The following is a 226676-nucleotide window of genomic DNA, read 5'->3' as shown; positions in this document are numbered from 1 at the left end:
TTCGATCGGCGCGGTCCGGATGTCCGATCCGTCCGGCAACATCGGCTTGACCCGTGAGGTACCGCCGGCGAGCCAGACCGCGAGTTGGTCCGGCTCGTCGCGAACCACGGTCACCGGCCGACAGTCCAGGACCTGACCTCCGCGCAGATAACGCCAGAGCACCTGGTCGCCGGAAGACCAGGTACCGGCCGCGGAACGGGGATCCTCGAAGTGCTCGTGCATGCGCAGGATGTTAGACATGAGCTTGGTGTACCCAGCGCCCGTGACACCTGACCGTGAGTCATGTTACGGGTGGGTCATCATGCGAAGAACATCCGGGTACGGGCACCCCCGCACGGACACAGCCAGTTCCTGCCCCATCGAAGCCCGCCGGCCCCAACATCCCCGGCGTCTTCGCGCATCATTGACACCACTACAGATACAGTACTACGTTCAAACCACTTCACTCATAGTTCTGTGATCGGGGTCTCCGGAGTGCGAAAGCTCGTCTACTACATCGCCGTCACCATCGACGGATACATCGCCGGTCCCGACGGAGAGGTCGACTTCTACCCGCAGGGCGACGAGGAGCAAGCCGCCGCCTATGCCGAGTGGGTCAATGCCCGCTACCCGGAGACGGTCCCGACCCTCATACGCGCCGCGCACGGCTTGGCTGACACCCCCAACCGGCGCTTCGACACCGTCCTGATGGGGCTCGGCACCTACGGCCCCGGCCTGCGAGCAGGCTTTCCCAGCCCCTACGCCCACCTGCGCCAGTACGTCGTGTCCAGCACCCTCACCTCGACCCCCGACCCGGCGGTCACAGTGGTCGACGACGACCCGCTCGCCGTGGTCCGCGACCTCAAGCAGCAGGACGGCCTGGACATCTGGCTCTGCGGCGGCGGCCTCCTCGCCGGCACCCTGCTGCCGGAAATCGACGAACTGATCATCAAGAGCTACCCCGTGGTCGCCGGATCCGGAATCCCGGCATTCAACGGAAAGTTCACCCCGACCTCCTTCACATCAACCACCCGCACCACCTTCCCCAACGACGTCACAATCACCACCTTCACCCGCCACTGACGCACCAGGAACGAGCCGGCACCCGATCACGAAGGCCAACGCATCGGGCCCACTCACACGTCCGCGTCGGCACCCGAGTCCGAGACGAACGGTGGGTCGTCCCAACCGGCAACAGCACCAGTCGGGAGGTCGCGTTCGAGGTCGGCCATCAGCGCGAACCACGCGGGCCCGGTGGGTGGTTGCACGCTCGCGAGCGTCCCCCCGTCAACCGCCCACATCTCCGCGATGTATCCGGCCGGCCGGTCAGCCGAATCCTCCCTCCCCACATACCGAACCCGCCGGTACAACCGAGGAGGCGGCAACCGCACCACCATCAACGCCGGTAGCCGGCAGGTCAACTCGCCCCCGTCCACCCCACGCAGATACACCCGACGTCCACTCACCTCCACGAGTTCCCCTTCCCGCCCGCTCCGCCCGTCCCGACACCAGGCACCCCGATACCGCTCGACAAACCCGGCGGCCTGGTTGACCTCCTCCCCGGTGACCCACCCGGCCACCCGCCGAGCCGGCCCCACCTCCCGAGCCACCACAAGGCGCCTTCGCCCCCGATCGAGCGGCACGGACGAAACAAGCCGAACAAAGGCAGACGAGGCCCCAAGCGCCCGCCAAGTCCCCGCTCTTTCAGGTGACTTGGCGTGTCCCTCACCCGCCTTCGGAATCGGCAACCGCATAGCCTCATCCGGCACCCGCTCAAGCGCCGAGCCATCGTCCCGCCTGTCGCGAACCTCATCGCGATCATCTGTCATCTCGGAGCCGCGTCCTTTCTTCACAGGACCGAGTCACCGCACGTTCCGCGCAATGGACCTCCTCGGCCAACCCCGCGCGCACCGCCGGATCGGGTCTTTCAAGAGAGCGACTGCCTTCCGCCCCGACTGTCGGGGTAGCGGTGGCGCTGGTCGCTGCCATGAGAGTCGTCCGGCGTGATGCCAAGTTGCGCCATCTCGACTCGACAGAGCGAGACGGCGAACCACACGTGCTTTCCGTCCTTCTGGACGACGTATCCACAGGCATCGGACAGGGCTTCCACGATGCGCCACCCGCGCCCGCTCTCGTCTTCGACGTCGTTCCCGAAGCGACGGATGGGCGTGGCCAGGCTGTTGTCGCCCACTGCGACGAGCGCTCGACGCGTGGCCGGCAGGTGCCACACCTGGACGGACGTAGGGCCGTACTCGGTGTGCCGTACCGCGTTGCCGTGGATTTCCGCCGCACATCGAAGCGCATCATCGATCGCGGTGGGTGTGGCGGCCAACAGGCCCATCGCGCCCGCAACGAGCAAGCGGGTGGGTCGTGGGTCGATTCGTTGGTAGAGCCCGGCAACCAGCTCTGGGATTGGTCTTCGACTTGCCACGCGGTCGGGCATCAAGCGTGATGAGCCGGATCTGGTCGTGACCATGCGTCGCTCCTGATGGGAAGCACGACAGCCTCGGCGCACAGCGTGAACAGGTTCACACAGTGCGTAAGCAGCTGTTGCAGTGAGCATGGCTCAGGCAACTCGTGATGTGCAAGTCGCAACTTGAAGTTGATGCTCACGCCGATGTGACACTTCGACGCCACAGCGACCACACTGCTGCTCGCTGCCGGAAGAAGGGGAAGACATGGCTGAGGCACCGACGGTGCGACGTCGCCAGCTTGCGAAGAAACTGCTCGCCTTGCGCCTGGCCGCCGGTCTGGATCAGGAAGACGTCGCAAGGGTGTTGGAGTGCGACGACTCGAAGATCAGTCGCATCGAGACCGGGCGGTCAGGCGTCCGCCCCATGGACCTTCGCGCACTGCTCGCGCTCTACGGCGTGACCGACGCGGCCGAGATCGAGGAGATGGTCCAAGCTGCCCGCCAGTCGAGGCGGCGTGGATGGTGGGTGCAGTACTCCCTGGGCAAGAGCTTCGCGTCGTTCGTGGCACTGGAGGAGGAAGCCTCCAGAATCCGCGCCTTCGAGAACCAACTCGTCCCCGGACTGCTCCAGACCGAAGCCTATGCTCGGGCCGTCTACAAGGAAACGGGTCGGGTGACCGACCCGCGGCAGGTGGACGCCTTCGTGAAGGTTCGACAAGAGCGACAAGCGATCGTGGCCAGGCGAGGAAGCAGCGGTCACGAGGGGGATGTCGAGCTGTGGTTCATCGTGGGTGAAGCCGTTCTGCGACACGAGATCGGCGAACCGCATGTCCGCATCGAGCAGTTGCAGCGTTTGATCGAGGTCTCGGAACTCCCTCGCGTCGAACTCCAGGTTCTCCCGATCGCAAGCGGTCTTTATGCTGCCGTAGGAGGCTCGTTCAACCTGCTCAGCTTCCAGGCGGGGGAACCTGACGTGGCGTACGAAGATACTGGCACAAGCGGCATTTTCGTAGAGGACGCCGAGCAAGTCGCCCACTACGACCGAGCTTTCCGGCGACTTACCGCAGGGGCCATGCCAGTGCTGGAGTCCCGCAGGTTCATCGAAAGCATAGTGAAGGAACTGAGGACCTGAGATGCACGTAGTGGATGCCGGCGTTGTCGCGGCCGAGTGGCGGAAGTCGACGTACAGCGGAGGGGTGGAGAACTCCTGTGTCGAAGCGGCGCCCATTGGACGACTCACGGGCGTGCGTGACTCCAAGATCCCGACCGGCCCGGCGCACCTGTTCACCCCGACCGCCTGGGCTTCGCTCGTGGACGCCATCAAAAAGTAGCCCGCTCCGCACGATGGGCCTCCCCACCGGGAGGCCCATCGTCATTCCTGCTACAAGTCGCGAGTCCACTCTCACCAGCGGCTCCGTATATGCAATTTGCGAATCGCACCACACTCCTTGTGATCACAGCCCTGCCAGGTGCAGACTCTCTGTAAGCACATGACTGCCTTATGGAGTCATCTGTCGGCCACCATGCCGATGCCGGCCGACACGGCTTCGGCCGACTCACCTTGACTCGTTCCGCGTACAGGAGGAAGCAGGATGACGGAGACGTCGACCGGAACATGCGTGGAAGCCGAGTTCATCGAGAAGCCTCCAACGCCTTGGGGGGTTCGTCGGATGGAACCCTTCCCTCCCGCAGAGGTCGTCCCCTATACCCGGGTCGTGCTGGACGCGGATACCCAGACGGGTCGGTGGCTTACAGCGGAAGGTGCCGAAGTCCCACTGATGGATCGCCACAAGAGGACCGAGACGTCTCGCGAGACCAAGACCAAGACCAGCCTCGACGGCAACTCGGACCAGGGTAGCGATCAGGAAGGGGACACTGATTGATGCGTAGCGCAAGTCCCGGTTCGCCGGTGCTCGTTGTTACACGCCTCGACGATGTCACCGGGGATCTGGTCGTCATGGAACTCGGCAAGCGGGGAGTACCCGTTGTACGCCTCGATCCCGGAGATTTCCCTGGTGCGGTCACCGTGAGCGCGACTTTCGGTGGTCGCGGAATGGCGGGCACCCTCCGAACGGCCAGTCGCAACATCGCGTTGCATGAAATTCGTTCCGTCTACTGGCGTCGACCGGGTGCATACGATGCTCCGGGTCTCGAAGCCCAGGATGCGCGGTGGTGCGTCGAGCAGGCTCGCTTTGGACTCGGCGGGATCCTGGCGTCACTCCCGGGGGCGCACTATGTCAATCATCCTCACCGAAACCGCGACGCGGAGTACAAGCCGATTCAGTTGTCGACGGCCGCACAGTGCGGTCTCACCGTGCCGGCGACCTTGGTGACGAACGACCCTGTCGAGGCCCGCCGGTTCGCGTCACGAGCCGAACCGGTGATCTACAAGCCGCTGTGGAACGGGGACTATTTCGGAGCGGACGGGCGTGCGCAGACGGTATGGGTGGAGGAGGTAGACCCTTCCACCCTCGACGGCGGGATCTCGGTCACCACACACCTCTTTCAGGAGCGGGTGAAGAAGGTCGCCGACGTTCGGGTGACTGCCGTGGGCCGTGAGCTGTTCGCAGTGCGCATCGACGGTGCCCGAGGGCTGGACTGGCGCCGCGAATACGACGCGCTTTCCTACATGTTGGTGGCCGTTCCGTCCGAGGTCATCCAAGGCATCGGTCGATATCTCGACACCTTCGGCCTGGTGTTCGACGCATTCGATTTCGGGCTGGATGTCGACGGGCAGTGGTGGTTCTACGAATGCAACCCCAACGGCCAGTGGGCGTGGTTCCCCGATCGCATCACAGACTGCATTACGGTCGCCTTGGCCGACCAACTTCAGTTCGGAGGTCGAGATGACCGATGATCCCGTTTCCCTGCGTGTGAGCCTTGCCCAGCGGGTTGCCGAGAAGAACGTGTCCTTCGATTCCGTTTGGCGCAGGGCGGTGGAGGGGGTGGCTCGGGAGGGGTTTTTGGGGGATGCCGTGTTTCGGTCGGATGGGATTCGTTGGGAGTCCGTTCGGCGGGCGGAGGTTGGTGAGGATGCCTGGTTGCGGCTCGTGTACTCGGACGAGACGTGGGTGACCCGGGTCGACGGGGTCCATGCCGCCGATGTCGAAGGGCCGGTGGTGGGCAGCCCCACGTCCTCGTCGACGTTGCCGTCGTTGGTGGTGCGGATGTTGGAGGTGGCCGGCATTCGGGACGGCGATCGGGTGTTGGAGATCGGCACCGGGACCGGTTACTCCACCGCGATCCTGTGCCATCGGCTCGGCGACGCGAACGTCACGTCGATCGAGTACGACCCCGGCGTCGCGCGGCAGGCGGCCGAGAACCTGCGTGCGGCGGGATACACGCCGAATCTCGTCGTGGGCGACGGGCTGCTCGGGTACCGGGCCGGAGGCGAGTACGACGCGGTCGTCGCCACGTGCTCCGTGCGGCACATCCCGGTTCCGTGGTTGTGGCAGGTGACCGACACCGGCAGTATCACCACCACCCTCGGCGGCTGGTTGCCCGCCTCGGGTCTGGTGCGACTCACCCTCGGCGACAACGACATCGCGTCGGGTCGGTTCCTTGGGGACACGGTCTCCTACATGCTCGCGCGTCCGCACGAGCGGCCGCCTCGTCCCGTCTTCCAGCGGTACGCGGGCACGGTTCGCGAGTGCCGGGTCGACCCCGACCTGATCGAGGGATGGACCGGCGCCTTCGTCGCCCAACTGGCCGCGCCCTCGGCCGAGTTGATGACGGCGAGCGACGGCCTGATCCTTCGGGACGTGGCCACGGGATCGCAGGCGTGGACCGAGGCGAACGGAGCCGGCCGAGTCGTCCATCAACATGGCCCGCTCCGGCTGTGGGACCAGGTGGAAGACGCGCTGATCGCCTGGCAAGGCGTCGGTTCACCGGACCAGTCCGCGTTCGGGCTCACCGTCGCCGCCGACCTCACCCAGACCGTCTGGATCGGCGGCCCCGAAGGCCCGTCCTGGCAACTTCCGGTCTGACCCCGGCAGCGCCCCGTCGCCGCGCCGGGCACGCCAACGGTTTCCGCACGCACAACCGCCGGCCGCGAACGGCGCCACCGCAGGCCGAGTCGAGGGATGCGGTTGTGATCACGGGAGCCTTGGGAGCAAAATCACCAACGGTGCACGCGTAGCTGCCATGAGTGACCAGAGAGCTGGGCAACGACCGACCCTTCCCGAGCAGTCCGACCCCCCGATCCCGATCCAGCCTGCCGAACCCCACACCCCCGTCGAGAGGTATTCATGCGCCCCATGCGGTTCGAACCCTGGTTGGCCGAACTGCTCAGGCAGTCTGGTGCGGTCACCGACGTTGCGGTTCGCACCGAGGCCGGCGAGCAGAAGGCTCCTCGGCCGGGGCCCTACGGCGTTTCACTCCGCCTGCGCAACGGGGCCACGGTCGATCTGGGCATCACGGCGGAGTCGGCGGCGGGCGACCAGTACGCCCAGCCGGAAACCGAGGTGCGGGGCGAGCCGCCGACGCGCCTGGAGTCGGTGCCTGCCATCGATGGGGCCAAGGTCCGGGTTGCCGACATCGAGGAATGGTTGGCCGCGCTGGTGGTCAACAGCGGCAGTCCCGAACTGCGGAAAGTGAGCACGCGCTACTCGCAGGAGGACCCACCGGGCGCGATCCCGTTCGGCCTCGAACTCCGTTGGCACAGCGGAGCGAAGATCCGCGTGAACTTCCAGCACGCCTACAGCTCCGGCGCCCGCCCCGAGGCGCCCTACCAGTGCTCGGAAGCCATCTGAATCACCGAGGAACGGCGCCGCCGAGTGAGGGTGCAGGTGGACTGGGAAACCCATGCCGGACGGCTCGCGGTCGAGGTGGTGCCGCCCGCCTCCCGGCGGCGGGCTGCAGCAGGTGGGAACCGGTGCGGGATGGCACCTGGCGGTTCCGTGACGGGTCTGTCGACACGGGGAGGTGGACTGCGGCATACGGCTGACCGGCCCCGCCGGCTCGGCGATCGCGGTCGATGGCCAGGCCCCTACGGGCTCACCTGGATCAGGGCATGTGTGCCCGTGGTGCGCCATGGGGTCGTGCCTGCTTCGAGGGTGGTCAGGGTCGGTGTGGTGAGGCCGATCACCACGTCGGACTTGAGGGTGCGCAGGGCGGCCACCGGGCTCGGGAAGTGGGTGACGCGGTCGGCGAAGGGGGTGGTGGGGGGCCAGTGGTGATCGCCCACCAGGCGGCGGTAGTTGAGGTCGCCCTTGAGGATCGTCAGCGTCGCCGTCGACAGGTCCCGGCGCAGGTCGTCGGGCATTGCCTCGTAGGGCGACGGGGCGCAGAAGAACGGGTGGACACCCACCCCGAGCCGGCCTGCGGACAGCGCCGACCACAGGCGGGCGCCGACGGCGGCGGCCCGCCCCGGCGCGGCACGCAACCGGTCCAGCGCGGCCAGGAAGTCGGCCGTGACCGCGTCGGAGACGAAGTACGGGTACGGCTTGAGGTGGAGCACGGCCCGCGCGGCCCGGCCCGTGTGCAGCAGGTGGTCGAGCAGTACCAGGTCCGGGATCAATTCGCGCCCGGCGTTGTCCGCGATCAGGTGCACCTCGGCCGCGCCGTCGACCGGGAGCCGCGACCCCAACCGGGCGCTATCGTCCGCGACCAGGTGCGAAGCCGCCGGCTCGCCACTCGACGCGGACATCCGAAAGCCCAGGTCCGCCCGATTGCCCCACAGCGCGCCCCGCAGGAGCGCATCACCCGACGATGCCCCGACGTCGTCGAGCGCCGCCAACTCCTCGTCCACCACCGCGCCGCGCAACTCGTCCCGCTTGAACGGCCCGAAGGGGTCGACCCCCCGCCACGGACCGGGTTCGAAGTAGCCGGTGGCCGCGAGCAGCCGACGGTAGAAGTAGCTCTCCGCCCACAAAAACGGCACCTCGAACCACGAACGCCCTACATGGGAGCCCCACCCGCCAGCGTCGGGCACATCCGCCGGCAGCGGCGCGATCACCCCGCCGGAGACCTCGCCGAGCAGGTCGTCCAGCGCCCGCCGCCGCTCCGGCGGCCACGGAAACGCCGCCGACACCCGCTCCAACAACGCCGGATGCCGCTCCGCGAGCACCGACCGCGCGAACGACCCCGGCTCGGCGCCCGTGACCACCGGGGCCGCGTCGGGGCTCACGAGACGATGTCCTTGCGGCCGAAGTGGCGGAACGCCAGGGCCAGGAAGACCACCGCGTACGAGACCGACACCGCCGAGCCCTTGATCATGCCGTCCCACTGCGGGTCGGTCTGGAGGACGTCGACCCACGCGAACTGCCAGTGCGTGGGCAGGTAGTCCCGCCACGACCCGAGCGCCGTCACCGCGTCCACGATGTTGGAGACCACCACCAGGCCGACCGCGCCGCCCACCGCGCCCAGCGGGGCGTCGGTGACCGTGGACAGCCAGAACGCGATGCCCATCACCACCAGTTGCGCCACCACGCCGTACGCGACCACCACCGACATCCGCCCCAGCGCCTCGCCCGTGGGGAGCGATGCCCCCACCGGCAGGTCCAACGGCCCCCATCCGAAGGCGATCGCACCCGCGATCATCGCCATCAGCGGGAGCAACACCAGGGCCAGCACGCTGTAGCCGAGCGCCACCACGAGCTTGACCCACAACAGCCGGGCACGCGGCACCGGAGCGGCCAGCAGATACCGCAGCGAGGACCAACTCGCTTCGCCGGCCACGGTGTCGCCGCAGAACAGCGCGACCGCCACCACCAGCAGGAACCCGGTCGAGACGAACAGGGTGAACGCGGTGAAGTTCAGCGCACTCCTGGTCGCGACGTCCACCAGCGTGGGCACCGAGTCCGCCGACGGATCGCCGCCGATCTTGAACGCGGCGACCAGGATCCACGGCAGCGCGAGCAGCAGCCCGATCATGAACAGCGTGCGCCGGCGCCGGAATTGGCGCACCGTCTCGACCCAGATCGGCAAGGTGTGCCGGGGGCGATAGCCGTGCGCGTGTGCCGCGCCCGGGATCGGGTGCGCGCCCTCGTCGGTCGGCAACTCGGGGAGCGTACGGGTCATCAGGACTCCCCAATGAGCGTCAGGAACGCGTCTTCCAACCGGCGGCGCGCGGTCACCCGGTCCACCGCGACGCCGGCGCCGACGAGTTCGGCCACCAGGGCGGAGGTCTGCGCGCCCGCCAGGTGCACGAGTACGCCGCCCTCCTCGGGCTCCACCGAGCCGACGCCCGGCAGGTCCTTCAGGGTCGCGATCGCCAGGTCCGGTACGGGTGTTCCGATCACCAGCGTGTTGCCGTTGCCGACGATCTCGCCGACCGGACCGGACGCGATCAGCCGGCCCCGGTGCATCACCACGACGTGCGTACAGGTCTGTTCGACCTCGGCCAGCAGGTGGCTGGAGACCACCACGGTGCGACCGGTGGCCGCGTAGCCGATCAGCACGTCGCGCATCGCCCGGATCTGCGGCGGGTCGAGCCCGTTGGTCGGCTCGTCCAACACCAGCAGGTCCGGCAGGCCGAGCATGGCCTGGGCGATGGCCAGCCGCTGGCGCATGCCCTGCGAGTAGGTGCGTACGTTACGGTCCAGCGCCTCGCCGAGCCCGGCGATCTCCAGCGCCTCGTCGAAGTGCGCGTCCTCGTGCGGCCGGCCGGTGGCGCGCCAGTACAGCGACAGGTTCTCCCGCCCGGACAGGTGCGGCAGGAAACCCGGGCCCTCGACGAACGAGCCGAGCCGGGACAACACCGGCGCGCCGGGCCCGACCACCCGGCCGAAGATCCTTATCTCGCCGTCGTCCGGCAGGATCAGGCCCATCAACATCCGCAGCGTGGTGGTCTTGCCCGCGCCGTTGGGGCCGAGCAGACCGAGCACTTGGCCCGCCTCGACCCCGAAGGACAGGTCGTCGACGGCGAGCTTGCCGCCCTTGTACCGCTTGGTCAGGCCGCGGATCTGCAGCGGGACGTCGGCCAGATCCGGGTCCGGCGCGGTCGCCGCCGCCCGGCGCCGCCCGGTGAGCAGCAGGGCCGCCGCGACCACGACCGCGATCAGCGGCAGGCCCCACGTCCACCAGGGGTAGCCGGTCGAGCCCACGTGCAACCCCGGCACCGACGGCAGCGTCAGCGGCCCCGCCGGCGCGACCCGGTAGCTCGCGGGCGTGTTCGGCGACGCGAACCCCAGGTCGGTCGCGGTCAACACGAGCCGCAACCGGTGGCCCGAGTCCACCTCGTGGTCGATCGCCGGCAGCCGGATCTCCACGTCCCGCCCGCCCTGCGCCCCGCTCACCCGGATCGGCGCGGCCAACTGATGCGGCAGCACACTCGCCCCACCCGGCGCGATGTCGTACAACTTCGCGAACAACACGATGTCGTCGGCGCCCGAGACCCGCACCCGCGCGGTCGGCGAACCGGTGATGTGCACGCTCCGATCGATCCGGTCGCTCTGGAAGAACGCGCTCTGCCCGGGGAGGTCGAAGGCGATCCCGCCGAGGTCGCCCGCGCCGGCGGCCAGCGCGGCCGGCCCACCCGAGCCGGCCAACAGGCCGAGCCCTGGCAGCCCGGACACCGACGTCGGCGCGCCCCCCGGCGGATTGGCCACGGTCTGCTCCGGCCCCGCGAGCGTCACCTCGCGCTGCCGGGTTCCGCCCAGGCCCGGGTAGTGGTCGGTGTCGGCGATCCGCAGCCGCTGCTCCCGGGTCGCACTGTCCACCCCGCCGGAGCGGGTCACCCGGAACGACCCGGCGGCGGCCGGCGCACCCGCCTTGGGCGCGGGCCCGCTCGGCTTGAGCCACCGGTCGAACCACCCCGTGACCCGGTCGCGCACCATCGCGCTCTGCGGTCGCCCGCCGTCGTGCCCGCCCGCCGTCCACACCATCTCCACCGGCGCGCCGTTGCGGGCGATCGCCGCCGCGTTGCGGTCGGCCTGGTCGAGCGGGAACAGCGAGTCGTTCTGGCCCTGGATCAGCAGCGTCGGCACCGCGATCCGGTCCGCCACCGAGACCGGACTGGCCCGCCGCAGCAGATCGACCGCCTGCGGCGTGGACTTCCCCGACACCGCCACCTCGCGGTAGATCGCGCAGACCCGGTCGTCGAACCGACCGCACCCGGTCTTCGCGTCTATCGGCGCGAGCCCGCCCAGCGGGCTGGTCCCGGAGGAGAAGAACAACCCGGCCCACATCTTCTTGAACACACCCTCGGCCGGCCCGCCGCCCGCCGCGTTCGGCAGCAGCGCGTCGGCGAGGTCGTGCCAGGTGATCTGCGGCGCGATGGCGTCCACGCGCGGGTCGTAGGCGGCGGTCAGCAGCGAGAGCGCGCCGCCGTACGAGGCGCCCGCCACGCCCACCCGCGGATCGCCGGGACCGTCCAGACGCACCTCGGGCCGCGCGGCCAGCCAGTCGATCAGCGCCCGCGCGTCGGCCACCTCGTAGTCCGGCTGGTCCAGCATGATCTGCCCCGCCGAGCCGCCGAAGCCGCGCGCCGAATAGGTCAGCACCACATACCCCGAACGGGCCAGCGACTCCGCGTCCCGGCGCAACTCGGCCTTGCTGCCGCCGAATCCGTGCGCGAGCAGCACCGCGGGCGCGGACCCCCGCACACCGGGCGGCACGAACAGCGTGGTGTCGATGCCGATCCGGGCCGGATCGCCCGGCCCCGCGGCCACATCCACACGCTGTTCGGTGGCGCGTACCGGCGTCGCGGCGTCGTCCCCGACGAGCACGCCGACCCCGAGGACCGCGATCACGACCACCACGAGGGCGAGGACACCGGCCACGACCCGCGACCGACGCGTGGTCAGTCGCGTGCGCACGGCGGCGAAGGGGCGGCCGAATGCCGTCCGGAGGCTCATGCGCAGACCCTACGTGGCAACCACGCAGGTCGGAGACCGGCCCCGATCCCGACGCCCCGCCGCGGCCCCCGTCACACGACCGGACGCGCCCGGCGGGTCTGGCCGGGCGGGCGTCACGGGACGTCCGTACAGTCGATCGCGGAGGTAAATCGTGCGTCTTGCCCTTTTCATCACGTGCTTCAACGACACGCTCTTCCCCCAGACCGGCGCGTCCGTGGTCCGGGTGCTGCGGCGCCTCGGACACGAGGTGGAGTTCCCGTACGGCCAGGTGTGCTGCGGCCAGATGCACTTCAACTCCGGCTACCGGCGCGACGCGGTACCGCTGGTCCGGTCCTTCGTCGAGGCGTTCGAGGGCTACGACGCGGTGATCGTGCCGTCCGGGTCGTGTACCGCGATGGTGCGCGAGTATCACGCCACGGTGGCCCGCACGGCCGGCGGCACGCTGCCGGAGGCCGTCGCGCGGGTCGCGCCGAAGGTGTACGAACTCAGCGAGTTCCTGGTCGACGTGCTCGGGGTGACCGACGTGGGCGCCTACTTCCCGCACAGCGTCGCGTACCACCCCACCTGCCACTCGCTGCGCATGTTGCGGGTGGGCGATCGACCGACCCGGCTGCTGCGCGCGGTGCGCGGACTGACCCTGGTCGACCTGCCGCGCGCCGACGAATGTTGCGGCTTCGGCGGTACGTTCGCGGTGAAGAACGCGCCGACGTCGGCGGCGATGGGCGGCGACAAGGTGACCGCCGCGCTGGAATCCGGCGCGCAGGTGGTGTGCGCCGGGGACAACTCGTGCCTGACCCACATCGGCGGACTGATCTCCCGACAACACGCGGGCATCCGGGTACTGCACCTGGCGGACATCCTGGCCCGCACCGACGCGCTGCCGGACGTGCCGGTGTACCGACCGGGCCTGCCCGACGCGTCGGGCCTCGTCGTGGGACACGCCCCGGGACCGGAGGCGACACGATGACCGCGGCGGTACACAGGGAACCCACCTTCGTCGGCATGCCGCCCTTCCCCGAGGCGGCCGAGGCCGAGCTGGCGAACCCCGTCCAGCGGGCCAATCTGCGGGCGGCCACGCACACCATCCGGGCCAAGCGCGACGCGGTGGTCGCGGAGCTGCCCGACTGGGAGCTGCTGCGCCGCGCCGGCGAGGCGATCAAGGACGACGTGCTGGCCCGGCTGCCCGGCCTCCTGGAACACCTGGAGGCGGCGGTACGCGCGGCCGGGGGCGTGGTGCACTGGGCCCGGGACGCGGCCGAGGCGAACACGATCGTGGTCGACATCGCCCGAGCCAAGGGTGTGGACGAGGTGGTCAAGGTCAAGTCCATGGCCACCGAGGAGATCGGGCTGAACAACGCGCTGGCCGCGGCCGGGATCCACGCGTGGGAGACCGACCTCGCGCAGCTGATCGTGCAGCTCGGCGACGACCTGCCGTCGCACATCGTGGTGCCGGCGATCCACCGCAACCGGGCACAGATCCGAGAGATCTTCATCCGCGAGATGGGCCGCGTGGGCCGGCCGGCACCCGAACGGCTCAGCGACGAGCCGGCCGCGCTCGCCGCCGCGGCGCGGCTGCACCTGCGGCAGAAGTTCCTGCGCGCGAAGGTCGCGGTCTCCGGCGCCAACTTCGCCATCGCCGACACCGGCACGGTGTGCGTGGTCGAGTCGGAGGGCAACGGGCGCATGTGTCTGACCCTGCCCGAGACGCTGATCACCGTCCTGGGCGTGGAGAAGCTGCTGCCCACGTGGGGCGACCTGGAGGTGTTCCTGCAACTGCTCCCGCGCAGTGCCACCGGGGAGCGGATGAACCCCTACACGTCGATGTGGACGGGGGTCACCCCCGGGGACGGGCCGCGGGAGTTCCATCTGATTCTGCTCGACAACGGCCGCTCCGACGTGTTGTCCGACCCGGTGGGCCGCCAGGCGCTGCGCTGCATCCGGTGTGCGGCCTGTCTGAACGTGTGCCCGGTGTACGAGCGCACCGGCGGGCATGCGTACGGGTCGGTGTACCCCGGGCCGATCGGCGCGATCCTGACGCCGCAACTGCGCGGCATCGCCCGGCATCCGGTGGACGCGCAGACCGCGTCGTTGCCGTTCGCGTCGACGCTGTGCGGGGCGTGCTTCGACGCGTGCCCGGTGCGGATCGACATCCCCGAGGTGCTGGTGCACCTTCGTGCACAGGTTGTGGACGGCGGGCGCGGGCCGCACGACCGGGGCGAGGACGCCGGGATGAAGACGCTGCGGTGGACGTTCGAGAAGCCGTGGCGGATCGGCTTCGCCCAACATGTGGCCGGGGTCGGCGCGCACTTCGTGCGCCACGGCGTGATCGGTCGGGTCCCGCTGCCGAAGCGCATGTCCGGGCCGGTCGGCGCGTGGTTCGCCGACCGGGACGCGCCGGCGCCCCCGACGGAGTCGTTCCGGTCCTGGTACAAGCGCACCGAAGGGGGTCGGGAGCTGTGACGGTGGAGCGCTACGAGGCGGACCGCGAGGCGCGGACGGTGGTCCTGGACCGGCTCCGCGCCGCCCTCGACGACCGGCCCAAGCCGCCGCCGGTACGCCGGGCGTATCGGCGCGAGCGCCCGGCGGGCCTCGACCCGGTCGCCCGGTTCGCCGCGCGGCTGGCCGACTACGACGCGACCGTGCTGCGCGTACACGACACCCGGGACCTGCTGCTCGGCGCGAGCGATCTGCTGCGCCAGGCCGGGGTCACCCGCCTGGTGGTGCCGCGCGGGAACAAGCTGGCCTGGCTGAGTCGGCTCGGCGCGGAGTTGGTGGTGGACACGCCCGAGCTGAGCCGGGACGAGATCGGCGCGATCGACGCGGTGGTCACCGGGTGCGCGCTCGCCGTCGCCGAGACCGGCACGATCGTCCTGGACACCGGCCTCGACCAGGGCCGCCGGGTGCTCACCCTGCTGCCGGACTACCACCTGTGCGTGGTGCGCGCCGACCAGGTCGTGGGCACCGTGCCGGAGGCGGTGGGCCGGCTCGACCCGCGCCGCCCGCAGACCTGGATCTCCGGCCCGTCGGCGACCAGCGACATCGAACTGGAGCGGGTGGCGGGGGTGCACGGGCCGCGGACGCTGCACGTGTTGCTGATCGGCTAGCCGGTTCGGGACCGCCCGGGGCCACTCCCGAGCGCCCGGGCCACCCGAGACCGTCCGGCCCGGCCCGGCGCCGGCCCGCAGGAACAGGCCGGGCCGAGAAGCCGTTGTCGCCAGGGAACGCTTTCTAGGAGGCCACAGCGATGTCCGAGGCAGCAGCGAGCGCGGAGCCCACCGCAGAGCCGGCCGCGGGTCCGGGTGCGGACCCGTCCGGCGAGTTTCGCGTCGAGCACGACTCGATGGGGGAGGTCCGGGTGCCGGCCGCCGCCAAGTGGCGGGCGCAGACCCAGCGCGCGGTGGCGAACTTCCCGATCTCCGGGCAGCACCTGGAACCGGCGCACGTGGAGGCCCTGGCCCGGATCAAGGGCGCGGCGGCCCGGGTGAACGCCGAACTGGGCGTGCTGGACAAGGAGACGGCGGAGGCGATCGAGCAGGCCGCGGTCGAGGTGGTCGGCGGTCGCTGGGCGGACCAGTTCCCGGTGGACGTGTTCCAGACCGGGTCCGGCACCTCGTCGAACATGAACATGAACGAGGTCCTGGCCACTTTGGCGACGGAGCGACTGGGCCGGGACGTACATCCCAACGACCACGTCAACGCGTCCCAGTCGTCCAACGACGTCTTCCCCTCCTCGATCCACATCGCGGCGGCGCTCGCGGTCACCCACCGGCTGATCCCCTCGCTCGACCACCTCGCGTCCTCCCTGGAGTCGAAGGCGACCGAGTTCGCCGACGTGGTGAAGTCCGGCCGCACCCACCTGATGGACGCCACGCCCGTGACCCTGGGGCAGGAGTTCGGCGGCTACGCGGCGCAGGTGCGCCATGGCGTGGAACGACTGCACGCGACGCTGCCGCGCGTGGTCGAACTGCCGCTGGGCGGCACCGCGGTGGGCACCGGGATCAACACCCCGCCCGGCTTCTCGGCCCGGGTGATCGCGGAGATCGCGGCGGCCACCGGGCTGCCGTTCGTCGAGGCGCGCGACCACTTCGAGGCACAGGGCGCGCGGGACGGACTGGTCGAACTGTCCGGCCAGTTGCGCACCGTCGCGGTCGGCCTGAACAAGATCGTCAACGACCTGCGCTGGATGGGCTCGGGGCCGCGCACGGGTCTGGCCGAGATCCGGCTGCCGGACCTGCAGCCGGGCAGCTCGATCATGCCGGGCAAGGTCAACCCGGTGATCCCGGAGGCGGTCGGCCAGGTCGTCGCGCAGGTGATCGGCAACGACGCGGCGGTGGCCTTCGGCGGCGCGGCGGGCAACTTCGAACTCAACGTGATGTTGCCGGTGATCGCCCGCAACCTGCTCGAATCGATCCGCCTCCTGGCCAACGTCACGCGGGTGCTGGCGGATCGTACGGTGGCCGGCATCGAGGCCGACGTCGAGCGGATGCGCGAATACGCAGAGTCCTCCCCGTCGGTGGTCACGCCGCTGAACCGCTTCCTGGGCTACGAGGAGGCGGCGAAGATCGCCAAGCAGTCGCTGGCCGAACGCAAGACGATCCGCCAGGTGGTCATCGAACGCGGCCACATCGCGGCCGGCCGCCTCACCGAGGCCGAACTCGACACGGCGCTGGACGTTTTGGGGATGACTCGGCCGTAACCGAGGGCCCCAATACGGCGCCGGCCCTCACGCGTGCCGCGTGGCCTGGCTCGTGGCGTTCTCCGGGGTCCGAAACGCTCGGCGGTATGCGCCCGGGGTGGTGCCCACCCTGGTGCGGAAGCGGCGGCGGAGGTTGACCGCGGAGGTGAGGCCGACTCGGGTGGCGATGGCCTCGATCGGCAGGTCCGTCTCCTCCAGCAGGGTGCGGGCCGCGGCCACGCGGCGGGACAGGAGCCAGGCGCCGGGGCTGGTGCCGAGGCGGTCGGCGAAGCGTCTGGCCAGCGTGCGAGGCGAGACGCCGAGGTGGGCGGCCAGGTCGTGCACGGTCAGTGGGGTGCCGACGCGCTCGTCCGCCCACGCGAACAGGTCGTCGAGGCCGTCCTCGGGCGCCGGCGCCAACCGCACCCGGCCGTCCTCGCGATGCGGTGGCAGCACCATGTCCCGCGCGAGGAGGGCGGCGTGCGCGGCCCCGTGGTCGCGCCGGACCAGGTGCAGGCACAGATCGAGGCCCGCGCCCGCGCCGGCGCTGGTGGCGACGTCGCCGTGGTCCACGTACAGCCGGTCCGGCTCCACCCGCACCCGGGGGAACTCCCGGCGCAACTGCTCGGCGCGCGCCCGGTGCGTGGTGGCCGTGCGGCCGTCCAGGAGCCCGGTGCGGGCCAGCGCGAACACCCCCGAGCAGATGCTCACCAGCCGGGCCCCACGCGCGTGCGCTCGCAGCAACGCGCGGCGCACGTCGGCGGAAAGCGGCGTCTCCACCGGCAACCACCCCGGCACGATCACGGTGTCGGCGCGGTCGAGCGCCGCCAGGTCCCGCGGCACGTGCATCGTGTATCCGCCGGTGGTCGGCACCGGCCCCGGCGTCTCGGTGCACGTTTCGAACGTGTAGTGCCGCGGCACCCCGGCCCGCTCGGTACCGAAGACCTCGACCGCGCAGCCGAGTTCGAACGTCGACTGCACCGGCCGCACCAGGGCCACCACACGATGCATGGCAGGAACGTACCCCATGGTGTCCGCTCGGACCCTGTCCCGCCGCGGCCCACCCACGGCACCGTGAAGGGCATGCATCCCGAGATCCTCGCCCAGCCGGGCTACGTGTCCGCGTCCGTCGACGAAGCCCCGATCCGCACGCTCTTCCCCGGGGTTCGGTTCCGCCCGCTGTGGAAGGCGCCGACCGGTGCGCACGCCGGCGTGTTGGAGATGGACCCGAACTCCGCCTGGCCCCGCCGCGACGTACACGAGCCCGGCCCGGAGGAGGTCTACGTGGTCGCCGGCACCTTCAACGACGGCGCACGCGACTACCCGGCCGGCACCTTCCTGCACGCCCCCGCCGGGTCGTGGCACCTCCCCTCGACCACCACCGGCTGCACGCTGTTCCTCTTCTACCCGGCGGGCTAGACGGGCCGGGCGCCCGCCCGCGTGCCAGGCGGGCAGGCGCCCGGGTCGGCCACATTCCGTGACCGACCCCGCCCATCCATCCATTCGGTCGTGATGCGCTCCGGCCACCCCCCGACCACCCCCGTCCCGCCCGCTCGGCACCCGGGCGGGACGCCCTCCGAAATAGGCCGATTCGGCACTCGCGCGAGTGACGCGTATGCTCCTTCCGGCCCCCTCCACCAGCCATCGAACATCCGCGCGCGTCGATTGAGCTGGCCGTTTGCCACCTCCCCCGCACTGATAAGTGATCACGATCAATAGATGAAGCGTTGCTTATTTCATCTATCAATTTGGCTGTGACATCGTGATCCACGTACGTCCGACCGGGGTGGTGAACCTGCCTCCCCGGCCCCCTTGCGGAGGAGATCCAGTGCTTACTGTCGGTAACCAGTTCCCCGAGTACGACCTCACCGGCGTCGTGTCGCTGGAGGCGGACAAGGCCTTCGAGCAGATCACCAACAAGTCGTACGACGGCAAGTGGCGTGTGGTGTTCTTCTGGCCGAAGGACTTCACGTTCGTGTGCCCGACCGAGATCGCCGCGTTCGGCCGCCTCAACGAGGACTTCCAGGACCGTGACGCGCAGCTGCTCGGCGTGTCCGTGGACTCCGAGTTCGTGCACCTGGCCTGGCGCAAGGACCACCCGGACCTGACCGACCTGCCGTTCCCGATGTTGTCCGACCTCAAGCGCGAGCTGTCCTCGGCCGCCGGCGTGCTCAACGCCGACGGTGTCGCCGACCGCGCGGTCTTCATCATCGACCCGAACAACGAGATCCAGTTCGTGATGGTCACCGCCGGCTCGGTGGGCCGCAACCCCGACGAGGTCCTGCGGGTCCTCGACGCGCTGCAGACCGACGAGCTGTGCCCGTGCAACTGGCAGAAGGGCGGCGAGACCCTCGACGCCGCCAAGCTGATGGACGCCTGATCCATGGGTCTCGACGTCCTGAAGGCCGCACTGCCCGAATACGCCAAGGACCTCAAGCTCAACCTGGGCTCGGTCGTCGGCAACTCCAAGCTCCAGGAGCAGACGCTCTGGGGCACGGTGTTGGTGTCCGCCATCGCCACGCGCAGCCCGAAGGTGCTCGCCGAGCTGGAGCCCGAGGCCAAGAGCCGGCTGTCCGAGGAGGCGTACAACGCCGCCAAGGCCGCCGCCGCGGTGATGGCGATGAACAACATCTACTACCGGTCGATGCACCTCATCGGCGACCCGGAGTACAGCAACCTGCGGGCCGGGCTGCGGATGAACATCATGGCCAACCCGGGTGCCCCGAAGGCCGACTTCGAACTGTGGTCGCTCGCCGTCTCGGCGATCAACGGCTGCGGTCGGTGCCTGGAGTCGCACGAGCAGGTCCTGCGCAAGGAGAACATGCCGCGCGAGACGATCCAGGAGGCGATCAAGATCGCCGCCGTGATCCACGCGGTCGGCGTGACGCTGGAGTCCGAGCAGGGCTGACCCGCCGGAGTCCGGGCCGGGCCGAGCACGCCCCAAGCCCGAACACCCGTGCACAGCACGCGAGAACGACGCCGGAGAGCCCGTCCCCACCCGGGGGCGGGCTCTCCGGCGTCGCGCCGCTCATCACCCCCGACCACCCCTCACCGCCCCGCGCGCGACCATCCCACCGGCCGGGACCGAATCGTCCACCGCACCCGAACCGCCCCGCGCACCCAGGTCGCCCGCCACCACCGGGCCGTCCACCGCAGCCGCGCCGACACCGGCCGCGCACCGGTCCCGATCCCCGCCCTCACGACGCCGCCATCCCCGCCAACGCGACCTCCCGATACAGCCCGACCGCGTCCCGCACGCCCATCCCCCGATAGATCCGGCTCCCGGTCGAGATCGCCGTGCGCAGCACCCGCTGGGTGAACACCGGGTCCAGGTCCGGGTGGAAGTCGCCCGAGCGGATGCCGGCGACCAGTGCCCGGGTCCACGTCTCGGAGACCTTGGCGCGCTGCGCGGACAGCCGGCTCGCGGGCAGTTCGTCGCCGCGCACCTCGTTTATCGCCAGCACCGTCGACACGCCGTGGCACGCATGCGCCTCCACGGTGTGTCCGATCAGACCGGCCAGTCGCTGGACCGGTTCCGGCCGATCCGCGGCGTCCTTGTCGAAGGCGGTGCGCAGATCGCCGAGGAATTCGCCGAGGAGTTCGCCGAGCAACTGCTCCTTGGAGCCGATGTGATGGGCGAGGCTGCCGACCGGGACACCGGCCAGATCAGCGATCCGGCGCACCGTGGTGCCCGCGTACCCGTCCTGTTCGAAGAGCAGGTTGGAGGCGATCCGGATCCGGGTGCGCGCGTCGGTGCGGCGCGGCACCCGGGCCATGCGCCGCTCGGCCTCGACCCGCACGTCGTCGCCGGAGCCGATCCGGCGCAGCGTGGGCATCGTGTGGCGGGCCGGTCCGAGCAGGGTGCAGATGCGCTGCGACGCGTAGCGTCCGGGCCGGACGATGCCGCGCACGAACACGTCGACGAGCCGACCGGCGGCGGCGTCGGGGTCGTAGCGCCCGCTCGGGCGGTACCACTGGGCCATTCCCCACACCGCCGACTGGAGCATCAGCGACAGCAGTACGGGATGCAGGTCGCGGCGCAGGCTGCCCTCCTCGACGCCGCGCCGCAACACCCGTCCCCACAGCGCGGATGCCTCGACGGTGCGATCGGACAGCCACACGAAACTGTCACTCCCGGAGAGCCGGCGCGACTCGCCGACCACCACGATCGCCGCGTCGGGGCTGTTGCCGATCACTTCGAGGCTGTCCCGCAACAGCCCGCGCAGGGTTTCGACAGGGGCGTCGCCGCGCTCGACGGTGGCGCGCTGCCGGCTCATGATGTCGGCGAAGAAGGAGTCGAGCACCTCGAGCAACATCGCTTCCTTGGACGGGAAGTGGTGGTACAGGCTGCCCGAGAGCATGTCGGCGGACTCGGCGATCTGACGAACCGTCGTGGCACCGTAGCCGCGCTTGGCGAACAGCGCGCAGGCGTGTCTGATGATCTCCGCGCGTCGATCCGCTCGCGGCTTGATGTGACGCTCCGCACCCGCTCGATCGCTCAACACGAGGCAAGCGTAGTACGCCTGGGATTCCCATGCGGAGTCTCACGTTCCGGTAGTCCCCGCCCGCCCCATCCGCCCCATCATCGACCACTTCGGCCCCCCGCCGAACTCGTCCGACGCCCCCATATCCTTGACTTAGTCATACACCTGGTGCAGGGTGAGATCAGGCTGGTCGGCTCGGGCCGGCAACCCGTCGCCACCGTGGCCCGGCCCCCGGGACCGGCCACTCAGGACTCGCTAGGAGCGACCCATGGGCAACCCCGTCATCGTCGAAGCCGTGCGCACCCCGATCGGCAAGCGCAACGGCCGGCTCGCCGGGCTGCACCCGGTGCAGCTGCTCGCGGCCGTACAGCGCGGACTGATCGAGCGGGCCGGGATCGACCCCGAGCTGATCGACCAGGTGATCGGCGGCTGCGTCACCCAGGCGGGCGAGCAGTCCGGCGACATCGTCAAGCACGCCTGGCTCTACGCCGGACTGCCGCACCGCACCGGCGGCACCACGATCGACTGCCAGTGCGGATCGGCCCAGCAGTCCGTGCACCTGATCGCCGGGCTGATCGCGACCGGCGCCATCGATGCGGGAGTTGCATGCGGCATCGAGTCGATGAGCCGCAACCCGCTCGGCCACACCGCCAAACCCGGCCAGAAGTCGAAGCCGGAGGACTGGGCGATCGACCTGCCCGACCAGTTCACCGCCGCCGAGCGGATCGCCCGCAACCGGGGCATCACCCGCGCCGACGTGGACGCGCTCGGCGTGCGCTCGCAGGCCAACGCCAAACGCGCCTGGGACGAGGGCCGCTTCACCTCACAGGTGGTCCCGGTCCAGGCCCCGATCCTGGACGCCGAGGGCAACCCCACCGGTGAGACCGCCGTGGTCGACCGCGACCAGGGCCTGCGCGACACCACGATCGAGAGCCTGACCCGGCTCAAGCCGGTCCTGCCCGACGGCATCCACACCGCGGGCAACTCGTCGCAGATCTCCGACGGCGCCGCGGCACTGCTGATCATGGACGAGGACCGGGCCCGCGCGCTGGGCCTGCGCCCGCGCGCGCGGATCGTCGCGCAGGCGATGGTCGGCGCCGACCCGCACTACCACCTCGACGGCCCGAACGACGCGACCGAGCGGCTGTTCGCCCGCTCGGGGATGACCATGTCCGACATCGACCTGTTCGAGGTCAACGAGGCGTTCGCGTCCGTCGTGCTGTCCTGGGCCCAGGTGCAAAAGGCCGACCTGGACAAGGTCAACGTCAACGGCGGCGCGATCGCGCTCGGCCACCCGGTCGGCTCCACCGGTGGCCGACTGCTGACCACCGCGCTGTACGAACTCGAACGCACCGACAAGCAGTTCGCGCTGGTGACGATGTGCGCCGGCGGCGCCAACGCATCGGGCACCATCATCGAACGCATCTGAGACACCTGTCGCCCACGACCGAGCCCCGCGCGCCGAAAGGCGGGCGGGGCTCGGTCGTGGGCGACGGGGCGGGTCGAAGACCCGCGGCCGGCTCAGTACCAGTTGTGGCTCTGCCAGAACGTCCACGCCTGGCACGGGCTGCCGTAGCGCTCGTTCATGTAGCTCAGGCCCCACTTGATCTGCGTCGCGGGGTTGGTCCGCCAGTCGGCGCCGGCGGAGGCGTACTTGCTCGCGGGCAGGGCCTGCATCAGACCGTACGCGCCGGAGGAGGAGTTGGTGGCGTTGACCCGCCAGCCGCTCTCCTTCTGGACGATGTTGCTGAAGCACGTGTACGAACTCGCGCTCATCATCGACTTGGCGATCGCCTGGGCGTCGGCGGCGGACGCCGACACCTTCTCCACCGCGCCGCGGTTGTCGGATCGCGCCGCGCGCTCGGCGGCCGCCTTGCGGTCGGCCTCCTTCTGGGCGGCTTCCTTCTCGGCGGCTTCCTTTTCCGCGGCGGCCTTGTCGGCCGCGGCCTTCTCCGCCGCCGCCTTCTCGGCCGCGTCGCGCTCGGCCTTGACCCGGGCGGCCTCTTCGGCCTGCACCCGCTGCGCCTCGTCGTAGGCGGCGGTCTGCGCGTCGGCCTGGTGGGTGATACCGGTGCTCAACTGCTGCGCCGCGGGGGCCGCGGGAACCTCGAGAAGCTTCGTGGTGCTCGCTTCGTCTGCCGTCTGGGCGTCGGCGGACGCGGAAACGCCCGTGCCACTGAATCCGACCACGGCGCCAACGGCCGTGACAGCGGTGGCTGACGCCACGGCTATCCCCCGAACCGAGATCCGGCTCACACACGTTCCTTCCGGCAGGCGTGCACCGCGATCCAAGCGGCGAACGGGTCCAACCTCCGGTCTCCCCCGCCCCCTCGGGGGGCGTTTCGGCCTGCGCGCCCGATCGTTCGCCGGGCGCGTGCCGTGGGTGGCGTACAGCAGGTCATGTGTTGAGTTTTCGGGGCCGAGCTGTACGCGGAGGTCTTACAAGTCCAGCAGCCTGCCTCAGCCAAACATCGGGAAGCAAATTTCCCGAGACGTGGCGAACATCACAACTCCCGGAATCATCAAGCCTTTTCCATTTCGCCGCAGACCGTTTCCACCCGGAATATGCGGACACGTCGAAGCCCCGCCGCCGACGTCTCGAAGCAGTCGAGACGTCGCCGACGGGGCCGGTCGAAGCACTCCCGCAGGTCGTTCACCAGGCATCCGTCAGCCCGGCAGGTCCTCCAGCATCTCGGTCACCAGGGCCGCGATCGGCGAGCGCTCCGATCGGGTCAACGTCACGTGCGCGAACAGCGGATGCCCCTTCAACTTCTCCACCACCGCGACCACTCCGTCGTGCCGACCCACCCGCAGGTTGTCCCGCTGGGCGACGTCGTGGGTGAGCACCACCCGCGAATTGCTGCCGATCCGCGACAGCACGGTCAGCAGCACATTGCGCTCCAGGGACTGCGCCTCGTCGACGATCACGAACGCGTCGTGCAGCGAACGCCCGCGGATGTGGGTGAGCGGCAGGACCTCCAACATCCCGCGCGCGACGACCTCCTCGATCACATCCGACGTGGTCACCGCCGACAACGTGTCGAAGACCGCCTGGGCCCAGGGGCTCATCTTCTCGTTCTCGGTGCCCGGCAGATAGCCGAGTTCCTGACCACCCACCGCGTACAGCGGCCGGAAGACCATCACCTTCCGGTGCTGATTGCGCTCCAGGACCGCCTCCAGGCCCGCGCACATCGCCAGCGCCGACTTGCCGGTGCCGGCCCGACCGCCCATGGACACGATGCCGATGTCGGGGTCGAGCAACAGATCCAGCGCTATCCGCTGCTCGGCACTGCGCCCGTGCAGGCCGAACACGTCGCGGTCACCGCGCACCAGTCGGACCTGCTTGTCGGCGGTGACCCGGCCGAGCGCCTTGCCGCGCTCGGAGACCAGCACGAGACCGGTGTGACAGGGCAGGTCGGCGGCCTGTTCGATGTGTGTGCGGTCGTGCTCGAACAGGGCGTCGATGTCGGCGGAGTCGACCTGGAGTTCGGCCATCCCCGTCCAACCCGAGGTGTTCACCAGTTCGGCGCGGTACTCCTCCGCGCTCAGCCCCACGGCGGAGGCCTTGACCCGCATCGGGACGTCCTTGGACACCAGCGTCACATCGTGCCCCTCGGCCATGAGGTGCCTGGCCACCGCCAGGATCCGCGAGTCGTTGTCACCCAACCGGAAGCCGGGCGGCAACACCGTCGCGTCGATGTGATTGAGCTCCACCCGCAGGGTGCCGCCGGACTCGCCGATCGGCACCGGCGCGTCGAGCCGCCCGTACTGCGTACGGAGCTCGTCGAGCATCCGCAGCGCGTGCCGGGCGAAGTAGCCCAGCTCCGGGTGGTGCCGCTTGGCCTCCAACTCGGTGATCACGACGACGGGCAGAACCACCTCGTGCTCGTCGAACTTCAAGAGCGCCGACGGATCGGCAAGGAGCACGCTGGTGTCGAGGACATACGTCCGGTGCTGCGGAGCACGGCGTTGGATCGTGGCCACGGAGTGCCTCGCCCCCTCTCAGGGCACGCGCACCGTGCGCCCTGATCGCTCGGAGTCCGGGCCCCGGCCCGAAGGCCGGGTGCCCGACCCTCCTGTCGCCGTGAACAGTGGAGCTTGAAGTGCACGGAAGGGCCTCCCGGGCAGGTGACGGGGTGTCACCCACATATCGCACCGGCCCACATGATGTGCGCCGGCCCGACGGGGTTATGCCCGGCCGCGGGGGGTCCAACACAAACCGGATGATCACACACCGGTGGAACCCCTGGCTCCGACAAGCCCGGTGACGAGGCGTCAGGCCCCGTAGCGGCGATGGCGGGCGGAGTAGTCGCGCAACGCCCGGAGAAAGTCGACTTTTCGGAAGTCCGGCCAGAAGGCCTCGCAGAAGTAGAACTCCGAATGCGCACTCTGCCACAACAGGAAGCCGGACAACCGCTGTTCACCCGAGGTTCGGATGACCAGGTCCGGATCGGGCTGCCCGCGCGTGTACAGGTGCTCCGCGATGTGCTCGACGTCGAGCACCTCGGCCAACTCCTCGATCGAGGTGCCCTTGCCGGCGTGCTCGACCAGCAGCGAGCGCACCGCGTCGGCGATCTCGTGGCGACCGCCGTAGCCGACCGCGACGTTGACGAAGACGCCGGTCAGGTCGGCGGTCTCGGCCTCGGATCGTTTCAGCACATCGCGCGTGTGTTCGGGCAGCAGGTCGAGCGCGCCCACCGGGTGCACCCGCCAGCGCCGCGCGGCGGCCAGGTCGGTGACCGCGTTCTCGATGATCACCATCAGGTCGGCCAGCTCGTCGGGCGGCCGGTTGAGGTTGTCGGTGGACAGCAGCCACAGAGTGACCACCTCGACGCCGACCTCTTCGCACCAGGTGAGCAGCTCGTGGATCTTGTCGGCGCCCTTGCGGTGCCCCTCGGCTACCTGCTCGCCGTACGCCTTCGCCCAACGGCGGTTGCCGTCGAGGATGACGCCGACGTGACGCGGTATCACCGTACGGTCGAGCGACGCCTCGATGCGCTTGCCGTACGCGCCGTATGCGAGGTCCCGCAGGCCCATGTCCACCTGCTCCTCCGTCCGTGATCACCCGCGCCGAAAACCCTACTCCCGTCCGACGCCCGCTCGATCTCACGCAGCGGAGGACAGGCGTGAAGATGCGGTGAAGGTCGGCCCGCGATCGGCGTGTCGCGCCACGACACGCGCTTCGGGGCCGACCGGGTCCCGGCCGGGGAAGGAACCGGTCGAAACGCCGAGGGCCCGGCGGGAGGAGATCCCGCCGGGCCCGGAGCGTACCGGTATTTTGACGTCGAGTCAGCTCAACCGTCGGCGTACCGTCCGCTCGATGTCGGCGCAGGGACGGCTCAGCCGTCGAGTCGCGCGACCAGCTTGTTGTACTCGTCCCACAGACCCTGCGGGGTGTGGGTGCCGAACTTCTCCAGGTGCTCGGGGACCAGTGCGGCCTCCTGCTTCCAGATCTCCCGGTCCACGCTCAGCAGCAGGTCCAGCTCCGCGTCGCTCAGGTCCAGACCCTTGAGGTCCAGCGATTCGCGCGTGGGCAGTACGCCGATCGGGGTGTCCACGCCGCCGGCGATCCCTTCCAGGCGCTCGACGATCCACTTGAGCACCCGGCTGTTCTCGCCGAAGCCCGGCCACACGAACTTGCCGTCCGCGTCCTTGCGGAACCAGTTCACGTAGTAGATCTTCGGCAGCTTGTCGGCCGAGGTGGCCTGGCCTATGTCCAGCCAGTGCGCCATGTAGTCGCCCATGTTGTAGCCGCAGAACGGCAACATCGCGAACGGGTCGCGGCGCAGCTCGCCGACCGTGCCCTCGGCGGCGGCGGTCTTCTCCGAGGCGACGTTCGCGCCGAGGAAGACGCCGTGCTGCCAGTCGAAGGACTCGGTCACCAGCGGCACCGCGCTGGCCCGGCGGCCACCGAAGAGGATCGCCGAGATCGGCACGCCCTTCGGGTCCTCCCACTCCGGCGCGATCGTCGGGCACTGGGCGGCCGGGACGGTGAAGCGCGCGTTGGGGTGGGCGGCGGGGGTGTCCGACTCGGGCGTCCAGTCGTTGCCCTTCCAGTCGATCAGGTGGGCCGGCGGCTCCTCCGTCATACCCTCCCACCAGACGTCGTTGTCGTCGGTGAGCGCGACGTTGGTGAAGACCGAGTTGCCCCACATGGTCTTCATCGCGTTGGCGTTGGTGTGCTCGCCGGTGCCCGGCGCGACCCCGAAGAAGCCCGCCTCGGGGTTGATCGCGTAGAGCCGGCCGTCCTCGCCGAACCGCATCCACGCGATGTCGTCGCCGACGGTCTCCACGGTCCAGCCCGGAATGGTCGGCTGGAGCATCGCGAGGTTGGTCTTGCCACACGCCGAGGGGAAGGCCGCGGCGATGAACTTCGGCTCGGCGCCCGAGGGAGGCGTGAGCTTCAGGATCAGCATGTGCTCGGCCATCCAGCCCTCGTCGCGCGCCATGACCGACGCGATCCGGAGCGCGTAGCACTTCTTGCCGAGCAGGGCGTTGCCACCGTAGCCCGAGCCGAAGGACCAGATCTCCCGGTCCTCGGGGAAGTGCGTGATGTACTTCTCGGTGTTGCACGGCCACGGCACGTCCGCCTCGCCCTCGGCGAGCGGTGCCCCGACGGTGTGCACGGCCTTGACGAACTCGCCGTCGGTACCCAGGTAGTCCAGGACCGCCTGCCCCATGCGAGTCATCGTGCGCATCGACACCGCGACGTAGGCGGAGTCGGTGATCTCGACGCCGTAGGCGGCCAGTGGCGAGCCGACCGGACCCATGCAGAAGGGCACCACGTACATCGTGCGACCACGCATCGAACCGGCGAACAGCCCGTCGAGCTTGGTGCGCATCTCGGCCGGGGCTATCCAGTTGTTGGTCGGACCCGCGTCCTCCTCCTTTTCGGAGCAGATGAAGGTCCGGTCCTCGACACGCGCGACGTCCCGAGGGTCGGACGTCGCGTAGTAGCTGTTGGGGCGCTTGTTCTCGTCGAGCTTGCGGAAGGTGCCCTTCTCGACGAGGAGGTCGGCGAGGCGCTGGTACTCCTCTTCCGAACCGTCACACCATTCGATTCGGTCGGGCTGGGTCAGCCGGGCGATCTCGCTCACCCAGTCGAGCAGCTGCCTGTGTTTCGTCGGGACCTCGTTGGCCACGATCGCTCCATTTCGCGCCCGGGACGGCGAGTCCCAGGCGTCGGGTTGAGGGTTGCGGGGATTTTATCCGGTCGGTCGAACACGGAACCGTCCGGGATCGGGCCCCCACCTGGAAGTTGTGCCCCGTCCCGGACCGAAAACCCCAAAGACGTGCGCTTTCGCGCCCCTCCGGGACAAGATCTCCCGTGATGCGTCTCACTCCGTACTTACCGGTAACCTACGTCGCCGTAAGTACACTCGGGCCATGAGTGTGGACGCACATGGCTTCACGGCGCCCTTGTCGCCCATCAAACCCAGGCTCCGCGGATGGATCCACGCGGGCACCTTTCCGCTGGCGGTGGCCGCGGGCATAGTCCTGGTCGCACTGGCCGACGACGCCAAATCCCGCGTCGCGTGCGGCGTGTTCGCACTGACCGCGGCGATGCTCTTCGGCACCTCCGGGGTGTACCACCGCGGCAACTGGGGACCGCGCGGCGAGGCGGTGTTGCGGCGGCTCGACCACGCCAACATCTTCTTGATCATCGCGGGCACCTACACCCCGTTGACCATCCTATTGCTGGGCAAAAGCGACCAAATACTGCTCTGGGCGGTGTGGATCGGGGCACTCGCCGGCATTGGTTTCCGGGTCTTTTGGATCGGCGCGCCCCGCTGGCTCTACACCCCGATCTATGTCGTGCTGGGCTGGGCGGCGGTGTTCTACCTGCCCGAGTTCATGCGCGAGGGCGGCGTCGCGGTGGTGGTCCTGGTGATCGTCGGCGGTGTGCTCTACAGCCTCGGCGCGGTGGTCTACGGGATCAAGCGGCCCAACCCGTCGCCGCAGTGGTTCGGCTTCCACGAGGTCTTCCACGCCTTCACACTGCTCGCGTTCGCGAGCCACTTCATCGCCGTCGCGCTGGTCGCGCTGCGCTGACCCGACCCACACCCGTCGGCCCGAAGGCCCGCAACTCCCCCGGGAGTTGCGGGCCTTCGGGCTTTTCCGGATTTTCCCCCGAGCTTGGGCTGCCCTTTGCCGAGGAAAGTGACTGCCACTGACTTTTGAGAGCTACTGTCATAAAGTAGAAACACTCAATAGGAGGTAGCTGTCATGGAAGCGACGACCGGTGAGTCGACCCGCACGACCGAGGCCGAGGGGCCGCCGGATCCCAGGCGGTGGTGGGCGTTGGGGGCGCTGGTGGTCGGCCTTCTGGTGGTCGGCCTGGACACCACGATCATCAACGTGGCGATGCCGACGATGAGCGATCGATTGGGCGCGAGCACGGGCGACCTCCAGTGGATCGCCGACTCCTACATCGTGGTGTTCGCGGCGCTGATGCTCCCGGCCGGGCTGATCGGCGACCGCTACGGCCGGCGACGCTTCCTGCTGGTCGGGCTCGCCGTGTTCGGCGTCGGCTCGGTGGTCGGCGCGCTCGTCGGCTCGGTCGAGGGGGTGATCGCGGCCCGCGCGCTGATGGGCGTCGGCGGGGCGTTCATCATGCCGCTGTCGTTGTCCATCCTGCCCTCGCTCTTCCCCGCCGCCGAGCGTGGCCGGGCGATCTCGATCTGGGCCGCGAGCACCGCGCTGGGCATCCCGCTCGGACCGATCCTGGGCGGGCTGCTCCTGGAGCACTTCTGGTGGGGCTCGGTGTTCCTGATCAACATCCCGATGGTCGGGCTCGCCCTGCTGGTCTGCGGGTTCCTGTTGCCGGTCTCGCGCTCCGCCGACGCGCCCCGGGTGGACGTCGCGGTCACGGTCCTGGTGACCGCCACGCTGACCACGCTGATCTTCGCGGTGATCGAGGCACCCGAGTGGGGCTGGGGCGACGCGCGGGTGCTCACCCTGTTCGGCGCGGCGGCCCTGCTCGCGGCGAGCGTGGCGGTGCGCGAGAGCCGGGCCCGGCGGCCGATGATCGACTTCGGGCTCTTCCGCGACCGCAACTTCCTGTGGGCCACGATCTCCGCGCTGGTGCCGTCCTTCGCCATGTCGGGGGTGTTGTTCCTGGTCCCGCAGCGGTTCCAGGGCGTCGACGGAAGCAGTGCGCTGGGCACCGGTCTGCGGCTGTTGCCGCTGCTCGGCGGGCTGTTCGTGACCGCGCTGGCGAGCGACAAGGTCGCGCCGCGCCTCGGCTACAAGGTGGTCATCCCCGGCGGGATGTTCCTGCTCGGCTGCGGACTGCTGCTGGGCGCGACCGGCTCGGCCGACGACGGCTACGGGTGGACGGCATGCTGGCTGGTGTTGACGGGGATGGGCCTGGGGTTGTCCCTGGTGCCCGCGATGGACGCGGTGATGGCGGGCGTCGCGCCGGAGCGGGCCGGGATGGGGTCGGCCCTGGTGCAGACGCTGCGCCAGGTCGCGGGCGCGCTCGGGGTGGCCATCCTGGGCAGCGTGCTCGCGTCGACCTACGTGGACCGGATCGACACGGGCGGGCGTGCCGACCCGGTCGCCGACACCGCGCGCGAGTCGATCGGCGGCGCGGCGAAGGTGGCCGGCCACGGCGCCGACCCGGCGCTGCTCGACTCGGCCCGCGACGCGTTCGTGCACGGCATGGACCTGAGCCTGCTGATCTGCGGCGTCACCGCCCTGGTCCTGGCCGCGGCGGTGGCGGTCTTCCTGCCCCGCCGCGCCGCGACGCCCCCGGCGCCGACGGACGGCGCGGGCGGACCGGGAGCAGACGGTGCGGCCGGACCGGGAGAATCGGAGCATGACCGCGAAGGAGTCCTCCATCCCTGACCTGCCCGTCGCTCCTGCGGGGCTGCGCGAGCGCAAGAAGATCAAGACCCGGCGGGCGATCCGTCGCGAGGCCTATCGGCTCTTTCGCGAGCACGGCTACGACGCGACCACCGTGGACCAGATCGCCGAGGCCGCGGAGATCTCGCCGAGCACCTTCTTCCGCTACTTCCCGAGCAAGGAAGACGTCGTGCTCACCGACGAGTACGACCCGATGCTCGTGGAGATCCTGCGCAGCGCCCCCGAGGGCACCAGCCTGATCCGGATCGTGCGCACCGGCGTGGTGGACGCGCTGCAGCGGATCATGCGCGAGGAGGGCGAGGAGATGATCACCCGGATGTCGCTCGTGGTCGGCGTGCCGGCGCTGCGGCGGCGCAGCTACGAACAGCAGATCGAGACGTGGCGGCTGATGGCCGAGACGTACGCCGCCCGGACCGGGCGCTCGGCGCAGGACTTCGACCTCCGGGTGGCCGTCTCCTCGATCAACGCGGCGATGGCGGACGCGATCTTGACCTGGGCGGAGGGCGGCTGCGTCGGGGATCCGGCGGTGCTGGTGGACCGGGCGCTGGGGATCCTGGAGGCGGGGTTGCGGGAGGGGCCGTGACGGGGCGGACCCGGGCCCGGGCCCGGTGGTCGGGCCCGGACGGGTGGGTTCAGGCGGGTGCGTTCAGGCTCGGGCGACCGCCTTGGCCAGGATCTGTTCGGCCAGCTGCTCCGGGTCGGTCACCGGGGCGTCGCAGGTGAAGTGCCGGCACACGTACGCCGCCGGCCTGCCGCCCACCGGCGTGCGGTCGCGCAGCAGCGGCACCGGCGGGTCCTCGGCCGGGTCGCCCATCGCGACCACGGCGCCGGGCGCGGTGGTCATCAGCGCGGTCAGGTAGAGCGCCCAGGTCGCGTCGTCGTCGCGCGGGCCGACCACGGCGATCTCGCGCGGGCCGTCCAGCCACGCCTCGGCGACCGCCAGGCCCCAGCCGATCCCGCGCGGCGTCTGGGTCGCCAGCACCCGGACCACGCCGAGCGCGCGTCCGGCGGCCTCGCGGTGTTCGGCCGAGCCCAGATACGCCGCGTAGCCGAGCAGGGCGCCGGCCGCGCCGGTCCAGCCCGAGGGGGTGACCCCGTCGGTGGGGTCCTGCGGGCGGCGGAACAGCTCCTCCGCGTCGTCGGCGGTGTCGTACAGCGCGCCGTCCTCGTCCACGAAGTGCCCCAGTATCACGTCCACGAGCACCCCGGCGAAGGTCAGCCACGCGTCGTCGGCGGTCACCGCGTACAGCGCCAGGAACCCCTCGGCCACGTCCGCGTAGTCCTCCAGGACCCCGGCGTTCGGCCCGGGCCGGCCGTCGCGCGAGGTGCGTACCAGCCGGTCGCCCAGCTCGTCGTCCTCGTCGCCGCCCAGGTGCACCGCGACCAGCAGGTCGGCCGCCGCGAGCGCGGCGTCGAGCAGGTCCGGGCGGGAGAACAGGGTGCCGGCCTCGGCCAGCGCGGCGATGGTGAGCCCGTTCCACGCGGCCACGACCTTGTCGTCGCGCCCCGGCCGCTCCCGCTTCCCGCGCGCGGCCAGCAACCTCGCCCGCACGTCGGTCAGCCGCTCGAAGTCCTCGGGGTCGTCGGCCAGTCGCAGCACCGACCGCCCGTGCTCGAAGGTGCCCTCCTCGGTCACCCCGAACACGTCGGCGGCCCACGCGCCGTCCTCGGCGCCCAGCACCTCGACCAGCTCGGCCGGAGTCCACACGTAGAACGCGCCCTCCACGGAGTGGCCCTCGGCATCCGCGCTGTCCGCGTCCAGCGCGGAGGCGAACGCGCCCTCGGGAGTGCGCAGTTCGCGCACCACGAAGTCGGCGGTCTGCAACGCGATCCGGCGGGCGAACTCGCTGCCCGTGGCCCGCCACAGGTGGGTGTAGACCCGAATCAACTGGGCGTTGTCGTAGAGCATCTTCTCGAAGTGCGGCACCACCCACGCCTCGTCCACCGAGTAGCGCGCGAAGCCGCCGCCGAGCTGGTCGTAGAGGCCGCCGCGAGCCATCGCCTCGCAGGTCTCCTGGACGATGCCCAGGGCCGCCTCGGACTCGGTCCTGGCGTGGTGGCGCAGCAGGAATTCGAGCACCATCGACGGCGGGAACTTGGGCGCGTGGCCGAAGCCGCCGTGCGCGGTGTCGTAGTCGTGCGCGAGCAGGGTCAGCGCCGCGTCCAACTCCTCGGCGGTCGGCGCCGCGCCGTCGGTGTACAACGCGCGGGGGGCGGCCAGGGAGGCGGCGATCTGGGTGCCGGTGCGGCGCACCTCGTCGTTGCGGTCCTTCCAGGCGACCTTGACCGCGTGCAGCAGTTGGCGGAACGAGGGCATGCCGTGGCGGGCCGCGTTCGGGTAGTAGGTGCCGCAGTGGAACGGCTCGCCGTCGGGGGTGGCGAACACCGTCATCGGCCAGCCGCCCTGGCCGCCGTTCAACGCGACCGTGGCCTCCATGTAGACCGCGTCCACGTCCGGGCGTTCCTCGCGGTCGACCTTGATCGCCACGAAGTCGGCGTTGACGATCGCGGCGGTGGCCTCGTCCTCGAACGACTCGTGGGCCATCACATGACACCAGTGGCAGGCGCTGTACCCGACGCTGAGCAGGATCGGCACATCCCGGCGACGCGCCTCCGCGAACGCCTCCTCACCCCACGGCCACCAGTCGACGGGATTGTCGGCGTGCTGCAACAGGTAGGGCGACGTGGACCCGACGAGACGATTCGGCATGGCGCCATCCTCGCAGGGCCGCCGCGCGGGGGACCGCTCAGGCGACGGGCGCGCCGTTGTCTTCCTTCTTCTGCGCCGCGTCGGTCGGCTGTGCCGCGTCCGCTTCGGCGGGCTCGCGGCTCTCGGCCGGCTTGCCGCTCTCGTCGAAGTCCACCCGCTTGAGCCGCGTGTTCATCGACTTCAGCAGCAGCCACGTGGCGACCGCCAGGAACGCGACCACGACGAATCCGAGCAGGCCGGGCGTGACCTTGCTTTCCTCGACCGCGAGCTGGACCGCGAGCGACATGACGAACTACCTCCTGGATCGGAACCCCTCGGTGTCAAGAGTGACATCCGATCGCCGGAACGTATGCACCGAGGGCCCGGAAAGTCGCTCCCGGGCCCTCGCGCGTATCGATCGCCGCCGCCTACCGGCGCACACCCACCCGCACACCAGCGAACAGGTCGTCCTCGGGCAGGTCGGTGTCCACCAGCGACCGCACCAGCTCGTAGTCCTCCGTAGGCCACACCTCGCGCTGCACCGAGATCGGCACGCGGAACCAGAAGCCGTCCGGGTCCACCTGGGTGGCGTGCGCGATCAGCGCCCGGTCCCGGGTCTCGAACCAGTCGGCGCACGGCACGCGCGTGGTGATGTCGCGCTCGTCCCGGTCGCCCCAGCGCTCCAGCCATTCGCCGTAGGGGGACTCCAGGCCGCGCTTTTGCATGCCCTCGTGCAGCGCCTCGATCCGCGCCCGGGAGATGCCCTGGTTGTAGTACAGCTTCAGCGGCTGCCACGGCTCGCCGGCGCCCGGGTAGGCGTCCGGGTCGCCTGCGGCGTCGAACGCCACCATGGTGATCTTGTGCGTCTGGATGTGGTCCGGGTGCGGGTAGCCGCCGTTCTCGTCGTACGTGGTGATCACGTGCGGGCGGAACTCGCGGATCAGCCGGACCAGCGGCTCGGCCGCCTTGTCCACGTCGAGGAGCGCGAAGCAGCCCTCCGGGAGCGGCGGCAGCGGGTCGCCCTCGGGCAGTCCCGAGTCCTCCCAGCCCAGCCAGGCCTGCTCCACGCCCAGGATCTCGCGGGCCGCGTCCATCTCCTTGCGGCGCACCTCGTGGATGTTCGCCTCGATCTCCGGGTCGCCCTGGAGGGCGGGGTTCAGTACCGAGCCGCGTTCGCCGCCGGTACAGGTCGCGACGAGGACCTCGGCCCCCTCGGCGACATAGCGAGCCATCGTGGCCGCGCCCTTGCTCGACTCGTCGTCGGGGTGCGCGTGCACCGCCATCAGCCTCAGTCGATCGTCACTCACCGGAACGTCGCTCCTCATCCGTGCCCCGTGTCCCAGCCGCCGGGTGAACCGCCGGGACCTGTAGAGGGCCGCTCTTGCACCCGACATATAGTGGCCGATAGATCTCGCCCGGGCGCAAACCCGGGCCCGTCCCGCAGGAGACCCGGTGAGCGCAACGCCCGTCACCCGTTACGGCAAGGGCGCCACCCGAAGCGATCGCAAACTGCGGATCGCGTTCGCGGTCTTCATGGTCGTGCTCGTGGCCGGGACGGTGTGGATCGGCCTCGATGTGGCGAACCCCGGCGTGCGCGGGTCTATTCCGAGCTTTCGGGTGACCTCGGATTCCTCGGTGGAGGCCCGGGTCGAGATCCGCAAGGACGCCGACAAGGAAGCCGTCTGCGTATTGCGCTCGCGCGATCGCGACGGCGCCGAGGTCGGTCGCCGCGAACTGCGGTTCGCCAAGGGCGAGAAGCACATCGAGCGCACCGAGACGTTGCAGACGGCGGGCAAGCCGAACACCGCCGAGCTGGAGAACTGTCACACCGTCGGTTGATTGACGCGGCCCCCGCCGCACCGTACCGCGGCCAACGGCGTTGCCGCCGCACCCGCCGGTGTCGCATGTCACCCGGACTCGGGTGACTGCCCCGGACGGCGGGAGATTGTTACTCTCGAAGCTTCGTCCCCTCACGACCCGAGGTGTTCACACCGCGGACGGTGAGGGGGCGCTGGTATATGTGACCCCCTCCGCCGCCGGGGCCCGCCCGGGCGGCGCGGGGGTCGCGTGTACCTCTTTCGTACGCACCGTGTATTTCGTACGCACCGTGTACGCACCCCCGTCGCAAACCTACGAGGAGCACCCCGTGACCCAGACCAGCGAAAGCGTCACCTGGCTCACCCAGGAGGCGTACGACCGGCTGAAGGCCGAGCTGGAAGACCTGTCGGGTCCCGGCCGTGCCGAGATCGCCGTGAAGATCGAAGAGGCCCGCCAGGAAGGCGACCTCAAGGAGAACGCGGGCTACCACGCGGCCAAGGAGGAGCAGGGCAAGCAGGAGTTGCGCATTCGCCAGCTCATCGGCCTGCTCCAGAACGCCAAGGTCGGCGAGGCGCCCGCGGACGACGGCGTCGTCGAGCCCGGCATGGTCGTGACCGTCGTCTTCGACGGCGACAAGGACGACCCCACCACCTTCCTGCTCGGCTCGCGCGAGGACGCCGTGACCGACATCGAGGTCTACTCGCCCCAGTCCCCGCTGGGCAAGGCGATCAATGGCAAGACCATCGGCCACCAGGCCACCTTCGCGCTGCCGAACGGCAAGACCACCAGTGTCGAGGTCGTGGACGCCAAGCCCTACCGGGGCTGAGCACCGACGCGACACGGCCCGGCCCCCCGCGCGGGGGGCCGGGCCGGCCGTGTTTTTCGAGGATGTGCGGTGCGCGGCCCTCGGGTCAGGAGACCGCGGACCGGTACTTGCGCACCGCCAGCGTGCGAAACAGCGCGACGATCACCACGGACCACAGCAGCGAGGCCCACACCGGGTGCTGCATCGGCCAGGCGTCGGACTGCACGACACCCGGCGAGCCGAACAACACCCGCGCGGCCTGCACCGTGGCGCTGAACGGGTTCCAGTCGGCGATGTGTCGCACCCAGGGCGTCATCTGCGACGAATCCACGAAGGCGTTCGAGATGAACGTGACCGGGAACAGCCAGATGATCCCGCCCGAGGTCGCCGCCTCCGGGGTACGCACCGACAGACCGATCAGCGCGCCGATCCAGGTGAACGCGTAGCCCAGAAGGAGCAGCAGGCCGAAACCCGCCAGGATGCGCGCGGCGTTGGTCGACTCGGCCGTGCCGGTCCGCCAACCCACGAGCAGTGCGACGGCCGCGAGGATGACCAGCGTCAGGGCCGTCTGCACGAGGTCGGCGACGGTGCGGCCGGTCAGTACGGCACCACGCGCCATCGGCAACGACCGGAACCGGTCCATCAGCCCCTTCTGCGCGTCGTCCGCGATGCCGGCCGCGGATCCCGCCGTGGCGAAGGTGACGGTCTGCGCAAAGATGCCCGGCATCAGGAAGTCCTTGTAGACGTCCGGGTCGGTGGTATCGCCGATCTTCATCGAGCCGCCGAAGACGTACGTGAACAACACCACGAACATCACCGGTTGGATGATCCCGAACAGGACCATCTCGGGAATCCGGGTCATCCGGATCAGATTCCTGCGCGCGATGACCCAGGAATCGGCCACCATGCTCATGCGACGCACCCCTCTCCGAACGCCTTGGTCGGCCCGGCCATCAGCTCTTCACCGCCTTGCCGCGACCGCGCTGCGGACCGGCCTCGTTCTCGTCCGTGTCCGCCTCGCCGTCTGCGTCGTCGGTGTTGCCGTCCTCGGTTTCCATCGCGTGTCCCGTGAGGGTGATGAACACGTCGTCGAGGGTGGGTCGACGCAGCCCGATGTCGTCGATCTCGATGCCGCGCGCGTCCAGTTCGCGGATGACCTCGGCGAGCAGTTTGGCGCCGCCTATGACCGGGACGGTGATCCTGCGCTGGAGCTTGACCACACCCAGCTCGCCCTTGCCGAACCCGGCCAGCATCTCGGTGGCTTCGGTCAGTCGTTCCTCGTCGTGCACGACCACCTCAACCCGCTCGCCGCCGACCCTGGCCTTGAGCTCGTCGGCCGTGCCGCGCGCGATCACCTTGCCGTGGTCGACCACCGCGATGTCGTGCGCGAGGTGGTCGGCCTCCTCCAGATACTGCGTGGTCAGCAGCAGCGTGGTGCCGTCGGAGACCAGGTTCTCGATCACCCGCCACAGCGCCATGCGGTTGCGCGGGTCGAGGCCGGTGGTCGGCTCGTCCATGAACATCACCGGCGGGCTGACCACCAGGGCCGCCGCCAGGTCGAGCCTGCGGCGCATCCCGCCGGAATAGGTCTTGGCGGGCCGATCGCCCGCGTCGGCCAGGTCGAACTGGGCCAACAACTCGTCGGCGCGACGCTTGGCCTCGCGCCCGCTCAGCTGGTACAACTCGCCGACCATCCGCAGGTTCTCCCGGCCGGTCAGGTATTCGTCCACGGCGGCGAACTGCCCGGACAAACCGATCGAGCGGCGGACCTCGTTGGGGTTCTTGAGCACGTCGTGACCGGCCACCACGGCTCGCCCCGAGTCGGGTTTGAGCAGTGTGGTCAGTACGCGTACGCATGTCGTCTTGCCTGCGCCGTTCGGGCCGAGCAGACCGAGGACGGTGCCGGTGGGCACACTCACGTCCACGCCGTCGAGTGCTCGGACCGAGCCGAAGGTCTTCACGAGACCTTCGGCGACGATCGCTTCCTGCATGTCGGTGGATCACTCCTCGTGCGGGTGGGGCAGGGGGTGGGGCCGCGGTCGGATGGATCGATTGGGATCTCCACCATGCGCCCGGACGCGGTGAGTGTGCGACCGCATTTCACCGGCGGCGCGACTCCGTGCGGCCGACCCGGTCCCGCACGGCCGCGTCCTCCGTGGGCGGGCATGGCTCGTGCGTCGAGCCAAGCACATGGCACCGACAATCGCCGCGCCCGCACGCCGGGAGGGGGCGCGGGCATGCCGGTTCGGCCGTCGGGGGCGTCGTGCCCGGAGGCGGCTTCGGCCTGTCCCTACCCAGCGGTCAGCTCTTGCTGACCGTGTACCCCGCGCCGTACAGCGCCTCCACCACGGCCGCGCAGTGGCTGCGGCCCTTGGTCTCCAGTTGCAGGTCCACGTCCGCCTCGCCGACGCGCAGCGTGGCGTCGGTGCGTACGTGCGACACCGCCGCAATGTTGGCGTCGGTCTCCGCCAACCGGCCGAGCAGGGTGGCCAGCGCGCCCGGGCTGTCGGGGATCCGCACGCGCAGCGAGAGGTAGCGGCCGGCCGAGGCCAGGCCGTGCCGCAATACCCGCAACATCAGCAGCGGGTCCACGTTGCCCCCGGACAACACCGCGACCACCGGGCCCTCGATCGGCTCGCCGACCTCGAGCAGCGCCGCCACCGACGCGGCGCCGGCCGGTTCGACCACCAGCTTGGCCCGCTCCATGCACAGCAGCAGCGCCTGGGACAGGGACTCCTCGCCGACGGTCCGGATCGCGTCGGTGTACTCGCGGATCAGCGCGAAGGGCACCTCGCCGGGGCGGCCGACCGCGATCCCGTCGGCCATCGTGCCGAACGAGGGCAGCGACACGGGGGCGCCGGCGGCGAGCGAGGGCGGATAGGCGGCGGCGGAGGCGGCCTGTACGCCGATCACCTTGACGTCGGGGCGAAGTGCCTTGACGGCCACGGAGATTCCGGCCAGCAGGCCGCCGCCGCCGGTGCCCACGAGGATGGTCTTGACCTCGGGGCACTGCTCCAGGATCTCCAGGCCCACGGTGCCCTGGCCGGCCACCACGTCGCGGTGGTCGAACGGGTGGATGAACACCGCGCCGGTCTCGTCCGCGTGGGCGCGCGCGGCGGCCAGCGCGTGTTCGACGTTGTCCCCGCCGAGGATCACCTCGGCGCCGTAGGAGCGGGTCGCGGCGACCTTGGGCAGCGGCGCGCCGGCCGGCATGAACACGGTGGACGCGACACCGAGGGTGCGGGCCGCGAGCGCGACGCCCTGCGCGTGGTTGCCGGCGCTGGCGGCGACCACGCCCCGGGCCCGCTCGGCCTCGGACAGTCCCGCGATCCGCACGTAGGCGCCGCGAATCTTGAACGACCCGGTGCGCTGGAGGTTCTCGCACTTGAGATGGACGGGTGTGCCGACACGATCGGTCAGCGCCCGACAGGACCGCATCGGCGTCTCGCGGACGACACTTTCCAACATCTTCCGCGCAAGGCGGATGTCGTGGAGATTCACCACGTCCGAGGCAGGGCTGCTCATACGCCGAGTGTCGCACCAACCACCCCCGCCCCCGCGCCGGGTGCCGTGTTGCCCGACAGGCGCAGGGCCACTCGCGGCCCCGCCGCCCACGGTGACCGCGTCGGTGGCTGATCGGCCGACGGGATTCCCCGTAGTGCCTTACAGGGCCGTGAGATCGATCTTCATGGAGAAGGGCGCAGTGGCCTTGACCGTACGGCTCCTGAGGCGCCCGCCTTCGGGAAGGCCCGGTCCCGGACTTCGCCCGCCGCCGGGCCGATGGCCGGCTCGGTCGACGTGGCCGCCGGCCGGCTCTCGGCCGGCATGTCCCGCGTCACGAGGGCACGGTCATCGCGTCGAGGCCGCGTGGAGGGCGCGGTCACGACTCCGATGTGGTGCGGGATTGGCGGCGTTCCATGGAGGCGTTGAATCTGGTGAGGAGGGTGGTGAAGCGTTCGCGGTCGTCCAGGCTCCAGCCTTCGCAGATTTCGGCCATCAGGCGTTGGCGGGCGTTGCGGACCTGGTGGAGGCGGTCGCGGCCCTCGGTGGAGAGTTCGAGGAGGACCGCGCGGCCGTCGTCCGGGTTGGGGACCCGGTCGACCAGGCCCTGTTCGACCAGCGGGGTGACCTGGCGGGTCACCGTGGACGAGTCGATCGTCATCGCCTGCGCGAGGGCCTTGACGCCCATCGGGCCGCCCGCCTCCAACCGGCCGAGCAGTAGGTAGGCCGCGCGGTCCATCGAGTTGCGCAGTTCGCCGACGGCGCCGAGACGGGTCTGTTCGGCGCGCCGCGCGAAGAGGGCCACCTCGTGCTGCAGGCGGTCGTAGAGCGGGTCCGCAGAGCCGGTGGGGTCGATCGGGTCCTGTTCCGGTGTCATCGCCGCTCGTTCGTCGATCCGATGTGATGCCCCCGAGGATATTGCGCGGACCGGGATCACCGGGCCCCGACCGGACGATTCCACCCCGCAATGCCGCCGAGGGTTTTACCGTGGCCACAACGGGGTGTTTTGCCGCCGTTGCCGGAGTGCGGGCCCGGTGACGGGGATGCGGTATCGAGGGGCGATATGTCGCGGCCCGCGACTACCCGGACAGGTGTGGGGCAGCAGCACAGACAGAGCGGCGACGGCACCGAGCCGGGCCCGAGGGCATCCGCTCGGCAGACCTGCGGGAGGCACCGTGCACAAGCGCGACGCTCGCGAGTTCGAGGTTTTCGTCCATACGGTCGGCACGCAGTTGCTGCACGCCGCGGATCTGCTCACCGGTGACCAACAACGTGCGGAACGCCGGGTCGAGCGGGCGCTGGCGCATACCTGTCTGAAGTGGAGCCGACTGCCGAGCCAGGATCCGGTACGCACCGCGTGGCGGGCGCTGATGGCCGGCTACCTGGATCCGTGGCGTCCGGGGCCGCGCGGGCACGACCACGAACTCCCGGACGCGGGCGAGCCGTTCACGACGCTGGACCGGCTCGGCCGGATGGAGCGGGCCGCGGTGGTGTTGCGGCTTTACGCGCGGTTGGACGAGTACGACGCGGCCGAGGCGATGGGGCTGCCGGTGGAGACGGTGTCCGGGGCGTGGCGACGCGGGATGGCGCAGGTCCTGGCCGGCGGCGGGCTGGTCCGCGCGGCGCGGGTCGGGGTGCGGGAGGCGACGGATCTCGCCGCGGGCTCGGAGGCGTACCGATGAGCGTGACCGTGTCGCCGCCGGGCGCGGCGGACGCGGAGGAGGTGCCCGAGCCGCCGGAGTTCCCGTATCGGCCGCTGCCGCCGAACCTGGCCCGGCGGGTGCGGCGACGGGCGGCGCTGCGCAGGCTGCGCCACGTGTTCGGCTCGGTCGTACTGGCCGGCGCGGCGGCCGGCGGTCTGTGGCTGGCCGTCCCGGGCAGCGGCGGCGGGGGCGGCCTGCCGCCGGCGCCGCCGGATCCCACACCGCTGTGGCCGGTGGACCGGAGCGAGTCGTCGGATCTGCGTACCGACGTCGGCTTCGGCGCGTCGGCGTGGATCGGCGACAGCGGCCCCGAGGGCGAGTCGTCCTGGTGCCTGGGCGGCGCGGCCGAGCCGGAGGAGGCGCGGTGTCGCTTCCTGCCCACCCCGGGGCGGCTGGACACGGCGATCATGCCTTCGGGCCGGTACGCGCCCGCCGGACAGCGGTTGGTGGTCGCCGTCCTGATCGGGCGCGGTACGACCGCCCCGGCGCTGCGGGGCGAACTCCACGACGCCGCGGGTGCCCGACGGATGCGCCTGGAGCGCCCTGCGGACCTGCCCGGGGTGGCCTACCTGTGGGCCTTCACCGGCGGGACCCCGGTCTCGATCACCGTCTACGACGAGGCGGGCAACCTGGTCGCGGCCTGCGCGGGTTGTACGGACGGGGCGCGATAGGGCCGGTGCCGGCGGAAGTCGGCGGGTCCCGAGCGCCGGGTGGGCCGACCGGCCCCCGGCGCTCGGGACCCGGCACCGACGCCGGGCACCGGGCCTCAGCCGAGGGCGCGTTCCAGGTCGGCCAGCAGGTCGTCGGCGGATTCGATGCCCACCGACAACCGCACCAGGTCGCCCGGGACCTCCAGCGGTGAGCCCGCCGCCGAGGCGTGCGTCATCCGGCCCGGGTGCTCGATCAACGACTCGACGCCGCCGAGGGATTCGCCCAGGATGAAGAGTTCGGTCCGGTTGCACACCTTGACCGCGGCCTCCTCGCCGCCGTTCACCCGGAACGACACCATGCCGCCGAACGCCTTCATCTGCTTGACCGCGACATCGTGGCCCGGGTGTCCCGGCAGCCCGGGATACATCACCTCGGCCACGCGCGGGTGCCGCGAGAGCAGGTCCACGACCCGCTCCGCGTTGGCGCAGTGCCGGTCCATCCGCACGCCCAGCGTCTTGAGCCCGCGCAGCGTCAGCCATGCGTCGAACGGCGCGGGCACGGCGCCCATCGCGTTCTGGTGGAACGCCAACTCGGCGGCCAGGCCGGCGTCCTTGACCACGAGCGCGCCGCCGATCACGTCGGAGTGGCCGCCCATGTACTTCGTCGTGGAGTGCACCACGATGTCCGCGCCCAGGGTCAGCGGCTGCTGGAGGTAGGGCGAGGCGAAGGTGTTGTCGACCACCAACAGCGCGCCCGCGTCGTGCGCGACGGCCGCGAGGGCGGCGATGTCGGCGACGCCGAGCAGCGGGTTGCTCGGCGTCTCGCACCACACGATCCGGGTGACGCCGGGCCGGATGGCGGCCCGTACCGCGTCGAGGTCGCCGGCGTGCGCGGGGGTGTACTCGATTCCCCAGCGCGAGGCCACCTTCGCGAACAGTCGGAAGGTGCCGCCGTAGGCGTCGTCCGGGATCACCGCGTGGTCGCCCGGCGCGCACAGGGCGCGCAGCAGGCAGTCCTCGGCGGCCAGTCCGGAGGCGAAGGTCAGCGCCCTGGTGCCGTCCTCCAGGGCCGCGACGCACTCTTCGAGCGCGGTGCGGGTCGGGTTGCCGGAACGGCTGTACTCGTAGCCGCCGCGCAGCCCGCCGACGCCGTCCTGCTTGTAGGTGGACACCTGGTAGATCGGCGGAACCACGGCCCCGGTCAACGGGTCGGGTTCCTGCCCGGCATGGATCGCCAGGGTCTCAAAGCCGTGCGATTGGGTCATGACCGGAAACGTTAGTCGCCCCGACGCACTCCGGCGCGCATCCGGTCGATCCGACGGGACCGGGGACGGGCGCTGGGCCCTGGCCGGCCTAGGAGCGCAGCAGGCGGTCCAGCATCAGCCGGGCGGCCTGGGTCGCGCGGGTGCGCACATCGGCCATGTGCTCGGGGCCGGGGGCGCTGAAGTATGCGGACATCGCCACGGTGTCCTTCCGCAGGGTCACCACGACGTACGCGTACGGACTGCCGCCCGACTTCAGGTACATCAGGCCCTCCTCGGCGAACACCTCGTCGGCCTCGGCGAACGGGGGCTGCGGGGCGCCGGGGGTGTCCTTGGCCTGGGTGCCGTCGGTGTAGGTGCGGGTCGGGCAGCGGTCCTTGACCTGGCGCGCGTTCTGGACCTGATCGCGCGCGCCGCGCACGTCCTTGTGCACGATCGCGCTGGTGCTGCCGCTGGAGAGCGTGTTCGGCTGCGCGGCGTCGGACTGTTGGACCTGGCGCACCCACTGGCCGATGATGCTCGACGGCAGCGGCACGGTCTGCTGCGTACAGTCGGCGGCGTAGTCGGTCCAGGTCTCGCCGGCGAACTCGTAGGTGCTCTGCTTGACGAAGCCGCCGCCCCAGTCCTCGGGGGTCAGCGCCAGCGAACGGGCGAGCGTCTGCGCCTGCTCGGGGCTGCGGCTCGGCGGCGCGGTGGTGGCGGACGGCCGGGAGGTCGCGATGGTGGAGGCGGTCGTGCCCGGGCTCGCGCCCGGCCCCTTGGCCACGGGACTCGCATTGGTGGACGTCGCGTTCGGGACGACCGCGAACGGCCCGTCGCCGCTGTCGGCGCAACCCGCCAGCAGCAAAGCGCCCAGGAGCGGGCCGATCGCGCGGAGCATCGTTCGTCTCGTGCCGGATCCCGCGCGGATTGTGCCGGATCCCGCGCGGACTCTCGTGCCGTTCATCCGATGACTCCCCCGTGAGCGTGAACCCACATGATATTCACCGTGCTCGCGCGAGGTCGGCGCGATCGCGTCGGGTCAGCGCAGGTACACGGTGGTGCGGGCGACCATCTTGGCCAGCGCGTCGATCGCCTGGTTCTTGGCCGACTCGTAGGTCTTGTCGCCCCGGTCGACGACCGCCGCGGTGAGCACCATCTGGCCCTGCCGAGCCGTCACCCACACGTACTGGAACGGCGCGCCGCCGTGGCCGGAGATCCACTGGGCGCGGGCGACGTGTACCTCGTCGATGCCCTCCACGGTCAGGTCCAGGACCTGGATGCCGTTCAGCTTCTCGTCGCCGCCGAGCACCTGGTTCGGGCAGCGCCGGGCGTCGGCGAGGCCGGTCTGCATGTCGGTACGGGCCGCGAGGGTGGTGGAGTACACGGTCGCTGAGGACGTGGCGAGCGTCTTGCTGAGGTTGTCCACGCTCGGCTTGCCGTCGGGGATGTACACGTAGCGATCCATGGTCGCGAGCGCCCCGGGGGTGGTGCCCTGGAGCGCCTGCTTGCAGTCGGTGCCGGTGATCACCCGGTCCAGCGCGGTGTGTTCGTAGTTCTGCTCCTGGGGGACGTAGGCGTCGCCCCAGTCCTTGGGGACGAGCGCGACGGCGGAGACCACGGTCCGCGCCCGCTCGGTGGTCAGCGTGACATCGGCGCGGGGAGTCGTGGTGGGGCGCGGCGTGGCACTCGTGGTGTCCGGCTCCGGGGTGACCGGATCCGGCGAAGGCGGCGGTGGCGGTTCCGGGGTCCGCGTCGAACTCTGGCTCGCGGTGGGTGAATCGCTCACCCCGAGGCCGAACGGTCCGCCCTTGGACGACCCACCCGAACACCCTGCCACAAGCATCCCGCTCACGAGCAGGGCTGCCGCCATCCCCACCTTGCGCATCATGGAACGCCCCGCCTCCCGAAACCCCAGCGTCGAGGTCCATTCAAGCGGGTGGCGCTAGCTCCCACACACGAACCCGAAGGATTGCGCGATTCCCGGGAAAGTCACGGGGAGTTCCCCAGACCTGGAGGGTGTGTTCGGCGGCCCGACGGGCCCACGCGGGCGGCCGTGCTCTTGTTCCGGGGCGGGGGACTGTGTCATATATGTCTAGACCAATTGCTCCTCGGTGATGATCGGTGGAGAGAGGCGTTGTGGCGCGACGGGTGGCACGGATCGGCTTGGCCGGCTTGGTCGTTGCGCTGGCGATGACCGGGTGTTCGGACGACGGGCGGGATACCACGCCGCCGCCGGTGCCGGTCGAGGTGAGCGCGCTCGCGTCGAGTTCGGTGTCGGTGCACGTGATGTGGCGGGCCGATCCGAGCGTGGCGGTGTTCGAGGTGTATCGCGGCGACGCCAAGGTGCTGGACGTCACCGGCGGGCGGCACATGGTGGACGTGGGCGGGCTGACGCCGGGGACCGCGTACACGTTCTCCGTGCGGGCCCGGGACCGGGCCGGGAACGTGTCGGCGGCGAGCCCGCAGGTGCCGGCCACGACGCCGTCCGTGGTCCAGGGCGAGCGGGTGCCGCCGACCGCGCCCGGGAACCTGCGCGGCCAGGCCCGGGGCAAGGACGGGGCGACACTGACGTGGGAGGCGGCCACGGACGACGTGGGGGTGACCGCGTACGACGTGTGGCAGGCCGGCGTACGGGTGCACAGCGTCGCCGCGGATCGCACCACGGCGGTGGTCACCGGCTTGCGCCCGGGCACCGAGTACGTGTTCACCGTCACCGCGCGCGACGCCGCCGACAACAAGTCGCCGGCGAGCAGCCCCGTCACGGTGGTCACCGAACAGGGCGCCGGCAACGGTCGCAACACCGCGCCGACCGACCTGCGCGCGATCCCCCGCACCGCGGCGGACGGCACCTACGTCGACCTGACCTGGACCCCGCCGGACGTGGACGGGGTGGTCGCGAGCTACGAGGTGTACCTGGACGGGCGGTTCCTGACCACGGTCCAGTGGGGCGCGGCGCCGCCGACGGAGACGGCGCGGTACAGCCTGCCGCTGGGCGATCGGCCGGCGGTCGGACACGTGCTGAAGATCCGGGGGCAGCTGCCGGACGGGACGTGGGGCGAGTTCTCGGCCGACCTGACCGTCACCGACGCACCGCCCGGCGCCGCGACGCCGGGCGGGCCGTGAGCGCCGCTCGGGCCGGGCATCGGCGGGTGCGGCGCGGCGGGTGCTCGGCTCAGCGGGACTTGGACGCCCGCAGACCGCGACCCGTCCTCGGCGCGCCCGTCGGGTTCTCCGGAACGGCCGGCATCGCCGAGCGCGGCGGGCGATTCGCGCGGGTCTTCGCGACCGGGCCGATCTCCCGGGTCAGCCAGCCGCATACGAGGTTGACTGCGTAGTTGAGCTCTGCCTTGTCGAGCGGGCGGCCCTGGGGGATGCCGTGCACTTCCTCCAGGCAGCCGCGGCAGCAGGTGGCCGTGGCGTGCTGCGCGACGAAGACCGGGTGGCCCCGGTACGGGGTCTGTCGGCCGTCCTTGCTCGGCTTGGCGGGGCCGAGGCGCCGGGCGATCACGTCGTACGCGTACCAGCGCACGCCGGACTCGCCCAGGGTCACGGCGACGGTGCGTTCCCGGCCGGGAAGATGGAACCGGGAACGGGAGGGAAGTTTGCCGATCGCGTCCAGGCGGGCATCGAGCGGCTCGGGCCTGGCGCCCTTGGAGGTCTTGGTCGTCATATCGCCTCCAACGGTAACCCGTTCGGCCCGGGCCGGGTGCTCGTCCGGCTCAGGCCAGGTGCTTGTGGAAGATCGTGGTGGAGCGCAGCACACCCGAGGCGTCCGCAGCGTAGGACGGGATGGCGCCCGACTCGATCCACCCGGCGCGCTTGTACAGCCGCTCCGCGCCGCTGCCGGTCTGGGTGTCCAGGGTGAGCAGACTGCGGCCGGACGCGGCGGCGAACTGCTCGGCGGTGGACAGGAGTTCGCGGGCGATGCCGTTGCCCCTGGCGCGTCGGTGCACCAGCAGCTTGGAGATCGCGGCGCGGTGCCGACTGTTCGGCATGCCGGCGAAGCGGAGCTGGATGGTCCCGGTGACGCCTTCGTGGTCCGAGGTCGCCCACACGATGATCCGGTTGTTGCGTATCTCGGCCGCCTGCGTCGCCCACCACTCGGCGGCCGCGTCGATCGGCAGCGGGGCGAGGAAGCCGACTCCGGCCCCGTCGTCCACCGCGTCCACGAGCAGCGCGGCCAGACCGGGGGTGTACGTGACGAGATCGATCGCGGAGAGCCGGACGGGCGTTGTCATACAACCATTCTCCCGCGCCGTTCGATCGACCCCCGACCAACCCCGCGCCCGATCGCCGGCGGTGGGCGGGGGTGTGGCGGGTGAGGCCCGGGTGGCGCGAGCCGGCCGGTGCGGTCAGCGGGCCCGGTCGTACGTCTCCCGGTTGGCAAGCACCTCGTCCACGTGCGCCTCGGCCCAGTCCTGGACCGCCCGGTAGGTGTCGATCAGGCTTTCGCCGAGGCGGGTCAGCGTGTATTCGGTGCGCGGCGGGACCTCGGCGAAGACCTCGCGGCGGATCAGCCCGTCGCGTTCGAGGTCGCGCAGGTTGGTGGTGAGCACCTTCGGGGTAATGCCCCGGACCCGAAGGCGCAGCTCGGTGAAGCGCAGCGTGCCGGCGGCCAGGTTGAGGATGATCAGCACGCTCCACCGCGAGCCGAGGCGGTCCAGGACGTGCCGGCTGCGGCAGTCCGGCGAGTCGGTCAGCAATCTCGCCGCGAGACCGGCCGCGCCATTGGTATCCATAAGGAAACAATAGCACTTCAAGGTGCTCGGTATCCGGTGGTAACAAATGGCTTGAGCTGCGGTGTTGGATGGTGTCGTAGCTCTTCCGCTTCCCGAGAACACGAGGACTTCATCATGGCCAGGATCGCCCTGTTCGGCGCCAACGGCGGTATCGGTGTGCACATCCTTCGCGAGGCCCTGGGCCGCGGGCACCACGTCACCGCGGTGGTGCGCGATCCGGCCCGGCTCGCCGGCGAGGAGCACGAGCGGCTCACGGTCGTCACCGGCGACGCCACCGACCCGGCGTCCGCGGCCTCGGTCGCGGCCGGGCACGACGCGCTGGTGAGCGCGATCGGCGGCGGGTACGTGGACGGCGTCGCGCACGCCGTGCTCGTGGTGGCCGCGGCGAAGGCGCTGACCGAGGGGCTGCGCTCGCTCGGCGACGCGGCGCCCGCGCGCGGCCTGTTCGTGGTCGGCGGCGCCGGCTCGCTGCGCACCCCCGGTGGCGACCGGGTGTGGGACGCGGAGGGCGTCCCCGAGTTGGCGGTACAGATCATGCGCGGGCAGGGCGCGGCCCTGGACCACTACCGCACGGTGACCGACGTGACCTGGACCTACCTCTCCCCCGCCGCCGACATCGGCCCCGGCGAGCGCACCGGCGTCTACCGCACCGGCCGCGACGATTTGGTCGTGGACGCGGACGGGGTGAGCCGCATCTCGGTCGCCGACTACGCGGTCGCCCTCCTCGACGAGATCGAGGCCCCGAAGCACACGGGCGAGCGCTTCACGGTGGCGTACTGACCCACGGCGCAGGCGGGGCCATCGGTCGACCGGTGGCCCCGCCGTCCCGAGACCCGGCCCGAGGCCCGGCCCGAGGCCCGGCCCGAGACCCGGCCCGAGACCCGGCCTGAGACCCGTCCCGAGGCCCGGCCCGCCCCGGTGTCAGCCGTTCGGTGGACAGGCGGTGTACGTCGGTCGGTCGTCCTGTCCACCGACCCCCGGGCGGCAGGCTGATGCATGTCAGCGAGCGGGCCGGAACGGGCCGAAATCGGGGAGCCGGGAACCATGAGCATCGCCACCATCGCCTTCACGAAGAACACCAACACCACCACGGCCGGCACCTCCGCCCCCGCTCCGGTCGTCGAGGCCCCCAGGGGCCTGCCCGCCTGGTACTTCGCGATGGTGGGCGTGTCGGTCGGCGGCTGCGACGTGGCGCAGGGCTACCCGTCGCTGTGGGCGTATCTGATCCCGCTCGCGGTGGTGAACGTCGTCGTCTCGTTCACCGTGATGCGGGCGCGGATGAAGTTCTTCAAGGCGATGATGCGCAACAGCCACACCCGGATGCTCGCCTTGGCCCTGGTCGCCATCCGCTTCGGCCTGCGCCTGCTGATCCACCTGGTCGGCTTCGAACTCGCCGCGCAGACCGGCCACGTGGTCGTCGGCGTCGTGATGGGCCTGTTCGCCACGTTCGGCGCGATGATCGACCAGTGGCTGATCATCCGCGCCCTGAACCGCGCGAACACGAAGGCCGCTGCGCGGGTCGCGGGCTGACCTCAGTCCCGCTCCAGGAACCGCAACACCGCCGGCACGCCTCGGGGCCTGCGAAAGTCCGGCCGGCCCGAATCCGGGCGAGCAAACTGGATAGTTTTATGTACAGTTTCTCCATGGCTCTCATGCACTCACCGCAGGAAATATCGGTCACCGATGCGACCCGGCGCGGTGTGGCCGGACTCGTGGCCGACGCGGAGCAGGGGTCCGAACTCGTCGTGACCCGCCATCACCGCCCCGTGGCGGCGGTCGTGAGCATCGGCCGACTCACCGAGTTGGAAACGGCCGAGGCGGACCTGCGTGATCTCGCGCTCGTGCTCGCCCGCGCCGCGACCGACAGCGGTCGGCGCACGTCCCTCGACGAGGTCCTGGCCGCATACGGACACACGCGCGAATCACTGGCCGCCCTCCCCGACGCGGACGAGTGATCGATGCCCGACATCGTCTTCACCGACTCCGCCATCGACGATCTGCGCCGCATCGGTCCGGAAGCCGCGCCCAAGGTGCTGCGCAAGGTTCTCCTCCTGCTCACCGACCCGAAGGCCGGCTATCCGCTGGGGGGCGAACTCACCGGATATCGAAAGCTCGTGGTCGGCCGCAACACCTGGCGCATCGTGTATCGCATCACCGAGAACGGCGTGCTGGAGGTCTGTGAAATCTGGGCCATCGGTGCCCGAGCCGACGCCGAGGTGTACACCGAGGCCGCCGCCCGGGTCGCCGCCGCCGACTCCACTCGTCCGGAAATGGTTCGGCTGGGCGAGATCGTCGAGCGGCTGGGGCGCCTGATCGGCGCGGTGGCGGTCGATCCGACGCCGGCACGGGAACCCGTGCCGGACTGGCTGGCCGAGCGGTTGATCCACACCGTAGGCCTGGCCCCCGCAGAGGTCGCGGCACTGGAACTGCCGGAAGCCGTGGATCGGTGGACCGAGTTCTGTACCCGACTCCGCGAAGCGTGATCGCGACAGACATGCCGGCGCCCGGCGCGGGCTCCCTTACGGGGCTCGGGCCGGGCGGCGGTGGGATGGGGAGCCGGCTTCAGACCAGGGCCGGTTCGCGGATTTCGGTGGGGGTTTCCGGGGTGGGCTCGGGAAGCTGGTTCTCCCTGGCCCGCTTCGGGAGGAGGAAGCCCAGGGCGAAGGCGACCGCGGTCAGGGCGAGGGCCAGGAGGGTGGTGCGGCGGATCGCATCGAGCGAGGAGCGGATGTGGGTGTCCGCGCTCGCCTCGGCGACCGCGGCGGTCGCGGCCGGCGGCACCTGCAGGGTGCGGCAGCTCGCCGGGACGGTGTCCGGGTCGGTGGCGTTCTCCCGGTCGTCCAGGCAGGCCCGCAGGCCGGCCACGATCGACTCCTGCGTCCCGGTCGGCACGCCCGCCGCGCTCATTTCCGCGCGCAGCCTCGGCGCCGCCGACGTGTCGAAGTTGTGCGTGGCCTGGGCCCCGATCACCCCGAAGAACACTGTGCCCAGGACCGCGATGCCCAGCGAGGCGCCGAGCTGCTGCAGGGATTCCAACGCACCGGACGCCGAGCCGACCTCGTGGTCCTCGACCTCGCCCATGATGATGTCGAAGACCGGGACGAAGATCATCCCCATCCCGAGGCCGAACACCGCCAGCGGGCCGAGCAGGTCGCCGCTGCCCAGATCCGTCTCGGCCTGCCTGAAGACCAGGTAGAGCCAGCCCGTCCCCGCCGCCATCACGGTCAGCCCGATGTGCAGGATGCGCCGACCCAGCTTGCCCATCACCGCACCGCTGAACCCGGACCCGAAGAACGCGCCGAGCGCCCACGCGCCCATGGTCAGGCTCGCCCGGGTCGGCGTGTACCCGAGGCTCATCTGCAGGAACAGCCCGATCGCCATCGAGATGCCGACGATCGCCCCGAAGAACACCATCACGAACCCGACGCCCGAGGCGTACGACCGGCGCCGGAACACCCCGAGCCGAATCAGCGGCACCCGACCGGCCGCCTGCCGCCGCAGCTGGTACACCGCGAACCCGGCGAGCACCGGCAACGACGCGCCGCACTCGATCAACGACCAGAGCGGCCAGCCCAGTTCGCGCCCCTGCACCAGCGGGTGCACCAGCATGAAGGTGCCGACCCCGGCGAACACCATGCCGATCACGTCCAGCCGCCCGCCGGTCTCGCTCGGCGCCCGCTTCGGCAACATCCGCCCGCCGACGAGCAGCACGAAGGCGCCCAGCGGGAGGTTGATCAGAAAGATCATCCGCCACCCGGTGCCGAACACGTCGCCGTCCACGAGCACACCCGCGACGATCGGCCCGAGCACCGTGGACAACCCGATCGCCGGGCCGAACACCGCGAACGCCCTGCCGAGTTCGGCCGGCGGGAACAGGTCCCGGAGCAGCCCGAACGTCTGCGGAATCATCAGCGCCCCGAACAACCCCTGGAGCACCCGCGCCACGATCAGCGTCTCCGGCGACCATGCGGCGGCGCAGGCCACCGACAGGGCGACGAAGCCGACCACGCCGACCATCAGCATGAACTTGCGGCCGTACATGTCGCCGAGCCGCGCGCCGGTGAGCAGGCCCACCGCGAGAGCCAGCGTGTAGCCGGCCGCGATCCACTGAAGGCTGGAGTAGCCGCCGCCCAGGTCCCGGCGGATCGCCGGTGCCGCGACGCCCACCACGCTGGAGTCGAGCAGGTTCATCAAGGTGGCGGCCAACACCGCCAGCAGTCCGAGCCAACGCTGCCGGGTGCCGACGACGGGCCGGGAGGACGGGGACGACGGGGTGGCGAGGGTCTGCTCGCCGCTGATTTCCGGGCTCTTTTCCACGCCTCCGACACTAGGAGTCAAACAGGCAAGGTTCGTTCCTGTTTATCCCGCGCGGAGCCGGCAGACTTCGGCTCATGTTGGAAACCTCCGCGCGCCTGTTGCGCATGCTCTCGCTGATGCAGACGCGGCCCGACTGGACCGGCCCCGAACTCGCCGAACGGCTCGGCGTGAGCGGCCGCACGGTCCGCTACGACATCGAACGTCTGCGCAGTCTGGGCTATCCGGTCGACGCACGTCGAGGGGTGGTCGGCGGCTACCGGCTCGGCGCGGGCAAGGCGCTGCCGCCCCTGCTGCTCGACGACGAGGAGGCGGTCAGCGTCGTGGTCGGGCTGCGGATCGCCGCGGGCAGCGTGGTGGACGGCATGGACGAGGCGATGTTGCGCGCGCTCGGCAAACTCGACCAGGTGCTCCCGTCCCGGCTGCACCGCCGGGTCAAGGCGCTGCAGAAGTACACCGTGCCGGTGCGCGCGACCGGCCCGGCGGTGGACATGGACGTGATGACCGTACTCGCCGGCGCCTGCCGCGACCACGAGCAACTGCGCTTCCGCTACAGCTCGCACGACGGCAAGGAGTCCTCGCGCCGGGTCGAGCCCTATCGCCTCGTGCACCGAATGGGCCGCTGGTACCTGGTCGCGTGGGATCTGGAGCGCGCGGACTGGCGCACCTTCCGGCTGGACCGGATCACCCCGCGCCCGCCGCACGGACCGCGCTTCACCCCGCGCGAGTTGCCCGCCGACGGGGACGTGGCCGCCTTCGTCAACCAGGGCGTGCAGAACGCGCGCGGGCAGTACCGGGCCCGGGTCCTGGTGCACGCCCCGATCGGCGCGGTCGCCGACCGGGTGCCCCCCGCCTTCGGCTCGTTCGCGGTGATCGACGACGAGACCTGCGTCTTCGAGACCAGCGCCCCCAGCATCGAGAGCCTGGCCGTCTACATCGGCCTGCTCGACGCCGACTTCGAAATCGAGGACCCGCCCGAACTGGTCGACCACATCCGAACCCTGGCCCGCCGCTACACGGCGGCCACCCCGACCGCCGAGCCCGAGCCCGAGTCCGAGCGGGCCGAGGAAGCGCCCCGGGGCTGACCCGACGCGGACACGACAACGCCCCCGATCCCTTCGGCACGAGGGGATCGGGGGCGTCGGTTCGGGGTGCGTCAGACGGAGACCGGTTCGCGGTCCGGCGTCTTCTGGAGCGGGACGTGCGGCTTGGCCGGCTCGTCGGGGGCTTCCAGGTCACGCGGGTTGTTGTACATCTCCAGGTCGAGCGTCTTCTCCCGAGCGGAGACCAGGATCGGCACGACCACCTGACCGGCGACGTTCGTCGCGGTGCGCATCATGTCCAGGATCGGGTCGATCGCCAGGAGCAGGGCGACGCCGGCCAGCGGCAGGTTCACCGTGCTGAGCGTGAGGGTCAGCATGATGATCGCGCCGGTGAGACCGGCGGTGGCCGCCGAGCCGATCACCGAGACGAACGCGATCAGCAGGTATTCCTTGATGCCCAGGTTCACGCCGTAGACCTCGGCCACGAAGATCGCGGCGATTGCCGGGTAGATCGCGGCGCAACCGTCCATCTTGGTGGTGGCGCCGAACGGCACCGCGAAGGACGCGTAGTCCTTCGGCACGCCCAGGCGCTCGGTGACCTTCTGGGTGACCGGCATGGTGCCGACCGAGGAGCGGGAGACGAAGGCGAGCTGGATGGCCGGCCACGCGCCCTTGAAGTAGTTGAGCGGGTTGACCTTGCCGACCAGCCAGAGCAGCAGGGGGTAGACCACGAACATCACCAGCGCGCAACCGATGTAGATGTCGGCGGTGAACGTGCCCAGCGGCTTGATCAGGTCCCAGCCGTAGGTGGCGACCGAGGTGCCGATCAGGCCGAGCGTGCCCAGCGGGGACAGCTTGATGACCCACCACAGCGCCTTCTGGATGATCTCCAGGACCAGTTCGGCGCCCTTGACCAGCGGCTCGGCCTTCGCGCCGACCGACAGGATCGCGGAACCGAGCACGACCGCGAGGAACACGATCTGCAGGACCTTGACCTCGGAGAACGCGGTGACGATGTTGGTCGGGATGATGCCGGTGAGGAAGTCGAGCCAGTCGCCGTTGGTCTTCGGCGCCTTGCCCGGGTTGGTCGGCAGCTTGAAGCCGTCACCCGGGTTGGTGACCAGGCCGATGGTCAGGCCGATGGCAACCGCGATCAGCGACGTGATCAGGAACCACATCAGCGTGCGGGCGGCGAGCCTGGCCGCGTTGTTCACGTTGCGCAGGTTCACCACGCTGACCAGGATCGCGGTGAACACCAGCGGCGGTACGGCCAGCTTGAGCAGCTGGACGAAGATCGTGCCGATCTGGTCGAGCGTCTGGGTCAGCCACGAGACGCTGTACTCCTTGGCGATGAAGCCGAGGACCACACCGAGCACGAGGCCGGCGGCTATCTGCGCCCAAAAGGGCGTTCGCTTCAATGTCTTGAGGGAATCGACTGCTGATGACAAGGCAGGGCTCCTGAACGGGCACCGTGGGGGACGGAGGGTGGCGGTACGGAGCGGCCGTGAACCTGCGCATCAAAAGGCACCCGAGTGCCCGCAGGAAGAACTACGAGGAAGCGTTACTTCGCGCAGAACGGCCGCAAAAGGCCGACGTGCGGGCGGTCGGGACGACGAGCGTGAAGGCGTCGACCCGACAGGGGCACGGCAGCGGTCAGCCGCAACACAGCGCGGTGGCGCAACGGCCCAGGTCGACATGACGACGTGACACGAGCGGGAAACCCACCGCACCGTGCGTCATCTGCGTGTCGCCTGCACCGATCATGTGGCGAGGATAGCGACAGCAAACCGATAAACGCAAAGAATTACGGAACGGACACCGGTGGACACCGAGGGACACCGCCGGCCACACCTCGCTTACCCGACGTCCCAGGGCACGACGCGCCCGACCCGTCCCGGGCGCCCGGCACCCGGCGCCTCGACTAGGAAGCCTCCCGAGCACGCGGGGAGATCGCGCCCGTCGCCTCGTCCTCGGCGCGGTTGTCCTCGGCGATCCGGGCCTTGGCCGCCTGCACCCGGTTGTACAGGGCCTCGGACATGGCCTCGCGCTGCGCGTTGAGGAACCGGTAGCTGATCACCGCCGAAAGCCCCGCGGCGATGGCGATCGCGATGAAGACGTTGCCGCCGCCTTCCATGTCGAACAGGCTGAACACGCCCATGGCCGCCGCGAACAGCGCGGCGAAGATGCCGAGCCGGTAGAGCGAGTAACGCAGCGCGGGATTCGACATGGTCACCTTCGGTTCCACTGGCGGACGCGGTACGAGAGGCCGCGGGCGCGAGCCCGGGCCGCCACTACCAGTCAAGCATCCCCCATTTCGGACTCGGATCCCGACCCCGAATCGGCGATCCGTTCCGGCTCAGGGACCCAGCCCATTGATGCCGTCCAGGATCATGCCCTCCCAATAGCTGCCCGGCTCGGCCCAGGCGAGCGGGTCCACCGACGACAGCAGGTCGACCGCGATCGACTCCCACACGTCGTGGATGCCGATCCCGAACCGCTCGCCCTGCCGGTGCATCCGGCCGATCACCCACATCGTGAAGGCGAGCGTGGACAGGTCGGTGTCGAGCGTGTCCAGGAACGGCTCGTCGCCACCGGTGTTCCAGCGCCGGACCACGCCGGTACGGCCGTCCACGAGCAGATCGCCGTCCTCGCTGACATAACCGAGCACCACCAAGTGCTCCGCGTCGGCCGGCGGCTCCGGCTCGTCGTCCCAGTCCGCCCGGCGCTCGGCGGCCAGCTCCGCGAGGGTCGGCAGCGGCTTGCCGTCGCTGCGCATGTCCAGATACGCCCACGCGTCGATCAGCCCGACGTCGAGCAGGAACCGTCGGGTCGGCTCGTGCGTGATCGCGGCCGGCAGCTGCCGCTCCTCGTAGCCGGAGAACTCGTTCTCGTAGACCAGGTCGAGCATCGCGGGCGTGATCCGCACCGCCAGGCCCTCCCCGGGCAGCGCCGCGCGGCGCAGTTGCCACAGCGCGAAGGAGGTGTGCCAGAACGAGTGCCCCGGGTTCAGCTCGGGTTCGGTCTCGCCGAGCAGGTCGATCAGTTCCTCGGCGGTGCGCACCGGGCCACGGCCGGGGCGGATCGCCTCGACCAGGGCACAGTTGCGCACCAGCGTGGACACGTCGAGGGACATCAGGGCCGGATCGCCGTACCGCTCCTCGGCGAACACCCGGCCGGTCGCGCCGTCGAGCAGCACCGCCTGGTCGGCCGTGCGCAGCGAGCCGTAGGCGCCGAGCACGATGCGCCCGTCCCGGCCGGGGTCGGGCGCGGCGTCGGGCGCGAAGGTGATCAGCGCCGCCCGGCGGGGCAGGCCGACCTCGGCCAGGAAGCGCCGGGTGGGCTCGTGGGCGATCCGGGGCAGGTCGCATCGGAGCACCTCGTCGGGCCCGAACCACTCCTCGACGTCGCGCCGGGTGATCGCGATCCGCAACGCGTCAGCCATACAGCAGTCCTCCCGCCTCGTCGTCGAACACGTTCGGCCAGTACGCGGCCGGCCCGCGGACCGCGATCGGGTCCACGGTGCCCAGCACGGCGGTCAGGATCGCGGCCAGGCCGTCGTAGTCGTGGGTGATCGCGAACTCGCGGTCGTACGCCCGCACCCGCGCGATCAGCCACTGGGCGAAGGCGAGCGTGGACAGGTCCGCGGCGATCGGGAACAGTTCCGGTTCGTCGTCGCGATACCAGCCGTGCACCCGGCCGTCGTCGGCGTCCAGAAGCAGGTCGACGCGCGAGCCGACCACGTCCACGCCGCCGAGCCGCACCAGCCGCGCCGCGTTCGGCGGATCCCGATAGCCGTGGGGGTCGAAGGCATCGAGCGCCGCGACCGACAGCGGGCGATCCGGGTCCGGGCGCACCGGCGGCGCGTCGACCAACCCGACGTCGCGGAGAAAGCGCCGGGACGGCGCGTGGGAGTCGAGCACGTCGGGGATGTTCCCCGAGGGGATCCGCACCACCCGCTCCGGCCCGAGGTCGGTGGCCAACCTCTCGTGCGTGAGCCCGAGCCGCAGCCCGCCTCGACCCGGCCCGGGCGCGTGCAGCAGCGGCCACACCAGCAGCGCCGCCCGCCAGAAGGCACACACGTCGGGATCGCTCGTCAGGACCCCGGGCTCGTACTCACGCACCCGCCCGAGCGCCGCACGCGCGGCCCGCTCCGGATCCCACGGGCCACCGGCATGGGCACGCAACGCCCGGACCTCGCCCAGCAGTCGCCCGAACGTGTCCAGGCCGCCGGCCAACAGCTCCGAGTCGCCCAGGTGCGAGTACACCCGCCCGGTCGCCGGGTCGAGCAGGATCACCCTCGGGGCGAGCCACCCGAATTCGCCCAGCACGAGCATCCCGTCACCGTGCTCGCGCGGCTCGGGATACAGCCGCAGCAGCGCGGCCTCGGCGACGGGGCCGAACCCGCGCACGAACGCCGCAGCGTCCGTGCGCGCACCGTCCCGCATCGCCCCGGCTCCCCCGTCGCCGATCGTCCTCGACCGCGTCGGATCAGAGCTTCATCGGCTGCGGCGTGTCGCGCCGGGCCGGGTCCGGGCCCTCGTACTCGCGCAGCGTCTCGTAGCGCGTGTTGCGCTCCACCGGGCGAAAGCCCGCGTCCCGGATCAGTTCGAGCAGGTCGTCGCGGGTCATCTTGTTCGGCGTGCCGAAGTCGTCGGCGTCGTGGGTGATCTTGTACTCCACCACCGAGCCGTCGAGGTCGTCCGCGCCGTGGTTGAGCGCGAGTTGCGCGGTGGCCAGGCCGTGCATCACCCAGAAGCACTTCACGTGCGGGACGTTGTCGAACATCAGCCGCGAGACCGCGAACACCTTCAGCGCCTCGGCGCCGGTGGCCATCGTGGTCCGGGCCTGGAGCCGGTTGCGGACGATGCCGTCCTTGCTGTCGTGGAAGTCGTGCTGGTAGCGCAGCGGGATGAAGACCTGGAACCCGCCGGTCTCGTCCTGGAGTTCGCGCAGCCGGATCACGTGGTCGACCCGGTGCCTCGGCTCCTCGATGTGGCCGTAGAGCATCGTGCAGGGGGTCTTGAGGCCCTTCGAGTGGGCGAGTCGGTGGATCCGCGACCAGTCCTCCCAGTGGGTGTCGTGGTCGACGATGTGCTGCCGGACCTCCCAGTCGAAGATCTCCGCGCCGCCGCCGGTCAGCGACTCCAGGCCCGCGTCCATCAGCTCGTCGAGGATGTCCGAGGCGGACAGGCCGGAGATCTTCTCGAACCAGTGGATCTCGGTCGCGGTGAACGCCTTGAGCGCGACGTTCGGCAGCACCTCCTTGAGCGCGCTGAGCGACCTCGGGTAGTAGCGCCACGGCAGGGTCGGGTGCAGGCCGTTGACGATGTGCAGTTCGGTGATCCCGTCCGGCTCCATCTCCTTCGCGAGCCGCACGGCCTCCTCGATGCGCATCGTGTACGCGTCCTTTTCGCCCGGCTTGCGCTGGAACGAGCAGTAGGCGCACGACGCGTTGCACACGTTGGTCATGTTGAGGTGGCGGTTGACGTTGAAGTGCACCTTGTCGGCGTTCTTCACCGTGCGCACGTGGTGCGCGAGCCCGCCGAGCCACGCCAGGTCGTCGCTCGCGTAGAGCGCGATGCCGTCCTCACGGCTCAGGCGCTCCCCGGCGAAAACCTTGTCCTCGATCTCCCTGCGCAGGCCCGCGTCCATGCGTGAGTACTCCCTCTTGGTCTTCTTGTCCGCCGCTGCGCGGCTTGTACGAGGTTACGCCCGGCACCGGAGGTGCCCACTCAGGCCATCACCTCGGCGTAGAGCGCGGGGTCGACGTTGCCGCCGCTGACCACAGCGACGTGTTCGCGTCCGGCCGGGAGCACGTCCTTGCGGAAGAGGTAGCCCGCGGTGGCCACCGCGCCGGCGGGTTCGGCGACCAGGCGGGCGCGCAGGCCCAGGAAGCGCATCGCCTCGCGGATCTGGTCCTCGGTGACGGTGACGATGTCGTCCACGTACGCCTGGATGTGCACGAACGGCAGCACGCCGACGGACGTGGTGCGCAGGCCGTCGGCGATGGTGCGGTAGGTCTGCGTGGTGGACCACGTGGTGCGCACGCCGGTACGGAAGGACTCGGCGGCGTCGGCGGCCAGTTCGGGCTCGACGCCGATCACCTTGGTGTGCGGGCTGGTCAGCTTGACCGCGGCGGCGATGCCGGAGATCAGGCCGCCGCCGCTGACCGGGACGAGCACGGTGTCGACGGTGGGCAGGTCCTCGGTGATCTCCAGGCCGGTGGTGCCCTGGCCGGCGATGATCCGCGCGTCGTCGTAGGGCGGTACGAACGCGTAGCCGTGCTCCTCGGCCAGCTCCCCGGCGGCGGTGTCGCGCCGCTCCGGGGTGACGATCACCACCTCGGCGCCCAGCGCGTGGGTGGCGTCGATCTTGACCTGCGGGGTGGTGTCCGGCATCACGATCACCGCCTTGGCGCCGAACAGGCGGGCCGCGTAGGCCACCGCCTGCGCGTGGTTGCCGCTGGAGTGTGCGACGACCCCGCGCGAGCGTTCGGCGTCGGTCAGCGCCGCGATCGCGTTGTACGCGCCGCGGATCTTGAACGCGCCGATCGGCTGCAGGCTCTCCGGCTTGAGCCACAGCGGCCGGTCGGCGTCGCCGTGCAGGGACGGCAGCAGGGGGGTGCGTACGGCCGTGCCCGCGATGCGCTTCCGTGCGGCCCGGAGGTCTTCGAGTGTCACCGGATTCGTCATGTCCGCCACCCTACGAGGGCACGTCGACGACCACTCGGATGCCGGTCGGGGTGCGCCTATTCGCTGGGTTCGGGCAGTTCGGCGGCGCGGTACTCCCATTTGGTGGAGAGCACCACGGTGGTTCGGGTGCGGGCCACGCCGCGCGTGCCGGACAGGCGCCGGACCACGTTCTCCAGGCCCTCCATGTCCGAGACCCGGACCTTGAGCATGAAGGAGTCGTCGCCGGCGATGAACCAGCAGTCCTCGATCTCGTCCAGGTCGCGCAGTCGGCGGCTGACGTCGTCGTGGTCGGCCGCGTCGGAGAGCTGGATCCCGATCAGCGCGGTCACGCCCAGGCCGAGCGAGACCGGGTCGACCGAGGCGCGGTAGCCGGTGATCACGCCGGCTTGTTCGAGGCGGTTGATGCGATCGGTGACGCTCGGTCCGGACAGGCCCACCAGTCGGCCCAGTTCGGCGTACGAGGCCCGTCCGTTGCCGCGCAGCGCCTGGATCAGCTTGCGGTCGACGGCATCCATGTCCGTTTCCTCCAGGTATTCGATGGTGTCCACCGGGGGTCCGCCAGGGGACTACGACATGACGCAGGCACAAACCCCCGTCATGCCTGTAATTCATTGGACGTCTTCGATTCTAACCCTTAGAATCAAAGGCATCAGAAGCCACAAGCCTCTGATGACGATTCGTTGGGAGACGACACCGTGTACACCCTGGAGATGGCCCGCGCCCATATGCAGGAACTGCATGAGATCGCGGAACGCTCACGAGCCACCCAGCCGTCGAGCACGCTCAAGCGTGTGAAGCGTCTGGTCGGCCGCCGCAAGACCGGTCGCTGATCACCTCGGCAGATCCGGCACGACCCGCCAAGGCTCCCGTTCTCACGGGGGCCTTTTTGGTTGTGGGAAGGGCTGTGGTTGTGGGAAGGGCTGTGGTTGTGGGAAGGGCTGTGGTTGTGGGAAGGGCTGTGGTTGTCGGAAGAGCTGTGGATGTCGGAAGAGCCGTGGTTGCGGGGTCGGGCTCATCCGGTCGCCTCGCGTCTGGCGCCGCCGAGTTCGCCGTCCCAGCGCCGGTACAGGTCGTGGTGGACGCCGAGCACGTCCAGCACCTTGCCCGCGACGAAGTCGACCAGGCGCTGGACGTCCTGCGCACCCGCGTAGAAGGCCGGCGAGGCCGGCAGGATCACCGCGCCGGCGTCGTCGAGGCGGACCAGGTGGCGCAGCGTGGTACCGGTCAGCGGGGTCTCACGCGGCACCACCACGAGCGGACGGCGCTCCTTGAGCGTGACGTCGGCGGCGCGCTGGAGCAGGTCCTTGGACAGGCCGATGGCGATGCCCGCGACCGAGGCGGTGCTGGCCGGGACCACGACCATGCCCTTGGCCGGGTACGAACCGCTCGCCGGTCCCGCGCCCAGGTCGCCGGCCGACCAGTAGCGGACCCGGTCGAGCGCGGCCTCGTCGAGCTTGGTCCACGCGGTGAGGTCGTCGCGCCAGTGCGCGTCCCGGAACGCGATGCCGGTCTCGTCGAGCAGGGTCAACCGGGCGGCCCGGCTGACCACGAGGTCCACCGCCTCCCCGGCGTCGAGCAGCGCGCGCAACACCGCGGCGGCGTACGGCGTACCCGAGGCTCCCGACACACCGACGAGCCACGGACGTCGTTCTCCCCTATTGCTGTGCTCCGCGTCCATGCCCCCATTGTCGCGTCGCGGGGTCGGCGACTCCCGCAGGGGAGGGGTGTGGCTCGCGCCGTTCGGCCCCGACGCGCCACCCGTGGCGCAATCGGGTGGACAACGCTGCCTACCATGCGGGTAGGCATCCTTCGTGATGCCATCGATCGTTCCTCGACCGGGAGTTCAACTGTGCGTCCGATCCGGATATCCGCCGCGGCCCTGACCGTTCCGCTTGTCCTGCTCGCCGCCGGTTGTGGCGAGTCGTCCTCGGGAGACCCCTTCGACTCCGTTGCCGCCGGCGGCAACGCCCTCGATCCGAAGGGTCCCTCGAACGAGGGCCTGAGCGTGGAAGCGTTGTCCAAGCAGGCCGAGGACGGCTACAAGGACCTCACGAACCTGCACATCGAGGGAACCGGGAAGATCTACGACGCGCCGGTCGGCGTGGACCTGCGCATCGGTACCGAGAACCGGGCCGAGGGCAAGGTGACCATCCAGGGCAAGGCGCTCGACCTGATCGCGGTCGACAAGGCCTTCTACGTCCGGCTCGCGCCCGGCACCATCCAGACCGTCGTCGACCTGGGCAAGCGGGCCGAGGCGGCATCCCCGTCCGGCAAGTCGGGTTCCTCCTCCCGTGGCGACAAGGACCTGGGGGGACAATTCGACACGATGTTCACCGAGGCCGCCAAGCTCGTCGAGGGCAAATATGTCAAGTTCGGCGACACCGACGCGAGCAAGTTCGGCCAGGACCTGCTGAAGGGCGGCGGCACTCCGTCGCTCGACAACCTCTTCGGCTCGAAGCCGGGCTCCGGTTCGCTGTTCGGCTCGGACTCCGATTCGGATTCCGACTCGTCCGACCCGACCGACAAGCCCAAGCTGACCAAGGGCCCGATCACCGACATCAACGGGGTCAAGACGATCCCGCTGATCGCGAAGGACGCGGACGGCGCGGTCACCACGATCTACGTGGCGGCCAACGGCACGCCGTTCCCGGTGCGGGTGACCGCCGACGACAAGGGCGACGGCACCAACGAGGTGACCATCGACCTCAAGTACTCCAAGCTCTCCGGCGGCGTCTCGCCCAAGGCGCCCCCGGCCGGTGAGACGATCGACCTGAACGGCCTGCTGAAGTCCTTCGGCGGTGGCCTGTTCGGCGACGACAAGGCCGCCTGAACCCCGGCCCGTTCGATCCCGCGCGATCCCGGCGCGAACGCACTTCCTCGGCCGTCCCGCATCGTGCGGGGCGGCCGAGTCGCGTTCGGGGTCGGGAGTCGTACGCCGGCGCCCGTATGCCGGGCACAGGTGCGCGGGAATCGGTCGGATCGAAGGTCCACCATTCGATGGTCCGGCGGCCGATATTTGATCTCCATTCGCGATCTTGGCCGCCGGTCCATTTGCCTTCACCCGGTCGGGTGCTAATCGCTCGGCGCTCTCGCATGATCTTGCCGGAGTGGTTGACATTCGCCCTCCGACCTCACCATGCTGACAAGCGCGGCCGAATGTTCATGGGTCGGATGCAGGGGCGAGCCGCTCGAGTCGAGCCGCGAAATGTCCGGCAAAATCGAGGAAAGAAGAATCGCCGGTGCCGAATACGAACGTCGAAGAGACCGTTTTCGATCGCCTGGGGGATCTGCCGCAGGTCGCCGCTCTCGTCGACTGGACACTGCTCGAACTCGACAAGAAATCGGATTCGATCCACCTTTCCTTCACCGCACTGCCCGAGTTCACCAACCCGGCCGGCAACGTGCACGGTGGATTCATTGTCGCCATGCTCGACGAGTGCATGGGCTCGGCCATCGTCGGCCTCACCGATGCGGAATTCATGCCGGTTACCGTCTCCATGTCCACCGACTTCGTGAAACCGATTTCCGTGGGCCGGATCCTGGGTACGGGACAGATCACCTCGCGGGGCAACAGCTCGGCCTTTCTGGAGGCGAGGCTGACCGATACGGAAGGCCGGATCCTGGCCCGGGCGATCGGCACCTACCGGCTGCTCCCCTTCCCGAAGCCGCCGACGAAAACCCGTTAGTTCCCGTCTTCGTTCCCGTCTCCTTTTCCGTTTCCCTTCCCGCTCTCGGTTCCCGCTCCCGGTTCCGCTTTTCGTCATCGCTCTCGCACCGCGGCCGAACCCCACCTCGGCCGGATTGTCGCCACCACCGTCCGCCGGCACGCCGGAACGAATGGAGCACCGATCATGAGCAACTTCGACGACCTGCTTGCCGCCACGGAAGAGGACTACAAAGCCTCGATCGAAAAGAACGGGCTGATCGAGCTCGTGCTCGGGGGCGGGATGAAACGCGAACATTACGTGAGCTACCTGCGTGAGACATACCACATGGTGCGACACACTTCACGGATGTTGTCACTGGCCGGCGCGCGGCTCGGCGACGACTACCGGGACTTGCGCGACTGGTTCTTCGAGCAGGTCCAGGAAGAGAACAATCACGACCAATTCTGTATGAACGACCTGCGGAACCTCGGCGAGGACGTGGCGCAGGTGCTCGCCGTGCCGCCGAAACCCGGGTCCTGGGGACTGGTCTCGCAGAACTACTACATGGCCACGTACGGCAACCCCGTGGGCATCCTCGGCGTGGCCAGTCTGACCGAGGGCCTCGGCGCGGAACTGGGCAAGGCCATGGCACAGGTGCTCCGGGACCGGTACGGCCTCGAACGTAATCAGGTGACATTCATCAAGAGCCACGGCGGATTCGACGCCAAGCACATCGAAGACGTGAAGCGCGCGGTGAACGAGTTGTTGGTGAAGGATTCCGACATGGCCGACGTCATCCAGGGAAGGAGGATGACGATCCACTACTACAGTCGGATGTTCGACGATGTGCTGACCACTCCCATCGCGTCCTAGAGCCGAGGATTCGACGGGATGAGGAGCACACGGGAAGAGCGGCGGCCCGAGGAAGACGGAATTCCGACCGACCATGCGATGGCGACCTCACCGGTGGCGTTCGTGGCCGCACCGAAGGACGAATCCGTCCTGGCCGAGGTGCGGAAGTACCAGACCTGCATGATCACCGATACCCAGGAACGCGAAGAATATCGCGAATTCTTGGAGAAGGCGCTCAAGCCGCTCGGCATCTATCGGGATAAATTCCTTCCCGGCGTGGCGTCGAGTTGTTACAAGGTCACCTTCGACGGCCGCATGGCGGCCATCTTCAGGTTGACCCCGGCCGCGCCGGACTCGATCTATCACGAGGTGATACCGGGAGCCGCGGGCCGGCGGGTCATCGAGGTCAACAATGTCGCGATCGAACATTCCTTCAAGGGCGACCTCCTGCTCGGCATCATCATGCGCAACTGTGCGCTGCTTTCCCATGCCAAGGGCTTCGACTACGTCGCCGGGCTGATTCGGCACGAAATCCTGCCCATGTTCGTGGACTTCGGGACGATTCCGGTGCGTCACGCGCCCCTGCATCTCCTGGGCGACGAGACCATCTGCGACTACGTCACCTACTTCATGACCGACCGGAAAGAACACGTCGATTATGCGGTCTCCCGGAGCTACCACTATTTCCATCGGAAGGTCACCATGAAGAGAATCGCCGCCGACGTGGCCGAATCGACGTTGTGCCCGACCGATGCGCTCGGAGGCTGACGCCGTGCGCGAAGGCGAGCGGAAACCGCCGCCCCCGGCCCGGCTCACCGCGATGATCGTGCAGGTGCTGGCCGGAAAGGCGGTCCACGCGGCGGCCGAGTTGGGCATCCCCGACCTGCTCGCAGGGGGGCCGCGGAGCAGTGCCGAGTTGGCCGAACGCATCGGCGCGCACGGTCCGTCCCTGCACCGCCTGCTGCTGGCCCTGGCCGGGGTGGGGGTGCTGACCCCGGTCGGCGCGGACCGCTTCGAGCTGGCCGAGCTGGGGCAACCGCTGCGCACCGACGCGCCGGACTCGATCCGCGGGCTGATGCGGATGATGTGCGGCCCCGAAGTCTGGCGCAGTTGGGGCGAGTTGGTCGCCGGCGTGCGTACCGGCGAGCCGCCGTGGGAGCTGGCCCACGGCATGGGGTGGACCGAGTACTACGCGGCCCATCCCGACGCCGCCGAGACGTTCAACCTGGCCATGGCCGAGCACACCCGCGACGTGGCGCCCGAGGCGATCGCCGCCGCGGACCTGGGGCGGTTTCGTACCGTGGCCGACCTCGGCGGCGGCGACGGTACCCTCGTCGCGCACGTGTTGCGGGCCCATCCCGAGGTCGAGGGTGTGGTGTTCGACGTGCCCACCGGTCTGGCCGCCACCGCCGACACGCTCGCCGCCGCCGGGGTGGCGGCCCGGGCGCGGGTGGTGAGCGGGGACTTCTTCGACGCGGTGCCCTCGGGCTGCGACGCCTATCTGCTCAAGCAGATCCTGCACGACTGGGACGACAAGGAAGCCGGCGCCATCCTGCGCAACATCCGCGCGGTGATCCCCCCGGCGGGCCGGGTGTTCCTGCTGGAGCGCGCGCTGCCCGAGACGGTCACCCCCGGCAGCCGGTCCGAGGCCGCCGCGCTCCTGCTGGACCTGCACATGCTGGTCGCCACCGGTGGTCGCGAGCGTACCGAGGAGGAGTTTCGGCGCCTGTTGCACACCACGGGCTTCGCGACGACCCGGATCACCACACTCCCCCGCTTCGACTTCCGGGTGATCGAAGCGACTCCGGCCCGAGACTGAGAAGGGGGATCGATCATGTCCCGCACGACCGACCCGACCGGGCTCGACGGCGGCTCCGTCGACGGCAGGCTTGTCGACGGTGCCACGATCCTGGCCAACGCCCGGGCCGTGGCCCCGGTGCTGCGCGAGGAGGCCGACGCGAACGAGCGGGGACGCCGGCTCACCCCGCGGGCCGTCGACGCGCTGCGCTCGACCGGGGTGTTCCGCATGCCGATGCCCCGGGTCTGGGGCGGGCCCGAGGTGGACATCCGTACCCAGACCCGGATCGTGGAGGAGTTGTCCGCGGCCGACGGGGCGGCCGGGTGGTGCGCCATGATCGGCTCGGACGGCGGCTACTACAGCTCCGCGCTGGACGACGCCGTGGGCCGCAAGCTCTACCCCGACCTGGACACGATCACCGCGGGCTGGATCGTGCCGGCCGGTCGGCTCCACCGCGTCGACGGCGGCTATCGCCTGACCGGCCGCTGGCAGTTCGGCAGCGGCTGCACCCACGCCGATGTGATCATCGGCGGCGCGATCGTGTACGAGAACGGCGCTCCCGCGCACACCGACGACGGCCGGCCCGAGGCCCGGGTCGCCCTGCTGCGCGCCGAGCAGTTCGAGATCCTGGACACCTGGTACACCACCGGCCTGGCAGGCAGCGGCAGCCACGACTACCGGATCGACGACGTCTTCGTCCCGGCCGAGCAGACCTTCCGCTTCCGCGACCTGCGCGAACGCCGCCGCGAGGGGGTCCTGTACGCCTGGCCCGGCATGTTCTTCGCCAACCTCCCCGGGGTGCCGCTCGGCATCGCCCGGGCGGCGCTCGAGGCGGCCGAGGACCTGCTGGCCGACAAGATCGCGGTGCCCGAGATGCGCCCGGCCCGGGAGGACCCCCGGGTCCGGACCGGCATCGCCCAGGCGCACGCCATGGTCGGCGCGGCGCGCAGCCACCTGTACGACGTACTGGGCGAGCTGTGGTCGGCGCTGGAGCAGGGCACCGAACCGTCCTTGCGGCTGCGCGCGGCCCTGGTCGGCGGCTACATGCACACCATCCGGACCTGCCGCGACGCCGCCGGCGTGTTGTCCGACGTGGTCGGCAGCGCCTCGATCTACCGTGGTTGCCCGATCGAGCGCCACACGCGCGACCTCACCACGATCAGCCGGCACCTGATGGGCCAGCCCAAGATCATGGAGATGGCGGGCGCGATGTGGCTGGGCGTCGAGCGGGCCCTGACCAGGAACCCCCTGGCGGCCGAGGGGTTGATCTGACCGTGGACCCGACCACCGATCCGACCACGAAGGGACTGTCGTGACGTCGTTCCCGCTCTACTCCACCCCGGTGTCCACCGACACCTGGAACGTGCCGATGGCCGGGTCCGCCCGCTTCTCCTGGGAATACGACGGGGGTCGGGAGCGGCTGCTCGCGCTGTACCAAAAGGGCAAGGACAAGCAGTGGGACGCCCGGGACCGAATCGACTGGGACCTGGAGATCGACCCGATCAACGTGGCCGGCCTGCCCGACGAGTTCAACCCGCTGCACGGCTCCGACCTGTGGGGCCGGATGTCGCAGCGCGACCGCGACGAGGTGGACCGGCACCAGGGCTCCTGGCTGTTCAGCCAGTTCCTGCACGGCGAGCAGGGGGCGCTGACCGTCTCCGCGCGGATCGTGCAGTCGGTCCCGGACATGGACTCCAAGTTCTACGCCGCGACGCAGACCATGGACGAGGCGCGGCACGTGGAGCTGTTCGCCCGGTTCGTGCACGAGAAGATCGGCATGTACTACCCGGTCAACCAGGACCTGGCCAAGCTGCTGGCCGAGTCGCTGGAGGACAGCCGCTGGGACCTGCCCTACCTCGGCATGCAGGTACTGATCGAGGGCCTCGCACTCGCGGCCTTCGGCCTGTACCGGGACCTGGCCACCGCGCCGCTGGTCAAGCACCTGCTCGCCTACGTGATGCAGGACGAGGCCCGGCACGTGGCGTTCGGCCGCCTCGCGCTCAAGGACTACTACCGCGAACTGACCGACCGCGAGCGGGCCGAGCGTGAGGAGTTCGTGATCGAGGGCAGCCTGCTGATGCGCGACCGCTTCACCGGCCGCGAGGTGTTCGAAACGCTGGACATGCCGGTCGACGAGTGCATGGAGTGCGTCGAGTCGTCGGAGATGTTCCACCTCTACCGCTCGCACCTGTTCAGCCGCATCGTGCCGGTGGTCCGCGACATCGGCCTGTGGGGCGACGGCGTCCGCTCCGCCTACGAATCCATGGGCGTCCTGGACCACGCCAAGTCCGACCTCCTGGCCCTGATGCGCCAGGACGAGGAAATCGCCGACCAGTACGACGCGGCCCGAGCCGCCACCGACCTCGCCACCCGCAAGGCAGAGGTCGACGCGGCAATGGAACTGGGCGCGGAATAGCGGCGCGGGCGCGGCGTCCGCCGGTTCTCGCCGGGCCCACCGCCTCCGGCTACGGGCGCAGGCCGCGCTCGGGCCGGCCCGTCGGCCCGTCACGTCGTTCCGCGCCAACGCGTGCATCGGTGGTAGCCGGCCGGAAAGCCATGCCCGCTGTGTCTTGAATCGCTACCGTGAGTCCGGGATCCGACAGACCTCGGGAGTCCTCATGCAGCGTTCGAAGCCCCCACCCGCCAACCCTGCCCTGGTCAGTGCCCGCAAGCTCATGGGGCTCAACTCTCAACAACGATTCGCCGACGCCTTCGAGGCCAAAGCGTTGGAGTTCGGGTACCGACTCGGCGTCAGTGTCCGGCAGATTCGCCGTTGGGAGTCGGCGGAACCACCGTGGCCCACACCCGCCTGGAGCGCGCCAGGCGTCTTCTGGCGCTCGATCGCCCGACCTGCTTCGTCATCCCGGAGTCGGCGCTGCAACGTGCGGTCGGCGGATTGGCCACGCTCGCCGAGCAACTCGAACACCTCCTCGACCTCGCCGCGCGCTTCGAGTCGATGCGGATCCAGGTCCTGCCATCCAGTTCTCCCGTAGCGTCTTCGATTCCGCTTTATCTGTTGGAATCCTCGCCCGGCAAGATGGTGGCCTGGATCGACATGCGATCACGGTCGGCCCTGGTGACCGGCCCCGACGATACGGCCGAACTGCGGGTGCTGTTCGAGCGCTTGGAGGGGGCGGCGCTCGATCCGGCTGCCTCGCTCGAGTTGATCGACAGGAAAAGGCGGGAAGCATGCACGGCGATCGAGACCAACCTGTGAAGTGGCGGAAGTCCTCCTACACCAAGGAGGAGAACTGCGTCGAGGTGGCCACCTTCGGCGACCGGGCGATGGGCGTACGCGACAGCAAGCTCGCGGCTTCGCCGGTGGTTCCCCTCGGCACGGGGGCATGGGCATCGCTCGTGGCAGGGTTGCGCGCGCGGTAGCGGTCGAAACGACGGTGCGGGTCGGTGATCCGCACCGTCGTTCGCGTGTTCCACACGGTGGCCCGCCGGGTGTGGGTCAGCGGGCGCCGCGGATCAGGCGGCCCGGGCGGGCGCCGGTGTCTTGGCCGTTGCGGCGGGTCACCTCGCCGGCGACGATCGTGGCTATGTAGCCGGTGGCCTTTTGGAGCATGCGCCCGCCGCCGGCCGGGAGGTCGTGGACCATGCGGGGGCGGTGCAGGGTGAGGGTGTCCGGGTCGATCACGTTCAGGTCGGCGCGTTTGCCCTCGGCGATCACGCCCCGGTCGGTCAGGCCGTACAGCGCGGCGGTGTCCATCGTCTGCTTGCGGATCAGGAACTCCAGCGGCAGCCGCTCGCCGCGGATGCGGTCCCGGGCCCAGTGGGTGAGCAGGAACGTGGGCTGGGACGCGTCGCAGATCATCGAGCAGTGCGCGCCGCCGTCGGCCAGGCCGAACACGCTCGCCGGGTGGGTCAACATCTCCCGGATCGCCTCGTGGTCGCCGTCGGAGTAGTTGAACATCGGCACCATCAGCGTGGTCCGCGCGTCGTCGGCCAGTTGCAGGTCGTACAGCGTCGCCAACGGCTCCTCGCCGCGGGCCCGCGCGATCGCGACCACGGTGCGGTCCGGCAGCGGCTCGTAGTCCGGGACCGGGTCCATCGGATACATCCGGTCCAGCATGTACTGCATCGCCAGGTTGACCGAGTCGCCGGGGATGTTCGGGTCGCTCGGCAGGTCCGTCTCGGCCAGGATCGCCGCCTTGACCTCGGGCCGAGCCAGTTCGGCCGCGAACGCCGCGTCGTCCAGCTCGCCCGCCAGGCGGCGGTCGTCCAGCGCCCGGAAGGTCGGTCGTTTGCTGAACGCGTTGCGCGTGCCGAACCCGGTCAGCATCCCGAACGGGCGCCCCGCGATCTGCGGATGCAGTTGCGCGCCCGCCTCGTTCGCCGCCTGTGACTCGGCCATCAGCTCGCGCCACAACTGCGGCGCAGCGTTCACCTGGAGCAGCGCGAACGACACCGGCATGCCGATCTCGGCGGCGAGTCGGCGCATCCAGGCCACCTCGGAGGCGGGCTTGACGATGTCCTCGCCGGACGAGCCGGTCGGCGCCAGTTCGAACACGGCCCGCCCGCCCGCGGCCATCGCCCGGCCCAGGCCGAAGAGTTCGTCCTCCGTGGCGAAGGTGCCCGGCACCGGTTCGCCGCCCATCGCCTTGTGCGCGACGGTGCGCGAGGTGGAAAAGCCCAGCGCGCCGGCCTCGATCGCCTCGGTGACGATCGCCGCCATCGCGGCGATGTCCTCGGCCGTGGCCGGCTCGTTGCGCGCGCCCCGCTCGCCCATCGCGTACGCCCGGACCGCGCCGTGCGCGACCTGGACGCCGATGTCGGCGGCGAAGGTACGCCGCTCCAGCACGTCCAGGTATTCGGGGAAGGTCTCCCAGCCCCACGTCATGCCCTCGGCCAGCGCGGTGCCGGGGATGTCCTCGACGCCCTCCATCAACCGGATCAGCCAGTCCTCGCGACCCGGCCGCACCGGGGCGAAGCCGACCCCGCAGTTCCCGGACACCACCGTGGTCACCCCGTGCGAGGTGGACGGGTCGAGCACCTCGTCCCAGGTGGCCTGGCCGTCGTAGTGGGTGTGGATGTCCACGAAGCCCGGCGTGACCAGCCGGCCGGCCGCGTCGATCGTCTCGGTCGCGGCGCCGTCCAGGGCCGGATCGGGGCCGTCGTACCGACGCACCGCGACGATCAGGCCGTCCCGGATCCCGATGTCGCCGGCGAACCGATCCGCGCCGGTGCCGTCGACGATCGTGGCGTTGACGATCTTGAGGTCGTAGACGGGGGTCCCGACGTCGTGCACAGGAGTTTCGAGGTCGTTCACAGCAGCCTCCCCGGTAAGGTGGCCAGACCGTACGGCTGCGCATTGTGCGAGTCAAGATGCGCACTATGCGAAAAGATCACGGATTCCATCCGGTATGGTCCCGCCATGGCCCCACGCCCCTCGCCACAGACCGACCGACTCGTCTCGCTGATCGACGCGATCGCCGAACGGCCCGCCGAGGGGCTGACCCTGTCCGAGATCGCCCGGCACCTCGCGGTGACGCCCGCGACCTGCCATCCGATGCTGGCGAGCCTGACCTCACTGGGCTGGCTGATCCGCCACCCCACCCGGCGCACCTACCGGCTCGGCCCGGCCCTGGTCGCGGTCGGGCGCGCCGCCGCGCGCGGACTCGGCGTGCTCGACGTGGCCCGGCCGGTGATGCGCCGGCTGCGCGACGAGACCGGACTGACCTGCTTCGCGATGACCCCGGGGGAGCGGCACGTGGCCATCGCGGAGGTGGTGCGCGCACCGGGCGCGGAACCGCACCGGCCGCACATCGGCGCCCAGGCCCCGATCACCCCGCCGCTGGGCATCGGCTACGTGCCCTGGGCCGACGAGCAGACGGTCCGCCGCTGGCTGGACGAGGCCGACGGTCCCACCGCGCGGGCCCGGATGGAGCACGCCATCGACAACGCGCGGCGCGCCGGGTTCGCGATCGAGCTGGTCACCGACGTGGAGACCCGACTGGGCGAGACGCTGGGCGAGTTGGACGAGCACCTGGAGGGCCTGGATACGCTCGGCGCGGGCGCGTCGGCGGCCCGGCTGCGCACCCTGCTCGAGGAGATCGCGGCCGAGATCGGCGGCTCCGACGGCGGACAGATCGACGAGCTGGAGGCCGACCGGGACTACCGGGTGGGCGCGATCAGCGCGCCGGTGCACGCCCCGGACGGCGACCTCGTACTGATCCTGAGCCTGCGCGGCTTCGCGCCGCGCACCGACGGCCGCACCTTGGAACGCACCGGCCGACTGCTCGCGGAGGCGTCGGCCGAGGTGGCCGCCGCGCTGTGAAAACGCGAGCGCCGACCGCATCACGGTCGGCGCTCGCATCGCATGGCGCGGGTCAGTCCTTGTCCTTCGCGCGCCCTTCCGGGTTGTCCTGGTCGGGGCTGCGCAGGTCGTCCTCGCGGCGCTTGAGGTCTTCCTCCCAGCGCCGCAACATCTCGTCCTCGTCGGTGCCGGGCTTGGGCGCGTCGGCCGCCTTGCGGTCGCCCTTGGACAACGACGCCAGGAACTCGGGGTCGTCGTCGGGGGCCGTCTGCGGACCCCGGCCCCGGCCCGCGAACCGGCCGCCCCCGGAGCCGGAGACGTACTCGCTCCTGGGTCGGCCGGCGAAGAACCAGCCGATCGGACCGATGAAGACAGGCCAGAAGAGCAACAGGATGAAGACCCATGCGATCTTGGGCAGGCTGCGGACCTTGCGTTCATCGGTGGTCAGACAGTCGATGAACGCGTAGATCCCGACGGCCAGGGGCAGCAGCAACAGCAGAACCCTGATCATGTGGCGGTCTCCCAGGCAGGTACTCGGCGCTCGGTACTCGGACGCGTCTCCCATCCAGCGTAAACGGTCGACCCCATGAACACCGGATCGCTCACAACCCGGTGACCTTGCCCGACGCGTGCAGCTCGTACACCAGCGTCAACCGCCGCCGTTCGCCGGCCGACAGCGCCACGTCGTAGCGCACGATCCCCTGGTCGTCGACCGCGTCCGGGGCAGGCTCCGACAGGTCGCGGCGCACCTTGACCTCGACCGCCGACACCTCCGACACCGGCACCCGCTCGCGCAGCACCACCGTCCCGGGCGCCTCGGCACCCGGCGCCGCGATGTGCGAGACGAAGACCGTCACGGTACGGGTGATCACCGTGCGCCCGGTGAGCGCCGCCGTGCTGCGCGATTCGGTGACCTCGCGGACCACCCGGAAGTCGTCCTCGCTCCCGAACGGCAACCGCACCTCCTCGCCCGGCGCGGCGAAGTCGAGCTGCCCGCGTCCGACGTAGCCGCTGCCGCGCACCAGCTCCACCGGACCCGCGAGCAGCACGTGCCCCGCGTCGTTGGCGAACCGCACGACCTGGCTCACGTACTCCGACAACTCCGGCGCGCACGCGGCCTCGGGCGTGCAGTCGGCGGAGAACGTGGTCAGCCGGACCCGGTGCGGCCGGCCGTCGCCGGGCACCTCCACCGGTCCGGGCGCGGCCAGTACCCGGACCTCGCCGCCGTCGTCCACGCCGGGCAACTCGGCGGTGCCCGAGGAGCCGGCCGCGACCTTGCCGACCGCGGCGATGTCCTCCTCGCGCAGGTCCACCTCGACCTGCTTCTTCTCCTCCTGGGTGCGCTCGCGCAGGGTGAGCCGGTCCTCGACCAGGCTCGGCGGTCGCGCGGCCAGGGTCGGCCGCGCGGTGGACAGGGACAGCGCGACCCCGGACCAGTCCTCGCCGGTGCGCTGCCAGACCATGGCGTCGCACTCCAGCTCGATCGAGCCACGGTCGGGAGCCAGCGTCGCGCGGTAGGCCGGCCGCCACAGCGCGCAGGGCACCAGGTGCGTCACGCGCAGTTCGGCCGAACCCGCCCGATCCGCGTCGATGACCACCTCGACGGTCGCGGTCAACTCCTCCGGCGCCCGCTCGGCGAGGTCGAGGGCCGCTTGCGCGTCGCGCGACCGGCGGGTCAGCGCGCTCTTCTCCTCGGTCAGCGCGTGCAGGTCGGCGAACCGCTGCTCGGCCTCGGCGGAGAGCCGGTCGAGTTCGCCGGCCCAGCGCTGCGGATCGGTGGTCCCGTAGCCGGTGTGCTCGACGATCTCCCGGCGCAACTCGTGCTCGGCCTGCGTGATCAGCGCGAGTCGGCCGCGCAACCGCTCCTCGCGCCGCGTCAGTTCGGTGTCCTTGGTGCTCAACTCGTGGACGAGTCGGCGCAGGTCGGAGGCGTCCGGGCCCGGGCCATTCGCGGGTTCGGGGGTGTACGTGCGCCGCACCCGTGCGTCGATCGCGGTCGCGGTGCCGTCGTCGGCGACCACCTCGGCGCGCAGCGACCGGTCCACCGCGAGGGGGGTCACCGGCCCGATCAGGACCCGCTGTACCCCCTCGGTCAGGCCGATCCGGCCGGAGCGGGTCACCTGGGCCCGGTCCTCCAGGCAGGTCACCGCGGTGATCGGCAACGTCTCCGGCTTGGGCTCCGCCGGCGTGCCCTGCGTACGTGTGGGTCGAGCCGTCGGTTGCGTCGTCGGCCGAGCCATCGGCTGCGTCATCTCAAACCCTCCTGTTGCCGCCGACCACGGCCTTCGCCGCCGGGATCCGGATCTCGTAGCCGCCGGTCAGGTTCCTACGCTCGCCCGGGGCGAGTTCGACGTGCCACACCCGCGCGCCGGCGACGTGTCGTCCGTCGCGCAGCTCGGTGTCCTCGACCCAGCGCGGGGCGCCGTCGTGCTCCTCGATCCGCACGTCCTTGTCGTCGGTGACCGGGACCCGCTCCAGGATGTCGAGCCGGATCGGCCGGGCGAGGTGGTTGACCGCCTCCACCTCGATGCGGTGGTCGAGCACGACGGTGCCGCCGCGCAGGCCCGCGGTCGACTCGCGCATGTGCGCGTTGCGCGAGACCTGCACGCTCTCCACCACGCCCACCCCGACCCGCTCGCGCGCACCCGGCGCCAGCGTCGGCAGCGGCACGGTCATCAGGAACTCGCCCGCCACCGACACGTCGGCCGGCCCCGCGAGCAGCGCGTGGGGGGAGGCGTTGGCGAGTACGACGGTGCCGAACACCGCGTCGTCCAGGGCGGGTACACAGACGAACTCGGGGTCGAGGCCGATCTCGATCTCGCACACCGGGATGGTGTGCCACGCGCCGTCCGCCGCCACCTCGGCCGGGGCCGCCGTGTCGAAGCGGTAGTCGAACGACCCGGCCGCGTCGCGCGGCGCGAGCGCATGCTCGGGCAGCGTGAGCCGGGTGACCTCGTCGGCGCGCCGGCGGTACTCCGCAGCCACGCCGCCCGGTCCGGACGCCGCGGCGCGCAACCGGCCCCGGTCCTGCGGTTCGTCGTCGGCGCCGCGCAGTTCGAGCGCGGCGTAGTCGAGCAGGTCGGCGTCCGGCTCGGTCGGGGCAGGCGGGGCTTCGTCGGCGTCGACGAAGCGCGCGTCGACCTCGGCCATGGGCGCGAAACCGGACTCCTGGAACGCGGCGAAACCGGCGCCCCCATACGCGTCGCCCTCGGCCGCCGCGGCGGAGGCACCGCGGCGGAAGCGGCTGCGCGTGGCGGAGCGGGCGGCGGCCGGCGGGGGCGGGCCGCCGTAACCGCCGGGCGCGATCGGCGCGGCCACGGGCGTGGGGGTCGGGGCGGGCGGCGGCGCGGCCCGGTACACGATCGGGTCCTCGTCCTCCATGAGTTCGCTCGGCACGGCCCCTCCGGCCGCCGCCGCGGGTACGCCGTACGTCGGCCGCGGCCGCTCGGCCCGACTCGCGTCGTAGCCCGCGAACAGGTCGGCCAGGCCGGTCGGCGGCTCGCGCCACCCCGCGTGCGCGGGCGCGCTCTGCCGCCGGCCCAGCCGCAGCGACTTGAGCTCGGGCAGGTCGGAACCGCGGGCCAGGTCGGCGGTGGACAGCCCGAGCCGCACGTCGGACCAGTCCTCGCCGGTGCGCTGCGCGACGCAGGCCCGCATCACCAGCGTGCCGCCGGTCATCGCCTCGTCCAGGCGCAGTTGGTACATCGGCGCCCAGCGCGCGCCGGGCACGTGGTACTCCACCGCGAGTTCGACCGGGCCGGCCCCGCCGGTGTGCTCCAGGGTGACCACGGCGGTCCCGGACGCCTGGGCCCGCTCGGTCCGCGCGGCGCCGGACCCGGCGTTGAGCCGGAAGCGGTACACGTCCACGTCGCGCATCGCCTCGCGGATCTCCGCGTCGCAGGCGGTGATCCGCTCGTGCAGTGCCGCCGACCGCTCGTCGGCGAAAGCGGCCAGCTCCAACAGCGCGGACACCGGCGCGGTGCGCGGCGGGTCGCCGCGACGCACGGGCGGCGACACCGGCTCCAGGCCGGCGATCCGGCCCAGTTCGGCGTCCAGCCGGGCCCGCCGCTCGCGCACCGCCCGCAGCCGCGACTCCGCGGCCTCCAGGTCGCGCAGTACGTCCGGCAGATCCGCGTCGTCGACCACCTCGACGTCGACCACCGGCCGCACGTCGGTGACCCTTACGCCCGCACCGCCCCCGACCACGCGCGCCCGCAACCGGTCGCCGTACGCGGTCAACGGGAAGCCGGTCACCCGCACCCGTACCGGCCCCGATGCCTCCGCCGGCAGGTCCACCTCGCAATTTCGTACGCATACCGCCCCGACGGCGTGAACGACCACCGAACGCAATTCCGAAGCGACCGTGAGCATGTACCCCTCCCTGCCCGTCCCTGCCCGGCACGAAGGCACCAACGTAGCCCGAGCGGGCGGGTGCGCGTGCGGGTCCGGCGAGTCCGTATCGGATACTGGCACGCATGGCATACGGGACCTTGCGCGCTTTCCTGAAGGCACTGGAGAAGCGCGGTGACCTCAAGCGCGTGCGCGCCGAGGTCGATCCACATCTCGAGGTCGGCGAGATCACCGATCGGGTGAACAAGGCCAAGGGCCCGGCGCTGCTCTTCGAGAACGTCAAGGGCAGTTCGATGCCGCTGGCGATGAACGTCTACGGCACCGACGAGCGCATGCTGATGGCGCTCGGGCTGAAGAGCTACGACGAGTTGTCGGAGAAGATCGGCGGCCTGCTCAAGCCGGAACTGCCGCAGGGTTTCGGCGGGATCCGCGAGGCGTTCGGCAAACTCGGCGCGGTCGCGCACATCCCGCCGAAGAAGATCAAGGACGCGCCGTGTCAGCAGGTGGTGTACAAGGGCGACGAGGTCGACCTGGACACCATCCCGGCGCTGTTCACCTGGCCCGAGGACGGCGGTTCGTTCTACAACCTGGGCCTGACCCACACCAAGGACCCCGACACGGGCGTGCGCAACCTGGGGCTGTACCGCCTCCAGCGGCACGACAAGCGCACCATCGGGATGCACTGGCAGATCCACAAGGACAGCCGCAATCACTACCAGGTGGCCGCCAAGCGCGGTGAGCGACTGCCGGTGGCGATCGCATTCGGGTGTCCGCCGGCGGTGACGTACGCGTCCACCGCGCCGCTGCCCGGAGACATCGACGAGTACCTGTTCGCCGGCTTCATCGGCGGCAAGCGGATCGAGATGGTCGACTGCGTGAGCGTGCCGCTCCAGGTCCCGGCCGAGGCCGAGGTGGTGCTCGAAGGCTGGTTGACCCCGGGCGAGATGTTGCCCGAGGGCCCGTTCGGCGACCACACCGGCTTCTACACCCCGCAGGAGCCGTTCCCGGCGCTGACCATCGACTGCGTGACGATGCGCGAAAAGCCCCTGCTCCAGTCGATCGTGGTGGGCCGGCCGCCGACCGAGGACGGGCCGCTGGGCAAGGCGACCGAGCGGTTCTTCCTGCCGCTGCTCAAGATCATCGTGCCGGACATCGTGGACTACGACCTGCCCGAGACGGGCGGCTTCCACAACTGCGCGATCGTCTCGATCGACAAGAAGTACCCCAAGCACGCGCAGAAGGTGATGAGCGCCATCTGGGGCGCGCACATGATGTCGCTGACCAAGCTGATCGTGGTGGTGGACGCCGACTGCGACGTGCACGACTACCACGAGGTCGCGTGGCGGGCGTTCGGCAACACCGACTACGCGCGCGACCTGATGCTGGTCGAGGGGCCCGTGGACCACCTCGACCACGCGTCCTACCAACAGTTCTGGGGCGGCAAGGCGGGGATCGATGCGACCCGCAAGCTGCCCGAGGAGGGCTACACCCGCGACGGCGGCTGGCCGGAGATGGTCGTGTCGGATCCGGAGACCGCCGCCAAGGTGACCCGCCGATGGAAGGAATACGGGCTGTGACGTCCGCTGCTCTACCCGCTCCCGGAGCACCGTCGGAGGTCGGCCGGGTCAAGGCGTTCCTGCGTCTGGTGCTGATCGAGCACTCGGTGTTCGCGTTGCCGTTCGCCTACATCGCGGCCTTCACCGCGATGTACGAGACCGACGAACGCCTGCACTACTGGGAGCTGTTCCTGGTCACCGTGGCGATGGTCGGGCTGCGCACGTTCGCGATGGCCTGCAACCGGATCATCGACCGGGAGATCGACGCGCGCAATCCGCGCACCGCCACGCGGGAGTTGGTCACCGGCGCGGTCTCGGTACGCACCGCGTGGGTCGGCGCGCTGGTCGCGCTGTTCTTCTACCTGCTGGCCGCCGCGCTGCTGAACCCGCTGTGCCTGGCGCTCGCGCCGGTGGCGGTGATCCCGATGGTGATCTATCCGTACGGCAAACGCTTCACCAACGTCCCGCACGCGATCCTGGGCATCGCGCAGGCGATCGGTCCGGTCGGCGCGTGGTTGGCGATCACCGGCTCGTGGTCGTGGGAGGCGGTGGTCCTGGGCCTGGCGGTGGGCACCTGGATCGGCGGCTTCGACCTGATCTTCGGCTGCCAGGACGTCGCCGCCGACCGCGCGCACGGCGTCAAGAGTGTGCCGGCCAAGTGGGGCATCGCCGCCGCGCTGAACGCCTCCAAGATCAGCCACGTGGTGACCACGCTGCTGTTCGTCTGGTTCGGCGCCCTCACCGGCGCGGGCTTCTTCTGGTGGCTGGGCCTGCTGATCGTGGCGGCGGCCTTCGTCTACGAACACAGCCTGCTCAAGCCGAACGACCTGAGCAAACTCAACCGAGCCTTCTTCACCACGAACGGCTTCATCGGCATCGCCCTGTTCGTCTGCGCCCTACTGGACCTGGGCGTCCGGGGCCTGCGCCCGTAGCCCGAGGCGGCGACGACAGCCGCCTCGGCTCGCGGAGAGCTGCTCGCGTCGGCAGCGCCGGTCAAATGGTCGGCAAGCCGGCGAGCGAAGGTTGCGACGGGTCGCGGGGGTCGGTGGGGCGGCGGCGGCGTAGCGTCACTGCGGCGACCACTCCGCCGATCAGGCCGAACAGGTGACCCTGCCACGAGACACCCTCCGCGAGCGGGAGGAGTCCGATCGCGAACGAGCTGCCGTACAGGGCCACTACCGCGAAGCCGATCAGCACGTCGAGCACGCGTCGATCGGCGAAGCCGCGCACGACCAGGTACCCGAACAGGCCGAAGACCAGGATGCTCGCGCCCGCCGAGTTCGACCCCGACGGCGAGGTGAGCCACACCCCCAGCCCGCCGACCACCGTGATCACGAGGAGCACGGTCAGGAACCGGGCGACTCCCCGCAGCGCGGCCAGGAAGCCGAGCAGCATCAGCGGAAACGTATTGGACACGATGTGCCCGGTCCCGAAGTGCAGGAACGGCGCGGTGAGGATGTCGGGCAGTTCGTCCGCCCGCCGCGGTGTCACCCCGTGTGTCAGCAGCGAGTCGTCGGTCGCGTAGTTGATCACCTGGACCACCCAGATGGCGCCGATCAGCACGCCGGTGATCAGGACCGCGTCGCGAACTCCCGATATGGATATGCGCGATGACATGCTCCACCCTCCCCGGCGGTGAGTGATACCGCCACCGGGTCAGGATAGGAGGCACGCGCGACGAGCGGAGTGGTGGGCGGCCCGGCCGCCAGCGTCAGTTCGGCTTGCGGACCACGAAGACGAAGTAGCCCATGTATTCGTTGATCAACTCGCGGAGCTTCGGCATCGCCGCGTCCATGTTCGCCGTCGTCTCCGCGCCGTATCGGGCCAGGATCCGCTCGTGGTGCTCGCGGTAGAAGATGTCCATCAGGTCGCCGGTGACCACGAAGCTGTCGGTGTGGTTCTCGAGGCGTTCGAGATGGAATCCGGCCTCGGTGGTGACGCGTTCGAGCAGAGCGGCGGGTGTCTGGGGCGGCGGGGACGTCCACACCGCGCGCCATACGGCCAGGTGTTCCGGGGTCGGCTCGGCGCGCTTGGTGAACTCGGTGAACAGCAGCCGGCCGCCGGGACGCAGTACGCGCCACGCCTGGCGCAGCACGGCGAGGCGATTGTCCATGTGGGCGAACGAGTCGATGGCCCAGGCGGCGTCGTACGACTCGTCCTCGTACTCCTTGCCGAGATCCATCGCGTCGGCGAGGGCGAAGTCCACCCGGTCGGCGAGTCCCGCCTCGTCGGCGCGGGCCCGGCACAGTTCCACCTGGGAGCCGCTGACGGTGATGCCGGTGACCCGGGCCCCCGTCGCGCGCGCGGCCCGCAGGGCCGGGCCGCCGGTGCCGCAGCCGATGTCGAGCAGGTGATCGTCCGGCCCGAGGTGCAGGGCGGCGATGTAGTGGTCGGTCTGCCGATCCATGGCGAGGTTGGCCAGGTCGGTCAAGCCGGCGGCGCGAGTCCGTGCGCCCGGCGTCACCCACATGCCCACGTGGATGGCGGCGTCGCCGAGGATGAGTCCGTACAGGTCGCCGAACTCGTCGTAGGAGGCGCCGACTTCCTCGGGAGTGGGAGCGGCTTGGGCACTTTCCGAGTATTCGTCCACTGCCATGGTCGCCACCATAGCGCTGTGTGACCACCCGGACACCGACGAAATCGGCCAGTTCCGAAGGTGCGAGAGGTCGAGCAAACGCCGAGACGGGTCCGCCCCGTCACCCCGACCGGGGCAACGGGGCGGACCCGACATGGAATTCGCGAATCACACACCCGCGTACGAGTGCAGCCCGTTCACGAAGATGTTGACCCCGTAGTAGTTGAACAGGAAGCACGAGAAGGCCACCAGCGAGACCACCGCCGCCTTCGAGCCCTTCCAGCCGGCCGTGGCGCGCGCGTGCAGGTAGGCCGCGTAGGCCACCCACGTGATGAAGGACCAGACCTCCTTGGGGTCCCAGCCCCAGTAGCGGCCCCACGCGTTCTCCGCCCAGATCGCGCCGCACACGATCGCGAACGTCCACAGCGGGAAGATGATCGCGTTGACCCGGTAGGCGGTCTTGTCCAGCGACGACGCGCTGGGCAAGCGGGCCAGTTGGTCGTCGAAGCGACCCCGCTTGGTGTCGGCCGGGTCGGCCTGCCGGCGCTCGTAGCGCTGCTTGAACAGGAACAGGATCGAGGCGAGCGCGCCGATGTGGAAGGCGCCGAACGACACGATCGCGGACGCGACGTGGATCCACAGCCAGTACGAGTCCAGCGCCGGCACCAGCTGCTCGGAGTCGGTGTACAGGACCGTCACCGCCACGCCCAGCGTGGTGAGCACCGGCAGCGTGACGAACAGGCCCAGCCAGCGCACCGGGTACTTCCACAGCAGCGCCAGGAAGGCCGTGACCACCATCAGCGCGACCGACGTGGAGAACTCGTACATGTTGCCCCACGGCGCCCGCTCCACCGAGATGCCGCGCGTCAGCACGGACCCCGCGTGCAGCAGGAAGGCCAGTACGGTCAGCGAGACCGCGACCCGGCCGATGCGGTCGGCACGTTCGCTGCCACCCGCCACGTTGCCCTCGTCGTCGCCGGCACCGGCGTCCGCGCCGTCGCGCAGCACCACCACCGGCCGCTCGGCCAGCGCGACCCCGCCGCCCGCACCCGCGGCAGCGGCCGGTTCGAGCACCTCGACGGTCAGGTCGGCGGAGCGTTTGGCCACCGTCCCGCTGCTGCCGAAGGTCCATTCCATGCAATAGGCGAAGAACGCCATCAGGTAGACGGCGATCGCCGAATACATCAGCACATTGCTGAATTGGGCGAGGTTCTCGTTGACGCCCACGCTCACTCCTTGACCTTGGTGCCGGGAGAGTTCGCCGGCGCGGCCTCGCGCAACGCGTCCACGAACTCCTGTACCTCATCGCCGAGGCCCCCACCCTCGGTGCGGGCGAGCCCGCCGACCTCGACGACCGTGTGGCCGTCGGGGCCCTTTGCCGCGCGCACCCACATCCGGCGGCGGCGTACGAACAGTGACAATACGAGACCCACGATCGCGGCGATCGTGCTGATCAGCGCGAGCCCCTTGCCGGGCTCGCTGGCGACCTGGAAGTTGGCCCAGGTCTTGACGCCGTCGAAGGTGATCGTGCCGGCGCCGTTGGGCAGGTCGACCGTGTCGCCGACCTTGAGCGCCTTGCGCCAGATGTCGTTGCCGTCCATGAACTTCGACATCTTGTTCGCCTTGAGCGCGTAGATGTTCTGCGGCACGCCCGAGTCCATGCCCAGGTCGCCCTCGTAACCGCTGATCATCAACCGGGGGTTGAGCAGCGAGGGGAAGACCGAGATCGGACCGCGCTTGGGGTCCACCAGGAGGTTGCCCTCCTGGTCCATCGGCGCGCTGGGCAGGAACTGCGCGTCGAAGCCGAGCTGCTTGAGGCCGGCGCTGACGTCCGGGACCTTGATCACGCCGGTCGAGGTGCGGTTGCCGTCCTGCGGCAGGAACACGGTCGGGCCCTTGTAGGCGATCTTGCCCTTGGCGTCGCGCACGGTCACCTCGGGTGCGTAGCCCGTGGCGATCATGAAGACCTTGGTGTCGCCCACTTCGAGCGGGTGGTTGACCCGGATCGTGCCCGACTTGTCCTTGCCCTCGTGCCCGTACCAGGACTCGATGTGCGCGGTGAACGAGCGCGGCTCGCCGCGCTTGGCGCCGGTCGGCTGGAAGGTCTGGTCGACCGACTTCAGCCGGAATCCGAACGCCTCCAGGTTGTCCTCGTCGACCAGCGCGCCGAACTGGCGGTCGTCGTACTGGGTGAGCACGTTGGCGAAGCTGCCACCCTCGACCACGATCTTGCCGCCCTTGACGCTGTACAGACTGCCCAGGGCGAACGCGACCAGGATGCCGAACAGCGCGATGTGGAAGAGCAGGTTGCCGCTCTCGCGCGCGTAGCCCTTCTCCGCCGCGATCGTGTCGCTGCCCGGGTTGAGCCGAAAGCGCCGCTTCTTCAGCGTGGCGCGCGCCGCGGCCAGCACCGCGTCCGGGTCCGCCGAGGTCTCCCACCGGGCGTACGCGGGCATCCGGGTGAGGTTGCGCGGCGCCTCCGGGGGCTTGGCCCGCAGCGTCTTCGCGTGCGCCCAGCAGCGCGGCACGATGCAGCCCAGGAGCGAGACGAACAGCAGGATGTAGATCGAGGCGAACCACCACGACGAGAACACGTCGAAGAGCTGGAACTTGTCCATGATCTTCGCGCGGGTGGGGTGGTCGCGGAAGTACTGGCTGACCTTGATCGGGCTGACCGGCCGCTGCGGGACCAGCGTCGGCGGCGTCGCCGCGATCGACAGCAGGAACAGCAGGATCAGCGCGACGCGCATCGAGGTCAGCTGCCGCCAGAGCCAGCGCAGCCAGCCGACCACGCCCAACTGCGGTTGGCGGATCTCCCCGTCGCCGTCGTCCTGCGCGGGCGCCGTGGACATCCCGGCACCGGCTCGCGCCTCGCTCGCCGCGACCCGCTCGGGGTCGTCGTCCGGTCCGGGGTCGGCCCGGACGACGTCGTCGGGATGGGTCTCGATGCTCATCAGAATCCGATCGTGTATTGCTGGGCCCACGACTGCATCTCGCGCATCATGTGGTCCCACGCCCCGCTGAGCATGAGCACCCCGAGCAGCACGAGCATGCCGCCGCCCAGGCGCATCACCCAGACGTAGTGCTTCTTGACCCACCCGAACGCACCGAGTGCCTTACGGAACGCGACCGCGGTGAGCAGGAACGGAACGCCGAGGCCCAGGCAATACGCGACCGTGAGCAGCGCTCCCCGATTGGCACTCGCCTCACTGGTGGACAGGGTGAGCACGGCCGACAACGTCGGGCCGATGCACGGGGTCCAGCCGAGGCCGAACACCACGCCCAGGAGGGGTGCCCCGACCAGACCTATGGTCGGTCGTTTGTGCACGCGAAACTCGCGCTGGAGCCCGGGCAGTACGCCCATGAACGACAGGCCCAGCACGACGGTGACGCCGCCGAAGACTTTGGTGAGCGTCGACTGGTGTTCGGTCAGGGTCTGGCCGAAGTAGCCGAAGGCGGCGCCCATGGAGACGAAGACGGCGGTGAAGCCGAGCACGAACAACAACACGCCGAGGAAGAGCCGACCGCGTCGGGCGTCCTTGAGGTCGGCGCCGGAGACTCCGGTGACGTAGCTGAGGTAGCCCGGCACCAGGGGGAGCACGCACGGCGAGAAGAACGAGATCAACCCCGCGAGCAGGGCGATCGGCATCGCCGCGAGCAGCGACCCCGTGTAGACCGTGTTGTTCATCCCCTGGGCTGCGAGAAGCACCGCGATCAGACCTTCTCGTTCAGCACGGGGTCGATCATCGAGCGCAGTTCGTCGATGTCGATCGCACGCAGCACCCGGGCCGCGATCCGACCCTCACGGTCGATGATCAGCGTGCTGGGGATCGCGTTGGGGTTCAGGTTGCCGGTGAACTTCAGGATCTCGCGCGCGTCCGGATCCCACAGGCTCGGATAGGTGATGCCCTTGCTGCCCACGAAGGCGAGCGCGTTCTCCTGGCTGCCGTCGCGAGTGTTGATCCCGAGGAACTGCACGCCCTTGTCCGCGTTCTCGACGTGCGCCCGCTGGAAGTCGGCGGCCTCGGCCCGACACGGATTGCACCACGAACCCCACACGTTCAGGACCACGACCTTGCCCTTGAAGTCGGCGAGGGTGATGTCCTTGCCCTCCAGCGTCTTGCCGGAGACGTTCGGGGCCGCCTTGCGGTCGGCCGGCTTGGCCCGCACGATGCCGGTCTTGTCGCTGTCGACATAACCCTTGCCGTCACCGCTGCTCTTGCCGCCGGCGCTCATCCCGCCGCAACCGGTGAGGGCGAGCAGAGCCGCGGCGGTGAGCAGTGCGGCACGACGAGGGAGGCGGCGTGTGAGCATGTGAAAAGTTTCGCATGCCCTCACGGCCGCTCCACTCGGGGTCCGTCGTGCCGCCGACACCGCTTTAAATCATCCCGATTCGCCCCAAATAAATAGGGGGCTATGCCCCGAAACTCTTGTTTTGCTTCTTGCCTGCGAGCTTGGCCGGCAGCAGGTCCCGAGCGGGCTCGCTGTAGCCGACGGAGACGATCTTGTCGCCCTCGTAGGTGAACGTGGTGAGCGAGGCCAGCGAGCACTGCCGGTTGCGCGGGTCGTGCCACAGGCGCCGCCGCTCGACGAACGAGCGGGTCACCCAGATCGGCAACTGGTGGCTCACACACACCGCCTCGTGCCCGCGCGCGGCGTCCCGGGCCGCGCCGAGCGCGCCCATCATCCGCACCACCTGCTCGATGTACGGCTCGCCCCACGAGGGCTTGAACGGGTTGGTGAGGTGCTTCCAGTGCCCGGGGTTGCGCAGCGAACCGTCGCCGACCCCGAAGGTCTTGCCCTGGAAGATGTTCTCCGCCTCGATCAGGCGATCGTCGGTGGCGATCTCCAGCGAGTGCCGTCCGGCGATCGGCGCGGCGGTCTCCTGGGCGCGCTCCAGCGGCGAGGACACCACGTGCGTGATGTCGCGCCCGGCCAGGTGGTCGGCCACCCGCTCGGCCATCTTCAGGCCCAGCTCCGACAGGTGGTAGTCGGGCAGGCGGCCGTACAGGATGCCGTGCGGATTGTGCACCTCGCCGTGGCGCATGAGGTGGACGATCGTCACGTCGCGGTTGGTCTGCGGCTTCTGAGCCATCGTCAGTTCTCCTGGGCACTCGCTGCGGCGCGGGCTGCGGCCGGCAGCGCGTCGAGGATACGGTTCACGGCCGCGTCGTCGTGGGCGGCCGAGAGGAACCACGCCTCGAAGGCGCTGGGCGGCAGGTACACGCCCGCGTCCAGCATCGCGTGGAAGAACGGGCCGAAGCGGAACGACTCCTGGGTGCGCGCCTGGTCGTAGTCGTGCACCGGCACGTCGGTGAAGAAGATCGAGAACATGTTCCCGGCGGTGGAGACCGTGTGCGCGACGCCCTCCTTGGCCAGCGCCGCCGACACCTCGGTGCGCAGCGCGAGCGAGACCCGGTCCAGGTGCTTGTACACCGCGTCGGTGCAGTGCCGCAGCGTGGTCACGCCGGCGGCGGTGGCCACCGGGTTCCCCGACAGCGTGCCCGCTTGGTACACCGGGCCCAGCGGGGCCAGCTGGGACATCACGTCGGAGCGCCCGCCGAAGGCCGCCGCCGGGAAGCCGCCGCCCATCACCTTGCCGAAGGTGATCAGGTCCGGGACCACACCCTCCAGACCGAACCAGCCGGCCTTGGACACCCGGAAGCCGGTCATCACCTCGTCGGAGACGAACAGCGCGCCGTGCCGCTCGCACAGCGCCTTGATCCCGGCGTTGAAGCCCGGACGCGGGGTGACCACGCCCATGTTGCCCGGCGCGGCCTCGGTGATCACGCAGGCGATCTCGGTGCCGTGCGCGGCGAAGGCCGACTCGACCGCGGTGAGGTCGTTGTACGGCAGCACGATCGTGTCGGCGGCCGAGGCGCCGGTGACCCCGGGCGTGTCGGGCAGCGCGAAGGTGGCCAGGCCGGAGCCCGCCGCGGCGAGCAGCGCGTCGACGTGACCGTGGTAACACCCGGCGAACTTCACCACCTTGGCCCGGCCGGTGAAGCCACGCGCCAGCCGGATCGCGGACATGGTCGCCTCGGTACCGGAGCTGACCAGGCGGACCTGCTCGACCGGGGCGATCCGGGAGACGATCTCCTCGGCGAGTTCGACCTCGCCGGCCCCGGGGGTGCCGAAGGACGTGCCGCGCGCGACCGCCTCGCGGACGGCCTCCTGGACGGCGGGGTGCGCGTGGCCCAGGATCATCGGGCCCCACGAGCAGACCAGGTCCACGTACTCGCGGCCGTCCGCGTCGGTCAGGTACGGACCGGTGCCGGAGACCATGAAGCGGGGTGTGCCGCCGACCGCGCGGAAGGCGCGCACCGGCGAGTTGACACCGCCGGGGGTGACGGCCCGGGCGCGTGCGAACAGGGCGGCGGAGGCGGGTGCGGGGTTCTCGTTGGCAGAGCTCACCCGGCCATGCTCTCAAACAAATCCGGACCCGCTCGGCTCCCCACCGCGGCGCCGGGCGCAGCGGGTCGACGGCGACCGGAGCGGGTGTGCGCGGATTCGCGTTGGTTCCCGGGGATCCGGGAAGCGAAACCGGGGGTATGGCGCAGTATGATCGGACCACCCGGACTCGTGCCCACGGGTGAGGCATGTCCGGTGGGGTGCAGCACGACGATCGGGGTGCGCGCGTGGCGGCGAGAACACGTCGGAGTGGGCGGTCCGGGCGACGCGGGCGGATAGCCGGCGGCCTCGTTCCGACACTGGCGACGCTGCTGATGCTGGCCGGGACGGCGGCGTGCGGCGGCGGCTCCCACGACGCCGGGTCCACGGGCCTGCGCGGTGCGCTGGACGGGGTGCGCGACGACGCGTCGACCCGGGGCTGGTTCGAATACGGCGACACCGCTGCGATCGCCAAGGCCAACGGCGGCACTGCCACGACCGGACCGTACGGCGCGCTGCTCGGCACCGGTTATCCCGATCTGGCCGCGATGGGGCCCCAGGTGGCGCCGGCGCTCGGCTTCGATCCGGCGAAGACGAACGAGGCGTGGTCGGCGGGTCGGCCGCCGCAGCAGGGCGGGGTGATCGCCGGCGGCTTCGACAAGGGCGCGGTGATCGGCAAGCTGAAGGAGTTGGGCGGCAAGCCGGACCCGACCGCGGCGAGCGTGTACCGCCTGCGCGCCGACAACGAGTTGTCCGTCGACGACGCGCTGGCACAGAAACTGCCGTCGGTGGTCGACCACTTCAACGCGGTGCGGGTCGCCGACCGGCAGATCGGCTACGGCTCGACCCTGCTCGGCGCCGACCTGTCCCGGGGCGGCGCCCGACTCGGCGCCGACCCGACCACCCGCGCGCTGGCCGACTGTCTGGATCGGCCGCTGGCCGCGGTGCTCACCGACCGCGCCGGCGGTGGCGAGCAGCCGAGCGGGCCCCGGATCGCGGTGGGTGTGACGGGCAAGGCCGGGGTGCCCGGCACGAACGTGCTGTGCGTGTCCCGGGAGTCGGAACAGGCCGCCCGGACCGAGGCCGACCGGCTGCGCGGGGTGTTCACCGGGGGCGAGCCGACCGCGCAGGGTGTGCCGTGGAACGCGATGCTCACCGACGTCCGGGCCGAGGTGGTCGGGACGAACGTGGTGAAGATCACCGCGCGTTCGGCGGGTTCGGTGCGAACAGGGGTTTTCGTCAAGGCGTTGAACGACATGTCGCTCGCGCGGATCTTCGCGGGCGGGCCGCCTGGCCGGGAGTCCTGACGCATGCCGGCGCGGCACCGGTTCCGAGTGGTGCACACCTGTTACCCAACCGCGGTATGGGAAGCCCGCGCGACCTGCGACGATCTTCAACGAGTCCCCCCGATCCCCCTCGGATCGAAACAAGCGAGCAGACCGAGACAAGCGAGCAGGGAGCGATGGCGTCGGGCGCCACGGGTGTGCGCACGTGTCACGGAACCGGCCATGGTCGGGAGGTGCACACGTGGGCGTGACATATGAGTACTTCGGCGCACCCGATCGCGCGACCGCCGCGCGGGTGCCACCGCTGATCGATCCGACCGACACGGTCGAACGCCCCACCAATTCCTACGTGTCGATCGTGAAGCCGGAGACGGTCAGCGCGATGGTGTTGTCGCTGCTCGGGGACACCCCGCCCGACGCGACGCCACCGCTCGAGCTGGTCGTGCTGCATCCCGCGCACGCGGTGATGCAGTTGCCGCCGATGCTGATGGACGTGCTGCGCAACGCGACCGAGGAGGAGTTGGGCGCGGCGGCCTTCATCTGGTCGACGTTCCCGGATCGCCGGGTGCCGCGTGACGCGTATCTGCTGTATCGGATGTTGCACGACTGGACCAAGTTCGCCCGCGATCTGCACCACGCGGGGCACCAGTTGTACTGCCTGATGCACTCCTGAGCGCCCGCCGCCGGGGTGCGGCGGGCCCGGTTCGACGGGCTGATCCGACGGGGGATCCGGCGAGCGGGTTCGATTAACCCACTTGAGTTATCAACCCACGCGGTTTAACGTGCGGCCATGACAGGGACGCACGGCGCTTCGGCGTCGGACCGCGGCGCCGGCGCACGCCTTTTGATGATCGAGGCGGCGGAGCGGCTGTTCGCCGAACGCGGCATCAACGGGGTCTCGCTGCGCGAGATCGGCGCCCAGGCCGGGCAGCGCAACACCGCCGCCGCGCGCTATCACTTCGGGTCGAAGGAAGCCCTGGTGGACGCCGTCTTCCGGCATCGGATGGAGCCGGTGAACGCGCGCCGCCTGGCAATGCTGGACGAACTCGACGCCACCGGACGCGGATACGACGCCCGGGGCCTGGTCGAGGCGTTCCTGTACCCGCTCGCCGACACCCTCGGCGAGGTCGGCAAACCCAGTTGGTATCTGCGCTTTTGCGTGCACGCGGCCTTCCTGGAGGGCACCGCCATCCGCGATCTCGCCCGAGAGGAGTGGACCCGCGGCATCCACACCGTGCGCGAGCGCTTGCGCGGCCTGCTCGCCGATGTGCCCCCGCAACTGGGCGACGACCGCTGGCTGTTGATGTCGTCCTACCTCACCCACGCCCTCGCCGACCGCGAGATGGCGCTGCACCACCCCGGCCGGCACACCCCGACCGCTCGGGAGCTCTTCCTGGCGGGTTTGACCGACACCGCCGTCGCGCTCTATCTGGCCCCGGTCTCCGCCCGGACCGCGGCCGCGCTCGACCCATCCGCATAGCGGTCCCGCCACGGGACCTCGCTTCGGCTCAGGAGGTTCGGCCATGACGAGCATCATCGACCAGCCCACGTACGAGGACCCCACCCCCGCCGCGGCCGCCGCGCTCGGCCTGGAAGTGCGGCCGATGGCCGGGCACATCGGCGCCGAGATCTTCGGCGTCGACCTGTCCCGGCCGCTGAGCGCCGAGTCGGTCGCCGAGATCCGGGCGATCTGGCTGAAGTGGAAGGTGGTGTTCTTCCGCGACCAGCACCTGACCCAGGAACAGCACAAGGCGTTCGGCCGCGCCTTCGGCGAACTCGCCCCCGGACACCCGACGTTGCCCGCCGCCTTCCCCGAACACCCGGAGATCCTGCTGCTGGACAACCAGCAGTTGGGCATGGGTGGCGGCGGCGGTTTCGTGGAGAGCCGCTGGCACACCGACGTGACGTTCATCCCCGACCCGCCGACCGCGTCGATCCTGCGCGGGGTGATCGTGCCGCCGTACGGCGGCGACACCCAGTGGGCCAACCTGGCCCTGGCCTACGAGCGACTGTCCGACCCACTCAAGGAGTTGGTCGACGGGTTGCACGCGGTGCACCACAACGCGCTGCCGATCAAGCGCGGCGAAATGCAGAGCAAGCTGGGCAGGCAGTTCCTGGGCGACGGGCTGCGCGCGGTGCACCCGGTCGTGCGGGTGCACCCGGAGACCGGCGAGAAGGTGTTGTTCGTCAACCCGAACTTCACCAGCCACATCCGGGAGTTGACCCGCCAGGAGAGCGCCCACGTCCTGGAGATGCTCTACGCGCACATCGCCGACGCGGAGTTCAGCGTGCGCTTCCGGTGGCAGCCGGGCAGCATCGCGTTCTGGGACAACCGCGCGACGGTACACCTCGTACCCACCGACGTGCCGCCGGGCATGCGCCGTTCCATGCAGCGGGTAACCCTCCAGGGCTCGAAGCCGGTCGGCCCCGACGGCGCCGAGTCCTTCGCGCTGGAAGGCTGATCGCCCCCGCGGGCCCCGCTCGACCCCCTTGCGCGAACATCCCCCGGATCCGGCGCCGCGTCGACCGACCAGGCGCCGGATCCGCACGCTTCGGACCTCGGTGAGGGCTTGTCGCGTCGGCCGATTCGACGCGATGCTGTTCTCCGGGTGGCATTTGTGCACCACCCGTTCTGCGCCCTCGCTGGATGCGAGATCGCTGCCGACAACCTTTGGGGGGCGGCCGATGGGTACACGGGACCCGATGTTCCAGGGACGCAGGCTCCGCGCCCTGCTTCGGCAGACGCGCGAGGCCTGCGGTTTCATCCAACGGGACGTTGCGCTGGAGATGGATTGGTCGCTCTCCAAGCTGATCCGGATCGAAACCGGTCAGGTCAACATCTCGACCACCGACCTCAAGGCCCTGCTCCAGCACTACGGCGTGGTGGAGCCGGCCCGGGTCGCCGAGTTCATCGACATGGCCAGGGCGTCGAAGCAGCGCAGTTGGTGGTACGCCTACCGGAACATCCTCACCGCGGAGGCGAAGGTCTTCCTCGGCTACGAGTCCTCGGCCACGGTCATCCGCAACTTCGAACCGATCCTGGTCCCCGGCCTGTTACAGACCGAGGAATACTCGCGCGAGGTGCTCCGGGTGATGACGCCGGCCGGGCCCGCGCTGGACGAGAACGTCGCCCTGCGGATGGACCGGCAGGAGCGGCTGATGCGCCCCGACGGGCCCACACTGCACTTCATCGTCGACGAGAGCGTGATGCATCGCGCGGTCGGCGGTCCGGCGGTCATGCGCAACCAGATCCGCCGCATCCGCAAGTACGCGGAGTGGCCCAACATCACGATCCGGGTGGTGCCGTTCGAGTCCGGGTTGTACCACCGGGCCCGCATCGCCTACCAGCTCATGGAGTTTCCCGACCTCGAGGACGAGGCGGTGCTGTTCATCGAGACCCCCTCCGGCAACATCGTCATCCGCGAGGGCAACCCGGAGGACCCGCCGACCGTTTCCCCGCTCTCCTACCTGGAGACGTTCTGGGGCCTGGAACAACTCGCGTCACGAGAGCACGCGCCGGTGATGCTGGACGCCGCGCTCGAACGCTTCGCACCGGGCTCGACTCCGCCACCCACCGGCATCGATCCCCCGGATTAGCACGCGCTGGGGAGGGTCTACCGGGCGTTGTGGCAGCAGGCCGGCCGACAGCACGCGCGGAGCCACGACGCGAGTTGATTACATGCCAAGAGCCACTTGGCTGATTGCACATCCCTGCGCATAATGACAGGTACGTATCCGTTGCTCGATGTCGATGAGCAGCACGGTTTCGCAGCGGCCACTGCGAGGCTTCGAACGAGTTGTCCCGAGGTCAGTTTTTATGACTTATCGGGACAACTCGTTCTTTTTTGCGTGGGACCACGCATAGCAGACTCGACTCACTCTGGCGAAAGCGGACATCCGCATGCACAATCACAGATGAGGGCAACAACGCCGTCCTCCCCGCCCTTGCACGGTACACACCGTCTACATGAAAGGACGCCTGATCGGGGAAAGGAGGTGAACTCGTGCAGGACGACTTCGAGAGGATGCTCCGCGTGATCTTTCTGCTGGTAGCCGTGGCCGCGGTGACAGCGGGAGCGCTTTATTACACGCTCCGGGCCGCCGGACTGCTCACCCTCATCGGGTAACGGATACCAAACCCGTCCTCGGGCCCTGCGCCCATATCAATCGCGGCCTGCCGAACGGCAGGCCGCCTCACGTATCGGCGTGCAAAGTCGCCGGGAGCGACCGGATCAGTTCGCCGAACGACCGGTTGCATGGAGAAACGAACCCCAGGACCCGGCCCCGAAAGCCAGCCGCGACACCGGCGCCTTCGAGTCCCTGACCTCGACCTCGTCCTGGTGCCTGGCCTCGACACAGTTCACGTCCGCGCTCTTGGTGCTCTTGCGCCATGCGCTTCCCAGCGGCTCGAACTCCGCCATGCATTGCCTCCGAAAAGAGCCGATGAGAATAGGTGAGCCGGCAGCCGGATGATTCCGTGCAGGGTGATTCCATGCAGGGTGGACACCTCTGCGGGTTGACCGACTTCGAGGGCGCGCGCACAGCTTAGCGCCTGTTGTCGGCCACGGCGTTGCATACACCCTGGGCCGTACGCGTGAAATCCGGCCGGCTCGCCCGAGTGGCGAATAGCCAGGTGTCGGATTGCCGCGTCGCTCACCTGTTCGCAGCATTCGACGACCCGGGTCGCCTATTGCCCGCGGTATTGCCCGACGAAAAGCTGGAATTCGGAACATCAGGGGCCGGACCCGGGCTTTCCCAGTCGTTTCCGGAGGGTGTCGACCAACCGGAGGAACCCATCCGTGGGCGGCGCCTTCACCGGACCGATGGTCGTTTCCTGCACCACCGCCACCACCGGGCCGTTGCGCACGACGCCGAAGTCCGCGTACTGGTCCTCGCCACTGACCAGGCCCTGGATCCGCCAGGCGGAGCCCTCCGCGTTCAGCGCCGTGATCCGCAACGAGCCGTCGGCCATCGCGTTGGGTCGGTTGCTCGCCGGGCAGGGGCCGGCGAGTCCGCCGGTGAAGTCGGCCACCGCCACCACGGCGGTGCGCTCGTCCGGGTAGCGGACCAGCCGCACCAGGCCGCCGCCCTGTCCGTCGTGCCGGTACAGCCGTTCCTCGGTCTGTACCGCGCCGAGGCCGGCGATCGTGTCGGAGGCACACGGACCCAGCTCCTCACCCATCGCCTCGCGGGTCTCCACCACCTGCCAGTTGTCGTAGATCCCGGCCACCGCCGGGAACTCCTGGGCGGTCGGGTAGAAGGTCTCGCTCAACGCCGTGGGCGGGCCGACCGACGTCACCGCCGGGGACGGGGGCACGCTCGGGGTCACGGCCGCCTGTTCCCGGTGCGTCGGCTTCGCGTCGTCACCGCCGAATCCGGTGCTCGCCAGGGTCACCCCACCCGCGACGACCACCAGCGAGGCCGCTGTGGCCAGGACCCGGTTGCGCAGCCGCCGACGGCGCACCACCCGGCGGATCCCCGCGACGGGCGGCAGCGGCACCTGCGGGGCGAGTTCGACCACGAGTTCGCGAAAACGCTCGTCGAGCACGTCGGCGCCGTGCTCGTCGTCCGCGTTCTCAGGGCTGTGCCGCATGTCCGAACTCGCCATCCCCCACTCGACCGGGCATTACCGGCCCGACGGCCGTTCCGCATTCGCCAGGTGTCCAGTTTGACGCATGGGTCGGGAACGATGGTTCCCGGCCGGGGTCAGCCCTTCTTCGTCAGTTGTCCCCTGGAGGTCGAGGTCCATGGGCTGTCGCCCGGCGACTCGTAGGACATCGTGGTCGGCGTCAGCTGTTTGACGAAGACCCGGCCGTCCACACAGCCCTGGTTGCGGGTCAGATGGCTGGTCAGTTCGACGCCCTTGTCCGCGGACACCGACAGCAGTTCCAGGTCGGCGTCGCAGTCGGCCGAGATACCGGTCAGCTTGGTGACGCCGACCTTCCCGTCCCTCACCTTGCCGCCGGTCAGCGTGACGGTGACCTGCGTGACAGTGCCGTAGTCCGAGGTCGTGCTGCCGGTCCAGGTGCCGCGGTAGGACTGCGGGAGGGTGTCCGTCGCGGAGCCGGGGGACACCTTGCCGGGGGAGGTCGGGTCCGGGGACGAATCCGTCGAGGACGACGGTCCCGAGGTGCCGTCGTGTGCGGCCGTCGGCTTGTCCTTCTCGTCACCCCCCTGCCACAGCAGCGCCGCCGTGATGCCGCCGGCGACCAGCAGCACGGCGACGAGCGCGTACACCCACGGGGCGATCCGGCGCGCGTGCTTCGGGGGCGGCGGGTGGTCCGCCCCGTACGTCTCGGGCGCCCCGGGGAACGCGGACGCACCCGGCGCCTGCGGGATCGCGGACTGCGGGGCCGCGGACGGCGGAGGAGGCCCCGGCGGGGCGTACGCCGCACCGACCGACTCCGCCGGGCCATGCGTCGGCCCGGTCGGCTCCGTCGGCGCCCCCGCCGGCCGGTCGTCCCACGTGGGCGATCCGCTGCCGGTCGCCACGAACCCGCGCGCATCCTGCGGTCCGTCCTCGTCCAGTTCCAGGAGTTCGACCGCGCGGCGGGACAGCGCGGCGGTCAGGTCCGCCGGCAGCCAGTTCCCCGCGACCAGGTCGCCCGTACCCTGCGGCGCCAGCGCCGCCAGCACCTCGGCCGGGCTCGGCCGGGATCCGGCGTGTTTGGTCAGGCACGCCACGACCACCTCGCGCAACCACTCCGGCAGGCCGTCCAGGCGCGGCTCCTGGGCCACGATCCGATACATCAGCGCCTGGCCGCTGCCCTCGCCGAACGGCCCGGTACCGGTCGCCGCGAACACCAGGACCGAGCCGAGCGAGAACACGTCGCTCGCCGGGCCGATGTCGCGCCCGTCGACCTGCTCGGGCGACATGAAGCCCGGCGAGCCGACGGTGTGCCCGGTCCGGGTGAGCACCGAGGCGTCCATCGCGCGCGAGATGCCGAAGTCGATCACACGCGGCCCGTCCAGGGACAGCAGCACGTTCGACGGTTTGATGTCGCGGTGCACCAGGCCCGCCGCGTGGATCGCGGTCAGCGCCTCGGCCAGGCCCGCGCCCAGCGTGCGTACGGTCTCCTCGGGCAGCGGACCGCGGCCCGACACCGCCTCGTACACGCTGGGTCCGGCCACGTAGCCGGTGACCACCCAGGGCGTGTCCGCCTCGGTGTCCGCGTCCAGGACCGGCGCGGTCCACGCGCCGCCGACCCGCCGTGCGGCGTCCACCTCGCGCCGGAACCGCTCGCGAAATCCCGGGTCGTCCGCCCATTCGGAGCGCACCACCTTGATCGCGACCACCCGACCGCCAGGGTTGCGGCCGAGGTAGACCCGGCCCATCCCGCCGGCCCCCAGCACGCGAAGCACCCGGTATCCGCCGATCCGCCGCGGATCCGCGGGTTCGAGCGGTTTCACGGCGCCCCCCTCGTCGTCCGGCAGTTGGCCCGAGAATACGCGGGTGTCCACTTTGCGCGGGCGGATCACGAGCGGTTCGACCCTGATCCGAGGTGCTTCCCTCGCACCGGGACCCGGACCGGACCCGGGCCGAAGTCGGGGCGGAAGGCGGGGCGGAGGACGGGGCCAAAGGCGGGACGACGGCCGGGCCGGGGAGGCGGGCCGCCGCCGGCTCAGTACTCCACGTGCAGTTCGACCAGCCCCCGGATGAACGACGACGGCCCGTGCGCGAGCGTGGCGCCGGGCGCCAACCGCAGGTCCGGCAGGCGGCGCAGCAGTTCCTCGAAGGCCACCCGGATCTCCAGCCTGGCCAGCGAGGACCCGAGGCAGAAGTGCGGTCCGCTCCCGAACGCGATGTGCGGGTTGGGCGAGCGGAAGGCGTCGAAGCGCTCCGGGTCGGCGAACACCTCGGCGTCCCGGTTGGCCGCCCCGTAGAGCATCATCACCGTCGAATCGGCCGGGATCACCGTCCCGTGCAGCTCCACGTCACGTGTCGTGTGCCGGGCCATGTTGACCACCGGCGACACCCAGCGCAGCGACTCCTCCACGGCGCTCGGGATCAGCGTCGGGTCCTCGCGCAATCGGGACAGTTGCCCGGGGTCGGCGAGCAGTGCGGCGATGCCGCCGGATATCACGTTGCGGGTGGTCTCGTTGCCGCCGACGAGCAGCAGCAGGGACTCGCCGATCAGCTCCTCGAAGGACAACTTCCCGCCGTCGATCTCGGCGTCGACCAGGATCCCGATCAGGTCGTCGGAGGGGGTCTTGCGCCGGTCCTCGATCACCTGCGTCGTGTAGGCGACGTATTCGGTGAACGCCTCGCCGGCCTTGTGGCTGAGTTCGCCGCCGTCGGAGAGCATCACCATCACGTCGGCCCAGTGCTGGAGTTGGTCGCGGTGTTCGGCGCCGACCCCGAGCAGTTCGCCGATCAGCGTCATCGGCAGCGGCGCGGAGAAGGCGCGGACCAGCTCGGCGCTGCGCCCGCCGGCGAGCATCGCGTCGATCAGCGAGGTCACGATGTCCCGGACGTGGTCCTCCATCGAGGCGATCTGCCGGGGCGTGAAGCCCTTCGAGACCAGCTTGCGGCGGCGGTAGTGCAGCGGGTCGTCGGAGTCGATCATCGACGGTTGCGGATAGCCGAGCGGGCGCGAGCCCTTGGCAGAGGAGAACAGTTCCGGGTTGCGCTCGGCCCAGGACAGGTCGGCGTGCCGGGTCAGTCCCCAGACGCCGGCGCGTTCGCTGTAGTACACCGGCGCGTGCTCGCGCAGCCAGGCGTAGTCGGCGTACGGGTCACCGGCGTACCAGTCCCGATCGAGCAGATGGATGTCGCGGATCGCGGGAGTCGTCACGGCAGGCCTCCGGGGTGATCACGTGTCGAGCGGTACGAACAGGCGGACGGCGGTGCGCATCAGGTCCTGGACCTCGTCGAGTGCGCGACCGCGGGCGGTGAGGCTGACCAGGCCGGAGAGCAGGACGTGGCCGAGCACCGTCTCGATGTCGTGCCGTCGGGCCGCCGCGGCGCCGTCCGCGTCCGCACCGGGCTCGCCGAAGGCGAGGCCGGTGATCCGGTGGATGCTCTGGTGGAAGTTCTCCTGGGACTGTCCGGCGGACGGGTCCGGCGCGGTCGCGGCCTGCACCACCGCCTCGGTCAACAGGCGGTTCTCCGCGCTCACCTCGACGATCCGGCACAGCAGCGCGGCCAGTCGCCCGGCCGGGTCGGCGGGCAGCGGCCGACGGGCGAGTTCGTCGGACAACTCGCCGATCCACAGCGCCGAGACCTCGCTGAGCAGGTGGTTCTTCGAGGTGAAGTAGCGGTACACGGTGGCCCGGGCCACGCCCGCGCGGTCGGCGACATCGTGCATCGTGACGGCGGCGTAGCCCCCTTCCAGGGCGAGATCGCACGCGGCGCGCACCAGCCGCTCGCGCCGCGCCTGCTGGTCGCGGGTGAGCGATCTGGTGAGGGTGATCGTCGATTCGGTACGGGGTTCGGCCACCGGTGAGCCTGTCCTGTGGGGGTCGTGCACGCGGGTCGGGCGGGATGTTCGCGGGCGGTCGGATCGGGCGCCGACTCGTTCCGCGGCGATCTTGCCCACGGATGAGACGGAAGTCTAGTCTGACGTCTCGTCAGATCTGCTGAGAACGTGTTCCAGTAATTTCCGGGCCCGTTTCGGACCCGCTTCCGCACCCGATCGACGCCGGAGCCGCCGTGACCGCCACCGCAGGACCGCTCGCGGGAATCCGCGTCGTGGAGTTCGTCGGCCTCGGGCCGGGCCCGTTCTGCGGCATGTTGCTCGCCGATCTCGGCGCCGACGTGTTGCGGATCGACCGCGCCGCCGAGGCCCGCAAGGGCTACGCCAAGCCGCCGCGCAACCCGATGAACCGGGGCAAACACTCGATCGCGCTCGACCTCAAGCACCCGGACGGCGTCGCCTTGGCGCTGCGGTTGTGCGCGGACGCCGACGCGCTGATCGAGCCGTTCCGGCCGGGCGTGATGGAGCGCCTGGGCCTGGGACCGGACGTGGTCGCCGCGCACAATCCGCGGCTGGTGTACGGCCGGCTCACCGGCTGGGGGCAGACCGGTCCGCTCGCGGCCGCCGCCGGGCACGACATCGACTACATCGCGCTGGCCGGGATGCTGGAGCCGATCGGCCGGGCCGGGCAACCGCCGAGCATTCCGCTCAACCTGGTCGGCGACTTCGGCGGCGGCGGTCTGCTGCTCGCGTTCGGCCTGGTCGCCGCGCTGGTGGAGGCCGGCCGTTCGGGACTGGGGCAGGTGGTGGACGCGGCGATGATCGACGGCGCCGCGACGCTCGGCGCGACCTGGTTCACCATGGGCGCCGCCGGCATGCTCGGCCCGCGCGGCACCAACATGCTCGACGGCGGCGCGCCGTTCTACGACGTGTACGCGACCGAGGACGGCGCCTATGTCGCGGTCGGCGCGATCGAGCCGAGGTTTTGGGCCGAGTTGATCCACCGGCTCGGGCTGGCCGAGGATCCGGTGTTCGCCGACCTCGCCCGGCAACACGACCCGGCGCACTGGCCCGCGATGAAGGCCCGGCTCGCCGAGGTGTTCGCGACCCGCACCCGGGACGCGTGGTGCGCGCTCCTGGAGGGGACCGAGACCTGCTTCGCGCCCGTGCTCTCGCCCGGCGAGGCACCGGCCCACCCGCACCACGTGGCCCGCGGCACGTTCCTGCACGCCGACGGTCTGCCCGAACCGGCTCCCGCGCCGAGGTTCTCCCGCACCGTCGCCGCCGTACCCACCCGCCCGGTGCACCCGGGCCCGGCCGCCGGCGGCGGCGACACCGATGCCGCGCTCGCCGCGTGGGGCCTGTCCCCGGCCGAGGTCGAGCACTTCCGGGATGCCGGCGCGGTCGTCTGACGCCGCATCACCACCCAGTACAGGTAAGGGATTCCATGGAACTACACGAGGCGCTGTACAGCACTCGCGCGATGCGCCGGGTGGCCCCGGACGCGATCCCGGCAACGGTCCAGGCCCGGATCCTGGACGCGGCCGTGCGCGCGCCCAGCGGCGGCAACGCCCAGGCCTGGCGCTTCCTCCTGGTGGACGACCCGGGCGTCAAGGGCCGACTCGGGCCGCTGTACCGGGAGGCGATGGACGCGCTGTGGACGACCGTGTACGCGTCGCGCGTGGCCGCCGCCGAGGCGGATCCGGACAGTGCGGAGAGCCGGTCGTTCGTCCGGATGCGCCGCTCCTCGCAGTGGCTCGCGGACAATTTCGAGCAGGTACCGCTGTTCCTGTTCGGCTTCGCCCGGCACGACCCCACCGGCGGCTCGATCTTCCCGGCGGTGTGGAGCGCGATGCTGGCCGCGCGCGCCGAGGGGGTGGGTGGCGCGCTGACCGCGGTGCTCGGGATCGCGCACCGCGACGCGGTGGCGGACGTCCTGGGCGTGCCGGCCGGCGAGGGCTGGCACATGGCGTGCTGTGTGTCGTTCGGCTACCCGACCGGCACGTGGGGCATCGCACCGCGAACCCCGGCGCACGAGGTGGCCTACCGCAACACCTGGGGCGAGCCGGTCGGCTTCGAGGTGCCGGCACCGCTGTGGCCCGCGGGGGGCGCGGCGTACACCCCCACCGATGTGGAAGGAGCCGGGCGATGAGCGCGGAGCACGTGGCGAGCGCCGAGAGCGCGGCGGGCACGGCGGGCGCGGTGACACGTGGCGAGCCGCCGCTGCGGGGTTCGGTGGCGCTGGTGACCGGCGGGGGCAGCGGGATCGGGCTCGGCTGCGCGCTGCGGTTCGCCGCCGACGGGGCGCATGTGCTGATCGCCGGCCGCAGCGAGGACCGGCTGCGCGGCGCGGTGGCCGAATTGGAGAAGGTGGCCGCGGCCGGCGTGCGCGTCGGGTACGCGGTGACCGATGTGACCGACGAGGCGCAGGTCGAGGCCGCGGTGGCGGCGGCTGCCGAACTCGGCCCGGTACGCGCGGTGTTGGCCTCCGCCGGGGGCAACTCGACGATGGGCCCGCTGACCCGGATCGACACCGCCAAGTGGCGCGAGACGGTCGAGTTGAACCTGACCGGCACGATGCTCGTGCTCAAGCACACGGCCCGGCTGATGGCGGCGGGCGGCGGCGGCTCGTTCGTGGCCATCTCCTCGATCGCCTCCGCCGTCACGCACCGCTGGTTCGGCGCGTACGGGGTGAGCAAGGCCGGCATCGACCACTTGGTCCGGCTCGCCGCCGACGAACTCGGCGCGAGCGGCGTGCGGGTGAACGGCATCCTGCCCGGCCTGGTGGCCACCGACATGGTCGGCGCGGTCACCGCCGGCGGCCCGGTGCTGGAGGACTACCTGGCCTGCACCCCGCTGGAGCGGGTCGGCCGGGTCGAGGACATCGCCGCGCTCGCGGCGTTCCTGGTGGGCCCCGAGTCGACCTGGATCACCGGCCAGAACATCAACGTGGACGGCGGCCACCACCTGCGCCGCGGGCCCGACTTCCGGGCCTTCCTGGAGCCGGTCTTCGGCGCGGACGGCCTGCGCGGCATCGTCGCGGAAGGGAACTGACAATGACCCAGCGGGTGTTCAACCTGGCCGACCTCTTCGAGGTGGTGGTCGACGCATGTCCGGACCGGCTCGCGCTGGTCGCGGGCGAGGTACGGCTGACCTATCGCGAACTGGACGAGCGGGCCAACCGGGCCGCACACGCCTTCGCCTCGGCGGGTCTGCCGGTGGGCGCGCACATCGGCATCTACTCGCGCAACCGCGCCGAGTGGATGGAGGCGATGATCGGCGCGTTCAAGGCGCGGATGGTGCCGATCAACATCAACTTCCGCTACGTGGAAGAGGAACTGCGCTACATCGTGGACAACGCCGACTTGGCGGCCCTGGTCGTCGAGCGCGGCTATCTGCCCAAGGTCGCCGCGGTGCGGGCCGACGCGCCCGCGCTCGGGCCGGTGTTCGTGCTGGCCGACGAGAACGACGACACGCTCGACGCCACGATCGACTACGAGGCGGCGCTCGCGGCCGAGAGCGCCGACCGCGACTTCGGGCCGCGCTCCCCCGACGACCGCTACATGGTCTACACCGGCGGAACCACCGGCTTTCCCAAGGGCGTCGAATGGCGCGCGCACGACATCTTCTGCTCGGCGATGGGCGGCGGGAACTTCGGCGGCGAGCCGATCGCCGACCCCGAACTGCTCGCCGAGAAGGCCAAGGGCGCGCCGCTGGTGCAGATGTTGACCACGCCGCTGATGCACGGCAACGGCCAGTGGATCACCTGGATCACCCTGTTCGGCGCGGGCACCGCGGTGTTGTGGACCGGTCCGCGCTACGACCCGGCCGAGATCCTGCGCACCGTCGCCCGTGAGGGCTGCGTAACGATGATGCTGGTCGGCGACGCGATGGCCCGCCCGATCGCGGACGAGTTGGAGAGCGGCGCGTACGCCGTCGACACGCTCAAGGTGATCGGCTCCGGCGGCGCCCTGCTCTCCCCCACGGTCAAGGCCCAACTCACCCGGCTGATCCCCGGCCTGTACATCGCCGACAGCTTCGGCGCCTCGGAGTTCGGCGCGGGCAGCTCGCAGACCGCCGGCGGCCGGTTCCCGATGAAGCCGAAGACCGCGATCCTGGGCGAGGACCTGCGCCCGGTGGGAGTGGGCGAGACCGGACGGATGGCCCGCACCGGCCACATCCCGCTCGGCTACTACAAGGACCCGGTCAAGACCGCCGACACCTTCCACGTCGACCCGGACGGCGTGCGCTGGGTGATCCCCGGCGACTACGCCCGCGTCGAGGACGACGGCGACGTAACCCTGCTCGGCCGCGGCTCGGTCTGCATCAACACCGGCGGCGAAAAGGTCTTCCCCGAAGAGGTAGAGGGCATCCTCAAGGCCCACCCGGCAATCTACGACGCGGTAGTGGTCGGCCTCCCCGACCCAAGATTCGGCGAACGAGTCACCGCAGTGGTCTCCCTACGCCCGGCCCACACCATAACCCTGCCGGAACTCACCAATCACACCCAAACCCACCTGGCCGGCTACAAAACCCCCCGCAATCTGGTGATAGTCCCGGAAATCCCCCGCACCCCAGCCGGCAAACCCGACTACCGCTGGGCCAAATCAACAGCCCAAACAACACCCACCCCCTGAACTGTCGGTGGCCGACTCGGATTTCCTGCTCGCGGCCAGTTGACGGGGAGTCATCTGCCCGCGGATGTCACGATGCGTAATCGCCAACGGGATGGCTGCTCGGGTCCGCTCGTCGGCCACTCGGCTTGCTACTGCGGAACTTCCACCGGGAAGTGAATCGGGCTGAGCAGGTATTGCGTCCGCTCGGGGCTGGGCGAGTTGGCCAGCCTTGGCGCGATGGCCGCGCGCAGCTCGCTGATCATCTCCGTCAGTTCCGTCGGGCTGAGCCAGAGGGCGTGCTGCCGGTAGCCCACCTGGTCGACCACGGGGTCTGCCTCTTCGCGGTCGAGGTAGGCGTTGAACTCGGCCAGCAGAGCGGTCATCGCCGTGGCGAATGCCTGCCGATGCTCGTCGAGGGTGAGCGCGCGGACCACCTCTACCCCGATGACAGCCCGCTCCCGGCACAGCCGGTAGTGCCGTTCCACCGCTCCGCGCACCCTGTGTTCCTCGGCCACCTCCAGGATCCCGCCGCCGACCAGCAGATCGATGTGCCGGTAGACGGTGGCTTTGGAGGCTTCCGGGACGCGCGCGCACAGCTGGGCGGTGGTCAGCAACCGTCCGCCGCCCATCGCATGCACGATCCGCAGCCGGATGGGATGGGCCAGCAGTTTCAGGGAGTCCATGCCCAAATTTTCTCACAACTGCTACCGTTCTCAATTATGCAAATGGGTGGGGATGGAGTACTGGAGGTGGCGGGCGGCTTCGCCGCGCTGCTGCGGGCGGAGTGTTTCGACCGGATCGTGGAGCTCTTCGCGCCCCCGCTGCGGGCCGCGGTCTCCACTGAGGCGCTGCGGCTGACCTGGGCGGCCGAGGCCGCCGGGCACGGCGGGATCCAGGCGGTCCACGAGCCGGAGATCGAGGCCGGCGGGACGGACCCGGTCCGGGTACGCATCGCGATCACCTGCGTCGACGGGAGCTTCACCGTGGTCACGTCGGTCGGTGGCGACGGTCTGCTGCACGGGCTGCGACTCGATCCGTACGGTGGCGCTGTGTGGCATCCGCCGCACTACGCGCAGGAGGACCGGTTCGCCGAGCGCGAAGTCCTGCTCGGGACCGGGCCGCGCGCGGTGCCCGGCACGCTCACCCTGCCCGCCGGCGACGGCCCGTGGCCCGCCGCGGTCCTGCTCGCCGGCGGCGGGCCGTTCGACCGGGACGAGAGCAGCGGCCCGAACAAGCCGCTCAAGGACCTCGCCTGGGGTCTCGCCTCACGCCAGGTGGCCGTGCTGCGCTTCGACAAGCCGACCTTCGCGCACCCCGGCCGCTTGCCCGCCGACTTCACCATGGCCGACGAGTACCTGCCTCCCGCCCTCGCCGCCGTCCAACTGCTGCGGCAGCAACCCGAGGTGGACCCCGACCGGATCCATCTGCTCGGCCACAGCATGGGCGGTAAGGCGGCACCTCGGATCGCGGCCGCCGATCCGTCGATCGCGGGCCTGGTGCTGCTCGCCGCAGACGCGCAGCCGATGCACCGGGCGGCCGTCCGGGTGGCCCGCTATCTCGCGGACCTCACTCCCGGCCCGAGCGCCCATCAGGCGGTGGCCGCGCTCGCCCGGCAGGCCGAGTTGGTGGCAGGCCCCGCACTCGCTCCCAACACAGCGCCGGAACTTCTGCCCCTGGGCTTCTCCGCCGCCTACTGGCTCGACCTGCGTGCCTACGACCCAGTGGCCACGGCGGCCGCACTGCCCTGCCCGATGCTGATCCTGCAGGGCGGGCGGGACTACCAGGTGACCGTCGCCGACGATCTGGAACTCTGGCAGCGCGCCCTGGCACATCGCCCCGAGGTGGCGATCCGGATCCACCAGGACGCCAACCACCTCTTCTTGCCCGGCAGTGGCCATCCGACCCCAGCCGAGTACGCCAGGCCGGGACACGTCGCCCCGGCGGTGGTCGACGAGATCGCGACCTGGCTGACACGACATTAGGGAAGGCCACGTCCAAGGCCGGCGGTCGAGCCACAGCGGTCACCGTCAGTCACACCCGCAACTGGCCGTCCGTGGGGAATTCCTGGTGGCCGCTGTCACTGAACCCACCCCCCTGCGACCCGCAGCCCAATACCTGAAAACAAGCAGACCGCAGGGCGACCCTGAAGCATCAGCCGCCACACAGCCCGCACCACAAGTACAACCGACCCAACCCAAATCCAGCCCGCCCACCGCTTGAGAACACACAGGCCGCAGTCCGGCGCGGAAGCACCGGGCACCACACAGCGCGCGCCACAAGTACAACCAACCCAACCCAAATCCAGCCTGTCCGGCGTTTGAGGACAAACAGGCCGACCCGGAGACACCAAAGTCGCCACGCGACCCGCACCGAGCCCCGACCCACCCCGCGCGTTTCGCGTATCGTGTGGCGATGACCGTCCCCCACCAGCGAACCGGCCCCCTGGCCACCGGCATCCACTGGCACGACGGCCGCGCCCACCTCGCCCTGACCGGCCCCGGCGACGAACAGTCCCGCCAACCGCTACCCCTCGGCGCCCCCATCGGCTGGCGCCTGACCGGCCCCCGCACCTGCGTCGGCATCCGCCGCAAGACCGGCCGCCGCACCCCCTGCCCCACCCTCGCCCCGCTGCCCGCGACCGCCCCCCGCTCGCAGTGCGAGGCATGCGCGCTCGCCGACCCCGGCCGCAAACTCGCCCGCGATCAGGCGATGGACGACCCACGCCCGTTCTCGCTCTACCTCGCCTGGTTCGGCCCCGGCCTGGTCAAGGTCGGCCTCACCGCCACCGAACGCCGCGCGGCCCGCCTCGCCGACCAGGGCGCGCCGATGTTCACCTGGCTCGGCCACGGCCCGCTGATCCCGGTCCGCGGCACCGAACGCCGATGCTCGGCCACGGGCACCGTCCGCGAACGTATCCCGCACCGGGCCAAGACCACCGCCTGGTGGCGCCCGCGCGAGCTGGATTCCCCGGCCGAACTGACCGCCGCACACGCCCGGTTGACCCCGCTGCTTCCGGACACGATGACCCCCGCACCGTGCGACGTCCAGGACCTGAGCCGCTTCTACGGCCTGACCGACGCCCCGCCGCCGACCCGGGACCAGGTCACCGGCCTCACCGAAAACGCGCTGCTGTACGGCGAGTTGACCTGCGTGGCGGGCCACGACGCACTGATCACCACGGACACCGGCCCGCTGTTCGTGGACCTGCGCCTGCTCACCGGTTGGCACCTGACCCCGGCCCGCGGCACCCCCTCCGGCCTCACCCTCAAGCCCCTGGACACCGGCCGCGCCCCGGACGGCTCGGTCCAGGAGGGCCTGTTCTAGCGCGTGCCTTCAAACCCCCGCCTCCCCACCACAGGGATCAAACCCGGCTCACCCGCTGACACTCCCCCGGCACCCCGTCCTCGATCGGCTTGCTGCGGTCGTACGGGTCGACCGTCTTCGGCGACCCCGACGGCGTCGTCGAGTCGTCGTCCGGGAACTCCGGCCGCACGAAGCCGTCCAGGCGTGTGCACGAGCTGTTCGCGGCGTCGAACCCGACCTGCGCCACCGCGATCCGGCCGCGCACCGTCGCCTGATAGCGGGGCCCGCGATAGACCTTCGTCTCCAGCACCCGACGCACCACCGAGCGGGTCACCGTCGCGTCCGCCCCGCTGCCGGCCTTGGCCACCGGATAGACGAACGAGTAGTCGGCGTGCACCGTCAAGGTGCCCTCGCCATCGACGTCGTAGCTCGTGATGCCGTTGACCTTGACCACCCGGCCCACCTGCTCGATCTCCTTGGGATCGAACCTGGTCACCCACGAGACGGGGTTGTCCGGCTCCCATCGGTTCGCCCGCAGCGCGTCCTCGATCCGTGCGACCTGGCCGTCGGCCGGATCCAGGAGCGCGAGGTAGCCTGCCGGACGCCCGCCCGCGAGCACGTCGCGGTCCAGGTTGCCGGCGATCAGCAGCCGCCGGGTCAGCTCCAGCGCCTCGGTGACCTCGGCCGCGCTGTACCCGGGCACCGTCTTGACCTCGGGCAGGGTCAGGCCCGCCTCGTTGTCCGCGTAGTTCACGGCCGGCGAGCCCGCGAACGGATTCTTCCGGGTGGGCCGGTCCGGATCGACTTCCCGGCGCTCCCCCGCCGAGGGCACCGAGGTGGCCACCCCAACGACCGGCGGCTGCACCATCGGATCGTCGGCCGCGGCCGTGTTCGACGTGCCGAACCAGCCGAACACCCGGTCCGGCGCGGCGGCGAAGGCCACCAGCGCGAGCACCGCGACGGTCACCAGGACGGTCCGCCACCGGCGCCGGCGCGGCGGCCGGCTCGGCCCGTCGGCCCGCCACGGGGCGTGCTGCGGCGGCTCGTTCGCCCATTTCCGGGCAAGCATGCGCGCCCGCGCGGACCCCTCGGTCGTGGTCGCGCCCCGGACGAAGTCCTCGTCGAACACGTACCCGGCGAACGGGTCGTTCGGGTCGGCCCCACCCGACCCGGCGCCCGCCGGTCCATCCATCCGGTCGCGGCCGTCGCCTGCGTCCCGGTTCCCCCTCTGATCAGACATCGGAGCAAGATAGCCGCGCCAACCGACAGGTCCGGGCGTATGTGACCCGGATCATGGTTTGCCGCCGAAACGGCATCTCGCGGACACGGATCATTGGCGGCACGGACACCGGAGTCGGACTCACACGCGCCTTGACTTTGAGTTCACTCCAACTCGTAGGCTCCCGATCATGAACAGCACGGGAAACACCACCACCCTCACCGGCACCAACGACCGCTACGAGCGCGGCCTGGCCGTCCTTCGACAGGTCGCCGGCCCCGAGCAGTCGACGGTGCTCGACGGCTTCGCCGAGATCGCGCCGGACCTGACCCGGTTCGTCGTCGAGTTCGGCTACGGCGACGTCTACGCACGGCCCGGACTGACGCTGCGCGAGCGGCAGTTGGCCACCGTCGCCGGGCTGGCCGCGCTCGGCAACGCGGCGCCGCAGTTGCGCTTCCACCTGGCCGGCGCGCTCAACGTCGGCTGCACGCGACGCGAGATCGTCGAGACGCTGATCCACGTGTCCGTCTACGCCGGTTTCCCGGCCGCGCTCAACGGACTGGGCGTGGCGCGCGAGGTGTTCGAGGCGTACCCGGACACCGCGTCCGAGGATGCCGAGGTCGCCGGCGAGGGCCCGGATGCCGCCGAGACCACCGCCGACCGCTACCGCCGCGGGCTGGCCGCGCTCACCGAGATCGACGGGCACGCCGGCGAGCAGGTGGTCGCCTCGCTCCGGGACATCGCCCCCGATCTGGGCCGCTACGTGATCGAGTTCGCCTTCGGCGACGTCTACTCGCGCACCGGCCTGGACCTGCGTACCCGCGAACTCGCCACGGTCGCGATGTGCACCGCGCTCGGCACGGTCGCGCCGCAACTCGCGGTGCACATCCACGGTCTGCTCAACGTCGGGGGCACCGAGGAGGACGTGGTCGAGACGATCACCCAGATGGTCGGCTACGCCGGCTTCCCCGCCGCGCTCAACGGCATCGCCGTCGCCCGCACGGTGTTCGCCGAGCGGGCCGCCGCCGGTCAGGCGTCGACCGCCTCCGCGACCGAGTCCTGAGGCAGCAGGTACACATCCCGGCCCTCCACGTCGACGAACGCGTCGCTCGGGCGGAAACCGACCCGGCGGGCCAGGGTCAGCGACGGCACGTTGTCCGCGTTGATCACCGCGAAGATCGGCATCGTCGGTAGCGTACGGCGGGCCAACGCGACGGTGACGTCGACCGCCTCCCGGGCCAGGCCCCGACCCCACGCGATGGGCGAGAAGCGGTAGTAGAGGTTGAACACCGGGACACCGTCGGGACGCAACCGCCGGGTCAACTGGGTCCCGGCGAAGCCGAACACCTCGGTGGGGCGCTCGCGCGGCGCGACCGCGCAGTAGCCGATCCCGTCCCGCTCCCAGTCCTCGATCATCGTCCGTAGGAACTCGACGCCCGCCTCGGCCGACGGCATCGGTCCCAGCGGGTTGTAGCGGTTGGTCTCGGGATCCCCGTGCACGGCGAACACCGCCGCCGCGTCGTCGGGGTGGGGCCTGGTCAGGACCAGCCGTTCGGTCTCGGCGACCGTGATGCGAGTCGTCACGCGCGTGCCGTTCGATTCGTTCGAGGTGCGACAGGGGGGTCTGTACCGCGGGTTTCGTGCCCGCCCAGCCTAATCACCCGATCACACGGTCCGATGATCGTCGGGGGTGATCGGCTCGTTCCCCTCGGCCCGCTGGTGGCGCGATCCGTCGATGCCCACACCCTCGCGGCGCAGGACCCGGGTGCGGTGTTCGCGCGGGCTCATCCCCCGGACCCGCTTGAACGCCGTACTGAGCGCGAACGCGTCGCCGTAGCCCACCTTTTCCGCGACCGCCCCGACCGTGGCCTCCGGTTGGCACAGCAGGTCCGCGGCCAGCGACAGCCGCCAGGCGGTGAGGAAGGCCATCGGCGGCTCGCCGATCAGTTCGCTGAACCGCCGCGCCAGCGCGGCCCGGGAGACCCCGGCCGAGGCGGCCAACGACGCGACCGTCCACGGTTGTTCGGGGTTGTTGTAGATCAGGCACAACACGTGGCCGATCACCGGGTCGCGGTAGCCGCGGTACCAACCTGGCGCGTCCGTTCCGGAACGGGCGAACCACGAGCGCAACATCGCGATCAGCAGCAGGTCGAGGAGGCGGTCCAGGACCGCCTCCTGGCCCGCCTCGTCCTTGACGATCTCGGTGGCCAGGAGCGGGATCACCGGGCAGTCCACCTCGTCCGCCCGGATCACCGCCAGGGCGGGCAGTGCCTCCAGGAGCGAACGGCTGACCTCGCCGGCCAGCTGGTAGGTCCCGGTCAGCATGATCGTCTCGGCTTCGGCGCTGTTGCCCCACGTGCGCACGCCGAGCGCCATCTCCTTGGCCAGGTCCCGCCCGTCGGGGGTGGAACAGCGCTGGCCGGGATGGATGATGATCTGCGGTTGCGTGTCCGGCTCGTCGCAGACCCGGTAGTGGTCGGGCCCGCGCACGATCGCCACGTCGCCGGCGGTCAGTCGCTCCGATTCGCCGCGATCCAGCGCGATCCACGCATGGCCGCGCACCACCGCCACGACGGTCAGCGGCGCCTCGTCGTGGATGCGCATGGCCCACGGCGCGCTGAGCATCGAACGCAGCAGGAAGGCGCCCTGCGCCCGGGGTCCGTTGAGCAGGCTCGCGAGAGCATCCATGCCCGAATCCTAGCGAAGATCGAGACGATCAAACATGTTATTGGGCGCTTCAGCGATGTTCACTCTCACCGCCAGGCCCTTGAATAGAGCCATGACGACGAACGAACAGCACCTCGCGAACACCGCCGGCACCGACTCCTCGACCACGCTGGTCGTGGGCGGAACCGGCAAGACCGGCCGCCGGATCGCCGCGAAACTGATCGAGCGGGGCCACACGGTCCGCCTCGGTTCGCGCTCCGCGCCGATCCCCTTCGACTGGACCGACCGCACCACGTGGGCCCCGGCGCTGCGCGACGTCGAGAAGGTGTACATCTCCTACCAGCCGGACATCGCCGCCCCCGGCGGCGCGGACACGGTCGGCGCGTTCGCCGACCTCGCGGCCGCGAGCGGCGTGCGGCACCTGGTCCTGCTGTCCGGCCGGGGCGAGCCCGAGGCGCAGGACGCCGAGGCCCGGGTGCGTGCCTCCGGCGCCCACTGGACCATCGTGCGGGCCTCCTTCTTCGCCCAGAACTTCGACGAGGGCGAGTTCCTCGGCCCGCTCCTGGAGGGCGAGTTGGCGCTGCCCGTTGGAGCGGTGGGCGAGCCGTTCATCGACGTGGAGGACATCGCCGACGTCGCGGTCGCCGCGCTCACCGAGGACGGGCACACCGGGCAGGTGTACGAGGTGACCGGGCCGCGGCTGCTGACCTTCGCCGACGCGGTGGCCGAGATCGCCCGCGCGTCGGGCCGCGAGATCGGCTACGTCCAGGTGCCCCTGGAGGCATACTCGGCGGCCCTGACCGGGCACGGGGTTCCCGCCGAGGTCGTGGACCTGCTGGCCTTCCTGTTCGGCGAGGTCCTCGACGGACGCAACGCGCACGTCGCCGACGGTGTGCGCCGCGCGCTCGGCCGGGACCCCCGCGACTTCTCCGACTACGCACGCGACGCCGCCGCCCGCGGTGTCTGGAAGGTGTGACCATGAGCGGCCCCCTGTTCGTCCTGACCCTGGTCACGGCCATCGGCTGCGCCACGATGGGCGGAGTCTTCTACGGCTTCTCCTCCTTCGTGATGGCCGGTCTGGGCCGGCTCCCGGCGAACCAGGGGGCCGCGGCCATGCGTGCGCTCAACGTCGAGGCCCCGAAGCCGCCCCTGATGATCGGCCTGCTGGGCACTTCCGTGCTCTGCGCGGGCCTGGGCGTGACCGCGCTGGTCTCCTGGGATGGGGCGTACTCCGGCTACCTCATCGCCGGCGCACTGAGCTACCTGATCGGCCCGCTCGGGCTGACCGCCGGCTACCACGTGCCGCGCAACAACGCGCTGGACCGGGTCGAGCCGAACTCGCAGGCGGAGGAGCGCCTCTGGGCCACGTTCCCCACCGAGTGGACCCGGGCGAACCACCTGCGCGCGCTGGGCGGCGTCGCCGCCGCGGTCTGCCTGACCCTCGCCCTCACCCGCTGACCTCTCCAGACCACCCATCCGAAAACGGGGACCCCGGCATGACTCGGCCATCCACACAGTCGTCCACACCACCGACCCGCACCGCCGCCATCGTGCTGGGCGCCGGCCTGGTCACCACCGGCCTCGTCGCCGGCGTCTACTTCTGCTTCGCGGTCGCGATCATGCCGGCCCTGGCCCACGTCGACGACCGCACCTTCATCGACTTCCTCCAGCAGGTCAACAGGAGCATCGAGAACCCGGTCTTCTTCTCCTGCTTCTTCGGCGCCCCGATCCTGGGCGTGATCTCCATCGTGCAGATCCGAAAGCTCGGCACCCCCGAGGCCGCCCGCTGGGTCGTCGCCGGCGTCGCCCTGGCCTTCGTCGGCATGCTGATCACCATGGGCGGCAACATCCCGCTCAACAACAAGATCGACGACGCCGGCGACCCCGCGAAGGTCGCCGACCCGGCCAAACTCCGCGAAGACGTCGAAAACACCTGGATAGCCTGGAACATAGCCCGCACCCTCTTCGCCACCGCCGCCCTGGCCACCCTCACCCGAGCCACCCACCTCTTCGCCCGAACCACCCGCGCCCACCGCGCCACCTGAGTCGCCCGAACCGCCCGAGCCCACCCACCACATGCCGAAGGCCCGCCCGATCCCGGGCGGGCCTTCGGCCGTATTGCGTCCCGTCCACCGGCTCGCGGCCGGCGGACCCGGGCCTCAGCCCTTGACGCAGACCACCTGACGCAGTTCCGCGACCACCTCGACCAGGTCCTGCTGCTGCCGCATGACCTGCTCGATCTTCTTGTACGCGCCCGGGATCTCGTCCACGACGCCGGAGTCCTTGCGGCACTCCACGCCCTCGGTCTGCGCGGCGAGGTCGGCAACGGTGAACCGCTTCTTGGCGGCGTTGCGGCTCATCCGGCGACCGGCGCCGTGCGACGCGGAGTTGAACGCGGCTTCGTTGCCCAGACCGCGGACGATGTAGGAGCGCGTGCCCATCGACCCCGGGATGATGCCGAGGTCGCCGGCCCCCGCGCGGATCGCGCCCTTGCGGGTCACCAGCAGGTCCACCCCGTCGTACGTCTCCTCCGAGACGTAGTTGTGGTGGCAGCTGATCGTCTCCTCGAAGGTCACCCGCGCCTTGCGGAACTCGCGCCGGATCACCTCCTGGTACAGGGCCATCATGATCGCCCGGTTCCGCGCCGCGTACTCCTGCGCCCAGTACAGGTCGGAGCGGTACGCCGCCATCTCGGGGGTGTCGCTCACGAACACCGCAAGGTCGCGGTCGACGATGCCCTGGTTGTGCGGCAGCGACCGGGCCACGGACATGTGGTGGTCCGCCAGTTCCTTGCCGATGTTGCGCGAGCCCGAGTGCAGCATGAGCCACACCGAATCGGACATATCCACACAAAGCTCAACAAAGTGGTTCCCACCGCCGAGCGAGCCCATCTGCTTCGCGGCCCGGTCCCGGCGGAACTTCACCGCGTCCGCAACGTCGTCGAAGCGCCCCCAGAAGTCGGCCCAGCCGGCCGACCCGAGGCCGTACAGCTTGCTCGGGTCCACCTCCTCGCCGTGCATGCCCATCCCGACCGGGATGGCCCGCTCGATCTCGGACCGCACCCGGGACAGGTCGTCGGGCAGGTCGGCGGCGGTGAGCGAGGTCTTCACCGCGCTCATCCCGCAGCCGATGTCCACGCCGACCGCCGCCGGGCAGACGGCGTCGCGCATGGCGATGACCGAGCCGACCGTGGCGCCGCGGCCGTAGTGCACGTCGGGCATCACGGCGAGGCCGTGCAGCCACGGCAGGGTGGTGATGTTGCGGAGCTGCTGCATGGCCTGGCCCTCGACCGCGGCCGGGTCGGTCCACATACGAATCGGTACCCGGGTGCCGGGGACCTCGGTGTACGACATGGGAGGGTCACTCTCCTGAGTGGATGGTGATCAAACGTGAGCACGGCGGCTCGAAGTCTTGGGTGGCCGCCCCGGCGCACCCCGGGTAGTGGGCCCGGGTGCGCCACGGGGCAGCCGATGGCGGGGACCGCAGGGTTGGCGACTGCGGGACCCGCGGAGCGGGAAACGAAGCAGGGGTTACACGCGGCGGGCCGAGGCACCCTTGACGGGGCGTCGGCCGAAGTCACGGAACCGCACCGGCTCGCTCCTCTCCCTACGGGACGGGACACACGGAGGCCCCGTCGTTGGCTCGGCCTCCATCAAGCCACGGCAACGCCGCACCTCGCAAAGGGTTTTCCGGTGCGCGCGACGAGCCCCGCGCACGCCCCCGGGACACACCGCGCGCCGCTGTGACACCCGACCCGGGCGGGCGTACATTCCCGATGCATGTTCGTCGTCGGGGTAGCCGCGTGGATCACCGCCGTCGCCTGTGTCGTGTTCGGGCGCGATCGGCATCGGCAGCGGGTGCCTCCGGTGGTCCGCGACTTCGACGGCGACGGGCCGCTGGAGCGCACCGAGTTCCCCCGACCCGCCCGGGCCGGGTGGATCGCCGGCGCCGCCGCGGCCCTGGTCGGCTCGGCGGCGTTCGTGCTCAGCGTCAGGTGAGGCGCCCGGGCGCGGGCCGGGTCAGGTGAAGACGACCGTGCGGGTCCCGTTGAGCAGGACGCGCCGCTCCGAGTGCCACTTGACCGCGCGCGCCAGCGCCTGACACTCCACGTCCCGACCGACCGCGACCAGCGCCGCCGGGGTGACCGCGTGATCCACCCGCTCGACCTCCTGCTCGATGATCGGGCCCTCGTCCAGGTCGCCGGTGACGTAGTGCGCGGTCGCGCCGATCAGCTTCACCCCGCGCGCGTGTGCCTGGTGGTACGGCTTCGCGCCCTTGAAGCTCGGCAGGAACGAGTGGTGGATGTTGATCGCGCGGCCCTCGAGCTGCTTGCACAGGTCGTTGGACAGGACCTGCATGTAGCGCGCCAGCACCACCAGTTCCACGTCGTGCTCGTGCACCAGCGCGAGCAGCCGCGCCTCCGCCTCGGGCTTGGTCTCGCGGGTGACCGGGATGTGGTGGAAGGGCACCCCGTACGAGCGGGACAGCTCCTCGAAGTCGCGGTGGTTGGACACCACGCCGACGATCTCGATCGGCAGCGCGCCGATGCTGCTGCGGAACAGCAGGTCGTTGAGGCAGTGCCCGAACTTGCTGACCATCACGAACACGCGCATCCGCGCGTCCCCGTCGTGGATCTGCCAGTCCATGTGGAAGGACGCGCCGACGGCGGTGAAGCCCGCCCGCAGCGCGTCCAACTCGACGCCCGGCTCGGCGGCGAAGTGCACGCGCATGAAGAACAACCCGGTGTCGCGGTCGCCGAACTGCTGGCTGTCCACGATGTTGCAGCCGGTCATCATCAGGAAGCTGGCCACCGCGTGCACGATGCCGCGCTTGTCCGGACAGGACAGCGTGAGCACGTACTGGCCGGCACCCGGCGACGCGTCGCCGGCGTCGGTGCCGTCGAGAGGCTGCTGGGTCTGCTCGGTCATGACGCGCCCTTCTTTCCGATGTCTGCCCGTGTCCACCCGCCATCCGCCGAGGTGCGCGGTGTCGACGTGGCGCGGCGGCCGGTCGTACAGGATCCCACGTCCGGTGCGGGCTCAGCGCCCACCGGTACGAATACGCAACACGTCGAGCGAGTCCGGCGGCGCGTCGGGGTCGTCCTCGTCCGCGCGGGCCAGCGCCACGTGCGCGGCACGCGAGGCGGTGACCACGTCGGGCCAGCGCGGGTGGGTGAGGTAGGCGGGCGCCGGGGCATCCTCGCCGACGTCGTGCAGCACGCCCAGGATCTCCCGCACCGCGGCGTCCACCAGGGCGGCCTCCTCGGCGTCGGTGACCAGGCAACCGATGTAGGTGGTCGCGGACCAGCGGTCCAGCCAGGAGTCGCCCACCAGGCGATAGACGGCGTCGGTGATCGAGCCGTACTCCGGGCGGCCGGCCAGCCAGGACTCGCGCTGGAACGTCGGGTCGCCGAACATGTGCAGCGCGGAGCGGACCTGGGCCCGCCAACGCCACCACGGAACGGTGCTCTGGCGCATACCTGCCATCGTGGCGCCTCCTCCCCTGTCCCCGCTTCGGTTTCACCGATCCGATCCGGTCGCGTTCCGGATCCGATCCCGACCGGATCCGGTCGGGATCGCCCGGATCGCCTCGAATCGCCACCGATCATGCCGCAGACCGGGTCGATCCCGCCGGCGGGGCGACGGCCCGGCCGGCGGGATCGACCCGGTCCCCGCGGTCCGGCGCGGTCAGTCCACCACCTTTATGGTGATCAGCCCGCGCTCGTCGTCGAACACCCGCAGCGCGGCCACCGCGAAGCCCGGGTGGTCGCGCATCCAGTTCTGCGCGGCGAGCAGGATCCGGGCCGCGCTGTTGAAGACCTGCGCGGCCTCCGTCGAATAGTCCCCCGGCAGGTGCGAGGACAGGTCGGTGTCGATCGCGACCTCGTACTTGCCCTTGTGGTCCAGCGTGAGCCGCACCTGCTGGAGGTGCGCGCCCTCCGCGGTGGTGTGCAGCGCCGCCAGCATCGTGGCCCCGTAGTCGTCCGCGGCCGGCTTGCGGTCGTCCCGTTCGGCGCCGAGCCGGAAGTCGATCGCGTCGCGGTCCGAGTCCAGGATCTCGATCCCGCCCACCCACAGCGCCGGATGGTCCTCGGCCCACTGCGCGGTCTCGGTCAGCAGCTTGCCCGCCCGGTCCCGGACCAGTTCCTCGGCCTGCGTGTTCGAGCCGTTGCCCCGGACCAGGTCGGTTTCGAGCGTGACCTTGTAGACCTTGTACGAGCTGACCACCCGGATCTTGGTGACGTGGCCCCCGTGCGCCGTGGTCCGCAGGTGGGTCAGCAACTCGCTCCCGTATGCCCCCGATTCGGGGGTGTCGCCGGCGGCGGCGGGCGGCACGACCGGCGGCACCGTGGCGGGTGTGCCGCCCGGCGGCACGGTCGCGGGTGCGCCGTCCGCCGCGACCGTCTTCGGCGCGGGCGTGCCGATCCGCGCCGCGCTCGGTCCCGCGGTGGCGACCGTGTCGGCGACCTTGCCGGCGTCCGGCGATCCGGTACACGCCGCGGCTCCCACCACGGTGGTGGCGAAAAGCACGACCGCGGACAGTCGTGTGCGCTTCCGTATGCGTATCAAGGTTCGTGTTCACCCCCTGTCACCCAGCCATGGTGCGGGTTGGTCCTCGGCTCCTACCAGGCGGGGGGTAGCGTGCGGAGGAAATATACCGCTTTGCCGGCGCCCCGACCGGCACCTTTCGCCCATGACGGGCGTCCGGGCCGGGCCGGGACGCCCGGCCGAGGCGGGGTCAGGGATCCACGGCCAGGCGGTAGCCGCGCTTGGTGACGGTGAGGACCAGGTCCGCGTACGGCCCGAGCGCGGCGCGCAGTCGGGCGATCGCCGCCTCGACGGCGTGCTCGTCGGTCCTGGGGTCCGCCCACACCCGGCGCAGCAGTTCGGCCCGGCCCAGCACCCAGCCCGGCTTCTCGGCGAGGGCGCGCAACACGGCGCCCGGGACCGGGGGCAGCCAGATGGTCCGCCCGTCGACCAGGACCGCGTTGCCCTGGACGACCAGCCGCCGGGTGCCGGTGTCCAGCTCCCGGCGGGCCCGCGCGGGCAGCGCCTCGGCGATCGTGCGCACCAGCGAGCCGATCCGCCCGCGCTCGGGCCACACCGACTCGACGCCCAGGTCGGCCAGCGGACGCGCGCACACCGGGCCGATGCACACCGGCAGTACGTCGGCGCGCAGCGCGGCCAGCACCTCGGCGCGCCGGCCGGCCGTCTGCGCGGTCTCCAGGAACGCGCCGATGGCGGGCGCGCTGGTGAAGGTGAGCGCGTGCACCTCGTGCCGGACGGTCTGCTCCACCAACCGGCGCACCGCGCCCGGATCGTCCGGCGGCCCCCAGCGGAACACCGGGATCTCCACCACCTCGGCGCCGCGTTCGCGCAGCCCCTCGGCGAAGCCCGGGGCCGGCGCGCCGTGCTCCTGGACGGCGATCCGCCGCCCGCGCAGATCGCGCGCGAGCAGCCAGGCCAGTACCTCGCCGCGCGAGTCCGAGCCGGGCGAGTACACCTCGCGCAGCCCGCTCGCGCGCACCGCCGTGGTCGCCTTGGGCCCGCACCCGACCACCGCCGCGGCCCGGCAGGCGCCGGCCAGTCGGGCGCCGCGCCCCCACCCCTCGGCGGCGCCGAACCAGCCGCGCCAGCCCACCCCGGTGGTGGCCACCACGTAGTCGAGGCGGCGGTCCAGGGCCCGTTCGGTGGCCCGGCGCAGGATCGGATCGTCGGCGGGCGACACGATCCGTACGGTGGGCGCGTCCACCACCTTGGCGCCCAGGTCCCGGAGCAGCGCGGCGAGTTCGTCGCGGCGCCGGGCCGCGGTGACGCCGATGGTGAACCCGACCAGCGGCGCGGCCCCCGTGCCTGTCTCCATGGGGTGAGACTCGCCGACGTGTGTTACGTCCCTGTTGCCGGACGGTCACGCGGGAGTTAGCGCGTGGGTCGATGGGCGGGTCGGCCGGGGCCTGCCCCGGTGCGCGCGGCCCACGCGGCTCGGGTCGGTTCGCGTCCGCGGCGCCCGGGTCGCCTGCGCGGCGCGGTGGGCGCTCGGAAGTCGCCTGCGCGGCGTGGCGGTGGCTCAGAAGTCGCCGGCGCTGCGCTTGCCGAGGTTGTTGTCGGCCGCGATCGGGTTCCACAGGCCGACCACCTTGTTCTTGGCGGTGGTGGCCCGGCCGCCCGCGCGGTCGGCGGCGCGCTTGTGGTCGGTGTACTCGGCCTTGTGGTCCTTGCAGCCGCCGCGGGCCATCTCGGTGCCCCAGGCCGCGAGTTCGCGGTCGGACTCGGCGGATGCGGTCCACGCCTCGCGCAGTCCGGCGACCAGGTCGGCGCCGCGGGTCAGCTTGTCGGTGGCCAGCTTGTCCAGGCCCGCGAGCTGCTCGTCGCGCTGCCGGGCCGCCTCGTTGAGCGACTGCGCGCCGGCCGCGGGGTCGTCGCACTTCTGGATCTTCTGCACGGCCTGCGACACGACCTGTCGGGAGCCGGCTCCCGACTGGAGGAGGCGGTCCACGGCGGACGCCTGCGCGGCGCTCTCGCTCGCCTTGGCGGGTGGCGCCGACGTCCCGGGCGCCGCGCTCCCGGACGTCTCCGGCTTCGGACCGGCCGTCGCGGCGGCGCCCTTGTCCGCCTTGTCGCCCTTGTCGTCGTCGCCGAACGCGCCGCTGGCGAACACCCCGATCGCGGCGACCACCACGAGCGCCCCGACGCCGGCGGCGATCAGCGGCGTGCGGTTCCGGCCCGGTCCCGGGTCGCCGTGCTCGACGGGCGGGACGGTACGCGGCCCGTACGGCGGGGCGGCCGGTTGCGGCGCGGCATACCCGGCGGACTGCGCGGCGGGATACCCGCCGGACGGCGGCGCGGGCTGCCCCGAGTAGGCCGGCCGGATCGGCGGCGCGGGAATGCCGACCGGCCCCGTGCCGGCGGACGGCGGGCCGGCCACCTCGTCCCGGAACAGGCTCACCTCGAACACCTGGGTGGGGTCGGCCGGCCCCGCCGGCTGCGGCCCGGTCCCGGGCGGCGCCAGGGGCGAGCCGGCCGCGGCCCCACCCGGCGGCGTATGCATCGGCCGCGGCGGCACCTGCCCGGGCGCGGCCGGCGGCTGCGGCTGCCCCGGGTAGCCCTGCTGCCCGGGAAACGACTGGTGCCCCGCATACGACTGCTGCCCGGGATACGCCTGCTGCTGCCCCGGATACGCCCCCTGCCCGTACTGCTCCGGCGGCCCCTGATCCGCGTAGTCGTCGAATCTCGGCAACACCTCGGTCTCGTCGCGCGGGAGTTCGAGCGGGCCGAAAGGCGACGGCCCCGGCTGCCCGCCGTTCGGACCGTGTCCGCCCGTGCCGCCGTCCGCTGCACCGGATCCCATGCCACCCACCCGTTCGTCGCCTCGAAGCCGTCGCACCGGGGCGTCGCGCGACCGGCCGAATCGTCCGGCGGCCGCTCCCCCGGTCCGCCCGACGGTAACTCAGTCGTTCGAGTGACGAACAGCGGCGCGTGCCGCGACCGGGCCCCGCCAAGGGTGTTCGGCGACCCCGGTGACACGACCCGCCGCAGGTGGGCGGCGGTGTCGGGCGATCAGACCGGGACCGCGTGCACCGCCTCGGCGAATTCCCGGACCAGGGGTTCGTCGCGATGCGGCTCCAGCCGGCGCTGGAAGTCCTTGAGGTATTCGAGCCCGCGCGCCGAGTGCAGCCGGCCCACCAGGTCCAGCGCCTCCGCGCCGACCGCGCACGCCTCGTCCAGCCGGTTCTGCTGCAGGTGCGCGGTGGCCAGCAGGAGCGTGTCGACCGCCCGCCGGCGCACCCGCGTGTCGGCGTGCCCTTCCAGCGCCGCCCGGGCCGCGGCCTCCGCCTGCCGGGGCCGGTCCAGGTCGCGATAGCAGTGCGCGAACTCGTCGGACAGGTACGCCTGCGAGAAGTGGCTTATCCACGCCGGGTCCTCGTCCGGCAGCGCCAGGTCCATCGCGGACTGGGCCCGGGCCAACGAGCCCTCGCATGCGCGCGCGTCGCCGAGCAGCGCGTGCCCGCGCGCCTCGGCGGCGTGGAACATCGCCTGGGTGGTCGGCGTGGCCTCGTGTTTGGCGCCCTCCTGCGCGGCGCGGGCGAGCTGGGTGATCTCGCGCGGATTGCCCAGGCTGCCCGCGAGATGGCTCATCCCGGCGGCCAACACGTAGCCCCCGTAGGCCCGGTCCCCCGCGGCCTGGGTCAACCGCAGCGCCTGGATGTAGTAGCGCTGGGCGAGTCCCGGCTGGCCGGTGTCCACGGCCATGTAGCCGGCCAGCTCGGTGAGCCGGGCCACGGCCGCGAAGAGGGCACGTCCCGTCTCGTCGGAATAGGTCCCGTTGAGCAGTTGCGTCACCACACTGCCCAGGTAGTGCACCACGACCGGGCGGATGTGCCCGGCGCCGAAGCGGTGGTCGAGCGCGGACAACATGTCCGTGGTCGCGCACACGGCCTCGATGTCCGAGACGCCCACGCGCGGCCCGCCGATCCGGGCCACCTGCGGATCCGGCTCGGTGATCAGCCAGTCCCGGCTGGGCGCGACCAGGGCGGCCACCGCGACCGAGGAGTTGAGCAGGAAGTCGCGCCGGTTGACGTCGCTGCGCCACAGCTCGGTGACCACCTCGACGGTGGCCGCGGGGGTGGCGGCGAACTGCAGGCCGACGTTGGTCGCCAGGCTGCGACCGTCGGCCATGCCGATCTCCTCGACGGTCACCGGCCGGCCGAGCTTGCGCCCGATCGCCTCGGCGATCAGGTTCGGCACCGCGCCGCGCGGCTGCTGCCCGCGCAGCCAACGGGCCACCGAGGTCTTGTCGTAGCGCAGGTCCATGCCGTGTTCGGCCCCGCACATGTTGACCCGTCGGGCCAGCCCCGCATTCGAGCAGCCGGCCTCCTGGATCAGTGCCGTCAATCTCTCGTTGGGCTGCCTTGTCGCCTGCGTTCGCGCGGCCATCGGTGTTCCCTCCCCGACCGTTGGTGCGGGTTTGCGACATGCGGGATCGGCGCGACGGGGGCTTGCCCGGTCCCGTCGGGTGCGCGCCCGATGCCTGGTGAGTCCGTTGTGCGAATCGAGCGGACGTCGTCCGTCCGCCGGGGCCCCTGGTACGGGGAATCGCCGTTGCCGCCCGGCAGTCGGACGAATGGTTCATCCGCGTACGGAGCGTAGTGACCCATATAGAGCAGCGGATAGGGCACCCTTCACTGCGCCCCCCGATCTGCACCCATGCGCCCCCCTTGCGCCGGATGGCCGGCGATGATCCCATCGCCCCTGATCACCCCGTTTCCGTCGGCCGGCGCGCGCCCGCGCGACGTGCGACCCGGTGCCGGTGCCGGTGCGCCGTGTGGGTGGCCGCGAGTGCGCCCTCGCCCGGCCGTAACCATCCCGTGGTCCCACAGTTGTGCAGCACGTGGAAGACACCCTGGGGGCCCGGCAGATCGCCCGCGACACGCTTGTTGAGACCGCAGTCCGCTACGCCGAGGACCGGCACTGGGACGTGGTTCCCGGCGCCTCGGTGGTCGAGCACAGCGCGGGGCGTCGGTGCAACTGCGGCCATCCCGGGTGCGCCACCCCCGGCGCGCATCCGATCCTGCGCGACTGGGCGGTACAGGCGGCCAGTTCGCCCGCGCTGGTGCGGCGCTGGTGGGGCGAGCACCCCGACGCGGCGATCCTGCTGCCCACCGGGCGCGGGTTCGACGTGATCGACGTCCCGGAGCAGGCCGGCTGTCTGGCGCTGGCCCGGTTGGAGCGGATGGGCCTGCCGCCGGGCCCGGTGATCGCCACCCCCACCCGGCGGCTGCAGTTCCTCGTACTGCCGGGTGCGCGGGACAAGATGGGCGAGATGTTGCGCCGGATCGGCTGGGGCGCCACTTCGATCGACCTGATCCCCAAGGGCGAGGGCGACTGGGTGGTGGCCCCGCCGTCGCGCATGGGCACCTCCGGCAGCGCCGCGTGGGCGCGCGAACCCACCGAGCTCAACCGCTGGCTCCCCGAGGCCCGCGAACTGGTCAGCCCGATCGCGTACGCGTGCGGCCGGGCAATGGCCGAGGCACGCTAGGCCGAGCGCACCGGACGTATGGCGAAGGGCCCTCCCCACCGAGACGACTCGGTGGGGAGGGCCCTCGCGCGAACCACGGCCGGCCGGCCGCGAGCGACGCGCGCCGCGGCCGGCGAGCCGCGCCTAGCGCGCCGCCACGAACACGTGCGAGGCGACCTCGGGGGGCAGCTCGGCGGCCTCGCCACCGCTGCCCGCCATCACGCCGCCCGCGGACTCGTGCACACTCACCACCGCACCGGGACGAATCCCGGCCCGGCGCAGCGTGTACATCAACTGCGCGTCGGTCTGCAGCGGCTCGCCGAGCCGCCGCACCACGACGTTCTTTCCTTCCGGCCCCGCCGACTCGAGGAGCGTGACGAGGCCGCCTTCCTTGAAGGAGTCGGCGTGCAGTTCCCGGTCCAGTTCCTCCAGGCCCGGGATCGGGTTGCCGTAGGGCGATTCCTTCGGATAGCGCAGCAGTTCGAGCAGGCGACGCTCCACCTGCTCGCTGATCACGTGCTCCCAACGGCACGCCTCGGCGTGCACCTGTTCCCAGGGCAGCCCGATGACGTCCACGAGCAGGCACTCGGCGAGTCGGTGCTTGCGCATGACCCGCGTCGCGATTCCCCGCCCCTCGGCCGTCAGTTCCAGATGACGGTCGCCCTCGACCGTCAACAACCCGTCCCGCTCCATTCGTGCCACGGTCTGGCTCACGGTCGGCCCGCTCTGCTCGAGCCGCTCCGCGATCCGCGCCCGCAGCGGGACCACACCCTCCTCCTCCAGCTCGAAAATCGTCCGGAGGTACATCTCCGTGGTGTCGATGAGTCCACTCACGACCAGCGGCTCCGTTCTTGGTGGTCCTGCCGTGCAATTCTGACGCACCTGGACCGCCGATGCGGACGTCCGGCCGATCGGGTCCCCGCGGCTTTTCCCGGCACACGCCGTCCCGTGCACTCCGCCGCGTCATCCGTACGTGTGCCCAGCCCCGGTGGGTACACGTTGTCGGGTGCGTACGGTCATAACGTTCCGATATGCCATTGCCATCCCGGAAGACCTCGCGTCGCGCGGAATCCACCGATCGAGTGCGCCGCGTCCATGTTCTCTGGTTGCGTCGCGATCTGCGGCTGTCCGATCACCCCGCGCTGCACGCCGCGGCCGGCACCGGCTTCCCCGGTACCGGGGACGGGGCGCCCGCCCGGGTGTTGCCGCTGTTCGTGCTCGACCCGGCGGTGTGGGACGCCGCGGGGCCGGCGCGCCGGGCGCACCTGGCCCGCTCGCTGCACGCCCTCGACGCCGATCTGCGCGAGGCGGGCGGGCGGCTGGTGGTCCGCGCGGGCGAGCCGGCCCGGGTACTGCCCGCACTGGTGCGCGAGAGCGGCGCCGCCGAGGTGCACGTCACGACGGACTTCGGTCCCTACGGCCGGTCCCGGGACGCGGCCGTGGCCGAGGCGCTGGACGTACCCTTGCGCGCCACCGGATCGCCGTACGCGGTCGCCCCGGGCCGGGTGCGCAAGGCGGACGGGACGCCGTATCGGGTGTTCACCCCCTTCCTGCGCGCGTGGGCCGAGCACGGGTGGCGCGAGCCGCTGCCGCGACCGAGCGACCTCGCCTGGGCACACGCCGACTCGGACGACCTACCCGCCGCCCCCGAGCCGGCCGGGGTGGACCTGCCCGAGGCGGGCGAGCGGGCGGCGCTGGCCGCCTGGCGGGGGTTTCGCGCGCGTGGCCTGGACCGCTACGCGGAGCTGCGGGACCGGCCCGACCTGCCCGGCACCTCGCGGTTGTCGGCGCACCTGAAGTTCGGCGAGATCCACCCGCGCACGCTGCTCGCCGACTGTCCCGACGCCACGTTCCGGTCCGAGTTGGCCTGGCGCGAGTTCTACGGCGACGTGCTCTGGCACCACCCCGAGACGATGCACGAATACCTGAACCGGGACCTGGCCGGCATGGCCTACGACACCGGCCCGGACGCCGACGTGCTCTTCGACGCGTGGCGCGCGGGCCGAACCGGCTTCCCGTTCGTGGACGCGGGCATGCGGCAGCTGCTCGCCGAGGGCTGGATGCACAACCGGGTGCGCATGGTCGTGGCGTCCTTCCTGGTCAAGGACCTGCATCAGGAGTGGACGCGCGGCGCGGCGCACTTCATGCGACACCTCGTGGACGGCGACCCCGCGTCCAACAGCCACGGCTGGCAGTGGACCGCGGGCTGCGGCACCGACGCGTCGCCGTGGTTTCGCGTGTTCAATCCGATTCAGCAGGGGCGCCGGTTCGATCCACAGGGCGACTACGTGCGCCGGTACGTGCCCGAGTTGCGGCACATCGCGGGCCGCGCGGTGCACGAGCCGTGGCGGATCGGGGTCGACGGCTATCCCGATCCGATCGTGGAGCACGCCGAGGAAAGACGCGTCGCACTCGACCGCTACCAGGCGATCCGGCGGTAGGGTGCCGGATCCGCGTTCGCACGGCGGATCCGTATACGAAGCTCCGAGGACGAAGTTCCTGACGAACGGGAGGACCGGGGATGGTCGAGCTGGGCGCACGCTACCTCGACGCGGCGATCGGGCTGCTGGAACGGCTGCGGGACGTCGAACTGCCCACGATCGACCGGGCCGCGGACCGGATCGCCGGTGCCCTGGCGGAGGGCGGCCGGCTGTTCGTGTTCGGCGGCGGGCACTCCGCGCTCGCCGCGCAGGACGTGGTCTACCGCGCGGGCGGCCTGATCCTGGCCAACCCGCTGATCGCCCCCGGCAACGAGCTGACCGTGCGTCCGATCACCGTCAGCAGCGCGGTGGAGAAGCTGGCCGAGCTGGCCGGTCCCGTGCTGGACGGCGCGGGGGTGCGCGAGGGCGACGCGCTCGTGGTGATCTCGCTGTCCGGGCGCAACGGGCTGCCGGTGGAGCTGGCCCGGCGGGCGCGCGAGCGCGGCGCGCTGGTGATCGGCCTGACCTCCGTCGAGGCCAGCGAGGCCGAGCCGGCGCGGCACCCGTCGGGCACCCGGGTCCTCGACAACTGCGACATCGTCCTGGACACCGCGATCGCGGTCGGCGACGCCGCGCTGGAGGTGGAGGGTGTGCCCCAGCGGATCGGCCCGACCTCGGGTGTGGTGTGCTCGGCGGTGATGCAGACACTCATGGTCGGCGTGATCGGCCACCTGGTCTCCCGGGGGATCGAACCCCCGGTGTTCATGTCCGCGAACATCGACGGCGGCAACGCGTGGAACGAGCGGTTGCTGGCCGAACACGCGGACCGGATCTTCTATCTGAGGTGAACCCGGCAGTGCATCCCAACGCACGGTCCCACTCCCCCGAGCAGACCTCGTCCGGCGCGGGCGACGCGGCCGACCCCCGCTGTGCCCCGCTGGTCGTCCCCGGCCGCTTCAACGGGCCGCCGGGCATGGGCAACGGCGGCTACCTGGCCGGCCTGCTGGCCACGCGCGCGGTCGGCGGGATCGCCTCGGGGGTGGCCGTGACGCTGCGCCGCGCGGTGCCGCTGGACCGTCCGCTGGCCCTCGCGCACGACGCCGCGAGCGGGACGCTGACCCTGGCGGAGGACGCGGGGGCGATCGCGGAGGCGATCCCGGTCGACCCCGCGCTGCCGCTGCCCACCCCGATCGACCCGGTCACCCCCGCCGAGGCGGCCGAGGCGAGCCGGTCCTACCCGGGCTTCGCGACGTGGAACCCGTACACCGACTGCTTCGTGTGCGGCCCGGATCGGGCCGAGGGCGACGGCCTGCGGCTGTTCCCGGGCATGCTCGCCGACCGCCCGGACACCAACGCGTGCGTGTGGACCCCACACGGCTCGCTGGTCGCGCCGGACACCGGCCAGGTGTCGCCGGAGTTCGTCTGGGCCGCGCTGGACTGCCCCGGCGGCTGGACCGGGATCGACCGCGACACCGCGCTCCTGCTCGGCCGGATGACCGCGCACGTGTACGCGCTGCCCTATCCGGACGAGCCATGCGTGGTGCTCGGCCGGCTTCTGGGCCGGGACGGGCGCAAGGTACGCACCGCCACCACGCTCTACGACGCCGAGGGCCGCCCGGCCGCACACGCCGAACAGGTGTGGATCGCGCCGCGCACCTGACCCGCCGCGCCGCCCGCGCTACGGCTTCGGGTCGCGCCCGTCGTAGCGCCAGAAGTCGCGCCACCGCAGCGACAGCACGATCACCAGCACCACACACGCGATCCCGCCGCTGACCACCGAGATGCGCTCGGTGGTCAGCGAGGCCACCGCCCCGGCCTCGAAGTCGCCCAGGCGCGGCCCGCCGGCGACCACCACGATGAACACGCCCGCCAGCCGCCCGCGCATCGCGTCCGGCGTGCCGACCTGCATGATCGTATTCCTGAACACCATGCCGACGGTGTCCGCGCAGCCCGCGCAGGCGAGCAGGATCAGCCCGAGCCACAGCGGTCCGCCGAGTCCGAACGCGGTGATGCACAACCCCCACGCGAGCACCGCGACGACCACCGCGCGTCCCTGGCGGTACACCCGACCCAGCCATCCGGAGAACAGCCCGCCGACGAGCGCGCCGACCGCCGGCGCCGCGACCAGCAGGCCGACCGTGCTCGCCCCGCCGCCGTACAGGCCCGCGGCCATCGCCGGGAACAGCGCGCGGGGCATGCCGAAGACCATCGCGACGATGTCGGTCAGGAACGTCATCCGGATGTTGGGCCGACTCCGCAGAAAGCGCAGCCCCTCGCGTACCGAGGCCCGTTTGGGCCCGCCCTCGGTACGGTCCGGCGCCATCGACGGCAGCCGCCACATCGCGTACAGCGCCGCGGAGAACGCGATCGCGTCGATCAGGTAGGCGGCCTGGAAGCTCCACAGGCCGATCACCAGACCGCCGAACATGGGCCCGACCGTCATCGCGAACGCCATGGCTATCGAGTTCAGCGCGTTGGCCGACGGCAGGCGGTCCGCGGGCAGCAGCTTGGGGATCATCGACGTGCGGGCCGGATTGTTCACCGCGTAGAAGCCGGACTGCACCGCGACCGCCGTATACAGCAGCCACACCTGGCCGAGGTCGAAGAAGGCCTGTAGGGCCAGCACGACCGACACCGCCGAGAGCCCGCCGGCGGTGACCAGGCCGACCAGGCGCCGGTCCAGGCTGTCCGCGATCGCCCCGCCGAGCAGGCCGAACACGATCAGCGGGACCACCGCGCACAGTCCCACCACGCCGACGGCGAAGTTGGAGCCGGTCAGGTCGTACACCTGGATCGCGACCGCGACGGCGGTCATCTGCTGCCCCAGCGAGGACACCGAGTGGCCGAACCACAGGCGGCGGAAGTCGGGGAACTCGCGCAGTGGACCCAGGTCCACGAGCACGGATCCGGCGCGGCGTCCGGAGGGCTTCCTCGCGGCGGGCCGCGATGCGTCCGGCGGCGGGTTCGGCGATGCGTTCCGCGCCGGGTTCTTCGAGGTGTCAGGGGCAGAGGGCATCCCCACATCCAAGTCCAGTGTGCCCTGCATCTATTCCTGGATTCGGTGTGGGATCGGGCACCCCGTAAATCCGTTGCACCCGCCCCGACGCCGATCTAATCTCACTGGCACACGGGAGAGGAGGTGGTCTGAAGTTGCATAGCATTCGGACGCGTGAGGTGGCTGCCCGCTAGCCGCCACTCCGGTTTACCGGCTCGGCAGGCCCCGTCGTGAGTGCACCGCGACGGACGCAGGCAGGCGGCCGGCAACACCAGGCAGACACCCGACCCGCAGGTCGCCGGGATCGTCCCCCGGCCTTCGTCCCACCTCACCGAGGTGGACGGAGAAGCGACCTGCGGGTCGCTGTCGTTTCCGGCCGGTTTTCAGGATCGGCCGGCAGGACCCGCTTACCGGGGCCTGCTCCGCAGAGCCCGCCTCACGGGCTGAGTCGCTCGACCCGCCACGACACGTCCCCGCCGCCGTCGCCCTCGCGCAGGTAGCGCAGCCGGTCGTGCATCCGGTTCTCCCGCCCCTGCCAGAACTCCACCGTCCCGGGCACCACCCGAAAGCCGCCCCAGAACTCCGGCACCGGGATGTCGTCGATGTCGGCGAACCCCGCCTCGGCCTCCGCGTACCGCTTCTCCAACTGCTCGCGCCCGGCGACCGGCCTCGACTGCTCGCTCGCCCAGGCGCCGATCCGCGAACCGCGAGGTCGGGAGCGGAAGTACTCGGTGGTCGCCTCTCGGGACACCCGTTCGGCGGAACCGGTGACGATCACCTGGCGGGCCAGCGCGTGCCACGGGAAGAGCAGGCTCACCGCCGGGTTGGCGCCGAGTTCGACGCCCTTGCGCGAGCCGTAGTTCGTATAGAAGACGAAGCCCCGCTCGTCGAACTCCTTGAGCAGGACCGTGCGGGTGCTCGGCCGCCCGTCCGGCGTCGCGGTCGCGACCACCATCGCGTTCGGCTCGGGCAGCTCGGCCCGGGCCACCTCGGCCAGCCAGGCGGTGAACATCGGGAAAGGGGTGGCGGGCAGGGCGCCGACGTCGATGCCCTCGCCTCGGTAATGCCGACGCATCGCGGCAAGCTCGGTGAACTCCACGGACAACGAGTACCACTCGGGGCCGACCGGCGGCACGACCACCCCCGACCGGGTGACGTCCGGCAATCCCGTCCCGGGTGGGTTTGTGCCCCACCTCACTCGCCCCGGCGCGTTCCGAAGTAGGTCGTCTCGATATCGAGAGATATCCTGAACAACGGACTTCGATCGGCCCATACCTTCAGGCGAGGCACCATCCCGGCCTCGCCCGGACCGACCGGAACACCTCCCCGAACCACCGGTGGATCCCAGGTGCGAAGCCTGATCGGCACCCTGCTCCCCGGCCTCGTTCGGGGGAAGACACGGTGTGGCGGGGCGGGGTATGAAGGACCCGGCCACAAGTCAGTCGAGATCGCATGAGGAGTCGCCTGATGTCCGAGTTCGTACCCGGGCTCGAAGGAGTCATAGCGTTCGAGACGGAGATCGCCGAACCCGACAAGGAGGGTGGCGCGCTCCGGTACCGAGGTGTGGACATCGAGGACCTCGTCGGCCACGTCTCGTTCGGCAATGTGTGGGGCCTGCTGGTGGACGGGGCGTTCAACCCCGGTCTGCCGCCGGCCGAGCCGTTTCCGATTCCCATCCATTCCGGCGATGTCCGCGTGGACGTGCAGAGCGCGCTGGCCATGCTGGCTCCGGTGTGGGGTCTGAAACCGCTGCACGACATCGACGACGCCCAGGCGCGGGACGACCTCGCCCGGGCAGCCGTGATGGCGCTGTCGTACGTCGCCCAGTCGGCCCGCGGCCTGGAGAAGCCGATGGTGCCGCAGAGCGAGATCGACAAGGCGCAGACGATCGTCGAGCGCTTCATGATCCGCTGGCGTGGCGAGCCGGACCCGCAGCACGTCAAGGCGGTCGACGCCTACTGGACGTCGGCGGCCGAGCACGGCATGAACGCGTCGACGTTCACCGCGCGCGTGATCGCGGGCACCGGTGCCGACGTCGCGGCGTGTCTGTCCGGCGCGGTCGGCGCGATGTCCGGCCCGCTGCACGGCGGCGCGCCCTCGCGCGTACTGCACATGATCGAGGAGATCGAGCGCACCGGCGACGCCACGGCGTACGTCAAGGGTGTCCTGGACCGGGGCGAGCGCCTGATGGGCTTCGGCCACCGGGTGTATCGCGCCGAGGACCCCCGTGCGCGTGTGCTGCGGCGCACGGCCAAGGAGCTGGGGGCACCTCGCTACGAGGTGGCCGCGGCGCTGGAGAAGGCGGCGCTCGAAGAGCTCCAGGCTCGGCGTCCCGACCGGATCCTGGCCACGAACGTGGAGTTCTGGGCCGCGGTGATGCTGGACTTCGCCGAGGTGCCGGCGCACATGTTCACCTCGATGTTCACCTGCGCCCGCACCGCCGGGTGGAGCGCGCACATCCTGGAGCACAAGCGCACCTCGCGCCTGGTCCGCCCGGCCGCCCGCTACATCGGCCCGGGCACCCGCCCGATCACCGAGGTCGCGGGATACGACGACACGGTGCGCAACCTGAAGCACTGACCGGCGCTCACCGGCACCGATCTCCGAGCACGGATCGCTGCTTCTCGACGCTCCGAACGAAACCCCGTTCCTCACGAGGGAACGGGGTTTCGCCGTCTTCCGAACGCGGCCGCAAGGCCCGATCAGGCCGCCCCACCGCCGTGAATCCGCAGCCTTCGTCGACAACGCAACGGGTGGGCGGGTGGGCACAAACCCCGCGAAGCGGGGTCAGCCACGCCCCTCCAGGATGGCCACCTGCCGCGCATCCGACGCCCGCGGACACGTACTGCACAGCGCAGCCGAATCAAGCGTGTACCAAAGACAGCACACGCTTTGCGTGCGATTGCAGTGGCTACGCCCCTCGGTCCCCGCAAGCACCCGAAACCCCGCCTCACGCTTGAACCGACCGACATCCCCCGGAAGCAGTTCCCCCAGTTCGCGCACCGCGCGGTCACCCTCACCAAGCGTGCGCCCCAGATACCAGACGCCGCTCACCACCTCGTCGGCCACCATCGACCACAACACCCGCTCGCCCCGACGCAGATGCGGCCGGAACGCCACCAGCAGCGGCTCGACGTGTTCGGCCACCCGATCACGCAGCAACGCCCGCAGCGCCGCCTCGTCGGCCACCACTCGCGCGCCGGGCGCGTTCGCGTCGGGGTCGTCGGGCAGACAGGCGAAGGTGTTCGAGGTGACCGTGAAGGAGCGGCCCACCCGCTCGGACCCGGGCGCGATCCACACCTCGTCCAGGGCCACCAGCGGGACCCGGCGGCACAGGAACCACGGGCCGGTCAGCATCAGGCAGGCGTACCAGGCGTAGCCGTGCAGCGCCCACATCGCGATCGCGTCGGCGCGCGGCTCGGCCGCCAGGGTCGCGCCGATCCGGGTGCGCTCGGCGGCCAGCATCTCGGCGAGCACGTCGGGGTCCTCGGCCATCCGCGAGGCGTGCAGCATGCCGACGGCGGGGCGTCCGGGCTCGACGGTGATCAGCGCACACGCGGCACCGAGCGCACGGAAGGTCTCCGCGAACGCGGGGCACGGCGCGGGCTGACGAAGATCGAGCACGGACATGATCCGAAGGTAAGCCTTGCCTAACCTCGTGTCCACACGGGTCGGCCCGACATTCCCCCCTCGGGGCCGGCTCCACCCTTCCGGGGGAGCCGTTCGCGGGGCGCACGATCCACGCGCGCGCCCCGCGAACGACCCGACGCGCGGGTCAGGAGCGTACCGACACCGGGGCGTCGTCGGGTTGTTCGTCGTCGACCCGTTCGCCGGCCTCCTCCAGAATGATCCGGCCCATCAGTTCGTAGCGCTCCGGGCTCCGGGCCCGCATGTACAGCGCCAGCGCGATGCCGCCGACGAAGACGCCGCCGACGATGTACGGAGTGAGCGTGAACAGCAGCGAGTCGGAGGCGGCGCCGGCGGCGGTCTCCATGTTCTGCAGGAGCAGCACCACCACCGCGATCATCGCGACGCCGCCGAGCAGCGGGGCCAGGAAGGTGCGGAACCAGTGCGCCGTCTCGGGGTGGTTCTTCCCGACGTGGAAGTAGCCGATCACCGCGAACGAGCACAACGTCTGCACGATCAGGATGGCCATCGTGCCGAGGATCGCGAGCAGTGTGTAGAGGTGTACGTACGGGTCCTGATCGGTGATCAGGAACAGCAGCACGATGCCGGTGGCGATGATGCTCTGCACGAACGAGGCGAAGTACGGCGAGCCGTGCACCGGGTGGGTGTTGCCGAGTTTGCGGGAGATGAAGCCCTCGCGGCCGATCGCGTACAGGTAGCGCGCCGCGCACTGGTGGAAGGCCATGCCGCAGGCGAACGAGCCGGTGATCAGCAGCCACTGGAACCAGTCCACCGCCCAGCCGCCGATGAAGTCCCCGGTCGGGCCGAAGAAGACGTCCAGCGGGGCGGACCCGCTCGCGATCTCCTTCGACTTCTCCAGGCCGCTGCCGTCGATCGCCATCCAGGAGACGAACACATAGAACAGGCCGACGCCGATCACCGAGATCAGCGTGGCACGCGGGATGACCTTCTTCGGGTTGCGCGACTCCTCGCCGTACATGGCGGTGGACTCGAAGCCGACCCACGACCAGAACGCGAAGAACAGACCGAGCCCTGCCGCGCCCTTGAACGCGTTGGCCGGGTTGATCGGCTCGGCGGACAGCCCGTCGGGCCCGCCGCCCTGGACCAGCACCGCGATCGCCATAGCGGCGAGCACCGCGACCTCGGCGACCAGCAGCACGCCGAGCAGACGCGAGGTGAGGTGGATGTCGAACCAGGACAACACCGCGGTGACCGCGAGCATGCCCAGGGCGTAGATCGACCAGTTGAGGTCGACGCCGAACTGGGCGTTGACCGTGGTGTCCGCGAAGTAGGCGAAGATGCCGACGATGGAGGCCTCGAAGACCACGTACGCCAGCACCGCGAGCAGTCCGGAGGCCATGCCCACGACCCGGCCCAGGCCGTGTGAGATGTAGCCGTAGAAGGCGCCCGCCGAGGTGATGTGCTTGGCCATCGCAACGTAGCCGATGGAGAACACGCTGAGCACCAAGGTCGCGAACAGGTAGCCTGCGGGGGCGCCGATGCCGTTGCCGAAGCCGACCGCGATCGGCAGGTTTCCGGTCATCGCGGTGATCGGTGCGGCGGTGGCGATCGCCATGAACACGACGCCGACGAGCCCGACCGAATTCGCCTTCAGGCGTTGGACCTGCGGTGGCGCCGGGGATGCGACCTCGGGGGTTTGTCCCGCGTCGAAGTGGCCGGACATCCCACCTCCCTACTGTGCGTGGGGAAAGAACTGATGGCGTGTCAGCTTCGACCCCGGGGCCACACCGTCACAATTGACAGCCTGTCAGGGATCGGACCGATTCGCCCCTTGCGCTGTCGGTGCGGTGACACGCCGTGCGGGAGCCTTCCCGCATTGCCACCGGCTCGACCCCGCCGGGTGCCGGGACCGGGCGGGCCGGCAAGCCATAGGGTCGGTCGTCATGGATACCGCCACGCCGGAACTGACCTATGGCGACATCAGGAACGCCGCCGAGCGCATCGTGGGGCTGACCCAGCCGGTCACCCTGATGCCCATCCACCCCTCGCCGCACGTGTGGCTGGCGCTGGAGTACATCCAGCACACCGGGTCGTTCAAGGCGCGCGGCGCGGCGAACTTCACCACCGCGCACATCGAGGCGGGCACCATGCCCGAGGCCGGCGTGGTGATCGCCTCCGGCGGCAACGCGGGACTGGCCTGCGCGTGGGCGGCGCGCAGCGCGGGGGTGCGCGCGACGGTGTTCCTGCCGGAGACGGCGCCGCGGATCAAGGTGGAGCGGCTGCGCTCGTACGGGGCCGACGTGCTGCTGGTGGGCCGGGAGTACGCGGACGCCCTGGAGGCGTCCGCGCGGTTTGCCGAGGAGACGGGCGCGCTGTTGTCGCACGCGTACGACAATCCGCTGATCGCGGCGGGCGCCGGCACGCTGGTCCCGGAACTGGTCGCGGGGGTGCCGGGCAAGCTGGACACGATCGTCGTCGCGGTGGGCGGCGGCGGCCTGTTCGCGGGCGTGGCCACCGCCGCCGAGGAACACGGGATCCGCACGGTGGCCGTCGAGCCGGAGAACTGCCGCGCCCTGAACGCGGCCCTGGAGGCGGGCGAGGTGGTCGACGTCCCGGTCGACTCGGTGGCCGCCGACTCCCTGGGCGCCCGCCGCGTCTCCACCACCGCCCTGGCCACCGCCCGCCGCACCGGCGCCTTCTCGGTCCTGGTCTCCGACAAGGCCATCATCGAATCCCGCCAGGCCCTGTGGGACAACTTCCGCATCGTCGTGGAACACGCCGCCGCCACGGCATTGGCCGCCCTGTCCACAGGCGCGTACACCCCGGCCCAGGGCGAAAAGGTCGCCGTAATACTGTGCGGCGCCAACACCGACCCGGGCGATCTGGTCTGAGCGGCCTGCCGGGCGGGACGGGCCGAGTTACTCACCGCCGGAGGCGACGAGCAGCCGCTCAGAGGGGAATGATCCGCCCGCATCCGGATCCTCCCTCAGTAGTATCTGCACATGGTTGACTACCTGGTCGTGTCGACGGCGGCGGAATCGCACGAAGCGGCGATGCGACTGGCTCAGTCGGCTGTCGCTGCAAAACTCGCTGCGAGCGCCCACGTGACCGGCCCGGTGTCGTCCGTCTTCTGGCATGAGGGGCGACTCGGCGAGGGCGAGGAGTGGCAGACGTCCTTCAAGACCACGGCAGCCCGCTACATCGAACTCGAAGCTCACATCCTGGAACGCCATCCGTGGACGAATCCGGAAGTCTCGGCCGTGCCGTTGGTCTCCGGGTCGGCACCATACCTGGAGTGGATCGGCCGTACCGTCGCCTCCGATCGGGTCTAGGGCCTGGCCGACAACCGCTCGAACACGGCTGCTACCGGCGGCAGTGTGCGGTGTGGAGCCAACTTCTCGAGGACGGCGACGGCTCGTTGTCGGGGGCGAACCGATCCGACTCCCGTCGACAGATCGAGCGAATGGGCGATCGTCACGGCAGCCTGCTCGACCTCGCCCGCGCCGGCGTAGGCATCGGCAAGCCACGTCAGGTAGAGCGCCTTGTCACGAGCGTGGCTGTCGTCGAATCTCCGCAGTACGTCTTCGAGCACCGGAACGGCGCGTAGCGGCCTGCGGAGTTCGGCCCAGCAACGCCCGGTCATGATCCGAATTTCGTCACGGTCGACCCAGACCGACCAATCCGGCTGGGGTTGGTCGTCCGCGCGGTCCAACGCCGCCTCCGCCATCGCCAGTGAGCGCTCCGCCTCGGCCGTCCGGCCATCGGCGGCACATGCCCATGCGAGTCGTTCCAGCAACAATGCCTGCACACTCCGGGGCGCTCGACGTCCTGCGGTTTCGCACGCGGCAGCCGCCAACTCCACTCCGGAACGATCATCGCTCACACGCTGGTAGGCGCTGTAGGCGAGCGCGTTCGCGGCAAGAGACCTGTCTCCGGCTTCACGCGCCGCAGTCAGACTTGTCTCGTAGAGCTTGGCGGCCTCGTCGTGCCGTCCGGCGTCGAACGCGGCCCACCCCGCCTGCTGTGCTTGCTCGGCGACGAGCGCCACCAATGCCCGCCCGGTGGCTTCGTCATAGCCGGTCGTCCGGATGATCGCTTTGGTGAGGTCGAGTTCCGCCTTGTACAGATCGTATGTCTCGCCCCCACCCAGAAAGTTGTCGAGTCGACGCAACCGCGCTGTGCGCGCGGAAAGTTGACGTACGGTGCTCAGTCCGATGCGATGACCGATCGCCGACGATGGAGCCGAGTCGGTTGCAGTTGCGAGGCCCATCGTTGCCATGGATGCCTGCACGAACTCTCGACGCAGCACGCGATCGTCTCCGTCCTGGCCCCAGGGGCGGTTGACTCGTAGAGGTGACGTCACCTCTACCGTAAGGCCGGGGACACGCGCGGAACGGCCGGACTCGTCGTCGAGGTTCCAGCCGAGAGACGAGAAGGTCTGCCCGGTTGTGCGTTCCAGGATTCGGCGGTACGCCGGTCCCGGCATGCGAATGGTGCCGTCTTCAAGATGAGCCACATAACGCCAGTTGCATGCACAGTTGAGACCCAACTCCCGTGCCGCCTCGGCCATCGACAGAGCGAACTCCTCGCGCGTTTGGTGGCGTACCTCTACGCGTAGTCGACGCAGGACGGTGTTCGGTTTCCTGTTCTCGGTGACAGCCAACGAGACTCCGAAGCTTACGGGGGACTAATGGTCACCCACGGTAGCGCTCGATATGCGGTAAGAGTGAGCCAATGTCATATTCGCGCACGGTGGAACGGCATACCGATGGCATGCGACGGTCATGGATCTCGCCGGCTGCTCCTTTGATGCTGATGGCATGGGCACAACACGAACGGGTCGACCCGGCGTACGGCACGTGGTCAGGCGGGTTCCATCAAAGAACGACGAGCGGGATGCCGCTCCCGAGCAGGCGTGGTCGGAGGCTGACGGGCAGCTGAGTCCTGGGGAGCGGTGGTTGGGGGCGACGCTTCGGGGGCCGGGGTGGGTGCCGGTCTGGGTTCGGCAGCGGGCTTGGGAGGCGCATCCGGAGGCGGTGCGGCAGGTGCGGGCGTTGACGTGGGCGGCTTTGGCGGATTGGAATCTGCTGGAGTTGACCGACGATGCGATGTTGTGCGCTTCGGAGCTGGCGACGAACGCGATCGTGCACGCGGGGATGCCGGATCAGCAGGTGGGGTGGACGCGGCGGTCGTTTACCGTGCGGTTGTCGTTTTGGCCGAAGCGGGCGGTGGCGATCGAGGTCCGGGACGACGATCCTCGGCCGCCGGTGGTGCCGGGGCGGTGGGTGATGGAACCGTCGGCGGCGGCGCCGGAGCGGATCGGCGGTTCGTTGCGGGGGTTGCGGATGGTGGAGGCGGTCTCCGATCTGGTGTCGTGGGGTCCGCTCGGAACGGGCGGCAAGGCCGTGTGGTGCCGGTTCGACCTCGAACCACGGGGATTGGCACGGCCGTTCACGATGACCGGGAATCGCTGACGATCGCCGGTGCCGTCGGAGAGGGTGATCGGATGGATGACACGACGAACCACCCGAACGGTGACGCCTCCACGCGATCCGTGCCGGATCGCGCCGGCGAGAACGTCACACCCGCCGAGCGGCGTGCTCGGGCCGTCCGGCGAGCCTGGCATGTGCGGGCCGCGCGGGAGTGGGATCACGAGGAGTGGTGGCGGCTTCGTCAGGCGGAGAAGCGCGGTGATGCGTGATCTTGTCTCGTCTCCGGCCGCTCGGGACCGGTACTCGTCGGGTGCGCGCCTTGGCCGGCTCTCACGCATTGGTTCGCCTGCCAATGCACCGGCAGCCGCCTCGGCCCACGGCAGCCCGGCCGCCACCGGTCACGGCGCGCGTCGGCTCCCGGAGCCCGGCGTGGCACAGACCCGTCCCGCCGCTCATCCGGCGGAATCCGAGCGACGTGTGTGCCGAGCGTCAGGGTCAGGCGACTGTGGGAGGCAGGGCGGTGGCGTCGATGCCCGACGCTCGGAGTCGGCGGGCAAGGTGCTCGACCTCGGGGAGGGTGCCCGAATGGGTACCGGTCAATACCCGGTCCAAGGCGGCTCGGACGTCCGTGAGGTCGAGGTTCAGTTCGGCGCGCAGCACCTGCATGAGCTTGGCCCGCTGCGCGGTCGGGGTCACCCGCAACGTTGCCTTTCCGTGCTCGGAGAGCAGCCGATTCCGCAGATGGGCGGGCAGATCGCCATCGCATATCGCCACCGCGAACCCGCACGTCGTGCACCGGCATTCGACATCCCAGCGGAGCGAATCGTCCACCAATGCCTGGACGCCCCACCACTCCGCTTGCGCCGCGCAGTCCTGACACACGGCGAAATACCTGATCGACGCCGAGACCACCTGTTCCAAGACCCCACCCCAACCCTTCGACACGGACGAGGCCGAACGGCGCACCCGGCCGCCGCCGCTCCCGCCGTAATACCCCATCACGCCTGGGTCTCTCGCGCCCCGCCGCTCGACCGCGCCTTGCCACCCAACCGCATGGCCTCACCCCTCGGCCCCGTGCGCTCCGGCGCTCGGGCGCAGGGCTTCGGCCAAGACCTCCGCCAAGTGTTGCGGTCGGCGGGCGCTTACGTGGGTGATCTGGGTGTGGCAGCTGAAGCCGTCGGCCAACGTGAGGGCTTCCGGGCCGGCCGCCGACAGCGCCGGCACCAGGCGGTCGGCTGCCACCGCTCTCGACAGGTCACCGTGGGACGCCTCGTAGCCGAAGTTGCCGGCCAGGCCGCAGCAGCCGCCCGCCAGGTCGCCGGTCAGGCCGGCTCGGGCGCGCAGGCGGCGGTCGGCGGCGTCGCCGAGTACGGCGTGCTGGTGGCAGTGGAGTTGGCCCGTCACCTCGCGGTTCACCGCCGGCGGCGACCAGTTCGGGGCGTACTCCTCCAGCGCCTGGGCGAAGGTCCGCACCGACCCGGCCAACCCCGCGGCGGCCCCCGCGCCGAGCAGTTCCGGTACATCCGTCCGCAACGCCGCCGCGCACGACGGTTCCAGGCCGACGATCGGCAGCCCGGCGTCCAGAGCCGGCCGCAGCGTGCGCATCGTGCGGGCCATCACCCGCCTCGCCACGCCCAGTTGCCCGGTCGACACCCACGTCAGCCCGCAGCACACCGACCCCGGCGGCACCACCACCTCCAGACCGGCGGCCTCCAGCACCTCGACCGCCGCACGTCCCACCGAAGGCCGGAAGCGGTTGGTGAACGTGTCCGGCCACAACACCACCCGAGGCCGTGAACTCCCCACCACCCGGGGCCGATCGCGCCACCACCGGGTGAACGGCACGGCGGCGAACGGCGGAATCTCCCGGCTCCGGTCCAACCCGGCCGCCCCCAACGCCACCCGCCGCACCGCCGGCACCCCCGTCACCGCGTTCACCGCGCCCGCGAGCCCCGGCACCGCCCCCACCGCCCGCGCCCACAGCGGCAGGTTGCCCAGCGCGTAGTGTGCCGCCGGCCGCACCCGGCCCCGATAGTGGTGGTGCAGGAACTCGGCCTTGTACGTGGCCATGTCCACTTCCACCGGACAGTCGCTGCGGCAGCCCTTGCAGGACAGGCACAGGTCGAGCGCGTCCCGCACCTCGGTGGACCGCCAGCCGTCGGTGATCACCTCGCCGATCAACATCTCGTGCAACAACCGGGCCCGGCCGCGCGTCGAATGCGCCTCCTCGCCGGTGACCCGGAACGACGGGCACATCACCCCGCCCGACGCGTTCTCCGCCGACTCGCGGCACTTGCCCACGCCCACGCAGCGCCGCACTGCCGCCGCGAAGTCGCCGCCGTCGGCCGGATAGCCGAACTCCACCGACACCGGAGTACGCATCCCGGTGAACCGCAGATCACCGTCCACAGGGTGTGGACGAACCAGGACGCCCGGATTCAACAGCCCGGCCGGATCCCAGATCGCCTTGAACCGGCCGAACAGTTCGACGATCTCCGCCCCGTACATCCGGGGCAGGAACTCGGCCCGGGCCTGCCCGTCCCCGTGCTCCCCGGACAACGAGCCCCCGTGCGCGACCACCAGATCGGCCAGTTCGCCGGCGAAGGCCCGATACGCCGCGATCCCGCGCGTGGTAAGCAGGTCGAAGTCGATCCGGATGTGTACACAGCCCTCGCCGAAGTGCCCGTACGGCAACCCGCGCAGCCCATGCCGCCGCATCAACTCGGCCAACTCCCGCAGATACGCGCCCAGTCGCTCCGGCGGCACCGCCGTGTCCTCCCAGCCCGGCCACGCCTCGGAGCCGTCCGCCATCCGGGTCGCGGTGCCCGACGCCTCCTCCCGGATCCGCCACAGCGCCCGCTGCCCGGCCGGATCGGTGACCACGAGCGACGGCCCACCGCCGGCCAACTCGCGCGCCTTCCCGGCCGCCTCGGCGACCGTGTCCCCGCCCACCTCGACGAACAACCAGGCCGCGCCCGGCGGCAGCGCCACCCCGCGCGCGGAGGACGCGAGCGCGACCAGACCCGCGCTCAGGCTCTCCACGGTCAGCGGCCCGTACCGCAGCAGCGTCGGCGCCGCGTCGGCCGCCGCGAAGTCGTCGGCATACCCGAGCACGGCCAACACACGCGCCTTCGGCGCCTCGACCAGGCGCACGCCCGCCCCGAGCACGACCGCGCAGGTACCCTCCGTACCGACCAGCGCCCGGGCCAGATCGCGCCCGTGCTCCGGCAGCAGCCGATCCAGCGGGTATCCGGAGACCCGGCGCGGCAACGCCGAGAAGCCCCGCCGGATCAGCGCCAGGTTGGCGTCGGCCAGCGCCCCGAGCGCGGCATGGATCTCCGCCGCCCGCCCCGTCGCGGGCACCGGCTCGCCCCGCCCGACCCGCATCCGGGTGCCGTCCACCGTCGCGATGTCCAGCCACTCGACGTTGGCGCTCGTCCGGCCCCACGCGACCGAGTGCGACCCGCACGCGTCGTTGCCGATCATGCCGCCGAGGGTGCAGCGGCTGTGTGTGGAGGGGTCCGGGCCGAAGGTCAGCCCGTGCCGGCCCGCCGCCCGGCGCAGGTCGTCCAGCACCACGCCGGGCTCGACGTGCGCGATCCGGGTCGTCGGGTCGACCGCGTGGATCCGGTTCAGGTGCCGCGCGAGGTCGAGCACCACACCATTGCCCGTGGCCTGGCCGGCGATGCTGGTGCCGCCGCCGCGTACCGTCACCGGCGCCCCGAGTTCGTGGCACACCGCCAGCGCGGCGACCACGTCGTCCGCGTCCAGCGGGGCGACCACGCCCGGCGGCACGTGGCGGTGGTTGGAGGCGTCCATCGAGTACAGCGCCCGGGCCTGCGGATCGAACCGGACCTCCCCGCGCACCCGCGCCCGCAACGCCTCTTCCAGATCCCCGAGCTGTGTCGTCACCCCGCCATCCTCACCCGAACCGGCCCCGTCCAGGGCGCGCGACCCCCGCCGAAACGGCGTGCCACGCCCCGCACCGTCCACCGGTCGAGACCGCCGCCGGCCGAATGTCGGCCACATTCGTCTCATTGTGCGGAATACAGATCACCCACGAAACGGACACGACTACGCTCTTGGCGTGGCCGAGATCCAGATTCCCGCAGCGCTCATGCCCGCCGACGGCCGGTTCGGTTCGGGCCCGTCCAAGGTACGTCCGGAGGCGCTCGCCGCCCTCGCGGCGACCGGTACCTCCCTCCTGGGCACCTCCCACCGGCAGGCGCCGGTGAAGAACCTGGTCCGCCGGGTCCGCGAAGGTGTCGGCAGCCTGTTCTCCCTCCCCGAGGGCTACGAGGTGATCCTGGGCAACGGCGGTGCCACCGCCTTCTGGGACATCGCCGCGTTCGGCCTCGTCGACCGCAAGTCGCAGCACCTGTCGTTCGGCGAGTTCTCCTCGAAGTTCGCCGGATCGGTCAAGGCCGCGCCGTGGCTGGACGAGCCCACCGTGATCAAGTCCGAGCCGGGCACCCACCCGCTGCCGCGGGCCGAGGCGGGCGTCGACGTATACGCCCTGACCCACAACGAGACCTCGACCGGTGTCGCCATGCCGATCGCCCGGCCGGCGGGCGCCGACGCGGGTTCGCTGGTCCTGGTCGACGCGACGTCGGCCGCGGGCGGGCTGCCGGTGGACGCGGCCGAGACCGATGTGTACTACTTCGCGCCGCAGAAGAACTTCGCCGCCGACGGCGGTCTGTGGCTGGCCGCGTTCTCGCCGGCCGCGCTGGAGCGGGCCGGCCGGATCGCCGGCTCCGACCGCTATATCCCGCCGTTCTTCGACCTGGCCACCGCGATCGACAACTCGGTCAAGGACCAGACCTACAACACGCCGGCGCTGAGCACCCTGTTCCTGCTCGCCGACCAGCTCGACTGGATCAACGGGCAGGGCGGTCTGGACTGGGCCGTCGCACGCACCGCCGACTCGTCGGGCCGGCTGTACGCGTGGGCCGAGAAGTCCGCGTACGCGAGCCCGTTCGTGGCCGACCCCGCGGCCCGCTCGCAGGTCGTCGGCACGATCGACTTCACCGACGCGGTCGACGCCGCCGCGGTGGCCAAGGTGCTGCGCGCCAACGGCATCGTGGACACCGAGCCCTACCGCAAGCTGGGCCGCAACCAGCTGCGCGTGGCGATGTTCCCGGCGGTCGAGCCGGCCGACGTCGAGGCGCTGACCACGTGCATCGACTTCGTGATCGAGCAGCTCTGACTCGCGCCGGGCGGCTCTGACTCGGACCGGGCGGCTCCGACCCGGATCGAGCAGCTCCGGTCCACGCCGACAACGCGTGAACGGCCGCCGCCTCGGACCCCCGTCGGGGGTCCGAGGCGGCGGCCGTTCGGCGCTCAGTCCCGGTTCCGCCGCCCACCGAGTCGGCGATACGCAAAGAACAGCACCACCAGACCCGCCACCGCCAGGAGCCCCGGCCCGTACGCCTTGGTCTTGTCGGCGGCGGAATCGCCGTCGCTCTTGTCACTGCCGGCCGTACTGCCCGCCGAGTCCGACTTCGCGTCCGACTTCGCCCCGCCGCCCGGCGCGTTGCGTACCGAGTCCGGTCGGTTGTCGCCCTTGAGCTCGACCCGGCGCACCTGGCTGCCCTTGCCCTCGCTGCCGAACAGCAGGGTTCGGCCGTCCGCACTCCACGCCACCGACTCGCCCTGGCGCTGGAGCGGCACGCTGACCGGGCCCACCTGCTTGCCCGGCGCGGAGAACACGGTGGCGGAGAAGTAGCCGCGCAGCACGAACCGCGACCCGTCGGGCGCGAACGCGCCGTCGGTCACCGTCGAGTCGCCGGCGGCTATTCGCCGGAACGTATTGATCCCGGTGGTGGACAACTGCTCCGGCTGCTCGTAGAGCCCGCCGTCGGACTCCTTGCTCGCGATGTAGAGCTTGTTCGTCCTCGGGTCGATCAGCATCGCCTCGGCGTCGCGCGGCCCGTTGTCGTACTTCACCCGGTACCTGGTCGGCTTGACCGTCGCGTCGGCCAGCGTCGCGGGTTCGGCGAAGCGATAGATCCACACCTCGGGCCACTTGCCGTGGAAATTGTCGCCGATGTCGCCGACGAACAGGGCGGGATTGCCCGCGTCGTCCTTGCCGATCGTGATCGCTTCCCAGTCGCGCGCGTCCACCCCGGACAGCGTGATGGTGGCCTTGGTGGCGCCGTCCTTGCCGATCGCGTAGATCCTGGGCGAGTCCCCGCTGTCGTTGTGCGTCCAGTAGACGTCGGGATGTTGCGCGCTCGCCACCAGGCCGCTGGATTCGCCGATGCGCTCGTCCTTGATGGTGAACGCCACGTCGGAATCGGCCGTCGCCGCCGCGGGCAGCGCCACCACCAGGGCCAGGGCCGCCGGGAGCGCGCCCAGGACGCGCAACCGGCCTCGTCTCACGCGCTTCACGCGTACCGCCGTGTCATGGGTCCAGCCTGCCGGCCCGCTCCGGGCTCCCGTTCGACTCCTCCGGTCATTTTGCGACAGGTCGGCCGAATCCATTGCGGTTTGCCGTGGATCGGGGATGGGATGGGGGCTCGTGGGCGTCGGCATCGGGAGTCTTCCATGACACTGATCAAGGCCTGTCTGAACGGAACGCGGCGCCCCGAGGAGCACCCGGCGCTACCGCTGACCCCGGCACAGATCGCCGCGGACAGTCGGGCCGCGGTGGCCGCGGGGGCATCCATCGTGCATGTGCATCCTCGTGATCGCCGGGGTCGCGAGAGTCTGGCGCCGGACGTGCTGACCTCGGTGGTCCGGGCGATCCGGGGCGCGGCGCCCGGTGTGCCGATCGGGGTGAGCACCGGCGCGTGGATCGAGTCGGACGCGGCCTCCCGGCTGGCGTCGGTGCGCTCCTGGACGGTGCTGCCCGACCTGGCCTCGGTCAATCTCTGCGAGGAGGGCTCGGTCGAACTCGCGTACACGCTGGCGCACCTGGGGGTCGGGGTCGAGGCGGGGGTGTGGACCGAGGCCGACGCGGAGTTGCTGGTCGAGCGGGAGTTGGCCGCGGTGTGCACGCGGATCCTGGTCGAGGTCGAGCGCGGCGAACCGGGGGACGCCCTGGACGAGGCGGGTCGGATCCTGGCCGTCCTGGATCGGTACGAGGTCGCGGTGCCGCGCCTGCTGCACGGCGCCGACGCGTCCGCGTGGCCGGTCCTGGACGCGGCGATCGCGGCCGGCCTGGACACCCGGATCGGGCTGGAGGACACCCTGCTCGACCCGGACGGCCGTCGGGTCCCGGGCAACGCGGCGCTGGTACGAATCGCCGCCGACCGGGTACACGCGGCCCGCGCGGCGGGGAACCCGCACTGACCGCACATGTCCGCGGCGAGCCGGACCGGCGTCGCCGAGTCGCGGCACGCAAGCCCTCGACGCCCCGCCCTACCGCATCAACGCGCCGATGATCACGGCGATGAGCAGGAGGGCCAGGGTGGCCGTGACGACGCGGGTTCGGGTGCGGGGATTCACGCCTCAGAGCCTACGCGGCGCAAACGCCCGGTCGAATGCCGGTCGGGCGCCCGCGCCGCGGGGTCTACGGACCCGCTCCGAGTCGTCGGGTCGAACGGTCAGACCATGGAGGCGGCCAGACGGCGGCGGAAGGCCGCGAGCACGGTGCGGTCGCCGGTCCGCGAGACGACCGTGCCGGGCCGTCGGCCCCACAGGTAGAGCAGCAGTTCGGCGGGCTCGCCCGACACCGCCGCGTCGGCGAAGCCCGGCTCGCGGGACATGGTGACACCGCCGCGCCGCATGGTCAGCCGCCAGTGGTGCCGGTTGCTGTGTACGCCGATGGTGCGCCCGCTCGCACCGTCGCGCGTGCCCCCGTCGTAATGCGCCGGGAGCAGTACGCCCAGCACCTCGTCGATGCCGTCCAGGGCCTGCTGCGCGTCCAGCGGTCCCGGGGTGCCGACCGCCATCTCGATGTCGGCCCGGTGTACCGCCGCCTCGCGCGCCATCCGGCGGGCCAGGAAGCCGGCCGTGCCCGGATCGGGCCCGTCGCGCTCCAGGACCTCCGGGACGGCCGCTTCGGGCAGGTCCGCCTCGACCGGGTCGAGCGGGTCCCGCCTGGCCATTTCCGCCACGAGCGCGGCGTGCGCCCGGGTGTAGGTGTCGAGCAGATCCCCCTTGCCGCTCGGGCCGCCCGGTTGTGAGCGGCCCTCCGGACGACCGTCCGAGCGCAGTTGCCCGGTGGCGTCGGTGTACATGAGCACGGAATGTCGTACGACGTCGGCGACCGTCCAACCGGGACAGGACGGTACCGGCGCGTCCATGTCCGTGACGGCCGCCTGGCCCAGGCGGAGGCCCTCCGCCTGGAACAGGTGCTGGAACCGCACGTAGTCCATTCGTCAAGGATTCCAGCGGTTCGGGTGACGTGTCGATGGCCTGCGTCACCCCAGAGCGTGAATCCCACGTCAAGAAAAGGTGTATCGCACAGATGTGCTGACGCTGTGTCAGATCTTGACCGCAGGATTACCGAACCCCGACCGTGTCGCCGTGACGCCGGCGCCGGCTGGAGTTGCCGGAGCCGTGGGCGCAGCGCTCTCTGCGGCGATGACCGGCGCGGTCGCGCCGGCCGGGCGCATCGCGCGCACCATCGCACGCGGCCGCAGCCGGATCCCGCTGTGCCGAGCCAGCAGCACACCGACCGTAAGCGCGGCGATCAGCGAGATCAGCCCGCCCACGAACAACCCCACGCGCGGACCGAAGCTCTCCGCGAGCCAGCCGATCAGTGGGCCGCCCAGCGGGGTGCCGCCCATGAAGACGAGCATGTAGATGCCCATCACCCGACCGCGCATCGCCGGATCACTGCCCAACTGCACGGTCGAGTTCGCCGCCGTGTTGAACGTCAGGCCGGCGATCCCGATCGGCACGAGCAGCAGCGCGAAGCTCCAGTAGCCCGGCATGAACGCGGCGACCGTCTCCAGCAGGCCGAACACGACGGCCGCGGCGACCAGTACGCGCAGCCGGGTGTGCCCGCGCTTGGCCGCGAGCAGCGCGCCCGCCAGCGAGCCGACCGCGAACACCGTGTTGAGCAGCCCGAACGAACCGGGCCCGGCGTGGAAGACGTTGTTGGAGAACCCCGCGAGAGTGACCGCGAAGTTGTAGCCGAAGGTACCGATGAACCCGACCAGCGCAATCGCCACCAGCAGATCGGGCCGACCGCGCACATAGCGCAGCCCCTCCCGCAACTGGCCCTTCTCGCGCGGCACCACGGGCATCGTGCGCAGTTCCGCCTCGCGCATGGCCACCAGGCCGAGCAGGACCGCGATGTAGGACACCGCGTTGAGCGCGAACACCCAGCCGGTGCCGATCGCGGTGATCAGCAGACCGCCGACGGCGGGGCCGACGATGCGGGCGAGCTGGAAGTTGGCCGAGTTCAGGCTGACCGCGTTGGCCAGGTCCTTGCGCCCGACCATCTCGATCACGAAGGACTGCCGGGCCGGGTTGTCCACGGCGGTGGCCAGGCCCAGGCCGAAGGCGAGCAGCCATACGTGCCAGACCTCGACCGCACCGCTCAGCACCAGGACGGCCATCACGGCGGCGAGCAGGCCCATCACGGTCTGCGTACCGATCAGCAACACACGCTTGCGGTAGCGGTCGGCGATCACCCCGCCCCACAGGCCGAAGAGCAGCATGGGCAGGAATTGCAGGCCCGTGGTCACGCCCAGCGCGGTGGTACTGCCGGTGAGCTGCAACACCAGCCAGTCCTGCGCGATGCGCTGCATCCACGTGCCGGTGTTCGACACGGTCTGGCCGGCGGCGAACAGTCTGAAGTTGCGGTTTCGTAGTGATTGGAAAGTGCCGGCTGTCGCCGCCACGGGCTCCCCCTTCGTCGTACGGATCGGCCGAGGCCGGATGTGCATCCGTCCCTGAACCGAACCGACCGCGACGCGGGGCGCGCCGAGCCTGCTACGCCTGCGCCAGTTTCTCCAGCACCGGCAGGGCCGCGCGCAACGCCTCGTTCTCCTCCGGCGTGAGCCGCGCCAGGTGTTCCGCCAGCCAGGCGTTGCCCAGTCGACGGTTCTCCTCCACCACGGCGGCGGCGGGCTCGGTCGCGGAGACCACGACCTGCCTGCGGTCGTCGGGGTGCGGCTCGCGCCGGACCAGGCCGCGCTCCTCCAGGCCGGCGATCACCCGGGTCATCGACGGCGGCTGCACCTTCTCCTGCCGGGCGAGTTCGCCCGGAGTCATGGCACCGCGTACGACGAGCACGGTCAACACCGAGAGCTGTGTGGGGCTCAGCGTCTCGTCGGCCCGCTGGTTGCGCAGGCGACGAGAGAGTTTCAGCACCGAGGCACGGAGGGCTGCCACCGTGGCACGGTCGGGTTCGGACGGGGACACGTTTTTTAGCTTAACTCTTTACTCTCGCTAACTTCCAATGCTTTCCCCGCCGGGGATATTCCACCGCCCCGCAACGCCTGCCGCACGGCGGGGGCGAACCCAGCCGAAGGGGGCAAAACCGAAGCGCACGGAGCGGGCGCGGCCGACGCAGGCCCGAGGCGGGCGGGCGGGGCAAGACGGACGCCGGGTGGGCGGCGTGGGTGCCCGGCGGCGATTCCGCGCGGCGGGCGCGAGGCGGGCGGGACGGGGTGTCGGGCGGCGCGCGCCCGGGCGCGGGGGCGAGGCGGGGGCCGCGCGGTGGTGGGCGGGGTGGGCGGATGCCGCGCGGGCGGGACGGGGTGTCGGACACCCGCTCCGCGCGGAGCGGGTGTCCGGGGCCATCCGCGCTACGTGGGTGGCCGGGCGGGGGGTGGGGTGGCCGCCCGGCCATCCGGTTACTTGACGCCGAGGGCCTGTTCGATCGGGTCGATGGCGAAGTGGATCACGAAGAGGGCGGAGACGATCCACAGGAGCAGCGGGATCTCCCGGGCCTTGCCGACCGCCGTGCGCAGCACCACGTACAGGATGAAGCCGGCGCCGATCCCGGTGGTGATGCTGTAGGTGAACGGCATCAGCGCGATCGTCACGAACGCCGGGGCGGCGACCGTCAGGTCGTCCCACTCGATGTGCTTGATCTGGGTCATCATCAACGCGCCGACCACCACGAGCGCCGGCGTCGCGGCCTGCGCGGGTACCAGCTTGGCCAGCGGGGTGAACAGCAGCGCGAGCGCGAACAGGCCGCCGGTGACCAGGTTGGCGAGTCCGGTCCGGGCGCCCTCGCCGACCCCGGCGGTGGATTCCACGAAGACCGTGTTGGACGACGCCGAGGCACCGCCGCCCGCGATCGCGCCGACCGACTCGACGGTCAGGATCCGACCCAGGCCCGGCACCTTGCCCTGCTCGTCGAGCAGCCCGGCCTCGCGGCTGACCCCGATGATCGTGCCCATGCCGTCGAAGAAGTTGGACAGCAGCAGGGTGAAGATCAACAACGACGCGGTGATGAAGCCGACCCGGCCGAAGGCACCGAACAGGTCGACGTCGCCGATCAGCCCGAAGTCGGGCGTATCCACCACACCGTTCGCCTCGGGCGCGGTCAGCCCCCAGGCCGCCTTGTCCAGGCCGGCGGCGTTGTGCACGATCACCGCGAGCACCGTCGAGGCGACCATCCCGATCAGGATCGCGCCCGGCACCTTCCGTACCACCAGCACGAACGTCAGCAGCAGGCCGAAGCAGAAGATCACCGCCGGCCAGCCCTTGAGCGTGCCGCCCGCGCCGAGCGCGACCGGGACGGTGGAGTTCACCTTGTCCGGCACGCGCGTCACGATGCCCGCGCTGACCAGGCCGACCAGGGTGACGAACAGGCCGATGCCGACCCCGATCGCCTGCTTGAGCACCAGCGGGATGGCGTTCATGATCGCCTCGCGCAACCCGGTGGCGGCCAGGATCAGCAGGCCGACGCCCTCCAGTACGACCAGGCCCATCGCCTCGTCCCAGGTCGTCTGCGGCGCGATCTGGAACGCGACCATCGCGTTGATCCCGAGCCCGGCGGCCAGCGCGAGCGGCATGTTGCCGATCAGCCCCATCAGGATGGTCATCACGGCGGCGACCAACACCGTCGCGGTGACCAGCTGCGGCTGGGACAGGTGGTTGCCGAACTTGTCGGTCGCACTGCCGAGGATGATCGGGTTCAGCACGATGATGTAGGCCATCGCGAAGAACGTGGCGAGCCCACCGCGTATCTCGCGCAGCGGCGACGAGCCGCGCTCGGAGATCTTGAAGAAGCGGTCGAGGCCGCTCCTCCGCGTGGCGGGGACCTCGGGGACGGTCACGGCGGGGGCCTGGCGGGGCATGCGAATCCTCGGAGCGTGGGAACGGGTGGTCAAGACACGCGCACGGCACGAGGGGGACGCGTGCCGGGAGACCCCAAAAGGGTGCCAGAGACCACAGCCGAAACGGGAACCGGTCTCTCCGCTTGTGCGTCGGGGCACGCGCGGGCCCCGTGCGGGCCGCCAAGTAGCCTTGTTTTCGTGAGCAGGCACGGGAGCGGGAAACGACGGCGCACCTCGCCGGATCCGGACGACACGGGCGTGGCGCGGACGGATTCGGCCGCGACGCCGGATCCGGTCGACGACACGTTCGACGCGAGCGCCCCCGGCAGCGGTGAATACGCGGCGCACGGGAGCGAGCCCTACCCGGCGCCGGATCACGGCACCGCGGACTATGGCTCTGCGGATTACGGCTCGGCGGATTACGGCTCGGCGGACTACGGCTCCGGGGAGTACGCCGCGACCTCAGGCGAGTACGCGGCGACTTCCGGGGAGTACGCCGCCACCTCCGGCGAGTACGCCGCCGCGAACTACGCCGGCGACTACCCGCAGACCGACTACACGGCCCCCGAGGCGGCCTACGGCTCCGGCGGCTACCAGGCCGCCGTACCGGCCTTCGAGCCCGACGCGTACGACTCCGGGAACCACACGACGCCCGAGTACGGCGCGAGCGCCTACGACCCGGCGACCGACCCGGCCCTGGGTGGGGGAACCGCCGAGTTCGCCGCCGTCACCGATGCCGCGGATGCCGCCGGTGTCGCCGATCCCGCCGACGAGCCCGCGCCGCCCGCCGACCGGGAGCCGCCCGCCGCGGACACCGGCATGCGGCCCGCCCCACCCCCGCTCGAAGGCGACATCATCAAGCTCGTCGCCGTCGGCAGCGTGATCTGGTTCGCGCTGTTCGTGGTCGCCTGGTTCATGCGCGACTCGCTCACCGACGACGGCCGCGACTGGTGGCCGTGGTGCGCGCTGGCCGGCTCGGGTCTGGGCCTGTTCGGCCTCTGGTACTGCCGCCGCCTGCAGAGCGCGCGCGACGACTAGGGTGCGTCGGCCGGCCTCGGCCCCGTTCCGGGCCTCCGGTGAATGTACTCGGCAACCCGCCTGGAATAGCCACAAAATCCGACATTCACTGACGTAACGTCAGGGCATGATCGATGCCCCCGTCACCATCACCGGGCTGACCGACGCCGAGGTTGCCGAACGTGTCGCGGCCGGCCGGGTCAACGACGTGCCCGGCCGTTCGAGCCGCAGCGCCTCGGCGATCGTTCGGGGCAACGTCTTCACCCGGTTCAACGCCATCATCGGCACTTTGTTCGTGGTGATCCTGATCGTCGGCCCGATCCAGGACGGCCTGTTCGGCCTGGTCATCGTCGCCAACACGGCCATCGGCATCATCCAGGAACTGCGCGCCAAGCGCACCCTGGACACCCTGGCGGTGATCGGCGAGGCCAAACCGCGGGTGCGCCGCGGCGGGCACACGGTCGAGGTGTCCGCGCGCGAACTGGTCCTGGACGACGTCTGCGCGCTCGGCGCGGGCGAACAGGTCCTGGTGGACGGCGTGGTGGTCGAGGCCGACGCGCTCGAACTGGACGAGTCGCTGCTGACCGGCGAGACCGATCCGGTCCACAAGAGGATCGGCGACCCGGTGATGTCCGGCAGCTTCGTGGCCGCCGGCAACGGCGCGTACCGGGCGACCAAGGTCGGCGGCGACGCGTACGCCGCCCGACTCGCCGAGGAGGCGGGCCGGTTCACCCTGGTCGACTCGGAACTGCGTCAGGGGCTGAATCGGATCCTCACCTACGTCACCTGGCTGATGATCCCGGTCGGGATCCTGTTGATCATCAGCCAACTGCGCACCGACGACGGCCTGCCCAACGCGCTGCGCGGCATGGTGGCCGGGCTGGTCACCATGGTCCCCGAGGGGCTGATGCTGCTCACCTCGGTCGCGTTCGCGGTCGGCGTGGTGCGGCTGGGCCGGAAGCAGTGCCTGGTCCAGGAGTTGCCCGCGATCGAGGGGCTGGCCCGGGTGGACGTGGTGTGCCTGGACAAGACCGGCACGCTCACCGAGGGCGGCATGGACGTGGCCGAGGTCCGTACGCTCGACGACACTCTGCCGATCGGCCAGGCGCTCGGCGCCCTCGGCACCTCCGACCCGCGCCCGAACGCGAGCCTCCAGGCGATCGTGGACGCCTACCCGGCGCCGCGGGGGTGGTCGATCACCGACGTCGCCGCGTTCTCCTCGGCCCGCAAGTGGAGCGGGGCGAGCTTCGCCGAGCGCGGCACGTGGCTGCTGGGCGCGCCCGACGTACTGCTGTCCGAAGGGCATCCGGTACTGGCCGAGGTGGACGAACTGGGCGCGAAGGGGTTGCGGGTACTGCTGCTCGCGACCGCCGAAGCGCTGACCGACGAGGCCGGCGCGCGGGCCCACCCGGCCGCGCTCGTGGTGCTCCGGCAGCGGCTGCGCCCGGACGCAGCCGAGACGCTGCGCTACTTCGCGGGTCAGGGCGTGGCGACCAAGGTGATCTCCGGGGACAACGCGCTCGCGGTCGGCGCGGTCGCCGCCAAACTCGACCTGGCGGGCGCGGAACACGCCGTGGACGCCCGCCGACTGCCCGAGGACCGCACCGAACTCGGGCAGGCGCTGGAGGAGAACACCGTCTTCGGCCGGGTCACCCCGCAGCAGAAGCGGGCCATGGTCGCCGCCCTCCAGGCCCGCGAGCACACGGTGGCGATGACCGGCGACGGCGTGAACGACGTCCTCGCGCTCAAGGACGCCGACATCGGGGTGGCGATGGGCTCGGGCAGCGGGGCGAGCCGCGCGGTCGCCCAGATCGTGCTCCTGGACAACCGCTTCGCCACGCTGCCCTCGGTGGTGGCCGAGGGGCGACGGGTGATCGGCAACATCGAGCGGGTCGCGAACCTGTTCCTGGTCAAGACCGTGTACGCGCTGCTCCTGTCGCTGCTGACCGGTGTCGCGGGCGTGGTCTTCCCGTTCCTGCCCCGCCATCTCACCCTGATCGGCTCGCTCACGATCGGCGTACCGGCCTTCTTCCTGGCGCTGGCCCCCAACGCCGAACGCGCCCGCCGGGGCTTCGTCCCGCGCGTCCTGCGCTTCGCGATCCCGGGCGGCGTGGTGGCCGCGGGGGCGACATTCCTGTCCTACTGGGCGGCCCGCCTGAACAGCGGCACCGACCTGAAGGAGGACCGCACCACCGCGGTGATCACCCTGTTCCTGGTCGCGATGTGGATCCTGGCCATCGTCGCCCGCCCCTACGCGTGGTGGAAGATCGCCCTGATCGCGGCGATGGCGGCGGCCTTCCTGTTCACCCTCTACGTCCCCTTCGCCGCCGACTTCTTCGCCCTCTACCCCCAGGACCAGGGCAACAACGGCACCGCGATCGGCATCGCCATCGCCGCCGCCGCCCTCCTGGAGGCGGGCTGGCACGTATCCGGTTGGCTCAGCCGCCGCACGGGCGACGACGGGTAGGCCCGCACAACCCGCGCCCCGGGTGGGGGCGGCTCGCCCAGGAGCCGCCCCTCCCCCCGGGGTCAGACGCCGTCGAAGTCGCGTTCCGTGGCGAAGTGGGCGGCGTTTTCCGGGTGGGTGAGGAGTTGTTCGACCTCGAAGCGGCGGTGCCATTCGCCGGCGGCCCAGGCCAGGCCGCGGGCGACGCCCTCGAACGTGGTGGCGTGCACCTTGCCGTCGATGTAGCGCCAGTCCGCCTCCAGTTCGGTGCCGTCCGGGCCGGAGACGATCAACTCCTCGTGTTCGACGTACTCCTTCGGCGCGTCGGGCATCGCCACCAGCACGTCGTCCGGGACCTCGTGCACGGTGCCCTCGGAGAGCACCTTGCCGGGGATGGTCTCGGACAGCAGCGGTACGTCCAGCAGGTCGGCCAGCGCCTCCGCCCGGTCCGGGCGCACCGGCAGCACCACGTGCGTCGCGTCGTCCGCGACCAGCGCCGCCAGGTCCGGCGCGTCGCCCACCAGCGCGTCCGCGACGTCGGCCACGGTCATCCGGCCGCCGCAGACCCCGCGCAGCTCGGTCGGCGCGGACAGCCGCTCCGGGGTCACCTCGGCCAACGCGGTGTACAGCGCGCGCAACTGGTCCCGGGTCACCGCCCGGTCCGGGTCCGCCAGGCGCTCCAGCAGCTCGTCCGGGCCGTCCGGGTCGGCCAGCAGCGCCGGAAGCGTCGTACGCACGCCCAGGGCGGTCAGGAACACCGGATCCAGGCTCGCCCGGACCCGGTCGTAGAGGCCGTGCAGCAGCCGGTCCCCGTCCAGCGCGAGCAGCCCCGCCGGGCGCCGGCCGTCCAGCACCGGGTGCCCACGCAGCCACCACGAGGTGTACGACGGCACCCGGGCCCGGCCGCCGTCGGGCAGCAGCACGTGCGCCGGCTCGGTCACCGCGTTCCGCAGCGGCGGTGTGGCCAGCACCTCCAGGGCCTCGTCCCACGCGTCGTCCGCGACCAGGTCCAGATCGCGCACCGCGGCGAACCCGGCCAGCACCGGCGGCACGCCCTGGTCGGGCAGGTGGTCGAGCACGTCGTCGAGCCAGTCGTCCTCGGCGTCCAGGTCGTGGTCGCAGCCGTCGTGGTCGAGGACCACGTCCTCCTCCCGGACCAGGCCGAACGTGCCGAGCACGCCGACCGCCTCCAGCACGTCCTCGCCCCAGCGCTCGACCAGATCCGGGTGCGCGACGCCGAGCGCGTCCGGCTCGACCACCGCGGCGATCCGGCTGCCGGGCAACATCAGCTCGCCCGCCGGCACCGCGTCGCCGTCCACGTCCGGCAGCAGCAGCGCGGCCAGCCACGGTTCGTCGCCGGCAGCGATCCGGGCGGCCCGGACCAGCTCCAGGACCGCGTCGGCGATGTCGTCGCCCTCCTCGCCCTCGCCGACCGCGGCCCGCACCGCCGGATCGGCCAGCACCGCCCGCGGCGTGGCCCGGACCGCGCCGAGCCGCTCCAGGAGCGGATGCGTCGCGTCGGGGTGGGCCACCCGCAGCCGAAGCACGTCCAGCACCGCCGGGTCCGGACTCTCCGGGCAGGGCAGCAGGACCCCCCTCGGCCCGCGCACGATCCGACCGTCGGCCAGCGGCACCGGCAACGCCCCGAGCGCGTCCCTGGCCGCGGGGTCGAAGGCGTCGTACAGATCCCGCCACCAGCTCGGCTCCCGCTCCATCCCCGCGAGTTGGTCGACCACCTCGGCCAGCGGCAGCCGACGCACCCCCAGCACCCGCAACGCGGCGCTGCGATCCAGACCGGCCGGCAGCAATCCGGCCACCACCGGCGCCAGCGCCTCGACCAGTCGCGGGCCCGCCGTCTCGATCAGCACCGCGTCGCGCGGGCGCAGCAGATCGCGGTCGCGCGCCGCGGTGCCCCGGTCGAGCAACAGCGCGTCGCGATCGTCGGGTTCCGCCTCCACGACGGACCCGGCGGCGGAGGCAGCGGTGTCGAAGGCGCCCGAGAACCCGGCGCCCGGCGCCGCGGCCGGCAAAAACGCGGTCTCCGCGAGCCGATCGAGCACCGCCCGGCGCAGCAGGCCGTCCAACTCCCCCTCGCCGGTCGGCCCCGGCACCAGGCTCAGCACAGCGGTGGTGGTCACCGGCCAGGTGCCGAGCAGCCCGGCGTAGGTCTCGGCGGCCCGCTCGATCAGGAAGTCGCGCAGCGGGCCGGGCGCGGTGTGCCGGCGGGTCGGGTCCAGCGGGAAGGACGCGACGAGCAGGGCGGGCAGCCCCAGCGGCTCGTCGGTGGGCGTGGGCGCGTGCACGACGGGTCGTACGCTCGGCCGGCGCGGATGGTCGGCGGCGTCCAGCGGCACCGCCCACAACACCGACCAGGCGGCCCGCCGGCGCTCCTCGGTGGGCCGGTCGGCGAGCAGCGCGGGCTCCAACGCGCCGCCGTCCTCGGCGACCCGCCAGCGGGTCTGCACGCCGTTGTCGGTCACCACCAGGGCGCCGCCGTCGGCCCGACAGGTCAGCGTCCGCACACCCTCCGGTGTCTCGATCACGATCTCGCCGAGCCGGCGCAGGGTGAGCAGCAGCGCGTCGTCGACCTCGGCGAGCAGCCGGGCGGCCAGGTCCACCGCGGCGCCGTCGCGCAGCGGCAGCACCACGCACGTGTCGTAGTCCTCCGGCGGGGTTCCCTCGGCCGGCATCGGCAGCCGCAGCACCGGCACGCCGCCGTCGCGCCGGGCCAGTTCGTCGGCCAGTCCGGCGTTGTCCCGGGCCTGTTCCGCGACCAGGTCGCGGGCCTCGTGCAGGGACCAGCGCACCCCACCGGTCCGGGAGAGCACACACGGCTCGTCGGTGACCGCGAGCACCGCGGCGAAGCCGACGCCGAACCGGCCGACCGCCTCCGGCCCGTCGTCGCGCTTGGCCGAGGCGCGCAGCGTGGACAGCGCCTCGACGCCCGGCGCGTGCAGCGGGTCGCCGGTGTTGGCCGCGACCAGGACCCCGTCGCGCAGCGTCAGCCGGAGCCGGCCCACCATGCCGGCCCGGGCGGCGGCGTCGGCGGCGTTCTGCGCGAGTTCGACCACGAGCCGATCGCGATAGCCGCCGAGGGCGAGTTCCTCCTCGGCGTTCGCGTCCTCCCGAAAACGTGCGGGCGACGCGCCCCACGCGTCCAGTACGGCTCGCCGAAGCGAAGCGGTGCCAAAGCGGTCGTCGATGCCCATGCCGTGCGCCGTCCCTCGATCGCGGATGTGGCCGGAACCCTATTGCGTTTCCGGCGCCGCGGCCGCTCGGCGATCCCGGTCCGTGGAAAGCCGCGCGAAACGGCGTGGGGACGATGCGGACAGGCAGTGGATCAAGTCACACAAAACCCCTACAAACGACAAACGACACTCCCCTGGTCGACCCGGCCGCTACGGGAGTAGACACATCCGTGGGGGCAACCCCAGTCGGCTACGGAAGGGGACAACGTGGCTACCTACCGCACGCAGATCCAGTACGGGGCGCCCAACGCGCCCTGGCACGACGACGCGGACCTCGCGATCGTCATCCAGACGCGTAACGCCGTCGTGCCGGACAAGGCACGTCCGGCGACGGGCACCCAGGTCACCTGGTCCGGCCCGCAGGGCAACGGATCGATCACGTTCTTCGACGACGGCGCGAGCTTCCAGGGCGCCGCGCAGTTCCCGGGCGAGGGCCCGGTCGCCTACCGGGGCACGGCTCGCTGAGTCGACCTCGGGAACCGAGTCGCCGCGCGAGCCGAGTCGATCCCACGAACGCATCGAAGCCGCCACCGATTCGGTGGCGGCTTCGTCGTGCGCTCGACCGGACCGGGCCGTGTCCGCCGGACAGGACCCGGACCCGATCGCACGCTGCGGACATTTCGGATATTCAGCGTAATTCGGATTAATTGCATCTCGCGGTCGATCAGGAGTGGCCCAACTGGTCCTCTCCGGGCTCCATGCCGTCCTCGTCCACCGCGCTCTCGACCGGGCGGATCCGCACGGTCTCGATCCGGTACTCGTCCAGGGACAGCTCGGCCGCCGGCGTCGCGGCGGGCATCACCGCGGCCTCCGAGTGGCCACCGCAGCCGTAGGCCAGCGAGACCATGCGGCCGTCGGCGGGCGAATACTCGTTGGCGCACACGCCGAACGCCTGCCCGAGCGGCCCGCCGACCTTGACCAGGAAGCCGCAGCTCGTGCAGTGCGCGGGCGCGGCCTGGGCCATCGGCGTGGCTCGGCCGAAATGCTCGTCCCAGCGGTCGGCGGCCAGATCGCGCCCGACCGGGGACAGTACGCGCGCGCGCCCCTGCCCCAGCTCGTACGCGACCGCCTTGGGGCCGAGCCCGATCGGCTCGGTCGATTCCTCCTCTGTCTCGTCCGCTCCGGTGTAACCGAATTCGAGACGGGGGTCGTCGGCGTCGGTGGGCAACAGGTCGCCCACGCCGAGGTCGCCGGGACGAAGGCGCTCGTTCCACGGCACCCACGCGGGCGCGAGCAGCGCCTCGGGGCCGGGTACGAGGACCGTTTCGTCCACGGTCACCAGCTTGGCGCGGGGCGCCCGGGCAACGGTCACCGCCCAGCGCCAGCCGTGGTAGGCGGACTCGCGGCACGCGAACAGGTGGGTGACCAGGCGATCACCATCCACCTGTACACCCAGATGCTCGCCGACGGAGTCCTGACCTGCGGCTTCCTCGGCAGCGGCGAAGGCAAGATCAACCGCCTCTGCGCAGAGGCGGTCCGGGGTTCGACTACGGGTCGCGGCACTCACGAGAGTGATTCTCTCTCACGCGTCGAAGGTCTCCACCGCCGATACCCTCAAAACACGTCCGATTCCCGAACGGGCGCGCGGAGCGAGCCCTTCCTGGCGTGTCGCGACCGCATCATCCGAGGGAGCAAGGGCAGGATCCCGGCGTGGCAGCCTCCAAGACCAGTACCGCATCACGGCGCACCATTCGCGCGCCCGGCTCCACCCGCGGGTCGTCCGGCAGGAACCGAGGTCCGGGGCGACGTGCGCTCGGCCGGTTCGGTGGCCTGTTCACCGGCGGCTTCGGGAAACTCCGCGGCGCGGCCCGGGCCAAGGGCGCCGGCGAGAGCGGCCTGGCCAAGCTGATCGAGCTGCACCTGATCAACAACGCAGGCGACGCGCTGGTGACCATGGCGCTGGCCACCACGATGTTCTTCTCGGTGCCCACCGGCGAGGCGCGCGACCGGGTGGCGATGTACCTGCTGATCACCCTCGCGCCGTTCGCGCTGCTCGCGCCGGTGCTCGGGCCGATCCTGGACCGGATGCGCCGAGGTCGCCGCTTCGCGATGGCGCTGGCGATGCTGGTCCGGGTGGGGCTGTGCTGGTTGATGGCCGGCTCGGTGAACGACGGCGGCCTGGAGCTGTACCCGGCGGCGTTCGGCGTGCTGGTGTCCTCGAAGGTGTACGGGGTCAGCCGCAGCGCGGTGGTGCCCCGGCTCCAGCCGCGCTCGGTCTCGCTGGTCAAGGCGAACTCGCGGATCACCATGTTCGGCCTGATCGGCACGATGGGCGCGGCGCCGGTGGCGGGCGGCCTGAAATACGCGTTCGGCACGCCCGGGATCCTGTACGGCGCCTGCGTGGTGTTCACCTTCGGCGCGATCCTGTCCTTCACGCTGCCGTCGAAGGTCGACTCGGCCGAGGGCGAGGACCGGGCGTCGTTCACCGCCGAGGCCCCCGGCGTCGAACACGAGCGCAAGGTGTCGCTGGCCAAATTGCGCGGCGGCAAGGGCGGTACGAGCACCGAGACGGTGCCCGAGCCCCGGACCGAGGAGTCGGGCGAGGGCCCGGCCGCGGCGAGCGGCGAGCGCGAATCCGGGCGCAAGCCGATCCGGGTCAAGACCTCGCGGCGGTTGCGCAGCGTGGGCCCGTCGGTGGTCCAGGCGTTGTGGGCGAACGCGGCGCTGCGCGGCTTCTCCGGGTTCCTGATCATGTTCCTGGGCTTCTTGATGCGCAAGCACCCGGTCGCCGACCTGTCCGCCACCCAGGCCACCATCGCGGTGGTGATCGCGGCCGCGGTCGGCAACGCGATCGGCACCGCGCTCGGCGCGTGGCTCAAGTCCCGCGCGCCGGAGGTGATCATCACCGCCGTGTTGCTCGCGTCCGCGTCCTGCGCGGCGTGGGCGGCGGTGATGTACAGCCTGGTCACGGTGCTCGCGGTGGCGGCGGTGGCCGGTCTCGCCCAGGCGCTGGGCAAGTTGTCGCTGGACGCGATGATCCAGCGCGACATCCCCGAGGCGGTGCGCACCTCCGCGTTCGCCCGGACCGAGACCGCGCTCCAGGTGGCGTGGGTGGTCGGCGGCGGCGTGGGCATCGCGTTGCCGCTGAACGGCACGCTCGGGATGAGCGTGGCGGCCGGTGTGCTGACCCTGGCGCTGGTGATCGTGGGCCGCAAACTGACGACGCGCCGGGCGCGCCGCAAGCGGTCCCCCGGCATGCGGCTGCGAACCGCCCGGTAATCTTCCGATCATGAAGACTCGCCGCCCTGCCGCCCTCGCCGGTGCCGCCGTCCTGGGCGCGCTCGCCCTGACGGGTTGCAACCTCGACAAGCCCACGCCGATCGTGACCATGGTCAGCGGGACGACGTCGGTCCACTCCGAGGCCGAGTGCTACAAGGACGACGGCTCGATCGACGAGAAGAAGGTCGACGGCTGCCTGAACAAGACCGACGGCCTCACCAAGCTCTCGGTCTCCGAGGGCGGCGGCTTCTCGATCGGCGTGGACAAGGAACTCGCCGACGACGGCTGGGTGCTCCTGGTCGACGGCAAGCCGCAGACCCAGTCGCCGATCAAGACCACGTACTACTCGGGCCTTCGGCTGAGCTACGGCACGCCGGAGAAGGAGAGCGAGCCGCTGCTGGTGCAGGTCGTGCAGCCGGACGGCAAGCAGGGCTACCGGGGAATCTGGTCGTTCAAGGTCGCGAAGAAGTAACCCTTGCCCATCCTGGTGATCACCGCCGTGGCCGCCGAGCGCGACGCCGTGCTCGGCGGTTCGCGTTCGTGGCGCATACCCGGCCCCGACGTGCTCGCGGTCGGCGCGGGCCCGGCGGCGGCCGCCGCGGGCACCGCCACGGCGCTCGCGCGTGGCTCCTACGACCTGGTGGTCAACGCCGGTATCGGGGGCGGCTTCCCGGGGGTGGCGCCGGTCGGCTCGACCGTGCTCGCCACCCGCGTGGTGGCGGCCGACCTGGGGGCACAGACCGCCGACGGGTTCGTGCCGATCGAGGAACTGGGCTTCGGGACGAGCGGGTTCGAGGCGGACCCGCGACTGGTCACCCACGTGGGTGACATTTTGCGCGCCGCCGGCGTCCCGCTCGCCACCGGCCCCGCGCTCACCGTCTCCACGGTGACCGGAACCGCCGAGCGCGCCGCCGAGTTGGCCGCCCGCCACGCGGGCGCCGCGGTCGAGGGCATGGAGGGCTTCGGCGTGGCCACCGCCGCCGCGGCCCACGCGGTGCCGATGCTCGAACTGCGCACCGTCTCCAACGCCGTGGGCCCGCGCGATCGGGCGGCCTGGCGCATCCCGGACGCGCTGCGCGCACTCACCGCGGCCTTCGCCGCGCTCGAAGGGAGCCTGACGCCGTGACCCTGTCGCTGGCCTATTCGCCGTGCCCGAACGACACGTTCGTCTTCCACGCCTGGACGCACGGCCTGCTCCCGGACGCGCCGCCCGTCGAGGTGCGCTACGCCGACATCGACATCACCAACGGCCTGGCCGAGCGCGGCGAGCTGGACCTGCTGAAAGTGTCCTACGCGGCGCTGCCGTGGGTGCTGGACGAGTACGCGCTGCTGCCCTGCGGCGGGGCGCTGGGGCGCGGTTGCGGCCCGCTCGTGCTGAGCCTGGGCGCGAGCACCCCCGAGGCGCTGGCGGGCAAGGTGGTCGCGGTGCCGAGCGAACGCTCCACCGCGTACCTGCTGTTCCGGCTCTGGGCGGCGCGGCACGTGCCCGGCGGGGTCGGCGAGATCCGGGTGTTGCCGTTCCACGAGATCATGCCCGCGGTGCGCGACGGCGTGGTGGACGCGGGGCTTGTCATCCACGAGGCGCGCTTCACCTACACGCGGTACGGCCTGACCTGCCTCGCCGACATGGGCGACTGGTGGGAGTCGGACACCGGCCTGCCGATCCCGCTCGGCGCGATCATCGCCAAGCGCTCGCTGGACCTTTCCGCCCTGGCCGCCGCCGCGCGCGCCTCGGTCGAGCATGCCTGGGCCGACCCCGCCGCGTCGCGCGCCTATGTCCTGGAACACGCCCAGGAGATGGATCCGACGGTCGCCGATCGGCACATCGGCCTGTACGTCAACGAGTTCACCCGCGACCTGGGCACCGAAGGGCACGCGGCGGTGTCCGCGCTGCTCGACCGCGCCGCCGCCGAGGGCCTGGTCCCGCCCGTCCCGGCCGGCGCCCTCGAACTCCCCTAGGCCGTACGGGGGATCGCCGGGCGGGCCGCGTGGGCCCACCCGGCGCCCGTACTCACGTGTCGAGTTCGTCGGCGACGGCGCGCAGCAGTTCGGCGACCTTCGCGGTGGCCCGTTTGTCGGGGTAACGGCCGCGCTCCAGCGTCTTGTCGACCCCCTCCAGGACCTTGAGCAGGTCCTGGATGATCGAACTCATCTCGTCGGGCTTCTTGCGGCTCGCGGCGACGACGGAGGGGCGCGGGTCCAGGACGCGGAGCGAGAGGGCCTGTTCGCCGCGGCGCCCCTCGACGATCCCGAACTCGACCCGGGTGCCGGGCTTGAGCGTGTCCAGGCCCTGCGGCAGTGCCGACGCGTGCACGAACACGTCGCCTCCGTCGTCCCGGGACAAAAACCCGAAGCCCTTGTCGGTGTCGAACCACTTGACCTTGCCGGTGGGCACGGGAGACCTCGATCGTGTCGGGACGGCTTCGTCGGGACTTTTACGAGCATTTACCAGGCTGGGTGGGGCGCACACATCGAATCCGAGCAGGAACGCGTAGTGACCCCGTTCACTCGTCCAGGCTAATGGTCGTCTTCTCGGCCGGACATCGGGATACCGCCCCGCGCGCGAGCGGCCCGGATCGGGGCATCTACCCTGGGTCGGTGTCCAACGCATCCGCAGGCCCCGGCGATCGGCTCGTCCGCATCGGCGCGCTGCTCTTCGCCCTCGGTACGGTCGCCACGCTCGCCACCGTCACCCCCATGCTGATCGGCGCGCACGCGCTGCCGACCGCGGTGTATCTGCTCAGCGCGCTGATGCCGGTCGGCTTCGCGATCGCCGCCGCGGGCCTGGTCAGGTCGATCCGCAGCCGCCGCCGTCCGGTGCCGAAACTGCTCTGACCCACGCCGAGCAGCCTCGGCGGCGGCGGCTCATCGGCTCAGCGGTACGACTCCGGGTCGGGCAGCAGTTCGTTCATCGCGCCCTCGCGGTAGCCCAGCGGGTCCACCTCGACCCGGGCGAAGCCCGCGTCGCGGACCGCGGTCAGGGCCGGTTCGTGGCCGGCCACGGCGGTGCTCAGCGCGGCGTCCACCTCGATCCGCGCGAACTGCCCCAGATCGCGCACCCGCAGATTGCGCACCGCGATGCCGTCCCGGGCCAGCACCACCCGCAACGCGGTCTCCGCGCGTTCCACCCGGGCCAGCCGGGCCGGGGTGATCGCCACCCCGTAGGCGACCCGGCTGGACAGGCAGGCCGCGGCCGGCTTGTTCCAGGTGGGTAGGCCCCAGGTCCGGCTGATCGCCCGGATCTGGGCCTTGGTCAATCCGGCGTCGAGCAGCGGGGTGACCGCGCCGGCCTCGGCCGCCGCGGCGATCCCGGGCCGAAAACCCGCGCGCGCGTCGTCCGCGTTGGTGCCCGTGGCCAAGTGCGCCATCCCCGCCGCGCGGGCCACGGGGGCGAGCACCGCCATCAGCTCCGTCTTGCAGAACCGGCACCGGTCGCCGTTGTTGTCGCGGTAGCCCGCCCGGGCCATCTCGTCGCTGGGCACCAGCTCGTGCCGCACCCCCAGCTCGGCGGCGAAGGCCCGCGCGGCGTCCCGTTCGATGGCGGGCAGACTGGCCGAGTCGGTGGTCAGCGCGAGCACGTCGGCCGCCCCCAGAGTGCGTACCGCCGCCGCGAGCAGGAACGCCGAGTCGGCGCCGCCGGAGAACGCCACCGCGACGCTCCCGAGCGAGGCCAACCGCTCGCGCAGCGCGCCCAGCCGCAGGTCGGCCATGTGCGCGTCCAGCCACGCCGGAAAGCCGGTCAGGTCCGGAAGCACCACGTCGGCCCCGGCCGCCCGCAGCTCCTCGGCGGAGATCGGCCCGGTGGCCACCCCGACCGCGATCGCGCCGGCCGCCCGGGCCCCGATCAGGTCGCCGAGGTGGTCACCGACGTACACCCCCGCACCCGACGCGCGCAGCGCCACGCCCTTCTGCTCGCCCCACAGATCGCCGACCAGGTGGTCCACGGCCAGGTCCAGATGATCCAGGTGCAGCCGGGCGTTGGGCTCGTGCTTGCCGGTGACCACCATGGTGCGACCGCCGTGTCGGTGCACCGCGGCCAGCGCCTCGCGCGCACCGGGCAGCACGTCCGTGCCGTGCACGGCGTGGTGCGGATAGATCTCGCGATAGCGCGCGGCGACGGCGCTCACCTCCTCCGCCGGAAACCAGTTCGCCACCTCGATCTCCAGCGGCGGCCCGAGCCGGGAGACGATCAGCGGGATGTCGATCGCCGCACCGGTCTCCGCGGCGAGCACGGACCATGCCGCCCCGATGCCGGGGCGCGAATCGACGAGCGTCATGTCCAGGTCGAAGCCAACGATGAGGGCATTCACCCGTTCAGCCTACGACGCGGCACGGTGCATGCCGATGACCGATTTCCGGCCCCGCCCCCCGATCCGAGCGGGTCGGCCGGACGGTCCACCCCTAAGGGATGGTCACCCACAAGAGGTAGCGCAGCGGGCGCCCGGATGCTGACGCGTCCGTCGTGTCGGGCGTCGTAGCGTCGAGAACATGAGCACGATGACGCATCTCCCCGCCCACGGTTCCCTGCGGATTCCCGCGCTGCGCGGCTCGGCCCCCGCCGCGATCCCGTTCGCCGACCTGGTCCGCGCCCGGCTGCGCAGGCCCGCGCACACGAGCGCGCGGATCGCGCGCGGCACGTGGATCCTCACGAGCACCGCGGTGCGGGTCACCCTGCTCGGCCGGCACGCGGTGCCGTGACCGCGCGCCGGACCGCCCCCGGCGTCGCCGCCGTCGTCCGCTACATCTGGGTGTCCACGTCGTCGGAGTCGACGATCCGGTACGCGTAGCCCTGTTCGGCGAGGAACCGTTGCCGGTGCGCCGCGAAGTCCTGGTCGATGGTGTCCCGGGCGACCACCGAGTAGAACCGCGCGCCCCGGCCGTCGGCCTTGGGCCGCAACACCCGACCGAGTCGCTGGGCCTCCTCCTGCCGCGAGCCGAACGACCCGGACACCTGGATCGCCACCGTGGCGTCGGGCAGGTCGATCGAGAAGTTCGCCACCTTGCTGACCACGAGCGCCTGCACGGCGCCGGTGCGAAACGCGTCGAACAACCGCTCGCGTTCCTTGTTGGTGGTCTCGCCCTTGATCACCGGCGCGTCCAACACCTCGCCCAGCTCGTCGAGTTGGTCGATGTACTGGCCGATCACCAGGGTCTGCTCGCCGCGGTGCCGCTCGACCAGGTCCTTGACCACGCGGGTCTTGCTCGCGGTGGTCGCGCAGAACCGGTAGCGCTCCTCGGGCTCGGCGGTCGCGTACGCCAGGCGTTCCGTCTCGGTCAGGGTCACCCGGACCTCGACGCAGTCGGCCGGCGCGATGTATCCCTGGTTCTCGATCTCCTTCCACGGCGCGTCGTAGCGCTTGGGACCGATCAGCGAGAACACGTCGCCCTCGCGGCCGTCCTCGCGCACCAGCGTCGCGGTCAGACCGAGCCGGCGCCGGGCCTGCAGGTCGGCGGTGAACCGGAAGATGGGGGCGGGCAGCAGGTGGACCTCGTCGTAGACGATCAGACCCCAGTCCCTGGAGTCGAACAGCTCCAGGTGCGGATACACGCCCTTTCGCCGCGTGGTCACCACCTGGTAGGTGGCGATGGTCACCGGCCGGATCTCCTTGCGGGTACCGCTGTACTCGCCGATCTCGTCCTCGGTCAGCGAGGTGCGCTTGACCAGCTCGGACTTCCACTGGCGGGCCGAAACCGTGTTGGTCACCAGGATCAGCGTGGTCGCCTTCGCGGTCGCCATCGCCGCCGCGCCGACCAGCGTCTTGCCCGCGCCGCACGGCAGCACCACCACGCCCGAGCCGCCGTGCCAAAAGCCCTCGACCGCCTCCTGCTGGTAGGCGCGCAGGCTCCAGCCGTTCTCGGCCAGCTCGATCGGGTGCGCCTCGCCGTCCACGTAACCCGCGAAGTCCTCGGCGGGCCAGCCGAGCTTGAGCAGCACCTGCTTGATCTGGCCGCGCTCGGAGGGGTGCACGATCACGGTGTCCGGGTCGACCCGGACCCCGACCAGCGGCGCCATCTTCTTGCTGCGCAGCACCTCCTCCAACACCGCCCGGTCGGTGGTGGTCAGCACCAGGCCGTGGGTGGGGTGCCTGGACAGCTGCAGGCGCCCGTAGCGGCCCATCGTGTCGGCGACGTCCACCAGGAGCGCGTTGGGCACGGGGTAGCGCGAGTGCCGCAGCAGTACGTCCACGACCTGCTCGGCGTCGTGGCCCGCGGCGCGCGCGTTCCACAGGCCCAGCGGGGTCAGTCGGTAGGTGTGCACGTGCTCGGGGGCGCGCTCCAGCTCGGCGAACGGCGCAATGGCCCGGCGGCACTCGGCGGCGGCCTCGTGCCCGACTTCGAGAAGCAGGGTCTTGTCGGACTGGACGATCAGGGGGCCGTCGGGCACGGGCCAACCTTTCCGCGGGTGGAGGGGACGGGACCAACAAGTGTCAACCATTCGCGGTGTGCGCGTGTTCCGAACGGCCCTCGTCCCCGTCGGGAGCAGGGTTCGGGGCCCGTACTGCCCAGGGAGGAGCGCGAGACCCATCCTTACGGAGGAACACACAAACCGGCCGGCCTACCTACCCTGGATACTTGATGGCGCAACCAATGTCGTCGGCCTCCGACGATCGGGCTCCCCGTCCCGGTCGCACCGCCGTCGAGACCCCCGAGCACGCCGGCGAACCGACTGGTCCCGCCGTGCTCACGCGCGCCCTGACCAGGGATTACGGCGGTGGCACCGGGATCTTCGGGATCGATCTGACGGTGCCGCGCGGCTGCGTGTACGGCCTGGTGGGACCCAACGGCGCGGGCAAGACCACGCTGTTGTCGATCATGGGCGGCACCCGGCGGGCCGACTCGGGCGAGGTGGTGTTCGGTGTCGATCGGCGCCGGGTCGCGGTGTCGACGGATGTGCCCGAGTTCGAACCGTGGTTGACCGCGTCCGAGGTGGTCGAGTTGGCCGGAAATCTCGTCGATCGACGGTTGCCCCGGGAGAAGGTGAAGGTCGCGCTGCACCGCACCGGCCTGTCCGGTTGCGGCGATCGTAAGGCCGGCTCGCTCTCGCGCGGCATGACATTGCGCCTGGGACTGGCCGCGGCCCTGGTCGCGGACCCCCAACTGCTGATCCTGGACGAGCCCACCTCGGCCCTGGACCCGCGAGGTCGAGCCGATGTGCTGGACCTGGTGGCGAGTTTGCGCGAGCACACCACGGTGGTCTTCTCCAGTCACATCCTGGCCGATGTACAGCGGGTGTGCGATCACGTCGGCGTGGTGCGCGCGGGTCGGCTGCTGTATCAGGGCTCGACCGCCGAACTCGTGGACACGCACATGCGACCGAGTTGGCTGGTGCGGGTGCGCGGCGGGGGAACCGACCTGCTGCGCGCGTTCGCGGCGGAGAACTGGGTGGCGCGCGTATCGTCGATGCGACCGGGGCTGTTCCGGGTGGAGGCGCGTTCGCTGGAGGCGGGCGAGCGGCATCTGGCCGAGGTGCTCAGTCGCTGCTCGGCGCGGGTGGTGTCGGTCGCGCCCGAGGAGTCGGACCTGGAGGCGGCATTCCTGTCCATCACCGGAGGTCCGCGATGACGCGCTCGGGGGCCGTCCAGGCGCCCGCGTCGTCGGCGCCGACGGTGCCGGCGGTGGTCGCCGCGCCCGACCGGGTCCCGCGCGGGCCGCGCCGGCTGGGGTTGTGGCGGCTGGAGTGGCTGCGGCTGACCCGTACCCGGCGGTGGTTGTTGCTCCTGGTGGCCTATCCGGGCGTGGGGCTGGTCGGCCCGGTGTTCGCCCGGCACCGCGACCAGATCCTGGAGGCGCTGCGGATCGAAGGCGTGCCGCCGGCGACCGGGATGCGGGCCGACAGCGGGATGGCGGTGTACGTGTACGGCACCGCCCAGGTCGGGCTCCTGGTCGGTCTGGCGCTGATGGCCAGCGCGCTCGCGGTGGACCATCGAGCGGGCCTGGCCGCGTTCCATCGCACCCGCATGCACCACGCGCGCGATCTGGTGCTGCCCCGCTACACGGTGACCCTGACGGCGGTGGCGATCGCCTACGTGCTGGGCATGTTGATCGCGTGGGCTCAGGTGCACTGGATGTTCGGTTCGTTGTCCGCGCGCTCCGTGCTCTACGGGGCGTTCTACGGGCTGATGGGCACGGTCGTACAGGTCAGCGTGGTCGCCGGGATGGCCGCGCTGCTGCGCCGGCCGGTGGCGATCTTCGGCGCGGGGCTGGTCGTCGTCATCCTGATGCCGCTCGCGTCGCTGTGGCGGCCGTTGCGGTCCTGGCAGCCCACCGAGTTGAGCACCGCCCCGATCGAACTGCTGCGCGGACACTCCGCCGGCGAGTACACGAACAGCCTTGCGATGGCGCTGCTGATCTCCGGGCTGTGCGTGTGGCTCGCGGTGTGGCGCATCGGGCGGCGGGAGATGTGAGGACCGGACGGGGGCCTTGGGGCCTTGGGGCCGTCCGGCTCAGGCCACCTCGGCAACGCCGGTGATGCGGTGCAGGGGGTAGGTGTGGATTTCGCCGGTGGCCTGTTCGTGGGCGGTGACGTAGCCACCCTCCAGGCGTAGCGGGATCACGATGTGCTGGGTGGCCCGGCCCTCGCGGGTGACGTGGCCGATCCACACCGCGCGGCGGTCGGCGTGCGCGGCCTGGAGCGCCAGAAGGGTTTCGGCGGCGGAGGTGCGCGGGAGTTCGACCGGTTCGCCGTCGCGTTCGGGGGTGGTGTCGGCGCGGCTGGTGGCGGCGGAGTCGCCCGCGCGGATCGCGGTCACCGCCGCGACCAGCAGGGCCTCCGTCGGGGTCGGCGGTTCGCCCGCGACGCGGGGCGGGGCCGAACGGGGTGGGGTGCGTCTGGTGTCCGGGCGGGTCAGTACCAGGTCGCCGGTGGCCGATTCGGCGACCGGGGCCAGGCCCATCGCGCGCAACTTCTCCAGGACCGTGTCGGGCGCGGACTCGGCCGCGAGCACCGTGGGGGCCAGGCGACGCAGGCGCAGCCCGGCGGCGCGGCGATCGGCGAGCAGTTCGCCGAGCAGCGCGTCGTCGTCGCAGCGCAGGAAGGCGGCGGCGGTGCCGACCCGGATCCGGCCGTGCCGGCGGGCGACGTCGTCCACGAGGTAGCTCAGCGGTTGCGGCACGGGAGTGCGCGAGTGGGTGGCGAGCAGGTGGTGCAGGTCGGTCGCGGTGCGGCCGGCGTCGAGCGCGCGGCGCACCGACTCCTCGGTGAAGCGGTACACGGTCGCCCCGCCGGTGGATTCCACGTCGGCGGCCAGGTGCAACTCGTGCGCGAGGTCCATCACCAGCGGGCCCGGGGCCACGGCGGTCAGGTCGGCCTGAAGCAGGACGTGGTCCAGCGGCTCCGGGAGCAGCGGGGTCAGCGCGTCGCCGGCCTCGTAGACCCGGCCCTCGACGAGCGGGCGGGCGTAGTCGGCGAACGCGCCGCGGCCGGTGATCCCGAGCAGTTCGGCTTCCACGAGCATGGCCCGGAACAGCGCCTCGGGCAGGCGCGCGGCCCGGATCGGCTGGTGCCAGGTCAGGTGGGCGAGCAGCGAGTCGGCGTCGGTGGCCGCGCCCGGGGGCAGTGCGGCGAGCGTGGCCAGGATCCGGCGGCGCACCTCGGGCGCGGCGGTCCGGTCGACCTGGGTGCCCAGCGCGCCGACCGGGCGGTCCTTGTCGTCGCGGGTACCGACCAGGGCGGGCACCCGGGTGGTCTCCAGCCAGGTGCCGGCCAGCGCGGCCCACCGGGTGCCCACCGGGGTGCGCCGCCAGGTGTCGTACGCGGGGGTGGGCAGCCACTGCTCGTCGGGTTCGCCGTCGCCCGCGACCAGGCCCATCGCGTAGGCCACCTCCAGCCACAGCGCGACCTCGGCCTCGGGCACGTCCAGCTGTACCGCCGCGCGCTTGAAGTCGCGCATGCCCAGGCCGCCGGCGCGCAGCACGGGCGGGCCGCCGGCGCTCCATGCTTCGAGCAGGTCCTCGACCCGCCGCACCGCGGTGAACGCGGAGCCGGCCGCCAGGTCGTCCACAGCCTGTGGATCGTATGCACGCACCGGCAGCTCGGGGGGTGTGGGCAGCGGCGTCCGGTGCACCCGGCCGCCGCGCAGATGCAGCGCGACCTCGCGGGGCAGCACCACCGCGTCCGGTCCGGCGGGCACGAGCAGGGCCCGGGCGAGCAGCCACTCCACAGGGGTGCGGGCCGCGTCGGCGCGCACCGGCCGGTCGGCGCCGCGCACACTGCCCGTGGGCGGACCCCAGACCAGCTTGTCCAACACCTCGCGGGCGGCCTCCGGGGCCTGGCCGAGCAGCGCGTCCAGGCGCGCCCGGTCGGTGCACAGGTCGGTGATCGCGGCGATCGCGGAGACCGCGTCGTGGGTGGAGCCCAGACCGAGGTCGGCGAGCACGTCCTGAAGCCGGGACGGCGCCGTCGCGGCGAGCGCGCCGGCCAGCGTCGGACCCAGGCCCGCCGGGCTCGCGCCGACCAGGTCGCGCACCGTACGCACCACCCGCAGCGCGTTGTCGGGCCCCCACAGCAGGGCCTGCTCGCGCAGCGCGGCCACGGCCCGCCCGACCTCGTCCGGGGCGGTGCCGATCAGCGTGTGCAGCCGGGACACGGCGAAGCCGTCGGGCAGCACCACCGCGGCGTCGACGACCTGGAGGGTGAACCGGTCCAGGCGCTCCAGGGCGCGCGCGATCGAGGCCCGGGTGGTGGCCCGGGTGGCGAGCTGGGTCAGGTCCACCGGGACCGGGGTGGTCAGGTCCGGCCGGGCGCGCAACAACGCGCCGAGGTCCGCGTCGGTGCGTCCGCGCAGATCCTCGGCGAGCGTCCGGGGGCCGGACTCGGCGGCCCGATCCGCCTCGGCACGGGTGGGCGACGCAGCTGTGGTCATCCCATCAACGTTAGACGGTCCGCCCGCCGGCGATCACCGCTCCCGGAATCCGAGTGCCCGGTCGGCGCGCGATCGCCCCGGATCGGGCCGCCGGAGCCGGTCGCGGGCGCCTGCGCGAACCCCGCTCGCGCGGCCCGAACGCCCGACCGGCACCCGGTCCGGCACGACCGCGGACCATGAGTGGTACGGGCTCCCGGACCCGGGGCGCGGACGCCGACCGCGACTCCGATCACGGGCCCGGATCGAGCCGCGAAAGCCGCGGCGCGCACCCTTACGATCACCATTTCCGCCAACCTCTCGCTCCGCTACGCCCGCACCCCTACGCTGAGTTGTCGCTTTACCGACGCATGACGCGGCGGGCGCGGCACCGACGCAGACGAACCTTCGGCGGGGGTGAGGTGGGGGCGTGAACTTCGAGAGCGATCATCTGGTTCTGCAATACCTGGGCGAGGTCGGTGACGCGGCCCAGCGCAAACTCCGCCCCGCCGACCGGGCCCGGCTCGTGGAGCGGCTGCGCAGCCAGATCAACAGTGAGCGCGAGCGGCTGAACGCGCACAACCCCGGCGCGGTACAGGTCATCCTCGATCGGCTCGGCACGCCGGAAGCGGTGGTCGGCCAGGAGTTGTACCGGCTCGGCGACCTGCGCGACAGCGGCGCCGAGGACGGGGTCGGCGCGATGTCGATGCGGGGGTCGCGGCATGCGACGGTGGCCCGCCAGATGGGCTTCCGCGCCGACGCCACGCCGATTCCGGCCATACGGGATCCGTCTCGGCCGCCGCCGGCAGCGCCCGCGCCCGCGCCTTCCCCGCCCACGCCGCCCGCGCCCCGGGTCTCGCCCGAGGGTGGTCCGCCCACACTCGCCGAGACCGCGGCCGGTGGCGGTGGCGGTGGCGGTGGCGGCACGACGACCAAGCCCGCCGCGCCCGCGGATCCGGAGGAGGAGCCGCTGTGGTGGCGTTCGCCCCCGGAGGGCGACATGCCGGAGCGGCCGACCCCCGACATGTACGGCGACGGCTCGCTGCACGCGCCGGCGTATCCGATCGGCGTGGCCTCGGACCCCTCGGCCGGCTGGGACGACGCCTCGCTGACCGAACCCACCCCGGTCATGGGTGTGTTCGGCGGCCCGGGCGCGCTGCGCACCCAACTGCGCGAGGTGTTCGCGATCGCGCTGATGACGGTCGGGGCGATCGTCGCCTCGACCGTGGTGGTGGTGCTCGGCCTGCTCGTGGTCTTCACCGCAGCCGCGTGGTCGCTCAAGGAACGGCGGTTCGCCGCGTTCTACATCCCCGGCACGACGGCGCTCGCCTTCGCCATCGGGATGTGGCTGCGGGCCACCGGGCACCTGGGCACCGATCTGACCCGGGACGAGGCCTGGGACCGGTTCGGCGAGTTGGTACCGGCGATGGTCCGGGTCGCCGCGATCGCCGCGTCGTTGTACCTGCTGTGGCGGCTGAACCGGCGCCGACTCACCACGTAGACGCGGGGACGGGCCCGTGTCGCGACCCGCCCCCGGTGTGACGTACTCCGCCGCCGGGAGCGGGATTTCCGCTCTTTACGATTCCATTAATTAGGTTAGCCTTACCTCATCTGCACAAGGCGGCGCCCGGACCTACCGCTAATAGGTCCGGGCGCCGCCCTGTGCACACTGCCAGATGAGGAGCCAAGGATGACCAACGGAACGCGGCACAGGCCCGCGAGCCGCCTGATCCGCTGGGGAGCGATCGGCGCGACCGGCGCCCTGGCCGTGGCCGGCGTGAGCCTCGCCTCGCCCGCGCGGGCCGCCACAACCCCGGCGGTGAGCGTGTCGCCCGCCGTCGACATCGATCCCGACGGCGCGACGATCACCGTGACCGGCACCGGTTTCGACAAGACCCGCAACTCCGGCAACGGGGTCTACGTCCTGTTCGGCCCGAAGATCGACGACTACTACACCAACGCGAGCGCGTACGGCGCCCAGGCGTGGGTCGCCGGCAGCAAGATGAGCGCCGACGGCGCCTTCACCACCACGCTCGATGTCAAGGCGAAGTACACCGACGGCAACGGCAAGGAGGTGGACTGCCTCAAGCAGGAGTGCCGCGTCGTCACCTTCGCCGCGCATGGTGCGAGCATGACCGACCGCAGCCAGGACACCTTCACGCCGGTCGCGTTCAAGAACACCACCCCGCCGCCGGCGCCCAAGCTCACGGTGACCCCGGCCGCGGGCGCGAACCCCGACGGCCAGAACTTCACCGTCACCGGCACCGGTTTCGACCCGGTCCGCGACGGCGGCAACGGCGTCTACGTCGCGTTCGGCCCCAAGGGCAGCGACTGGAACACCAACCCCGCGCCGTACCAGGCGACCAAGTGGGTGCGCACCACCCCGGGCAACTCGCCGGGCCAGGCCAAGCTGAACGCCGACGGCAGCTTCTCGCTGACGCTCGACGGCATGAAGGCCAAGTACCGGAACAAGGACGGCGTCGAGTACGACTGTGCCGTCACCACCTGCCACGTCGTAGCCTTCGCCGCCCACGGCTCGCCGGACCGCAGCCAGGACACCTTCGTCCCGGTCGCGTTCAAGGCCCCGACCAACCCGGGCCCCGGCACCGGCTACCAGGTGATCACCACCGACGTGCGGGGCGGCCCGCTGACCCTGGGCGTCGGCGGCACCGACGTCGCGCTCCCGGGCGTCACCCTCAACGGCAAGGACACCTTCACCGGCGGCGCGCTCAACCCGCTCACCGTCTCCGACGCGCGCGGCACCAACGCCGGATGGACGCTCACCGGCCAGGCCAGTGACCTGACCTCGGCCGGCGGCCGAATCGTCGGCGACAACCTCGGCTGGACCCCCACCGCCAAGTCGGTCACCGGCACGCTCCCCACCGGCGGCGCCACCGCCTCGGTGACCCCGGGCGCTCCGGCCGACCCGGGCACGGGTCTCGGCCGGGCACGCACGTTGTGCGCGTCGGCGGCCGGCGCCGGTGCGGGCTCCTTCGAATGCGGTGGCACCCTCAAACTCGGCGTCCCCGGCACGACCGTCCCCGGCACGTACACGGGCACACTCACGCTCACGCTCATCTGACCACCCCGGCCCGGGCGGGCCCCAACGCCCTCGGCGCCGCCCGTCCCGGGCCGGTTTTACCCACCCGCTCCACCCGTTGCGTTCACCCCGAAGGCTGCGGTTCTACAGGCCCCGTCCCCGACCCGACGGGGCCCCGCGACCCATCGCGGCCCGGATTGGCCGGTTACCCACCCGCTCCACCCGTTGCGTTCACCTCGAAGGGTGCGGTTTTACAGGCGTCGTCCTCGGCCCGACCGGGCCCCGCGAGCCATCGCGGCAAGGGACGCGCACCCCCGTGGCGCGTCAGCGCCCACGACCCGGGCCGCCCGCGGGATCGACGCGCGCAGCGCGGAGAGCGGCGGAGCCGCAGAACTCGGGCTGGGTGACCCGGAGCGAAGCGGAGGGGCGCGCAGCCCCTCGCGAGCCGGCGCGAAGCGCCCAAAAGAAGCAACGCTGCGGACACGACTCTGGCTCCGCCCTTTGCTCGTGTCGCGACTCCGGTTACCCGACCTGCTCACGTCCCGACTCCGGTTACCTAAAACCCTCCGTCCGAGCCCTTGATGAGTCCACGAACCGTCGGCTCAGTTGTGAAGTGGCTTCTCCTCCGCTTCGCTCCGTCGGCGCGCGGGAGGGGGGCGTTGCCGCTGCGCGGCGCCTACCGAATTCCGGCTCCGCTGTGCTCCACCGGTTGCGCAGTGGGTTGCGGCTCCGCTGCGCTCCGCCGCCGGTGCGCGGATCCGCTCACCACACATCCGACTCCGACCACTCGACCCACCGTGCCACCCACCCCGCAGCAAAGCCGCCCCGGGAGCCCCGCAATGCCCGCCGCCCCGCTTCGTGCCCTCTCCGCCGTCCTGATCGCCCTCGTCGCGCTCGTCCTCCTCCCGGCCACCCCCGCCCGAGCCGCCGACGAGTTCACCTGGGGCGTGCAACCAGCAGGCAGCCGGGACCACTTCGTGCTCACCGCCGCCCCGGGCCAGACCCTGGTCGACGTGGTCGGCGTGTCCAACTTCGGCGCCGAGCCGCTGACCCTGCGGGTCTACGCCACCGACGCGGTGCTCGCCGTGGACGGCGGGATGACCCTGCTGACCGGCGCCGAGCAGCCCCGGGACGTCGGCTCGTGGATCGGTTTCGACGCCGAGTCGTACACGATCGCGCCGGGCAAGCGCGCGGACATCCCCTTCCGGCTGACCGTCCCGGTGGGCGCCACGCCCGGCGATCACACCGGCGCCATCGTCGCCTCGATCAAGGCCGCCGCGACCGGGCCCGGCGAGCAGCGGTTCGACGTGGACCGGCGGGTCGGCGCGCGGGTGTACCTGCGCGTGGACGGTCCCGCGCTGCCGGGGCTGGCGATCGAGGACCTGCGACTGTCCTACGACAACCCGCTCGCGATGTTCGGCGGCGCCGAGGCGGTGGTGCGCTACCGGGTCCGCAACACCGGCAACGTACGGACCACCGCCCGGGCGCAGACCACGATCTCCGGCCTCGGCGGCCGGCGACTCGGCGGCCCCAAGCACACCACGCTGCCCGAGTTGTTGCCCGGGGCCACGCACGAGGTGGTCCAGCGCTTCGCCGGCGTCGTCCCGGCCGGGCGCCTCACCGCCGACGTGAAGGTGACGGGTGATCCGGCGACCGCGGCCGGCAAGTCGACCGCCATATGGGCGCCGCCGTGGTTGCTCCTCGGCGCGATCGTGCTGCTGCTCGGCGCGCTGATCGGCCGGATCGTTCGGGTCGTCCGGCGCCGCGGACGCGCCGCCGCCGAGGGCGCGGCGACCACCGAGGCCGGCAACCCCGCCGACACCCGCACCGAAGCCACCGCCGACCCGACCGGCTGACGACCCGCCGTCGCGTTGCCCGAAATCCCTTCAGGAGCCGCCATGTTCACCCCGCACACTCCGCCCGCTCGGCGCATGCTCACCGCAGCCGCCGCCTTCGGCCTGACCGCCGCCGGCATCCTGGCCGCGCCGGCCGTCGGCGCGGCCCCGTCGACCTCGACGCCATCGACCACCACCCCGTCGGCCGCCCCCACCGCGACCGTCTCGCGCGGCGCCGAACTGGCCTCGGGCGGCGACGAGATCACCGTGACCGCTCGCGGCTTCGCCCCCGGCGCGAAGGTCACCGTCGCGCTGTACGGCGGCGACACCGTCGACTCCAAGGGCAGCCGCGTGCTCACCGCCGACGGCAACGGCTTCGTCGCGACCCCGCTCGTGGTCGGCACCGGATTCGCCCCGGACGCCCCGGCGTTCGAGGTCCGGGTCGGGGCCGAGGGTGGGGCCACCGCGAGGGTCGGGCTGACCTTCGCCGCGCCCGCGCCGACCGCCGCGGCACCCCGATCGTTGCGCGCGGCCACGGCGGCACAGGCCGCACCGGCCGCGGCCCCTCGGGCCGCCGGTGGGGTGAAGCTGACCGTGTCTCCGAGCACCGGCCTGGACCCGGCGGGCGCCTCGATCACCGTCAAGGGCTCCGGCTACGCGGCCGGCAGCGGTAACGGGATCTACGTGGTGTTCGGCCCGAAGGAGGCCGACTGGACCACCAACGCGGGCAACTACGGCGCCTCGAAGTGGATCAAGGCATACGGCGCGGACGGGGTCGACCCGGACGGCACGTTCTCGGTCACGCTCACCGACGTCAAGGCCGCGTACAAGAACGGCGCGGGCAAGGACGTCGACTGCCTCAAGACCGCGTGCTACGTGCTGACCATGGCCGCGCACGGCTCCCCCGACCGCAGCCAGGACGCCTTCGTGAAGGTCGCCTTCAAGGACGGCTCGACCACGACCGCCGGGACGAGCGCGGGCACCACCGGCGCAGGCACCACCGGTTCGGCGAGCATGGGCAGCACGTCGGCCGGCACCTCGGGCGGAGCCGGCGGGGCCGCGGGATCCACCGGCGGCTCGGGCGGCACGTCCGGTGGCGGCAACCTGGCGCTCACCGGCCCGGCCGGCCTCGCCGCCGCGGGCACCGTCGGCGCGGCCCTGGTCGCCGCCGGCACGGTCGCGGTGGTGACCACGCGCCGACGCCGCGCCGCCGCGCCGACCGCGGCCTGAGCATCGAACCCCGAGCACCGAGCACCGAGTCCACCGCCATATGCCTGTCGAACCGCGCGGTTCGACAGGCATATGGCCGCCCGGTCACCCACCCGGTCAGACGTCCAACGCGTCCAGTTGCTCCAAGAACCACTGCTGCGGGTTGAGCGCCACCGCCGCTGCGGCCAGCCGCTTGGTGCGCTGGAGCCGGTCGGTGGTGTCCATCGTCAGCGCCTCGTGCAGCGCCTCGGTGGTCTGCGAGACATCGAACGGGTTGACCACGATCGCGTCCTCGCCCAACTCCTCGCACGCGCCCGCCTCGCGCGAGAGCACCAGCGCGCAACCCCCGTGTCCCTCGTCCAGGAGGGAGACCACCGGCACCTCCTTGGCGACCAGGTTCATCCCGTCCCGGATCGGATTCACCAGCGCGACGTCGGCCAGCCGATACGCCGCGAGCGAGCGCGGGAAGTCGTCGTTGACGTGCAGGATCAGCGGCTGCCAGTCGTCGGTGCCGAACTCGTCGTCGATCTCCTTGGCCACCCGCTGCACCGCGGCGGTGTACTCGCGGTACTCCGGCAGGTCGTGCCGCGACGGATAGGCGAACGCCACGTGCACCACCCGGCCGAGCCATTCCGGTCGGGTGCGCAGCAGTTCGCGGTAGGCCAGCAGGCCCCGGACGATGTTCTTGGACAACTCCGTACGGTCCACCCGGACGATCACCCGACGGTCGCCGACCGCCTCGCGCAGCCCGGCGAGGCGGGTGTCCACGTCGGCCCGGGACGCGCGCTCGCGCAGAAACTCGGCGTCGGCGCCCAGCGCGTGTACGCCGATCTCGGTCACGTGGCCCGCGTGCGTGACGGTCATCGCGTCCCGGTCCACCTCGGCGCCCAGCACGTCGGCGCAGCAGTCCAGGAACGCCAGCGCCCAGCGCCGGGAATGGAATCCGGCGTGGTCCGCGCCGAGCACCCCTTCGAGCACGTAGCGGGCGATGTCGTCGGGCAGCAGCCGGAAGTAGTCCGGCGGCGCCCAGGGGGTGTGCGCGAAGTGGCCGATCCGCAGGTCGGGACGCAGTCGGCGGAGCAGTACCGGCACCAGGGTCAGGTGGTAGTCCTGTACGACGACCTTCGCGCCCTCGGCCGCCTCCTCCGCCAGGGCCTCGGCGAACGCCTGGTTGTACGCCTCGTAGGAGGCCCACTCCTTGCGGAAGCGCGCGTCGAAGACCGGCTTGGAGGGGGTGTCGTAGAGCAGGTGGTGGACGAACCACAGGGTCGAGTTCGCTATGGCGTTGTACGCCCGCGCGAAGGTGCCGGGGTCGATGTCGAGCATCCGCACGGCCAGCCCGCCGGTGTCGTGACCGGCGAGATCCAGCCGGCCCGAGGGCGCGGCGCGGGTCGCGGTGCGGTCGGGCTCGCCGAGCGCGGAGCAGACCCACACGGCGCCGGTGCCCTGCCCGGCGGTGGACAGGCCGGACACCAGTCCGCCGCCGCCGCGCCGCACCGTGAGCGTGCCGTCGTCCTCCAGGGAGAAGGAGACGGGACCGCGGTTGGAGGCGACCAGCACCCCGGCGGGAGAGGGGGTGGCGGGAGGGGGAGCACTCATGCCCCGACCCTAGCCACGCATCCCGGTGCGCAAACCCGGGCCGACCGTGCCCTCGGTTCGAACGGTGTGGCGAGTATCACGCCCACCGACCACTACCACACGTAGTCGGATTGTGCCTCTCGGGCATCGGCGGACCCCGGGCCACCGAGGCGGAAACCCGGGCCGAACGCCGGGGAAACCTGGGCCGAACGCCGGGAAAACCCCCGGGCCGGGGGTCAGCGCCCGACCAGGCGGGTTCGTGCCCGGTACTCGGGCACCGTGGCCATCGGCGGTCGCTCCCGGGCGGCGATGTCGTGGGTGCGTACGCGAAAGCCCGCCTCGTCCCGTTCGAACTGGGTCAGCACGGTGTTCGGCGCGGCCGGGTGTGCGCCGGCGGGGCCGCGGCGCAGTCGGCGCTCGACGGCCTGGAGTATCTCCGCCGCCATCCGCCCCAGGCCCGCCTCGTCCTGGTGGTTGTGCCGCCGCACACCGACGTCCACCTGGGCCATCGCGTCCAGGCCGACCAGGCGCAGGGTGTCCACGAGCATCGCGGTCTCGATGCCGTAGCCGCACGGGAAGGGCAGTTGTTCGAGCAGTGTGCGGCGGGCCGCGTATTCGCCGCCGAGCGGCTGCACGAAGCCGGCCAGTTCGGGCCAGTGCAGGTTGAGCAGGGGGCGGGCGACCAATTCGGTGACCCGGCCGCCGCCGGCGGGCACGATCGTGTCGCCGATCTCCAGCGGCCGGTCGTACATGGCCTTGACCAGCTGGACCGAGGGGTCGGTGAGCAGCGGGCCGAGGATCCCGGTGACGAAGTCCGCCGAGAAGTCCTTCAGGTCGGCGTCCACGAACGCGACGATGTCGCCGTCGGTGACCAGGAGCGAGCGCCACAACACCTCGCCCTTGCCACGCACGGCCGGGAGCGCGGGCAGGATGTCGTCGCGGTGCACCACCCGCGCGCCCGCGTCGGCGGCCACCCGCGCGGTGTCGTCGGTGGAGCCGGAGTCGACCACCACCAGCTCGTTCACCAGCGGTACCCGCTCGACCAGCTCGGTCCGGATCACCTTGACGATGTCGCCGACGGTCGCCGCCTCGTTCAACGCGGGCAGGACGACGCTGACCCGGGTGTCGCGTTTGGCGTCGAGAAGCCTGTCGACGGGCCAGTCGGCGGCGGCGGAGGACCGCCGTCGGAGCCAGTCGCCCACCTCGTGCGTCACGTTCGAAGATCCCCTGTCGTCGCCGGTGTTCCGGCCTCGGTCGTTCCACCCTTTATCGTCTCGCGAGGTGGACCGGATGATCGACGCGGCACCGGTTCGGTTACAGTCGTCGTCACCGGTTACGACGATCGCACGTCGGACCGGACAAACGCGGACCGGCCACCCGGCGAAGGGTGTGTCCACCGCCATAGCAGCTCATCCAGAGGGGCAGAGGGAACGGCCCGTTGAAGCCCCGGCAACCATCCGATCGTCATTCCTCGTGACGCGCTTTCGGCGCGAGCGAGCGGCCGACGAGTCGGACAGGTGCCAAGTCCGGCCCGTGGGACCCCACGGGTAAAGATGAGGACAGAAAGGCCCTCGCCATGGCGACACCCACCGCCACCCGCACCACCAGCGCCATCCCCACCTCCTTCGGTCCGGCCGTCGCGCTGTCGTGTCGCGAGTGCGGAGAGCGCACGGAGCTCGGCCCGAAGTACGCCTGCGAGTCCTGTTTCGGCCCCCTGGAGGTCGCCTACGAGTTCGGCACCGTGACGCGGGAGCGGATCGAGGCCGGGCCGCACAACATCTGGCGCTACGCGCCGCTGCTGCCGGTGTCCGCGGACGTCGCGTCCCGGCCCAGCCTGAACCCCGGCTTCACCAAGCTCGTGCGGGCCGAGAACCTGGGCCGCGAGCTGGGCGTGCGCAACCTGCACGTCAAGGACGACTCCGGGAACCCGACGCACTCCTTCAAGGACCGCGTGGTGGCGATCGCGGTCGAGGCCGCGCGCACCTTCGGCTTCACCACGCTGTCCTGCTCGTCCACCGGCAACCTGGCCGGCGCGGTGGGTGCCGCCGCCGCCCGGGTGGGTCTGCGCAGCTGTGTGTTCATCCCGTCCGACCTGGAGGCCGGCAAGGTCGTCACGGCGGCGGTCTACGGCGGCGAGCTGGTCGCCATCGAGGGGACCTACGACGAGGTCAACCGATTCTGTTCGGAGCTGATCGGCGACCCGGCCGGCGAGAGCTGGGGCTTCGTCAACGTCAACCTGCGGCCCTACTACGGCGAGGGTTCCAAGACGCTGGCCTACGAGATCGCGGAACAACTCGGCTGGAAACTGCCGGAGCAGATCGTCATTCCCATCGCGTCGGGGTCGCAGCTGACCAAGATCGACAAGGGCTTTCGCGAGTTGATCGCGCTGGGTCTGGTCGAGGACGCGCCGTACAAGATCTTCGGCGCCCAGGCGACGGGGTGCTCCCCGGTGGCCGCCGCGTGGAAGGCCGGGCACGACGTGATCCGCCCGGTGCGGCCGGACACGATCGCCAAGTCGCTCGCGATCGGCAACCCTGCCGACGGCCCCTACGTGCTCGACGTGTGCAAGCGCACGGGCGGCGCGGTGGAGGACGTGAACGACGTCGAGGTGGTCGAGGCGATGAAGCTGCTCGCGCGTACCGAGGGCATCTTCGGCGAGACCGCGGGCGGGGTCACCGTGGGCTGCCTGCGCAAGCTGCTCGAGTCCGGCGCGCTGGACCCGGACGCCGAGACGGTCGTGCTCAACACGGGCGACGGCCTCAAGACGTTGGACGCGGTCACGCCGACGACCGGACCCACCGCGACCATTCGACCCACCCTGGACTCCTTCCGAAAGGCCGGCCTCGCATGAGCGTCTCCGTTCGCATCCCGACCATCCTGCGCACCTACACGGGCGGGGCGGCGGAGGTGTCCGCCGAGGGCACCACGCTCGCCGAGGTCCTGGACTCGCTGGAAAAGGCCCACACCGGAATTCGCGCGCGCATCCTCGACGACGAGGGCAAGCTGCGTCGCTTTGTGAATCTGTACGTGGAGGACGAGGACGTGCGCTTCGCCGACGGGCTCGCCACGGCGATCCCCGACAAGGGCACCGTTTCGATCATCCCGGCGGTCGCCGGGGGTTGCTGACGCGATAGGCCGAGCGTCCCGATCTTCCTCGATCGGGCACGAAACGGAACCGGGAAATCCGCCGCGCGAGCACCGCGCGGCGGATTTCTTCGTTCCTGCCGAAGGTTGTGCGTAACCCGGGTTTAACCGGCTCCATTTCCCGTCTTTGGCGGCGGCGCGTCGGTAAACCCGTGGTCGGGATCACATCCGATATGTGCGGAAAGTCGTTTTCCTGGTGGATTGAAATACGGCTTTTTCTAAGACTCGCGAAGAATGCGAGTTTTATTCGCTCGGGAATTCTCGTCCGATTGACCTGTTGCTCCGGGCATCCGTCCGGATACATTCAGCCGCGGTCGTAGCAGAGGGCCGGGTCCTTCTGGATACGAACCCGGAGCTGCGGCGTGCAGTATCCGTGAAAGGGCCAGTAACAGGGGAGTTAGGAATGGCTCAGGGCGCCGTCAAGTGGTTCAACGCGGAGAAGGGGTACGGCTTCATCGCGGTCGACGGTGGGGCGGACGTTTTCGTCCACTACAGCGCGATCCAGATGGACGGGTACCGGACGCTCGAGGAGGGGCAGCGAGTCGAGTTCGAGATCTCGCAGGGGCAGAAGGGGCCGCAGGCCGACATGGTCCGCGTCACCGCCTGAACCGGGAGCCATGCGCTCCTCTGCTCCTCTGCTTGAAACGGTCCACACCACGGACTGCACGACACATCGCGGCACATAACGCGCCCGATCCTGTCGGATCCATGACCGGGGCCCGGCCTTCCCGCCAAGCGGGGGCCGGGCCCCGGTCGTTGTCCCCCGGCCCCGACGTGCGGGCGGCGGCGGGGCGCGGGTGCGGCGGTACACGCGAATCCGCTCCGGCGGGAGGCGGCCCACCAGAGCGATGCGGACGACGCGGCCGAGCCCGCCACCCGCCCCCGCACAACCACAGGCACGGCACCCGAACTCGGCATGGCCACAGACGACCCGGCGGCGCGATCGGACCCGACGTGAGCCGGGGCGGCGCGACGCCCGAACCCGATGTGGGCCCAGGGGCGGCACATCCGAACCCGTCCCGGCCGTGCGGGCAACGCCGTGGTCCGAACCACGCGACCACGCAACCACCGCAGGCCCGGCAGCCGGGATTCCCGTTCCGGGGCCGCTCCGGACGTGCCGGGGCGGGCGGGCCCGGCCAGGGGCCGTGCAGGCGGGCGGGGGCGCACACGTACCCGTGTCGGGCGGCCGAGGCCGAGCCCCGCGGCATGTGGACGGGCCGCGCCTCGGGGCCCGGGTGGGGGGGTTGGGGTGGTGTGTGACACGCGCGGGTGTGGGCCGAGGGGCCCGGACCCGCCCGTTGCGCTTGCACTCGGCATGGTCGAGTGCTAATCATTGGCGTTAGCACTCTGGATGTGAGAGTGACAGAAACGGACCGGGCCGGTGAGGCTCGGCACCCGTGAGGGAGGGATCCTCGCGGTGGTCGGGTCGTCCGTCGCGGGCACCTGTGCGGTCCGGCACTCACCCCCGTTCTGGGAGGACTTCACCACATGGCCAAGATCATCGCGTTCAACGAGGAAGCGCGCCGCGGCCTCGAGCGCGGGATGAACCAGCTCGCCGACGCCGTCAAGGTCACGCTGGGCCCCAAGGGCCGCAACGTCGTGCTCGAGAAGAAGTGGGGTGCGCCCACCATCACCAACGATGGTGTGAGCATCGCCAAGGAGATCGAGCTCGAGGACCCGTACGAGAAGATCGGTGCCGAGCTGGTCAAGGAGGTCGCCAAGAAGACGGACGACGTCGCCGGTGACGGTACGACGACCGCGACCGTCCTCGCCCAGGCGCTCGTCCGCGAGGGCCTGCGCAACGTGGCCGCCGGCGCGAACCCGATGGCCCTCAAGCGTGGCATCGAGAAGGCCGTCGAGGCCGTCTCCGAGCAGCTGCTCGCGCTCGCGAAGGACGTCGAGACGAAGGAGCAGATCGCCTCCACCGCCTCGATCTCCGCCGCTGACCCCCTGATCGGCGAGATGATCGCCGAGGCCATGGACAAGGTCGGCAAGGAAGGCGTCATCACCGTCGAGGAGAGCAACACCTTCGGTCTCGAGCTCGAGCTCACCGAGGGCATGCGCTTCGACAAGGGCTACATCTCGCCCTACTTCGCGACCGACATGGAGCGCATGGAGGCCGTCCTCGAAGACGCCTACGTGCTCATCGTCAACTCGAAGATCACCTCGGTGAAGGACCTCCTCCCGCTCCTCGAGAAGGTCATGCAGTCGGGCAAGCCGCTCATGATCATCTCCGAGGACGTCGAGGGCGAGGCCCTGGCCACGCTCGTCGTGAACAAGATCCGCGGCACCTTCAAGTCCGTCGCCGTCAAGGCTCCGGGCTTCGGCGACCGTCGCAAGGCCATGCTCGGCGACATCGCCATCCTCACCGGTGGCCAGGTCATCTCCGAGGAGGTCGGCCTCAAGCTCGACACCGCCGGTCTCGAACTCCTCGGCCGCGCCCGCAAGGTCGTCGTCACCAAGGACGAGACCACCATCGTCGACGGCGCCGGTGACTCGGACCAGGTCGCGGGTCGGGTCAACCAGATCCGCGCCGAGATCGAGAACTCCGACTCGGACTACGACCGCGAGAAGCTCCAGGAGCGCCTGGCGAAGCTCGCGGGCGGCGTGGCGGTCATCAAGGCCGGTGCCGCGACCGAGGTCGAGCTCAAGGAGCGCAAGCACCGCATCGAGGACGCGGTGCGCAACGCGAAGGCCGCCGTCGAGGAGGGCATCGTCGCCGGTGGTGGCGTGGCCCTGCTCCAGGCGTCCACCATCGCGTTCGACAAGCTCGACCTGGACGGCGACGAGGCCACCGGCGCGAACATCGTGCGCCTGGCCGTCGAGGCCCCGCTCAAGCAGATCGCGGTCAACGCCGGCCTCGAGGGCGGCGTGGTTGTGGAGAAGGTGCGCAACCTGACCCCGGGTCACGGCCTCAACGCCGCGACCGGCGACTACGTGGACCTCATCGCCGAGGGCATCATCGACCCGGCGAAGGTCACCCGTTCCGCGCTGCAGAACGCCGCGTCGATCGCCGCGCTGTTCCTGACCACCGAGGCCGTCATCGCCGACAAGCCGGAGAAGAACGCCGCTCCGGCCGGCGGCGGCGCCCCGGACATGGGCGGCATGGACTTCTGATCCGCTGAGGATCGGTAGTCCCGACCCACCCGGTCGGTAGCTCCACGCGAGAGGCGGTCCCCTTCGGGGCCGCCTCTTTCGCGTGCCGGCGGACCCTTCCAGCACGGTTCGAAACACGTTCGCTCGTTCGAGTGGCGCCGGCGACTCGGGCCGCACGGGCCAGCCCGTGACCCGTAGCGTCGCTCCGAAACGACACGGACCGAGGTGAAGGGCGAACGAGGTGGCCGACACGAGCACACCCACGAACGAGGCGGACACGACCGACCCCGACGACCGCACCATGTGGGACATGCTCATGACCACGTGGCGGGAGTTGAACGTCCCCAAGGGATGGCGCGCCGAGATCCCCGGCGAGTACATCACCATGACACCGCCCCCGGGAAAAGAGCACGGCCTGATCGCGGCACGAATCCACAGGGCTCTGGCGGGCGCCACGCCGAAAGGTTGTGCGAGCTTCGAGGCCCCCGCCGTGCATCTGATCCCGTCGAATCGGCTGTACACCCCCGATCTGGTGATCATGCCCGAGGACGATCCGTCGATTTCCGTCGACGACGACACCCTGCCGATATCCGCCGAGCATGCCGCGCTCGTCGTGGAGATCGCCGCGCGGCCCGGAACGGATCACGACCGCGAGGACAGGCGTCGGGCGTATGCGGGTGCTCGGGTTCCGCTGTACCTGGTCGTCGACCGCTGGGGCGCCTACGGTCCGGAGGTCGCCCTGCATTTCGAGCCCAATGGTCGGTTTCACCAGCGCATTCATCGTGTGTCGTTCGGACGTTCGATCGCCCTGCCCGAACCGTTCGGGATCGATCTCGACACCTCGGACTTCCCCGGCTGAGCCGATATTCGCCGGCATCGCCGGTCGCTCGCTCGTAGGCTCGTGACGCGACTTCGGGAACTACGTGTTCCTTCTGTCATGGCGTACAAGCGCTTTTGGGGTGCTTGGGGTTCGAATCCCTATCCGGGACCCGTGACCTGCCCGAAGTCGCATGCCATCGCACCCGGGGAACTGCGTGTTCGTACAGTGCCGTTTCCCATGGGTTGGAAGCGGTCCCGGCTACGTACCGAGACCAACACCGGACCCGCGACCTGCCCCGGGTGCCCACGGGGGAGCCCATTTCGATGACCGAGACCGAGATCGTGCGCGCGCTCAGCGCCGACAACCCCGCCCGTGCCGAGGCCGCCGCCACCGTCGTGCGTTTCCTGGACGTCGCCGTGGCAGCGACCGGACGAGCCTCCTTCTACAACACCCGCGACGAGCAGCTCGCCCTCGAAGAGGACGCGCACCGCGCGATGGCCGCGCTGGACCGGCGGCTGTACGCGGGCCTGGTGTGCTCCCCCGGGGCCACCGACCGCAGCCGGCAGCTCGGCGTGTTGCACCTGCTCGGCACGCCCGCGCACGAGCACGACGGCGACGCCGTCCACGCCGCGGTCGCCGCGCTGACCGTGCCGCGCCGGCTCAAGCTGTTCGCCCTGCTGGCCGAGCGGCGGGTGAACAACGCGCGGGTGCGCCGACTGATCCTGCGCACCGTGCTCGGCTCCACCGCCCTGGAACTGTGGTCGGTGCGCTACCGGGACAAGCTGGCCGGCGCCCTGCGGCACGCGTGGGGTCTGCGGCTGAGCGGCATCCTGCGCGCGATCTTGACCAAGCGACTCGCCGGAGGCGAACTCGACCCGAAGGAACACCGCATCCTCGCCCGCGAGATCGACCGCTGGGCGGCCGACCGGACCGATCCTGCCGCGGTGCGCGAGTGCGTCGCGTTCGTGCTCGGCGCCGAGGGGCCGTACACGCTGCCGCTCCCGGTCGCGTACCGGGCAGCCCGCACCGACCTGGAAGCGGGCGCGGCGTTGCCGCTCGAAACCCTGGAGGGGCTGCGCGGCCGGTTCCACCCAAACGAGAAGCCGGCCCGCGTCCTGGAGCTGACCGCCGCCCGGCTCACTGTCGGACAGCGGCTGGCCGGACAGCGGCAGGCCGCTCGGGCGGGCGTGGTGGTCGAGGTCGACCTCGACCGCTACGACGCGGTCCGGCTCTACCTGTACGCGTTCGCCGAGGGCATGACCGCCGAGGTCGCCGCCGCGCTCGACCGGCGCGCCGCGCGCACCGCGGCCGGACTCGACCTGGCCGGCCGCCGGATCGCCCTCGTCCTGGACGGTTCCGCCTCCATGCGCGGCGGCACCGACCAGCCGCTGCGGCCGATCGCCGCCGTGCTCGCCTTGCGCGACGCACTGCGGGCGGCGGCGGGCACCTGCCACGACGTGTGGATCGGCGGCGTCCCGGACGGCCGGCTGGTCCACCCCGCCGGCCCGACCGCCGCCGCCGAGGCCCTGATCGCCGCGCTGCGTACCGGCGCGGAGCTGATCGTGGTGGTCGGCGACGGCTACGAAAACGCGCCCGCCGGCCGGTTCGCCCAGGTGCTCGACGCGGCGCGCACCCTCGGCGTCGCGGTGCCGGTGGTCCAGCTCTCCCCCGTCCTGGCCGCCGAGGCGGGCGGCCTGCGCGGCTACGCGCCGGACCTGCCGCTTGCCCCCGTCCACCGTCCCGAAGCCCTCGAACTCGCCTGGTGCCGACTGATGTTGGCCGCCGACCCGACCGCCGCCATACCCGCGCTGCTGCGCCTGGCCCACCCGGAGGTGACCGCATGACCACCCTCGCCCACGACACGCTGCCGATCGGCGACCTGCTGGCCGACTGCACCCTCGGACGGGTGCAGAGCGTCGGTCGTATGCAGGTGCTGCCGCTGCTCGGCGACACCGTCGACGCGCCGACCGTCACCGTGCCCACCGATCTGTGGATCGGCACCAGTGGCTACGGCACGCTCACCTTCGTCAACCACAGCCCGCATGTCGCGCTGGTCCCGTGTCACCTCGCGGTGCTCGTCGAGCGCAGCGCGCAGGACCACGCGATGCCCCGGGCCGCGCTGGTCGAGCCCTCGAGCGAGCTGGCGTTCGACGCGGCGATGTGCGTGCAGCAGACCCAGTCCGGGCTGATCCCGGCGGGGCCGCAGCCGCTCGCCGTGTTGCCGCTCACGCTGCGCGCCGCCGCCTCGGCGAGTGCCGACACGGACGGGTACAGCCGGCTGTGGCCGGCCGTACAGCGGTTCAACGCCTCCGCCGGCCTCGCCGAGACCGGCAACCTGGTGCTGTTCACGAAGCACTACGCCCTCGAACTGGAGCGCTTCGTCGCCGAGTTCGAGTGCGTGCCGGATCAGGTCGGCGCGGTGGTGCTGCTCGACGGCGAGGTCGCCGGGATCGAGCGGGCGCCCTCGCGGGCGTACTGGTCGGCGATGTGGGCGCCGCTGATCCGGTTCTGCTACGGCGCGGAGGCAATCCGCCACGGTCTGCACGACCCGGCCGACCCACCGCCGAGTCGGACCGTACTGACCCTGCCCGGCGGCGACGGCGCGGCGGCCGGCGACCCGTACGACGTGCTCGCCGAGGCGCTGCGGGCCGCCGACGCCGAGGAGCAGCGGCGGGCCGAGGCGGCTCTGGGCGCCGGCGCCGACCAGGTGGTGACCACGACCCGGGAGGTGGTCCACGCCGGGGTCACCGTGGGTCGCGCCGAGGGCGAGGGCTGGGTCGGCGCGTACGCGGTGGGCGCCGACCGGCCGATCTACGCGTCCTTGACCGCGCGCTCGTTCGGCGGCTGAGTCGAGGTCAGCGCGCCGAGCGGGGCGATCACGGTGCCGGCCCGCTCGCAGACCCAGTGTGGGTCCTCGCCGAGTTCGGGTTCGAGGTAGAGCGGGTGGTCGTCGTGCAACGGGCACGGCGGCCACACCCGGCCCTGCTCGGCCAGCGCCTCCTGCACGTCCTGGCCGATCAGGCCGGGCACGTAGGCGGCGCCGTCGGGCCACTGCTCGACCCACCACTTGCGCTCGACCAGGGCGTGCTCGACGACGGTCACCGTCTCGGGGGTCTCGGCGCCGTGCGTGCGCAGGTCGGCCAGGACCAGGGCGCGGGCGGTCAGCAGGGCGACGTCGGTGGGATCCTTGCTCATGTGCCCAGTGTGGGTGATCGCGGGGGGCCGGCGGGCGCCCGACCGCGGCGGAGCCGAATGTGTACGAGAATCGAGCCCGTGGCTCTTCTCATCGATCCCCCGGCCTGGCCCGGACGCGGGCGGCTGTGGTCGCACCTGGTCAGTGACGTCTCGCATGCCGAGTTGCACGAGTTCGCGCGCGAACTCGGTGCACCGGAACGCGCGTTCGACCGGGACCACTACGACGTGCCGGCCGATCTGTACGCCCGCGCGCTGGAGCGGGGAGCCGAGCCGGTCTCCAGCCGGGAGCTGGTGGTCCGGCTGACCAGGGCGGGGTTGCGCCGGCGCAAGCGGTACAGCCCGCGCTGACCCCGGCCGGGCGCGCCGCGGGCCCCGGGCGCCGAGCCGGAGCTCGGATCGGGATCCGGCGGACCGGGTTCAGGACTGTTGGCGCGGGATGCTGCCTTCCAGACGCTCCAGTTCGGCGCGCATGTTGAAGCGGGCCGCCTCCTCGTAGCGCGCCGCGCCCAGGCGGGTGTGGAACAGCCGGGGCAGCGACATCAGGTCGCGCAGTACGGCGGCCCGGGCGGCGCGGAACGCCTCGTCCGGGACGAACGCGTACTCCTCGCGCACCGCCGCGGTGTACGCCTCGTAGCGCTCCCGGTCGGCGGCCAGGATGGCCAGGTCGGCGTCGCACAACACGTGGGCGTTGTGGTCGTGCTCGCCGGGCGCGTGCTCGGCGGTCACCCGGACCAGGCGCGCCGTCTCGGCCACCAGGGCCGGCGCCACGCCCGCCTCGCGCAGCCCGCGCTCGGCGAGGCGCGCGCTGCGCTCCTCGTTGTCCGCCCGGGCCGGGTCGTAGACCGCGTCGTGGAACCACGCGGCGAGCATGACCGCGTCGGCGTCGTCGGCCTCGTAGGCCAGTTCGCCGATCAGGTCGAGCACGGTGCGCAGATGGTCGGTGTCGTGATAGCGGCGGTGCGGCTCGGCATAGCGCGCCAGCAGGCTCTCGACGACGGCGCCGGCCTCGGCGTGCTCACCGACGAGCCGGGCCCACTGGTCCCGCAGCGTCACGGTCGCGGACTCCTGGATGCGTTCCACTTGGCCAGCATGGCAGAACGAGCGAGCGAAGCCGACCACCAACCGGTTCGACACACGCGGTTCACTCCTTTTTGTTGGGCGCTTTGCGCCGGCTCGCGAGGCACCACTTTTCTGCTCCCCCGCTTCGCTCCTCCGCAGAAAAGCGGCCCCTCGCTCGGGGCCGGGTGCCCCTCCGCTTCGCTCCGGGTCACCCGGCCCAAAACTCGCGGCTCCGCCGCTCTCCGCGCTTCGCGCGTCGATCTCCAGGGTCGGCCCGGGTCGGGGGCGCTGACGCGCCACGGGGTGGGCGAGTCGGGGGCCTGTGTGCCGGCGGGCGGCGGCTTCGGGCGTGGGCGGGGGTGGGGCTAAGGGGTTGTCAGAGGGGTGGGCAGGGGGGCTGCGTGTAGGACGATCAGGCCGGAGACCGCGCGGGTCAGTACCACGTAGAGACGGCGCAGGCCCTGGGCTTCGGCGGCGACGATTTCGGCCGGCTCGGTGACCGCTACGTGGTCGAACTCCAGGCCCTTGGCCAGCGATGCCGGGACCACGCTGATCCGGGCCGCGTCGAGATCGCCGTCCGTACCCAGGACCCGGTGTGCGACGTCGGTCGCCCGCAGGGCGGCGGCGACCTCGGGTACTCGCGCGTCCGCGCAGATCAGGCCGATCGAGCCCTCGTGGTCGAGCAGTTCGACGGCCGCCTCGGCGGACCGCGCGGCCAGCTCGTCCGGCTCGACCGCGCGCAGTTCCAGGGCACCCGCCGCCTGCCGGACCGAGGAGGCCGGCGCCAGGCCGGGGGCGATCAGCGGCAACAACCGGCTCGCGAACTCCAGGATCTGCAGCGGCACCCGAAAGCCCCGGGTCAGTTCCTCGATCCTGGCTCCCTCGTGTCCGAGGTGGCGCAGCGTCTCGGCCCAGCCGGGGGTGGCCCACGGGGTGGTGCCCTGCGCGATGTCGCCGAGCACGGTGGCCGAGCCGGTGGGGCAGCGCCGGCCGACCGCGCGCAGCTGCATCGGGGACAGGTCCTGCGCCTCGTCGATCACCACGTGCCCGTAGCCGCCGGTGCGGTGGAGCAGGTCGGCGGTCTCGTCCACGAGCACCGCGTCGGCCACGGTCCAGCGCGCGGCGCCCGCCGAGCGCGGGGGTTTGGCCCAGCCGATCGCGGCCTGTTCGTCGGCGGTCAGGATGCCGTCCGCGCAGGCGGCCAGGAACTCGGGTTCGCTCAGCAGCCGGAAGACCAGCTTGAGCGGGTCCACCGCCGGCCAGATCGCGTCCACCGCCGCCTTGACCGGCCGGCTGCGCGCGACCGCGTCCTGCACCCGGTCGTCGGGGGATTCGCCGCGCTCCTCCATCTTGGTCAACAACGCGTGCGCGATCCGCTGCCGGAGCATGTCGCGCGCGGCGCCGTAGCGCACGTCGCGCCCGCGCAGCGCGGTGACCAGCTCCTCGACCTCGTACACCGCGAGCCGCCAGGTGCGCGAGTCGCGGACCACGGCCACCGACTCCCGCGGTTCGCTCAGACCGGACCAGACCGCGCGGCGCAGCACCGCGGCCATCCGCGCGTCGCCCTTGATCGTGCCGGGCACCGCTTCGTCGAGGGCCCGGACCTTGATCTTGGACGTGCGGGTGACCAGGTCCTCGACGGTGGTCTGGCCGACCTCGACCTCGCCGAGAGCGGGCAGCACCTGCTGGATGTAGTCGAGGAAGGAGCGGTTCGGGCCGACCACGAGGGTGCCGCTGCGAGCGAGACGGTCGCGGTAGGCGTAGAGCAGCCAGGCCACGCGGTGCAGGCCGACGGCGGTCTTGCCGGTGCCGGGCGCGCCCTGGACGCAGAGCGTGTGGCCGAGGTCGGAGCGTACGATCTCGTCCTGCTCCGGCTGGATGGTGGCGACGATGTCGCGCATCGGGCCGACGCGGGGACGCTCGATCTCGGCCGCGAGGATCCCACTGGCGCTCTCCGCCTCGTCGGGGTCGGTCAGGTGCTCGTCCTCGAACGCGGTCAGCTCGCCGGCGGTCCAGCCGAACCGACGGCGCAGTTCGACGCCCAGCGGATCGGCCCGGTTGGCCCGGTAGAAGGAGCGCGACAGCGGGGCGCGCCAGTCCACCACCATCGGGTCGCCGAGTTCGTCGTGCACGTGCCGGCGGCCGATCCAGAACGACTCGACGGCCTTGTCCGGGTCGGCGGTGACCTCGATCGGCTCGACACCCTCGACGCCGTCGGCGAAGCGGCCGTCGATCCGGCCGAAGAACAACGGGGATCCGGCGTGGTCGCCGAGCGCGGCGAGCCGCTTGGCGATCAGGTGCCGGGCGGTCTCGGTCGCGACGGCGGTGGCGCCGACGTCGCGCAGGTCCAGTGCCTCGGTTTCCTCGCGCATGCGGCGCAGGGCGGCGCGGGAGGCGTCCAGGTAGGCGCGTTCGACGGCGAGCGCGTCGGTGCCGGGGTTCGCCTCGGCCCGGTCGGCGGCGGTCGGGGCGGGGTCGGCGGGCAGGGTGGGGTCGGGGACGGCGGCGGGCGCGGACATGACTGTCTCCGATTCGTGGCGCTGACATATCGGAGCCCGGCCGGGCTCGGTGGCCCGTCCTGGTGCGCCCCTGCGAGGGCACGGGCCGGCTGCCCGATTGGGGTGGCGGCCCGCGCGGCCCACCGGTGCCGGGCACCGATCACGGCTCCCGATCACTGCACTGGGTGGGACAGCGGAATCAGCGAGCCTAGGCCAGTCGGGCTCTGCCATCAACTCCCTTTGCCGGGCCATGCTCGGTGTCCCGGGTGTGCGATTCCCGCCGTTCCGGGTGTGCAATTCGGGCAAGTCCCGCAGGGGTCGGGGGACTTGCGCGTGGGAGGGGACGGTGGTGCACGGATGAGGGCGTGGCGGACGTGGACGACGCGCGCGGCGAGATCGATGCTGCTGGTGGCGCTGGTGGCCGGCGTCGCGCTCGGCCCGGCACCGGCGAGCGGCGGTCGCGGCGGCCGGACCACCACGGGGTTCGAGCGTCGGGGCGGCCTGTCCTGGACCACCCCGGCGGAGGAGCGGGACCTCATGCGCGAGCTGATCGCGGCGGCACCGGGCCCCGATCGCGCCGGGTGGGCGCCGGCGCGGGTGACGGTGACCCGGGTGGGCGGAAGCGCGCGCGGCCGGGACGTGGAGCTGATCACGGTATCCGGGGTGCGTACGGTGCCCGAGCCGATCCGGGTGTTGTTCGTGTGCGGCCAGCACGGTGACGAGCCGGCCGGGCGCGAGGCGTGCCTGAAGCTGGTCCGGGACCTGGCCGACGACCGCTCGGCCGCCGGTCGCCGACTCCTGGAGCGGGTCACCGTTTTGGTGCTGCCCACGCCCAACCCCGACGGTCTGGCGGCGGGCACCCGGGCGACGGCCGAGGGGGTGGACCTCAACCGCGACCACTTGGCGGTGGCCTCGCCCGAGGCGCGGGCCGTCCGGCGGGTGCTGCGCGAGACGCGTCCGCACATCGTGCACGACCTGCACGAGTTCGACGTGCCGGCGGACGCCTACGTCGCGCCGACCCTGTATCTGTGGCCGCGCAATCTCAACGTCGACCCCGAACTGCGCGGACTGGCCACAGAGTTGGCGCGCGATCGGATCGGATCGGCGCTGCGCGCGGCGGGGTGGGCGTCGGACGTGTACGGCGTGGACCCGGCGGGGCGCCGACTCGGCGGCGACGGGGACGAGCGCCTGCTGCGCAATGCGGCGGCGCTCGACCACGCGGTCGCGGTCCTGGTCGAGGTCGACGCCAACCCCACATCGGCCCTGGAGCGGGCCGACGCGGCCCTGCTCCACCGCCGTCGGGTGGGGGCGCACCTGGTGGCCGCCCGCGCCACGCTGCGGATGGCGGCCGAACGCGGCGAGGCCGTCGCGTCGGCGGTCCGCGCCTCGCGCGCCCGATCCGAGCACGGCCCGGAGCGGGTGTACCTGGACGGCGCCGACGACCTGCCCGCGACCCGGGCGGCGCCGCTCGAACCACCCTGCGCCTACCGCCTGACCCCGGCCCAATACGCGGCGGCGCGCGCGACGTTGACCGAACACGGGATCCGGGTCTCCCCGGACCTGAGCGTGCGTACGGCTCAACCGGCGGGCGTGAAGGTCACGTTGCTGCTCGACCCCAGGGCCCGCTTCGCGATCGCGGACGGCACACCGGAGCCGTGCGGCGAGGGGGATGCTTAAAGCGGGCTCTACCGGCCCTCCACCGCGTCGGCGAGCGCGTCGAGCAGGTCCGCGATTGCCTCCGGGCCGGCCACAACCAGGTCGGCGCGTTCGGCGAGGGCGTGCACCTCGGCCGAGCCGCTGCACACGGTGAGCCCGGCCACGCCCTGTCCGCGCAGGTCCTCGACGGCCTCGAACGCGGCGAGGTCGCCGAGGTCGTCCCCGGCGAACAACACCGTCGCGGCCCGGCGTTCGGCGAGGAAGCCGGTCAGCGCGCGCCCCTTGTCCATCCCCCGGGGGCGCAACTCCAGTACGTAGCGCCCGGGTTCGACGACCAGGTCGTGCCGCTTCGCCAGTTCGCCGAGCGGGCCGCGCAGCAGGTCGAGGGTGGCCTGCGGATCGGGGGCGCGGCGGGTGTGCACGGCCAGCGCGCTGCCCTTGTCCTCGGTCCACGTGGTGCTCCACGCGTCGAGCGAGCGCAGCAGGTCGGGCAGTTCGAGCCGCACCTCGTGCACCCCGCGCGGCGGCTCCGGGGCGCTGACCCGCCCGGTCGCCGCGTCCCAGCGCTCCAGGCCGTAGTGGCCGAGCACGACGAGGTTCTCCAGACCGGCGACGCCGCGAAAGCGGCCGTACTCCACCGCGACCGCGGCGGGCCGCCCGGTGACGATCACCACCGCGGCCAGATGCGGGGTCAGTCGGGACAGCGCCAGGACCGCGCGCGTATCGGCGCGGGCATGCTCCGGATCGTCGACGATCGGGGCGAGCGTGCCGTCGAAATCGAGCGCGACGACCGCCTGGGCGGGTGCGTCGAGCAGCGCGGCGAGGCCGACCCGGCCGGCGGGCGTGGTGGGTTCGGGCAGCGTGGACCGGTTCGAGGTCATGTCGACCAACCTAACCCGCCGCCGGAGTGCGACGCGGATTCCCGGCCACGCCGCCGGGCGCCGCGCTCCCTACGAGCCCGCGCGGGCAACACGTTCCTCCCGCGCCCCGGTCGCTACCGCGTGGTCAGCGACCCCAGCATCCGATCCGCCAACGGGACCACCTGGTCGTCGACCACGATCACCGTCAGCCGGTGCCGCGGGATGCCGGCGAAGGCGGGCTTGACACGGCTGATCCCCGGGAGGGCGGCGGCCAGGGCTCGGGCCTGCGGCGCCAGGTCGGCGGGGTGGTAGACGGTGGTCGCCGGGACGGCGCCGCGGAAGGTGTCGGTTCCGGTCACCTCCCAGCCGGCCGCCTCCAGGCGGCGGGCCATGCGCTTGGCCAGTGCCGGGACCTTGGTCTGGTCGAGCACGACGACCTTGCCTCGGCTGCCCCTCGGGACCGGGGGCGCGGGGGCGGGCGGTACCGGGCGGGCGGACGCCGGCGCGGGGACCGGGGCGGGCGCCGCCGCCCGAGTGTGCCGGGCCGCCCGATCCGCCGCCGCCCGCGTCGCGGGTTCCTCCTGCGCGATGGCGAGCGCGCCGACCAGGGCCAGGGCCGCCAGTACGGCCGCCGGCACGATCAGGCTTCGCCGGGACCTGGTCGGCGCGGGCGAGTCGTCGATCCGCAGGCCGCCGATCAGTTCGCGCCCGGCGTCCACCTCGGCCTCCCCCTCTCCCGGGGCGGCCTGCTCCGGGTCGGGTGCTCCCGAGTTCTCGTTGGTCCAGATCAGGCCGTAGCGGCCGAAGCCGTCGAATACGTCGTACTCGTCCTTGCGGCGCGTGAACACCCGGGCCTCTCAGTGCCCGGTACGACGCACGGTGGAGCGGGCCTGCTGGCGGGCCTCGCGCAGCCGACGCAGCCGCTGGACCAGCATCGGGTCGTGTTCGAGCGCCTCGGGCCGGTCGAGCAGGGTGTTCAGTACCTGGAAGTAGCGGGTCGCGGAGAAGCCGAAGCGGTCGCGCACGGCACGTTCCTTGGCGCCGGCGTGCTTCCACCACTGGCGCTCGAATTCGAGGATGTCCCGGTCCCGCTCGGACAGGCCGCCGGCCGGGGTCGCGTCGGGTGCGGTCGCCGCGGCGCCCTGCCCGGGAATCACGGGCGGCTCCGGCCGCACGTCGTGCTCCTCACCCATCGGTCTTCCCTTCGGTGCCTCGGGCGGGCCCGTCGACCCGCTCTCGGGCATTGTGCCCGCCGATACCGACGCGGGACCGCACCGGCACGGTGATTCGCCGGAAAAGCCTACGAATCACCCGCTAGCGGCGGCCGTCCGGTTGGCCTATATGCTCCGCCGCATGTCTACCTTTGCCGTCCATATCCCCGACGCCGAGCTCGAAGCCGACCCGCTCGACCCGGCGCAGATCGTCTCCGGCACGCCCGAGGTCTCGGGCAAGGTCCTGTGGGAGTCCGAGGACGGCAGGCAGATCCGCGGCATCTGGCAGATCACCCCCGGCGTGGTGACCGACACCGAGGCCAACGAGCTGTTCGTGGTGGTCTCCGGCCGCGCCACGATCGAGATCCGCGGCGGCGCGACGATCGAGGTCGGCCCCGGCGACGCGTGCGTGCTCCAGGAGGGCGACGAGACGGTGTGGACCGTGCACGAGACGCTGCGCAAGGCGTACCACATCACCCTGCCGTAACCGCCCGCACGGATCCGCGCCCGGACACGCCGAAGCCCACAGGCCCCCGAGACCTGTGGGCTTCGCGTCGTCCGGGGTCGAGCACGACCGCCCGAAACGATTCGGGCGACCGCTCCCGACCTACTTCACCGACCCCGCCGTCAACCCCGACACGACGTGCTTCTCGATGTACGCGAACAGGATCACCACCGGCACGATCGCCACCACCGACCCGGCGAACAGGTACTGCCACTCGACCCGGTAGGCGCCGAGGAAGCTGTTGATCCCGACCGTCAACGGCTGCTTGTCGGGGGTGGTCACCAGGACCAGCGCGACAGTGAACTCGTTCCACGCCGCGATGAAGGTGAAGATGACCGCGGTGACGATGCCCGGCATCGCCAGCGGCAGCGTGACCCGACGCAGTGCCCCGAGACGGGAGGCACCGTCGATCATCGCGGCCTCTTCCAGCTCGACCGGGATCGCGCTGAAGTAGGCGGTCAGGATCCACACCGAGAAGGCCAGGTTGAACGCGCCGTTGACCAGCACGAGCGCCCAGTACGAGTCGAGCAGATCCAGGATGTAGAACTCGCGGTACAGGCCCACCAGGAGCGAGGTCGGCTGGAACATCTGGGTGACCAGCACCAGCATCAGGAAGACGCCCCGGCCGCGGAACCGTTTGCGCGCGGTGTAGTAGGCCGCGGGCAGCGAGACCACCAGCACGAGCAGCGTCGACATGCCCGCGACCAGCAACGAGACCTTGAGGTTGTCGCCGAGCGTGGACTTGTCCCAGACGTCGACGAAGTTGGCCCACTCGAACTTCGACGGCACATAGCCGTCGCTGGTCAACTCGTCCTTCGGTCGCAGGGCGGTGATCGCCATCTCGATGTACGGCGCCACGAACACGATCGCGATCACCCACGCGAGCGCACCGAACCACAGCTGCTTTTGGCTGTACTTCGAGCCCCCGAGTACGGGCTTCCCGCGCCTGCTCCCCTTGCCGCCGGCCACGCCCGCAGGTCCTTGCGGGGCGCCGGCGTCCGGCTCGGCGGTCACGACGGTGCTCATCGGTCGGTCTCCTTGTTCCCGCGGCTGACGACGAGGAAGAACGCGACCAGGATGATGATCATCGCGAAGTTGGCCACGGACATCGCCGCGCTCTCGCCGATGTCCGACGCCTTGAGCTGATACATGAACACCGTGGTCGTCGCGGTCTCGTAGCCCGGACCACCGTTGGTCATCGCCCAGATGATCGGGAACGAGTTGAACACGTTGATCAGGTTGATCACGACCGCGACCAGGATCGCGGGCTTGAGCAGCGGCAGGGTGATCGACAGGTAGGTGCGCCACGTGGACGCGCCGTCGATCCGGGCCGCCTCGTACACCTCACCGGGCACCGTCTGCAGCCCCGCGAGCAGGGTGTAGGTGGTGAACGGCAGCGAGACGAAGACGGCGACCGCCATCATCCACGGCATCGCGGTGGACGGCCTGCCCAGCCAGTCCTTGCCCGCGTCCATCAGGTGCAGGTCGACCATCAGCGTGTTGATCACGCCGTGGGTCTCGTGCAGCATCCACTTGAACACGACGGCGGTCATGAAGACCGACGCCGCCCACGGCACGATCATCGCCCAGCGGGCGAAGCGTCGGCCCGGGAAGTGCTGGTTGAACAGCTGGGCCAGGAACAGCGACAACACGAGCGTGATGGCGACCACCACCAGCACCCAGACCACGGTGTTCCACAACACGGCCACGAAGTCCGGTTCGTCGAACAGCTTGGTGTAGTTGTCGGTGCCGTTGGGGCCCACCACGATGCCGGTGCGGCGGATGCGCTGGAAGGAGCTCCAGACCATCACGACCACGGGCCACAGGACCACGAGACCGATCAGGAGGACGGCCGGGCCGATCCACGGCAGCGGGGCGAGCGCCTTCTTGACTCTGGTGCCCACGGAAGGCGCTCTGCGTACGGCGGTTTCGGCCACGGGGCCGTCCTCCTCGTTCGGTGCGCGGACTTGTCCGGTGCGGCGTCAGCTCTTCTGCTGGGCGACGGCCGACTCGGCTTCCTTCTGGAGCTGGTCGAGCACGTCCTTGGGGGACTTGCCGGAGACCGCGCTGCCGAGCTGCTCCTTGATCTTGGGCGAGAGCACGTCCCACGCGACGTCGTTGAGCGGGTAGAACTTCGCCTTCGGCAGCAGGTCGATGTACGGCTTGAGACCGGCGTTGGCGGGGTTGGCCGTCATCTTGGCCATCACCGACTTGGTCACCGGCGGGAAGCTGTACTGCTCCTGGAACTTGATCTGCTGCTCGGTGCTGAACGCGTGGTCCACGAACGCCTTGATCTGGTCCTTGTGGCCGTTCTTCTTGAACGCCATCATCCAGTCGCAGACACCCAGCGTCTCGTTCAGCGGGCCGGTCTTGCCGGGGATGGGCGCCGTCGCGTACTTGAGGTTGGGGTAGTCCTTCTTCAGCGTGGCGATCATGGTGGGGTTGCTGTTCACCATGCCGACACTGCCGCCGTAGAAGTCGGTGTAGACGTCCTTGCGGTTCTTGGTGCCGGGGTTGGACTCGGTCAGTCCGGTCTTGACCAGGTTGTCGTTGACCCAGTTCAGCGCCTCGACGTTGGCCGGGCTGTTGACCGTGTACTTGCCGTTGGTCTGGTAACCGCCGCCGTTGCCCAGCGCCCAGTTCATGAACTCGCCCTGGGCCTCCTCCTTGCCGAGCGGCAGGCCGAAGGGCGTCGCCACGCCGGCGGACTTGAGCTTGGTCGCGGCGGCCTTGAGCTCGTCCCAGGTCTTCGGCGGCTCGGTGATGCCGGCCTTGGTGAACAGATCCGTGTTGTAGATCAATTGCCGGGTGCTGGAGGTGAAGGGAATGCCGTACTGCTTGCCCTTCACGGTCGCGGCCGGGGTGAAGGACTCCACGAAGTCGGCCTTGGTCTCGGGCGACATGATGTCGTCGACCGGGTAGAGCAGGTCGTCGACGACCTTGTCCGCGTAACCGCCGGTCTGCAGCAGGTCGGGCATCTCGTTGTTCTGGACCATGGTCGCGACCTGCTTGTCGATGTCATCCCAGTTGATGACCTGCAGGTTCACCTTGATCCCGGGGTACTTCGCGTTGAAGCTCGAAATCACCCCGTTCCAATACTTCTGCATGCTGCCGTCGCCGCTGCCGTAGTCCGCCACGACCAACTTGATCGTGCCGTCCTTCGGGGCGCCGGCGGGAGCACCGGGCCCGGAGGCGCCGGGGGTCGCCCCCTTGCTGTCGTCGCTGTCGTCGTCCGACCCACCACACGCTGACAGAAGCAGTGCGGCCGACAGTCCTGTCGCCGCCAATGCCATCTGGTGCCGCTTCATCGCAGAACCGCCTTCATGCCTTCGGGAAAACAGGACCGTTGGGCAGGGTTTCGTGGCGCTAAACCCCATGCGTGCACATGCGCAAAACTGTTCGCAACACGGATTTGGAGAAAACTCTTGAGCAGCATCGAGCATTTTGCGGACTCGCCGTGTCGGCAGTCAACACCTCGCCGGAAGAAAGGTCTACACCAATCCTGCGATTGGTTGGAGAGGTCGAGGCAGTTTGCCGGGCAATTCGTTACCCGTGCGGGCGCGGATGCGTAGAACCGGCACGGAGGACGCCTATTGGATCTTGAAGTGGTCCATCGACGCTTCTTCGAATGATCCATTCCGGTTGTGCGCGAATTGCGCGTCACACCGGCCGGAGAGTTGGTTGGAAAAACGATTCGGCAGCATTGACAGGCGACAATGCCCGGAGTTTCGGCCGGAGTTTCGGTGGGTCTCGGACCCGAACGACTCGAACGACCCCAACGGACCCGAACGGACCCGAACGACCCACCCGTCAGACCCGGATGACCCGCACGCCCGCGTCCACGAACGCCGCGGTGGCCTCCTCGGGGGCGGCGGTGTCGGTCACGAGCACGCCGACCCGGTCCAGCGGACAGATCCGGGCGAACGCGCGGCGGCCCAGCTTGGACGAGTCGGCGGCCACCACGACCCGACCGGCGCCGGCGGCCATCAACTGGTTGATGCTCGCCTCGCCCTCGTGGTGCGCGCTCGCGCCGTGCTCGACGTCGATCGCGTCGACGCCCAGGATGGCCACGTCCAAAGCCACCTCGCGCAGGATCCCGGTGGCGAGCGGGCCGATCAGCTCGTACGACTGCGGGCGCGCCACCCCGCCGGTGAGCACGATCTTCACGTGCCGCCGCACGGCGAGCTCGCCCGCGATGTTGAGCGCGTTGGTGACGATCGTGAACGCCTGCGCGTTCGAGTCGCCCTCGGTGTACAGATCGGCCCGGGCCACCAGCGCGCGAGCCACCTCGGTCATCGTGGTGCCGCCGTTGATCCCGACCGTCTCCCCCGGCTTGACCAGGGCCGCCACCGCCTGCGCGATGCGCTGCTTCTCGGACGCGTGTCGGGCGGTCTTGTAGCGCAGCGGCAGGTCGTAGGAGACCGCGTGCGCGACCGCGCCGCCCCGGGTGCGGGTCAACATCTGCTGCTGTGCGAGCTGGTCCAGGTCGCGGCGGATCGTGGCGGGCGAGACGTCCAGCTCCGAGGCCACGTCCTCGACCTCCAGCCGGCCGTGCTTGGCCAGCAATTCGAGGAGTGCACCCCACCGCTCGTAACGACTCACCCGCGACCTCCCGCCCGTCCGACAGCCCGCCCGACTCGTGTCGGATCGTTGCGACCATCCTCCCCGGCCACCCGCGCGCGTCACGCGTCGGGGGTTTCGGTGAGGGTGCGCTCACTCAACGATGCTGTTGCATGTTCATGTTTTCAACTGCTATCCAGTGAGCACAAACGCGCATTCTCGGATCCACCCGCCCTCGGGCCGACAATCTGCCCCATCTACCAGACTTGAGACGCCGATGCCGCACGTGAACATCACGCCGTCCGACCTGTCCGGCGCGGACTGCGTCGTCGCACTCGACGTCGGCGGCACCGACATCAAGGGCGGCGTCGTGGACGCGAACGGCGGCCTGGTCTACTCCGAGCGGCGCCCGACCGGACGCACCGACGGCCCCAACGCGGTGGTCGCGGGGATCGTCGACTTCGCCGAGGCACTGCGCGATCGGGCGGTCGAACTCGGCGGGGTGCCGCGCGCGGCGGGTGTGGTGGTGCCGGGCATCGTGGACGACACGGCGGGCGTCGCGGTGTGGTCGGCCAGCATCCAGTGGCGCGAGGTGCCGCTGCGCTCGCTGGTCGCCGACCGACTGGGGCTACCGGCGGCTTTGAGCCACGACGTGCGTACCGGCGCGCTCGCCGAGGGCCGGCTGGGCGCGGGACGCGACTGCGACAATTTCCTGTTCGTGGCGATCGGCACCGGGCTCGCCTCGGTGCTGGTGCTGAACGGACGCCCCTACCCGGGCGCGCACGGGCAGGCCGGCGAGATCGGGCACATCACGGTGCGCCCCGGCGGGGGTAAATGTACGTGTGGGGCGGTCGGTTGTCTGGAGGCGCACTTCTCCGGACCCGCAATCGCACACGCATTCGCCGAGGCCGCGCCGGGCGACGACCCGCCGCTGAGCGCGGCCCAGGTGGTCGCCCGGGTCGCCGCGGGCGACCGGGTCGCGGCCGCGGTGTGGGGTCAGGGGTTGTCCGCGTTCGCGGACGGCCTGCTCACCGGACTCGCCCTGTACGACCCGAAGTTGCTGGTCATCGGCGGCGGACTCTCGCTCGCCGGGGAGCAGTTGTTCAGCCCCTTGCGGACGCTGCTCGCCGAGCGCGCCGTGGTCCAACACGTGCCGCCGCTGGTCACCGCGGCACTCGGAGACGAGGCCGGTTGCCGAGGCGCCGGACTGATCGCGTGGGACACCTTGGAGGTGCGCGGGTGACTGTGCTCGGCAATGCGCGCGTGGTGCTGCCCTCCGGGGTGGTCGACGGCGCTTCGGTGCACGTGGTGGGTGAACGGATCGCCTTCGCCGGCCCCGGTCGGCCGAACGGCTTGGAACCGGTGGTCGACCTCGCGGGCGGCTGGATCGTGCCCGGCTTCGTGGACATGCACGTGCACGGCGGCGGGGGTGGTTCGTACACCTCCGGCGATCCCGACGAGGCGCTGCGGGTGGCCGAATTCCATCGCTCGCACGGGACCACGACCACGGTCGCCAGCCTGGTCACCGCGTCCCCGGCGGACCTGCTGCGGATCGTGAGCACGCTCTCCCCGCTCGTGCACGACGGCCTGCTGGCGGGGTTGCACCTGGAGGGCCCGTATCTGAGTGCGGCCCGCTGCGGCGCGCACGACCCGACCCAGTTGCGCGCGCCGGATCGGGACGAGGTCGGCACGCTGCTCAAGGTCGCGAACGGCGCGATCCGCATGGTCACCCTGGCCCCGGAGCTGCCGGGCGGGGTCGACCTGGTGCGCCGACTCGCCGACGAGGGGGTGATCGCGGCGGTCGGGCACACCGACGGCACACACCGGCAGACCCACGCGGCGCTGGCCGCCGGCGCGAGTGTGGCCACCCACCTGTTCAACGCGATGCGCAGCGTGCACCACCGCGAGCCGGGGCCGGTCACCGCGCTGCTCCAGGACAGCGACGCGGTGGTCGAGTTGATCAACGACGGCGTGCACCTGCACCCCAGTGTGGTCAACCTGGCGTACGCGAGCGCGGGCCCGGACCGGGTCGCCTTCATCACCGACGCGATGGGCGCCGCGGGCATGCCGGACGGCGTCTACCCGCTGGGCGTGATGACCGTGGACGTGGTGGACGGGGTGGCCCGGCTCGCCGGCGGCGACTCGATCGCGGGCAGCACGCTGACCCTGGACGAGGCGCTGCGCAACGGTGTCGCGGGCGGCCTGCCGATCGCCGACGTGGTGCGCTCGCTCTCGGCCACGCCCGCGCGGGCACTCGGCCTGGCCGACCGGATCGGCACCCTGGAGCCGGGCAAGCAGGCAGACCTGGTGGTCCTGGACGACACGCTTCAGGTGCGCGCGGTGATGGTCGCGGGCGCGTGGGTGGACGAGCGCCGACCCTGATCGGGGCGATCCGGCCGCCTCGGGCAGTGCCCGGGGTGGCCGGCGCTCAGTTCGGCGGGTAGCGCCGGGTCCAGCTCGTGTCCCCCGCCTCGGGGCCGTGCAGCGTGGTGCCCTGGGTCATCTCCATCGCGAAGTCGTCGGCCAACTGCAGGATCGCGCCGCGGCCCTCGAGTTCGGCGACCAGGTCGGCGGGTAGCACGGTGTCGCCGTGCATGGCGCCGAGCAGGTTGCCGCAGATCGACCCGGTCGAGTCGCTGTCCCCGCCATGGTTGACCGCGAGCAGCAGTCCGGTGCGCATGTCGGGGGCCACCAGGGCGCAGTACAGCCCGATCGACAGCGCCTCCTCGGCGGTCCAGCCCTGGCCCAGCGCCTCGACCCGCTCGGGCGAGGGCACCCCGGCGCGGACCGCGGCGAGCGCCGCCTCGATCGCCCGCGCCGTCTCGGCGTGCTCCGGGCGCGACTTCACCAGCTCCAGGGCGATCCGTACGCCCTCCTCCAACGGCGCGCCCTGCATGACCGCGTGCACGATCACCGCGAACGCGCCCGCCGAGAGGTAGCCGGTGGGGTGTCCGTGGGTCAACACCGCGCATTCCACCGCGAGTTGGAAGACCAGCTCGGGCCGCCAGCCGACCAGCAGGCCGAACGGCGCGGAGCGCATGACCGCGCCGCAGCCCTTGGAGTCGGGGTTCTTGGGCCGCTCCAGCGTGCCCATCACGCTCTCGTCCTCCAGCCCGCGCAGGCACGCGGATCCGGGCGCGCGCGAGCTGTACAGCCACTCCTCGCGGACCAGCCAGCCCTCGTCCTTGCGCTCGTCGGGGCCCCATTCGCTCTGGGTGGCCTTCCAACGCAGGTAGGCGCCGTGCAGGTCGGTCGGCGGATGCCAGGCCCCGGTGTCCCGGCGCACGTGCGCGCGGATCAGCCCCTCCACCGTGAACAGGGTCATCTGCGTGTCGTCGGTGATCGCGCCGCGTCGGTGGTACGCCGTCACGTAGCCGGCGACCCCGTCGGATCCGTGCTGTTCACGGATTTCCGCGAGACTCAGGAACTCGATCCCCGCGCCGAGCGCGTCGCCGATCGCGCCACCGACGAGACAGCCCCGTACCCGTGCCCGAAAGTCCTGCAAACGGTCTCTGGACCACAGTGCGGCCATGTGTGTTCTCCCTCCCCCGAAGCCCCACCGCAGCGTACCGGCGCGGGCCCGCCGGGGGGTCGCACACGCATCCGAGAGCACCGCGGAAGGAGCGACGGGCCGGAGGGGAATGTCGCCCTCCGGCCCGCGCGGGCACGGGTGCCGCCGTCGTCAGTTGCTCAGGATCGGCAGCATGATCCGGTCGACGTCCTCGTCGTGGCGCCGGGCGATGGCCTGCCGCTCGGCGTCCACCTCGCCGTAGGTGGTGGTGCGCTGCCGGGCGCGGCGGCCGAGCGAGGCGGCCATCGCCTCCAGTTCGGCGATCGACTTCTTCGAGCCGTTGTCGGCGCCGGCCATCCGGGAGATGGTCTCCTCCATGAGCGTGCCGCCCATGTCGTTGGCGCCGCCTTCGAGCATCAGGTTGGTGCCCTCGACGCCGAGCTTGACCCAGCTGGTCTGGATGTTGTCGATCTTGCCGTGCAGCAGGATGCGGGCCATCGCGTGCACGGCCCGGTTGTCCCGCAGGGTCGGGCCGGGGCGGGCGATGCCGGCCAGGTACACCGGCGCGTTGGTGTGCACGAAGGGCAGCGTGACGAACTCGGTGAAGCCGCCGGTCTCGTCCTGGATCCGGCCGAGCAGGCGCAGGTGGCCGAGCCAGTGCGCGGGGGTGTCCACGTGGCCGTACATCATCGTCGAGGAGCTGCGGATGCCCAGTTCGTGCGCCGTCTTGACCACCTCGACCCAGGTCGCGGCGGGCAGCTTGCCCTTGGTCAGGATCCAGCGCACGTCGTCGTCCAGGATCTCGGCGGCGGTGCCGGGGATGGTGTCCAGGCCCGCCTCCTTGGCGGCGGTCAGCCAGTCGCGGATGGACATCCCGGTGCGGGTCGCGCCGTTGACCACCTCCATCGGCGAGAACGCGTGCACGTGCATGCCCGGGACCCGCTTCTTGACCTCGCGGGCGATGTCGAAGTAGGCGGTGCCGGGCAGGTCGGGGTGGATGCCGCCCTGCATGCAGACCTCGGTCGCGCCGACTGCCCACGCCTGTTCGGCCCGCTCGCCCACCTGGTCCAGGGAGAGGGTGTACGCGTCGGCGTCGGTGCGTCGCTGGGCGAACGCGCAGAACCGGCAGCCGGTGTAGCAGACGTTGGTGAAGTTGATGTTGCGGTTGACGATGTAGGTGATCTCGTCGCCGTTCACCTCGCGACGCAAGTCGTCGGCGATCCGGGCGAGTTCGTCCATCGCGGGGCCGTCGCAGTGGAACAGCGCGAGGGCTTGGTCGTCGGTCAGCCGGGTCGGGTCGGCGGCGGCCTGGGCCAATGCCTCGCGCACCTCCGAGTCGAGTCGGACCACCGACCCGGCGGGGCCGGCGGCGACCTGCTCGCGCAGCGCGTCCCAGTCGCCGTAGACGTTGTCGAAGTCGTCGCGCCGGTCGGTGCTGCGGCCGGTGGTGTCGATCGTCACGTGCAGGTCGGTGCGGCCGGACGCGGCGGCGAAGATGTCCTCGGGTTCCTGCCAGGGCAGGCCCTCGGGGTTGCGGCCCTCGATCGCGAGGCCGGTCTCCGGGTCGGACAGCGCGCGCACGTGCGGCAACACCCGGGGGTCCACCCACGGTTCGCCGCGCAGGATCACCTCGGGGTACACGTTCAGCCGCTCGTGCAGCGTGAAGCCCGCCTCGGCGGTGCGCGCCGCCAGGAGCTCGATCTGCGGCCAGGCGAGTTCGGGATTGACGTGGTCGGGCGTGAGCGGTGAGACCCCGCCCCAGTCGTCGATGCCGGCCGCGATCATCAGCGCGTACTCGTCGCCGATCAGGTTCGGCGGCGCCTGGATGCGCATCTTCGGCCCGAGCACGATCCGCGAGACGGCGATCGCGGCGGCCAACTCGACCAGGTCGGCGTCGGGGGTGCCGCGCATCGCGGTGTCCGGCTTGGCGCGGAAGTTCTGCAGGATGACTTCCTGGATCGAGCCGTACTGCCGGGCGATCCTGCGCATCGCGAAGATCGACTCGGCCCGCTCGGTCATCGTCTCGCCGATGCCGATCAGCAGGCCGGTGGTGAACGGCACGTTGGAACGCCCGGCGTCCTCCAACACCCGCAGCCGCACGGCCGGTTCCTTGTCGGGCGAGCCGTAGTGCGGGCCGGAGGGCTCGGACCACAGCCGGGTCGCGGTGGTCTCCAGCATCATCCCCATCGACGCGCTGACCGGCTTGAGCCGTTGGAAGTCGGTCCAGGAGAGCACCCCGGGGTTCAGGTGCGGCAGCAGTCCGGTCTCCTCCAGGACCCGGATCGACATCGCCCGCACATACGCGAGCGTGTCGTCGTATCCGTGCGCGTCCAGCCACTCGCGGGCCTCGGGCCAGCGGTCCTCGGGCCGGTCGCCGAGGGTGAACAGGGCTTCCTTGCAGCCGAGCGCGGCGCCGTCGCGGGCGATCTCGAGCACCTCGTCGGGGCTGAGGAACATCCCGTGGCCCTCGCGCCGGAGCTTGCCCGGGACGGTGACGAAGGTGCAGTAGTTGCAGCGGTCCCGACACAGCCGGGTGAGCGGGATGAACACCTTGCGGCTGTAGGTGATCACCCCGGTGCGGCCGACCGCCTCCAGGCCGGCGTCGCGCACACGCGCGGCCGAGGCGCACAGGTCGGCCAGATCGGCGTCGCGGGCGTGCAGGAGCACGGCCGCCTCGGAGACGTCGAGCATGACCCCGTCGCGGGCGCGTCGCAGCGCGCGCCGCATCGAACTCTCGGTGGGACGTCCCTCGTTGGGAGTCGGGGTCATGCGACACCTCGCTGTCGTCGCTGCTGCTCGGGTGATACCGGCGGCCCGAGGTGTGCCCCACCCCACCGCCGAACAGGGGCCGACCCGTACGCCGCCCCCGAAAGAACCAAGCGTAGGCGGCCCCGATCCATGCCCATCCCGACTCGTGTCGCACGTCACGTGGCGGGCGGCGTCCGCACCGACAGCGCGTCGACCGGGGCCGGCGCGGACCCATTCGGGTGGCCCCGGGGCAGCTCGGTCGTTGAACCATTCGAACCGGGCAGGGAACGAGCGTCTGCGGGAGGGTGTGGATGTCCGCGGCCGTGATCGACATCGGTATCGCCGACTACAGTGAATGGCGGGCCGGGTTCGCCCGCGTCACGCCGATCGGAAGGGAGCCCGCGATGCCGACCGCCGAGTCCGAATACGGCACGCCCGTCATGCCCCGCCCCGAGCGCACCATCGAGGGGCTGCGGCGGGCGATCACGCTGCTCGCTCCCCACTGGCTCCCGGAGATGGACCGCTCCCAACGCGAGGCCACCGCCACCGCACTGAGGATCAACCGCCTCGACCCCCTGCGGGCGTGGCTCCGCCACTGGGCCGCGGTCGTCGAGATCGAACGCCACCCCGATCTCGCGTTCCGTTACCACCGCGCCGAGCAGGTCGACACCATCAGCGACGATGCCGAGGTGCGCGCCCGAGGTGTTCGGGTCGCCGAAGACCTGATGCGCGCCGCGTACGCGGCAGTCGAGACGTGAGCTGGAGCTGGGAATACCACCCCGATGAGCAGACCGTCGTCGGCGGAGCTCCCGAGGCGTTCATCGCCTAGGTCGAAACCAGAGCCGAGGAAATCGTCAGAGCTGCCGAGGCGCTCTACCTCGACGGGGCGACGTACCAGGGACCAAATCCCCCGATGGGCACCGCCTATCCGGAAAGTGGCATGTTCCGCTACTTGATCGTCGTCCGTAGCGAAAGCGTCCTTGTGCTCCAGGTGACCTACCTGCCCGCCTGACCACCACGCCCGTCGTCTCCGGCCGTGGAGCGGCGGCGTACGGGAGGACCCCCGTACGCCGCCGGGTCTCGGGGCGGTCAGACCGAGACCGTGACCGTGTCCTTGCCGCTGCGAAGCAGGGTGCCGTTGGCGGCGCCGGTGGTTCGGCCGTCGCGGATGGTTTCGACGCCGTTGACGCGGACGCTGACCACGCCGGTGGACTCGCTCGTCAGACGCGGGCTGTCGCCGGGCAGGTCGTGCATCAGGCGGGCCGGGCCGGAGCCGACCGTGGCCGGGTCGAACAGGACCAGGTCGGCGTGGAAGCCCTCGGCGATCCGGCCGCGGTCCTTGAGGCCGAAGAGTTCGGCGGGCTCGGTGGTGAGCATCTGCACCGCGCGCTCCAGCGAGACCAGCTTGCGCCCGCGCAGCATGTCGCCGAGGAAGCGGGTGGTGTAGGTCGCGCCGCACATGCGGTCCAGGTGCGCGCCGGCGTCCGAGCCGCCCAGGATCACGTGCTCGTTGTCCCACACCTGCTGCCGCAGATCCCACGACGCCTGGTCGTTGTCGGTGGGCATCGGCCACAACACCGTGCGCAGGTCGTCGTTGATGCAGATCTCGATCAGCGTCCAGAAGTCGTCCTGGCCGCGCTCCTTGGCGATGTCGGCGACCACTCGGCCGGACAGGCCCTCGTTCGCCTCGGAGTAGGTGTCGCCGATCACGTAGCGGCCGAAGTCGGCCAGTCGGCGAAAGACGCCCGCCTCGGGGCTGTCCGCGTTGCGCAACATCTCCGCGCGCACGTCGGCGTCGCGCAGCTTGGCGATCCGCTCGGGCACCGGCAGGGACAGGATCGGGCCCCAGCCCGGGATCAGGTTGAGCGCGCAGTAGGTCAGGAACGACATGTTCATCGGGACCAGGACCGGCATCGTCAGGATCACGATCCGCCCGCCCGCCTCCTTGGCCTTCTCCGACGCGTAGATCTGGCGCGGCGCGCGGTCGGGCGCGGCCGAGTCGACGGTGAGCACGTTCCAGTTCATCGGGCGGCCGGCCGTGGTGGTCATCTTGACCAGCAGGTCGATCTCGTCGTCGGAGAACTTGTCCAGACAGCCGGCCACGATGACTTCCAGCTGGGTGCCCTCGTGCTTGCCGACCTCCTCGCACAGCGCCAGGATCTCGGCGGGCGTGGCGTGCCGCGAGGGCACCGGGTTGCCGTCGCCATCGGTGTGGTTGGACTGGCCGGTGGAGAAGCCGAGCGCGCCGGCCTCCATCGCCTTGCCCAGCTCTGCCACCATCGCCGCGACCTGCTCGGGCGTGGCCTCCTTGCCGACCGAGTCGGCGCCCATCACGTAGCGGCGGATCGCACAGTGGCCGGCCATGAAGCCCGCGTTCACCGCGATCCGGCCCTCCAGCTTGTCCAGGTACTGGGCGAAGGTCTCCCAGCTCCAGTCCACGCCGTTCTCCAGCGCGGGCAGCGCCATGCCCTCGACCTTGGCCATCATCCGGCGCGTGTAGTCGGCGTCCTCGGCCTTGAGCGGCGCGAGGGTGAAGCCGCAGTTGCCGCCGATGATCGTGGTCACGCCGTGGTTGACCGAGGGGGTGGCGTACGGGTCCCAGTGCAGTTGGGCGTCGTAGTGGGTGTGCGGGTCGACGAAGCCGGGGGCCAGGACCAGGCCCTCGGCGTTCTCGGTGCTCGCGGCTTCCTCGGTGATGCCGCCGGCGGGGGTGACCGCGACGATTCGGCCGTCCCTGATGCCCACGTCACCCAGGAAGGACGGCGCGCCCGTCCCGTCGACGACGGTGGCTCCGGTGATGACGTGGTCCAGCATGGCGAAGCTCCTCTGCCCTCGGTGTTGCTGCCCTCGGTGGTGCCTGCGCACGCGGCCGGCGCACGCCGTCCGCACGCGTGGTCCGGCCGCCCCACGAAGCTGATGGTACGTCAGATATTCGGGGTCGCCAGGGGTCCGCACGGGATGAGACGGGGCTCACCCGAGATATGCCGCAGCGGCATATCCCGAAGCTCCGAAATCGGCGTCAGAAGAGCTTCACGCCGGCCATCCAGCCGCCGTCGACGACGATGTGGGTGCCGGTCGTATAGGAACTGTCGGGACCGGTGAGGTACAGCGCCGCGGCGGCGATCTCGTCGGGTTCGCCGATGCGGGCCAGAGGTATGCCGCCGAAGACCTCGCTCACCGGGTCCGGCTCGCCCGGCGCGGGCGGGCGGGTGGGCAGGCCCTCGATGTCCCCCGGATTGGTCATCGGGGTCCGGACGCCGCCCGGGCAGATCGCGTTGACCCGGATGTGCGGGGCGGCCTCCAGGGCAGCCACCCGGGTCATCGCCAGGACCGCGCCCTTGGTCGAGGCGTACGCGACCAAGCCCTCCATGCCGGCCAGGCCCGCGTAGGAGGCGATGTTCACGATCGTGCCCGGGCCGCCGGCCGCGCGCATCGCGGGCAGCGCCGCCTTCATGCCCAGGAACGTGCCGAGTTGGTTCACCTCGACAATCCGCAGATATGCCTCCCGGGACATCTCCTCGATCGGCTCGAAGGCCAGGATCCCGGCGTTGTTGACCAGTCCGTCGAGCCGGCCGAACGCGGTGACGGCGCCCTCCACCGCCCGCCGCCAGTCGTCCTCGTTCGACACGTCCAGGTGCACGTAGCGCGCCGCGTCGCCGATCTCCTTCGCCGCCGCCTCGCCCGCCTCGTCCAGGATGTCGCCGAGGACCACCCGCGCGCCCTCGGCCGCGAACAGGCGGGCCTCCGCAACGCCCTGTCCGCGTGCCGCGCCGGTGATCAGGACCACCCTGCCGTCCAGCTTGCCCATGCGAAGACCTTTCGGAGAAGGGGGATGGTGCGTCAGGACAGGTGCGGAGCCACCTCGGCGGCGAACCGAGCGATCTGGTCGAGCAGTTCGGCCAGGTCCCGGCTGCGGAAGCGGACCTGGATCTGGTTCGCGCCCTGCTCGCCGTACCAGCGCAGCGACTCGGCGATCTTGTCCGCGCCACCGGTGAGGGTGTGTGCGCCGACGTCCCACCCGGCCTCGCCGACGTAGATCATCTCGGTGATCGCGCCGATGTCCAGGCGCTCGTCCGCGCGGCCGAACTCCTCGCGGTAGCGCCGCAGTTCGGCCAGCTGCGCCGGGTAGGTCCCGCGCGGGCTGCCCTGCGGCAGCCAGCCGTCGCCGTACTTGGCCACCCGCTTGAGCGCGGCGCCCGCCGAGCCGCCGATCCAGATCGGCGGACGGGGGGTCTGCACCGGACGCGGCCGGGCGCCCATGTCGTCCACCCGCCAGTGCTGCCCCGCGAAGGTCACGTATTCCTCGCGCAGCGCCAGGTCGAGCAGTTCCAGTGCCTCGTTCAGCGCCTTGCCCCGGGTCTTGAAGTCGACCCCGAGCATCTCGAACTCGGCCTCGACGTGGCCCGCGCCGGCGCCGACGATGGCGCGGCCCTTCGAGATCCGGTCCAGCGTGGCGAACGCCTTGGCGGACATCATCGGGTGCCGGTAGGCGAGCACCGACACGTGAGAGATCAGCCGGATCCGCTCGGTGACGCCGGCCAGCCAGCCGAGCGTGGTCATCGTGTCCCACCACTCGGTGCCCATCGCGCCGGCGTGGCTGCGCGGGATCGCGGTGTGGTCGCAGACCGCGATGTAGGCGAAGCCGGCCCGGTCGCAGGCCCGGGCGAGCGCGGCGAGTTCGTCGGGGCCGGCGCCGTCCTCCCAGGCTTCCGCGTACAGCCGGCTCTGCGACTGGATGGGCAGCTGCATGCCGACGTGCAGGGTGCCCGGGGGCAGGATCGCGGCCATGGGAGTGCCTCCGAAGGTGCGAGAGGAGTCGAGTGGGTCGAGTGGGGGCTCGGGGAAAGAGGTCGGGCGAGATCGACGGACATCGATGGACTGTGCCGAACGCGTGTCACATACTCCGATCTAACGGGTCGTCAGACAAGGCCGAAAGACCGCTCCAGGAGGAACCGGACCGTGATCAACACCACCGACCCGAGCATCGACGCGGCCGAGGAGCGCATGCGCCTGGAGGTCGACGAGGGCACGGGCATCGCGTCGTTGACCCTGTGCCGGCCGGAGAAGTTGAACGCGTGGAGCTGGGAGGCGACCCGGCAGTTGGGCATCATGGCCGACCGGATCCGCTTCGACGAGCGGATCCGGGTGGTGCTGCTGCGGGCCGAGGGGCGGGCGTTCTGCGCGGGCATCGACGTGACCGCGCCCGGCGGTGCGATCACCGGGCGCTCGGGGGCGGAGCGCACGCGCAACTACTACGAGGGTCTGCGCTGGGTACACGAGCGGTTTCGCGCCTTCGCGCGCCTGCCGCAGCCGGTGGTGGCCGCCGTCCAGGGCTACTGCCTGGGCTTCGGGTTCGAGTTGGCGCTGATGGCGGACATTCGGATCGCGGCGGACGACGCACGGTTCGCGCTGCCCGAGGCGCAGATCGGGGTCGCAGTGGACGCCGGCGGCGACATCCGCATCGCCCGCGAGGCCGGCGCCGGGTGGGCCAAGCTGCTGTCGCTGACCGGGCGACGGATCGACGCGGCGCTGGCCGCGCGGTTGAACCTGGTCCAGGAGGTGGTACCGACGGCAGACCTGGACCGGGCCGCACGGGCCGTGGCGGAGGAGATCGCGGCCAACGCACCCCTGGCGGTACAGGGCATCAAACGCAGCATCGACACCTTCGCCGACGCCAACCTGGACGCGGCCCTGGGCCTGACCGCGATGTCGGCGGCACTGACCCTGGTATCGGACGACTCGGTGGCGGGCTACGCGGCCAAGGCCGCCCGCCGGCCGGCGCAGTTCGAGGGGAAATAGGAGCCTGCGACGATCCGTTCGGGAAACCTCTTGTTGTCCGCTTTGAACCGAAGTATCCTAAAAGAAGCCTACGGGGCGAGCGAGGGAGCTTGACCGAACAGCGCCTTCGGAGCGGTTGGCCGAGGACGGATGGTCAGGCTGAGAGGCCCGAAAGTCGAATGGACCGGAAGGCGACCCCTAGCACCTGTTCGGACAATGCCGACGCAGGGAGCCCACCTCGTAGGTTTTTTCTGCGTGACGCTCGTGCTCGACCTCGGTCGACACGGGCGTCTTGTCGTTGCGCCGCCGGCCGCGCGGCCCGAAGGACCGGCGGCTCGGCGGCCTGGCGGCGCGGGGGGTTCAGCGGCGGGTCGCCTCTTCGGCCGCCCTGGCCCGCAGTTCGAACTTCAGAACCTTGCCGCCCGGGTTGCGGGGAAGTTCGGTGACGAATTCGACCGTGCGCGGCACCTTGTAGTTGGCCATCTCCCGGCGGCAGAACGTGATGATCTCGTCGGCGGTGACCTCGGCGCCGGGGCGCAGCAGCAGGTACGCCTTGCCGACCTCGCCCATGCGCGCGTCCGGGACGCCGACCACCGCGGCCTCCGAGATCGCCGGGTGCCCCGCCAGGACCGACTCGATCTCCGCCGGGTAGGCGTTGAACCCGCCGACGATGAACATGTCCTTGATCCGGTCGGTGATCCGCAGGTTGCCCTGCTCGTCCAGGACACCCACGTCGCCGGTGTGCAGCCAGCCGTCCGCGTCCACCGCCTTCGCGGTCTCCTCGACGTCCTCGAAGTAGCCCGTCATCACGTTGTATCCGCGCACCCACACCTCACCCGACTCGCCGACCGCCGTGGGCTTGCCGTCCGCGTCCACGGTGATCACCTCGACGCCCGGGATGGCCCGGCCCGAGGTGGACGAGATGGTCTCGGCGGAGTCGCCCTGGCGGCACATCGTGGCGGTGCCGCACGACTCGGTCAGTCCGTACGCGGTGAGCACCGAGTCGAAGCCCAGCTCCTCGGCCATCCGGGTGACCAGAGACAACGGCACTGCCGCCGCCCCGGTGACCGCGAGCCGCAGCGAGGACAGGTCGTAGCCGGTCGCCCCCTCCCGCGCCACCGCGTCCAGCAGCGAGGTGTAGATGGTCGGCGCGCCCGGCAACACGGTGACCTTCTCCTGCTGGATCAGCGCCATCGTGGCATCCGCGTCGAAGACCGCCTGCGGGATCAGCGTGGCGCCCTTGATCAGGCTCGCGATGATCCCGGCCTTGTACCCGAAGGTATGGAAGAAGGGGCTGACCACGAGATACCGGTCGCCCTCGGTGACCCCGACCACCGACGCCCAGGTATCGAACACCCGCAACGTCTGGGCCTGCGTGGTCATCACACCCTTGGGCGCACCGGTGGTGCCGGAGGTGAAGATGATGTCGCCGGTGTCGTCCGGGGCCACGCTCGCCTTGCGGGCGTCCACCTCGGATGCGGTGATTCGGTCGCCGCCGGCCAGGAAGTCGGCCCAGGACACGCAGTCGTCCGGCGCGGTGTCCGCGAGTACGACCACCCGGCCCAGGTCCGGCAGCTCCGCGAACGGTCGGCCCTCGGCGGCGCCGCCCGCCGCCTGGCGCAACATCCCGACATAGGACGCGCCGAGGAAGGTGCCCGAGACGAACAGCAGCCTGGCGTGCGTCTTGGCCAGCACGTACTTGGCCTCGGCGCCCTTGTACCGGGTGTTCATCGGCACCACGACGCCGCCGGCGGTGAGCGCGCCGAGCGCGGCCACCATCCAGTCCAGCGAGTTCGGCGCCCACACGCCGACCCGGTCGCCCTTGCCGACGCCGGCCGCGATGGCGGCGGCCGCGGCGCGCCGGACGCGGTCCCGCAGTTCGGTATAGGTGACCCGTACATTGCCGTCCACCACGGCCTCACGGTCACCGAAGCGGTCCGCCGCACTGTCGACGAGAGCAGGAATGCTGCCCCACTCGAGGTCCCCTTGCATGATCGCTCCCGGAGAGGCCAGAGGTTGATTGAACCTGACGGTACGTCAGATCATGGCGGCGAGGGAAGCGGCATCGCGGCGATCGAGACGCACACCACCGCGAAGCGGTGGCGACCGATGATTGAGGGCTGAGCTATGCGCAAGTTCGAGACGCTGGGCTACGAGCAGGAGAACGGCGTCGCGTGGGTGACGTTGAACCGCCCCGACCGGCACAACGCGTTCGACATCACCATGATCGACGAGTTGCACACGTTGTGGCGGGACCTGCGGCACGACGACGACGTGCGCTGCGTGGTGCTCACCGGCGCGGGCGAGAAGGCGTTCTGTACGGGCATCGACCGCGGCGTGGACATCCCGCAGCCGTCGTCGCCGTACATGATGGACGACCCGATGCTCCGGGTCGGCCCGAAGTTCTCCGACCTGTGGAAGCCGGTGATCGTCGCGGTCAATGGGATGGCCTGCGGCGGCGCGTTCTACCTGCTGGGCGAGTGCGAGTTCGCGATCGCGGCGGAGGGGGCGACGTTCTTCGACCCGCACACCACCTACGGCATGGTCTCCGGGTTCGAGTCGATGCACCTGGCGCAGCGCATGCCGCTCGGCGAGGTCATGCGGCTGACCCTCCTCGGCAACGCCGAGCGGATGAGCGCCCAGCGGGCGTACGAGACGGGCCTGGTCTCGCAGGTGGTCCCCGCCGCGGACCTGCTCGACACCGCCCGCTGGGCCGCCGAGACCATCGCGTCCTATCCCCCACACGGCGTCCAGGGCTCGATCCGCGCGATCTGGGCGGCCCGCGACCTCACCCGCGCCCAGGCCCTGACCATGGCCCCGCACCTGATCGAACTGGGCAACCTGGACTGGTCCGAGCAGGCGGGCCTGTTCCAGGGCCGCAGCAAGGAGTTCCGGGTGCGCTGAGGCGGTCCCCGGGTGCGCTCAGGCGGCGCTCGGGGGTGCCGGCGCCCCCGAGCACACGAATGCCCCCGATTCGCCAGGGAACCGGGGGCGTTCGCGCGTGACGACGGCCGCCTGATGCGTCGTCAGTCCAACGGGGTAGGTCAGAACGCGGGTGTGGGCGGGGCCGGCGCGTCGCCGAGCAGGTCCGCCGCGATCCGGTCGCGATGTACGCCCGCGTCGCCCCACGCGGTGCCCAGTGCCCAGGCGCGCTTCATGAACAGTTGCAGGTCGTGTTCGTCGGTGTAGCCGATCGCGCCGTGCACCTGGAGGCAGTTGCGGGCCGCGAGGTCGGCCGCCTCGCCCGCGTAGATCTTCGCCATCGACACGTCGCGGCCCGCCGAGGGCAGGTCGCGGGCCAGCGAGTAGGCGGCGCGCAGCACCACCGGGCGGGCGAACTCCAGCTTGATCAGCACGTTGGCCAGGTGGTGCTGGACCGACTGGTGCGAGCCGATCGGCACACCGCGCTGGACCCGCTGCTTGGCGTACTCGACGGTGGTGTCCAGCATCCGCCGGGTCAGGCCGAGCAGTTGCGCCGCGGCGCCGAGCGCGCCCCGGTCCGCCGCCCGGGCCAGCGCGCGCTGTGTGCCCGAGGCCACCAGGGTGCGCGCGGTGGGCACGAAGTCGACCGTGAACAGCTTGCGGCTGCGATCGACCGAGCGCTGCGCGGTCAGCACGCAGTCGGCCGGCGTCGCCACGTGCAGGTCGCCGTCGGCCAGGCCGATCACCAGGACGTCGGCAGCCGCCGCCTCGACCGCGAAGCGCTGTCCCGGCAGCAGCACGGAGGCCGCCGCCCGACCGGCCGCGATCTCGGCCAACCACCCGGCGTCGGGCGCGAACTCGGCCAGCAGGCCGGCCGCGACCGCGGATTCCAGCAGCGGTTCGGGCAGTGCGGCCCGGCCGGCCTCGACCAGCACGGCGGCCAGTTCCTCGTCGCCCATGCCCAGGCCGTCGTGCTCCTCCGGGACCACGATGCCGGTCACGCCGACCTTGGCGAGTTCGACCCAGCGCGCGGAGATCGCGGTGTCGGCGGCCCACGCGGCGCGCACGTCCGCCGTGGTGCACCGGTCGGCGAGGAAGTCGCGGACCGTGTCGCGGAACAGTTCCTGGTCTTCGGTGTATGCGAGGCGCATCGTCGGGACCCTTCTACTTCGCTCGGGGCAGGCCGAGGATGCGCTCGGCGATCGTGTTGCGCTGGATCTCGTTGGTGCCGGCGTAGATCGGCCCGCCGAGCGCGAACAGGAAGCCGTCCAGCCAGCCGCCGTCGCCGTCGTCCAGCTCGCCCGCCTCGCCGAGCAGGCGCAGCGCGGTCGCGTGCAGCTCGACGTCCATCTCGGACCAGAAGACCTTGTTGATCGAGGAGTCGGCGCCGATCGCACCGCCCGCCTGGAGCTTGGTGACCGTGCCGAAGGTGAACAGCCGGTACGCGTCCGCGTCCATCCAGGCCCGCACCACCGCGTCCCGCTCGGCCGGGCGCGGGTCGCGCTTGTACAGCTCGATCAGCCGGTTCGCGGGGGCCACGAAGCGGCCCGGGCTGCGCAGGTTGAGGCCGCGCTCGCTGCCGGTGGTGGCGATCATGATCTTCCAGCCCTCGTCCACCCCACCGAGCACGTCGGCGTCGGGGACGAAAACGTCGTCCAGGAAGACCTCGGCGAAGCCCGGCTCGCCGTCCAGCTGCGGGATCGGCCGCACCGTCACGCCCTCGGCGGCGAGGTCGACCATGAAGTAGGTCAGGCCGCGGTGGCGCTGCGCCTGGGGATCGGTGCGGAACAGGCCGAACAGGCGGTGTCCGTAGGTGCCGCGCGAGCTCCAGATCTTCTGGCCGCTGAGCCGCCAGCCGCCGCGCTGCTCGTCCCGCTCCGCGCGCGAGCGCACGTTGGCCAGGTCGGAGCCGGCCTCGGGCTCGGACCAGCCCTGGACCCAGATCTCCTCGCCGGCGGCCATCGCGGGCAGGTAGCGGTCCTGCTGCTCCCGGGTGCCGAACTCGAAGAGGGTCGGGGCGAACAGGAAGATGCCGTTCTGGCTGACCCGGCCGGGGGCGCCGGCGCGGTAGTACTCCTCCTCGAAGATCAGCCACTCGGTCAGACCCGCCTCACGGCCGCCGTACTCCCGGGGCCAGGACACCACCGCCCAGCGCGCGTCGAAGAGCTTGCGCTCCCACGCGCGGTGGGCCATGAAGCCCTCGCGGGTGTCCATCGACGGCAGTGGCTCGGCGGGCACGTTGGCGGTCAGCCACGCGCGCGCCTCCCGGCGGAACTCCTGCTCCTGCTCGGTGAATTCGAGATCCACTGGGCGACTCCCTCGACGGGTGTGAGACCGAGGACACACAGGTCGAAACCCGGTCGGACACGGGTAGCATAACTGACGGGTCGTCAGGTTAGCTGCTGTACGCGGTGTGGCGACAGCGTGCGCGGCGTGTGATCGGACACGCGGACCGAGGCGGTCGGCCGCGGAAACAACGAGGATCAAAGGAGGCCCCAGTGGCCGAGGCATACATCGTCGACGCGGTCCGTACGCCGGTCGGTCGCAAGAAGGGCGGCCTGTCCGGGGTGCATCCGGCCGACCTGGGCGCGCACGCGCTCACCGCGCTGGTCGAGCGCAGCGGCATCGACCCGGACGTGGTCGAGGACGTGGTCTTCGGCTGTGTGGACACCATCGGCCCGCAGGCGGGCGACATCGCCCGTACCGCGTGGCTCGCCGCCGGCTACAGCGAGGCGGTGCCCGGGGTCACCATCGACCGGCAGTGCGGCTCCTCGCAGCAGGCGATCCACTTCGCCGCGCAGGGTGTGCTGTCCGGCTCCCAGGACGTGGTGATCGCCGGCGGTGTGCAGAACATGAACCAGATCCCCATCGGCGCGGCGATGACCTCGGCGAAGCCGCTCGGATTCACCGACCCGTTCTCCGGCTCCAAGGGCTGGGCGGCGCGCTACGGGGACGAGCCCGTCGACCAGTTCCACGGCGCCGAGCTGATCGCGAAGCGGTGGGACATCTCCCGCGAGGAGATGGAGCACTTCGCGCTCGCGTCGCACGAGCGGGCGATCCACGCGATCGACAACGGGTGGTTCGAGAAGGAGATCGCGCCGATCGACGTGGACGGCACCGTGGTCGCGGTCGACGAGCCGCCGCGCCGGGGCACCACCTTGGAGAAGATGGCGGAGCTGAAGGTGCTGGTGGAGGGGGGCCGGATGACCGCCGCCGTCGCGTCGCAGATCTCCGACGGGGCGGCGGCGCTGCTGATCGTCTCGGAGCGGGCGCTGCAGCGCTACGGCCTCACCCCGCGTGCCCGAATCCACCACATGAGCGTGCGCGGCGCGTCCCCGATCGAGATGTTGTCCGCACCGATCCCGGCCACGGAGTACGCCTTCGCCAAATGCGGCCTGGGCATCGACGACATCGACGCGGTCGAGATCAACGAGGCGTTCGCGCCGGTGGTGCTGTCCTGGATGAAGGACATCAAGGCCCCGCACGAGAAGGTCAACCCCAACGGCGGCGCGATCGCCCTCGGCCACCCGCTCGGCGCCACAGGCGCCCGCCTGATGACCACTCTGCTGCACCACCTGGAGCGCACCGGAGGCCGCTACGGCCTGCAGACCATGTGCGAGGGCGGCGGCCAGGCCAACGTCACCATCATCGAACGCCTGGGCTGACCCATCCGCGCGCTTCGACGCACACGCAAAGGAGCGCGGCCACCGGGGGGAACGGTGGCCGCGCTCGCTGGGGAGAGGTGCCGGCTCAGAATTGGCGCTGGTATCCCTGGCGTTCGTACGCCGGGTACCGGGTCGCCTGCTGCGGGGCGTGGGCGTGGACCCGCGGGACGCGGCTGGGCCACCAGTTGGCGCGGCCCAGGATGGTCATCAGCGAGGGCAGGATCACGATCCGGACCACGATCGCGTCGATCAGGACCGCGGCGGCCAGGCCGACGCCCATCTGCTTCATGTCAAGCATGCTCAGCGTGCCGAAGACCCCGAAGACCGAGACCATCACGATCGCCGCGCTGGTGATCACGCCGGCCGAGCTGGTGATGCCGCGCTCGACCGCCGCCTTGGTGGACATCCCCTGCATGGCCGCCTCGCGGATCCGGCTGACCACGAAGACGTGGTAGTCCATCGACAGGCCGAACAGGACCACGAACAGGAACAGCGGCAGCCAGGAGATGATCGCGCCGCTGGAGTGGAAGTCCAGGTACTTCTCGGCCCAGGTGTGCTGGAAGACCACGACCAGGAAGCCGAAGGACGCCAGCGCGGAGAGCAGGTTGATCGCGATCGCGGTGAGCGCGACCACCACCGAGCGGAACGTCACCGACATCATCACGAAGGTCAGCAGCAGCACGAAGCCGATCACCAGCGGCAGCTTGTCCTGCACGTGGTCGGCGAAGTCCTTGTTCAGCGCCGTCTCGCCGGAGACCGCGAACTCCGCTCCCGCCACGGTGCCGACGGTATTCGGCAGCACGGTGTCCCGCAGTTGCCTCAGCGCCGTCTTGGCTTCCTTCGAGCTGGAGATGTGCGGCACGATCACGTCGGCCTTGAACGCGCGGCCGTCCTGGGAGACCAGCACCTCGACCGGGTCCTTGGCGAACAGCGGGTTGGTGCGGGTCTGCGCGATCGCCTTGTCCAGCGCGGCGCGGGTCTCCTTCTCCTTGCCGGCCGGGGCGAGGGCGATCAGGTTGTACGGGCTGTGCTTGCTCGGGTAGGCGTCGGTCATCCGGTCGTAGGTCTGCATCGTGGCCATCGAGCGGGGGAAGTCGTCGTCGGAGGTGTTCTGCAGCTTCATGTCGAAGGTCGGCAGGGCCAGCGCGCCGAGGGCGATCACCGACACGAGCAGAGTGGTCTTGGGGTGGTTCAGCGCCGGGCGCAGCATGGCCTTCCACACGCGCGGCTCGCGGTCCGCGCGGGCGGTCAGCCGCCACAGGATCGGTACCCGGGGCCGGTCGATCTTGTTGCCCAGCTTGGCGAGCAGCGCGGGCAGCACGGTGAGCGAGCCGACCATGGCGACCGCGACCACGATGATGCCGCCGGTGGCCAGGCTGGAGAAGATCGCGTCGTCGGCGATGTACATGCCGGCCATCGAGACGATCACCGCGATCGCGGAGACCACCACGGCGTGTCCGGAGGTGGCGGCGGCGATCTCGATCGCATCGATCCGGCCGCGGCCCTTGGCCCGCTCCTCACGCTCGCGCTTGACGTAGAAGAGCGAGTAGTCGACGCCGACCGCCATGCCCATCATCAGGATGATGCTGGACACGGTGCCCGCGTCGGGCACGAGCGTGGAGGCGAGGCCGTACAGACCGATCGAGGCACCCACCGCGGAGATGGCCAGCAGCACCGGCACCGCGGCGGCGATCATCGCGCCGAACGCGACCATCAGGATGACCAACGTGATCGGCAGGCTGAACAGTTCGGCCTTGCCGAGGTCCTCGGCGATCTGGTCCTGGATGCCCTTGCCGAGCGAGGCGTCACCGATCTCCTCGACCCGCAGGTCGGGGTGTTCCTTCTGGACGCTCGCCGTCGCCTTCAGCAACGGGTCGATGTGGTCCTTGGCCTTCTCGGCGTCACCCTTCATGGTGAGCGGCACAAGGAGCGCCTTGCCGTTCGTGGCCGGGATCGGCTCGGAGACCTCGGCGACCTCGGGCAGTGCCTTCAGCTTGGTGGTGACCTCGGCCGCGATCTTGTTCGCCGCGGTCCGGTCCAGCGCGCCGCTCTTCGCGGTGATCAGCACGTTCTCGCTCGCCGCGCCGTCCAGGCCGTACTGCTTGGCGATCGCGTCGGCCCGGCCGGACTGGCCGGTGCGCATGTCGGCCTTGGTGGTCTTCTCGGTACCCGCCGCGCCGCCGACGACCAGGCAGATGGCGACGAACGCGATCCACATGGTGATCGCCCGCCACGGGTGGGTGGCGCTCCATCGTGCGACGCGAACGGTCGCCGGCTGCTTGGCCATTGTCAGGTCCCCTCTTGAATGCGCTCTGCTTCCCGCTGACAGTTCGAGTCTGTCGGCGGACAGGTCGCGGAACACTGCGCCGGGACCCCGAGCAGGGGTGGGTCCAGACCCACCCCCAAACCGGTGAGGGGCGTCGGCGGGGCGGGGTCGTTTCCGGCGAACTCGGCCCAATACGGCCGGACATGCCGCCGGCACCGCCCACGAGGGGCGGTGCCGGCGGGGGTTTGCGCGACGTCGGGTCAGACCCGGGCGGCCTCCAGGTCGTACAGGATCCCGCTCGCCTGCGCGGTGATCCGGTCGATCAACTCCGCGCACGAGGGCAGGTCTTCAATGACCCCGACCACCTGGCCGGAGGCCATCACGCCCAGGTCCGGTCGGCCGTCCACCATCGCGGCCTTGAGCAACATCGGCGTGTTGGCCGCCATCAGCACCTGCGGCCAGCTCAACCCCTGCGACTTCTTCATCGCCAGGCCCTCGCGGGCCATGTCGGTGAGTTTGGCGCCGCTGAGCTTGCGGAACCGCAGCGCGTTGGCGATCGAGCGCGGATAGCGGGCGAGCACCGAGCGCTGTTCGAGCCGCTTGACGAAGTCGGTGGCCAGCACCCGGTGCGGGACGCCGTCCACCTCTTTGGACACCACCGTGCCGTTGACGTCCGTGGCGAGGTAGACGTCCTTGACCGCGTTGCCCACGGGGCTGTCCGAGGTGAGCAGGAAGCGGGTGCCCATCGCGATCGCGTCGGCGCCGTACGCGAGCGCCGCGACCAGGCCGCGCCCGTCGAAGAAGCCGCCGGCCGCGATCACCGTGACGTCGCTGCCCCGGAGCACGTCGGTGACCTGCGGCAGGAGCAGCGTGGTCGGGATCGAGCCGGTGTGGCCGCCGCCCTCGCCGCCCTGCACGATCACCCCGTCGACGCCCCACTCGGCGACCTTCTGCGCGTGCCGTTTGGCCCCGATCGAGGGCACCACCAGCATGCCGAGGTCGTGCGCCCGTGCGATCAGGTCCTTCTTCGGCGCCTGCGCGAACGACGCGACCTTGATGCCCTCGCGGCCCATCAGGTCGATCCGCTCGGCCGCGTCCGGCGCGTCCGCGCGCAGGTTGACCGCGAACGGCTTGGCGGTGCGCTTCTTCACCGCCGCGATCGCCGCGACCAACTCCTCGTAGGTCATCGTGGCCGAGGCCAGGATGCCCAGACCGCCCGCCTCGGCGGTGGCCGCCACCAGGCTCGGGTAGGACACGTAGCCCATGCCGGTCTGCACGATCGGATACTCGACGCCGAACTTCGCGGTGAAGCCGTTGCGCAGCGCCGGGTGCAGGCCGGCGTCCGTCCCGCTCACCCCGTCCGCCCCGCTCACGCCGGCACCTCGCGCAAGCGCATCCCGCGCGGGTCCAACACCTCGCGCACGATCCGCAGTTCCTCGTCCGAGGGCACCCGCGAGGTGGGCACCTCGGCCGGGACCACCAGTTCGAAGCCGGTCGCCGCGACCACCTCGTCGACGCTCACCCCGGGGTGCACCGACCGCAGCCGCATGACCTTGGCGTCGGTCTCGAAGTCGAGCACGCACAGGTTGGTGACGACCCGTCGGATCTCGTGGAAACGACCCGCCGAACCCGTCGCCGCGGCCCGGTCGTAGCCGACGCAGGAGACCATGTCCACCTTCGGCGTGAGCACCCGCGCCGAGTGTTTGGGGATCCAGTAACTGGTGGTGTGGTTGATCGTGTTGCCCGGTCCGCCGCGCGAGCCGAGCACCTGACGCTTGGGCTTGGCCCAGTCGCCGATCGCGGAGATGTTGGCGTTGCCGTGCGCGTCGATCTGCACCGGGCCCATCATCACGTGCCGGCGCCCGGAGGCGAGCACGTCGAGCACCTGGCGGTACGGGATCCAGCCGACCACGGCGAACTCGTCGGGCTTGGCGCCCAGTCGGGCGTCGCCCTCGAAGAAGTACGACTCGCCGTTGGACAACATCAGGTCCGGCTCGAAAGTGGCGCGGGCAAGGCGGGCGCCGATGGTGGGGATGGTGCCCATCGGGCTGCCGATGATCTCGCCGTCGCCGCGGAAGCAGTCCGCAACGGCGGCCACGCACACGTCGGCGCGCGTCGCCTCGGTCAGGGTGTCGGTGCTCACTTGGCGTTCTCCTTCGCGAACTCCGCGACGGCGGCCTGATACGCCGCTTCGCTCTCGACCTTCAGGAAGCGCTGCTCGAAAGCGGCCCACGCCTCGGGGTCGGCGGCGGCCGTCGCGTACGCCTTCTGGAACGCCTCGTCGCGGCCGTACTCCGGCGGGCACTCGGTGAAGTGCGCCCCGTTCGGCGCCTCGACCACGCCGTGCGTCATGTAGCGGTGCACGGTCAGGGTGTGAACGCAGCCCGCCGCCTTGAGCAGTTCCTCGCTCGGCACCACGCGCTCCGCCGAGACGTACGCCTTTTCCGCCGCCAGGCAGAACAGGTCGTCCATGAACTGGTCCGGGCCGGTCAGCGCGGCGTTGCCGCGCTCGTCGGCGACGTTGGCGTGGATCAGCGCGACGTCCAGGTTCAGCGCCGGCATCGCGACCAACGTCTCGTCGCCGTACGGCGATTCGATCGTCTTCAGGTGCGGCGAGACGGTGAGGATGTCCGAGCCCAGGCCCGCGCGGGTGGGCAGGAACGGCAGTCGCTGCGCGGCGGCGCGCAACCCGGTGAGGAACATGCCCTCGTCGTACTCGACCGCCTCGACCAGGCCGTTCTCCCGGACGTGCCGGAAGTTGGGCTCCAGCGGGATCGAGTCGAGCGAGACGAACGCGTAGACGAGCTTGCGCGCCTTGCCGGCGCGGGCGAGCAGTCCGACGTCGGGACCGCCGTAGGAGACGAGGGTCAGGTCCTTGAGGTCGGATCGCAGGATCGCCCGGACCAGGGCCATCGGCTTGCGCCGCGACCCCCACCCGCCGATCCCGACGGTCATTCCGTCGGAGAGTTGTGCGACGACCTGATCGGGCGTCATGCGCTTGTCGGCCATGGATGGTTGCTCCCGTCTTGGATGCGAGGTCCGCGTCACTTCGAGGTGTCCGCTTCGCGGCCCTCGGTGAAGGCGTCGCGCAGTTCGTCCGACACGCCGGTCAGGTTCAGCTCGAACGTGAAGCCCTGCTCGTAGCGGTACGAGCGCTTGACGTCGACCGGGTCGATGCCGTTCAGCGACGCCTTCGCGGCGCGGATCACGGTCGGGCTCTTGGCCGCGATCGTGCGGGCCACCTCGAACGCGGTCTCGACCAGCTTGTCCCGGTCGACCAGCTTGTAGATGGAGCCGTACGCGTGCAGTTCGGCCGCCGGGGCGTTCTCCGACGTGTAGACCATCTGCCGCATGCGGTGCTGCGGGACGAGCCGGGCCAGGTGGGTGGCCGCGCCGAGCGCGCCGCGGTCCACCTCGGGCAGGCCGAAGAACGCGTCGTGCGAGGCGATCACGATGTCCGCGTTGCCGACCAGGCCGATGCCGCCGCCGACGCAGAATCCGTGCACGGCGGCGATCACCGGCACCTCGCAGTCGTACACCGCCGCGAACGCGTCGTAGCAGCCCTTGTTGGCCCCCACGAGCGCGTCGAAGCCCTCGGTGTTGGACATCTCCTTGATGTCGACGCCGGCGTTGAAGCCGCGTCCCTCGGCCCGGAGCACCACGACCCGGACCTGCCGGTCGCGGCTCGCCTCGCGGAGCCGGTCCGCGAGTTCGAACCAGCCGGCGACGGTGAGCGCGTTGACGGGGGGTGCGTCGAGCACCACCTCGGCGATGCCCTCACGCACCTCGTAACGGATAGCCATGGCAACCAGATCCATTCGGCCGCGTGCGTCGGATCGGCCGGTCATGCGCCCGGTACCGGCGGGTGCGGCCGACGCGGCCGTCCGGTCGTGAGAGGCACATCACCACCCGATCTGACTGATCGTCAGATTTCTGCCACCATAGTTGACCCCGAGCGACCCACGCCAGACGAACCGAGCGTGGCGCCCACGACACCGCAGACCTCCGGGAGCCGCCATGACCTCCGCCACCGACCCGCTCGACATGGGCGGACGCGTCGTCCTCGTCACCGGTGGCGGCAAGGGCATCGGACGGGGCATCAGCGAACGTTTCCTGGCCGCGGGCGCCGACGTGGTGGTGTGTTCGCGCCAGGCACCGGACACGCTGCCGAGCGTCGGCGGGCGCAGCGCGGTGTTCACTCCGGCCGACGTGCGCGACCCCGACACCGCGTTCGCGGCGGTGGCGTTCACCGAGGAACGGTTCGGCCGGCTCGACGTACTGGTGAACAACGCGGGCGGCGCGCCGCAGACCGACGCGGCCACCGCGTCGCCGCGATTCTCCCGCGCGATCATCGAGCTGAACCTGCTCGGCCCGCTGTATTTCGCCCAAGCCGCCCACCGCTTGATGCACCGTCAGGAAACCGGCGGGGTGATCGTGAACATCTCCAGCGTGAGCGGCGTACGCCCCTCGCCGGGCACCGCGGCCTATGGCGCGGCCAAGGCCGGGATGAATTCGCTCACCCGCTCGCTCGCGGTCGAGTGGGCGCCGAAGATCCGCCTCAACTCGGTGATCGTGGGCCTGGTCCGGACCGAACAGGCCCACCTGCACTACGGGGACGAGGCCGGCGTACAGCGCGTCGCGGACACCATCCCGCTGGGACGGATGGCCGATCCGAGCGATGTGGCGGACGTATGTCTGTTCCTCGCGTCGCCGATGTCACGGTACGTCAGCGGAGCGGAACTGCTCATGCACGGCGGCGGGGAAATGCCCGCTTTCCTCCGTGCGGCGGACAGCGGTACGGATCATGCGCCCGTAAACTGACGGCATGACAGGACAAGTTCGCACCGTCGACGGCCGCGTCGCCGGGCGACGCGGACAGGCGACGCGGCAAAAGCTGCTCGACTGCCTCCGCGAGATGCTCGACACGTCTCCGTACCGGGACGTCAAGGTCATCGACGTCGCCCGTATGGCAGGCACCTCTCCCGCCACCTTCTACCAGTACTTCCAGGATGTCGAGAGCGCGATCCTGGAGATCGCCAACGACATGGCCAAGGACGGCCAGCGGCTGAAGACCCTCGCCGAGGACCAGAGCTGGGCGGGCAAGGGCGGCTACGCCGCCGCCGAGGCCCTGGCCGACGGATTCCTGGAGTTCTGGCGGGACTACGAGCCGATCCTGCGCGTCGTCGACCTCGCGTCGGCCGAGGGCGACAAGCGGTTCTACAAGGTGCGCCAGAAGATCCTCACGGCGGTCACCGGCTCGCTCACCGAGGCGATCGAGAACATGCAGGCCAAGGGCAAGGTCGGCGAGGAGGTGCACGCCAACGCCATGGCGGGCACGCTGGTCGCCATGCTGGCGGCGGTGGCCGGCCACCAGAAGGGCTTCGAATCCTGGAACATCAAGATGAAGGACGTCCGCCCGGCACTCTCCACGCTGGTCTACATGGGCGTCACAGGAAAGAAGCCCCCCACGCGGTAACCCCACGTACCCTCAACCGCCGGACGGGCTGACACCGGCCCGCCCGGCGCTCGAGAACAACCGAGACCAAGCAACCCCAGCCAGTCCCCGGCGCCTGAGGACGACAGCCCCAACCGCAACCCACGACCCCAAGCCGGCCAAACCCAGCCCGTCCAGCGCTTGAGGACCACCGAGTTCAACCACAACCCTCGGACCCGAACCGAGCAAAAACCCAGCCCGTCCGGCGCCTGAGGACAACCGGGTTCAACCACAGCCCACGGACCCGAC

207 protein-coding genes and 1 riboswitch (1 of these 208 running past the window's edge) are annotated in these 226676 nt (G+C 71.1%); of the genes, 101 read left to right on the top strand and 106 right to left on the bottom strand.

Annotated elements, in window-relative coordinates; genetic code table 11:
• Positions 1-240, bottom strand: partial view of a DUF402 domain-containing protein gene (locus tag ACFXKZ_RS13275; RefSeq protein WP_379999643.1) — the 5' portion only. Its footprint begins 447 nt before the window's first position; the window shows 240 of its 687 coding nt (coding positions 1-240); the start codon lies at positions 238-240; its stop codon lies beyond the left edge, outside the window.
• Between the two features lie 234 nt (positions 241-474).
• On the opposite strand from ACFXKZ_RS13275, the gene ACFXKZ_RS13270 reads away from it, so the two are divergent.
• On the top strand, positions 475-1062 hold the full coding sequence (locus ACFXKZ_RS13270; RefSeq protein WP_379999640.1) for a dihydrofolate reductase family protein: 588 nt from the start codon (positions 475-477) through the stop codon (positions 1060-1062).
• A 53-nt stretch (positions 1063-1115) separates the two neighbouring features.
• On the opposite strand, the gene ACFXKZ_RS13265 is transcribed toward ACFXKZ_RS13270, so the two are convergent.
• Positions 1116-1247 carry a hypothetical protein gene (locus ACFXKZ_RS13265; protein ID WP_379999639.1) on the bottom strand — a complete coding sequence of 44 codons (132 nt, stop codon included), beginning with the start codon at positions 1245-1247 and terminating at the stop codon, positions 1116-1118.
• Between the two features lie 659 nt (positions 1248-1906).
• Entirely contained in the window at positions 1907-2455 is a 549-nt protein-coding gene (locus ACFXKZ_RS13260; protein WP_379999637.1) for an ATP-binding protein, read from the bottom strand.
• Between the two features lie 202 nt (positions 2456-2657).
• On the opposite strand from ACFXKZ_RS13260, the gene ACFXKZ_RS13255 reads away from it, so the two are divergent.
• The 6 genes from ACFXKZ_RS13255 (at position 2658) to ACFXKZ_RS13230 (ending at position 7143) form a co-directional block, all read left to right on the top strand.
• Entirely contained in the window at positions 2658-3524 is an 867-nt protein-coding gene (locus ACFXKZ_RS13255; RefSeq protein WP_379999635.1) for a helix-turn-helix domain-containing protein, read from the top strand.
• Between the two features lies 1 nt (position 3525).
• Entirely contained in the window at positions 3526-3723 is a 198-nt protein-coding gene (locus ACFXKZ_RS13250) for a DUF397 domain-containing protein (RefSeq protein ID WP_379999633.1), read from the top strand.
• 261 nt (positions 3724-3984) lie between these two features.
• The gene (tgmA, locus tag ACFXKZ_RS13245) at positions 3985-4275 is read left to right on the top strand and encodes a putative ATP-grasp-modified RiPP (protein WP_379999631.1); all 291 of its coding nucleotides are present in this window, start codon (positions 3985-3987) and stop codon (positions 4273-4275) included.
• Entirely contained in the window at positions 4275-5249 is a 975-nt protein-coding gene (tgmB, locus tag ACFXKZ_RS13240; RefSeq protein WP_379999629.1) for an ATP-grasp ribosomal peptide maturase, read from the top strand. The genes tgmA and tgmB overlap by 1 nt, the downstream gene beginning before the upstream one ends.
• The gene (gene tgmC, locus ACFXKZ_RS13235; RefSeq protein WP_379999627.1) at positions 5239-6378 is read left to right on the top strand and encodes an ATP-grasp peptide maturase system methyltransferase; all 1140 of its coding nucleotides are present in this window, start codon (positions 5239-5241) and stop codon (positions 6376-6378) included. Before tgmB ends, tgmC begins: the two co-directional genes overlap by 11 nt.
• Before the next feature lie 270 nt (positions 6379-6648).
• Positions 6649-7143, top strand: coding sequence for a hypothetical protein (locus ACFXKZ_RS13230; RefSeq protein ID WP_379999625.1), 495 nt, complete (start codon positions 6649-6651; stop codon positions 7141-7143).
• A 236-nt stretch (positions 7144-7379) separates the two neighbouring features.
• Here ACFXKZ_RS13230 and ACFXKZ_RS13225 read toward each other — a convergent pair whose 3' ends face one another.
• The 3 genes from ACFXKZ_RS13225 to ACFXKZ_RS13215 are packed head-to-tail and all read right to left on the bottom strand — an operon-like array spanning position 7380 to position 12189.
• Positions 7380-8519, bottom strand: a complete 1140-nt coding sequence (locus tag ACFXKZ_RS13225; protein ID WP_379999623.1) for a damage-control phosphatase ARMT1 family protein — start codon at positions 8517-8519, stop codon at positions 7380-7382.
• Positions 8516-9412, bottom strand: coding sequence for an ABC transporter permease (locus tag ACFXKZ_RS13220; protein WP_379999621.1), 897 nt, complete (start codon positions 9410-9412; stop codon positions 8516-8518). Before ACFXKZ_RS13220 ends, ACFXKZ_RS13225 begins: the two co-directional genes overlap by 4 nt.
• Positions 9412-12189, bottom strand: a complete 2778-nt coding sequence (locus ACFXKZ_RS13215) for a CocE/NonD family hydrolase (RefSeq protein WP_379999619.1) — start codon at positions 12187-12189, stop codon at positions 9412-9414. Before ACFXKZ_RS13215 ends, ACFXKZ_RS13220 begins: the two co-directional genes overlap by 1 nt.
• Positions 12190-12340: 151 nt before the next feature.
• On the opposite strand from ACFXKZ_RS13215, the gene ACFXKZ_RS13210 reads away from it, so the two are divergent.
• From ACFXKZ_RS13210 to ACFXKZ_RS13195, 4 genes are all read left to right on the top strand, one after another.
• Positions 12341-13156 (top strand): (Fe-S)-binding protein, encoded by an 816-nt coding sequence (locus ACFXKZ_RS13210; RefSeq protein ID WP_379999617.1) that lies wholly within the window; start codon positions 12341-12343, stop codon positions 13154-13156.
• Positions 13153-14649 carry a lactate utilization protein B gene (locus ACFXKZ_RS13205; RefSeq protein WP_379999615.1) on the top strand — a complete coding sequence of 499 codons (1497 nt, stop codon included), beginning with the start codon at positions 13153-13155 and terminating at the stop codon, positions 14647-14649. Before ACFXKZ_RS13210 ends, ACFXKZ_RS13205 begins: the two co-directional genes overlap by 4 nt.
• Before the next feature lie 2 nt (positions 14650-14651).
• On the top strand, positions 14652-15293 hold the full coding sequence (locus ACFXKZ_RS13200) for a lactate utilization protein C (protein ID WP_379999612.1): 642 nt from the start codon (positions 14652-14654) through the stop codon (positions 15291-15293).
• A 140-nt stretch (positions 15294-15433) separates the two neighbouring features.
• Positions 15434-16885, top strand: a complete 1452-nt coding sequence (locus tag ACFXKZ_RS13195) for a class II fumarate hydratase (RefSeq protein WP_379999610.1) — start codon at positions 15434-15436, stop codon at positions 16883-16885.
• A 27-nt stretch (positions 16886-16912) separates the two neighbouring features.
• On the opposite strand, the gene ACFXKZ_RS13190 is transcribed toward ACFXKZ_RS13195, so the two are convergent.
• A complete protein-coding gene (locus ACFXKZ_RS13190) occupies positions 16913-17875 on the bottom strand; it encodes a GlxA family transcriptional regulator (protein ID WP_379999608.1) in 963 nt (320 codons plus the stop codon).
• Positions 17876-17947: 72 nt separating this feature from the next.
• Here ACFXKZ_RS13190 and ACFXKZ_RS13185 point away from each other — a divergent pair, with 72 nt between their 5' ends.
• The 3 genes from ACFXKZ_RS13185 (at position 17948) to ACFXKZ_RS13175 (ending at position 19772) form a co-directional block, all read left to right on the top strand.
• Positions 17948-18283, top strand: coding sequence for a cupin domain-containing protein (locus ACFXKZ_RS13185; protein WP_379999606.1), 336 nt, complete (start codon positions 17948-17950; stop codon positions 18281-18283).
• Between the two features lie 409 nt (positions 18284-18692).
• Positions 18693-19244, top strand: coding sequence for a peroxiredoxin (locus tag ACFXKZ_RS13180; protein WP_078976832.1), 552 nt, complete (start codon positions 18693-18695; stop codon positions 19242-19244).
• Between the two features lie 3 nt (positions 19245-19247).
• On the top strand, positions 19248-19772 hold the full coding sequence (locus ACFXKZ_RS13175) for a carboxymuconolactone decarboxylase family protein (RefSeq protein WP_379999604.1): 525 nt from the start codon (positions 19248-19250) through the stop codon (positions 19770-19772).
• A 289-nt stretch (positions 19773-20061) separates the two neighbouring features.
• Here ACFXKZ_RS13175 and ACFXKZ_RS13170 read toward each other — a convergent pair whose 3' ends face one another.
• The gene (locus tag ACFXKZ_RS13170) at positions 20062-21369 is read right to left on the bottom strand and encodes a TetR/AcrR family transcriptional regulator (RefSeq protein WP_379999602.1); all 1308 of its coding nucleotides are present in this window, start codon (positions 21367-21369) and stop codon (positions 20062-20064) included.
• 247 nt (positions 21370-21616) lie between these two features.
• Here ACFXKZ_RS13170 and ACFXKZ_RS13165 point away from each other — a divergent pair, with 247 nt between their 5' ends.
• On the top strand, positions 21617-22777 hold the full coding sequence (locus ACFXKZ_RS13165) for a steroid 3-ketoacyl-CoA thiolase (protein ID WP_379999600.1): 1161 nt from the start codon (positions 21617-21619) through the stop codon (positions 22775-22777).
• Between the two features lie 92 nt (positions 22778-22869).
• Here ACFXKZ_RS13165 and ACFXKZ_RS13160 read toward each other — a convergent pair whose 3' ends face one another.
• From ACFXKZ_RS13160 to ACFXKZ_RS13145, 4 genes are all read right to left on the bottom strand, one after another.
• Positions 22870-23427 (bottom strand): lytic transglycosylase domain-containing protein, encoded by a 558-nt coding sequence (locus ACFXKZ_RS13160; protein ID WP_379999598.1) that lies wholly within the window; start codon positions 23425-23427, stop codon positions 22870-22872.
• Positions 23428-24015: 588 nt separating this feature from the next.
• Positions 24016-25332, bottom strand: coding sequence for a PhoH family protein (locus ACFXKZ_RS13155; protein ID WP_379999596.1), 1317 nt, complete (start codon positions 25330-25332; stop codon positions 24016-24018).
• 291 nt (positions 25333-25623) lie between these two features.
• Entirely contained in the window at positions 25624-26385 is a 762-nt protein-coding gene (locus ACFXKZ_RS13150) for an isoprenyl transferase (protein ID WP_379999594.1), read from the bottom strand.
• Between the two features lie 302 nt (positions 26386-26687).
• Entirely contained in the window at positions 26688-28490 is a 1803-nt protein-coding gene (locus tag ACFXKZ_RS13145; protein WP_379999592.1) for a phosphoenolpyruvate carboxykinase (GTP), read from the bottom strand.
• A 244-nt stretch (positions 28491-28734) separates the two neighbouring features.
• Between ACFXKZ_RS13145 and ACFXKZ_RS13140 the strand changes: the two genes are divergently transcribed.
• The 3 genes from ACFXKZ_RS13140 (at position 28735) to ACFXKZ_RS13130 (ending at position 31798) form a co-directional block, all read left to right on the top strand.
• Positions 28735-29400, top strand: a complete 666-nt coding sequence (locus ACFXKZ_RS13140; RefSeq protein ID WP_379999591.1) for a hemolysin III family protein — start codon at positions 28735-28737, stop codon at positions 29398-29400.
• A gap of 174 nt (positions 29401-29574) precedes the next feature.
• Positions 29575-31197 carry an MFS transporter gene (locus ACFXKZ_RS13135; protein ID WP_379999589.1) on the top strand — a complete coding sequence of 541 codons (1623 nt, stop codon included), beginning with the start codon at positions 29575-29577 and terminating at the stop codon, positions 31195-31197.
• A complete protein-coding gene (locus ACFXKZ_RS13130) occupies positions 31169-31798 on the top strand; it encodes a TetR family transcriptional regulator (RefSeq protein ID WP_379999587.1) in 630 nt (209 codons plus the stop codon). The genes ACFXKZ_RS13135 and ACFXKZ_RS13130 overlap by 29 nt, the downstream gene beginning before the upstream one ends.
• 63 nt (positions 31799-31861) lie before the next feature.
• Here ACFXKZ_RS13130 and ACFXKZ_RS13125 read toward each other — a convergent pair whose 3' ends face one another.
• The 3 genes from ACFXKZ_RS13125 to mca form a co-directional block, all read right to left on the bottom strand.
• Complete coding sequence (locus ACFXKZ_RS13125; RefSeq protein WP_379999585.1) at positions 31862-33925, bottom strand: thioredoxin domain-containing protein; 2064 nt, start codon at positions 33923-33925, stop codon at positions 31862-31864.
• 37 nt (positions 33926-33962) lie between these two features.
• Positions 33963-34211, bottom strand: a complete 249-nt coding sequence (locus ACFXKZ_RS13120) for a hypothetical protein (protein ID WP_379999583.1) — start codon at positions 34209-34211, stop codon at positions 33963-33965.
• A 121-nt stretch (positions 34212-34332) separates the two neighbouring features.
• Entirely contained in the window at positions 34333-35187 is an 855-nt protein-coding gene (gene mca, locus ACFXKZ_RS13115) for a mycothiol conjugate amidase Mca (RefSeq protein ID WP_078976819.1), read from the bottom strand.
• Between the two features lie 169 nt (positions 35188-35356).
• On the opposite strand from mca, the gene ACFXKZ_RS13110 reads away from it, so the two are divergent.
• A complete protein-coding gene (locus ACFXKZ_RS13110; protein ID WP_379999581.1) occupies positions 35357-35743 on the top strand; it encodes a DUF4307 domain-containing protein in 387 nt (128 codons plus the stop codon).
• Positions 35744-36050: 307 nt separating this feature from the next.
• Positions 36051-36548: a transcription elongation factor GreA gene (gene greA, locus ACFXKZ_RS13105; RefSeq protein ID WP_078979433.1), complete on the top strand. Its 498-nt coding sequence runs from the start codon at positions 36051-36053 to the stop codon at positions 36546-36548.
• 85 nt (positions 36549-36633) lie between these two features.
• Here greA and ACFXKZ_RS13100 read toward each other — a convergent pair whose 3' ends face one another.
• From ACFXKZ_RS13100 to ACFXKZ_RS13085, 4 genes are all read right to left on the bottom strand, one after another.
• Positions 36634-37440, bottom strand: coding sequence for an ABC transporter permease (locus tag ACFXKZ_RS13100; protein WP_379999579.1), 807 nt, complete (start codon positions 37438-37440; stop codon positions 36634-36636).
• 40 nt (positions 37441-37480) lie between these two features.
• A complete protein-coding gene (locus ACFXKZ_RS13095; RefSeq protein WP_379999577.1) occupies positions 37481-38518 on the bottom strand; it encodes an ATP-binding cassette domain-containing protein in 1038 nt (345 codons plus the stop codon).
• A gap of 310 nt (positions 38519-38828) precedes the next feature.
• Complete coding sequence (ilvA, locus tag ACFXKZ_RS13090; protein WP_379999575.1) at positions 38829-40052, bottom strand: threonine ammonia-lyase; 1224 nt, start codon at positions 40050-40052, stop codon at positions 38829-38831.
• Positions 40053-40407: 355 nt separating this feature from the next.
• Positions 40408-40905: a MarR family winged helix-turn-helix transcriptional regulator gene (locus tag ACFXKZ_RS13085; RefSeq protein WP_379999573.1), complete on the bottom strand. Its 498-nt coding sequence runs from the start codon at positions 40903-40905 to the stop codon at positions 40408-40410.
• Between the two features lie 298 nt (positions 40906-41203).
• Here ACFXKZ_RS13085 and ACFXKZ_RS13080 point away from each other — a divergent pair, with 298 nt between their 5' ends.
• Together ACFXKZ_RS13080 and ACFXKZ_RS13075 are read left to right on the top strand one after the other, a co-directional pair.
• Positions 41204-41710 (top strand): hypothetical protein, encoded by a 507-nt coding sequence (locus tag ACFXKZ_RS13080; protein WP_379999571.1) that lies wholly within the window; start codon positions 41204-41206, stop codon positions 41708-41710.
• Positions 41707-42402, top strand: a complete 696-nt coding sequence (locus ACFXKZ_RS13075; protein WP_379999569.1) for a hypothetical protein — start codon at positions 41707-41709, stop codon at positions 42400-42402. The genes ACFXKZ_RS13080 and ACFXKZ_RS13075 overlap by 4 nt, the downstream gene beginning before the upstream one ends.
• Positions 42403-42497: 95 nt before the next feature.
• Here the strand turns inward: ACFXKZ_RS13075 and ACFXKZ_RS13070 are convergent, their stop codons facing one another.
• The 3 genes from ACFXKZ_RS13070 to ACFXKZ_RS13060 form a co-directional block, all read right to left on the bottom strand.
• Positions 42498-43646, bottom strand: a complete 1149-nt coding sequence (locus ACFXKZ_RS13070; RefSeq protein WP_379999567.1) for a cystathionine gamma-synthase — start codon at positions 43644-43646, stop codon at positions 42498-42500.
• An 88-nt stretch (positions 43647-43734) separates the two neighbouring features.
• Positions 43735-44523, bottom strand: coding sequence for a hypothetical protein (locus tag ACFXKZ_RS13065; RefSeq protein ID WP_379999565.1), 789 nt, complete (start codon positions 44521-44523; stop codon positions 43735-43737).
• Between the two features lie 141 nt (positions 44524-44664).
• Complete coding sequence (locus ACFXKZ_RS13060) at positions 44665-45513, bottom strand: hypothetical protein (RefSeq protein ID WP_379999563.1); 849 nt, start codon at positions 45511-45513, stop codon at positions 44665-44667.
• A gap of 260 nt (positions 45514-45773) precedes the next feature.
• Here ACFXKZ_RS13060 and ACFXKZ_RS13055 point away from each other — a divergent pair, with 260 nt between their 5' ends.
• Positions 45774-46748: a fibronectin type III domain-containing protein gene (locus ACFXKZ_RS13055; protein ID WP_379999561.1), complete on the top strand. Its 975-nt coding sequence runs from the start codon at positions 45774-45776 to the stop codon at positions 46746-46748.
• Between the two features lie 49 nt (positions 46749-46797).
• Here ACFXKZ_RS13055 and ACFXKZ_RS13050 read toward each other — a convergent pair whose 3' ends face one another.
• The 3 genes from ACFXKZ_RS13050 to ACFXKZ_RS13040 all read right to left on the bottom strand — a co-directional run bounded on the left by ACFXKZ_RS13050 (position 46798) and on the right by ACFXKZ_RS13040 (position 48364).
• Entirely contained in the window at positions 46798-47295 is a 498-nt protein-coding gene (locus tag ACFXKZ_RS13050) for a DUF4186 domain-containing protein (RefSeq protein WP_379999559.1), read from the bottom strand.
• Between the two features lie 49 nt (positions 47296-47344).
• The gene (locus ACFXKZ_RS13045; RefSeq protein WP_379999557.1) at positions 47345-47863 is read right to left on the bottom strand and encodes a GNAT family N-acetyltransferase; all 519 of its coding nucleotides are present in this window, start codon (positions 47861-47863) and stop codon (positions 47345-47347) included.
• 114 nt (positions 47864-47977) lie between these two features.
• The gene (locus tag ACFXKZ_RS13040) at positions 47978-48364 is read right to left on the bottom strand and encodes a winged helix-turn-helix transcriptional regulator (RefSeq protein ID WP_379999556.1); all 387 of its coding nucleotides are present in this window, start codon (positions 48362-48364) and stop codon (positions 47978-47980) included.
• 114 nt (positions 48365-48478) lie between these two features.
• Here ACFXKZ_RS13040 and ACFXKZ_RS13035 point away from each other — a divergent pair, with 114 nt between their 5' ends.
• From ACFXKZ_RS13035 to ACFXKZ_RS13020, 4 genes are all read left to right on the top strand, one after another.
• Positions 48479-49144: an NAD(P)-dependent oxidoreductase gene (locus ACFXKZ_RS13035; RefSeq protein WP_379999554.1), complete on the top strand. Its 666-nt coding sequence runs from the start codon at positions 48479-48481 to the stop codon at positions 49142-49144.
• 264 nt (positions 49145-49408) lie between these two features.
• Positions 49409-49894: a hypothetical protein gene (locus ACFXKZ_RS13030; protein WP_379999552.1), complete on the top strand. Its 486-nt coding sequence runs from the start codon at positions 49409-49411 to the stop codon at positions 49892-49894.
• A 113-nt stretch (positions 49895-50007) separates the two neighbouring features.
• Positions 50008-50319 carry a type II toxin-antitoxin system Phd/YefM family antitoxin gene (locus ACFXKZ_RS13025; protein WP_379999550.1) on the top strand — a complete coding sequence of 104 codons (312 nt, stop codon included), beginning with the start codon at positions 50008-50010 and terminating at the stop codon, positions 50317-50319.
• A gap of 3 nt (positions 50320-50322) precedes the next feature.
• Entirely contained in the window at positions 50323-50847 is a 525-nt protein-coding gene (locus tag ACFXKZ_RS13020) for a type II toxin-antitoxin system RelE/ParE family toxin (protein WP_379999548.1), read from the top strand.
• 79 nt (positions 50848-50926) lie between these two features.
• On the opposite strand, the gene ACFXKZ_RS13015 is transcribed toward ACFXKZ_RS13020, so the two are convergent.
• Positions 50927-52681: an MFS transporter gene (locus ACFXKZ_RS13015; protein ID WP_379999546.1), complete on the bottom strand. Its 1755-nt coding sequence runs from the start codon at positions 52679-52681 to the stop codon at positions 50927-50929.
• A gap of 74 nt (positions 52682-52755) precedes the next feature.
• On the opposite strand from ACFXKZ_RS13015, the gene ACFXKZ_RS13010 reads away from it, so the two are divergent.
• A complete protein-coding gene (locus ACFXKZ_RS13010) occupies positions 52756-53763 on the top strand; it encodes a helix-turn-helix transcriptional regulator (RefSeq protein WP_379999544.1) in 1008 nt (335 codons plus the stop codon).
• A 71-nt stretch (positions 53764-53834) separates the two neighbouring features.
• On the opposite strand, the gene ACFXKZ_RS13005 is transcribed toward ACFXKZ_RS13010, so the two are convergent.
• From ACFXKZ_RS13005 to ACFXKZ_RS12975, 7 genes are all read right to left on the bottom strand, one after another.
• Complete coding sequence (locus ACFXKZ_RS13005; RefSeq protein ID WP_379999542.1) at positions 53835-55139, bottom strand: dicarboxylate/amino acid:cation symporter; 1305 nt, start codon at positions 55137-55139, stop codon at positions 53835-53837.
• 503 nt (positions 55140-55642) lie between these two features.
• Positions 55643-55948: a DUF4229 domain-containing protein gene (locus tag ACFXKZ_RS13000; protein ID WP_380000022.1), complete on the bottom strand. Its 306-nt coding sequence runs from the start codon at positions 55946-55948 to the stop codon at positions 55643-55645.
• Between the two features lie 129 nt (positions 55949-56077).
• Positions 56078-57163 carry an SUKH-4 family immunity protein gene (locus ACFXKZ_RS12995; RefSeq protein WP_379999540.1) on the bottom strand — a complete coding sequence of 362 codons (1086 nt, stop codon included), beginning with the start codon at positions 57161-57163 and terminating at the stop codon, positions 56078-56080.
• Positions 57156-58166 carry an SUKH-4 family immunity protein gene (locus ACFXKZ_RS12990; RefSeq protein WP_379999538.1) on the bottom strand — a complete coding sequence of 337 codons (1011 nt, stop codon included), beginning with the start codon at positions 58164-58166 and terminating at the stop codon, positions 57156-57158. The genes ACFXKZ_RS12995 and ACFXKZ_RS12990 overlap by 8 nt, the downstream gene beginning before the upstream one ends.
• A gap of 43 nt (positions 58167-58209) precedes the next feature.
• Positions 58210-59373, bottom strand: a complete 1164-nt coding sequence (gene mqnE, locus ACFXKZ_RS12985; RefSeq protein ID WP_379999536.1) for an aminofutalosine synthase MqnE — start codon at positions 59371-59373, stop codon at positions 58210-58212.
• 80 nt (positions 59374-59453) lie between these two features.
• The gene (locus ACFXKZ_RS12980; protein ID WP_379999534.1) at positions 59454-60413 is read right to left on the bottom strand and encodes a threonine/serine dehydratase; all 960 of its coding nucleotides are present in this window, start codon (positions 60411-60413) and stop codon (positions 59454-59456) included.
• Positions 60414-60469: 56 nt separating this feature from the next.
• Positions 60470-60928, bottom strand: a complete 459-nt coding sequence (locus ACFXKZ_RS12975; protein WP_380000020.1) for an Lrp/AsnC family transcriptional regulator — start codon at positions 60926-60928, stop codon at positions 60470-60472.
• A 180-nt stretch (positions 60929-61108) separates the two neighbouring features.
• Between ACFXKZ_RS12975 and ACFXKZ_RS12970 the strand changes: the two genes are divergently transcribed.
• Positions 61109-61243 (top strand): hypothetical protein, encoded by a 135-nt coding sequence (locus tag ACFXKZ_RS12970; protein WP_281290559.1) that lies wholly within the window; start codon positions 61109-61111, stop codon positions 61241-61243.
• Positions 61244-61425: 182 nt separating this feature from the next.
• Here ACFXKZ_RS12970 and ACFXKZ_RS12965 read toward each other — a convergent pair whose 3' ends face one another.
• Positions 61426-62091, bottom strand: a complete 666-nt coding sequence (locus tag ACFXKZ_RS12965; RefSeq protein WP_379999532.1) for a UbiX family flavin prenyltransferase — start codon at positions 62089-62091, stop codon at positions 61426-61428.
• 171 nt (positions 62092-62262) lie between these two features.
• Between ACFXKZ_RS12965 and ACFXKZ_RS12960 the strand changes: the two genes are divergently transcribed.
• The 9 genes from ACFXKZ_RS12960 to ACFXKZ_RS12920 all read left to right on the top strand — a co-directional run bounded on the left by ACFXKZ_RS12960 (position 62263) and on the right by ACFXKZ_RS12920 (position 70091).
• Positions 62263-63243: a hypothetical protein gene (locus tag ACFXKZ_RS12960; protein WP_379999530.1), complete on the top strand. Its 981-nt coding sequence runs from the start codon at positions 62263-62265 to the stop codon at positions 63241-63243.
• 409 nt (positions 63244-63652) lie between these two features.
• A complete protein-coding gene (locus tag ACFXKZ_RS12955; protein WP_379999528.1) occupies positions 63653-64099 on the top strand; it encodes a PaaI family thioesterase in 447 nt (148 codons plus the stop codon).
• 165 nt (positions 64100-64264) lie between these two features.
• Positions 64265-64933, top strand: coding sequence for an iron-containing redox enzyme family protein (locus tag ACFXKZ_RS12950; RefSeq protein ID WP_379999525.1), 669 nt, complete (start codon positions 64265-64267; stop codon positions 64931-64933).
• Between the two features lie 18 nt (positions 64934-64951).
• Entirely contained in the window at positions 64952-65680 is a 729-nt protein-coding gene (locus ACFXKZ_RS12945) for a hypothetical protein (protein WP_379999522.1), read from the top strand.
• Between the two features lie 4 nt (positions 65681-65684).
• Positions 65685-66731: a methyltransferase gene (locus ACFXKZ_RS12940; protein WP_379999519.1), complete on the top strand. Its 1047-nt coding sequence runs from the start codon at positions 65685-65687 to the stop codon at positions 66729-66731.
• A gap of 15 nt (positions 66732-66746) precedes the next feature.
• Positions 66747-67982: an acyl-CoA dehydrogenase family protein gene (locus ACFXKZ_RS12935; RefSeq protein ID WP_379999517.1), complete on the top strand. Its 1236-nt coding sequence runs from the start codon at positions 66747-66749 to the stop codon at positions 67980-67982.
• Between the two features lie 40 nt (positions 67983-68022).
• Positions 68023-69126 carry a ferritin-like domain-containing protein gene (locus ACFXKZ_RS12930; protein WP_379999515.1) on the top strand — a complete coding sequence of 368 codons (1104 nt, stop codon included), beginning with the start codon at positions 68023-68025 and terminating at the stop codon, positions 69124-69126.
• Between the two features lie 378 nt (positions 69127-69504).
• The gene (locus tag ACFXKZ_RS12925) at positions 69505-69927 is read left to right on the top strand and encodes a Scr1 family TA system antitoxin-like transcriptional regulator (RefSeq protein ID WP_379999513.1); all 423 of its coding nucleotides are present in this window, start codon (positions 69505-69507) and stop codon (positions 69925-69927) included.
• Positions 69924-70091, top strand: coding sequence for a DUF397 domain-containing protein (locus ACFXKZ_RS12920; RefSeq protein WP_379999511.1), 168 nt, complete (start codon positions 69924-69926; stop codon positions 70089-70091). The genes ACFXKZ_RS12925 and ACFXKZ_RS12920 overlap by 4 nt, the downstream gene beginning before the upstream one ends.
• A gap of 76 nt (positions 70092-70167) precedes the next feature.
• Here the strand turns inward: ACFXKZ_RS12920 and ACFXKZ_RS12915 are convergent, their stop codons facing one another.
• Complete coding sequence (locus ACFXKZ_RS12915; RefSeq protein WP_379999509.1) at positions 70168-71985, bottom strand: amidohydrolase family protein; 1818 nt, start codon at positions 71983-71985, stop codon at positions 70168-70170.
• Between the two features lie 105 nt (positions 71986-72090).
• On the opposite strand from ACFXKZ_RS12915, the gene ACFXKZ_RS12910 reads away from it, so the two are divergent.
• On the top strand, positions 72091-72993 hold the full coding sequence (locus tag ACFXKZ_RS12910) for an IclR family transcriptional regulator (RefSeq protein WP_379999507.1): 903 nt from the start codon (positions 72091-72093) through the stop codon (positions 72991-72993).
• A gap of 52 nt (positions 72994-73045) precedes the next feature.
• On the opposite strand, the gene ACFXKZ_RS12905 is transcribed toward ACFXKZ_RS12910, so the two are convergent.
• The 3 genes from ACFXKZ_RS12905 to ACFXKZ_RS12895 form a co-directional block, all read right to left on the bottom strand.
• The gene (locus tag ACFXKZ_RS12905; RefSeq protein ID WP_379999505.1) at positions 73046-73483 is read right to left on the bottom strand and encodes a PLD nuclease N-terminal domain-containing protein; all 438 of its coding nucleotides are present in this window, start codon (positions 73481-73483) and stop codon (positions 73046-73048) included.
• Positions 73484-73574: 91 nt separating this feature from the next.
• Positions 73575-75224, bottom strand: a complete 1650-nt coding sequence (locus ACFXKZ_RS12900; protein WP_379999503.1) for a DUF4139 domain-containing protein — start codon at positions 75222-75224, stop codon at positions 73575-73577.
• Between the two features lies 1 nt (position 75225).
• Positions 75226-77343 (bottom strand): DUF4139 domain-containing protein, encoded by a 2118-nt coding sequence (locus ACFXKZ_RS12895; RefSeq protein WP_379999501.1) that lies wholly within the window; start codon positions 77341-77343, stop codon positions 75226-75228.
• Between the two features lie 104 nt (positions 77344-77447).
• Here ACFXKZ_RS12895 and ACFXKZ_RS12890 point away from each other — a divergent pair, with 104 nt between their 5' ends.
• On the top strand, positions 77448-78899 hold the full coding sequence (locus ACFXKZ_RS12890; RefSeq protein ID WP_379999499.1) for a menaquinone biosynthesis decarboxylase: 1452 nt from the start codon (positions 77448-77450) through the stop codon (positions 78897-78899).
• Positions 78896-79810, top strand: a complete 915-nt coding sequence (gene mqnP, locus ACFXKZ_RS12885) for a menaquinone biosynthesis prenyltransferase MqnP (protein WP_379999496.1) — start codon at positions 78896-78898, stop codon at positions 79808-79810. Before ACFXKZ_RS12890 ends, mqnP begins: the two co-directional genes overlap by 4 nt.
• A gap of 61 nt (positions 79811-79871) precedes the next feature.
• Here the strand turns inward: mqnP and ACFXKZ_RS12880 are convergent, their stop codons facing one another.
• From ACFXKZ_RS12880 to hemL, 8 genes are all read right to left on the bottom strand, one after another.
• On the bottom strand, positions 79872-80495 hold the full coding sequence (locus ACFXKZ_RS12880) for a rhomboid family intramembrane serine protease (protein WP_379999493.1): 624 nt from the start codon (positions 80493-80495) through the stop codon (positions 79872-79874).
• Between the two features lie 94 nt (positions 80496-80589).
• Positions 80590-81474, bottom strand: coding sequence for an SAM-dependent methyltransferase (locus tag ACFXKZ_RS12875; RefSeq protein ID WP_379999490.1), 885 nt, complete (start codon positions 81472-81474; stop codon positions 80590-80592).
• Positions 81475-81621: 147 nt separating this feature from the next.
• The gene (ccsB, locus tag ACFXKZ_RS12870) at positions 81622-82638 is read right to left on the bottom strand and encodes a c-type cytochrome biogenesis protein CcsB (protein ID WP_380000018.1); all 1017 of its coding nucleotides are present in this window, start codon (positions 82636-82638) and stop codon (positions 81622-81624) included.
• Between the two features lie 44 nt (positions 82639-82682).
• Complete coding sequence (locus ACFXKZ_RS12865; protein ID WP_379999488.1) at positions 82683-84407, bottom strand: cytochrome c biogenesis protein ResB; 1725 nt, start codon at positions 84405-84407, stop codon at positions 82683-82685.
• Positions 84407-85141 carry a cytochrome c biogenesis CcdA family protein gene (locus ACFXKZ_RS12860; protein WP_380000016.1) on the bottom strand — a complete coding sequence of 245 codons (735 nt, stop codon included), beginning with the start codon at positions 85139-85141 and terminating at the stop codon, positions 84407-84409. Before ACFXKZ_RS12860 ends, ACFXKZ_RS12865 begins: the two co-directional genes overlap by 1 nt.
• A gap of 26 nt (positions 85142-85167) precedes the next feature.
• Positions 85168-85767, bottom strand: a complete 600-nt coding sequence (locus ACFXKZ_RS12855; RefSeq protein ID WP_379999485.1) for a TlpA family protein disulfide reductase — start codon at positions 85765-85767, stop codon at positions 85168-85170.
• Positions 85768-85867: 100 nt separating this feature from the next.
• A complete protein-coding gene (locus ACFXKZ_RS12850; protein WP_078976776.1) occupies positions 85868-86548 on the bottom strand; it encodes a histidine phosphatase family protein in 681 nt (226 codons plus the stop codon).
• 2 nt (positions 86549-86550) lie between these two features.
• Entirely contained in the window at positions 86551-87867 is a 1317-nt protein-coding gene (hemL, locus tag ACFXKZ_RS12845; RefSeq protein ID WP_379999483.1) for a glutamate-1-semialdehyde 2,1-aminomutase, read from the bottom strand.
• Between the two features lie 311 nt (positions 87868-88178).
• Here hemL and ACFXKZ_RS12840 point away from each other — a divergent pair, with 311 nt between their 5' ends.
• The 5 genes from ACFXKZ_RS12840 to ACFXKZ_RS12820 all read left to right on the top strand — a co-directional run bounded on the left by ACFXKZ_RS12840 (position 88179) and on the right by ACFXKZ_RS12820 (position 92726).
• Positions 88179-89150 carry a hypothetical protein gene (locus ACFXKZ_RS12840; RefSeq protein ID WP_379999482.1) on the top strand — a complete coding sequence of 324 codons (972 nt, stop codon included), beginning with the start codon at positions 88179-88181 and terminating at the stop codon, positions 89148-89150.
• A gap of 220 nt (positions 89151-89370) precedes the next feature.
• On the top strand, positions 89371-89802 hold the full coding sequence (locus tag ACFXKZ_RS12835; RefSeq protein WP_126640807.1) for a hypothetical protein: 432 nt from the start codon (positions 89371-89373) through the stop codon (positions 89800-89802).
• A gap of 117 nt (positions 89803-89919) precedes the next feature.
• Positions 89920-90609, top strand: coding sequence for a TetR/AcrR family transcriptional regulator (locus ACFXKZ_RS12830; protein ID WP_379999480.1), 690 nt, complete (start codon positions 89920-89922; stop codon positions 90607-90609).
• 43 nt (positions 90610-90652) lie between these two features.
• Positions 90653-91591, top strand: coding sequence for a TauD/TfdA dioxygenase family protein (locus ACFXKZ_RS12825; protein WP_379999478.1), 939 nt, complete (start codon positions 90653-90655; stop codon positions 91589-91591).
• Between the two features lie 223 nt (positions 91592-91814).
• Positions 91815-92726, top strand: coding sequence for a helix-turn-helix domain-containing protein (locus ACFXKZ_RS12820; protein ID WP_379999476.1), 912 nt, complete (start codon positions 91815-91817; stop codon positions 92724-92726).
• A 635-nt stretch (positions 92727-93361) separates the two neighbouring features.
• Here the strand turns inward: ACFXKZ_RS12820 and ACFXKZ_RS12815 are convergent.
• The 5 genes from ACFXKZ_RS12815 to ACFXKZ_RS12795 all read right to left on the bottom strand — a co-directional run bounded on the left by ACFXKZ_RS12815 (position 93362) and on the right by ACFXKZ_RS12795 (position 98569).
• Positions 93362-93550, bottom strand: coding sequence for a DUF397 domain-containing protein (locus ACFXKZ_RS12815; RefSeq protein WP_379999474.1), 189 nt, complete (start codon positions 93548-93550; stop codon positions 93362-93364).
• A 311-nt stretch (positions 93551-93861) separates the two neighbouring features.
• Positions 93862-94722: a hypothetical protein gene (locus ACFXKZ_RS12810; protein WP_379999472.1), complete on the bottom strand. Its 861-nt coding sequence runs from the start codon at positions 94720-94722 to the stop codon at positions 93862-93864.
• Positions 94723-94835: 113 nt separating this feature from the next.
• On the bottom strand, positions 94836-96539 hold the full coding sequence (locus tag ACFXKZ_RS12805) for a serine/threonine protein kinase (protein WP_379999470.1): 1704 nt from the start codon (positions 96537-96539) through the stop codon (positions 94836-94838).
• 212 nt (positions 96540-96751) lie between these two features.
• The gene (locus tag ACFXKZ_RS12800; RefSeq protein ID WP_379999467.1) at positions 96752-97924 is read right to left on the bottom strand and encodes a cytochrome P450; all 1173 of its coding nucleotides are present in this window, start codon (positions 97922-97924) and stop codon (positions 96752-96754) included.
• An 18-nt stretch (positions 97925-97942) separates the two neighbouring features.
• Positions 97943-98569: a TetR/AcrR family transcriptional regulator gene (locus ACFXKZ_RS12795; protein WP_379999465.1), complete on the bottom strand. Its 627-nt coding sequence runs from the start codon at positions 98567-98569 to the stop codon at positions 97943-97945.
• Positions 98570-98781: 212 nt separating this feature from the next.
• Between ACFXKZ_RS12795 and ACFXKZ_RS12790 the strand changes: the two genes are divergently transcribed.
• The 4 genes from ACFXKZ_RS12790 to ACFXKZ_RS12775 are packed head-to-tail and all read left to right on the top strand — an operon-like array spanning position 98782 to position 103182.
• Positions 98782-99957: a CaiB/BaiF CoA transferase family protein gene (locus ACFXKZ_RS12790; protein ID WP_379999463.1), complete on the top strand. Its 1176-nt coding sequence runs from the start codon at positions 98782-98784 to the stop codon at positions 99955-99957.
• Between the two features lie 35 nt (positions 99958-99992).
• The gene (locus ACFXKZ_RS12785) at positions 99993-100697 is read left to right on the top strand and encodes a nitroreductase family protein (protein ID WP_379999461.1); all 705 of its coding nucleotides are present in this window, start codon (positions 99993-99995) and stop codon (positions 100695-100697) included.
• Positions 100694-101599, top strand: coding sequence for an SDR family oxidoreductase (locus ACFXKZ_RS12780; protein WP_379999457.1), 906 nt, complete (start codon positions 100694-100696; stop codon positions 101597-101599). Before ACFXKZ_RS12785 ends, ACFXKZ_RS12780 begins: the two co-directional genes overlap by 4 nt.
• Positions 101600-101601: 2 nt before the next feature.
• A complete protein-coding gene (locus tag ACFXKZ_RS12775) occupies positions 101602-103182 on the top strand; it encodes an acyl-CoA synthetase (RefSeq protein ID WP_379999455.1) in 1581 nt (526 codons plus the stop codon).
• 128 nt (positions 103183-103310) lie between these two features.
• Here ACFXKZ_RS12775 and ACFXKZ_RS12770 read toward each other — a convergent pair whose 3' ends face one another.
• On the bottom strand, positions 103311-103844 hold the full coding sequence (locus tag ACFXKZ_RS12770) for a helix-turn-helix domain-containing protein (protein WP_379999453.1): 534 nt from the start codon (positions 103842-103844) through the stop codon (positions 103311-103313).
• A 42-nt stretch (positions 103845-103886) separates the two neighbouring features.
• Between ACFXKZ_RS12770 and ACFXKZ_RS12765 the strand changes: the two genes are divergently transcribed.
• Both ACFXKZ_RS12765 and ACFXKZ_RS12760 read left to right on the top strand, forming a co-directional pair.
• Positions 103887-105143, top strand: coding sequence for an alpha/beta hydrolase family protein (locus tag ACFXKZ_RS12765; RefSeq protein WP_379999451.1), 1257 nt, complete (start codon positions 103887-103889; stop codon positions 105141-105143).
• Between the two features lie 430 nt (positions 105144-105573).
• Positions 105574-106485, top strand: a complete 912-nt coding sequence (locus ACFXKZ_RS12760) for a DUF2797 domain-containing protein (RefSeq protein WP_379999448.1) — start codon at positions 105574-105576, stop codon at positions 106483-106485.
• A gap of 37 nt (positions 106486-106522) precedes the next feature.
• Here the strand turns inward: ACFXKZ_RS12760 and ACFXKZ_RS12755 are convergent, their stop codons facing one another.
• The gene (locus ACFXKZ_RS12755) at positions 106523-107704 is read right to left on the bottom strand and encodes a hypothetical protein (RefSeq protein ID WP_379999445.1); all 1182 of its coding nucleotides are present in this window, start codon (positions 107702-107704) and stop codon (positions 106523-106525) included.
• Positions 107705-107873: 169 nt separating this feature from the next.
• Between ACFXKZ_RS12755 and ACFXKZ_RS12750 the strand changes: the two genes are divergently transcribed.
• Positions 107874-108746 (top strand): carboxymuconolactone decarboxylase family protein, encoded by an 873-nt coding sequence (locus ACFXKZ_RS12750; protein WP_379999443.1) that lies wholly within the window; start codon positions 107874-107876, stop codon positions 108744-108746.
• Here the strand turns inward: ACFXKZ_RS12750 and ACFXKZ_RS12745 are convergent.
• Both ACFXKZ_RS12745 and ACFXKZ_RS12740 read right to left on the bottom strand, forming a co-directional pair.
• On the bottom strand, positions 108713-109267 hold the full coding sequence (locus ACFXKZ_RS12745; protein WP_379999441.1) for a GNAT family N-acetyltransferase: 555 nt from the start codon (positions 109265-109267) through the stop codon (positions 108713-108715). The genes ACFXKZ_RS12750 and ACFXKZ_RS12745 overlap by 34 nt on opposite strands.
• An 81-nt stretch (positions 109268-109348) precedes the next feature.
• Positions 109349-110371, bottom strand: coding sequence for an AraC family transcriptional regulator (locus ACFXKZ_RS12740; protein WP_379999439.1), 1023 nt, complete (start codon positions 110369-110371; stop codon positions 109349-109351).
• A 91-nt stretch (positions 110372-110462) separates the two neighbouring features.
• On the opposite strand from ACFXKZ_RS12740, the gene ACFXKZ_RS12735 reads away from it, so the two are divergent.
• Genes ACFXKZ_RS12735 through ACFXKZ_RS12725 form a run of 3 tightly spaced genes read left to right on the top strand, consistent with a single transcriptional unit; the run spans position 110463 to position 112395 of the window.
• Complete coding sequence (locus ACFXKZ_RS12735) at positions 110463-111326, top strand: NAD(P)H-binding protein (RefSeq protein WP_379999437.1); 864 nt, start codon at positions 110463-110465, stop codon at positions 111324-111326.
• Positions 111327-111328: 2 nt separating this feature from the next.
• Positions 111329-111808 (top strand): DUF1772 domain-containing protein, encoded by a 480-nt coding sequence (locus ACFXKZ_RS12730; RefSeq protein ID WP_379999435.1) that lies wholly within the window; start codon positions 111329-111331, stop codon positions 111806-111808.
• 38 nt (positions 111809-111846) lie between these two features.
• The gene (locus ACFXKZ_RS12725; protein ID WP_379999433.1) at positions 111847-112395 is read left to right on the top strand and encodes a DUF1772 domain-containing protein; all 549 of its coding nucleotides are present in this window, start codon (positions 111847-111849) and stop codon (positions 112393-112395) included.
• 114 nt (positions 112396-112509) lie between these two features.
• On the opposite strand, the gene ACFXKZ_RS12720 is transcribed toward ACFXKZ_RS12725, so the two are convergent.
• Positions 112510-113703 carry an RtcB family protein gene (locus tag ACFXKZ_RS12720; RefSeq protein ID WP_379999431.1) on the bottom strand — a complete coding sequence of 398 codons (1194 nt, stop codon included), beginning with the start codon at positions 113701-113703 and terminating at the stop codon, positions 112510-112512.
• Positions 113704-114129: 426 nt separating this feature from the next.
• Here ACFXKZ_RS12720 and ACFXKZ_RS12715 point away from each other — a divergent pair, with 426 nt between their 5' ends.
• Complete coding sequence (locus ACFXKZ_RS12715; RefSeq protein ID WP_078976754.1) at positions 114130-114348, top strand: hypothetical protein; 219 nt, start codon at positions 114130-114132, stop codon at positions 114346-114348.
• A gap of 21 nt (positions 114349-114369) precedes the next feature.
• Here ACFXKZ_RS12715 and purU read toward each other — a convergent pair whose 3' ends face one another.
• The 6 genes from purU to ACFXKZ_RS12685 all read right to left on the bottom strand — a co-directional run bounded on the left by purU (position 114370) and on the right by ACFXKZ_RS12685 (position 121284).
• Complete coding sequence (purU, locus tag ACFXKZ_RS12710; RefSeq protein ID WP_379999429.1) at positions 114370-115278, bottom strand: formyltetrahydrofolate deformylase; 909 nt, start codon at positions 115276-115278, stop codon at positions 114370-114372.
• A 111-nt stretch (positions 115279-115389) separates the two neighbouring features.
• Positions 115390-115827 carry a hypothetical protein gene (locus ACFXKZ_RS12705; protein ID WP_380000014.1) on the bottom strand — a complete coding sequence of 146 codons (438 nt, stop codon included), beginning with the start codon at positions 115825-115827 and terminating at the stop codon, positions 115390-115392.
• Between the two features lie 210 nt (positions 115828-116037).
• Positions 116038-116880 (bottom strand): hypothetical protein, encoded by an 843-nt coding sequence (locus tag ACFXKZ_RS12700; RefSeq protein ID WP_379999427.1) that lies wholly within the window; start codon positions 116878-116880, stop codon positions 116038-116040.
• A gap of 208 nt (positions 116881-117088) precedes the next feature.
• On the bottom strand, positions 117089-118213 hold the full coding sequence (locus tag ACFXKZ_RS12695) for a uroporphyrinogen-III synthase (protein WP_379999425.1): 1125 nt from the start codon (positions 118211-118213) through the stop codon (positions 117089-117091).
• Between the two features lie 204 nt (positions 118214-118417).
• On the bottom strand, positions 118418-119698 hold the full coding sequence (locus ACFXKZ_RS12690; RefSeq protein WP_379999423.1) for a hypothetical protein: 1281 nt from the start codon (positions 119696-119698) through the stop codon (positions 118418-118420).
• A gap of 209 nt (positions 119699-119907) precedes the next feature.
• Positions 119908-121284 carry a transcriptional regulator gene (locus ACFXKZ_RS12685; protein WP_379999421.1) on the bottom strand — a complete coding sequence of 459 codons (1377 nt, stop codon included), beginning with the start codon at positions 121282-121284 and terminating at the stop codon, positions 119908-119910.
• Positions 121285-121729: 445 nt separating this feature from the next.
• On the opposite strand from ACFXKZ_RS12685, the gene ACFXKZ_RS12680 reads away from it, so the two are divergent.
• Positions 121730-122386 carry a bifunctional DNA primase/polymerase gene (locus ACFXKZ_RS12680; RefSeq protein WP_379999419.1) on the top strand — a complete coding sequence of 219 codons (657 nt, stop codon included), beginning with the start codon at positions 121730-121732 and terminating at the stop codon, positions 122384-122386.
• A gap of 123 nt (positions 122387-122509) precedes the next feature.
• Here ACFXKZ_RS12680 and ACFXKZ_RS12675 read toward each other — a convergent pair whose 3' ends face one another.
• Positions 122510-123199: a metal-dependent transcriptional regulator gene (locus ACFXKZ_RS12675; RefSeq protein WP_078976746.1), complete on the bottom strand. Its 690-nt coding sequence runs from the start codon at positions 123197-123199 to the stop codon at positions 122510-122512.
• 272 nt (positions 123200-123471) lie between these two features.
• Here ACFXKZ_RS12675 and ACFXKZ_RS12670 point away from each other — a divergent pair, with 272 nt between their 5' ends.
• The 3 genes from ACFXKZ_RS12670 to ACFXKZ_RS12660 all read left to right on the top strand — a co-directional run bounded on the left by ACFXKZ_RS12670 (position 123472) and on the right by ACFXKZ_RS12660 (position 126445).
• Positions 123472-124806, top strand: coding sequence for a cryptochrome/photolyase family protein (locus ACFXKZ_RS12670; protein WP_379999417.1), 1335 nt, complete (start codon positions 123472-123474; stop codon positions 124804-124806).
• Between the two features lie 80 nt (positions 124807-124886).
• Positions 124887-125633, top strand: a complete 747-nt coding sequence (locus tag ACFXKZ_RS12665; protein ID WP_379999415.1) for a sugar isomerase domain-containing protein — start codon at positions 124887-124889, stop codon at positions 125631-125633.
• An 8-nt stretch (positions 125634-125641) separates the two neighbouring features.
• Positions 125642-126445, top strand: a complete 804-nt coding sequence (locus ACFXKZ_RS12660) for a hypothetical protein (RefSeq protein WP_379999413.1) — start codon at positions 125642-125644, stop codon at positions 126443-126445.
• A gap of 18 nt (positions 126446-126463) precedes the next feature.
• Here ACFXKZ_RS12660 and ACFXKZ_RS12655 read toward each other — a convergent pair whose 3' ends face one another.
• A complete protein-coding gene (locus ACFXKZ_RS12655; protein ID WP_380000012.1) occupies positions 126464-127675 on the bottom strand; it encodes an MFS transporter in 1212 nt (403 codons plus the stop codon).
• Between the two features lie 541 nt (positions 127676-128216).
• Positions 128217-128855 carry a pyridoxamine 5'-phosphate oxidase gene (gene pdxH / locus ACFXKZ_RS12650; protein ID WP_380000010.1) on the bottom strand — a complete coding sequence of 213 codons (639 nt, stop codon included), beginning with the start codon at positions 128853-128855 and terminating at the stop codon, positions 128217-128219.
• Positions 128856-129247: 392 nt separating this feature from the next.
• On the opposite strand from pdxH, the gene ACFXKZ_RS12645 reads away from it, so the two are divergent.
• A complete protein-coding gene (locus tag ACFXKZ_RS12645; protein ID WP_078976741.1) occupies positions 129248-130360 on the top strand; it encodes a citrate synthase 2 in 1113 nt (370 codons plus the stop codon).
• Positions 130361-130567: 207 nt separating this feature from the next.
• Here the strand turns inward: ACFXKZ_RS12645 and ACFXKZ_RS12640 are convergent, their stop codons facing one another.
• Together ACFXKZ_RS12640 and ACFXKZ_RS12635 are read right to left on the bottom strand one after the other, a co-directional pair.
• Positions 130568-131410, bottom strand: coding sequence for a (2Fe-2S)-binding protein (locus tag ACFXKZ_RS12640; protein ID WP_379999411.1), 843 nt, complete (start codon positions 131408-131410; stop codon positions 130568-130570).
• Between the two features lie 145 nt (positions 131411-131555).
• Positions 131556-133112 carry an APC family permease gene (locus ACFXKZ_RS12635; protein ID WP_379999409.1) on the bottom strand — a complete coding sequence of 519 codons (1557 nt, stop codon included), beginning with the start codon at positions 133110-133112 and terminating at the stop codon, positions 131556-131558.
• 220 nt (positions 133113-133332) lie between these two features.
• On the opposite strand from ACFXKZ_RS12635, the gene ACFXKZ_RS12630 reads away from it, so the two are divergent.
• On the top strand, positions 133333-134280 hold the full coding sequence (locus tag ACFXKZ_RS12630) for a threonine/serine dehydratase (protein ID WP_379999407.1): 948 nt from the start codon (positions 133333-133335) through the stop codon (positions 134278-134280).
• Positions 134281-134391: 111 nt separating this feature from the next.
• Positions 134392-134721, top strand: coding sequence for a divalent-cation tolerance protein CutA (gene cutA / locus ACFXKZ_RS12625; RefSeq protein WP_379999405.1), 330 nt, complete (start codon positions 134392-134394; stop codon positions 134719-134721).
• Here the strand turns inward: cutA and ACFXKZ_RS12620 are convergent.
• A complete protein-coding gene (locus ACFXKZ_RS12620) occupies positions 134718-136052 on the bottom strand; it encodes an XRE family transcriptional regulator (RefSeq protein ID WP_379999403.1) in 1335 nt (444 codons plus the stop codon). The two genes, cutA and ACFXKZ_RS12620, sit on opposite strands and share 4 nt — an antisense overlap.
• A gap of 295 nt (positions 136053-136347) precedes the next feature.
• Between ACFXKZ_RS12620 and ACFXKZ_RS12615 the strand changes: the two genes are divergently transcribed.
• Positions 136348-136863, top strand: coding sequence for an ATP-binding protein (locus ACFXKZ_RS12615; protein ID WP_379999401.1), 516 nt, complete (start codon positions 136348-136350; stop codon positions 136861-136863).
• 32 nt (positions 136864-136895) lie between these two features.
• Complete coding sequence (locus ACFXKZ_RS12610) at positions 136896-137090, top strand: hypothetical protein (RefSeq protein WP_379999399.1); 195 nt, start codon at positions 136896-136898, stop codon at positions 137088-137090.
• Between the two features lie 226 nt (positions 137091-137316).
• Here ACFXKZ_RS12610 and ACFXKZ_RS12605 read toward each other — a convergent pair whose 3' ends face one another.
• Together ACFXKZ_RS12605 and ACFXKZ_RS12600 are read right to left on the bottom strand one after the other, a co-directional pair.
• Positions 137317-137733 carry a hypothetical protein gene (locus ACFXKZ_RS12605; protein ID WP_380000008.1) on the bottom strand — a complete coding sequence of 139 codons (417 nt, stop codon included), beginning with the start codon at positions 137731-137733 and terminating at the stop codon, positions 137317-137319.
• Positions 137734-137880: 147 nt separating this feature from the next.
• Positions 137881-140733: an FAD-binding and (Fe-S)-binding domain-containing protein gene (locus ACFXKZ_RS12600; protein ID WP_379999397.1), complete on the bottom strand. Its 2853-nt coding sequence runs from the start codon at positions 140731-140733 to the stop codon at positions 137881-137883.
• A gap of 175 nt (positions 140734-140908) precedes the next feature.
• On the opposite strand from ACFXKZ_RS12600, the gene serC reads away from it, so the two are divergent.
• Positions 140909-142027, top strand: coding sequence for a phosphoserine transaminase (gene serC / locus ACFXKZ_RS12595; protein ID WP_379999395.1), 1119 nt, complete (start codon positions 140909-140911; stop codon positions 142025-142027).
• A gap of 134 nt (positions 142028-142161) precedes the next feature.
• Here serC and ACFXKZ_RS12590 read toward each other — a convergent pair whose 3' ends face one another.
• On the bottom strand, positions 142162-143211 hold the full coding sequence (locus ACFXKZ_RS12590; RefSeq protein WP_379999393.1) for a hypothetical protein: 1050 nt from the start codon (positions 143209-143211) through the stop codon (positions 142162-142164).
• Between the two features lie 156 nt (positions 143212-143367).
• Between ACFXKZ_RS12590 and ACFXKZ_RS12585 the strand changes: the two genes are divergently transcribed.
• Positions 143368-144114, top strand: coding sequence for a 3-keto-5-aminohexanoate cleavage protein (locus ACFXKZ_RS12585; RefSeq protein ID WP_379999391.1), 747 nt, complete (start codon positions 143368-143370; stop codon positions 144112-144114).
• Positions 144115-144368: 254 nt separating this feature from the next.
• On the opposite strand, the gene ACFXKZ_RS12580 is transcribed toward ACFXKZ_RS12585, so the two are convergent.
• The 4 genes from ACFXKZ_RS12580 to ACFXKZ_RS12565 all read right to left on the bottom strand — a co-directional run bounded on the left by ACFXKZ_RS12580 (position 144369) and on the right by ACFXKZ_RS12565 (position 149030).
• Positions 144369-145142 carry a maleylpyruvate isomerase family mycothiol-dependent enzyme gene (locus ACFXKZ_RS12580; RefSeq protein WP_379999389.1) on the bottom strand — a complete coding sequence of 258 codons (774 nt, stop codon included), beginning with the start codon at positions 145140-145142 and terminating at the stop codon, positions 144369-144371.
• A gap of 108 nt (positions 145143-145250) precedes the next feature.
• Complete coding sequence (locus ACFXKZ_RS12575) at positions 145251-146663, bottom strand: MFS transporter (protein ID WP_379999387.1); 1413 nt, start codon at positions 146661-146663, stop codon at positions 145251-145253.
• A gap of 46 nt (positions 146664-146709) precedes the next feature.
• Positions 146710-147111 carry a MarR family winged helix-turn-helix transcriptional regulator gene (locus ACFXKZ_RS12570; protein WP_235618661.1) on the bottom strand — a complete coding sequence of 134 codons (402 nt, stop codon included), beginning with the start codon at positions 147109-147111 and terminating at the stop codon, positions 146710-146712.
• A 464-nt stretch (positions 147112-147575) separates the two neighbouring features.
• Positions 147576-149030, bottom strand: coding sequence for an NCS2 family permease (locus ACFXKZ_RS12565; RefSeq protein WP_379999385.1), 1455 nt, complete (start codon positions 149028-149030; stop codon positions 147576-147578).
• Positions 149031-149207: 177 nt separating this feature from the next.
• Between ACFXKZ_RS12565 and ACFXKZ_RS12560 the strand changes: the two genes are divergently transcribed.
• Positions 149208-150047: a hypothetical protein gene (locus tag ACFXKZ_RS12560; RefSeq protein ID WP_379999383.1), complete on the top strand. Its 840-nt coding sequence runs from the start codon at positions 149208-149210 to the stop codon at positions 150045-150047.
• Between the two features lie 106 nt (positions 150048-150153).
• Complete coding sequence (locus tag ACFXKZ_RS12555) at positions 150154-152493, top strand: HAD-IC family P-type ATPase (protein ID WP_379999381.1); 2340 nt, start codon at positions 150154-150156, stop codon at positions 152491-152493.
• A 62-nt stretch (positions 152494-152555) separates the two neighbouring features.
• Here ACFXKZ_RS12555 and ACFXKZ_RS12550 read toward each other — a convergent pair whose 3' ends face one another.
• Positions 152556-155681, bottom strand: coding sequence for a sacsin N-terminal ATP-binding-like domain-containing protein (locus tag ACFXKZ_RS12550; RefSeq protein WP_379999379.1), 3126 nt, complete (start codon positions 155679-155681; stop codon positions 152556-152558).
• Between the two features lie 246 nt (positions 155682-155927).
• Between ACFXKZ_RS12550 and ACFXKZ_RS12545 the strand changes: the two genes are divergently transcribed.
• Positions 155928-156185 carry a hypothetical protein gene (locus tag ACFXKZ_RS12545; RefSeq protein WP_379999377.1) on the top strand — a complete coding sequence of 86 codons (258 nt, stop codon included), beginning with the start codon at positions 155928-155930 and terminating at the stop codon, positions 156183-156185.
• A 199-nt stretch (positions 156186-156384) separates the two neighbouring features.
• On the opposite strand, the gene ACFXKZ_RS12540 is transcribed toward ACFXKZ_RS12545, so the two are convergent.
• Complete coding sequence (locus tag ACFXKZ_RS12540; protein ID WP_380000006.1) at positions 156385-157236, bottom strand: DUF3027 domain-containing protein; 852 nt, start codon at positions 157234-157236, stop codon at positions 156385-156387.
• 134 nt (positions 157237-157370) lie between these two features.
• On the opposite strand from ACFXKZ_RS12540, the gene ACFXKZ_RS12535 reads away from it, so the two are divergent.
• The 4 genes from ACFXKZ_RS12535 to ACFXKZ_RS12520 are packed head-to-tail and all read left to right on the top strand — an operon-like array spanning position 157371 to position 160898.
• Complete coding sequence (locus tag ACFXKZ_RS12535) at positions 157371-158939, top strand: MFS transporter (RefSeq protein WP_379999375.1); 1569 nt, start codon at positions 157371-157373, stop codon at positions 158937-158939.
• Positions 158940-158949: 10 nt separating this feature from the next.
• Positions 158950-159411, top strand: a complete 462-nt coding sequence (locus ACFXKZ_RS12530) for a DUF2771 domain-containing protein (protein WP_379999373.1) — start codon at positions 158950-158952, stop codon at positions 159409-159411.
• 3 nt (positions 159412-159414) lie between these two features.
• On the top strand, positions 159415-160065 hold the full coding sequence (locus ACFXKZ_RS12525; RefSeq protein WP_379999370.1) for a futalosine hydrolase: 651 nt from the start codon (positions 159415-159417) through the stop codon (positions 160063-160065).
• Positions 160062-160898, top strand: a complete 837-nt coding sequence (locus tag ACFXKZ_RS12520) for a 1,4-dihydroxy-6-naphthoate synthase (protein ID WP_379999368.1) — start codon at positions 160062-160064, stop codon at positions 160896-160898. Before ACFXKZ_RS12525 ends, ACFXKZ_RS12520 begins: the two co-directional genes overlap by 4 nt.
• Before the next feature lie 52 nt (positions 160899-160950).
• On the opposite strand, the gene ACFXKZ_RS12515 is transcribed toward ACFXKZ_RS12520, so the two are convergent.
• Complete coding sequence (locus ACFXKZ_RS12515) at positions 160951-161334, bottom strand: cold-shock protein (protein WP_078976718.1); 384 nt, start codon at positions 161332-161334, stop codon at positions 160951-160953.
• Between the two features lie 203 nt (positions 161335-161537).
• Here ACFXKZ_RS12515 and ACFXKZ_RS12510 point away from each other — a divergent pair, with 203 nt between their 5' ends.
• Positions 161538-161774, top strand: coding sequence for a hypothetical protein (locus ACFXKZ_RS12510; protein WP_379999366.1), 237 nt, complete (start codon positions 161538-161540; stop codon positions 161772-161774).
• 38 nt (positions 161775-161812) lie between these two features.
• On the opposite strand, the gene larE is transcribed toward ACFXKZ_RS12510, so the two are convergent.
• Positions 161813-163237, bottom strand: coding sequence for an ATP-dependent sacrificial sulfur transferase LarE (gene larE / locus ACFXKZ_RS12505; RefSeq protein WP_380000004.1), 1425 nt, complete (start codon positions 163235-163237; stop codon positions 161813-161815).
• 190 nt (positions 163238-163427) lie between these two features.
• Here larE and ACFXKZ_RS12500 point away from each other — a divergent pair, with 190 nt between their 5' ends.
• A complete protein-coding gene (locus tag ACFXKZ_RS12500; RefSeq protein WP_379999364.1) occupies positions 163428-163637 on the top strand; it encodes a hypothetical protein in 210 nt (69 codons plus the stop codon).
• A gap of 40 nt (positions 163638-163677) precedes the next feature.
• Here ACFXKZ_RS12500 and ACFXKZ_RS12495 read toward each other — a convergent pair whose 3' ends face one another.
• Complete coding sequence (locus tag ACFXKZ_RS12495) at positions 163678-165324, bottom strand: DNA repair helicase XPB (protein ID WP_379999362.1); 1647 nt, start codon at positions 165322-165324, stop codon at positions 163678-163680.
• A 293-nt stretch (positions 165325-165617) separates the two neighbouring features.
• Here ACFXKZ_RS12495 and ACFXKZ_RS12490 point away from each other — a divergent pair, with 293 nt between their 5' ends.
• Entirely contained in the window at positions 165618-166502 is an 885-nt protein-coding gene (locus tag ACFXKZ_RS12490; protein WP_379999360.1) for an ABC transporter ATP-binding protein, read from the top strand.
• The gene (locus ACFXKZ_RS12485; protein ID WP_379999358.1) at positions 166499-167344 is read left to right on the top strand and encodes a hypothetical protein; all 846 of its coding nucleotides are present in this window, start codon (positions 166499-166501) and stop codon (positions 167342-167344) included. Before ACFXKZ_RS12490 ends, ACFXKZ_RS12485 begins: the two co-directional genes overlap by 4 nt.
• A gap of 39 nt (positions 167345-167383) precedes the next feature.
• Here ACFXKZ_RS12485 and ACFXKZ_RS12480 read toward each other — a convergent pair whose 3' ends face one another.
• The gene (locus tag ACFXKZ_RS12480) at positions 167384-169801 is read right to left on the bottom strand and encodes a helicase-associated domain-containing protein (RefSeq protein WP_379999356.1); all 2418 of its coding nucleotides are present in this window, start codon (positions 169799-169801) and stop codon (positions 167384-167386) included.
• A gap of 406 nt (positions 169802-170207) precedes the next feature.
• On the opposite strand from ACFXKZ_RS12480, the gene ACFXKZ_RS12475 reads away from it, so the two are divergent.
• From ACFXKZ_RS12475 to ACFXKZ_RS12460, 4 genes are all read left to right on the top strand, one after another.
• On the top strand, positions 170208-171278 hold the full coding sequence (locus tag ACFXKZ_RS12475) for a hypothetical protein (protein WP_379999354.1): 1071 nt from the start codon (positions 170208-170210) through the stop codon (positions 171276-171278).
• Positions 171279-171467: 189 nt separating this feature from the next.
• Positions 171468-172859, top strand: coding sequence for a hypothetical protein (locus ACFXKZ_RS12470; protein ID WP_379999352.1), 1392 nt, complete (start codon positions 171468-171470; stop codon positions 172857-172859).
• A gap of 797 nt (positions 172860-173656) precedes the next feature.
• Positions 173657-174673, top strand: coding sequence for a DUF916 domain-containing protein (locus tag ACFXKZ_RS12465; RefSeq protein ID WP_379999349.1), 1017 nt, complete (start codon positions 173657-173659; stop codon positions 174671-174673).
• Between the two features lie 42 nt (positions 174674-174715).
• Positions 174716-175882, top strand: coding sequence for a hypothetical protein (locus tag ACFXKZ_RS12460; RefSeq protein WP_379999347.1), 1167 nt, complete (start codon positions 174716-174718; stop codon positions 175880-175882).
• A gap of 96 nt (positions 175883-175978) precedes the next feature.
• Here ACFXKZ_RS12460 and ACFXKZ_RS12455 read toward each other — a convergent pair whose 3' ends face one another.
• Complete coding sequence (locus ACFXKZ_RS12455; RefSeq protein WP_379999345.1) at positions 175979-177460, bottom strand: trehalose-6-phosphate synthase; 1482 nt, start codon at positions 177458-177460, stop codon at positions 175979-175981.
• A 215-nt stretch (positions 177461-177675) separates the two neighbouring features.
• Positions 177676-178653, bottom strand: coding sequence for a glucosyl-3-phosphoglycerate synthase (locus tag ACFXKZ_RS12450; RefSeq protein WP_379999343.1), 978 nt, complete (start codon positions 178651-178653; stop codon positions 177676-177678).
• A 192-nt stretch (positions 178654-178845) separates the two neighbouring features.
• Positions 178846-178999: riboswitch (SAM riboswitch) on the top strand.
• Between the two features lie 16 nt (positions 179000-179015).
• Between ACFXKZ_RS12450 and thrC the strand changes: the two genes are divergently transcribed.
• The 7 genes from thrC (at position 179016) to ACFXKZ_RS12415 (ending at position 187347) form a co-directional block, all read left to right on the top strand.
• Positions 179016-180290 carry a threonine synthase gene (gene thrC / locus ACFXKZ_RS12445; protein WP_379999340.1) on the top strand — a complete coding sequence of 425 codons (1275 nt, stop codon included), beginning with the start codon at positions 179016-179018 and terminating at the stop codon, positions 180288-180290.
• Entirely contained in the window at positions 180287-180565 is a 279-nt protein-coding gene (locus ACFXKZ_RS12440; protein WP_379999337.1) for a MoaD/ThiS family protein, read from the top strand. The genes thrC and ACFXKZ_RS12440 overlap by 4 nt, the downstream gene beginning before the upstream one ends.
• 421 nt (positions 180566-180986) lie before the next feature.
• Positions 180987-181190 carry a cold-shock protein gene (locus tag ACFXKZ_RS12435; protein ID WP_020557826.1) on the top strand — a complete coding sequence of 68 codons (204 nt, stop codon included), beginning with the start codon at positions 180987-180989 and terminating at the stop codon, positions 181188-181190.
• Positions 181191-182071: 881 nt separating this feature from the next.
• Complete coding sequence (gene groL, locus ACFXKZ_RS12430) at positions 182072-183700, top strand: chaperonin GroEL (RefSeq protein ID WP_379999334.1); 1629 nt, start codon at positions 182072-182074, stop codon at positions 183698-183700.
• A 220-nt stretch (positions 183701-183920) separates the two neighbouring features.
• On the top strand, positions 183921-184538 hold the full coding sequence (locus ACFXKZ_RS12425) for a Uma2 family endonuclease (protein ID WP_379999332.1): 618 nt from the start codon (positions 183921-183923) through the stop codon (positions 184536-184538).
• Positions 184539-184822: 284 nt separating this feature from the next.
• On the top strand, positions 184823-186343 hold the full coding sequence (locus tag ACFXKZ_RS12420; RefSeq protein ID WP_379999329.1) for a hypothetical protein: 1521 nt from the start codon (positions 184823-184825) through the stop codon (positions 186341-186343).
• Positions 186340-187347, top strand: a complete 1008-nt coding sequence (locus tag ACFXKZ_RS12415) for an ARPP-1 family domain-containing protein (protein ID WP_379999327.1) — start codon at positions 186340-186342, stop codon at positions 187345-187347. Before ACFXKZ_RS12420 ends, ACFXKZ_RS12415 begins: the two co-directional genes overlap by 4 nt.
• Here ACFXKZ_RS12415 and ACFXKZ_RS12410 read toward each other — a convergent pair.
• The gene (locus ACFXKZ_RS12410) at positions 187311-187694 is read right to left on the bottom strand and encodes a hypothetical protein (RefSeq protein WP_379999325.1); all 384 of its coding nucleotides are present in this window, start codon (positions 187692-187694) and stop codon (positions 187311-187313) included. The genes ACFXKZ_RS12415 and ACFXKZ_RS12410 overlap by 37 nt on opposite strands.
• A gap of 78 nt (positions 187695-187772) precedes the next feature.
• Here ACFXKZ_RS12410 and ACFXKZ_RS12405 point away from each other — a divergent pair, with 78 nt between their 5' ends.
• Positions 187773-188042, top strand: coding sequence for a DUF4031 domain-containing protein (locus ACFXKZ_RS12405; protein WP_126640748.1), 270 nt, complete (start codon positions 187773-187775; stop codon positions 188040-188042).
• A 69-nt stretch (positions 188043-188111) separates the two neighbouring features.
• Here the strand turns inward: ACFXKZ_RS12405 and ACFXKZ_RS12400 are convergent, their stop codons facing one another.
• On the bottom strand, positions 188112-188774 hold the full coding sequence (locus ACFXKZ_RS12400) for a metal-dependent phosphohydrolase (RefSeq protein ID WP_379999322.1): 663 nt from the start codon (positions 188772-188774) through the stop codon (positions 188112-188114).
• A gap of 344 nt (positions 188775-189118) precedes the next feature.
• Entirely contained in the window at positions 189119-191272 is a 2154-nt protein-coding gene (locus tag ACFXKZ_RS12395) for a HelD family protein (protein ID WP_379999320.1), read from the bottom strand.
• A 336-nt stretch (positions 191273-191608) separates the two neighbouring features.
• Here ACFXKZ_RS12395 and ACFXKZ_RS12390 point away from each other — a divergent pair, with 336 nt between their 5' ends.
• Positions 191609-192928, top strand: coding sequence for a M14 family metallocarboxypeptidase (locus tag ACFXKZ_RS12390; protein WP_379999317.1), 1320 nt, complete (start codon positions 191609-191611; stop codon positions 192926-192928).
• Between the two features lie 8 nt (positions 192929-192936).
• On the opposite strand, the gene otsB is transcribed toward ACFXKZ_RS12390, so the two are convergent.
• The 3 genes from otsB to ACFXKZ_RS12375 form a co-directional block, all read right to left on the bottom strand.
• Positions 192937-193788: a trehalose-phosphatase gene (gene otsB / locus ACFXKZ_RS12385; protein WP_379999315.1), complete on the bottom strand. Its 852-nt coding sequence runs from the start codon at positions 193786-193788 to the stop codon at positions 192937-192939.
• A gap of 113 nt (positions 193789-193901) precedes the next feature.
• On the bottom strand, positions 193902-194615 hold the full coding sequence (locus ACFXKZ_RS12380; protein ID WP_379999313.1) for a LytR C-terminal domain-containing protein: 714 nt from the start codon (positions 194613-194615) through the stop codon (positions 193902-193904).
• A 9-nt stretch (positions 194616-194624) separates the two neighbouring features.
• Positions 194625-194960, bottom strand: coding sequence for a DUF3263 domain-containing protein (locus tag ACFXKZ_RS12375; protein ID WP_379999310.1), 336 nt, complete (start codon positions 194958-194960; stop codon positions 194625-194627).
• Between the two features lie 160 nt (positions 194961-195120).
• On the opposite strand from ACFXKZ_RS12375, the gene ACFXKZ_RS12370 reads away from it, so the two are divergent.
• Positions 195121-195465, top strand: coding sequence for a cupin domain-containing protein (locus ACFXKZ_RS12370; protein WP_379999308.1), 345 nt, complete (start codon positions 195121-195123; stop codon positions 195463-195465).
• Positions 195466-195585: 120 nt separating this feature from the next.
• Here ACFXKZ_RS12370 and ACFXKZ_RS12365 read toward each other — a convergent pair whose 3' ends face one another.
• From ACFXKZ_RS12365 to ACFXKZ_RS12350, 4 genes are all read right to left on the bottom strand, one after another.
• Entirely contained in the window at positions 195586-196509 is a 924-nt protein-coding gene (locus ACFXKZ_RS12365) for a carbohydrate ABC transporter permease (protein WP_379999306.1), read from the bottom strand.
• Positions 196506-197387, bottom strand: coding sequence for a carbohydrate ABC transporter permease (locus ACFXKZ_RS12360; RefSeq protein WP_379999304.1), 882 nt, complete (start codon positions 197385-197387; stop codon positions 196506-196508). Before ACFXKZ_RS12360 ends, ACFXKZ_RS12365 begins: the two co-directional genes overlap by 4 nt.
• A gap of 78 nt (positions 197388-197465) precedes the next feature.
• A complete protein-coding gene (locus tag ACFXKZ_RS12355; RefSeq protein ID WP_379999302.1) occupies positions 197466-198791 on the bottom strand; it encodes an extracellular solute-binding protein in 1326 nt (441 codons plus the stop codon).
• A gap of 502 nt (positions 198792-199293) precedes the next feature.
• Entirely contained in the window at positions 199294-200085 is a 792-nt protein-coding gene (locus ACFXKZ_RS12350; protein WP_379999300.1) for a DeoR/GlpR family DNA-binding transcription regulator, read from the bottom strand.
• 235 nt (positions 200086-200320) lie between these two features.
• Here ACFXKZ_RS12350 and ACFXKZ_RS12345 point away from each other — a divergent pair, with 235 nt between their 5' ends.
• Together ACFXKZ_RS12345 and nagA are read left to right on the top strand one after the other, a co-directional pair.
• Positions 200321-201286, top strand: coding sequence for an ROK family protein (locus ACFXKZ_RS12345; RefSeq protein WP_379999298.1), 966 nt, complete (start codon positions 200321-200323; stop codon positions 201284-201286).
• On the top strand, positions 201283-202425 hold the full coding sequence (nagA, locus tag ACFXKZ_RS12340; protein ID WP_379999296.1) for an N-acetylglucosamine-6-phosphate deacetylase: 1143 nt from the start codon (positions 201283-201285) through the stop codon (positions 202423-202425). The genes ACFXKZ_RS12345 and nagA overlap by 4 nt, the downstream gene beginning before the upstream one ends.
• 46 nt (positions 202426-202471) lie before the next feature.
• Here the strand turns inward: nagA and ACFXKZ_RS12335 are convergent, their stop codons facing one another.
• Positions 202472-203575 carry an ADP-ribosylglycohydrolase family protein gene (locus ACFXKZ_RS12335; RefSeq protein ID WP_379999294.1) on the bottom strand — a complete coding sequence of 368 codons (1104 nt, stop codon included), beginning with the start codon at positions 203573-203575 and terminating at the stop codon, positions 202472-202474.
• A 150-nt stretch (positions 203576-203725) separates the two neighbouring features.
• On the bottom strand, positions 203726-206323 hold the full coding sequence (locus ACFXKZ_RS12330; RefSeq protein WP_379999292.1) for a bifunctional FO biosynthesis protein CofGH: 2598 nt from the start codon (positions 206321-206323) through the stop codon (positions 203726-203728).
• Between the two features lie 290 nt (positions 206324-206613).
• On the opposite strand from ACFXKZ_RS12330, the gene ACFXKZ_RS12325 reads away from it, so the two are divergent.
• Positions 206614-207060 carry a hypothetical protein gene (locus ACFXKZ_RS12325; protein ID WP_379999290.1) on the top strand — a complete coding sequence of 149 codons (447 nt, stop codon included), beginning with the start codon at positions 206614-206616 and terminating at the stop codon, positions 207058-207060.
• Positions 207061-207391: 331 nt separating this feature from the next.
• On the opposite strand, the gene ACFXKZ_RS12320 is transcribed toward ACFXKZ_RS12325, so the two are convergent.
• The 3 genes from ACFXKZ_RS12320 to ACFXKZ_RS12310 form a co-directional block, all read right to left on the bottom strand.
• The gene (locus ACFXKZ_RS12320) at positions 207392-209167 is read right to left on the bottom strand and encodes an amidohydrolase family protein (protein WP_379999288.1); all 1776 of its coding nucleotides are present in this window, start codon (positions 209165-209167) and stop codon (positions 207392-207394) included.
• A 154-nt stretch (positions 209168-209321) separates the two neighbouring features.
• Complete coding sequence (locus ACFXKZ_RS12315) at positions 209322-210110, bottom strand: glucose 1-dehydrogenase (RefSeq protein ID WP_379999286.1); 789 nt, start codon at positions 210108-210110, stop codon at positions 209322-209324.
• Between the two features lie 32 nt (positions 210111-210142).
• The gene (locus ACFXKZ_RS12310; RefSeq protein ID WP_379999284.1) at positions 210143-211090 is read right to left on the bottom strand and encodes a TIGR03619 family F420-dependent LLM class oxidoreductase; all 948 of its coding nucleotides are present in this window, start codon (positions 211088-211090) and stop codon (positions 210143-210145) included.
• 171 nt (positions 211091-211261) lie between these two features.
• Here ACFXKZ_RS12310 and ACFXKZ_RS12305 point away from each other — a divergent pair, with 171 nt between their 5' ends.
• Positions 211262-212101, top strand: coding sequence for an enoyl-CoA hydratase/isomerase family protein (locus tag ACFXKZ_RS12305; RefSeq protein ID WP_379999282.1), 840 nt, complete (start codon positions 211262-211264; stop codon positions 212099-212101).
• Between the two features lie 339 nt (positions 212102-212440).
• On the opposite strand, the gene ACFXKZ_RS12300 is transcribed toward ACFXKZ_RS12305, so the two are convergent.
• Positions 212441-214072, bottom strand: a complete 1632-nt coding sequence (locus tag ACFXKZ_RS12300) for a FadD3 family acyl-CoA ligase (RefSeq protein WP_379999280.1) — start codon at positions 214070-214072, stop codon at positions 212441-212443.
• Positions 214073-214207: 135 nt separating this feature from the next.
• Between ACFXKZ_RS12300 and ACFXKZ_RS12295 the strand changes: the two genes are divergently transcribed.
• Positions 214208-214984, top strand: a complete 777-nt coding sequence (locus ACFXKZ_RS12295) for an enoyl-CoA hydratase/isomerase family protein (RefSeq protein WP_379999278.1) — start codon at positions 214208-214210, stop codon at positions 214982-214984.
• Between the two features lie 140 nt (positions 214985-215124).
• Here the strand turns inward: ACFXKZ_RS12295 and ACFXKZ_RS12290 are convergent, their stop codons facing one another.
• Positions 215125-216153: an acyl-CoA dehydrogenase family protein gene (locus tag ACFXKZ_RS12290; protein ID WP_379999276.1), complete on the bottom strand. Its 1029-nt coding sequence runs from the start codon at positions 216151-216153 to the stop codon at positions 215125-215127.
• 13 nt (positions 216154-216166) lie between these two features.
• Complete coding sequence (locus tag ACFXKZ_RS12285) at positions 216167-217309, bottom strand: acyl-CoA dehydrogenase family protein (protein ID WP_379999274.1); 1143 nt, start codon at positions 217307-217309, stop codon at positions 216167-216169.
• Between the two features lie 191 nt (positions 217310-217500).
• Here ACFXKZ_RS12285 and ACFXKZ_RS12280 point away from each other — a divergent pair, with 191 nt between their 5' ends.
• Positions 217501-218667 carry an acetyl-CoA C-acetyltransferase gene (locus ACFXKZ_RS12280; protein ID WP_379999272.1) on the top strand — a complete coding sequence of 389 codons (1167 nt, stop codon included), beginning with the start codon at positions 217501-217503 and terminating at the stop codon, positions 218665-218667.
• A gap of 85 nt (positions 218668-218752) precedes the next feature.
• Here ACFXKZ_RS12280 and ACFXKZ_RS12275 read toward each other — a convergent pair whose 3' ends face one another.
• From ACFXKZ_RS12275 to ACFXKZ_RS12255, 5 genes are all read right to left on the bottom strand, one after another.
• The gene (locus ACFXKZ_RS12275) at positions 218753-220954 is read right to left on the bottom strand and encodes an MMPL family transporter (RefSeq protein ID WP_379999270.1); all 2202 of its coding nucleotides are present in this window, start codon (positions 220952-220954) and stop codon (positions 218753-218755) included.
• Between the two features lie 239 nt (positions 220955-221193).
• Positions 221194-222306 (bottom strand): NAD(P)H-dependent flavin oxidoreductase, encoded by a 1113-nt coding sequence (locus ACFXKZ_RS12270; protein ID WP_379999268.1) that lies wholly within the window; start codon positions 222304-222306, stop codon positions 221194-221196.
• Positions 222303-223076, bottom strand: coding sequence for a CoA-transferase subunit beta (locus ACFXKZ_RS12265; protein ID WP_379999266.1), 774 nt, complete (start codon positions 223074-223076; stop codon positions 222303-222305). The genes ACFXKZ_RS12270 and ACFXKZ_RS12265 overlap by 4 nt, the downstream gene beginning before the upstream one ends.
• Entirely contained in the window at positions 223073-223942 is an 870-nt protein-coding gene (locus tag ACFXKZ_RS12260; RefSeq protein ID WP_379999264.1) for a CoA transferase subunit A, read from the bottom strand. The genes ACFXKZ_RS12265 and ACFXKZ_RS12260 overlap by 4 nt, the downstream gene beginning before the upstream one ends.
• Before the next feature lie 35 nt (positions 223943-223977).
• Positions 223978-224736 carry an enoyl-CoA hydratase family protein gene (locus ACFXKZ_RS12255; RefSeq protein ID WP_379999262.1) on the bottom strand — a complete coding sequence of 253 codons (759 nt, stop codon included), beginning with the start codon at positions 224734-224736 and terminating at the stop codon, positions 223978-223980.
• A 214-nt stretch (positions 224737-224950) separates the two neighbouring features.
• Here ACFXKZ_RS12255 and ACFXKZ_RS12250 point away from each other — a divergent pair, with 214 nt between their 5' ends.
• Together ACFXKZ_RS12250 and ACFXKZ_RS12245 are read left to right on the top strand one after the other, a co-directional pair.
• The gene (locus tag ACFXKZ_RS12250) at positions 224951-225754 is read left to right on the top strand and encodes an SDR family oxidoreductase (protein WP_379999260.1); all 804 of its coding nucleotides are present in this window, start codon (positions 224951-224953) and stop codon (positions 225752-225754) included.
• A gap of 4 nt (positions 225755-225758) precedes the next feature.
• A complete protein-coding gene (locus tag ACFXKZ_RS12245; RefSeq protein WP_078976670.1) occupies positions 225759-226409 on the top strand; it encodes a TetR/AcrR family transcriptional regulator in 651 nt (216 codons plus the stop codon).
• Positions 226410-226676: the final 267 nt, after the last annotated feature.

It is taken from the genome of Embleya sp. NPDC059237, assembly GCF_042754105.1.
Lineage (GTDB): Bacteria > Actinomycetota > Actinomycetes > Streptomycetales > Streptomycetaceae > Embleya.
This window is presented reverse-complemented; position numbering and strand designations above follow the sequence as displayed.

Bases quoted from the DNA above. Each gene is read 5' to 3' on its own strand.
- ACFXKZ_RS13260 (WP_379999637.1), bottom strand. From the start codon at position 2,455: ATGGTCACGACCAGATCCGGCTCATCACGCTTGATGCCCGACCGCGTG.
- ACFXKZ_RS13255 (WP_379999635.1), top strand. From the start codon at position 2,658: ATGGCTGAGGCACCGACGGTGCGACGTCGCCAGCTTGCGAAGAAACTG.
- ACFXKZ_RS13250 (WP_379999633.1), top strand. From the start codon at position 3,526: ATGCACGTAGTGGATGCCGGCGTTGTCGCGGCCGAGTGGCGGAAGTCG.
- tgmA (WP_379999631.1), top strand. From the start codon at position 3,985: ATGACGGAGACGTCGACCGGAACATGCGTGGAAGCCGAGTTCATCGAG.
- tgmB (WP_379999629.1), top strand. From the start codon at position 4,275: ATGCGTAGCGCAAGTCCCGGTTCGCCGGTGCTCGTTGTTACACGCCTC.
- tgmC (WP_379999627.1), top strand. From the start codon at position 5,239: ATGACCGATGATCCCGTTTCCCTGCGTGTGAGCCTTGCCCAGCGGGTT.
- ACFXKZ_RS13230 (WP_379999625.1), top strand. From the start codon at position 6,649: ATGCGGTTCGAACCCTGGTTGGCCGAACTGCTCAGGCAGTCTGGTGCG.
- ACFXKZ_RS13220 (WP_379999621.1), bottom strand. From the start codon at position 9,412: ATGACCCGTACGCTCCCCGAGTTGCCGACCGACGAGGGCGCGCACCCG.
- ACFXKZ_RS13215 (WP_379999619.1), bottom strand. From the start codon at position 12,189: ATGAGCCTCCGGACGGCATTCGGCCGCCCCTTCGCCGCCGTGCGCACG.
- ACFXKZ_RS13205 (WP_379999615.1), top strand. From the start codon at position 13,153: ATGACCGCGGCGGTACACAGGGAACCCACCTTCGTCGGCATGCCGCCC.
- ACFXKZ_RS13195 (WP_379999610.1), top strand. From the start codon at position 15,434: ATGTCCGAGGCAGCAGCGAGCGCGGAGCCCACCGCAGAGCCGGCCGCG.
- ACFXKZ_RS13190 (WP_379999608.1), bottom strand. From the start codon at position 17,875: ATGCATCGTGTGGTGGCCCTGGTGCGGCCGGTGCAGTCGACGTTCGAA.
- ACFXKZ_RS13185 (WP_379999606.1), top strand. From the start codon at position 17,948: ATGCATCCCGAGATCCTCGCCCAGCCGGGCTACGTGTCCGCGTCCGTC.
- ACFXKZ_RS13175 (WP_379999604.1), top strand. From the start codon at position 19,248: ATGGGTCTCGACGTCCTGAAGGCCGCACTGCCCGAATACGCCAAGGAC.
- ACFXKZ_RS13165 (WP_379999600.1), top strand. From the start codon at position 21,617: ATGGGCAACCCCGTCATCGTCGAAGCCGTGCGCACCCCGATCGGCAAG.
- ACFXKZ_RS13150 (WP_379999594.1), bottom strand. From the start codon at position 26,385: ATGGGCCTGCGGGACCTCGCATACGGCGCGTACGGCAAGCGCATCGAG.
- ACFXKZ_RS13140 (WP_379999591.1), top strand. From the start codon at position 28,735: ATGAGTGTGGACGCACATGGCTTCACGGCGCCCTTGTCGCCCATCAAA.
- ACFXKZ_RS13135 (WP_379999589.1), top strand. From the start codon at position 29,575: ATGGAAGCGACGACCGGTGAGTCGACCCGCACGACCGAGGCCGAGGGG.
- ACFXKZ_RS13130 (WP_379999587.1), top strand. From the start codon at position 31,169: ATGACCGCGAAGGAGTCCTCCATCCCTGACCTGCCCGTCGCTCCTGCG.
- ACFXKZ_RS13125 (WP_379999585.1), bottom strand. From the start codon at position 33,925: ATGCCGAATCGTCTCGTCGGGTCCACGTCGCCCTACCTGTTGCAGCAC.
- ACFXKZ_RS13120 (WP_379999583.1), bottom strand. From the start codon at position 34,211: ATGTCGCTCGCGGTCCAGCTCGCGGTCGAGGAAAGCAAGGTCACGCCC.
- mca (WP_078976819.1), bottom strand. From the start codon at position 35,187: ATGGCGGTGCACGCGCACCCCGACGACGAGTCGAGCAAGGGCGCGGCC.
- ACFXKZ_RS13100 (WP_379999579.1), bottom strand. From the start codon at position 37,440: ATGAGCATGGTGGCCGATTCCTGGGTCATCGCGCGCAGGAATCTGATC.
- ACFXKZ_RS13095 (WP_379999577.1), bottom strand. From the start codon at position 38,518: ATGCAGGAAGCGATCGTCGCCGAAGGTCTCGTGAAGACCTTCGGCTCG.
- ilvA (WP_379999575.1), bottom strand. From the start codon at position 40,052: ATGAGCAGCCCTGCCTCGGACGTGGTGAATCTCCACGACATCCGCCTT.
- ACFXKZ_RS13085 (WP_379999573.1), bottom strand. From the start codon at position 40,905: ATGACACCGGAACAGGACCCGATCGACCCCACCGGCTCTGCGGACCCG.
- ACFXKZ_RS13075 (WP_379999569.1), top strand. From the start codon at position 41,707: ATGAGCGTGACCGTGTCGCCGCCGGGCGCGGCGGACGCGGAGGAGGTG.
- ACFXKZ_RS13070 (WP_379999567.1), bottom strand. From the start codon at position 43,646: ATGACCCAATCGCACGGCTTTGAGACCCTGGCGATCCATGCCGGGCAG.
- ACFXKZ_RS13065 (WP_379999565.1), bottom strand. From the start codon at position 44,523: ATGCTCCGCGCGATCGGCCCGCTCCTGGGCGCTTTGCTGCTGGCGGGT.
- ACFXKZ_RS13060 (WP_379999563.1), bottom strand. From the start codon at position 45,513: ATGATGCGCAAGGTGGGGATGGCGGCAGCCCTGCTCGTGAGCGGGATG.
- ACFXKZ_RS13050 (WP_379999559.1), bottom strand. From the start codon at position 47,295: ATGACGACCAAGACCTCCAAGGGCGCCAGGCCCGAGCCGCTCGATGCC.
- ACFXKZ_RS13045 (WP_379999557.1), bottom strand. From the start codon at position 47,863: ATGACAACGCCCGTCCGGCTCTCCGCGATCGATCTCGTCACGTACACC.
- ACFXKZ_RS13040 (WP_379999556.1), bottom strand. From the start codon at position 48,364: ATGGATACCAATGGCGCGGCCGGTCTCGCGGCGAGATTGCTGACCGAC.
- ACFXKZ_RS13035 (WP_379999554.1), top strand. From the start codon at position 48,479: ATGGCCAGGATCGCCCTGTTCGGCGCCAACGGCGGTATCGGTGTGCAC.
- ACFXKZ_RS13030 (WP_379999552.1), top strand. From the start codon at position 49,409: ATGAGCATCGCCACCATCGCCTTCACGAAGAACACCAACACCACCACG.
- ACFXKZ_RS13025 (WP_379999550.1), top strand. From the start codon at position 50,008: ATGGCTCTCATGCACTCACCGCAGGAAATATCGGTCACCGATGCGACC.
- ACFXKZ_RS13020 (WP_379999548.1), top strand. From the start codon at position 50,323: ATGCCCGACATCGTCTTCACCGACTCCGCCATCGACGATCTGCGCCGC.
- ACFXKZ_RS13010 (WP_379999544.1), top strand. From the start codon at position 52,756: ATGTTGGAAACCTCCGCGCGCCTGTTGCGCATGCTCTCGCTGATGCAG.
- ACFXKZ_RS13000 (WP_380000022.1), bottom strand. From the start codon at position 55,948: ATGTCGAATCCCGCGCTGCGTTACTCGCTCTACCGGCTCGGCATCTTC.
- ACFXKZ_RS12995 (WP_379999540.1), bottom strand. From the start codon at position 57,163: ATGGCTGACGCGTTGCGGATCGCGATCACCCGGCGCGACGTCGAGGAG.
- ACFXKZ_RS12990 (WP_379999538.1), bottom strand. From the start codon at position 58,166: ATGCGGGACGGTGCGCGCACGGACGCTGCGGCGTTCGTGCGCGGGTTC.
- mqnE (WP_379999536.1), bottom strand. From the start codon at position 59,373: ATGGACGCGGGCCTGCGCAGGGAGATCGAGGACAAGGTTTTCGCCGGG.
- ACFXKZ_RS12980 (WP_379999534.1), bottom strand. From the start codon at position 60,413: ATGACGAATCCGGTGACACTCGAAGACCTCCGGGCCGCACGGAAGCGC.
- ACFXKZ_RS12975 (WP_380000020.1), bottom strand. From the start codon at position 60,928: ATGGATGCCGTCGACCGCAAGCTGATCCAGGCGCTGCGCGGCAACGGA.
- ACFXKZ_RS12965 (WP_379999532.1), bottom strand. From the start codon at position 62,091: ATGGACGCGGAGCACAGCAATAGGGGAGAACGACGTCCGTGGCTCGTC.
- ACFXKZ_RS12950 (WP_379999525.1), top strand. From the start codon at position 64,265: ATGAGCAACTTCGACGACCTGCTTGCCGCCACGGAAGAGGACTACAAA.
- ACFXKZ_RS12945 (WP_379999522.1), top strand. From the start codon at position 64,952: ATGAGGAGCACACGGGAAGAGCGGCGGCCCGAGGAAGACGGAATTCCG.
- ACFXKZ_RS12935 (WP_379999517.1), top strand. From the start codon at position 66,747: ATGTCCCGCACGACCGACCCGACCGGGCTCGACGGCGGCTCCGTCGAC.
- ACFXKZ_RS12910 (WP_379999507.1), top strand. From the start codon at position 72,091: ATGGCCCCACGCCCCTCGCCACAGACCGACCGACTCGTCTCGCTGATC.
- ACFXKZ_RS12905 (WP_379999505.1), bottom strand. From the start codon at position 73,483: ATGATCAGGGTTCTGCTGTTGCTGCTGCCCCTGGCCGTCGGGATCTAC.
- ACFXKZ_RS12900 (WP_379999503.1), bottom strand. From the start codon at position 75,224: ATGACGCAGCCGATGGCTCGGCCGACGACGCAACCGACGGCTCGACCC.
- ACFXKZ_RS12895 (WP_379999501.1), bottom strand. From the start codon at position 77,343: ATGCTCACGGTCGCTTCGGAATTGCGTTCGGTGGTCGTTCACGCCGTC.
- ACFXKZ_RS12890 (WP_379999499.1), top strand. From the start codon at position 77,448: ATGGCATACGGGACCTTGCGCGCTTTCCTGAAGGCACTGGAGAAGCGC.
- ACFXKZ_RS12880 (WP_379999493.1), bottom strand. From the start codon at position 80,495: ATGTCATCGCGCATATCCATATCGGGAGTTCGCGACGCGGTCCTGATC.
- ACFXKZ_RS12875 (WP_379999490.1), bottom strand. From the start codon at position 81,474: ATGGCAGTGGACGAATACTCGGAAAGTGCCCAAGCCGCTCCCACTCCC.
- ccsB (WP_380000018.1), bottom strand. From the start codon at position 82,638: ATGTATTCGGCGATCGCCGTCTACCTGATGGCGTTCTTCGCCTATTGC.
- ACFXKZ_RS12865 (WP_379999488.1), bottom strand. From the start codon at position 84,407: ATGAGCATCGAGACCCATCCCGACGACGTCGTCCGGGCCGACCCCGGA.
- ACFXKZ_RS12860 (WP_380000016.1), bottom strand. From the start codon at position 85,141: ATGAACAACACGGTCTACACGGGGTCGCTGCTCGCGGCGATGCCGATC.
- ACFXKZ_RS12855 (WP_379999485.1), bottom strand. From the start codon at position 85,767: ATGCTCACACGCCGCCTCCCTCGTCGTGCCGCACTGCTCACCGCCGCG.
- ACFXKZ_RS12850 (WP_078976776.1), bottom strand. From the start codon at position 86,548: ATGGCTCAGAAGCCGCAGACCAACCGCGACGTGACGATCGTCCACCTC.
- ACFXKZ_RS12840 (WP_379999482.1), top strand. From the start codon at position 88,179: ATGCTGGCCGGGACGGCGGCGTGCGGCGGCGGCTCCCACGACGCCGGG.
- ACFXKZ_RS12830 (WP_379999480.1), top strand. From the start codon at position 89,920: ATGACAGGGACGCACGGCGCTTCGGCGTCGGACCGCGGCGCCGGCGCA.
- ACFXKZ_RS12825 (WP_379999478.1), top strand. From the start codon at position 90,653: ATGACGAGCATCATCGACCAGCCCACGTACGAGGACCCCACCCCCGCC.
- ACFXKZ_RS12820 (WP_379999476.1), top strand. From the start codon at position 91,815: ATGGGTACACGGGACCCGATGTTCCAGGGACGCAGGCTCCGCGCCCTG.
- ACFXKZ_RS12815 (WP_379999474.1), bottom strand. From the start codon at position 93,550: ATGGCGGAGTTCGAGCCGCTGGGAAGCGCATGGCGCAAGAGCACCAAG.
- ACFXKZ_RS12810 (WP_379999472.1), bottom strand. From the start codon at position 94,722: ATGCGGCACAGCCCTGAGAACGCGGACGACGAGCACGGCGCCGACGTG.
- ACFXKZ_RS12785 (WP_379999461.1), top strand. From the start codon at position 99,993: ATGGAACTACACGAGGCGCTGTACAGCACTCGCGCGATGCGCCGGGTG.
- ACFXKZ_RS12780 (WP_379999457.1), top strand. From the start codon at position 100,694: ATGAGCGCGGAGCACGTGGCGAGCGCCGAGAGCGCGGCGGGCACGGCG.
- ACFXKZ_RS12775 (WP_379999455.1), top strand. From the start codon at position 101,602: ATGACCCAGCGGGTGTTCAACCTGGCCGACCTCTTCGAGGTGGTGGTC.
- ACFXKZ_RS12770 (WP_379999453.1), bottom strand. From the start codon at position 103,844: ATGGACTCCCTGAAACTGCTGGCCCATCCCATCCGGCTGCGGATCGTG.
- ACFXKZ_RS12765 (WP_379999451.1), top strand. From the start codon at position 103,887: ATGGGTGGGGATGGAGTACTGGAGGTGGCGGGCGGCTTCGCCGCGCTG.
- ACFXKZ_RS12760 (WP_379999448.1), top strand. From the start codon at position 105,574: ATGACCGTCCCCCACCAGCGAACCGGCCCCCTGGCCACCGGCATCCAC.
- ACFXKZ_RS12755 (WP_379999445.1), bottom strand. From the start codon at position 107,704: ATGTCTGATCAGAGGGGGAACCGGGACGCAGGCGACGGCCGCGACCGG.
- ACFXKZ_RS12750 (WP_379999443.1), top strand. From the start codon at position 107,874: ATGAACAGCACGGGAAACACCACCACCCTCACCGGCACCAACGACCGC.
- ACFXKZ_RS12740 (WP_379999439.1), bottom strand. From the start codon at position 110,371: ATGGATGCTCTCGCGAGCCTGCTCAACGGACCCCGGGCGCAGGGCGCC.
- ACFXKZ_RS12735 (WP_379999437.1), top strand. From the start codon at position 110,463: ATGACGACGAACGAACAGCACCTCGCGAACACCGCCGGCACCGACTCC.
- ACFXKZ_RS12730 (WP_379999435.1), top strand. From the start codon at position 111,329: ATGAGCGGCCCCCTGTTCGTCCTGACCCTGGTCACGGCCATCGGCTGC.
- ACFXKZ_RS12725 (WP_379999433.1), top strand. From the start codon at position 111,847: ATGACTCGGCCATCCACACAGTCGTCCACACCACCGACCCGCACCGCC.
- ACFXKZ_RS12720 (WP_379999431.1), bottom strand. From the start codon at position 113,703: ATGTCGTACACCGAGGTCCCCGGCACCCGGGTACCGATTCGTATGTGG.
- ACFXKZ_RS12715 (WP_078976754.1), top strand. From the start codon at position 114,130: ATGTTCGTCGTCGGGGTAGCCGCGTGGATCACCGCCGTCGCCTGTGTC.
- purU (WP_379999429.1), bottom strand. From the start codon at position 115,278: ATGACCGAGCAGACCCAGCAGCCTCTCGACGGCACCGACGCCGGCGAC.
- ACFXKZ_RS12705 (WP_380000014.1), bottom strand. From the start codon at position 115,827: ATGCGCCAGAGCACCGTTCCGTGGTGGCGTTGGCGGGCCCAGGTCCGC.
- ACFXKZ_RS12695 (WP_379999425.1), bottom strand. From the start codon at position 118,213: ATGGAGACAGGCACGGGGGCCGCGCCGCTGGTCGGGTTCACCATCGGC.
- ACFXKZ_RS12690 (WP_379999423.1), bottom strand. From the start codon at position 119,698: ATGGGATCCGGTGCAGCGGACGGCGGCACGGGCGGACACGGTCCGAAC.
- ACFXKZ_RS12685 (WP_379999421.1), bottom strand. From the start codon at position 121,284: ATGGCCGCGCGAACGCAGGCGACAAGGCAGCCCAACGAGAGATTGACG.
- ACFXKZ_RS12665 (WP_379999415.1), top strand. From the start codon at position 124,887: ATGGTCGAGCTGGGCGCACGCTACCTCGACGCGGCGATCGGGCTGCTG.
- pdxH (WP_380000010.1), bottom strand. From the start codon at position 128,855: ATGCGTCGGCATTACCGAGGCGAGGGCATCGACGTCGGCGCCCTGCCC.
- ACFXKZ_RS12645 (WP_078976741.1), top strand. From the start codon at position 129,248: ATGTCCGAGTTCGTACCCGGGCTCGAAGGAGTCATAGCGTTCGAGACG.
- ACFXKZ_RS12640 (WP_379999411.1), bottom strand. From the start codon at position 131,410: ATGTCCGTGCTCGATCTTCGTCAGCCCGCGCCGTGCCCCGCGTTCGCG.
- ACFXKZ_RS12635 (WP_379999409.1), bottom strand. From the start codon at position 133,112: ATGTCCGGCCACTTCGACGCGGGACAAACCCCCGAGGTCGCATCCCCG.
- ACFXKZ_RS12630 (WP_379999407.1), top strand. From the start codon at position 133,333: ATGGATACCGCCACGCCGGAACTGACCTATGGCGACATCAGGAACGCC.
- cutA (WP_379999405.1), top strand. From the start codon at position 134,392: ATGGTTGACTACCTGGTCGTGTCGACGGCGGCGGAATCGCACGAAGCG.
- ACFXKZ_RS12610 (WP_379999399.1), top strand. From the start codon at position 136,896: ATGGATGACACGACGAACCACCCGAACGGTGACGCCTCCACGCGATCC.
- ACFXKZ_RS12585 (WP_379999391.1), top strand. From the start codon at position 143,368: ATGACACTGATCAAGGCCTGTCTGAACGGAACGCGGCGCCCCGAGGAG.
- ACFXKZ_RS12580 (WP_379999389.1), bottom strand. From the start codon at position 145,142: ATGGACTACGTGCGGTTCCAGCACCTGTTCCAGGCGGAGGGCCTCCGC.
- ACFXKZ_RS12575 (WP_379999387.1), bottom strand. From the start codon at position 146,663: ATGCACATCCGGCCTCGGCCGATCCGTACGACGAAGGGGGAGCCCGTG.
- ACFXKZ_RS12565 (WP_379999385.1), bottom strand. From the start codon at position 149,030: ATGCCCCGCCAGGCCCCCGCCGTGACCGTCCCCGAGGTCCCCGCCACG.
- ACFXKZ_RS12555 (WP_379999381.1), top strand. From the start codon at position 150,154: ATGATCGATGCCCCCGTCACCATCACCGGGCTGACCGACGCCGAGGTT.
- ACFXKZ_RS12550 (WP_379999379.1), bottom strand. From the start codon at position 155,681: ATGGGCATCGACGACCGCTTTGGCACCGCTTCGCTTCGGCGAGCCGTA.
- ACFXKZ_RS12530 (WP_379999373.1), top strand. From the start codon at position 158,950: ATGAAGACTCGCCGCCCTGCCGCCCTCGCCGGTGCCGCCGTCCTGGGC.
- ACFXKZ_RS12500 (WP_379999364.1), top strand. From the start codon at position 163,428: ATGAGCACGATGACGCATCTCCCCGCCCACGGTTCCCTGCGGATTCCC.
- ACFXKZ_RS12485 (WP_379999358.1), top strand. From the start codon at position 166,499: ATGACGCGCTCGGGGGCCGTCCAGGCGCCCGCGTCGTCGGCGCCGACG.
- ACFXKZ_RS12480 (WP_379999356.1), bottom strand. From the start codon at position 169,801: ATGACCACAGCTGCGTCGCCCACCCGTGCCGAGGCGGATCGGGCCGCC.
- ACFXKZ_RS12470 (WP_379999352.1), top strand. From the start codon at position 171,468: ATGACCAACGGAACGCGGCACAGGCCCGCGAGCCGCCTGATCCGCTGG.
- ACFXKZ_RS12465 (WP_379999349.1), top strand. From the start codon at position 173,657: ATGCCCGCCGCCCCGCTTCGTGCCCTCTCCGCCGTCCTGATCGCCCTC.
- ACFXKZ_RS12460 (WP_379999347.1), top strand. From the start codon at position 174,716: ATGTTCACCCCGCACACTCCGCCCGCTCGGCGCATGCTCACCGCAGCC.
- ACFXKZ_RS12455 (WP_379999345.1), bottom strand. From the start codon at position 177,460: ATGAGTGCTCCCCCTCCCGCCACCCCCTCTCCCGCCGGGGTGCTGGTC.
- thrC (WP_379999340.1), top strand. From the start codon at position 179,016: ATGGCGACACCCACCGCCACCCGCACCACCAGCGCCATCCCCACCTCC.
- ACFXKZ_RS12440 (WP_379999337.1), top strand. From the start codon at position 180,287: ATGAGCGTCTCCGTTCGCATCCCGACCATCCTGCGCACCTACACGGGC.
- ACFXKZ_RS12435 (WP_020557826.1), top strand. From the start codon at position 180,987: ATGGCTCAGGGCGCCGTCAAGTGGTTCAACGCGGAGAAGGGGTACGGC.
- groL (WP_379999334.1), top strand. From the start codon at position 182,072: ATGGCCAAGATCATCGCGTTCAACGAGGAAGCGCGCCGCGGCCTCGAG.
- ACFXKZ_RS12420 (WP_379999329.1), top strand. From the start codon at position 184,823: ATGACCGAGACCGAGATCGTGCGCGCGCTCAGCGCCGACAACCCCGCC.
- ACFXKZ_RS12415 (WP_379999327.1), top strand. From the start codon at position 186,340: ATGACCACCCTCGCCCACGACACGCTGCCGATCGGCGACCTGCTGGCC.
- ACFXKZ_RS12410 (WP_379999325.1), bottom strand. From the start codon at position 187,694: ATGAGCAAGGATCCCACCGACGTCGCCCTGCTGACCGCCCGCGCCCTG.
- ACFXKZ_RS12395 (WP_379999320.1), bottom strand. From the start codon at position 191,272: ATGTCCGCGCCCGCCGCCGTCCCCGACCCCACCCTGCCCGCCGACCCC.
- ACFXKZ_RS12390 (WP_379999317.1), top strand. From the start codon at position 191,609: ATGAGGGCGTGGCGGACGTGGACGACGCGCGCGGCGAGATCGATGCTG.
- otsB (WP_379999315.1), bottom strand. From the start codon at position 193,788: ATGACCTCGAACCGGTCCACGCTGCCCGAACCCACCACGCCCGCCGGC.
- ACFXKZ_RS12375 (WP_379999310.1), bottom strand. From the start codon at position 194,960: ATGGGTGAGGAGCACGACGTGCGGCCGGAGCCGCCCGTGATTCCCGGG.
- ACFXKZ_RS12370 (WP_379999308.1), top strand. From the start codon at position 195,121: ATGTCTACCTTTGCCGTCCATATCCCCGACGCCGAGCTCGAAGCCGAC.
- ACFXKZ_RS12365 (WP_379999306.1), bottom strand. From the start codon at position 196,509: ATGAGCACCGTCGTGACCGCCGAGCCGGACGCCGGCGCCCCGCAAGGA.
- ACFXKZ_RS12355 (WP_379999302.1), bottom strand. From the start codon at position 198,791: ATGAAGCGGCACCAGATGGCATTGGCGGCGACAGGACTGTCGGCCGCA.
- ACFXKZ_RS12345 (WP_379999298.1), top strand. From the start codon at position 200,321: ATGCCGCACGTGAACATCACGCCGTCCGACCTGTCCGGCGCGGACTGC.
- ACFXKZ_RS12335 (WP_379999294.1), bottom strand. From the start codon at position 203,575: ATGGCCGCACTGTGGTCCAGAGACCGTTTGCAGGACTTTCGGGCACGG.
- ACFXKZ_RS12330 (WP_379999292.1), bottom strand. From the start codon at position 206,323: ATGACCCCGACTCCCAACGAGGGACGTCCCACCGAGAGTTCGATGCGG.
- ACFXKZ_RS12325 (WP_379999290.1), top strand. From the start codon at position 206,614: ATGTCCGCGGCCGTGATCGACATCGGTATCGCCGACTACAGTGAATGG.
- ACFXKZ_RS12315 (WP_379999286.1), bottom strand. From the start codon at position 210,110: ATGGGCAAGCTGGACGGCAGGGTGGTCCTGATCACCGGCGCGGCACGC.
- ACFXKZ_RS12310 (WP_379999284.1), bottom strand. From the start codon at position 211,090: ATGGCCGCGATCCTGCCCCCGGGCACCCTGCACGTCGGCATGCAGCTG.
- ACFXKZ_RS12300 (WP_379999280.1), bottom strand. From the start codon at position 214,072: ATGCAAGGGGACCTCGAGTGGGGCAGCATTCCTGCTCTCGTCGACAGT.
- ACFXKZ_RS12295 (WP_379999278.1), top strand. From the start codon at position 214,208: ATGCGCAAGTTCGAGACGCTGGGCTACGAGCAGGAGAACGGCGTCGCG.
- ACFXKZ_RS12290 (WP_379999276.1), bottom strand. From the start codon at position 216,153: ATGCGCCTCGCATACACCGAAGACCAGGAACTGTTCCGCGACACGGTC.
- ACFXKZ_RS12275 (WP_379999270.1), bottom strand. From the start codon at position 220,954: ATGGCCAAGCAGCCGGCGACCGTTCGCGTCGCACGATGGAGCGCCACC.
- ACFXKZ_RS12260 (WP_379999264.1), bottom strand. From the start codon at position 223,942: ATGGCCGACAAGCGCATGACGCCCGATCAGGTCGTCGCACAACTCTCC.
- ACFXKZ_RS12255 (WP_379999262.1), bottom strand. From the start codon at position 224,736: ATGGCTATCCGTTACGAGGTGCGTGAGGGCATCGCCGAGGTGGTGCTC.
- ACFXKZ_RS12250 (WP_379999260.1), top strand. From the start codon at position 224,951: ATGACCTCCGCCACCGACCCGCTCGACATGGGCGGACGCGTCGTCCTC.
- ACFXKZ_RS12245 (WP_078976670.1), top strand. From the start codon at position 225,759: ATGACAGGACAAGTTCGCACCGTCGACGGCCGCGTCGCCGGGCGACGC.